The sequence below is a fragment of the Streptomyces violaceoruber genome (assembly GCF_033406955.1).
Classification (GTDB): domain Bacteria; phylum Actinomycetota; class Actinomycetes; order Streptomycetales; family Streptomycetaceae; genus Streptomyces; species Streptomyces violaceoruber.
This window is the reverse complement of the sequence record NZ_CP137734.1, coordinates 5,056,247-5,286,932: the sequence shown is the minus strand read 5'-3', so window position 1 is coordinate 5,286,932 and position 230,686 is coordinate 5,056,247. Positions and strand designations below refer to the sequence as shown.

The following is a 230,686-nucleotide window of genomic DNA, read 5'->3' as shown; positions in this document are numbered from 1 at the left end:
CGAGTAGCGGCCGGAGGACTGCTTCTCGTAGTAGGTCTTGACCGAGTTGACGCCCTTGCCGGAACCGAAGTACAGGTCCTGGAAGTGCTCCTGGTCGTAGTCCTCCTGCCAGGCCGTGGAGTTGTCCGTCCGCCGGTTCGGCTTGGCTATCTCGTTGTGCAGCGGGCCGGCGTCGCCGCCGTAGCGGCTGTCGACCTTGTCGCCGAACTCGACCAGGATGGTGAAGATCTTGTCGGTCTTCTCCCGGCCCAGTTCGACGTACTTGGCGTCGCCCTTCTTGCTCTTCAGCTGGACGACGTTGGAGCCGTCCTTCTTCTTCACCGACGCGTTGCCGGATATGACCTGCTTGAGGGCTTCCTCACGCTGGGCGGCCTGAGTGTCGCTCAGGGGGCCCTTGAGGTCGTGGGAGCGCGTGGTCTTGTCCGGGCTGGGGTCGTGGCGGTCCACGGCCTCCGGCCGGGACGGCGAGTCCGCCTGCGCCACACCGGCCGCCGAGAACGTGGCGGCCGCCGCGGCGAATGCGACGGTGGTCGCCGCCGTTCTGAACGTCCAGGATCTTCTGGTCACTTGAGTTCCTCCCCCGCGTCCACGCGCGCGGATGGGGGACCAAGGACAGTGCATAGTCCGCGCACACGTGCTCAACGCGTGTAGTCAAGTGACGACATTTGACTAGAGGTTCCCCGGAAAAGACAGACCTTGACTTGAGCAGAACAAGTGCACTATGCGGAGCCGCCGTTCGCTTTGCGGACACCGGATCGTGACCTGAGCCCGGTACGTCGGGGCCCGGCCGGCCTCCGACGGGCGCGCGGGACCGTCCACTTCCCGGACGTCATGAATCCGTGCGCCCCCCGTGCATCGGCCGTGCCGGTTAGGTCGGGCTTAGTACCGGTTCCGCTCGGGCACACAGCGGGTTAGAGTCGCTTGGCGGAACGCCCGGAGACCGGCGGAAAGCCAGGCCGGCAACCTGTCTCACCCCCATGATTGCCTCCCCGAGGACACGATGGCCATGCCCCGTCCGACTGCCGCACAGTTCGCCTACGGTACGTGCACCGTGATCTTCTCGACACTCGCCATGCTGCTGCTGTCGCGGACGAGTTCGGGTCCCGGAGTCGCCCTCATCGCCGTCGCGGCCCTCGCCCTCGGGCTGCTGGTCGCCATGACGGTCCCCCAGCCCAGGACGCGCGCGGTGAGCGCCGTGCCGCCCCGCCGCATCGGCGTGGACCGGGAACCGGCGCGGGTGCCCGCGGCGGCCCGGGTCTCCGCGGGTGCGGGCGAGGCGACGCGCGGGCGGGCCGCCTGAGCGTCCGGGTCCGTCAGCGCGTGCTGACCACGACCGTCTTGGCCGCCTTGTCGTGCAGGCCCTGTTTGTAGGGCTTGTCGAAGAAGCTCCAGCCGCCCGCGATGATCGTCCACACGCAGGCGCAGCAGAACGCGAACGGGATCCACAGCACCAGGGCGCGGATCAGCGACGTCTGCACCGAGGGCGTCGCGCCGTTGTCCAGGTTGGCCACCCGCATCCCGAGCCACTTCTTGCCGAGGGTCTGGCCCGTCCGCGTGGTCATGTAGGTGTCGTACGCGATGTAGAGCACGGCGGCGATCACGGACTGCCCGAAGGACTTGCCGACCGAGACCTCGTCGCCGTCCACCGTGTACTCCTGGACGTTGAAGGCCCAGCTGAGCAACCAGACCACGATGCCCACGAGGATCATGTCGATGATCCGCGCGAGCGTGCGCCGCCCGCTGTCGGCGAGCGGGGGCATCCCCGCCAGCGGATCGGCGGGGTGGCCGCCACCGCCGTAAGGGCCACCGCCGTAGGGTCCGCCGCCGCCGGGCGGAGGCCCACCGTAGGGACCTCCGCCGCCGGGGGGCGGGGGACCGCCGTAAGGGCCGCCTCCGCCGGGGGGCGGGGGCGGGCTGTCGTAGGGGTTCTTCCTCAGCGGGTCGTCTTCCGGCGGTTCGCTGCTCATGTCCCGAGTGGACCTCGGGGTCCATTACGGCGCATCCGGCGAGCGTCCGTCTGGAGTAGCGACGGTTCGTTTTCGGGTGCGGGTGCGCGGGGGCTGGTCGCGCAGTTCCCCGCGCCCCTTGAGGTACGTGCACTGAACGCCCCTGAAAGGGGCGCGGGGAACTGCACGAGCAACCACGACGCAGCCGCACCCGAAAACGAACCCCCCGCTCCCCCGACCCACCCGCCGAGCTAGCCCGCGACGAACGTGTTGGCGGCCTTGTCGTGCCAGCACTGGTGCCAGGGGCGGTCGAACAGGCACCACAGGACGCCGACCACGCCGACGGCGAGGAGTCCGGGGACGCTGTAGACCAGCCAGCGGCGCAGGGCCGCGCCGAAGGCCGGCGGCTCGTGGGCCTCGATGTCCCGGACCTCGAGCCCGAGCAGCTTCTTGCCCAGGGTGCGGCCCCACTTGGCGGTCGGCAGCGCCTCGTAGACGACGCCGAAGAGCAGCAGGACCGCGAGCACGATGCCCAGGTACGTGGACGTCGTGCCGTCCAGCAGCCAGACCGTGACGGTCTCGCCGGAGAGCTTCGCCTCGTCGATCTTGTCGTTGACGTGGTCGACCGCCTTGATGCCGAGAGGTACGGCGGCGACGGCGGCTACGGCCCCGAGGACCACCGTGTCGATCAGCCGGGCGGCCAGCCGCTTGCCGAGCCCGGCGGGCCGGGCCGCGGCCTGGCGGCGGGCGGCGGCCTGGAACACGTCCTCGACCGGCGGCTTCCACGGTGCGACGGGCTGCTCGTCCCCGCCCGCCCCGGCCAGCCGGTGCACCTGCTGCGCCCAGGAGGTCTGGCCGCCGCCGGGACCGCCCGCCGCGACCGGCGCGGAGGCGGCCGGCTGCGGCGGGGGCGCCTGGTGGGGCACCGCGGGGGCGGCGGGCGTCGGAGCCTGTGCGGCGGCGGCCCGCGCGGCCGCCGCCTTGCCCGCACCGAAGCCGGGTCCGGAACCGGCACCGGCACCGGCGCCGGGCACAGGACCGGAACCGGAACCCGAGCCGGGAAGAGGACCGGGACCGGACGAAGCAGGACCGGAAGAACCGGGGCCGCCTGGGCGCGGGCCCGTGCGCGGGGTGACCGCGCGGAAGGTCATGGTGCCCTCGTCCTGCGCGGCGGCGGGCGCGGGGGCGTCCTGCCGTCCCGCCGTGGGCCGGCGGAAGACGAAGGTGTTGCCGGCCTCGGCCTCCGCCCCGCCGGGCGCGGCGCCCGCCGGGGCGTCCGGACGCGCCGTGCCGGAGGCGGCCGCGGCGTCCTGGGCGGGACGGTCACCGCCCGCCGAGCCCTCTGAGCCCGCCGCCGTGCCCGCCGTGCCGGAGCCCGCGGCCCCGGCGCGGGGGTCGCCCGCGGCACCGTCGGCGGGCGGTGCCGCCTGCCGGGCGTGCGGGACCCGCGGGTCCGCGCCCCGTGCCGCGCCCGGCCAGGCGCCGCGCCGCTCCGGGGCGTCGGCGGGACCGGACGGGGCGGAGCGGTCGGCGGTCCAGGCCGCGGCGGACTCCGGACGACTGCCGTGCTGGGACGCGGCGGCGGGCGGCGGGTCCTCGACCGGGTCCTCGTCGAAGAAGTGCGGACCGGTCTCCTCGACGGAGGGCCGCGCGCCGGGCGGGGGCGCGAGCGGCTCGCCGTCCTTGGGGGCGGGGCGGCTCGTGCCCGCCACCCAGGAGGCGCCGTTCCAGTACCGGACGTATCCGGGAATGGAGGGGTCCGGGTAATACCCCTCGCGGGGCCTGTCGTCGCCGGGGGCCGGGGTTGGGGCGCTCATGTCCGTCGTCCCGTATCTGCTCGGGGGTTGATAGAGGGGCCTCAACATCTATCAGACGGGCGCAATCCGCACCGCCGGTCCCGCCGTACCCGCCCCTTTCCGGGCAACCTCGTGCCGGGACCTTCACATCCGGGCCGAGCCCCGGTCAGGAGTGCGGAAAAAAATTCCACGAACCCGCGTAATGCTTCGGGCTCGGGCCGGTCTCTCCACGCAAGGACGTACGAGACTCGGGAGAGGAACCCGCCATGCACACCAACCCCACCGGCCCCACCGTCGTGGAACGCGAGCTGGAGCTCAGGCTCGTCCTGTCGCCCGAGAGCGGCATTCCGGTGCCGGCCCGGCTCGGCTACCACACGGACGATCCCTACGCCGTGCACATCACCTTCCACATCGACTCCGGCCACCCGGTGCACTGGACGTTCGCCCGCGACCTTCTGGTGGAGGGCGTCTTCCGGCCGTCCGGGCACGGGGACGTGCGGGTGTGGCCGTCGAAGACGGAGGGCCGCAGCGTCGTACTCGTCGCGCTGAGCAGCCCGGACGGCGACGCCCTCCTGGAGGCGCCCACGCCCCAGGTGTCGGCCTGGCTGGAGCGGACCCTGCGGGCGGTGCCGCCGGGGACCGAGGGCGCGCAGCTCGGGATCGACGACGGGCTGGCCGAGCTGCTCGCCAGGTGAGGAGCGGCAGCGGTCAGAAGAGCTTGCCCGGGTTGAGGATGCCCAGCGGGTCGAAGACCTCCTTGACGGCCCGCTGCATCTCCAGGCCCACCGGGCCGATCTCCCGCGCCAGCCACTCCTTCTTCAGGACGCCCACGCCGTGCTCGCCGGTGATGGTGCCGCCGAGTTCCAGGCCGAGCGCCATGATCTCGTCGAAGGACTCGCGGGCCCGCCGGGACTCGTCGGGGTCCTGGGCGTCGAAGCAGACGGTGGGGTGGGTGTTGCCGTCGCCCGCGTGGGCGCAGACCCCGATGGTGAGGCCGTACTTGGCGGCGACCCGGTCGATGCCCTCCAGCATGTCGCCGAGCCGGGAGCGGGGCACGCACACGTCGTCGATCATCGTGGTGCCCTTGACGGCTTCGAGGGCGGTGAGGGCCAGGCGCCTGGCCTGGAGGAGGAGTTCGGACTCGGCGGCGTCCTCGGCCGGGACCACCTGGGTGGCGCCGGCGGCCTCGCACAGGGCGCCGACGGCGGCGAGGTCGGCGGCCGGGTCGGTGGTGTCGAAGGCGGCGAGCAGGAGCGCCTCGGTGCTCTCCGGGAGGCCCATGTGGGCGAGGTCGTTGACCGCCTTGACGGTCGTACGGTCCATCAGTTCGAGGAGGGAGGGGACGTGGCCCCCTTCCATGATCCGGCAGATCGCGTCGCAGGCGGCGGACGCGGAGGCGAACTCGGCGGCCAGCACCAGCTGCTCGGGCGGCTTGGGGCGCAGCCCGAGGACCGCCTTCACCACGATGCCGAGTGAGCCCTCGGAGCCCACGAAGAGCCGGGTGAGGTCGTACCCGGCGACGCCCTTGGCGGTGCGGCGCCCGGTGGACATCAGGCGGCCGTCGGCGAGGACGACGTCGAGGCCGAGGACGTACTCGGCGGTCACCCCGTACTTGACGCAGCACAGGCCGCCGGAGGCGGTGCCGATGTTGCCGCCGATCGTGCACATCTCCCAGCTGGAGGGGTCCGGCGGGTAGTAGAGGCCGTGTTCGTTCACCGCGCGGGACAGCGTGGCGTTGACGACGCCCGGTTCGACGACGGCGACCCGGTCGACCGGGTTGATCTCCAGGATGCGGTCCATCTTCGTCAGGGAGAGGACCACGCAGCCGTCGGTGGCGTTGGCCGCGCCGGACAGACCGGTGCGGGCGCCCTGCGGGACCACCGGGACGCGCAGTGCGGTGGCGGTGCGCATGACGTGCTGGACGTCCTCCACGGTGCGCGGCAGGACGACCGCGGCGGGGGCGCCGGCCGGGCAGAAGCTCGCCATGTCGTTGGCGTAGGAGGCCGTGACGTCGGGATCGGTGAGGACGGACCCGGCGGGCAGACCGGCCAGCAGCCGGCCGACGAGGGTGCTCCGGTCGCCGAGGGGACTGCCGGGGGTGCTGTCGACCGCCGCGGCTGCGTCGTCTTCGTCGCGAGGCGCTTCGATACGGCTCATGATCACAGGCTCGCATCCACGGCCATCGGTGTGAACCCCGTCGACGGCAGCCGTCACCTGCCCGGTGTGATCGTCGTATGGGCGCACAGTGAGCGCCATGGAGGTCATGGAGAGGCTCACCCGGCGGGACCACGGCGAGGCACCGGCACCCGGGCGGCGATCGCGCCGTGGGCGCCGGGTGCTGATCGCCTCGGTCGCCGGGGCCGCCGTGCTCGGCGGGGTCCTGGTGCTGCTCCCCCGGGGGGCCGGTGACGCTCCCCCGCCCGCGCCGGGGCCCGCGGCGCTGGCGCGCGGGGCGGTCACCACCGGGGTGCCCGCCGCGCTGCCGGACCTGGCCGCGCTGATCGGCGACCGGGAGACCCATCTGCGGGCGCATCCGCTGGACGGGGCGTCGTGGGCGGTGCTCGGCGCCGCGTACGTGGAGCAGGGCCGCCGGACGGCCGACGGCGCGAACTGGCCGAAGGCCGAGAAGGCGCTGCGCACCTCGCTGCGGACGGGGCCGAAGCGCAACCCGCAGGCCCTGGAGGGGCTCGCGGCGCTGGCGGTGGCGCGGCGGGACTTCCCGGCGGCGAAGAAGTGGGGCGAGAGCGCGGTGAAGGCGGCGCCGAAGCGGTGGACGGCGCACGCGGTGCTGATCGGCGCGTACACCGGGCTCGGCGACGACAAGGGCGTGGGCCGGGCCCTGGACAAGGTGATGGAGCTGCGCCCGGGCAGCGCGGCGGTGGGAGCGCTGGCGGCGGCCGTCTACCGGGACCGGGGCTGGCGGGAGGACGCGGCGGCCCGGATCTCGGACGCGGCGGCGGCCGCCGGGGCACCGGCGGAGCGGGCGGCGTACCTGGAGCAGGCCGGACGGCTGGCGTTCGAGCGCGGGGAGCGGGAGGAGGCGCTGCGGTTCTTCCAGGAGGCGCTGCGCACCGACCCCGACCAGCGGGCCGCGCAGGCCGGGCAGGGCCGGGCGCTGGCGGCGCTGGGCCGGACGACGGAGGCCCTGTCGGCGTACCAGGCGGCGCTGGCCAAGCGGCCCAGCCCCGAGTACGCGCTGGAGCTGGGCGAGCTGTACGAGTCGCTGGGCCTCGGCCAGGCGGCGCGGGTGGAGTACGACCTGCTGCGGGAGCGGGCGCGGGGCGCGGAGGCGGCCGGGGCCGACGAGCAGTTGGTGCTGGGGCTGCTGGACGCGGACCACGGCGATCCGGCGGCGGCGGTGGAGCGGCTGCGGGTGGAGTGGGGGCGGCAGCCGGGGACGGCGGTCGCCGACGCGCTGGGCTGGGCGCTGCACCGCACCGGTGCGGACGAGGAGGCGCTGGAGTTCGCGACGATCGCGACCGACGGCGACAAGGGCGGCGGGGTGCGCAGCGCGCTGTACGTGTTCCACCGGGGGGTGATCGAGAAGGAGCTGGGGCGGTACGGGCCCGCGCGGCGGCACCTCGGGGAGGCGCTGACGATCAACCCGTACTTCTCGCCGCTGCGGGTGCCGGAGGCGAAGCGGGCGCTGGCGGAGCTGGGCGAGCCCCCGGTGGAGGGCCCGCCCGACTGAGATCGGCCTGTGCGGACTGAGATCGGCCTGTGCGGAGCCGGTGTCAGAGGTTGCCGCGCTTCTCCTGCTCGCGCTCGATCGCCTCGAACAGGGCCTTGAAGTTGCCCTTGCCGAAGCCCATGGAGCCGTGGCGCTCGATCATCTCGAAGAAGACGGTCGGGCGGTCCTGGACCGGCTTGGTGAAGATCTGCAGCAGGTAGCCGTCCTCGTCCCGGTCGACGAGGATCTTCAGCTCGCGCAGCACGTCGACGGGCACCCGGGTCTCGCCGGCCCACTCGCCGAGCGTGTCGTAGTACGAGTCGGGGGTGTCCAGGAACTCGACGCCGGCCGCCCTCATCGCCCGGACGGTCGCCACGATGTCGTTGGTGTTCAGCGCGATGTGCTGGACGCCGGCGCCGCCGTAGAACTCCAGGTACTCGTCGATCTGGGACTTCTTCTTGGCGATGGCGGGCTCGTTGATCGGGAACTTGACCTTGAGGGTTCCGTCGGCCACGACCTTCGACATCAGCGCGCTGTACTCGGTGGCGATGTCGTCGCCCACGAACTCCTTCATGTTCGTGAAGCCCATGACCTTGTTGTAGAAGCCGACCCACTCGTTCATGCGGCCGAGTTCGACGTTGCCGACGCAGTGGTCCACGGCCTGGAAGACGCGCTGCGCGGGCGGGGCGACCATCGGCTCGGCGGCGACGTAGCCGGGCAGGTACGGGCCGTCGTAGCCGGTGCGCTCGACGAGGGTGTGCCGGGTCTCGCCGTAGGTGGCGATGGCGGCGAGGACGACGGTGCCGTGCTCGTCCTTGACCTCGTGCGGCTCGGCGAGCGAGCGGGCGCCGTGCTCGACGGCGTAGGCGTGGGCGGCGCGCGCGTCCGGGACCTCGATGGCGAGGTCGACGACGCCGTCGCCGTGCTCGGCCACGTGCTGGGCCAGGAAGGTGCCCCAGTCCGTCGAGGGCTTGATCACCGAGGTGAACACGAAGCGGGCGGAGCCGCTCTCCAGGACGTAGCTCGCGGTCTCCCGGCTGCCGTTCTCCGGTCCGGAGTACGCGACCAGCTTCATGCCGAAGGCGGTGGAGTAGTAGTGCGCGGCCTGCTTGGCGTTGCCCACGGCGAAGACGACCGCGTCCATTCCCTTGACCGGGAAGGGATCGGCCTGCCGGGCGGTGTCGGGAGTGTGGTGTGTGGTCTGCGTCATAGCCGCAGGTTCTCCCCTGTTCGCAAGGTGCGCAATAGTTTGCGTTTTCAGTGGGCAACATGACCAGTGATGTGCGGGTGCGGGCGGGCGATCTGTACAGGATGACCAGCAGGGAGGGTGCGGGTATGGCGGGTGCGGGGATCGACCGGCTGGACGGGCGGATCATCGGTCTGCTGGCGCGGGAGCCGCGGATCGGGGTGCTGGAGATGTCCCGGCGGCTCGGGGTGGCGCGCGGCACCGCGCAGGCGCGGCTCGACCGGCTTCAGTCGAACGGAGTCATACGCGGCTTCGGTCCCGAAGTGGACCCGGCGGCCCTCGGCTACCCGGTCACCGCGTTCGCCACGCTGGAGATCCGGCAGGGTCAAGGAGCCGACGTACGGGCGCACTTGGCGACGGTGCCGGAAGTGCTGGAGCTGCACACCACGACCGGCACCGGGGACATGCTGTGCCGCCTGGTGGCCCGCTCCAACGCCGATCTCCAGCGGGTGATCGACCGGGTTGTCGGTTTTGATGGCATCGTCCGGGCCGCCACGGCGATCGTCATGGAGAACCCCGTTCCGCTGCGGATCATCCCGCTGGTGGAGCAGGCGGCCCAGGACAGCGGCGGACACGACTGAGACCGGTCCGACGTTCCCGGAGGTGAGCGGACGTCAACTACCTCTCCCTGAAGGGGGAGGCCTGCAGGCAGAGAGGAACGTGGTGCTGATGTTCCCCTGTGGGACCCTGCGTCCGGAACGCCTATGGCGTTCTGGGGCGGTTGACTGCGCCCCGCTGCCACGCAGCATCGGCCCGGTGGGCGATGTTGCGGGAGCCGTTGTGGTCCGCGTGCAGGACGATCCCGCAGGACCGGCACACGAACCGTGCCTGTGTCACCCGGTTGGTGCGGTGGGTGTGCCAGCACTCGGAGCACTGGCGGGAGGTGTTGCGCGGGTCCACATGGACCACGGCAACACCCGCCCGCTTGGCCTTGGTGGCGATGAGGAAGAACATGCCGTCCCGCATCACCAGGTCGGACTCGCCCTTGCGCTGCGCGAGGAGCCGCATCGCCTCCGGGGAGCAGACGAACGGGATGCCCTTGAGCCGACCCGCCACCGTCCAGACCGACACCATCTTGGTGTCCAGGTTCCAGGTCAGCATCCGGTCGTCGAACGGTTGCGCCGACGTCTCACGGAAGCGGACCGGCTTCGACTCGGCCTTGATCCGGCGCTTCGAGCCCTCGAGGCCGTAGTTCCCGGCCCGGAGGTTCGCCTTGAACGTGGCGTAGGCGTCGCACACCTTCTTCACCGTGCGCACAGCGGCCTGTGCCCCGAGATCGAAGTCAGCCTTGATCCGGTGGTACACGGCCTCTTGCAGCACGTTCCGGCGCTTGAGGTCCTTCGCGAACGCCACCTGCGAGGCCGCGTTCGCGGCCCGGTTGCAGGCACGCAGGGTCGCCGCCAGTGCGTGATCGGCGAGTCAACTCGTGGGCCTCTGCGGGCAGTCCGAGGTCAACGGCGATCCGCCCCGGCGGCGGCCCGCCGCTCCTTGCCCCGCTCCGCAGGAGCTTCGATTCCTCCCCGCCCCAAAGGACGAGGCATCCCCGAAGGAGACAGGTGAACTTCTGGGACTTCCTGGGCAGCCGCCACCAGCAGCTGCTCGCCGACGCCTACCAGCACGCCAGCGCGGTCTTCCAGTGCATGGTCGTGGCGACCCTCCTCGGGGTGCTGATCGGCGTCCTCACCTACCGCAGCGACTGGGCGGGGAACGTGGCGACCCTGTCCACGTCGGCCATCCTCACCATCCCGTCGCTGGCCATGATCGGTCTGCTCATCCCGATCCTGGGGCTCGGCGTGCCGCCGACGGTGACCGCGCTGACCCTGTACGGGCTGCTGCCGATCGTGCGCAACTCGATCGTGGGCCTGCGCGGCGTCGACCCGGCGCTGGTGGACGCCGCCAAGGGCATCGGGATGTCGCGTCCGGCCCGGCTGCTGCGGGTGGAGCTGCCGCTGGCCTGGCCGCCGATCCTGACCGGCATCCGGGTCTCCACCCAGATGCTGATGGGCATCGCGGCGATCGCCGCCTACGCCTCCGGGCCGGGCCTCGGCAACGAGATCTTCCGCGGGATCGCCTCGCTGGGCAGCAAGAACGCGCTCAACCAGGTCCTCGCGGGGACGCTCGGGATCATCGTCCTGGCCCTGCTGTTCGACGCGGCGTACGTGCTGCTGGGACGGCTGACCATTCCGAGGGGGATCCGTGTCTGAGACATCCGTGTCCGGTTCCGTTTCCGACGACGGCCGCGGCGAGGCGTCCGGCGGCACCACCGGGGCGACCATCGAGCTGGAGGCCCTCACCAAGCGCTACCCGGGCAGTCCGCAGCCCGCCGTCGAGAACGTGTCGATGGAGATCAAGGCCGGGGAGACGGTCATCTTCGTGGGCCCCTCGGGCTGCGGGAAGTCCACCACCCTGAAGATGATCAACCGGCTGATCGAGCCCAGCGGCGGCCGCATCCGCATCAACGGCGAGGACGTCACCGACATCGACCCGGTGAAGCTGCGCCGCAAGGTCGGCTACGCGATCCAGTCCTCCGGTCTCTTCCCGCACATGACCGTCGCCCAGAACATCGCGCTGGTGCCGAGGATGATCGGCTGGTCGAAGGCGCGGATCAGGGAGCGGGTGGAGGAGATGCTGGACCTGGTCGGCCTGGACGCCGGGGAGTTCCACGGCCGCTACCCGCGCCAGCTCTCCGGCGGCCAGCAGCAGCGGGTGGGCGTGGCGCGGGCGCTGGCGGCCGATCCGCCCGTGCTGCTGATGGACGAGCCGTTCGGCGCGGTCGACCCGATCACCCGGGACCACCTCCAGGACGAGCTGATCCGCCTCCAGCACGAACTGCACAAGACGATCGTCTTCGTCACCCACGACTTCGACGAGGCGATCAAGCTGGGCGACCGGATCGCCGTGCTCCGCGAGCGCTCGCACATCGCGCAGTTCGACACCCCGGAGGCGATCCTCACCAACCCGGCGGACGACTTCGTCTCCGGCTTCGTCGGCGCGGGCGCGGCCCTCAAGCGCCTGAACCTGACCCGGGTGCGGGACGTGGGCATCACGGACTACCCGACGGTGACCGTGGAGGACCCGCTCCAGGACATCTTCGACCGGCTGCGGGAGTCGGGCACCAACGAGATCCTGCTCCTGGACCGGCGCGGACGCCCCTACAAGTGGCTGCGGCGCGGCGACCTGATGCGGGCCAGGGGCTCGCTGGCGCGGGCCGGGACGCTGGTCCACGACACGGTGACCCGGGACGCGACGCTGCGGGACGCGCTGGAGGCGGTGCTCACCGACAACGCGGGGCGGGTCGCGGTCACCGGGCGGCGCGGCGCGTACGAGGGCGTCGTCGACATGGAGACGCTGATGAACTCCGTGCACGAACTGCTGGAGGCCGACCGGCTGGACGCGCTGGAGCACCAGCACGACCTGGAGGAGACCCGGGCCACGCAGACGCACACCGAGCAGGAGGGCTTCGGCGAGGTCGGAGGCCGCGCGTGAGCGGCTCCCCGCGCCCCTCCCCCGGCCGCCGCCCCGCGGGCGAGCACGAGGTCGAGGGGGTCGCCTTCCGGGACGAGGCCGGGGACGAGGAGGAGGTCGCGGCTCCCCCGCCGTCCCCGCCGGCGGCGGGCCCCCGGGTCGGCTGGCGCAAGCTGACCTTTCTGCCGGTCGTCCTGATCGCCGTACTGCTGGCGACCTGGCTGTGGTTCCGGCAGGCGGACCTGGACGCGCTCAGCCAGAACGCGCTCGGCAACGGCCAGGTCACCAAGGCCCTGTGGCAGCACGTCCAGCTGACGGTGATCTCCACCTTCTTCGTGCTGATCATCGCGATCCCGCTGGGCATCCTGCTCACCCGCAGGGCGTTCCGGAAGGCCACCCCGTTCGCGATGGCGTTCGCCAACATGGGCCAGGCGACCCCGGCGATCGGTCTGCTGGCGCTGCTGGTGATCTGGCTGGGCATCGGCCGCCGGGCCGCCCTGATCGGCATCATCGTCTACGCCGTCCTGCCCGTCCTGTCCAACACCATCGCCGGCCTGAAGGCGAACGACCCGACGCTCCTGGAGGCGGCCCGCGGCATCGGGATGTCCCCGCTGGGCGTGCTCACCCGGGTGGAACTCCCGCTGGCCGTCCCCCTGATCCTGGCCGGCGTACGCACGGCCCTCGTCCTGAACGTCGGTACGGCGACGCTGGCGACCTTCGGCGGCGGCGGTGGCCTGGGCGTGCTGATCACCACCGGGATCACCAGCCAGCGGATGCCGGTGCTGGTGCTGGGCTCGATCCTCACCGTCGCCCTGGCGCTGCTGGTGGACTGGCTGGCGTCGCTGGCCGAACTGCTGCTGCGGCCGCGGGGCCTGGAGGTGGGCACATGAGACGGCGTACCTGCTGGGCGCTGGCCGCCGCACTCCTTTCCGCCTCCGCCGGCTGCGGGCTGACCAGCGGCTCCCCGATGGTCGACGACGTGGAACCGGGCTCCATCGGCAGGGGGAAGCCGCTGGACGGGGCCGATCTCACGGTCACCTCGAAGGAGTTCACCGAACAACTGGTCCTCGGCGCGATCATGGGCATCGCCTTCGAGGCGGCCGGGGCCGAGGTGCTCGACCGCACCGGCATCCAGGGCTCGGTCGGCACCCGCGCGGCGGTCGAGAACGGTGACGCCGACGCCACGTACGAGTACACGGGCACCGCGTGGATCACCTACCTGGGCAACAGCAGGCCGATCCCCGACCCGGAGCAGCAGTGGAAGGCGGTGAAGGAGGCCGACGCGAAGAAGGGCCTGACGTGGCTGGAGCCGGCCCGCCTGAACAACACGTACGCGCTGGCGATGAACCAGGCCAACTACAAGAAGTACCGGACGAAGACCCTCTCGGAGGTCACCGCCCTGTCGAAGTCGGACCCGGGCGCGGTGACGCTGTGCGTGGAGGGCGAGTTCGCCAACCGCGCGGACGGCCTGCCGGGCCTGGAGAAGGCGTACGGCATGTCGCTGCCCGCCGGGAACATCACGCAGATGGACACCGGCATCATCTACACCCAGACCGCTAAGGGCGCCTGCACCTACGGCGAGGTGTACACCACCGACGGGCGGATCAAGTCCATGAACCTGGTGGTGATGGAGGACGACAAGAAGTTCTTCCCGAACTACAACGCGGCGCCCATGGTCCGCACGGCCACCCTGAAGAAGTGGCCGGCGATCGCGTCCGTCCTGGACCCGGTCACGAGGGCGCTGACCAACGACGTGGCGCAGACCCTGAACGCGAAGGTCGACGTGGACGGCCAGGACCCGCACCAGGTGGCGCTGGACTGGATGAAGGAGAAGGGCTTCGTGAAGGAGGGGTAGCGCCGCCGGGGCGTCGCGCTCCGCTCAGCAGGCCGGGACGTCGCCCTTGCCGCTCTCCAGCGCCTTCAGCGAGTCGACGGCGCCCTCGAGGGTGGTGACCGGGATCAGCCGCAGCCCCTTCGGCAGCTCGGCCCGCGCGTCCGAGCACTCCGCCTTCGGCACCAGGAAGACGGTGGCCCCGTCCCGCCGGGCGGCCTGCGTCTTGAGCGGCACCCCGCCGACGGCGCCGACCTTGCCGCCGTCGGTGATGGTCCCGGTGCCCGCGACGACCTTGCCGCCGGTGAGGTCGCCGGCGCCGAGCTTGTCGACGATGCCGAGCGAGAACAGCAGCCCGGCGCTGGGTCCGCCGACGTCCTCCAGGCGGAGCTTGACGTCGACGTCGCCCTTGTCCATCCGGAGGTACCGGAGCGCGGCCGTGGTGGCCGAGTCCTGGGACTCCTTCATCTGCTCCTGGTTGTACCGCTCGATCTCGCTCACGTCGTCGCCGCTCGGGTAGACGGCGTCGCGCGGCATCACGGCCCGGTCGGTGTCGAACCAGCTGCCGAGCACGTCCCCGAGGTGGATGCTCGCGTCCGGCCCGGTCGCCTCGATCGTCGTCATCCGCAGCTGGCCGCTGGTGCCGTGCGTCGGCGCGCCGCTGATCGTGATCACCTCGGCGCCCCGGTTCTTCCCCAGCACGTCGGCCGTCAGCCCCGGCTGCGCCACGGAGAACGGCAGGGGCGCGAACAGGGTGGTCGCGAGCAGCGCCACGACGGGCAGCCCGCAGACGGCGAGGAACTGGGGACGCGTGAGACGAGAGAGCACGGAGTCAATCTAACGTGGCGCGATCGCCGTGGCTCCGACGCCCGGCGCGACCCGTCTACCGCAGCGCCTCCGCGACCTCCCGGGCGGCGTGCTTCACGCGTTCGCCGACCCGTTCGGGGACCACGTCGGCCAGCATCACCACGCCGACGCTGCCCTCCACCCCCGTGACGCCGAGCAGGGGGGCCGCCGCTCCGCAGGCGCCGGCCTCCAGTTCGCCGTGGGTGAGGGTGTAGCCGGGGTCGTCCACGGCCTCGCCGCCGGTGGGCTGGGAGGGCTGGCGGGCGGCCAGGATCGCCTTGCCCGCGGCGCCCCGTTCCAGGGGATGGCGGAAGCCCGCGCGGTAGGCGACGTGGTAGTCGGTCCAGGTCGGTTCCACGACCGCGACGGCCAGCGCCTCGGCGCCGTCCACCAGGGTCAGGTGGGCCGTCGCCCCTATGTCCTCGGCCAGCGCGCGCAGGGCCGGCATCGCGGCCTCGCGGACCAGGGGGTGCACCTGGCGGCCCAGGCCCAGTACGCCGAGACCGACGCGGGCCCGGCCGCCCAGGTCGCGGCGTACGAGTGCGTGCTGCTCCAGCGTGGCGAGCAACCGGTACACGACGGTCCGGTTGACGCCCAGTTTGTGGGACAGCTCGGTGACGGTCAGCCCGTGGTCCGTATCGGCCAGCAGTTTGAGGACCCGCAGTCCCCGGTCGAGCGTCTGAGAGGTCTCCGCGGTCACGACGCCCACTCCTTAGTGGTGAGGTCGGCGGCCCTCATCGCGGCGGATGCGTCACCGAGTCCCGTCAGTGACGCGCTTCAGAGGCCGCCGATCGGCTGACGGCCCGGCCTTGTCCCGGGCCCAGTCGCTTCACGGCTGCGCTCCGCGGCGGCGCTGCCACGGGGCGTGCGTAGCGGGACAGTAAAGGACCCGGTTCGCTCAGCGGAAGGCTCCGTCCAGAATCCGGGCGCCAACCGTTATCAACCGCCTGTGTTTGTCCCAGTACGTACCGCGCACGCCCTCGGCACCGGCACCGGCACCGGCACCCCGCGTGTCACTTCATCCGCGTCGCCCACTCCTGGACCTTGGCGATGCGCTGGCGCAGCTGGCCGCCGGTCGCCTCGGCGCTGGGCGGGCCGCCGCACACGCGGCGCAGCTCGGTGTGGATCACGCCGTGCGGTTTGCCGCTCTGGTGGACGTAGGCGCCGACCATGGTGTTGAGCTGCTTGCGCAGCTCCATCAGTTCCTTGTGGGAGACCACCGGACGGCGTTCGGCGGGCAGTTCGAGCAGGTCGGCCTCGTCGTCGGGCTTCTTGCGGCTGTGCGCGATCTGCCGGGCCTGCCGCTTCTGGAGGAGCAGCTGCACCTGGTCGGGCTCCAGCAGGCCCGGGATGCCGAGGTAGTCCTGCTCCTCCTCGCTGCCCGGGTGGGCCTGCATGCCGAACTCGGCGCCGTTGTACATGACCCGGTCGAAGGTGGCCTCGGACTCCAGCGCCTCGAAGGCGAACTGCTCCTGCTCGCCGGTGTCCTCGTCCTGCTCCCGGTTGGCCTCGTCCATCTCCTTCTCGGACTCGGCGTAGGGGTCCTCCTCGCCCTCCTTCTTGGGCTTGTCGAGGACGTGGTCCCGCTCGCGCTCCATCTCGTTGGCGAAGGTGAGCAGGTCGGGCACGGTGGGGAGGAAGACGGAGGCGGTCTCGCCGCGGCGGCGGGAACGGACGAAGCGGCCGACCGCCTGGGCGAAGAACAGGGGGGTGGAGATGGTGGTGGCGTAGACACCGACCGCGAGGCGGGGCACGTCGACGCCCTCGGACACCATGCGGACGGCGACCATCCAGCGGTCGGTGCTGGCGCTGAACGCGTCGATGTTCTTCGAGGCGCCCGTGTCGTCGGACAGTACGACGGTGGCCTTGTCGCCGGTGATCTCGCGGATCAGCTTCGCGTAGGCGCGGGCGGAGTCCTGGTCGGCGGCGATGACGAGCGCCCCGGCGTCCGGGATGGCCTTCCTGACCTCGGTGAGCCGCTGGTCGGCGGCGCGCAGCACGGTGGGCATCCACTCGCCGCGCGGGTCGAGCGCGGTGCGCCAGGCCTGGCTGACGGCGTCCTTGGTCATGGGCTCGCCCAGGCGGGCGGCGATCTCGTCGCCCGCCTTCGTCCGCCAGCGCATGTTGCCGCTGTAGCTCATGAAGATGACGGGGCGCACGACGCCGTCGGCGAGCGCGGAGCCGTACCCGTAGGTGTAGTCGGCGGCGGAGCGGCGGATGCCGTCGTTGCCCTCCTCGTACGCCACGAAGGGGATGGGGTTGGTGTCGGAGCGGAAGGGCGTGCCGGTGAGCGCGAGGCGGCGGGTGGCGGGCTCGAAGGCCTCCAGGCACGCCTCGCCCCAGGACTTGGAGTCACCGGCGTGGTGGATCTCGTCGAGGATGACGAGGGTCTTGCGCTGCTCGACGCGGTTGCGGTGCAGCATGGGGCGCACCCCGACGCCCGCGTAGGTGATGGCGATGCCCTGGTACTCGCGGCTGAGCGGGCCCGCGCTGTACTCGGGGTCCAGCTTGATCCCTATCCGCGCCGCGGCCTCGGCCCACTGCTTCTTCAGGTGCTCGGTCGGCGCGACGACGGTCACCTGCTGCACGACGTGGTGGTGCAGCAGCCAGGACGCCAGCGTCAGCGCGAAGGTCGTCTTTCCGGCGCCGGGGGTGGCGACGGCCAGGAAGTCCCGGGGCTGGTCCTGGAGGTACTTCTCCATCGCCCCCTGCTGCCAGGCCCGCAGCTTGCCGGCGGTGCCCCAGGGGGCACGGCCCGGGAAGGCCGGGGACAGGTGGTGCGAGGTGCTGGAGCTGGCGGTGGTAGTCACGGTCTCCGAAGGGGGTAGAGCGGCTCGGCCACGTATGACAACCGGGCCACCCTACCGGCGGGCCGGAGCGATCACCGTGCGCACGGGGGCGGGTCACCCCCGGGTGGGACGGACGTCACAGCGGTCCCGGTGTCCCCGCGGACGCGGGCGGGCCTCACCGCTCCCGTATCCGGGTCGCCACCCATGCCCCCGCCAGCGCCACCGCCGCCATCGGCAGGAACACCACCGCGAAGGCGGCCGGGTGGGAGCCGGTCGCCTCGGTGGCCGTGTGGCTGACCGTGCCGCCGCCGAGCGCCGCGAAGGCCGCGCCGCCGGCCGACAGCAGGACGACGTTGGAGAGGCCGTCGGAGATCTGGAGCGCGGCGGAGTTGGTGCCGGCCTCCTCGGGGGCGGAGAGCTTGAGCAGGAGCACGCTGGTGGAGGAGATCACCAGGCCCATGCCGAAGCAGCCGAAGGCCCAGGCGACGGCCACCGTCCAGGCCGGGACGGCCTCGATCAGCACGCTGGGGGCCGTGGTGATGGCCGCCGCGACCAGGAGCATGCCGAGGGCCATCAGACGCTCCCGGTGCGGTTCCAGGCGCGGCCGGGACTGGAGCCACGAGCCGCCGGCCCAGGTCGCGCCGCCGGCCGCCAGGGAGAGTCCGGCCAGTGTCGGGCTGAGCCCCCGCTGCGTGACCAGCATCAGCGGGACGAAGGACTCGGCGGCGATGAAGGACCCCGCGGCCACCCCGCGCAGCAGGACCACGGAGGGCAGGCCGCGCACCGCCCGGTAGGTGCCGCGCGGCAGCAGGCCGAGGACGGCGGGGACGAGCAGCGCCACGCCCGCCGCGCCGGGCAGCAGCGACACCCACCGCAGGTCCTGGGCGGCGTACTGGAGCAGGCCCGCGCCCAGCGAGATGGCGAGGGCGAGGCGGATCCGGCGGCCGTCGAAGGAGGCCGGGGTGTCCCCTCCCCCGACGGGGCCGGACGCGCGGCTGCGTATCTGCGGCAGCGCGAGGGCCAGCGGGACGACGACCAGCACCGGGATGCCGACGAACACCCAGCGCCAGCCGAGGTGCTCGGTCACGGCGCCGGAGGCCAGCGGTCCGACGACGGACGGCACCACCCAGCCCGCCGCGAACGCCGCCATGATCGCGGGCCGCAGCCGCTCCGGGTAGGCCCGGCCGACGACGACGTACAGCGCGACGATCACCAGCCCGCCGCCGAACCCCTGCACGGCCCGCCCGAGGATGAACAGCCACATCGCGCCCGCCGTCCCGGACAGCACGAGCCCGGCCGCGAAGGTGGCGATGCCGGTCGTCAGCGGGGCCAGCGGCCCGCGCCGGTCCGACCACTGCCCGGAGAGCACCATCCCGAACAGGCTGGTCGTGAAGTACCCCGAGAACGCGAACGCGTACAGCGACACCCCGTCCAGCTCCCGCGCCGCCACCGGCATCGCGGTGCCGACCGCCGTCGCCTCGAAGGCGATCAGCACGATGACGGAGACGATGCCGATGCTCAGCGCCCGGTAGGCGCGGCTCAGCACGGTCTCGGCAGGGGCGGCGGGGGCGAGGGCGGGCTCGACGGGGGCCGCGACATCGGTGTCGCGGGGCTCAGGGACGGTCATGGTCGCCAGAGTAAGGGCCGCGACCTGCTTTTACCCCTGTCGGGAGGCGGTACGGGACCGGGACCTTGGTCGTACGACCCGGCGGCCCGGTCGGGCGTCCGTGAACGGCGTACGGCAGTCGTGCTGCGGCCCGTCCGGAACCCTTGAGCGCCTCCCCCGCCCGGTCATGGCCGCCGAGGCACCGAGTCACGGACCCGGCCGTGTGCCCGAGTGGCCCAGGGGCTCGCCTGCGCGGCGCCGGTCAGCGAGCTCCGCGCGCGGGGAGTCACGCGGGTTCGAATCCCGCCCCGGCCTCCACCAGCCCGACCGGCGCGCGCATCCTCCACGGCTCCGCACCCCGGACCGGGGCGTGTTGCGCTGGAGCGCACTTCAACTCGTAGGTTCCGAGGCGTGCGATACATCAGACTCGGAACAACCGGACTGGAAGTCTCCGCCATCGCCCTCGGCTGCATGGGCTTCGGCGAGCCGGATCGGGGCGGCGAGCCCTGGTCCCTGGGCGCGGACCCCAGCCGGGACATCATCAGGCAGGCCCTCGAGGGCGGCGTCAACTTCCTCGACACGGCCAACGGGTACAGCGCCGGAAGCAGCGAGGAGATCGTCGGCCAGGCGGTCAAGGACTTCGCCCGGCGCGAGGAGGTCGTCCTCTCCACCAAGGTCTGGATGCGGATGCGCCCCGGCCCGAACGGCGCCGGGCTGTCCCGCAAGGCGATCTTCGCCGAGCTCGACGCCTCCCTGAAGCGACTGGGCACGGACTACATCGACCTGTACCAGATCCACCGCTGGGACTACGACACCCCGATCGAGGAAACCCTCGAGGCGCTGCACGACGTGGTCAAGTCCGGGAAGGTCCGCTACCTCGGAGCCTCCTCCATGTACGCCTGGCAGTTCGCCAAGGCCCTGTACCTGGCCGACCTGAACGGCTGGACCCGGTTCGTGTCGATGCAGGACCACTACAACCTCATCCACCGGGAGGCGGAGCGGGAGATGCTTCCGCTCTGCGCCGACCAGGGCATCGGCGTGATCCCGTGGAGCCCGCTGGCGCGGGGCAGGCTGACGCGGGCCCGGGACACCGCCACGGCCCGTGCCGGGACCGACGAGGGCGGCAGGATCCTCTACCGCGACGAGGACCAGGCGGTGGCCGAGCGCGTCCGGGAGATCGCGGGCAGGCGGGGTCTGTCCCCGGCCCAGGTCGCCCTGGCCTGGGTCATGCGCAACCCGGTGGTGACCTCGCCCATCGTCGGGGTCACCAAACCGGCCCAGCTGGCCGACGCGATCGCCGCGGTGGACGTCGGACTCGACGAGGACGAGGCCGCCTACCTGGAGGAGCCCTACCAGCCGCACGAGGCCGCCTACCTGGAGGAGTCCTTCTACAAGGCGCGCCCCGCGGCGGCCTCCCGGTAGTCCGGGCCACCGCCGGCCGACGTCTCCAACCGCCCGGCCCGGCGCAGTGCCCAGAGGGTGAGGGCGAGGGCGGAGACGTCCGACACCAGGGGGTGGAGGGTGCCGTCGGGTGTCCGCCACGTCAGGACGGCGCCCGTCGTGCCGTCGACGGCGACGTGGGCGCCGTCCGCGAGGCGTCCCAGGCGTACGAGGTGGTCCGCGCCGGGCGGGGCGGGCTGGTCCGGGTGCTCCTCGCAGTACTCCGCGAGCGTCGGCAGCGGCAGGTCGTCCGCGTCCAGCCGGAAGGGGCGGGCGTCCTCGGGCAGGCCCGTCTCGCGCAGGAAGCGGCGGGTGGGCTCGTGGGTGAGGGTCCTCGGGAAGTCGATGTCCTCGAAGCGCGTCACCCGGTGCCGGCCGAACTCCCGGTCCAGGAAGCGGGGCGGCAGGTCCCGGGAGGTGCCCGGCTCCGCGCGGTGGCTCACCGCCAGGAGCAGACAGCTCATCAGGGTGGACGTGTTCCACAGCGACGGCCGCTCGCCGCTCGCCTGGGGCCGCCGGGCGGCGTCGCGGGTCCGGGCCGGGTCCTCCACCGTCGTGGCGAGGCGGACCCGGGTCACCAGCGAGGGAACCGCCGTCCGGACGTCCGCCGCCGCGCCCCGCGTGATCGTCGTACCACCGGTGACCGCGTGCATCGTCTCCCCCGAGAAAGTGTGGCCGTCCGCGTGCCGGCGGCTGCCGTTCGCGCTCCTTCGGAGACTACGCGCCACCACTGACAACGCGCCCGCGCATGACCCCGTTCACCTCGTAGGACGCGTGGGGGGACGCACTCGTTGCCTCATGCGCGCGGGCGGCTCGGCCGCCGTTCAGTGACCGGTGGCCACCGCGGCCTGCGGGCGGATCGGGAGCCGGTTCACCGGGCGTCCGGTGGCCGCGCGCACCGCGGAGGCGACGGCCGCCGGGGAGGCCACCACCGGAACGGCGCTGACGGCCTTGGCGCCGAAGGGCGCGACCACGTCACGCTCCTCGACGAGCTTCACGATCCGGATGTCCGGGGCGTCCAGCGCGGTCGGCAGGGCGTAGCCGGTCAGGTCGGGGTGGCGGATCAGGCCGCGGGGGGTGCGGAGGTTCTCCGTGAGCGCGATGCCGACGCCCTGGGTGACGCCCGCCTCGATGCGGGCGGTCAGCTGGGCCGGGTTCAGGACGCGGCCGACGTCCTGGGCGACGGCCAGTTCCACCACGCGTACCGAGCCGATCTCGATGTCGACGTCGACCACCGCGCGGATCGCGCAGAAGGCCATGCCGACGAACGCGTCACCCTGCCCGGCCTCGTCGAGCGGCTCGGTGGGGTGCGGGCGGCACTGGGCGGTGGCCCACAGTTCCTTGCCGTCCAGCGCCTCGGTGACCGTCGTCGACAGCACGCCGTCGTAGGAGGTGATCTTGCCGTCGGCGATCTGGAGCAGCTCCGTGGACATCCCGAACTGATGGGCCAGCGGCTGGAGGAGCTGGGTGCGGACCATCTTGGCCGCCCGTTCCACCGCGCCGCCCGACACCCACGTGTGCCGGCCGCGGCAGCCCGGGCCTGCCGGGGGCTGGTCGGTGTCGACGGGCGCCACCTGCACCTCGTCGACGCCGAGGGTGTCCTGCACGATCTGCCGGGCCAGGGTGGTGAAACCCTGGCCGGTCTCGACGGCCGCGCACAGCACCGTGGCCACGCCGCCCTGGACCTTCACGGTGGCCGTGGAGACCTCGTCCGCGCCCTCGGCGCCGAGCATGTGCACCATGCCGATGCCGTAGCCCACGCCCCGGCGCACCGCGCCCGGTTCGCCCGCTCCCTCGGGGCCGCCGGGCAGCAGCCACTCGTCCTCGGGCGTGTCCTTGGGCAGCGCGGGGAGCGGGAAGTCGCGGACCGCCTGGAGGAGTTCGGCGACCGGTGCCGGGCAGGTGACCGTCTGGCCGGTGGGGAGCACGTCGCCGGTGGCCAGGACGTTGCGCAGCCGCACCTCGGCCGGGTCGAGGCCGAGCTTCTTGGCGACCTTGTCCATCTGCGCCTCGTACGCGGCGCAGACCTGCATCGCGCCCTCGCCGCGCACATGGCCGGAGGGCGGGTTGTTGGTGCGCACCGCCCAGCCCTCGATGAAGGCGTTCGGCACGACGTACGGGCCGCAGGCGAAGGCCACCGCGGCCGCCAGGGCGTCGGAGGAGGTGTCGGCGTAGGCGCCCGCGTCGAGCAGGATCTGCGCCTCGACCTTTACGATCCGGCCCTCGGCGTCCGCGTGGTGGCGGTAGCGCAGGAGGGTGGGGTGGCGGTGGGTGTGCCCGAGGAAGGACTCCTCGCGCGTGGCGGTCAGCTTCACCGGACAGCCGGTCTTCAGCGCCAGCAGTCCCAGCGGCAGCTGGAAGCCCTGGTCCTCGCGGTCGGCGGTGGCGCCCGGCACCCCGGTGACGACGATCTTCACCTGTTCGGGCGACAGGCCGTAGCAGGCGGCGGCGATGTCGCGGTCGCCGTGCGGGTCGGTGGAGGCCAGGTACAGCTCCACGCCGCCGTCGGGGCGCGGTACGGCCAGACCCGCCTCGGCTCCTATGGGGGCCGGGTCCTGGCGGCCGATGCGGTACAGGCCCTCGACGACGATCTCGCCGGCCGCGTCCGGGTCGCCGTGGCGCAGCGGGATGTGCCGGATCAGGTTGCCGTCGGGGTGCAGCGGCTCGGCCTCGAAGGCCTGCTCCGGGTCGGTGACGGGGTCGAGCAGCTCGTACTCGACGATGACGGCGGCGGCGGCCATCCGCGCGGTGTCCGGGTGGTCGGCGGCGACGGCGGCGAGCGGCTCGCCGTGGTGGCGTACGGCCTCGGAGGCGAACACCGGACGGTCGGCCTGGCCACCGCGGCCGTGCAGCGGGCTGCCGGGCACGTCCTCGTGCGTGACGACCGCCCGTACGCCGGGCATCTCGCGCGCGTGGGTGGTGTCGATGGACACGATGCGGGCGCGCGGGTGCGGTGAGCGCAGCACGGCGGCCCACAGCAGGCCCTCGGCCCACAGGTCGGCGGCGTACGGGAAGGTGCCCTCGGTCTTGGCGCGGGCGTCGGCGGGCGGCAGGGACGCGCCGAGGCCGTGCGGGATCGGGTCGGAAACGGGGGTCGCCGCCTCGGCGGTCCCCTCGGCCTCCGCAGTCGCGGCGTCGTTGCTCACGCGTGGCCTCCGTCCCGGCCGTGGGTGCCGTGGTCTCCGTGGTCGCCGTAGGGCGGCCGGTCGTGCGCTCCGGTCGCGTCCTGCGCACCCGGCGGTGGCTGTGCCTCGAACGCCGCCGGGTTGACGCCGCCCGCGCCGGGACCGGCCTGGTGCGGGATGCGGGGCTCCTCGGGGTCCGGTCCGGCCTGCGCGTCGGCGTCGGCGTGCGCCTCGCGTTCGGCGACGACCTCCTGGACCGCCTCCAGGACGCCCCGGTAGCCGGAGCAGCGGCACAGGTTGCCGCACAGGGCCTGGCGGGCCTCCAGCTCGGTCGGGGCCGGATTGCCCTCCAGGAGGTTGTGCACGGTCATCGCCATGCCGGGCACGCAGAAGCCGCACTGGACGGCGCCGCGGCGGGCGAGCGCCCGCTGCACGTCCGAGGGCCGTCCGTCGGTGGCCAGGCCCTCGACGGTGCGCACCTCGCTGCCGGCCGCGGTCACGGACGGGACCAGGCAGGAGGCGACGAGCCGCCCGTCGACCTGGACGTTGCAGGCGCCGCACTCGCCCTGTGAGCAGCCGTCCTTGGCGCCCGCGAGGCCGAGCCGCTCGCGCAGCACGTACAGCAGCGACTCGCCGATCCAGGCGTCGGTGACGGGGCGGTCGGCGCCGTTGACGCGCAGCACGTAGGAGGCGAGGGGGTGCTCGTCCTGCGGCCCGGCGGGCGCCGACGGCTCCTGGGCGGCGTCGGGGACGCCGTCGGTGGCGGCCTCGGGGCCGTCCGCGCCGCTCCCGGCGTCCGCCGCGTCGCTCCCCCGACCGGTCGGGTCGGTCGGATCGATCGGATCAGCCGGATCGGGCGAGTCCGCCCGGCCGGACGCGTCGGCCGGGACGCCCTGGGGGGCGGCCGGGGACTCGGGCCGCGGCTCTCCCTCGGGCGCCTGCCCGTGTTCCCCGGCGGGCTCGGGCGCGCGCTCCCGGCCGGCGGTCGGCGCCCGGTCCGTCACGGGGCCTTCAGCGGCCTCCGGACGGGATCCGGCCCTCGCCTCCTCGCGGGGGCCCGCGGAACGCCCTGCCGGGCCCTCAGGGGCCTCCTCGGCCCCACGGGGCCCGTCGGTGGCGGTCCCGCTTCCCTCGGGGGCCCCGTCGGGCGCCCGTACGCCGGGACCGGCCCCGGCTGCTCCGGCCGCGGACTCGGTGTCGACACCGGGCGCGTGGGCGTACGAACCGTCGGCGGGGCGGGGCCCGTCCGGGCTCACGGCGGGGTCGTGCCCGTGCACCGACGCGGCCGGTCCGGGCCCGTGCCCTTCCCCGGGTCCGTTCGCGGTGGAGCCAGGTCCGTGCGCGTGCGGGACGGGGCCGGCCCCGGGCGCGGACGGGCTCGGCCCGTGCGGGCCGACGGCGGCGTCGGGGCCATGGCCCGCGTCGGCGCCGGAATCGTGGCCGGGTCCGTACCCGCTCAGGTCGGCGTCGGCACGGTGGCCCGCGTCGGCGCCGTGCCCTTCCCCGTGCCCGGTCGCGGTGGAGCCGTATGCGTGCCCGCTCGCGGCGGGTCGCTCCTCGTCGGCCGGTCCGGCCGGTCCGGGCCGCGGCGCGTCCTCGCCCCACGGCTGCCCGGCCGGCTGCGTCGCCCAGGGCGCGGGAGCGCCGCCGGGGAGGGTGGCCGGGGCACCGGTGCCCCACTGCTCGGCCAGGGACGACGTGGTGAACTCGCCCGACTCGTCCGGCAGGTCGCCGTCGGCGACGGGGATGGACCACTGCCCGGTCACGTCCTGGCCGGACGCCTGCCGGGCCGCCGCGGCGTCCGCCTCGGCCCGGGACGCCTGGGCGGCCTGCGCGGCCTGGGAGAAGTCCCACTGTCCGGTGGGACCCGGCTGGTAGGCGAACCGGTCGTCGTGCCCGGGGGCGCCCTGCCCGGCGTGCACGTCGTAGGGCGCGGCCCCGCCGTACGGGTCCTGCTGGGCCGGGTACCCCCCGTACCCCTGGTGGGCGGCGGGGTCCTGACCGGCGTCCGGGACCTGCCACTGGGTGCCGTCCACGGGCGCGGACGGTGCCGACGGCGCCGCCCAGGAGCCGGTGGCGGCGGGGTCGGTGCCGGCGGTGGTGGCGGGCGCGACCGTGATCTGGGGCGGCACGTAGCCGTGTCCGGGCGCGGCGAGCGGACTGTCGGAGGAGGCGAGGAGCGCATCCACGCCGCCCTCGGGCAGCTTCACGAAGGCGGTGGCGCCGTCGTCGTAGTCGCCCTGGGGCAGCGGGTCCCAGCGGCTGCCGCCCGGGGGGGTGCCCTGGCCGTGCTGATCGCCGTGCGGGTCGCCGTGCTGGTCGTCGGTCACGACAGGGCCCTCCCCAGTGCTCGTCGGGCCAGCGCGGCGACGGTGCGCCGCAGGTGCAGTACGGCGGGCGGAAGTTGCGGCACGGAGCCGTCCTCGTCCGGGACCGCGTCGGGGATGCAGGCCGCGGCGACGTACTCGCCGAAGCCGTGCAGCGCCTCGGGCACGACGGCCCGGCCGTTGTCCCAGTCGATGAGCGAGGCCACCCACTGCTCGGCCTCCAGGGGCCGCAGGGGCATCGGCGCGATGGCGCCCACCGCGCACCGCACACCGCGCCTGGCCGGATCCAGGACCAGCGCCACGGAGGCCGTGGCCCGGCCGGGTCCGGTGCGGCCGGTCGCCTTCAGGAAGACCTGGGGCGCGTGCAGCAGCGGCACGCGCACGTAGCCGATGAGTTCTCCCGCGCGGAGCATCTCCATGCCCGCCAGCAGGTGCGAGACCGGCATCTCCCGGCGGGCCCCGTCCGGGCCCGCGATGATCAGCGTCGCCTCCAGCGCGGCCAGCACCGGCAGCGCGTCCCCGGTGGGGGCGGCCGAGGCGATGTTGCCGCCGAGGGTGCCGGCGTTGCGGATCTGCGGCGGTCCGGCGGCGCGCGCGGCGGCGGCGAGCGCCGGGATGAGCGCGGCGAAGTCGGGGCGGCCCATGCGGGCATGGGTGAGGCCCGCGCCCAGCAGCGCGTGCCCGTCCTGGTACTGCCAGCCGCGGATCTCGCTGATCCGGCCGAGGCCCACCAGCGCGGCGGGCCTGAGCTGCCCGGAGTTGACGGCCGCCATCAGGTCGGTGCCGCCCGCGACCGGAACGGCCGCGGGCAGCGCGGTGAGCGCCGCCACGGCCTCGTCCAGTGTCGTGGGCAGCGTGACGGCCTGCGCCGCCTGCGGTGCGTGCGTGGTCAAACCGACTGCCCCTTCCCGCTGTCCCACCTGGTCCCGCCCATGTGGCCGTACGGTACGACCTGACAGGGTGGACGTGGCAACTCTGGCACATCTTCGCAGGGCCCGAACGCAGGGGTCCGCTAGGAGGCATTCGCCCGCCTCGTCGGCTAGATGGTCCGTTTTCGCATGGGATCTCCGATGATCGGAGTTACATGCGATGCGCGCGAGTTGCCACTCTTCGGTGACGTTTAGGGGCGTTTCTCTTACTTGTTCGGCGGCGGCCCGTCCATCGGGCGGCCGAGCACACCGGGCCGCCGCTGCCAGGGCCGCGGACCGGCCGGCGGACGGTAGGCGACGCCCAGGGCGTCGAGCCGCCGGTAGTGGGTGGCCATCCGCCGCTCGAAGGCGGCGTAGTCCCGGTCGGCCGGGGCGGGCAGGGCACTCCAGGCGACCTCGGCGAACGCGGCGAGCCGCGGGAAGAGCTGGTAGTCCACCCGCTCCTGGTTCTCCGTCACCTCGGTCCACAGGTTCGCCTGGGTGCCGATCACGTGTCCGGACTCCTCCGGGGTCAGTTCCGCCGGAACCGGCTCGAACCGGTAGACGTCCTCCAGGGTGCGCACGAAGGCGATCGGCACGGGCTCGTCCTCGCCGTCGTCCTCCCGGAAGTTCAGGTACACCTGCTGCTCGGGGCACATCACGACGTCGTGGCCCGCGCGCGCGGCGGCGATCCCGCCCGCGTAACCGCGCCAGGAGGAGACGGCCGCGCCCTTGGCGAGTCCGCCCTCCAGGATCTCGTCCCAGCCGATGAGCCGGCGTCCGCGTCCGGCGAGCCAGGTGTCGAAGTGCTGGATGAACCAGGACTGGAGTTCGTCCTCGTCGGCGAGGCCGAGTTCCGCCATCCGCGCCTGCGCGGTGGCCGAGGCCCGCCACTGGTCCTTGGGGCATTCGTCGCCACCGATGTGGACGAACTCGGAGGGGAAAAGCTCCAGGAGTTCCTCGAACACGCCCTCGTAGAAGCGCAGCGTGTTCTCGGTGGGGGCGAGGACGTTCGGGGATACGCCCCAGGTGTCCCAGACGGAGAGCGCGGTGGTGTCGATCACATCGGTGTTGCCGAGTTCCGGATACGCCGCGATGGCCGCCTGCGAGTGTCCGGGCACGTCGATTTCGGGGACGACGGTGATGTGCCGCGCGGCCGCGTAGGCGACGATCTCCCGGATGTCCTCCTGCGTGTAGTAGCCGCCGTGGGGTTTGTCCTCCCACAGCGGCGAGGCCCGGTGACCGAATTTCGTCCGGGAGCGCCAGGAGCCGGTTCCGGTGAGCTTCGGGTGGCGTTTGATCTCGATGCGCCAGCCCTGGTCGTCCGTCAGGTGGAAGTGCAGGACGTTGAGTTTGTGGGCGGCCATCAGGTCCAGCTGGCGCAGGACGCCGTCCTTCGGCATGAAGTGCCGCGAGACGTCCAGCATCAGTCCGCGCCAGCCGAAGCGGGGCGCGTCCTCGATGCGGCCCAGCGGCAGCCGCCACCGGCGGCCGGGCAGCGGGGCGCGCCGGAAGGCGTCCGGTCCGAGCAGCTGGCGCAGGGTCTGGGCGCCCCAGAAGAGTCCGGCGGGACCGCCGCCGGTGAGCCGTACGCCGTCGGGTGCGATGTTGAGGCGGTAGCCCTCGTCGGCGAGTGCCCCGTCGAGGGACAGCCGGACGGCGCCGCCGCCCCCCTCGCCGGGCGCCAGCGGCAGGCCGGTGGCCGCGCCCAGGGTGGCGCGCAGCCAGCGCTCGGTGTGCCCGGCGCCCTCGTCGGCCACCAGCCGGGTGTCGGGGCCGAGGTCGAAGCAGGCGTCCTGGGCCACCGCGTGCCGCGGCCGGGGAATCACGTCGGTCGCATCCGTCACGTCCGTCAGGTCCGTCAGGTCCGTCACGTTGTCAGTCCTTTACCGCTCCGCCGAGGCCGGAGACGAGTCGTCGTTGTACGAGTACGAAGAAGACCAGCACCGGAATCGTCATCACCGTGGAGGCGGCCATGACGCCGCCCCAGTCGGGATCGTCCGGCTTGTAGAAGACCAGCAGCGCCATCGGCAGCGTCGACTGGGAGGTGTCACTGATGATGAACGACTTGGCGAACAGGAAGTCGTTCCAGGTCGAGATGAAGGAGAAGACGCTGGTGGCCACAAGACCCGGCAGGACCAGCGGGAAAAGGATCTGCCACAGAAAGCGCGTCCGGCTCGCCCCGTCGATGTAGGCGGCCTCCTCCAGGGCCTCCGGCACCGCTTTCACGAAGCCCCGCAGCATCCAGATCGCGAAGGGCAGCGAGAAGGCGATGTGGGGCAGGATCAGCGAGCCCAGCGTGTTCAGCTGGCCGAAGTCCCGCATGAGGAAGAACAGCGGGATCGTGAGCGCCTCCACGGGCACCATCTGGGCCACCAGGAACATGATCAGCAGGGTGGTCCGGAATCGGAACCGGAAACGCGTCACCGCGGTCGCCGCGAGGAACGCGATCAACGCCGAGGCGATCACCACGGAACCCGCCACGATCAGGCTGTTGAGAAAGTAGCGGCCGAATTCCTGCTGTTCGAACACCCGCCGGAAGGAGTCCAGCGAGGGGGTCAGCGTCCAGGGCCGGGGCTCGCTCGACTCGATCTCCCCGGCCGGCTTGAAGGCGCTCAGCACCATCCAGTACAGCGGGAAGGCGACGACCACCGCGATCAGCAGCGCGGACACCTCGGCCGCGAGCCGCCACGGACGGCGCACGCGCGCACGCAGAAGATTCACAGCTCCTCCCCCTGGCGGCGCAGCAGCCGCAGGTAGACCAGCGTCACCGCGAGCAGGATCAGCAGCATGACCACGCCGATCGCGGAGCCGAGGCTGTACTGCGAGGACGCGAAGGCCTTCTGGTAGGCGTAGACGTTCAGGACCATGTTCTGGCCGGCGATGCCGCCGCCGTTGGTCATGACGTAGATCTGGGTGAAGACCTTGAAGTCCCAGATGACCGACTGGATGGTGACGACCACCAGGATCGGCCGGAGCATCGGCGCGAGCACCGAGCGCCAGATCCGCCACTGCGAGGCCCCGTCCAGCGCGGCGGCCTCCAGCACCTCGGACGGTACGGCCCGGATCCCGGCGTAGACGGTCACCATGACGAACGGGAAGGAGCACCAGACCACTTCGAGCAGCACGAGCAGGAAGGCGCTGTACCGCCCGTACGTCCAGGAGTGGTCGCCGAGGCCCAGCATCCGGTTGACGGGCCCGAAGTCCGGGTCGAACAGCAGCAGCCAGACCGTCGACCCGGTGACCGCCGGGGTCGCCCACGCGCCCAGCCCCGCCAGCATCAACGCCAGCCGCGGCACGGCCCGCACCCGCGTCAGCAGCACGGCGAGCGCGCATCCGACGGCCAGCGTGGAGACCACACAGGCGGCCGCGAACACGACGGTGGCGAGCAGCACCCGCCAGAACTCCCCGTCCCCGAACAGCTCGGCATAGTTCCCGAACCCCTGGAAGGTCGCCGGCTCCCCACCACTGACCTGAGCCTGCGTGTACTCCAGAAAGGAGATCAACCCAAGCTGGTAAACGGGGTAGACCAGCAGCCCCCCAAGGACGACAAGAGCGGGGGCGAGATATATCCAGGGGGTAGCAGAGGAGCGCCCGAAGGGGCGCGGGGAACGGCGCGAGGAACCACGACGATCCCGCACCCGCCCACGCACCACGCCCCCCGAGCTCATAGGCGAACCCGTCATCCGGCGGAGCCGAACGCGTCGTCCATCTTCCGAGCCGCGTCCCCAGCGGCAGCGCCCACGTCCTTCTTGCCGCTGACCACCTCCTGGAACATCGTCGGCAGCACCAGCGAGGAGTCGATCGTCGCCCACGCGGGAGACGCCGGGACGAACTTCGTGCCCGCGGCGAGCGTGTCGACGAACGGCTTCACGAACGGTTCCCTGGCCGCCACCTGCTGCCGTACGTCCGTGAAGGTCGGCAGGAAGCCCATCGCGTCGAACAGTTCGCCCTGCGCCTTCTTGGACGCGAGCCGCTTCATCAGGTCGACGGCGAGGGTGCGGTGCGAGGTGCTCTTCAGGACGCCGATGTTGTTGCCGCCCGCGAAGGCGGGGGCGATGGAGCCGGGCTCGACGCCGGGCAGCGGCACCACCGCGTACTTGCCCTTCACCGCACCGGCCTCCATGGCCTGGTGGCTGAAGTCGCCGCCGATGGCCATGGCCGCCTTTCCGGAGGCGAAGGCGGTGACGGTGTCGTTGCCGGTCATGCCGGCGCACTTGGCGGCGGGGCAGTTGGCGTCCCCGAACAGGGACGTGTACGCCTTGATGCCCTTCTGGGCGGCGGCGCTGTCGATGGCGGAGGCGTAGGAGCCGCCCTTGCCGGTGGCGATGTCACCGCCGTTGGCCCAGATGAACGGCATCGCGCCGTAGGTGTAGGCGCCGCCGACCGCGAGGCCGTAGAGGTCGGGCTTCGCGGCCCGGACCCGCTTGGCGGTGGACGCCAGTTCGGCCAGCGTCCTGGGGGCCTTGAGGCCGAGTTCGTCGAAGACGTCGGTGCGGTAGTAGAGGGCGCGGACGCCGACGAAGTAGGGGGCGCCGTAGACCTTTCCGTCCACGGTGACCGACTGGCGGGCGGTGGAGTCGGCGTCCTTGGCCTCGTCCCAGGCCGCGAACTCCTCGGATATGTCCGCGAGTCCGCCGTCCTTCACGTAACCGGCGGTGTCGGTGTTGCCGAACTCGACGACGTCGGGGGCGCTCTTCGGGTCGTTGAAGGCGGCCTTGATGCGCTGGGCGCGGGTCTCGACCGGGATGTACTCCACGGTGACCTTCGTGTCCGCGTGCGCCTTCTCGAAGTCGGCGAGGGCCGCGTCGACGACCTTCTCCTTCGGCTTGTTGTTGACCTCCTGGAACAGCCAGACGCGCAGGGTGCCGCTCTTCTCGTCCTTGCCGGAGGAGGAGTTGTCGGACGCCTGGGGTGCGCAGGCCGTCGCGGCGACGACGGCCGCGGCCAGCAGTACGGCGAGACGGGGGGCGAGCTTCATGGAGTCTTTCCTCCGGGCGTGCGTTGCAACATATGCAATGACGGTTTCGCTCTGCACAACACCCAGGAGCGTAGGGAGACATGAACCTGTCCACAAGAGGTCTGAACCAATTCGTAAACCTCTTTGTTAATCAGCCCCGACGCACGAAGGCCCCCGGAGTGCGCGCGGGCACACTCCGGGGGCCTTCGGGAAGATCTGAGAGGTCTGTACGGGCAGGCGGCGCCGCTTCCCGGCGCCCGGCGCCTACTTCTTGTCGCCGCCCTTGCCCTCGTCCCCGCCGCCGCTCATGGACTCGTAGATCTCCTTGCACATGGGGCAGACGGGGTACTTCTTCGGGTCGCGGCCCGGTACCCAGACCTTGCCGCACAGCGCCACGACGGGGGTGCCGTCGAGGGCACTCGCCATGATCTTGTCCTTCTGGACGTAATGCGCGAAGCGCTCGTGATCGCCGTCGCCGTGGGACGTCTGCGGCGTCGGCTCGACGAGGGTTCCCGTACCTGTCCCGCGCTCGGGCTCGAGAGTGCTCATAACGGCCAAGGGTACTGAAGCTCACACGCTTCAGTTGAGCGAAGGGTCGTCCGGATAGGTCGCCACCATCGCCAGGTCGCCCCGCTGGCGGCGCAGCACCTCGCGCCAGAGTCTCTCGGGGAACGGCGAGGAGACGTCACCGGGCTCGGACTCGACCACGTACCAGGCGCCCTCGGTCAGCTCGTCCTCCAGCTGGCCGGGCCCCCAGCCCGCGTACCCGGCGAAGATCCGCAGGGCGCCCACGGCGGGCGCCAGCAGCTCCGGCGGCGCCTCCAGGTCGACCAGACCGATCGCGCCGTGCACCCGGCGCCAGCCCAGCGGCGCCCGCTCGCCCGACGCCCCGCCGGGGACGACGGCGACGCCGAGGGCCGAGTCCAGGGACACCGGGCCGCCCTGGAAGACGACGCCCGGCTCACCGGCCAGGTCCGCCCAGTCCTCCAGGATGTCGCCCACGTCGACGGGCGTGGGACGGTTGAGGACGACACCGAGGGAGCCCTCCTCGTCGTGGTCGAGGAGGAGCACCACCGCACGCTCGAAGTTCGGGTCCGCCAGGGCGGGCGTTGCCACGAGCAGTCGCCCCGTGAGCGAGGACACCTCGGTCATGCCAGACATGATCCCGCATGTTCCCCTCCGGTGGGGAGGCAATCGGAGGCACGGGAGTGAACACGCACCCGCGCACGCCCTTCGATCGTGACCCCCCGTACGCGCCGGTGAACACGGCGTGTTGTGACAAATCCATGACGTTGCCGGACCGTGCGGAGGCGCATGGATGGGGGGTACAAGACGATTACCCTTTCCCTTCTGGCCCCTGCCCAACACCACGGAACGCGAGATTCATGACCGTCAACGGCGCTGATGACGTACTGCTTGTCCACGGCGGAACCCCGCTGGAGGGCGAGATCCGGGTCCGCGGTGCGAAGAACCTCGTGCCGAAGGCGATGGTGGCCGCCCTGCTGGGCAGCGCGCCGAGCCGGCTGCGCAACGTGCCGGACATCCGCGACGTGCGGGTCGTACGCGGACTGCTGCAACTGCACGGGGTGACCGTCCGTCCGGGCGAGGAGCCCGGCGAGCTGGTGCTCGACCCGACCCACGTGGAGAGCGCGAACGTCGCCGACATCGATGCCCACGCGGGCTCGTCGCGCATCCCGATCCTGTTCTGCGGCCCGCTGCTGCACCGCCTCGGGCACGCCTTCATCCCGGGCCTGGGCGGCTGCGACATCGGCGGCCGGCCCATCGACTTCCACTTCGACGTGCTGCGGCAGTTCGGCGCGAAGATCGAGAAGCGGGCGGACGGCCAGTACCTGGAGGCTCCGCAGCGGCTGCGCGGTACGAAGATCAACCTGCCGTACCCCTCCGTCGGCGCGACCGAGCAGGTGCTGCTGACCGCCGTGCTCGCCGAGGGCGTCACGGAGCTGTCCAACGCGGCGGTGGAACCGGAGATCGAGGACCTGATCTGCGTCCTGCAGAAAATGGGCGCGATCATCGCCATGGACACCGACCGCACGATCCGCGTCACCGGCGTGGACGAGCTGGGCGGCTACACCCACCGTGCCCTCTCGGACCGCCTGGAGGCCGCCTCCTGGGCCTCCGCGGCCCTGGCCACCGAGGGCAACGTCTATGTCCGCGGGGCCCAGCAGCGCTCGATGATGACGTTCCTGAACACCTTCCGGAAGGTGGGCGGCGCGTTCGAGATCGACGACGAGGGCATCCGCTTCTGGCACCCGGGCGGCCGGCTGAAGTCCATCGCCCTGGAGACGGACGTGCACCCCGGCTTCCAGACCGACTGGCAGCAGCCCCTGGTGGTGGCGCTGACCCAGGCCACGGGGCTGTCCATCGTCCACGAGACGGTCTACGAGTCCCGGCTGGGCTTCACCTCGGCGCTCAACCAGATGGGCGCCCACATCCAGCTCTACCGCGAGTGCCTCGGCGGTTCCGACTGCCGCTTCGGCCAGCGCAACTTCCTGCACTCGGCCGTCGTCTCCGGACCGACCAAACTGGAGGGCGCCGACCTGGTCATCCCCGACCTGCGCGGCGGCTTCTCGTACCTGATCGCCGCCCTTGCGGCCCAGGGCACCTCCCGGGTCCACGGCATCGACCTGATCAACCGCGGCTACGAGAACTTCATGGACAAGCTCGTCGAGCTGGGCGCGAAGGTGGAACTCCCGGGCAAGGCCCTGGGCTGACGCTCCCGCAGACACGCCGATGGGGCGGTCACCCGATCCCGGGTGACCGCCCCATCGGCATTGCGAGGTGCGCCCCAAGGGGGCGCGGGGAACTGCGCGACCAGCCACGAACGACCCGCAGCCGCGAAACGACCGCGTCCCGAACGAACGATCCGCGCAGTCCCCGGCACTCCAAGCGGAGCGCCTACTTGCCCTTGGCGGCTTCCTTGAGCTTGGAGCCCGCGGAGACCTTGACGCTGTAGCCGGCCGGAATCTGGATCGGCTCGCCGGTCTGCGGGTTGCGGGCGGTGCGAGCGGCACGGTGGGTGCGCTCGAAAGTCAGGAAGCCGGGGATGGTGACCTTCTCGTCGCCCTTGGAGACGATGTCGCCGACAACCTCGGCGAAGGCGGCCAGCACGGCGTCGGCGTCCTTGCGGGTCACCTCGGCGCGGTCGGCCAGCGCGGCCACCAGCTCACTGCGGTTCATGTTGTTACTCCCGTGTTCTTCTTGCCGTTGAGGCGTGCCACGCGGCGGAGCCGCATGTTGGGCACAGCGATGCCGATGCTGCCAGGGCCCTCTGACATTCCCCGGACCCGGGTCGGTCGTCAGACCCTCGCGCCCAGGGAGGCATCCTGCCTCCACCTGCGGCGGTAAAGCCAATCCGGCACCCCCAGGAGTCGTGAGAACACCCTTGGGAGTCACACGCCGAGAGGGCCTGAGCCTTGCGCAACCCTAGAGGGCGATCCGAAGCCCGACATCCCGCGACGCGCCGGAGCGGCGGCCCGCCGTGGTGATCCTCACCACCACGCCACAGGCCGCCTTCCCCCGGCGGGGGGAACTACGCCACCACTCCGGCGGCCTTCGCCGCGTCCCGCACGGCGCCCGCGACGGCACCGGCGACCTTGTCGTTGAAGACGCTGGGGATGATGTAGTTCGGGTTGATCTCGTCCTCGGTCACCACGTTCGCGAGGGCGTGTGCGGCCGCAAGCATCATCTCGGTGTTGACGGTGCGGGACTGGGCGTCCAGCAGGCCGCGGAAGACGCCCGGGAAGACCAGCACGTTGTTGATCTGGTTCGGGAAGTCCGAGCGGCCGGTGGCGACGACCGCGGCCGTCTCCCGGGCGATCGCCGGGTCCACCTCGGGGTCGGGGTTCGCGAGCGCGAACACGATCGCGCCGTCGGCCATGGCGGCCACGTCCTCGCCGTCCAGGACGTTGGGGGCGGAGACGCCGATGAAGACGTCGGCGCCGTGCACGGCCTCCTTGAGGGTGCCGGTGAGGCCCTCGGGGTTGGTGTTGTCGGCGATCCAGCGCAGGGCCGACTCGGGCGCGGCGTCCACCAGGTCCGCGCGGCCCGTGTGCACGACGCCGTGGATGTCGGCGACGACGGCGTTCTTGACCCCGGCGGCGAGCAGCAGCTTGAGGATGGCCGTACCGGCCGCGCCGGCGCCGGACATGACGACCCGTACGTTCTCGATGCCCTTGCCCACCACGCGCAGGGCGTTGGTCAGCGCGGCGAGGACGACGATGGCGGTGCCGTGCTGGTCGTCGTGGAAGACGGGGATGTCCAGGGCCTCGCGCAGCCGGGCCTCGATCTCGAAGCAGCGGGGCGCCGAGATGTCCTCCAGGTTGATGCCGGCGAAGCCCGGGGCGATGGCCTTGACGATCTCGACGATCGCGTCGGTGTCCTGGGTGTCCAGGCAGATCGGCCAGGCGTCGATCCCGGCGAACCGCTTGAACAGGGCCGCTTTGCCCTCCATCACCGGCAGCGCGGCCTTCGGGCCGATGTTGCCCAGGCCCAGCACGGCGGAGCCGTCGGTCACGACCGCGACGGAGTTGCGCTTGATGGTGAGGCGGCGGGCGTCCTCGGGGTTCTCGGCGATCGCCATGCATACCCGCGCCACGCCGGGCGTGTAGACCATGGACAGGTCGTCGCGGTTGCGGATGGGGTGCTTGGACTGCATCTCGATCTTGCCGCCGAGGTGCATGAGGAAGGTACGGTCCGAGACCTTGCCCAGGCTGACGCCCTCGATGCCCCGCAGCTGCTCCACGATCTCGTCGGCGTGGGCGGTCGAGCCGGCCGCGATGGTGACGTCGATGCGGAGCTTGTCGTGGCCCGAGGCCGTGACGTCGAGGCCGGTGACCGAGCCGCCGGCGGACTCCACCGCCGTGGTGAGCTGCGAGACGGCGGTTCCGCCGGCGGGCACCTCCAGTCGGACCGTCATCGAGTAGGAGACGCTGGGCGCCGTTGCCATGGCCGACTTCCTCTGCTTTCACCGTGTAACTGGGTTGTGCCGTCCGATCGTCGCACCTACCACTGGGTACGCGGTAGCCGCCCCGGATTGCGAACTTTTTGTTCGCTCCGATTTCGGAAAACGACTTCCACCATACGAGAAGTGGCCCGTCGGGGGAAGGCCCGTCGGCAGACTCGGACGGCGACGCGGCACGATGGCGGCCCGATCGCCGAAGGAACCCGCGGGACGGGAATTGTCTTGCGGGGATCGTTTGTTACCTTGGACGTGGCACCGGCTCGATCCAAGCCCCCGGGCCCAACCTTCGTCGCTACGAGCGACCACTTGCCGCGAGGCGAGCATGGCGGGTCGGTGCCACTTGAACGAGAGCGGAAGGCCCGCGCCGTCGCACGGCGCGGGCCTTCCGCACGTCTGCGGCCGCTCCCCGGCCCGGCGCTCAGTCGCGCAGCAGGTCCGGCACCCCCGAGGCGTCCGGCTCGTCCCGTTCGCCGGAGACGACCGTCAGCTGCTGGGTGGCCCGGGTCAGGGCGACGTACAGCACGCGCAGTCCGGCGGGCGACTCGTCGGCGATCTCGGCCGGGGAGACCACGACCGTGGCGTCGTACTCCAGGCCCTTGGCCTCCAGGCTGCCCAGCGCCACCACGCGGTCGCCGAGCCCGGCCAGCCAGCGCCGGGCCTCCTCGCGCCGGTTCATGGCGACCACGACGCCGACGGTGCCGTCGACGAGGCCGAGCAGCCGGGCCGCCTCCGCGCGGACCGTGCGGGCGAGGGACTCCTCCACCACCGCGAAGCGCGGTTCGACGCCGGTCGAGCGTACGGCCGACGGGGACGTGGAGCCGGGCATGGCCAGCGCCAGGACCTTCGCCGCCAGCTCGGCGATCTCGGCCGGGTTGCGGTAGTTCACGGTCAGCTCGAAGCGGCGGCGCGGGCGGCTGCCGAGGGCCTCGTCACGGGCGGCGGCCGCCTCGTCGGGGTCGGACCAGGAGGACTGGGCCGGGTCGCCGACGACCGTCCAGGTGGCGTGCCGGCCGCGGCGGCCGACCATCCGCCACTGCATGGGGGTGAGGTCCTGCGCCTCGTCGACGATGACGTGCGCGTACTCGGTGCGCTCCTGGGCGAGGCGCTCGGCGCGCTCCCACTGGGTCTCCTCGCGCTGCGGCATCAGCTCGTCCAGGCCGGTGAGCTGGTCCAGCGGGTCCTGCTCGCGCCGCTTGCGGGGGCGGGCCGGGGTGCCGACGATCGCCTGGAGTTCGTCGAGCAGGGCGATGTCGTGCACGGAGTGGCCCTCGCGCCGCAGCGAACGGGCCACCTTGCGGACCTCGCCCGGGTTCAGCACGCGCCGGGCCCAGCGGCCCAGGCGGCGCTCGTCCGCCATGGCGGCCAGCACGGCGCCCGGGGTCAGCTCCGGCCACCAGGCGTCCAGGAAGCCGGTGAAGGAGTCCTCGGAGCTGACGTCCTCGTCGAAGGAGGAGCGCAGCTCGGCGGCCAGCTCGGGATCGCTGTGCCGGGCTCCGGCGCCCGACTTCTCCCACAGGGCGTCCAGGAGCAGCCGGCGGGCGCGCGGACGCAGCAGGTTGACGGGCGCGGTGCCGCCGAGGACGGTGCGGCGGATGCCGGCCAGCTCCTCGGCCTCCAGTTCGAGGCGGCGGCCGAAGGCGACGACCCTGAGCAGCGTCGGCGAGTCGGCCGGCTCCAGCGCTCCGCGCGCGGCCCTGCGCAGGACCCGGAGCATGCGGGCGGAACCCTTGGCGCGTGCGGTGGCCGGGGAGTCGTACAGCGTGGCCTCGGCGCCCGCCGCGTCGTCGGCCAGCGAACCGATCGCGCGGATGGCGACCTGCCCCTCCTCGCCCAGCGAGGGCAGCACGCCCTCGGTGTACGCCACGAGCAGCGGCGTCGGCGAGACGATCAGGATGCCGCCCGCGTACCGGCGCCGGTCCTGGTAGAGCAGGTACGCCGCCCGGTGCAGCGCGACGGCGGTCTTGCCGGTGCCGGGGCCGCCCTCGACGTAGGTCACTGAGGCGGCGGGGGCGCGGATCACCCGGTCCTGCTCGGCCTGGATGGAGGCCACGATGTCCCGCATGGAGTGGGTACGGGCCTGGCCGAGGGCGGCCATCAGGGCGCCGTCGCCGACGACGGCCAGCTCCTCGCCGTCCAGCCGGGCCGTGATCTCGGGCCGCATCAGGTCGTCCTCGACGCCGAGGACGCGCCGCCCCTTGGAGCGGATCACCCGGCGGCGCACGACCCGGCCCGGGTCGACCGGCGTGGACCGGTAGAACGGGGCGGCGGCCGGCGCCCGCCAGTCGATGACCAGCGGCGCGTAGTCCTCGTCCAGGACCCCGATGCGGCCGATGTGCAGGGTCTCGGCGATGTCTGCGGTGCCGTCGGGCCCGAGGGCGCCGTCGGCGGGCTCGACGGCCGTGTACGCGCCGTCCGGGCCCTTCTTGCCGTCCTTGCCGAGGAGCAGGTCGATGCGGCCGAACAGGAAGTCCTCGAACTCGTTGTTCAGGCGGTTGAGGTGGATGCCGGCCCGGAAGACCTGCGCGTCGCGCTCGGCGAGGGCGCCGGGCGTGCCGACGTGGCCGCGCTGCGCGGCGTCGTGCATGAGGAACTCCGCCTCGTGGATCTTCTCCTCGAGGCGGCGGTACACCCGGTCGAGGTGCGCCTGTTCCACGTCGATCTCTCGGTCCCGTACGGAGTCCTCCCGTGCGGAGTGCTTCCGTACGGGCTCGTGCTCCGAGTCGACCGCTGAATCCTGTTGAGCCTGTGCGGCCACCGGGCCCCCTTCTGACGTGCTGGGCAGCCGTCAAAAATACGCGAAGGGGGCCCGGGAAGCTACGGCGCGCCTGCGGCCCGCGCTACGCGTCGACCTCCACGAGCCGCTTCCCGTCGAAGGTCATGACCTCGAAGTGGGAGATCTGGTTGGGTTCGAAGGCGGCGCCGCCGTGCACGTAGAGCGGCTTCTTGGCCTTCTCGGTGGTGGCGCCCGGGATGCCGTACCCCCAGTCGGGGACCGACCAGGAGGTGAGCGTCTCCCGCTCGCCGTTCTTGCCGACGGCGATCAGGGAGCACTTCTGGGGGCCCTTGAGGTTCTTCAGCTCCAGGACCGTTTCGGTGCCCCAGGCCTTCTTCTCCAGGGCCACGGTCGCGCTGACCTGCGTGCCCGGGTCGGTGGCGGTGACCCGGTCCGGCATGGCGGCGAAGGCGGACTCGGCGGGACTCGCGGCCTGCTGCGTGGCCTCGGCCCTGCGGCCGCCGCCGTCGTCACCGCCGCCGCCCCCGCCGCCCGTGGTCGCCACCGCGGCGAACGGGCCGCCGATGATCAGCGCGGCCGCGGTGCCCACCAGGTAGAAGTTGCGGCGGCGTTTGCTCGCGCGGCGTTCGGCGACCTCGTCGACGAGCTTCTCCGAGAGCCGTGCGCTGGGCTTCACGGTGAGCGACTCGGCGACGGCGGGCGTGCCGGTGCCCGGCAGGTCCGCGAGTGCCGCCATCATCGGCTCCATGCCGGCCAGCTCGTCGAGCTGCTGGGCGCACCACTCGCAGGTGGCGAGGTGGGCCTCGAAGGCCGTCGCCTCGGCGTCGTCGAGGATCCCGAGGGCATAGGCGCCGACGGTCTCGTGCTCGTTCGGCGCCGGTGTTCCCTGCATGGGGACAGAGTTACCCGTGTCCCCCGGGCCGAATCCCTGTACTCCCCCGTAGCCGCTCATCACGCCGTCACCCCCCGCTCCTCCAGAGCCAGCTTCATCGAACGCAGGGCGTAGAACACCCGGGAGCGAACGGTTCCGCTGGGTATGCCCAGTGTCTGCGCCGCCTCATTGACGGTACGCCCCTTGAAGTACGTCTCGACGAGGACCTCCCGGTGGGCCGGGGTCAGGTCGTCGAGCGCGTCCGACAGCGTCATCAGCCACAGCGCCTTGTCGATCTCGTCCTCCGCGGGGATGACCTCCAGCGGCGACGGATCGACCTCCTGCGGCCGGGCCTGCCGGCTGCGGTGGCCGTCGATGACGATGCGACGTGCGACCGTCACCAGCCAGGGGCGTACCGATCCGGTCGCACGGTTGAGCTGACCGGCGTTCTTCCAGGCACGGATGAGCGTCTCCTGGACGACGTCCTCGGCGCGCTGGCGGTCCCCCGCGACCAGCCGCAGCACGTAGGCCAGCAAGGGGCCGGCGTGCTCGCGGTACAGCGCGCGCATCAGCTCCTCGTCGGGTTCCGAGGACGACTGCGACATGCGATGTCGGGCCCTCGCACCACGTTCATTGGCCACGACGGAATCCTTGCGCACGCCCACCTCCGATGTCCGGGGGTTCCCCCAGTCGGTCGCTCGCCCATTCGGTACGGACGCGAAGTGCGGCGTGTTCAAAACGAGATGAGGGATTTCTCCAAGGCGCGGTACGAAGGGGACGCGGGCGGACCTACCGGGACAGCGCGACGCGGCGGCGGTGCCGGGCGACGCGCTCGCGGTTGCCGCAGACCTCGCTGGAGCACCAGCGCCGGCGGCGGCCGCGGGAGGTGTCCACGTACACGATGGGGCAGTTGTCGCCCGCGCACTGCCTGAGGCTCGCCCGCGCGACGGGGTCGGTGAGCAGTTCCACCACGTCCCGGGCCAGCGCCCCGAGCAGCGCGGCGCACCGCGGTGGCCCGGTCAGCTCCCGCACCAGCGTGCCGTCCTCGCCGGGGACCGCACGGGGTGCGGGGGGTGCGGCGAGGGCGAGTTCGTTGACGCGGGCGAGGGCGAGTGCGTAGGGGTGGCTGTGGGGTACCGGGTGGCCGCGCACCAAGCGGGCGGTCTCGCCGCGCAGTTCGCGGAAGCCGGTCAGCCAGGACGGGTCGGCGTGGGCCAGCGGGGTGCCGGGCGGGACGAGTCCGGAGCCGGTGATCCAGGCGCGCAGGGCGTCGACGGAGTCGAGGCGTTCCGCGGGGTGGGTGGTGGCGATGAGGTCCAGACTGATCCGCCCGGTGTCGAACCGCAGCTCGTACGGGTCGGTGGCCGTACCCAGTGCCATGTTCCTGTCACCGCCTAGGGCTTGCCCGCTCAGGCACGGGCCCGGAAAGGGGAGCAGGGAGACCGCGCGCGGACCGCTTGCGGAGCGCTCCCCTCTACAGTGCCTGCCCGCACCCGCGCCCGGAACCCCTCGTACCGCCCCCTCGTGGACGCTCGCGTATGCGCCCGCGCGCCCGGGCCATGTCGGGCGCGCCGCGGCGCCCGTTGACTGGACGCATGACAGACATCAACGGGGAACGGCGGGCCCGTGCCGCCGGTGGAGTACTGGTCGCGGCCACGGTCGCCGCGGGACTGATGGCCGGGGCCTTCTACGTCTTCGCCTGCGCCGTGATGCCGGCGCTGGCGCGCAGCGGGGACCGGGTGTACGTCGACGTGATGCGCGACATCAACGGCGTGATCCAGAACCCGGTGTTCCTGCTGGTCTTCATGGGCGCACTCGCCCTCGCGGGCCTCGCGGGGTGGCAGTCGCGCGGGCTGCCGGGCCGCCGGTGGATCTGGGCGGGCGCGGCGGCGTACGCGCTCGCGTTCCTGGTCACCGTGGTCGGCAACGTCCCCCTCAACGACGCCCTGGCCCGCCCCGGCGACCCGGCGGCATTGCGCGAGCGGTTCGAGGACCCGTGGGTGGCCTGGAACGTCGTACGCGCGGTGCTCTCGACGCTGGCGACGGCCTGCCTGGCCGCGGGGCTGACGACACGAGGACGACGACCGGCGCGGTCCGCGCCCCGGACACCCCAGCGGCCCACGGCGCCCCACGGCACCCCCCACCCGACCGGCCACTGACCACCGGGCACCGACGGACACCCGTAGCCTCCCGGAACCGCGGGCCCGACAACACGCGACCACCGACGCGGCCCGGCCCCCCGGACACCCCAGCGGCCCACGGACCCCCAGCCGACCGGCCACCGACCACCGGGCACCGGGCACCGACGGACACCCGTAGCCTCCCGGAACCGCGGGCCCGACAACACGCGACCACCGGCGCGACCCGGCGCCCCGGACGCCACGGCGCCCCACGGCACACCCCACCCGACCGGCCACCGACCACCGGGCACTGGGCACCGGGCACCGAGCACCGAGCACCGAGCACCGAGCACCGAGCACCGAGCACCGAGCACCGAGGACACCCGTAGCCTCCCGGAACCGCAGGCCCGACGACACGCGACCACCGACACCGCCCGGCGCCCCGGACGCCACGGCGCCCCACGGCACACCCCACCCGACCGACCACCGAGCACCGAGCACCGAGCACCGAGCACCGAGCACCGAGCACCGAGGACACCCGTAGCCTCCCGGGACCGCGGGCCCGACGACACGCGACCACCGACGCGACCCGGCGCCCCGGACGCCACGGCGCCCCAGGGCACACCCCAACCCGATCGGCCACTGAGCACCGGGCGTCACGGGTGCCTCGCCGGTGGGCGGCCGGCCGGCGGACGGGCGGTCGGCGGGCACCCGGCGCGGTGTCGTAGGCGGTGCCGGCTGCCGATCGGCCCGGGGGCCAGGGCTCGCGGTGCGGCCGTATCGTGCGCGGCCCGCACCGCGCATCACCGCCCGCGCCCGCGTCCGGTCCACGCCACCGGGACCGGCGCACGTGCCGCCGCACCGCATCGGACCTGGAAGCAGCCGTGCCGTACGGGGCTCAGTCGGTCGTGTACTTGGCGTCCGTGGCCGGGTCCAGGGCGAGGCGGTAGCCGCGTTTGACCACCGTCTGGATCAGCTTCGGGGTGCCGAGGGACGTGCGCAGGCGGGCCATGGCCGTCTCGACGGCGTGTTCGTCGCGGCCGGTGCCCGGCAGGGCGCGCAGCAGCTCCGCGCGGGGCACGACCCAGCCGGGCCGCCGGGCGAGGGCGCGCAGCAGGGACATGCCGGCGGGCGGCACGGTCCGCAGCTCCCCGTCGACGAGCACCGCGTGTCCGCGGATCTCCAGCCGGTGCCCGGCGACGGGCAGGGCACGGGCGCGGGCCGGCAGCTCCTGGCACAGCAACTGGACGAGCGGCCCGAGCCGGAAGCGCTCGGGCTGGACCGTGTCCACGCCGTGCGCCTGGAGCGGCACCGCGGTGACCGGCCCGACGCAGGCGGGCAGCACGTCGTGCCCGAAGGCGGCGAGCAGCTCCGGCAGCAGGCCCCGCTCCTCGGCCCGGCCCAGCAGGGACACCGCGGCGGGCGCGCTGGTGAAGGTCACGGCGTCCACGCCCCGCGAGACCGCGGCGTCCAGCAGCCGGTCCACCGGACCGAGGTCCTCCGGCGGCAGCCACCGGTACACGGGCACGCCCACCACCTCGGCCCCGCCCTCCCGCAGCGCCTCCACGAACCCCGGCAGCGGCTCGCCGTGCAGCTGTACGGCGATCCGGCGGCCCGCCACGCCCTGCTCCAGGAGCCGGTCCAGGACCTCGGCCATGGACTCCGAGGCGGGTGACCACCGCTCGGTCAGTCCGGCGGCCCGTACCGCGCCCTTGACCTTGGGCCCGCGCGCCAGCAGTTCCACCGTGCGCAGCCGCTCCAGCAGGGCGTCGCCGAGCCCCCAGCCGTCGGCGGCCTCGACCCAGCCCCGGAACCCGATGGCGGTGGTGGCGACGACGACGTCCGGCGCCCGGTCGACGATCCGCTTGGTCGCGGCCATCAGCTCGCCGTCGTCGGCCAGCGGCACGATCCGCAGCGCCGGGGCGTGCAGGACGGTGGCCCCGCGCCGCCCGAGCAGCGCGCCCAGTTCGTCGGCCCGGCGGGCGGCGGTCACGCCCACGGTGAACCCGGCCAGCGGGCCGTGGCCGGGCTGCCGTGCCCCGTCGCCCACGCCACCCGCGCCACTCCGGTCGCTTACGTCACTTACGTCGCTTACGTCGTCCATCCTCGCCGCGCTCCGATCCGTTCACGCCCACGTGCACAGTCACGTGGCGACCGAGCCTGTCAACCGTGCGTGACGGGCTCGGTTCCGCCGCATGTCACCAGTGTTACGTCACACCTCGGCGTAGCTGCGCCGCGTCTCCTCCGCCGCCGGTCCCGCCCCGGTCCCGCTCCGCCCGGCGGGACGGCGAAGGTATACCGACCAGGTCACCGCGATGCACACGGCGTAGCAGGCCAGGAAGGCGACGAAGGCACCGGTGCCCGAACCCGAGGAGAGGAAGGACTGACGGAAGGCGAGGTTGATCCCGACGCCCCCGAGGCCTCCCACCGCGCCGATCAGCCCCATCGCCGCCCCCGACAGCCGCCGCCCGTGCAGCACGGCCTCCTCTCCCGTCAGCCCCCGGGCCAGCGCCTTGGAGTGGAAGATGTGCGGGATCATCTTGAACGTCGAGCCGTTGCCGAGCCCACTGAGCACGAACAGCGCCACGAACACGGTCACGAACAGCGCCAGCGACCTCTCCATGCTGGCCACGACGAGGACCGCGGTGGCCGCGGCCATGGCGACGAAGTTCCACAGGGTGATCCTCGAACCGCCGTACCGGTCGGCGAGCCTGCCGCCCAGCGGACGGACGAGGGAGCCGAGCAGCGGTCCGATGAACGTGAGGTAGGCCGCCTGGAGCGGTGTCCGCCCGAACTGGGTGGTCAGCACCTGTCCGAAGGCGAAGCTGTAGCCGATGAAGGAACCGAAGGTGCCGACGTACAGCACCGACATGATCCAGGTGTGGGCGTCCCTGGCCGCGTCCTTGGCCGCTCCGGTGTCGTTCTTCACCGTGGTGAGGTTGTCCATGAAGCGCGCGGCGAGGACGGCGGCCACGAGGATCAGCGGGATGTAGATGCCGAGCAGCACCCGGGGCCCGCCGCTCGCCCCGATGATCGCGAGCGCGACGAGCTGGATGACGGGCACACCGACGTTCCCGCCGCCGGCGTTGAGGCCGAGCGCCCAGCCCTTCTCCCTGAGCGGGAAGAAGGCGTTGATGTTGGTCATGGAGGAGGCGAAGTTGCCGCCGCCGATCCCGGCCAGCAGCCCGACCAGCAGGAACGTCGAGAAGGACGTCCCGGGCTCCATCACGACGAAGGCCGCGAGCGTCGGCACGAGCAGCATGCTCGCCGAGACGACCGTCCAGTTCCGCCCGCCGAAGACGGCCACGGCGAAGGTGTACGGCACCCGTACGACGGCCCCGACGAGGGTCACCACGGACGTCAGCAGGAACTTGTCGGCCGGGGACAGCCCGTACTCCGGGCCCATGAAGAGCACCAGCACGGACCACAGGGTCCAGACGGAGAACCCGATGTGCTCGGAGAGCACGGAGAAGAACAGGTTCCGCCGGGCCGTTCGCCGTCCCGTCTCCTTCCAGAAGGTCTCGTTCTCGGGATCCCAGTACTCGATCCAGCGTCCGCCACGGGCTTTCATCGCGCCTCCACGGTGCTCCACAGCTCGGTGGCACCGACGCTAGGCAGGACGCGTTTCGGGCCGGTGGGGCTGTGGATGACCGGGAGGGAACGTCGCTCTCACCCGGCACGGGCGCGGGGTGAGAGATCGCGGTCAGCCCTGCGGGGGCCGGGGCTGCCAGTGCGGGTTCTGCTGCGGGTGGCCCTGCGCCGGGTACGGCTGCTGCGGTTGCGGCGGCGCGTACGGCTGCTGCTGCGGCTGGGCGTACGGCTGCGGGGGCTGCTGGGGCGGATACGGCTGCTGGGTCTGCGGGGGCGCGTAGGGCTGCTGGGCCTGCGGAGCCGCGTAGGGCTGGGCCTGCGGAACCGGCTGCGGGGCGTACGGCTGCTGGGCCTGCTGCGGTCCGCCGTACGGCTGCTGCTGCGGCGGCTGGGCGGCGTACTGGCCGGGGGCCGGCTGTCCGTAGCCGCCGGGCACGGCACCGAACGGGTTCCCGTGCCCCGGCAGCTGCCCGCCGGGCGGCAGGTACCGCACCCGTCCCGTCTCGTCGGCCATCGGCACGAAGCCGGCGGCCTGCAGCCGGGCGGCGAACTTGGCGTTGCGCTTGCGGGTGACGAGGAAGCCGATGCCCAGGGCCGCCATGAGGACCAGCCAGATGATCCCGGAGATGAGGAAGTCGTCGGACGAGCCGCCCTCGCGGAAGGCGATGACCACACAGGCGACGGTGCCGCCGAGCGCGCCGTAGCCCATGTTCTTCTGGGCGTTCTTGCCGGTGAGGTCGAAGTTGATGCGCGCCTTGAGGAGTTCGAAGGCGTCCGGCACGAGCGGCGGCAGCGACACGCCGTCGCCGGCGTTCGGGTACTGCGCCCAGTTCTGCGCGGCCCGGGTGCGGGCCTGCGGGCCCGGGTCGGGGACGAGCAGCATGGTGAGCGCGGCGTTGTTCCCCCCGCTCTGGCGCACGTCTGCGTATTCGTACCCGAACTGCTGGGCGACGAAGGCGAGCTTGGCGAGCTTCTTCACCGAGGACATCCGGCTGGTGAGCTGGACCGGCTCCCCGCTCGCCATCAACTCCAGCATCTTCCGCGTCTGCCGCTTGCTCATCCCGCTGCTCCCCCTGACCGGCTCACGCCACCCTGTTCACTCCCGCAACCGGGGCAGTCTCGCACGGGGGGCCGACACACGTCAGCCCCGGTGCGCGTCAGCCCCGGTGCGCGGCGCGGGCCCTCGGCCGCTTCGGTGCCGTGCGCTTCCCGCCGTCCGGCCACAGCTGGGGGCTGCGCTTGGCCGCCACGTCCTCCATCCAGCCGAACCAGACGATGCAGCTCCCGATGAGCAGCCAGGCGATGGCCAGGACCGGCCAGGGGCTCTCCAGCAGCCACGGGACGTTCTCGTACATGACCTCGAAGCCCCACAACTGGTCCCACAGCGTGGCCGCGATCAGGATGCAGACGTTGTGCCACAGGTAGATCGTCACCGCGCGGGAGTTGAGCAGGGTGATCAGCCGGTCCCAGCGGCGCAGCCGACGCGGCCACTCGGTCCACGACGGGCTGACGTGCAGGAGCAGCAGCACCGTGGCGAAGGACCAGACGGCCTGCGCGAACGGGATGGAGTCCAGGTCGTACCCGGTCTTGAAGCCCTCCCGGAAGGCGTACCACAGGCCCAGGGCGGCGATCACCGGGGCCACCGAGGGCACGACGTAGCGCGGCAGCCGTTTCAGGATGCCTTCCTGGTGGGCCATGCCGAGGACCCAGCAGGCCCCGAAGGTGCTGAAGTCCGTGAGCGCGGACGGGAAGCGCTCGCCCGGCAGGTTCAGGTAGCCGAATTGGAAGGCGGCCGACAGGGCGAGCGGCGCGAGGATCGTCAGCCACGGCAGGGCGCGCAGCGCGCGCAGCAGCACCGGCGAGAGCAGGACGTACCAGAGGTAGGCGCGGATGTACCACAGCGGCCCGCCGAGTTCCGCGGCCCAGTCCTCGCCCAGGATGCCGTGGATGCCCGGCACGCTCTCGGCGAAGGGCGGGTCGCTCAGCGGCAGGACCCAGTAGAGGAGGTGGAACCACCACCAGCCCGGGTGCCCGTCCTCGTTCGGCCCCCAGCCCTGGAGCACCATGCCGGTCACGCCCACCACGCCCAGCAGCCACAGCGGCGGCAGCAGGCGGCGCATGCGGCTGCGGACGACCTGGACGGCGGGCCGCTTGAGGCTGCGGGCCATCAGGTTGCCCGCGAGGGCGAACATGACGCCCATGGACGGGAACACCACCGGCAGCCAGGCCCAGCCCATCAGGTGGTAGAGGACCACCCGGAAGAGCGCCACCGCCCGCAGCAGGTCGAAGTACCGGTCGCGCACGGGAGCGCGCCGGGCCTGCTTCTGCTGGGGCGCCACCGGTACGTCGGTGTCCGTGCCCACGGGCGGGTGGAGGGGTGGTGCGGTCATGTGCGGGGCGCTCCGGGGCGGGGCAGGCGTGGCCGGGAAGGGCGTGGTCGGAAAAGGCGTGGTCGGGCCGGGTGCCGGGGTCGGCCGCGTCGGGTCGTACGGCGGGGTGGTCATCCGACCGGCCTCCCGTCCATGGCTCCGGACCGCCGCTGGGGCGGCACGCCGTCGGCGCCGGGCGGCGGCGCGGACACGCCGCCGCTGCGCCGCAGCTTCTGCCAGCGCAGCCGGCCGCCGGTGAGCGCCGTGATCCAGGACTGGAGCAGCACCACGTACATGATCTGGCGGTACAGGATCTGCTGGAGGGGCAGCGAGATGAGCGGGGTCAGCTTCTCCCGGTCGAGCCGGAAGGCGTACGCCGCGCACACCGCCTGGATGGCCAGGACGCCCAGCCAGGCCACGATCGTCTTCTCGGTCGGGCCGAAGACCAGGCCGTAGAGCAGGAAGACGTCGATCAGCGGGGCGAGCAGCGGGGCCAGGACCATGAACAGGGAGACGAAGGGCAGGCCCACCCGGCCGAAGCGGCCCGAGGGACCCTTCTCGATCACCGCGCGGCGGTGCTTCCAGATGGCCTGCATGGTGCCGTACGACCAGCGGTAGCGCTGGGACCACAGCTGGCCGACGGACTCCGGGGCCTCGGTCCAGGCGCGCGCGTTCTCGGCGTACACCACCCGCCAGCCGGCGCGGTGCAGCGCCATGGTGACGTCGGTGTCCTCGGCGAGCGTGTCGTCGCTCATGCCGCCGATGGGTTCCAGGGCGGACCGGCGGAAGGCGCCGACCGCACCGGGGATGGTCGGCATGCAGCCGAGGACGTCGTACATCCGGCGGTCCAGGTTGAAGCCCATCACGTACTCGATGTGCTGCCAGGCGCCGATGAGGCTGTCCTTGTTGCCGACCTTCGCGTTGCCCGCCACGGCGCCCACCCGGGGGTCGCCGAAGGGCTGGACGAGTTCGCGGACGGTGGACGGCTCGAAGACGGTGTCGCCGTCCATCATCACGACGATGTCGTACCGGGCGTTGGCCAGGCCCCGGTTGAGCGCGGCGGGCTTGCCCGCGTTGAGCTGCCGGATCACCCGGACGCCGGGCAGGCCGAGGCCCTCCACGATGCGGGCGGTGCCGTCGCTGGAACCGTCGTCGATGACGATGACCTCGACCGGGTGGTCGCTGGCCACCAGGGAACGCACCGTGTTCTCGATGCACTTGGCCTCGTTGTACGCCGGGACCAGCACCGTGACGGGCTCGGTGACCGCCGGTCCCCAGCGGAAGCGCCGGCGGCGCACCCGGCGGGCGTGGACGCCGGAGAGGAGCAGCATCAGCACGAAGCGTCCGATGACCAGCGTGCCGATGACCGCCAGGCCCACCACCAGGCCGTCGGTGAGCTTCTCCGAGGCCTGGACCAGGAAGACCCACGCCCTGCCCTTCCAGAGTTCGGCGCCGGCCACCGGGCTCATGGCGCCGGGCGCGTCCAGGGCCTCGGTGAGGTTGTCGAACTCGTAGCCCTTCTTCTTCAGGTCGGGCAGGAACCTGTCCAGGGCCTGCACGGTCTGGTGGCGGTCGCCGCCGGAGTCGTGCATCAGGACGATGGCGCCCTTGCCGCCCTTCGGGGTGGCGCGGCGGATGATCTCGTCGACGCCGGGCTTCTTCCAGTCCTCGCTGTCGGTGTTGTTGACGACGACGAGGTAGCCGCGGCCGCCGATGTACTCGGTGACCGGCCAGGACTTGTTGTCCATGGCGTCGGCGAAGGAGGAGTACGGCGGCCGGAACAGCGAGGTGCGCACCCCGGCCGCACCGGTGATCGCCAGCTGGTTCTGCGACAGCTCCCAGTCGATGCGCTTCTCGGACTGGAAGGAGAGGTCGGGGTGGTTGAAGGTGTGCAGGCCCACCTCGTGGCCCTCGTCGACCATGCGCTCGACGAGGTCGGGGTAGCGGGAGGCCATGGTGCCGGTGACGAAGAAGACCGCGTGCGCGTCGTGCTTCTTGAGCACGTCGAGAACCCGCGGGGTCCAGGTCGGGTCCGGGCCGTCGTCGAAGGTGAGGACGAGCCGGTGGTCGGGCACGCTCAGGCTCTCGGTGCGGCCGCCGCGCACGTCGATGACCGGGCCGCCCTCGAGGATCTTCTGCGGCACCTTGTCGGTGGCGGCGGGCGGCTGGACGCGGTGGTCGGCGAGGATCTCGCTGTGCACGTATCCGCGCAGCATGAGCATCGCCACCAGGGCGACCAGGACGAGCAGCGGAAGCAGCAGGCGCAAGGGCAGGCGACGGCGGGAGCCCTCACGGGCGCTGCGCGCGGCCCCGTGACGGCGGGTGCTGGATGCCATCAGAGGGTGTTCTCCGGGGACAGGGGGAGGGAGGGGGGCGTGGAGCTGCCGGCGGCCGGCTCGGCGACCACGACGGAGGCTCCGGCCGGACCCGCGACGGGGTCCGGGGCGCCCGCGCCGTTGGCGTTGGTGCCGCCCGCGCCCGGGTCGGTGTCCGTGGTGGAGCCGCCGGTGGGCTGGGTCGGGTCGCCGGAGGGGGCGCCGCCGCCGGTCGGGGCCGACGGGTCGGTGCCGGTGGACGGCGGCACCTCGGTGGACTGCGTCGGGTCGGGGCCGGTCGCACCGGAGCCGCCCGGGTTCTGGCCGCTGCCGGCCGCCGAGGACTCGGGGCCGGCGCTCGTACCGGGCTGCCCCGTGCTGCCGCCCGGCACGCCGGACGTACCGGACGCGGGTGCCTCGACGCCCGGTTCGGTCGTCACACCGGCGTCGGCCGAGGGCGTGGCCTGCGGGGTGGTGGCGTTGCCGGTGCCGGAGGGCCGCGCCGACTGCGAGGGCGCCGGGGTGGTGTCGACCTGGCCGGCCGGTGCGCCCTCCTCCTGGCCCGGCACGGGCATCCAGGGCGCGTCGGAGTTGCCGGAGAGCAGCGTGGAGACGATGACGACGGCGTAGACCGCGCAGGCGATGCCGACCAGGATGCCGAGGCGGCGGTAGAGGCGGCTGCGGCGGCCGGACGCGTCGACGAAGACGGGCCCGTCGGAGGCCTCCGGGCCCCGCTTGCGGTGCCCGCTGTCGGCCCGAAGGAGCACCCCGTCGCCGAGGTGGACGGCGTCGAGCTGGACGGTGACCTCGTGCGGGTCGTGGGTGTGCCCGGCGGCGCCGGTGCCGGTGCCCGGGTCGCCGTCCGTGTCCGGCGTCTCCTGCCAGGGGTCGCGGAGTGCGGCGGTGGCGGGGCCGGGAGGCGGGGGCACGGGGAGAGGCGCGGGGGCGGATGCCGGTGCGGGGAAGGCGCGGGTCGGCGGGGCCGGGGCGGCGGGACCGGCCGACGGGAGGACGTCCGTCCGGTCGGGGTCCGGGCCGGTGCCGGTGCCGGGGGTGTGGCCGGTTCCGGGCGCCGGGGCGGCGTTGCCGTGGTTCGCCCCGGGCCGGTCGGTTGTGCCCCAGGTTATCCGCCCCTGGGCCATCGGGTCCGGGCGCTGCTCGCGCGGAGCGCGGCCGCCTATTCGGGAACCCAGGATCTGCGTCCGGTCGGCGTCGGAACTCCCGCGGCCACGCGGGCTCTCACCGGATTCGCCGAACCACCCCGGACCCGGCGCGGTCATCGGGGGTCCCCCGGCCGGCGGGAAGGCCCGGGCAGGGGGCAGCACCTCGGTGGCGTCAGCATCTCGTCCAGCCTCCGAGAGATCACGAGCCCCGGACTCGACCTCGGGCCACTCCGGTTGGGCGTCTTTTTGCCAATTCTTCACGCGCGCGCACTTCCCCCCACGGAACACTTCCGGGTGCGCATACGACTCCGAGCACTCGTCGGCCGAACCGGCCCCCACCAGGTTCGAGCGCCCCCTGTATCACACCGTGCTCAGGCAAAGAATGTAGCGCACGCGGAGGATGTGTGGTTGCCGCGTGTCACTTGTGGACGGACATCACAGCGGCGTCGGCGGCCGGAATCCATCCCTCACCGGGAGCCTCCAGCCAACCGTTTTCGGCCGCGACCTGCACGGCTGCCCGGCGCAGCGCGTCGAGCGCGGGATGCACCAGTCCCTTTCGCCAGACGAGCGACACCGGCGAGAGCGGCACGGGGTCGACGAGCGGGCGCACCACGGTCGAGGGCATGGCCGGAAAGCTCTCCACGGCGAGGATGGGATTGCGCGTCTTGTCCATGATGCGCCGGAACTCCTCCTCGCCGACCGCCAGCGGTACGGGGGACGCCACATGGATGCCGCGTCCCTCGAACAGGCGGTGCGCGAGGTCGGTCCACTCCGGCGTGCGCGGGTTGCCGGCCCCGGCGTACACGGTCTCTCCGGCGAGAGCGGAGAGCGGCACCCGTTCCAGCCGGGCCAGCGGGTGGTCCTCGGGCAGGACGACCGCCATGGGCTCGTGGCGCACCGGCTGGTGGCCGAGCCCCGCCCGCAGCGCCGCGGGCAGCCCCGCGAACCGGCCGAAGGAGGCGTCGAGGCGGCCCGCGACCAGTTCACCGGCGGCGTGGGTCAGTCCGCTCTCGTAACGCGCCATCAGCTCCTGCTCGGGCGCGAGCGACCGGGCCCGCTCCAGGACCAGGCGGCCGGTGGCCAGGCCCGGGGAGTTGAGGTCGACCAGCAGCGGGCGGGCCTGCCCGAAGGCGGCCAGCAGGTCGTCCTGGGCCTGGAGGACCCGGCGGGCGTACGGCAGCAGCCGCTCGCCGTCGGCCGTCGGCGTCACCTGCCGGGTGGTGCGGACGAACAGCTCGGCGCCCAATTCCCGCTCCAGGCGCCGCACGTCCCTGCTGAGCGCCTGCTGGGCGACGTAGAGGCGGGCGGCGGCGCGGGTGAAGTGCAGTTCCTCGGCGACGGCGACGAAGGCGCGCAGGAGCCGCGGGTCGAGGTGGGCGGGTGCGGGCATCCGGCGAACTTACAACGGCGGTGCGTGAATGGCCACGGAGAAGGTGTTGGACCCCCATCTCGTCGCCGGGCGACGGTGGACCCATGCCGCAGCCGACCCCAGCGCACCCCTCCCGTCCCACTCCGGCCTCCCCCCTCCTGGCCGTCACCGCCGACACCCTGGTCGCGGCCGACTTCCGCCCCCGCGTCCGGCGCCGGCCACCCGGCCCGTACCGGCGACTCCTGTCCACTCCCGGTGCCCGGGCGTTCACGATCGGGAATCTCGCCGCCCGGCTGCCCATGGGCATGTTCAGCGTCAGCGCCGTGGTGATGATCGCCGGCACCCGGGGCTCGTACGCCCTCGCCGGCGCCGTCACCGCGACCGGGCTGGCGGCGACGGCCCTGGTCGCCCCGTGGACCGCGCGGCTCGTGGACCGGTACGGCCAGGCGCGGGTGGCCGTACCCGCCACCCTGTTCGCCGCGCTGGGCTCGGTCGCCCTGCTGCTGTGCGTGCGGCACGGGGCACCCGCCTGGACGCTGTTCGCCGCGTACGCCGCCACCGCCACGACGCCCAACACCGGCGGCATGGCCCGCGCCCGCTGGGCCCACCTGCTCGAGGGGGACGCCGACGCGCTGCACACCGCCAACTCCTTCGAACAGGCCACGGACGAGCTCTGCTACATGTTCGGGCCGGTCCTCGCGGCGTTCCTGTGCACCGCGCTGTTCCCCGAGGCGGGCACGCTGGTGGGCGTGGTGCTGCTGGTGACCGGCATGCTGCTGTTCACCGCCCAGCGCGCGACCGAGCCGCCGGCCCGCCCGCGGCCGACGGCGAAGGCTCCCTTCCGGGCCCCGGGCATCCCGTCGCTGCTGGTGGTGTGTCTGGCGATGGGCGGGGTGTTCGGCGCCATGGAGGTCGTCACCATCGCGTTCGCGGACGCACAGGGACACCGCGCGGCGGCCGGCCTGGTCCTCGCGTTGCAGGCGGCCGGTTCCTGCGCGGCGGGTCTGCTCTACGGCGCGATCAGGCCCGCCGGGCCGCCCGAGCACCGGCTGCCGTGGTGCGTGGCCGCGATGACGGCCCTGCTCACCCTGCCGCTGCTCGCGGCCTCTCTCAGCGGCTCCCTGCCCTTGCTGGCACTCACCCTGCTGATCGGCGGGATGGCGACGGCTCCGACGATGGTCACCACGATGACGCTGGTCCAGCACCGCACCCCGGAAGGCCGCCTGAACGAGGGCATGACCCTCGCGGTGACCGGCCTCCTCGGCGGCATCGCCTGCGGCAGTGCGGCGGGCGGCTGGACGGTGGAACACGTCTCCCCCACCGCCGCCTACGGCATCCCGGTCACGGCGGCCGCGACGGCCCTCCTCCTGACCCTGCTGCCGGCCAGACGGACCCGGTGAGGGGGTGCGGGTGGCAGAGCCCTCGCGCCCCGCGGCGAAGCCGCGCAAAAACGTCGAGGGCGGCGTGTGCTCGCGCTTACGCGAGCACACGCCGCCCTCGACCTCGTGGAGATGGCGGGAATCGAACCCGCGTCCAACGGTGCGGAATCAGGGCTTCTCCGTGTGCAGTCCGCTTCGATTTTCTCGGCCCCGGAGATCACGCGGACAAGTCTCCGACGGGCCCAGTCACTGTTTGGTTTCCCTCTTCGCCCCGTGACCGGGATCAAGGTTTAGTCCCCTAGCTGATGCCAGGATCCGGGTCGGGAACAGCCCCGGGCTGACACTCCCTTAGTAGGAGGCTCGCTTCGCTACCTGAGATCAGGCAGCGAGGGCGAAGGCCTGCTGGGAGGAATCGCGCTTGGTGTTGGCGATTATTTTTTCGGCCTGTGGTTTACGAGATCATGGCCGCTTCCTCGACACGCTTCCCCTGCTTCGACAGCCGCTGTCGAAACCGATCATCCCCATGTTGATTTTTCAAGTCCTCCGAAGAGGGGCTCACACCCTCTGTGGGGTGCAGGTGCCATCGTACGTGACCAACACGGACGCGTGCCAGCCTATTCCCGGCGGCGGGCGGCGTCAGGCCCGCTGCTTGCGCTTGATCGCGGAGATCGTCCGCTCCGCCTCGCGCCGGTCCTGCTTCTCCCGGAGGGTCTGCCGCTTGTCGTACTCCTTCTTGCCGCGCGCCAGCGCGATCTCGACCTTGGCCCGCCCGTCCTTGAAGTAGAGCGCCAGGGGCACGATCGTGTGACCGGTCTCCTGGGACTTCGACTCCAGCTTGTCGATCTCCACCCGGTGCAGCAGCAGCTTCCGCTTGCGCCGCGCGCTGTGGTTGGTCCAGGTGCCCTGGCTGTACTCCGGCACGTGCACGTTGTGCAGCCACGCCTCGTGGCCGTCCAGCTGCACGAACCCGTCGGCCAGCGAGGCCCGCCCCTGGCGCAGCGACTTCACCTCGGTACCGGACAGCACGAGGCCGGCCTCGTAGGTGTCGAGGATCTGGTAGTCGTGCCGCGCCTTCTTGTTCTGCGCGATCAGCTTGCGCCCTTTTTCCTTAGCCATAGTGCGGTCCATTTTGGCACTACGGAGGGGCCTGGCGGAAAGCCGATTACGCGGTCGGCCCGAGCCCGCTCAGCACCGTCCGGGCCCGCGCGAGGGCGCCCGGGTCCGCCGGGTCGACCTCCAGGTCGGGCGTGATGCCCGTGCCGTCCACGCCACGGCCCGAGGGGGTGCGGTAGTGCCCGACGGTCAGCTCGGCCACCGAGCCGCCGGGCAGCCGGCTCGGCATCTGCACCGAGCCCTTGCCGAAGGTGCGCGAGCCCAGGACGACCGCCCGGCCGCGGTCCTGGAGGGCCCCGGTGAGGAGTTCGGCCGCGCTCATCGTGCCGCCGTCCACGAGCGCGACCAGCGGTCTGGTGGTGTCGCCGCCGGCTTCGGCGTGCAGGGCCCGCTGGTCGCCGTCGACGTCGTACGTGGCGACCAGGCCGCCGTCGAGGAAGGCGGAGGCGGCGGTGACGGCCTCGGTGACCAGGCCGCCGGAGTTGCCGCGCAGGTCGAGGACGACCCCGGCGCCGGACGGCACCCGGGCCACGGCCTCGCGCACCTGCTCGCCGACGCCCTTGGTGAAGGAGGTGACCTTGACGACGGTGAGGCCGTCGGCGAGCGTGCGGACGGTCACGGGGTCCGTGGACAGCCGGGCCCGGCGTACGGTCTCGGTCCACGCGCGCGTGCCGCGCTCCAGGCCCAGCCGGACGGCAGTGCCGGCGGGCTCCCGCTCGCCGTCGCCGCGCAGTATGGAGACGACCTCGGTGACGGGCCGCCCGTCCACCCGCTCGCCGTCGACACTGCGCAGCCGGTCGCCCTCCCGGATCCCGGCGTCGGCGGCGGGCGAGCCGGAGCGCACCCGGGTCACCTCGATGCGGCCGTCGCGCTCGCGGCGCGCGGAGAGCCCGACGCCGGTGTACCGGCCGTCGAGGGCGTCCTCCAACTCCTCGTACTCGCCCTCGGAGTAGACGGCGCCCCAGCGGTCCCCGCTGCGGCTGACCGCGCGTTCGGCGGCCTCCACGGGGGACTTGCCGTCGGCCATGGCCTCGGCCGCCGCGCGGGCGACGTCGTCGTGGCGGGCCTGTTGACCGGCCGGGGCGGCCGAACGGGCGGTGCCGGGCTCGGACTTCCGGTCCGTCCCGGGCAGCGAGCCCGAGGCCGCGCCCGCGACGAGCACGCTCGCGAACACCAAGGTCAGGGCGGCCCCGTGGCGTACGCGGCGGGGCTGACAGAACAGGTCACGGCCTGACATGCCGGTGAGTCTAGGACAACGCGTGAGGGCCGCACGGTCCCTCGACCGCACGGCCCTCTTGGTATGTGTCACACCTTCAGGTACTTGCGCAACGCGAAGAACGCGGCCAACGCGGGCATCAGCAGGCTCGTGGCCAGGATGAGCGGCAGCTTCGTCAGGACGGCGTCCCAGCCGATGAAGTTGATCAGGTTCAGCTTCTCGGACAGCGCGAGTCCGTGATCGATGATGAAGTACCTGGCGATCACCAGGAATCCGCAGGCGACACCACCGCCGATGAGACCGGCGACGGCCGCCTCCATGATGAACGGCGCCTGGATGTAGAAGCCCGACGCGCCGACGAGGCGCATGATGCCGGTCTCGCGGCGCCGGCTGAACGCCGAGACGCGGACGGTGTTGACGATCAGCATCAGGGCGACCACGAGCATCAGGGCCATCACCGCGCGGGCGGCCCAGTTCATGCCGTTGAGCAGGCCGAAGAGGTTGTCCAGGATGCCCTTCTGGTCCTGCACGGACTGCACGCCGTCCCGGCCGTCGAAGGCGGTCGCGATGACCTGGTACTTCTCCGGGTCCTGCAGCTTGATCCGGTACGACTCCTGCATCTGGTCCGGCGTGAGGGAGCTGGCCAGCGGGGAGTCGCCGAACTGCTCCTTGTAGTGCTTGTACGCCTCGTCCTGCGACTCGTACGTCACCTTCTCGACGACGGCCATCTCGTCGAGGTCGGACATGATCTGCTTCTTCTGGTCCTCGGTCACCGCGCCCTTGGCGCAGTTGGGGTCGGACTCGGCGTCGCTCTTGTTGCAGAGGAAGACCGAGACGTTGACCTTGTCGTACCAGTAGCCCTTCATGTTGTTGACCTGGTCGCTCATCAGCAGCGAACCGCCGAACAGGGCCAGGGACAGGGCGACCGAGACGATGACCGCGAAGGTCATCGTCAGATTGCGGCGAAGACCGACTCCGATCTCCGAGACTACGAACTGGGCGCGCATGGCGTCTCGTTAAGCCTTTCCGTTCCTCGTCGTCTGTGGCTCGTCAGTGCTGGTAGCCGTAGACACCGCGTGCCTGGTCCCGGACGAGGCGGCCCTTCTCCAGCTCGATGACGCGCTTGCGCATCTGGTCCACGATGTTCTGGTCGTGCGTGGCCATCACCACGGTGGTGCCCGTCCGGTTGATCCGGTCGAGCAGCTTCATGATGCCGACCGAGGTCTGCGGGTCGAGGTTGCCCGTGGGCTCGTCGGCGATCAGCAGCTTGGGCCGGTTGACGAAGGCGCGCGCGATGGCGACGCGCTGCTGCTCACCGCCGGACAGCTCGCCGGGCCTGCGGTCCTCCTTGCCGCCGAGTCCGACGAGGTCGAGGACCTGCGGTACGGACTTGCGGATCTCGCCGCGGGACTTGCCGATGACCTCCTGGGCGAAGGCGACGTTCTCGCCGACCGTCTTGTTCGGCAGCAGGCGGAAGTCCTGGAACACCGTCCCCAGCTGGCGCCGCATCTGCGGCACCTTCCAGTTGGACAGGCGGGCGAGGTCCTTCCCGAGGACGTGCACCTGTCCGTGGCTGCACCGCTCCTCGCGGAGGATCAGTCGCAGGAAGGTGGACTTTCCGGAGCCGGAGGACCCCACGAGGAAGACGAACTCGCCCTTCTCGACCTCCAGGGAGACGTCCCTGAGGGCTGGGTGGCTCTGTTTGGGGTAGACCTTGGAGACGTTGTCGAATCGGATCACGGATGCACCACGGGTCGCCGGGGGTAGATGTGCGTGACCATACGCGAACCGGGGAGCCGACCGCAGTCACCGGTCGGGGTTGCGTATCAGTTGCGCGTTTTGTCCCCACGGGAGGGCGCGCGGGGCCCTTCGGAACCTGGCACAGTGGGAGGGGAACGTTCGCGTCGTCGCGGGCGTTGTCGAGAGTGAGCCGGCGGCAAGGAGGGTGAGCGCATGACGTACGACCGGTTGGTGTGCGCGAACTGCGCTGCGCCCGTGAGTGAGGGCAGGTGCCCGGTCTGCCGGGCCAACCGCGAGCGGCTGCAGCAGGAGAGCAACTTCTTCGCGGGGCTGAATCCGACGACGCTGATCGCGCTGCTGGCGGTGCTGATCGCCGCGGTGGCCCTGCTGGCCCACCAGACCGTCTGACGGCCCTGGAGGGGCCCTGAGGGCCGCCAGGACACGGACGGGCGCGGACGCGGGCACGGAGAGTGGCGGAAGACGCGGGAGGGGCCCGGAGCGATGTCGCTCCGGGCCCCTCCTTCTGCCTGTTCTGCGTGCGCGGTGCGTACGCGGAGGGCTACCGTCAGGCAGCTGCCCCGCGGCCGTTCATCAGGCGCGGCAGGAAGCGGAAGCCGATGCCGCCGGCGATCATCGTCGCGGCGCCGACCAGCAGGAACGTGGTCTCCGCGGCGCCGGTCTCGGCGAGCTCCTCACCGTTGCCCTGAGCGGCGGTGTCGGAGGCCTGGGCCTCTTCACCGGTGTCGGTCAGCGCGGAGGAACCCTCCTCCTGAGCGACGTTGTCGTTGCCGCCGCCGTCGGGGGTGGTGTTGTCGCCGCCACCAGTGCCGCCGGTGTTTCCACCGTTGCCGTTGCCGTTCCCGCCGTTGCCGTTGCCGTTTCCGCCGTTGTCGCCGGAACCGCCGTTGTCACCGTTGCCGCCGTTGCCGTTCCCGCCGTTGTCGCCGGAACCGCCATTGTCACCGTTGCCGCCGTTGCCGTTGCCGCCGTTGTCACCGGCGCCACCATTGTCGCCGTTGCCACCGTTGTCGCCGGTGCCGCCGTTGTCACCACCCTCGGACGTGCCGGTGGAGGTGCCCTCGGACGTCCCTTCCGAGGTGCCCACGGAAGTGCCCTCGGACGTGCCGACCGAGGTCCCCTCGGAGGTGCCCTCGGACGTCCCTTCCGAGGTGCCGACCGAAGTGCCCTCGGACGTGCCCTCCGAGGTCCCCTCGGACGTGCCCTGCGAGGTGCCCTCGGTCACGCCGACACTGGAGCCCTCGGTCAGGCCGCCGTCCTCCTCGCCGCCCTGGACGCTTACGCCGAGGCCGAGACCCTGGTCGTCGGCGCTGGCGCTCACGCCGATGTCGAGCGCCGAGGCGGCGCCCGCGGCGGTCAGGGAGGCACCGGCCGCGATCACGGCGCCGGCCGCTATGCGCGCGACACGGATGCGCGTCTTCTTCGTCATGTAGTTGCTACCCCCAGTAGCCGATTTAGTCGTCGAGGCCGCACTCGGGGCCGTGATCGACGGGGGTGGCTGCATGTGTGCTCAAGCCCCCCGGTTCACATGCGCCCCAGAAATACGCATGCCGCGCCTCACCATTCCGAATGTTCAAAGCAACGTCAAGGCCATTGCGTACGCGATGTCCGGGTACGGGACGTATGCCGGACACAATGGGTGTGAGTGTGATGCAAAACCCAGAGACATCAGCGGCGAACGGAAGGCAGAGAAAAGGCAACCGCCACCGGAGGGGCGGCAGTTGCCTTGTCGACAAAGCGGCGGTTCCGCCTCGCGTTACTTCTCCCGCTGCTTGCGCCAGCGAATTCCGGCCTCCAGGAAACCGTCGATCTCGCCGTTGAACACGGCCTCCGGGTTACCCACTTCGTGCTCCGTGCGCAGGTCCTTGACCATCTGGTACGGGTGCAGCACGTACGAACGCATCTGGTTGCCCCAGGAGTTGCCCCCGTCACCCTTGAGGGCGTCCATCTTGGCCTGTTCCTCCTGGCGGCGCCGCTCCAGGAGCTTGGCCTGGAGGACGTTCATGGCGGTGGCCTTGTTCTGGATCTGGGAGCGCTCGTTCTGGCAGGAGACGACGATGCCGGTGGGGATGTGGGTCAGGCGCACCGCCGAGTCGGTGGTGTTCACGCCCTGGCCGCCGGGGCCGGAGGAGCGGTACACGTCCACCCGCAGCTCGGACTCGTCGATCTCGATGTGGTCGGTCTGCTCGACCACGGGGAGGATCTCGACGCCCGCGAAGGAGGTCTGGCGGCGCCCCTGGTTGTCGAAGGGCGAGATGCGCACCAGCCGGTGCGTGCCCTGCTCGACGGAGAGGGTGCCGTAGGCGTACGGCGACTGCACGGCGAAGGTGGTCGACTTGATGCCGGCCTCCTCCGCGTACGACGTCTCGTAGACCTCGGTCTTGTAGCCGTGCTGCTCGGCCCAGCGCAGGTACATGCGCTGGAGCTTCTCGGCGAAGTCGGCGGCGTCCACGCCACCCGCCTCGGCGCGGATGTTGACGAGCGCCTCGCGCGCGTCGTACTCGCCGGAGAGCAGGGTGCGGACCTCCATCTCGTCCAGCGCCTTGCGGACGGCCGCGAGCTCGGACTCGGCCTCGGCGCGGGTGTCCGGGTCGTCCTCCTCCTCGGCCATCTCGAAGAGCACGCCGAGATCGTCGATCCGGCCGCGCAGGGCCTCGGCCTTCCGCACCTCGGCCTGGAGGTGCGAGAGCTTGCTGGTGATCTTCTGCGCCGCCTCCGGGTCGTCCCACAGGGAGGGCGCGGCCGCCTGCTCCTCGAGCACGGCGATGTCTGCCCTCAGCCTGTCGAGGTCCAGGACGGCCTCGATCGACTCCATGGTCGAGGAGAGGGACTTCAGCTCTTCGGATACATCGACGACTGCCACGCGTCCAGCGTAACGGCTCCGTCCAGCGGTCTTCGCCGGGCGGGGTGCGGGCACGGACGCCGGCGGGGTGCAGCGCCTCAGGGAGCGGCCGGTGCCGAGTTCCGCGTGTCCTGGGGTCCGCCGCCGTCCTCGTCACCGCCCGTGGCCAGCCACGTACCGACGCCGATCGCCGCCACCAGGGCGACGGCGCCCGCGCCCACCGCGATCCGGCGGCGCCGCGTGGCGGCGCGGTTGCGGGCCGAGCCGGGGCGCGGGGCGCCCGACGCGCGCGGGGCGCGGGCGGTGCCGCGGGCACCGCCGGCCAGCTCGTCGGGGGCGGGGACGCGCATCGAGGTGTGCGTGTCGCGGTTGGAGTCGGCCGGCTTGGCCCCCGGCACCAGGGGCACCGCACCCCGGCGCCGAACCGGTTCCGCGGTGGACACGGGGGCGGCCGGGGACGCCGCGGACGCGTCGGGGGCGTCCTCCGGCTGCTCGGCGTCGGGCTCGTCCACGTCCAGCGGGGCCATTCCGGCGAGCATCGGCAGCAGCTCGCGCAGCCGGGCGCTCAGCTCGGAGGCGCGCAGCCGGGAGGCCGGGGCCTTGGCGAGGCACTGGACGAGGAGCTGCCACAGCTCGTCCGGGATGCCGGGGAGCGGCACGACGGTCTCGGTCACGTGGCGGCGCAGCACCGCGCCGGGGTGGCCGCCGCCGAACGGGGTGAAGCCGGCCAGCAGCTCGTACAGGACCGTGGCGAGGGCGTAGATGTCGACCGCCGCGCGCGGGGGCAGCCCCTCGACGATCTCCGGGGCCAGGTAGTCGGGCGTGCCGATGATCTTCGTGGCGCGGGTGCGGCGCGGGGTGTCGATGAGCTTGGCCACGCCGAAGTCCGTCAGCAGCGCCGGGTGCGAGCCGCCGGGGCCGAGCGGGCCCTGCATGTCGAGCAGCACGTTCTCCGGCTTGACGTCGCGGTGCACGACCCCGGCGGCGTGCGCGGCGGCCAGCCCGTCGGCGACGTCGGCGACCACGGCCACCGCGGCCTCGGGCGCCAGGCGCCGCTCCCGGTCGAGGCGGGTGCGCAGGTCCGTGCCGCGGACCAGGTCCATGACCAGCGCGAGGTCGTTGCCGTCGACCACCAGGTCGCGCACGGAGACGACGTGCGGGTGGTCCAGACCGAGCAGGGCGGTGCGCTCCTGCACGAAGCGCGAGACGAGTTCCTGGTCGGACGCCAGGTCCTCGCGCAGCAGCTTGATCGCGACGGGACCGTCGGGCCCCTCGCCCAGCCACACCGTGCCGGCGCTGCCCCGCCCGAGGATCTGGTGGGCGGTGTACCGGCTGCCGATCTTCCGTGCCAAGACTGCTCCTACCGACGCGTGTTGCGCCTAAAAGTACGCGTCCGAGGAGCCGGCCTTCACCACGGAGGCGGAAATCACCCTCCGGATGTCGACAAGTCTCCAGACTCAGCCTCCGCCGGAGCCGCCCAGGTCCCCGATCCAGTCGGTCACGGTGGTGAACCAGTCGGTGAGCTGGTCCCAGTAGCCCTTGCCGGTGCCGATCCATTCCTGGAGCGGGCTCAGCTCCCAGACGAGCCAGCCGGCCACGAACAGGACGACGACGGTGACCAGGCACCCCTTGAGGCAGCCCAGGCCCGGGATGCGCATGGGGTTGGCGCTGCGCTGCCGCGGCGGCCTGGGCTCGCGCCGCGGCTGCTGCGGCTCGGGCGCGGGCGGCGGGGCGTACCGCTGCGGCTGCTGGGGCTGGGGGGTGGCGTACCGCTGCGGCTGTTGCTGCTGCGGATAGCCGTAGCCGGGCTGCTGGGGCGGCGGGCCCTGCGGGGCCTGGCGCGGCTGCTGCGGCGGGCGGGAGACCTGCCGCTGGGGGCGGCGGCGCAGCGGGTCCTGGTTCGGGTCGAGGTACTGGACCTGCGTCTGTTCGTTGCGGTCGCGGGCCGCGCGCAGCTGGTTCTGCCAGGGGTGCGGGTCCTCGGGTCCGCCCTGTCCGGGGGCGCCGGGCTGTCCCGGCGGCACCGGCGGCATGACGGCGGTCGGGTCGGGGGCCCCGGTGCTCGGGAGTACGGCGGTGGGGTCGGCGGCGCCCGCCGGGCCCGAGGTGTGCGGCAGGACGCTGGTCGCGCCGTTCGGGTCGTAGGCGGCGTCGGGGGCGCCCGGGACCTGCGCGGGCGCCGGGTCGGGGGCGAGGAGCGCGCCCACGTTCTCGGCGGCGCCGATCTGCGCGCTGTTCGCGTGCACACCGATGCCCTCGGCGACGACGCGCAGGCCGCGGGCGAGGTTCTCGGCGCTGGGACGGTCGTCGGGGTTCTTGCGCAGGCAGCGCTCGATGACCGTCCACAGCGGGTCGGGGACGGTGGAGGGGCGGCGCGGTTCGGCGCTCAGGTGCTGGTGCAGCACCTCCAGGGCGGAGCCCCCTCCGAACGGGGGGCGGCCGGTGACCAGCTCGTAGAGCAGGATGCCGGCGCCGTAGACGTCGACGGCGGAGGTCTGCGGGCGGCCCTCGGCGGACTCCGGCGCCACGTACGCGGGCGTGCCCACGAACTCGTGGGTGCGGGTGAGGCCGGGCGAGTCGGCGAGGCGGGCGATGCCGAAGTCGGTCAGCATCGGGTGCATCTCGCCGCCGGTCTGCTTCAGCAGGACGTTGGCCGGCTTCAGGTCGCGGTGGACGACGCCGTCGGCGTGGCTGGCGGCGAGGGCGTCGGCGATCTGCGCGGTGAGCAGAGCCGCGGCAACCGGGGTGAGCGGCCCGTTTTCCCGCAGGTACCGGTGCAGGTCCGGTCCGTCGATGAGGTCCATGACCAGGGCCAGCAGCTCGCCCTCGACGACCAGGTCGCGGACCCGGACGATGTTGGGGTGGGTGAGCCGGAGCAGCACCGAGCGCTCCCGCAGGAAGCGCATCACGATGTCGGCGTCGCTCGCGAGCTCTTCCTTGAGGACCTTGATCGCGACGGTCTCGCCGGGCTGTCCGGCCACGGCCGCCTCGGCGCCCGCGGTCTCCCGCTGGCGGGCACGCCATACGGTGCCCGTGGCACCGCGGCCGAGGGGCTCCTCGAGGAGGTACTTGCTGCCTACCGGCCGCACGTCATGCGCTCCTAGTTGCTTGCTGGCTGTTCGGACCCACTGTCCCAGACCCGGTCGGTCCCAGTCGGACCCAACTGTAGTGCCGCCCCCCGGACCACGTTCGAAGGAAAGACGCTCGACCCGGTCCCGTGGTTGCCGCTGCCCGCACGTGACCGATCTCAAGCGGACGGCATTCGATCATCCGCAGGGCACCTGTCAGGCATTTTTGGGGGCAGAGCCGACCAATCAAGATCATTTGACGGCGGGCGGCGGGCGCGTTGTCAGTGGCAGGTGCGAGGATGCGTGCAGTACTGGCCGACGTGTTCGTGTGACGGTGGGGGAAGTCCGCGGTGGGGGACCGCGGTGACGGCTTCCGTCCCGGCGTGCGGGCGCCCGCGCGAAGGGACCGCTTACGGCGATGCAGATCCGGCTGACCGTCGTAGACCCGCTGGGCCCGCATGCTTCGGCTGCTTCGGCCGTCCCGGCGACGGACCGCCCCGCGCGTTGTGACGTACTCGTCACCGCCCCGGCGGGCACGGCCCTGGCCGCGGTCGCCTCCGCGCTGGCCGCGACGCTCCCCGGGGAGGGACCGGGCTCCGGCCAGGTGGTGCTGTACGCCGGTGCGCAGCGGCTCGACGCCCAGCGCAGCACCCTGGGCGAGCCCCCGCTGATCGACGGGGCCGTGCTCTGCCTGGGCGCCCCGGGCGAGCCCGACCCGCACACCGAGCCGGCGGAGGTCCCCGCCCAGCTCCACGTGGTCGCGGGCCCCGACGCGGGCGGCGTCCACCTCCTGCACGGCGGCCAGATCCGGCTCGGCCGCTCGGCCGACGCCGATGTCGCGCTCGACGACCCGGACGTCTCCCGCATGCACTGCGCCGTGACCGTCGGTCCCGACGCCCGCGTCTCCGTGGCCGACCTCGGCTCCACCAACGGCACCACCCTGGACGGCACCCGCGTGGGCGACCGACCGGTGCGCTTCCCGCCGGGCGCGCTGCTGCGGATCGGCGAGTCCGCCCTGCGGCTCGTGCCGGTGCCGCCGGCGGCGCAGGAGCGGGTGGCGACGACGCCGGACGGGGAGGGACACGTACGGCTGACCGGGCCGGGGGCGCCCTCGTCGGAGGACGGGGACGGCGGCGCGGTGGTCCACGCGCGCGCGGCCGACGGGGCGGAGGGCCAGGTGCGCGACGCGGACGGCCGCTCCCGCGCGACGGGCCCGGGGCGCCACGGCCCCGCCGACGGCCCGGCCGGACAGGCCGGACCGTCCGGATTCAGCCGGGTGGCGGATCCGGACGGGCGCGCGGACGGGCGCGGGTCCGTTGCGGCGGACGGAGCCGCACCGGACCCCGCGCCGCGCGGCACCGGTCCGGACGGGACGGTCCGGCCCCGCGGGCGCACCCACCACGCGTACGGCACGTCGGGTTACGACAGGGGCGCGGCACCCGCCGAGCCGCCGCAGGTCCCCGGCCAGGGCGGCGCACCCCGTATCGAGAGCCGCGGCACCGGCTCCTCGGCGGGCCTGCCCCGGCAGTCCCCCACCGGGGGCGAGACGCACGGCGGCGCGCGGGGCGCGGGGGCGTACGCGACCGGCGGGTCCGGCGCGGGCGGACCCGACGCTCCGGCCCCGCGGACAGCCGGCCGGGGCGCACCCGGCCGGGACCCGTACGCCGAGGGACCTCCGGCCCCGGGGGCGGCCCGTACCGGCGCGGGCGATCCGCACTCCGACGGGCCCGGCCCGGGCTCATACGGCGCTCCCGCCCCGGGCACACCGGGGAGCGACCCGCACGGCAGGGACGCGTACGACAGGGACGCGTACGAGAGGGACCCGGGCGGCAGGGACGCCTCCTACGGCCAGAGCCTCTCCGGGCCGGACCGGACGGGCCCGGACCCGGCCGACGCGGGCGCCCTCCGCGGGGACCCGTCCGGTGCCGGGGATTCCCGCCCGAGCACGACCGGTGCGACGGCTCACCGCCCCGCCGCCACCCCCGGCGGTGCGGACGGCGCCGGCCCGGGCACCCGCACCGGACGTGGTGGCGCCCCGGGCGCCCGCACCGCACGCAAGGGGACTCCCCTGCGGGGCACCGACATGCCGCAGGAGGTGCGCAGGCGCGGGGGGATAGGGGCGTGGGCGAGGCGGCTGACCGGCGGGCGCGGAGGTGCCCCGGAGGCCCCCGCACCCGGCGGGTTCGCGTCCGGCGGGGCGGCGGCCGGCCCGGCCCCGGCGTCTCCTCCCGGCACCTCGGGCGCCCCGGAGACCTGGCCGGACCCCGCGTCGCTGCTGCTCACCGCGCTGGGACCGGGGCCGCGGCTGTGGGAGCGCGGCCCGGGCCACCCGGAGGCGCTCACCGTGCGGCTCGGTACGGCCGACCGGGTGGCGCCGGGCGGTGACGCCCCGCTGCCCGCGGTGCCGGTGACCGCCGGTCTGCGCGAGGTCGGCGCGCTCGGCCTCGCGGGTCCGCGCGAGCGGCTCACCGGGCTGGCCCGCTCGGTGCTGGCCCAGCTCGCCGCGCTGCACTCCGCCGACACCCTGGAGATCGTCCTGATCAGCGCGGACCGCTCCCGCCCGCTCGCCGAGCGGACCGCCGAGTGGTCCTGGCTGGGCTGGCTGCCCCAGGTGCGCCCGGGACACGGCCAGGACTGCCGACTGCTGCTGGCCCACGACCGCGAGCAGGCCACGGCCCGCGCCGCCGAGCTGCTCCGCCGCCTGGACGACCACCTCGGGGACGAGGCCCGGCCGGGTGCCCGCCCCCAGGACACGGCCGAGGACACCCCAGCGGCTGCGGCCGCCACGGGGAACGTCCGGCCTCAGCCCTCCTGGGCGCGCCCCGACGACGGCGCCGACCCGGCAGGCGGCTTCACCGGCCCGTACACCGTGGTCGTCGTGGACGGGGATCCCGGCGGTGCCGACGTGCGCGAGGCGGTGGCGCGGCTGGCCCTGGAGGGTCCGCGGGCCGGTGTGCACGTCGTGTGCCTGGCCGAGACAGCCGCCGCCTCCCCCACCTCCCCGGTGACGCGGACGTACGAGGCGGCCTGCGCGGTGTCGCCGGTTTTCCGGGAGTGCGGCGCCGTGGTGCTGCTCAGCGGCGACGTGGCGACGACCCTGCGTCTGCTGCGCGTCGCCCGCCCGGGTCCGAACCCGGGCACGGGCGCCCCGGCCGCTCCCGCCGGCCCGGTCGGTCACGGCACCCTCTGCACGGTGGACGCCGTGTCCCTGCCCTGGGCCGAGCGGTTCGCGCGCGCCCTGGCCCCGCTGCGCACGGACAGCGCCGCGGACGGCGGCGAACACCACGCGCGCGTGTCCGCACCGCTCCCCCGGACGGCCCGGCTCCTCGACGAGCTGGGCCTGGCCCGCGCCACCCCCGCCTCCCTGATGGCCCGCTGGGCCGCCGCGGCCGACGACACCGAGTCCCTCGGGGGACGCGCGCAGGCCGTGCTGGGCGCCGGTCCGCGCGGCCCCGTCCTGGCCGACCTGGCCGCCGAGGGCCCGCACCTGCTGATCGAGGGGCCCGCCGGGAGCGGCCGCACCGAGCTGCTGCGGGCGTTCGTCGCCTCGCTCGCCTCGGCCGAACGCCCCGACCGGCTCGGCGTCGTCCTCATGGACGGCCGCGACAGCGTGAGTTCGGGCGGCGCCCGCGGCGAGGGCCTGCACGTGTGCACGGACGTTCCGCACGTCACCACGCACCTCACCGCCAACGACCCCGTGCGGATGCGGGAGTTCGCTCAGTCCCTGAGCGCCGAGCTGAAGCGGCGCGCCGAGCTGCTCGGGCGGTCGGACTTCGCCGAGTGGCACACCGGGCGCGAGGTGTCGGGCCGGCTCGTCTCCCAGCGCGGCCCGGCGGCCGCGGGGCCCGCGCCGGTCTCCGACTCCGGGGACGTGGAGTCCCCGCCCAGCTCCACCCTGCGGCTGCGCCCGGCCGCCGCCAGGCGCCGCACCGGGCCCGTCCCGCCCCTGCCCCGCCTGGTCGTGGTCGTCGACGACCTCGACGCCCTGGTCACTCCCCCGCTCGGCTCCCCCGGGCGGCCCGCGGCGGGGTCGGTGATGCGGGCGCTGGAGGCCGTCGCGCGGGAGGGCGAGCGGCTCGGCGTCCACCTGGTGGCCGCGACCGCGCCCGACGGCCGCACGGACCGGACGGAGCCCGCCCTGCGGGCGACCCTGCGCGTCACCCTGGACCCGCCGGTGCCGGGTCCGGACGAACCGGCGCCCGGACGCGGGCGGTTGGCCCGCCCCGACGGCCGCACCACCGCCTTCCAGGGCGGCCGCGTCACGGGCCGCATCCCCCGCACGGCGACCCTGCGCCCCACGGTGGTCCCCCTGGAGTGGCACCGCATGGGCGACCCGCCCGCCCGCCGCCCCGTACGCGAACTGGGCAACGGACCCACCGACTTGGCCCTGCTGGCCAGCGCCCTGGAAAGGGCGGCCCGCGAGGTCTCGGCGGCCGAGGTCCCCTCGCTGCTCTAGACGTGGAGTCCGCGGCCGGTCAGCGGATGCGCGCCGCCGGTCACTCGGCCCTTTTCAAGAGGCGGTTGAGTGCCAGGGACAGGCCGAGGCCCTTCTGACGCACGGTCACGCGGTAGTTCCGCCGCAGCTCCTCCATGTACAGGAGGCCGGACTTGCGGGAGTAGGTCTTCTCCCGCATGCGTCCGAGGTTGGGCCTGTCCAGCAGCAGGTAGTCGTGCGGCCGCATGGCGGCGACCTTCCACTCGGTGTGGGAGGTCTCCATCTCCAGGACCGGGTAGTGCGGTCCGGTGTCCCGGACCGAGTACGCGACGTGGCGCAGCTCGCCGTCCTCCAGGAGGATGATCATGCTGCCGTCGTCCACGCCGGTCCAGTTGATGTGCACGTGCCCGTAGAGGTCCGCGCCGTCCTTCCTGCGGAAAGTCTCATCGGCGACCCTCCCCAGCTCCCAGTAGCGGAGGGCGGGACCTTGCGCACAGCGTTCCGACACCGTCACGGACTCCTTGGAGAACCATCCTTTGCGTCGCACTTCCTGGCGCTGCCTCACCACGTATTCCTGATGGCTGGCCATCGGTACTTTCGAGTGCGCGGCCTTCGCCACCTTCCGGGCGTACCGTTGCAGTTTCGGGACGTCGAGTACCGACTTCTCGTACAGCTCGTCGTTCGACCCCACCGCACTCCCCTCCCACCGCCGGGCGTGGGTTCATTGTGTGATGCGGCCGACCCCGCGGCGCGCGTTTTGCCGACGGCCGGGGGTGAGATGCCGTACGCTCCCGTCGAGTCGGCGGTACTGCAAAGAAATGACAGGGAGCGGCGGGCTCCGGGAAGCGGGTCCCGGTTGCCCGGCCGCATGCAACACTGCGCCATGATGAGGATCATGCTGTGCGGCGCCGCCGACACGGAGAGGGTGCGGGACGCGTTCGTCCAGGTCGTGGAAGATTTCGGCGGAATCCCTCGGCACTTCCTGTCGGGGACGGTGAACTACATCAATTCTGCCACTTCGAGCTGGACCGAGAATTCTCGTGAATCCGTACAGGACGCAGACATCTGCGTGTTCGTCATAGTCGAGGAAATCGGCCGGATCACCTGGGAGACCGAGGTGAGCGAGGCACTGATGTCCGGTAAGCCATTCCTGGTCCTCTGCCTCGACAAGACGCATCAGAGATACCTGTTCCTGCATTCGACCTTCCCGCCCCCCACAGACCTTTCCGTCATTCCGTCGGAGCAGGACAGAAATCTCGTGATGACGCTGCGCGAGCTTTACCATGAACGCCAGATCACCGTCGCCCCCTTCACCGACGGTTCGTTCAGGGACGTGCTGCGGCGTGAGCTGTCCCAGCTCTTCAGAATCGCCGTCGGTCACCTGAGCGAGCGCAATCGCCGCGGGTCCGCCGTGCCCCTCTTCGCCCAGCCCTCCAGGTTGTCCATGACCGATCTGGTGATCGCGAGGAGGATCGCGCTGGACGAGTTCGAGGAGAAGCACAAGCGCAAGCAGGCCCTCCGCGCGCTCGCGGCGCGCAGGGCGTTGGACGAGGAGCCCCTGTACGCCCTGCTGAACAGCCCGGAGCAGGGGATCCAGCGGCTGTCCTTCGAGTTGTTGGAGCAGCTGTACACGCCGCGGCCCGCCGCCCCCGCGTTCTTGGAGCACCTCGTCGTCATCGCCAACGATTCCGACGATGTGGGAGTCCCCCGCCGGATGATCCCGATCGTCATGGCCATCGACCTGGCCGGCGCTGTGGCGGCACTCGCCCTGCTCGACCTGGACGACGCGGGCTGCAAGCGCAGGCTCGCCGCCTGCTTGGAGGCACACGAGGACGCCGTCGCCGAGCTGGGTCTCGGGGAACCCGTGGCCGAGTTGCTGCGCGCCTGTCTGTCCGGTTCGGCTCCGTCCGACTGGAAGTCCCGCTGCCGCGCGTACCTGGACCGTCTCGGCGGTGCCCCCTCCGAAGGCGCCGGCTGAGTACGGGGCGCGAGGTGGTGGAGCCCGGGCGACGACGCCCGTACCCGCGCCCGGTTGCCGATCACGGTCACGACGCGGTCACGATCGCCCTGTTGACAGCGGACGCGCCCTTGCCGCCCTCACCCCCCTGGCGTACACCAGAGCGCACGGGAGAGCGCCGAGCGTTCGACGAGGAACGAAGAACGGGGCAGTGATGCGCACGAGCAGCACCATCCGGACACGCGGAACCGTCAAGAGGACCACCCGGGCCGCAGCCGCCCTGGCCGCGGGAGCGCTCGCGCTCTCGCTCACCGCCTGCGGCGGTGACGAGGACAGCGGCGGCGGTGACGGCGGCGACGAGGGCGGCGGCGCCAAGCAGCCGGCCTCCTCCGTCACTCTGCCGAAGCTGGACGGTGAGAGCCTGGAGGTCGCCGCCGTCTGGACCGGCACCGAGCAGGAGAACTTCAAGAAGGTCCTCGCCGAGTTCGAGAAGCGCACCGGCGCCAAGGTGACCTTCGTGCCCGCCCAGGACCCGATCATCAACTTCCTCGGCTCGAAGATCGCGGGCGGTGCCCCGCCGGACGTGGCGATGCTCCCGCAGCCCGGCGCCATCAAGCAGGCCGTGGACAAGGGCTGGGCCAAGCCGCTGGGCGCCGAGGCGACCAAGGAGCTGGGCGAGAACTACTCGCAGGGCTGGCAGGACATCGGCAAGGTCGGCGGCAAGCAGTACGGCGTGTACTACAAGGCCGCCAACAAGTCGCTGATCTGGTACAACGCCCAGGTCTTCGAGAACGCCGGCGCCGCCGAGCCCAAGACCTGGGACGAGCTGCTCAACGCGGCCCAGATGGTCTACGACTCGGGCGTCACCCCGTTCTCGGTGGGCGGCGCGGACGGCTGGACGCTCACCGACTGGTTCGAGAACGTCTACCTCTCGCAGGCGGGTCCGGAGAAGTACGACCAGCTCGCCAAGCACGAGATCAAGTGGACGGACCCGTCCGTGAAGGACGCCCTCACCACGCTCGCGGAGATCTGGGGCAAGAAGGACTTCGTCGCGGGCGGGGCGTCCGGCGCGCTCCAGACGGAGTTCCCGGCCTCGGTGACGCAGACCTTCACCGGCGGCGACCAGCCCAAGGCGGGCATGGTCTACGAGGGCGACTTCGTCCAGGTCAACATCGGTGAGACGAAGGCGAAGGTCGGCACGGACGCGAAGGTGTTCCCGTTCCCGGCCGTGGGCGACACCGCGCCGGTGGTGTCCGGCGGCGACGCGGCCGTGGTCTTCAAGGACTCGAAGGCGGCGCAGGCGCTGGCCACCTGGCTGGCCTCGCCGGACGCGGCGGGGATCCAGGCGAAGCTCGGCGGGTTCCTCTCGCCCAACAAGAGCATCGACTCCTCGGTGTACCCGAACGAGGTGCAGAAGAAGATCGCCGAGGCGCTGGTCGCGGCCGGTGACGACTTCCGCTTCGACATGTCGGACCAGGCCCCGCAGGCCTTCGGCGGCACCCCCGGCAAGGGCGAGTGGAAGACGCTCCAGGACTTCCTGAAGAACCCGAAGGACGTCGCGGGTGCCCAGGCGAAGCTGGAAGCGGACGCGGCCGCCGCCTACGGCGGCTGACGCGATGACGTCGGCCACGGCGGCAGGAGCCCCACGGGGCTCCGCCGCCCCCAAGTCACCCAAGTCGCGCAAGAGCGTGACCGGCACCCGCAGGTCCGTGGCGGCGCTGTTCCTGCTGCCCGCCCTGGTGCTGCTCGGCGCGCTCGTGGTCTACCCGATCGGGTACTCGCTGATCCGCAGCTTCTACGACCAGTCCGGCGACTCCTTCGCCGGGTTCGACAACTACGAGACCCTCTTCACCGACGACGGCATCCGCACCGCCCTGAAGAACAACGTCATCTGGGTGGTGTTCGCGCCGACGGTCGCCACCGCGCTGGGCCTGATCTTCGCGGTGCTGACCGAACGCATCCGCTGGGGCACGGCGTTCAAGCTGGTCGTCTTCATGCCGATGGCGATCTCGATGCTGGCGGCCGGCATCATCTTCCGCCTGGTGTACGACCAGGACCCGGACAAGGGCGTCGCCAACGCGGTGTGGGTCGGGGTGCACGACACGTTCGCCGAGTCGTCCGCGTTCCCGAAGGCTCACCCCGGCCGCGACTCGCCGCTGAAGCCGGCGGGCGGCGGCGCGTTCATCACCAAGCAGCCGGTCGGCGCGGGCACCCCGGTCGCCCTGCCGCTGGTGGGCGTGGCCCCCGACCTGATGCCCGACGGCGCGAAGAAGGCCGCGACCGCCGAGCCGGCGGACGGGAAGGTCACCGGCACCACCTGGCAGGACTTCACCCGCGGCAAGGGCGTCGGCAGACTGGGCGGCGTCGACGCGGCCGAGCTGGGCTACGCCGGGATGAAGATCGAGGCGGTCAAGGACGGCGAGGTCGTGGCGACGACCACGGCGGCCGGGGACGGCACCTTCACGCTGCCCGCGGCGGCCGACGGGGCGCTGCTGAGGCTGCCCGCCGACAACTTCAAGGAGGCGTACAACGGCCTGAACTGGCTCGGCCCCTCACTCGTCACCCCGGCGATCATCGGATCGTACGTGTGGATGTGGGCGGGCTTCGCGATGGTGCTGATCGCGGCGGGCCTCGCGGGCATGCCCCGGGAGCTCCTGGAGGCCGCCCGGGTCGACGGCGCCAACGAGTGGCAGGTCTTCAGACGGGTCACGGTGCCCCTGCTGGCACCGGTCCTCGCGGTCGTCGTCGTCACCCTGATGATCAACGTGCTGAAGGTCTTCGACCTGGTCTTCATCATCGCCCCGGGCTCCTCCCAGGACGACGCGAACGTGCTCGCCCTGGAGCTGTACCGCAAGGGCTTCGCCTCGGACCAGCCGGGCGTCGCCAGCGCCATCGCGGTGTTCCTGCTGCTCCTGGTCATCCCGGTGATGTGGTTCAACGTACGGCGACTTCGGCGGGAGGTGCGGCGATGACCGCGGACGCGGGTTCCCTCACCCCGGCGGCCACCCGGCCGCCCGAGACGGCCGTCAAGGCCAGGCAGCCGCTCGCCTCCCGGCTCGCCGAGGCGGCCGGCGGCGGGCTCGTCCGGGTGTTCCTGATCGTGGTGGGCCTGTTCTGGCTGGTCCCGACGATCGGGCTGCTGCTGTCCTCGCTGCGCACGCCGGAGGACATGGCGGCGAGCGGCTGGTGGAAAGTCCTCACCGAGCCGTCCCAGCTGACCTTCCAGAGCTACGAGGAGCTGCTGAAGAACGGCGACATCACCTCCTCGCTCCTCAACACCGCGCTGATCACCGTCCCCGCGACCGTCCTGGTCGTGGTGATCGGGGCGCTGGCCGGGTACGCCTTCGCGTGGATGGAATTCCCCGGCCGCGACTGGTGGTTCCTGGCCGTGGTCGGGCTGCTCGTCGTACCCGTGCAGGTGGCCCTGATCCCGATCGCCGAACTCTTCGGGAAGATCGGCCTGTTCGGTTCCATGCTCGGCGTGATCCTCTTCCACGTCGGCTTCGGCCTGCCCTTCGCGGTGTTCCTGCTGCGGAACTTCTTCGCGGAGATCCCGCGGGAGCTGCTGGAAGCGGCCCGCCTGGACGGTGCGGGTGAACTGAGGCTGTTCGTGCGGGTGGTGATGCCGCTCGGCGGGCCCGCGATCGCGAGCCTGGGCATCTTCCAGTTCCTGTGGGTGTGGAACGACATGCTGGTCGCGCTGATCTTCTCGGACTCCGGGAACCAGCCGATCACGGTCGCCCTGCAGACCCAGGTACGGCAGTTCGGCAACAACATCGACGTGCTCGCGCCGGGCGCGTTCATCTCCATGGTGATCCCGCTGGCCGTGTTCTTCGCGTTCCAGCGGCAGTTCGTCTCCGGCGTGATGGCGGGCGCCGTCAAATAGCCGCCACGACAACACCCTTGAGGGGGCGGGCCGGTCACCGGCCCGCCCCCTCATCCGTACGGGCACAACGTCCCCCGAATGCCCCGGGGACCGTAACCAAGCGGGTCCACCGGCCGTTGCCGGGCAGAACGCCCGCACCGATCCCGCCGACCGATGGAAGTCCCCGTGCCCAGGTTCAGTGTCATCGTTCCCGCGTACCAGGTGCAGGCGTATCTGCACGCGTGCCTGGAGTCGGTGCTGGCCCAGTCGTACCCGGACTTCGAGGTGATCGTGGTCGACGACGGCTCGCCGGACGCCTGCGGCGCGATCGCCGACGAGTTCGCGGCCCTCGACCCGCGCGTCCGCGTCATCGGCCTGCCGCGCAACGAGGGGCTGGGCCCCGCCCGCAACGCCGGCATGGAACGGGCGGGCGGCGACTACCTCGTCTTCCTCGACGGCGACGACACCCTCACCCCGCACGCGCTGCGGGGCATCGCCGACCGGATCAAGGAGACCGGCGAGCCGGACGTCCTGGTCTACGACTACGCGCGCACGTACTGGACCGGCGAGACGGTCCGCAACCAGGCCGCCGCGCACCTCACCGAGCAGGGCCCGGCGCCGTTCCGGCTCGCCGACCGGCCCGGGCTGCTGAAGCTGCTGATGGTGGCCTGGAACAAGGCGGTGCGACGGGAGTTCGCCGTACGCGAGGGCTTCGCCTTCCCGCCGGGCTACTACGAGGACACGCCGTGGACGTACCCGGTCCTGATGACGGCGGGCTCCGTCGCCACCCTGGACCGGGTCTGCGTCCACTACCGCCAGCGGCTGCGGGGCAGCATCCTGGGCACGCCGGGCGAGCGCCACCTGGACGTCTTCACGCAGTACGACCGCGTCTTCGCGTTCCTCGACGCGCGCATGGAGACGCACCCGGAGTCGCGCAAGGAGCTGGCCCGCTGGCGGCCGCTGCTGTACCGGCGCATGGCCGACCACCTCACGACGGTGTACACCCGCCCCGGCCGTCTCCCGCGTTCCCTGCGCGCCGAGTTCCTGCGCCGGGCCCGGGTCCACTGCCGCCGCTACCGGGTCCCCGGCGCCCCCGCCCCGCTGCCCGTCCGGCTGCGCCACGCCCTGCTCCGCCTGGGCCTGCGCCGCACCTACGGCGCCCTGCGGCTGGCGTCGGCCCTGCGCCGCGGTACGGCGGGGGTCGCCGCGGGGCTGCTGCGCGCCGCCCGGACCGGCGCCCTGCGCCTGCACTACCGCGTCCAGCGCTGCCTCCCGCTCCGCGCCGACCGGGCCGTCTTCGCCGTCGAGGGCGACCGGGGGTACGGCCGCGACCCGGGCGCGCTGGAGGAGGCGTTCCGCCGTCTCGCGCCGCACGTGCGCACGGCGTGGACAGCCGACCGGGTGCACCACCACACCGTGCCGCCCGGCACCCGCCGCCTGACCCCGGGCACGGCCGCCCACTGGACGGCCCTGGCCCGCTCCCGCTACCTGGTGCGCGAGGGTGCCTTCGGCCCGGGCCTGGTCAGGCGGCGGGGTCAGGTCCTGGTCCAGACGCAGGCCGGGACGCCCCTCAAGCACATGGGCCTGGACCTCCAGGAGCGCCCGGCCGCCGCTCAGGGCACCGACTTCGCCCGGCTGCTGCGCGAGGCCGACTCCTGGGACTACGTGGTCTCCGCCAACCGCCACTCCACCCTGACCTGGGAACGCGTCCACCCGGGCGACTGGACCGCCCTGGAGTGCGGCCAGCCGCGCACCGACGTCCTCCAGCGGGCGACGGCCGCGGACGTGGCCCGGCTGCGCGAGACCCTCGGCGTCCCCGAGGGCACGGTCGCGATCCTGTACGCGCCCACCCACCGCGACTACCGGCGCACCCAGCGCTCCGCCCTGGACCTGGAGCGCGTCGTGCGCCGCCTCGGCCCGCGCTTCGTGGTGCTGGCCCGCGCCCACCCCCGGCACGGCGGCCCGCTCGCCGCGTCCGCCGGCCGGGTGCTGGACGTCAGCGACCACCCGCACGTGGAGTCGCTGTGCCTGGCCTCGGACGCCCTGGTCACCGACTACTCGTCGCTGATGTTCGACTACGCGGGCCTCGACCGCCCGATCGTGATCCACGCCGCCGAGCGGGAGGCGTACGAGGCGGCCCGCGGCACCTACGTCGACCTGCGGTCCTTCCCGCCGGGCGCGATCGCGCGGGACGAGGACGAGCTGATCGGCGTGTTCGCGAGCGGCGACTGGCACGGCACCCGGTCGGCGCGGCTGCGGGCCGCCTTCCGCGAGCGGTTCTGCCCCTACGACGACGGCCGCGCCGCCGAGCGGGTCGTACGCCGGGTGGTCCTGGGCGAGACGGACCCGCCGCCGGCCGTCCCGCTCTCCGGGCGCCGCCCCGCGCCCTCCGCCACCGCGGCTCTGGCGCGGGCCCCGCTGACCACGGTGCCGCCACCGGCGGGTCCGCGCACCGTCACCGACAGCCTCTGAAACCGAGAGAAAGAGCAGTATGCCCCGCTTCAGCATCATCGTCCCGTCCCATGGGGTCGCGGGGCGGCTCTCCCAGGCACTGGACTCCGTCCTCGGCCAGTCCTTCGGCGACTTCGAGCTGATCCCGGTCTGCGACGGCCCGGACTGCGCCGCGGCGGACGTAGCCGGGGAGCACGCCGAGCGGGACTCCCGGGTGACGCCCGTGCACTCGCCGCCGTCGGCGGGTCTGGCCGGGGCGCGCAACGCCGGGATGCGGGCGGCGACCGGCGCGTACCTGCTGTTCCTCGACGGCGACGACACCCTCGTGCCGGGAGCGCTGGCGGCCGTGGACGCACGCCTGGCGGACACCGGCGGCGTCGACGTCCTGTACTTCGAGCACGAGCGGGTGCCCTGGTGGGAGGGCGAGACCACCAACCCGGCCGCGCCGCTGCTGGCGAAGACCCCGGACGGCGCCTTCGCCCCCGACCGCGCCCCGCACCTGACCGGCGTGCACCTGCCCGCCTGGAGCGCGGTCCACCGCCGCACCTTCCTCACCGAGCGCCGGCTGGACTTCCCCGGCGGGCACTTCACGGACGTCGGCTTCGGCGCCCGGGTCGCGGCGCGCGCCGAGCGCATGGCCGTGCTGCGCGAGGTGGTCGTACGGCACCGGGTGCGGCGCCAGGGCAACCGGCTGAACCTGCCCGGCGAGCACCACGCGGACCTGCTCGACCAGGCCGAACTCGCCCTCACCCACGCCGTCGAGCGGGGCCTGCCGCCCGAGCGGCGCGGCCCGCTGTTCGAGCAGCTCTTCGCGGCGGTCCTCAAGACGGCCACCCACCCCCGGCGCCTGACCCGGCGGGGACGCCGCGCCTTCTACCGCCGGGCGAGCCGCCTGTACCGGCGCCACCGCCCCGCGGGATTCCGGCCGCCGGGCGGGCGGCTCGGCGTGCAGCACCGGCTGCTGGCGTCGGGGTCGTACACCGCCTTCCGCGCGCTGCGCGCCGCCAACCGGACGGCGACCGGCGTCCTGCGCCGCCTGCCGTGGCCGCGCGGGCTGCGCACCCGTCTGCGCTACCACCGCCACCTGCGCCGCCCGCTGGACCCCAACCTCGTCGTGTACTGCGCCTACTGGGGCCGCGGTTACGCCTGCAACCCGGCCGCGATCCACGCCAAGGCCCGCGAACTCGCCCCGCACCTCAGGTCGGTGTTCCTGGTCGAGCCGGACCAGGCGCACACCCTGCCGGAGGGCGTCGACCACGCGGTCGTCGGCAGCCACCGGTACTGGGAGGTGCTGGCCCGCGCCACGTACCTGGTGAACAACGCCAACTTCGCCGAGGGCGTGGTCAAGCGCCCCGGCAGTGTGCACCTGCAGACCCAGCACGGCACCCCGCTGAAGACGATGGGCGTGGACCAGTCGACGTACCCGGTGGTGGCGGCGGCCACCGGCAGCTTCACCAAGCTCCTGGCCCGCGTGGACCGCTGGGACTTCAACCTGTCCGCCAACCGGCACTCCACCCAGATGTGGGAGCGCGCCTTCCCCGGCTCGTACGAGCACCTGGAGTACGGCTACCCGCGCAACGACGTCTACTGCACGGCGACCGCCGGGGACGTGGCCCGGGTGCGGCGCGAACTGGGCGTCCCGGAGGGGAAGACGGCGGTCCTGTACGCGCCCACGCACCGGGACTGGGAGACCGGGTTCGGCGCGGGCGGCCTGGACCTGGAGGCGTTCTGCGAGGCGGCCGGCGAAGACGTCGTGGTGCTGCTGCGCGCCCATTACTTCTACGACCGGGGCGGGAGCCGGGAACGCACCGGCCGGGTCATCGACGTGACCGGGCACCGCTCCTCGGAGGACGTGTGCCTGGCCGCGGACGCGCTGGTCACCGACTACTCGTCCATCATGTTCGACTACGCCAACCTGGACCGCCCGATCGTCGTGTACGCCGACGACTGGGACGTGTACCGGGAGACCCGCGGCGTCTACTTCGACCTGATGGCGGCGCCCCCGGGACCGGTGGCGCGCACGCCCGAGGAGCTGGCCCGCGTCTTCGCCGACGGCAGCTGGGCGGGCCAGGAGTCGACGGCGCTGCGGGCGGCCTTCCGGGAGCGGTTCTGCGAGTTCGACGACGGCCGGGCCGCCGAGCGCGTCGTGCGCCGGGTGCTGCTCGGCGAGCCGCCCGAGGCACTGCCGCCGGTGCTCCCGCTCGCGGAGCGCGTTCCGGCCCCCGCCGCCGCCACCCTCGTGAGGAGCTGACCCCGCCGTGCCCCGCTTCAGCGTCATCGTCCCCTGCTTCAAGGTGCAGGGCTTCCTGCGCGAGTGCCTCGACTCGGTGCTGGACCAGTCCTTCCGGGACATCGAGGTCATCGCCGTCGACGACTGCTCGCCGGACGGTTCGGGGGCGATCCTGGACGAGTACGCGGCCCGCGACGACCGGGTGCGCGTGCTGCACCTGGCGGAGAACGCCGGCCTCGGCCGGGCCCGCAACGCCGGCCTGCCGCTCGCCACCGGCGACTACCTCTTCTTCCTCGACAGCGACGACACCCTCACTCCGGGCGCCCTGCGCGCGATGGCCGACCGGCTCGCGGAGACGGACGGCCCGGACGTGCTGGTCTTCGACTACGCGCGCACCTACTGGTGGGGCGGCACCCGGCGCAACGTGCTGGCCCGGGTGCTCGCCCAGGCGGGCGACGGCACGTTCACGGCGGCCGGGCATCCCGAGATCCTCGACCTGCTGATGGTCGTGTGGAACAAGGTCTACCGGCGCGACTTCGTCGAGCGGGAGGGCTTCACCTTCCCGCCGGGCTACTACGAGGACACGCCCTGGACCTTCCCGGTCATGTTCAGCGCGGAGCGGATCGCCGCGCTGGACCGCATCTGCCTGAACTACCGCCAGCGCCGCCAGGGCAACATCCTGTCCACGACCAGCCGCAAGCACTTCGACGTCCACGCGCAGTACGAGCGGGTCTTCGCCTTCCTGGACGCCCGTCCGGAACTGGCGGCCAGGTGGCGGCCGTTCCTGCACGCCAAGATGGGCGAGCACTGCCTGGACATCCTGTCCAAGCCGGACCGGCTGCCGCCCTCCGACCGGGCCGAGTTCTTCCACCGCACCGCCGAGATGTTCCGCGCCCACCGGCCCGAGGGTGCGGCGGTCCCGGCCGGACTGCGGGTGCTGGAGGGGTCGTACGCCGCCTACCGGGTGCGCCGGCAGTCCGGGCGGGCGGCGCGGGAGCTGGAGCGCCGGACACGGCCGGCGCTCGCCGCGGCCGCCGGGCGGCTGCGCCGGACGGCGAGCACCGTGCACGTGCGCCGTCCCCTCGACCCGAACCTCGTCGTGTACTCGGCGTTCTCCCACCGGGGCGTGCTCGGCGACCCCGCCGCGATCCACCGCGCGGCCCGTGAACTCGCCCCGCACCTGCGCGGGGTGTGGGTGGTGCGGGACGAGGAGAGCGCGGCGGACCCCGCGCTGCTGCCGCCGGGCACCGAGCACGTGGTCCTGGGCAGTGCCGCCTACCGGCGGGTGACCGAGCGGGCGGCGTTCTTCGTCAACAACGTCAACTGGCCCGGCACGGTGGCCAAGCGGCCCGGCACCGTCCACCTCCACACCCACCAGGGGACGCCGCTCAAGCACATGGGCGTGGACCTGCTGGACCGGCCCGGCGCCCGGCACGGGCTGGACGTGCCGCAGATGCTGCGCCGGGCCGACCGCTGGGACCACAGCCTGGTCGCGAGCCGGTACGCGGAGCGGGTCTGGGAGCGGGCCTACCCGTGCCACTTCACGTCCGCGCGCACCGGCAGCCCGCGCAACGACGCCCTGGTCAACGCCGGTCCCGAGGACGGGCGGCGGGTACGCGAGCGGCTCGGTGTCCCCGCCGGCCACACCGTCGTGCTGTACGCGCCGACCCGCCGGGAGTACCGGCGCGGCGGACTCGTCGAGCGCCTGGACGTGGCCCGGCTCGCCGCCGACCTGGGCGAGGGCCACACCCTGCTCGTCCGCCTGCACCCGTCCCTGGCCACCGGTCCGGCGCGCGGCCTGGGCCTCACCGAGCTGCACCGGCGGGGCGCGGTGGTCGACACGACGGACGAACCGCACGTCGAGGACCTGATGCTCGCCTCGGACCTGCTGATCACCGACTACTCCGCCCTGATGTTCGACTACGCCCTCCTGGACCGCCCGATCCTGATCCACGCCGAGGACTGGGGCCCGTACTCGGCGACCCGCGGCACGTACTTCGACATCACCGAGGAGGCACCCGGACACGTCTCGCGCTCCTACCGGGAGCTGGCGTGGCTGCTGGCGTCCGGGGCCTGGCGGGACGAGGAGGCGGCGCGGCTGCGGGGGGCCTTCCGCGCCCGGTACTGCGAGTACGAGGACGGGAGGGCCGCCGAACGGGTGGTGCGGACGCTGCTGCTCGGCGAGCCGATGCCCGCGCCGGAGCCCTCCGGCGTGCCCGGCGCCCGCGCCGTCCCGTCCGGACGCGACCTGCTGCCCTCCACATGAGACCCCGCAGCCGGGTGGACGGCCGGGGTGCCGTCGTCGGGGTGCTGCTCCTGACCGCCGTGTTCGCCGTGCTCCAGCTGGCGAACGTCACCGGCCGGGACACCCCCGACACCAGGAACTACCTGTCGTACGCCCTGAGTCTGACCGGTGAGGGCAAGCGCGCGGCGGCGACGGCCACCATCGACTACGTGTGCGCGAGCCGGGCGGAGCGGGCCCGCCGGGGCCAGAGCGTGCACGTGGTCCGGTTCCACCGCCCCGACCCCACCGGTGCGGTGCTGGCCGAGTGCCGCGAGCAGGAGTGGGCGGTGGTCCGGCCGCGGCTGGCGGCCGGTCAGACCGGCGGGCACACGGTGCCGTACATGTCGGAGCGCTTCATGGCGATCTTCGAGGCGCGGCCGGGCTATCCGGCGTTCCTGGTGCCGTTCGTGCTGGCCTTCGGGGTGACGTGGGGCCTGTGGACCGCGGGGGTGGTGATCGCGGGTGCGGGCGGCGTCCTGGTCTTCCTGATCCTGCGGACCCTGTCCGTGCCGGTGCCGCTCGCCCTGGCCGGGCAGGCGCTGTACTACGTGCTGCCGTGCGGGACGACCGCGATGCGCCCGATGACCGAGGGCCTGCTGATGGCGCTGACCCTGGCGGCGGTCTGGGGCTGCGCACTGGTGCTGCGGGCGGGGCGGAACCGGGCCGGACTGGCGGTGGTCGCCGGTTCACTGATCGCCCTGTTCACGGTCAAGCACTCCCAGGCGCTGTTCCTCGGCCTGTGCCTGGCGGCGGCCGGCGGGGTGATCGCCCTGCGGCGGCACCGGCGGCGGGCCCGACGGCTGCGGGGCCGGGGCGGTCCGGCCTCCCGGGACGTGCTGGCGCTCGCGGCCGTCGGCCTGGCCGGTGCGCTCGCGACCGTGCTGCTGGCGTGGCTGCTGCACTACCCGTCCGAGGCGGACAGCCTCCAGGACCTGCTCACCGATCACTTCAACCGCCCCGACCGGAAGCATCCGTGGCCGGAGTTCTGGCAGTTGCAGGGCAACTTCTGGGTGGAGTGGCTGCGCCGGCAGGCGTGGCAGCCGCTGTTCGTGGCGGCGCTGGCCGCCGGGGCGTGGGGCGCGCTGCGGCGCGGGGGCGCGGTCGGCGGCTTCCTGGTGGCGGCGGCGTGCACCGGGCTCCTCACCCAGGCCGGGCACCCGGACATCAACATCTGGGGCGAGCGGCTGATCGTGCTGGCGTGGCTGCTGCCGGTGGTGGGGGTGCCGCTGCTGCTGGAGCCGGTGGTGCGCGGCGGGCGGGTGCCGCTGCCGGCGCAGGAGCAGCGGGACCGGGCGGACGCGATCGGCTGAGCGTCCTGGGTGTCCTGGGCGTCCTGGGCGTCCGCCGCCCGGGTGACTTGGGCCGGTGAGCGATTGGCGGGGGTGACCCCACCGGGAACATACGCCAAATGTCCCGAATGCCCCACACCTCCTCCGCTTCGTGAGCGCCGACGTCCTCGTCCGGCGGCCCGTGCGCGGTGCGACGGCACTGCGCGGCGGACGCGCCTGGCGCCCCACCCCCTACCAGGTCGCCGGATTCCTCTTCTTCCTCGTGATGACGCTGGCGTACTGGGCGGTGCCGCTGTGCTGCGACGCGGGCCAGCACGCGGCCGTAGTCGAGCGCCTGAAGGCGGACCTGCTCCACCCGCGTCACCCGATGGCCGACCTGCCGGGCGAGGGCAGCGCGTACTACTCGCCGTACGCGGTGGCACAGGGCGTGTTCGCCCGGCTGACGGGGCTGGGCGGCTGGGAGGTGGTGCGGCTCGCCGGGCCGTTGAACCTGCTGGTGCTGCTGACCGGCCTGAACCGCTTCGTCCGGGTACTGACCCCGCGCCCGTGGGCGCCGGTGCTGGCGCTGGGCGCGATGACCCTGCTGTGGGGCACGGAGCGGGCCTGGTGGAGCGGCTACCTCGGGCTGATGTCGATGACGGGCAACCTCGGCTACCCGTCGGCCTTCGCGATCGGGCTGACCTTCTGGGCCTGGGCGCTGACCGGGGCGCGGGCGCGGGACGGGCGCCGGGTGCGGTACGTGGGGCCGAGCGGACTGCGCGGCCTGCCCGGATACGGGGCGCTGGGCGTCCTGTACGGCCTGATCCTCCTCGTCCACCCGATCACCTCGGTGGCGGCGGTGCTCGGCGCGCTGGCGCTGGTGGCCGGATGGCAGGGCGGGTGGCGCGGGCCGGTCGTGGGCCGGTGGGCGCTGACCGGCGCCGTGGCGGTGGGGGCGGCGGCGGCCTGGCCGTACTTCGACGTGTTCGCGCTGGCCGGCGACGACAGCGTGGACGCCATGCACCGGGTCCTGTACCTCGACCTGCCCGGGGAGTTCTGGCTGGCCCTGCTCGGCCTGCCGGCCCTGTGGGCGCGCGGACGCCGCTCGCACCGGGACCCGCTGGTGCTGATGTTCGCGCTGGACTGCGCGGTGGTGGCGTACGGCTGGTTCAGCGGCCACTACACCTACGGCCGGATCCTCGGGCTCACGCTGGTGCCGCCGCAGTTCGCCCTGGCGGTGGAGCTGGCCGCGCCCCGGCCGTGGGGGCGGTGGCGGGCGGTGCTGGGCCGGGCCGCGGCCGCGGGCGCCCTGCTGGGGTTCCTCGCGGTCCACGCGGGGGCGGTGGTGCCGCGGGCGCTGGACCCGGTCGGCTTCGAGCAGCCGCCGGACTGGCCGGCGTACACCTGGGCGGCGCGGCACATCGGCCCCGGCGAGGTCGTGATCACCGACGGCTACTACGCCGGGCACGCCATCGCCGGGTACGGGCCGAACCTCGCGGCGCCCGCCTGGCCGGACCCGGCGCTGGACGAGCGGGAGCGCGGGCGGCGGGCGGGCGACGTCAAGGCGTACCTGGCGCCCGGCTCGACCCGCGCCGAGCGCGCCGCGGTGGTCCGGCGCTACCACGTCCGCTGGCTGCTGCTGACGCGCTGGCACCCGGTGCCCGAGGAGGCGGTGGTGGTGGCGTGGAGCGAGCGGACGGGGGAGGTGCTGGCGCGGGTCGGGTGAGCGCTTGCGGTGCGAGCGCGACTACTCGATGACGAGGTCGACCGGGATGTTGCCGCGGGTGGCGTTGGAGTAGGGGCAGACCTGGTGGGCCTGCTCGACCAGCTTGCGGCCGGTCTCCTCGTCGAGGCCCTCGGGCAGCTCGACCCGGAGGGTGACGGCGAGCGCGAAGCCCTCGCCCTGCTTGCCGATGCCGACCTCGGCGGTCACCGCGGCGTCGCTGACGTCGACCTTCGCCACCCGGCCGACCACGCCGAGGGCGCTGCCGAAACAGGCCGCGTACCCGGCCGCGAAGAGCTGCTCGGGGTTGGTGCCCTGCCCGTTTCCGCCCATCTCGACGGGGATGCCGAGGGCGAGGTCGAGCGTGCCGTCGGAGCTGACGGCACGGCCGTCGCGGCCGTGGGTGGCGGTGGCGGCGGCGGTGTAGAGCGCGTCCATGGGAGAACCGTCCCTTTCAGGGATTCGGGAGGGGGCTGTGTGCCTGACAGCCACAAGTAGAGCACGCCATTTGATCGCGCGCAACTAAATTGCACACAACTAAATCGCGGACAAGGCCAGTCGGCTACCCTGGAGCGCATGACCACGCCCGCGACCGAGCCCGCAGCCGAGCCCGCAGCCGAGCCCGCGACCGACTGGCTCCGCCTGGACCAGCAGATCTGCTTCTCGCTGAGCGCCGCGTCGCGCGCCTTCGGCAGCGTCTACCGCGTGGTCCTCAAGGATCTGGGGCTCACCTACTCCCAGTACCTGGTGCTGCTGGTGCTGTGGGAGCACGGCGAGCTGCCCGTGAAGCGGCTCGGCGAGCACCTCCGCCTCGACTCCGGCACGCTGTCGCCCCTGCTCAAGCGGCTGGAGGCGGCCGGCCTGGTCCGGCGCGAGCGCAGCACGCGCGACGAGCGGTCGGTGCAGGTGCGGCTGACCGAGGAGGGCGCGGCGCTGCGCGGGCGGGCCGTCGAGGTGCCCCGCCGGATCGCCGCGGCGACCGGCCTGGACCTGGCCGAGGTCCAGGACCTGCGCGCCCGCCTCGACCGGCTCACGGCGGCGCTGGACGCGTACGGCACCGGTCCGGCACCCGAACCGTCCTGACGGGTGCGGGCGCCCGGCGGGCGCCGCGATGACGGATCATGGCTACCAAGGACCACCGAACGAAGGGGACAGCCGCAATGACCTGGCTGATCACCGGCGGCGCCGGATACATCGGGGCGCACGTCGTACGGGCGATGACCGAAGCGGGCGAGAAGGCCGTGGTCTACGACGACCTGTCCACGGGGATCGCCGAGCGCGTGCCCGACGGTGTGCCCCTGGTGGTGGGCTCGGTCCTGGACGGCGAGCGGGTCGCCCGCGCCCTGGCCGACCACTCCGTCACCGGCGTGGTGCACCTGGCCGCCAAGAAGCAGGTCGGCGAGTCGGTGGACCTGCCGCTGCACTACTACCGGCAGAACGTGGAGGGCCTGCGGGTCCTGCTGGACGCGGTCACCGCGGCCGGGGTCCCGTCCTTCGTCTTCTCCTCCTCCGCCGCGGTGTACGGCATGCCCGACGTCGACCTCGTGACCGAGGAGACGCCCTGCGTGCCGATGTCGCCGTACGGCGAGACCAAGCTGGCGGGCGAGTGGCTGGTCCGGGCCACGGGCAGGGCGACGGGCCTCGCCACGGCCTCCCTGCGGTACTTCAACGTGGCGGGCGCGGCGAGCCCGGACCTGGTCGACACCGGCGTCTACAACCTCGTCCCGATGGTCTTCGAGAAGCTCACGGAGTCCGCGGCCCCCCGGATCTTCGGCGACGACTACGCGACGCCGGACGGCACCTGCGTGCGCGACTACATCCACGTCGTGGACCTGGCCGAGGCGCACGTGGCCGCGGCCCGCGCACTCCAGTCCTCGCCCGGCACCGCCCTCACGCTGAACATCGGCCGCGGCGAGGGCGTCTCCGTCCGCGAGATGATCGACCGGATCAACGCCGTCACCGGCTGCGACCAGCCGCCGACGGTCACCCCGCGCCGCCCCGGCGACCCGGCGCGCGTCGTCGCCTCGGCCGACCGGGCCGCCGTCGAACTGGGCTGGAAGGCCAAGTACGACGTCGAGGACATGATCACGTCGGCGTGGGCGGGCTGGGTACGGCTCCACCCGGAGGCGGCGCGGGACTGACGCCCCGGGTCGTCACCGGGTCGAGGAGACCTGCTCGCGCACCCAGGCCGGGTCGGGATTGGTGTAGGCCCGGCCCGCCACGAGCAGCGTGGGCACGGTCTCGTTGCCGTCGTTGACCTCGCGCACCGCTTCCGCCCCGGCCTCGTCCCGCCAGATGTCGACCCAGTGCAACCGCCGGGCCCTGCGCCCCAGCCGGAGGCGCAGCCGCAGGCAGTAGGTGCAGCCCGGCCGCCAGAACACCACCGGCCGCCCGTCCGCGGCACTGCGCCGCCGCGCCTCCAGCGCACCGACCGACCTCGGGAACACCAGGGGCGAGGTCAGCCCCGCCAGCAGCACGAACACCACCGACAGCACGGCACCCGTCCCCGGGCGCCCCTGCACGATCGGCCCGGTCGCGGCCCCCGCTCCGGCGATCAGCAGCAGCACCGGGCCCGTCCACGCCCGCCTCATCGGGCCCGCCCCGGGGTCCCGCGGTGCCCGGCTTCCCGGGCGGCGTGCTCGACCCGGTCCCGGTACGCCTCCCACCACACCGCGTCGGCCGCCGGCACACCCGCGTTGTCCTCGCGCATGCCCACGGCACCGTCCGTCAGCTCCCGGACGATGTCGGCATGACCGGCGTGCCGGTGGGTGTCGGCGATCACGCGGGTGACGGCATGGTGCAGGGTCACCTCGTCCTTCCCCTCGTCCCACCACGGCACCCTGCCGACCGTGTCGAGCGCCAGCGCGTCGATCGTCGCGTCCGCGTGGGCCCACGCCCGGTGGTACAGCTCCACGACGTACGCGCGTGACTCGTCGGCGGTGACCCACATGTCCGCGTTGGGCTCGGCACCGTCGGCGAGCCAGGGCAGCGGCTCACCGGACGGCCGCCCGAAGGTGTCGCCGAGATAGCCCAGTTCCACCGTGGCGGCGTGCTTCACCAGCCCGAGGAGGTTGGTACCGGTCGGCGTCGCCGGGCGGCGTACGTCGTACTCGGAGAGCCCTTCGAGCTTCCAGAGCAGGGCGTCGCGGGCCGACTGGAGGTAGAGGCGGAGATCGGCCTTGGGATCGGTCGGGGTCATGGCGCCAGTCTCCCCCTCCCGTCCGGGGAACCGGCACGCACCGGGGGGAGGGATCGCTCGCTACGCGCTGGTCGCCACGCTCGGCGCTCCTGCGCGGATCGTCCGCCAGGATGCGGGCGGCGAGCCGCCGGGCCTGCTCCCGCGGGGACCGGTCGGGGACGAGCGGCAGCTCGTACCGGTAGGAACAGGCCGGCGTCCCGGGGGCCGGGGATGCGCTGAACTCGACGTCGACGCCCTCGGGGAGGGCCAGCTCCTCGGGCTCGTCCGGCTCCTCGCGCCGGGGCCGGACGCCCGTGAGGACGCAGCCCCACCGCTCGAACCCGCCGCTGTCCACCAGGATCTGCTCCAGCAGCCGGGCCACGGTGTCCACCGGCTCCTCCCAACCGCGGTCCGCCGCGGCCCGCGCCAGCTCGGCCTCGTACTGGGCCGCGTCGAAGTGGACCTCCGCGGGCACGGCGTTGATGTCGCTGGTGTTCTCCCAGGCGTCCCAGATCACCCGGCCGCCCTCCCGGCGCATGGTGACGTACAGGCCGCCGCAGCAGCCGACGGTGCAGGTCGGCTCGCTGATCAGCACCCTGCGCGGCACCGCCGTGACCGCGAGCGGCCAACTCTCGCCCGGTCCCCGCCAGCCCCGGCAACTGGGCGCCATCCCTTCCGGGTGGACCTCGCCCAGAACGTCCACCCCGTCGATCAGCGGCCGCACCTCGGCCCAGGGGTCGGCAGTCCAGTCCTGCGGGATCCGGTGCTCCAGCGTCAACGTGCTGATGCTCGGCCGGTCGGTCACAGCCATGCCTCCCACTGAATCAGCGGCGCGTCACAGGGCGATGAGCCCTGCCGACGTTTCCTTGAAGCCGCATGCGTCGAGGTAGAACGGGCGCAGGTCGTCCTCGAAGTCGACGTGCAGCCATTCGCACGCCGCCGCCCGGGCCTGTTCGGCGGCGACCGCGACCAGTTGGGCGCCGACTCCGCGTGAGCGGCAGTGCCGGGCGACCACCGTGTCCAGGAGGAAGGCGTGTGCTCCGCCGTCCCAGGCGACGTTGACGAAGCCGACCAGCGAGCCGTTCTCCCAGGCGCAGACCCAGCCGAGGCTGTGCCGCTCCAGCTGTGTCCGCCAGTCGGTCCCGTCGGGCGGGTGGCCGAAGCCGTCGGCGTGCAGTGCGCCGAGGAGCACGTTGTCGACGTCTCCCCGCCACCGGTAGGTGATCGTCACGGTCCGATCGTATGCCGACCCGGATGCCGACGGGTCCGGGGCCGGCCGGACCCTCGGCCCGGGGAGAAAACGGATTCGCGCGCACCCCGCCCCGGCCATGACGCACACTGCCGGCATGGACCAGGAAGCCGGCGCCTACGACCTGTTGCTCATCGGCGGCGGCTCCGGCGTGGGCAAGAGCACCGTCGGCCGGGAGGTGTCCGCGCTGCTGCGGGCGGCCGGAACCGCGCACTGCCTGATCGAGGGGGACGGCATGGACCAGATCCATCCCGCACCCGTGGGCGACCCGCACCGCACGGCGATCACCGAGCGGAACATCGCCGCGGTGTGGGCGAACTACGCGGCGCTCGGTCAGCGCCGGCTGCTCTACACCAACACCGTGAGCATCCTCGAGGCGCCGATGATCGGGCGGGCCATGGGCGGGGACGAGGTCAGGGTCACCTGCGTCCTCCTGACCGCCGACGAGGCCACCGTGCGGCAGCGGCTCGCCGTGCGGGAGACCGGATCGCAGCTCGGCGTCCACATCGAGCGGAGTCTGCGCATGGCGCGGCGGCTGGCCGAGGAGGCCCCCGTGGGCACGGTGCGGGTACCCACGGACGGCCGGGCGGTGCGGGACATAGCGGCGCAGGTCGTCCGGCTCGCCGGCTGGTGATGGGGCGAGCCGGCCCTCGGTCCGCCCGGCGCCGAGGGGTCAGAGCGCCTTGAGCCCCTCCGCCGTGGCCCGGGCCAGCGATCCCAGGTAGCCCTTGGGCGGCTTCGGCCCGCGGACGACCACCGAGCGCCAGTACAGCGGGCCCGAGATCAGGTCGAGGGCCAGGTCGGTGTCGAGGCCGGGGGCCAGCTCGCCGCGTTCGGCCGCCGCCGCGAGGATCTTGCTGGCGACGCCGTCCTGGCCCTCCCGCAGGGTCTTCTGCAGCGCCTCGGCGATGTCGGCGTTGCGGGCCGCCTCCGCCTGGAGGTCGGGGATGATCTGCGAGGCCACCGGATGGCGCAGGGCACGGGACGTCACCTCGTACAGCAGCCGCAGGTCCCCCTCCAGGGAGCCGGTGTCCGGCGCGGGCAGGCCCTGCACGGCGAGCGCGGAGACGATGTCGAGCACAAGGTGCAGCTTGGAGCGCCAGCGCCGGTAGACGGCGGTCTTGCCGACTCCCGCGCGGCGCGCGATGCCCTCGATGGACATGCGGGCGTAGCCGACCGCCGCCAGCTCCTCGAAGACCGCCGCGCGAATGGCCTCGGTCACGTCCTCGCGGAGCACCGCCGCCCCGGCGGGGGCCCGGCGGCGCGGGCGCGGCGTCGGCTCGTCGGCGGCGGCGTTGGTCGTCATGCGGGTCAAGCATAGGGCGTCACGACGAAACGGTTGCGTTCCGGCGTTGCCACGGCCTACGCTCACGTCACGACGATACGGTGCCGTCCCGACGTAAATGAACACACACGGTCACCCAGGTGAACGACGGGCGTCGCCCTCTCGCCCCCTCCCCCGAGCGAAAGCACCGGATGTGAGCCAGGTCCTCGACCCCCCTCCCCCGACCCGGGCATCGACCCAGGCCGCCCCTTTCACCACCGAATCCGGCCCCGCCGCCGGGTCCGACCTCGCGGCGCTCGCCGCCCGGCACGGACTGACGGTCAGCGGTGCCCGCCCCTCGCTGCCCCAGTACGTCCGCGACCTGTGGGCGCGCCGGCACTTCATCGGCGCCTTCTCCACCGCCAAGCTCACCGCCCAGTACAGCCAGGCCAAGCTGGGCCAGCTCTGGCAGGTGATGACGCCGCTGCTCAACGCGGCGGTGTACTACTTCATCTTCGGCCTGCTGATGGACACCAAGCGCGGCGTGGAGGACTTCGTCCCGTTCCTGGTCACCGGCGTGTTCGTGTGGACGTTCACGCAGAGCTCGATCATGGCGGGCACCCGCGCCATCTCCGGCAACCTCGGCCTCGTGCGCGCCCTGCACTTCCCCCGCGCCGCGCTGCCGGTGTCGTTCTGCCTCCAGCAGCTCCAGCAGCTGCTGTTCTCGATGGCCGCGCTCCTCGTGATCCTGCTGGCCTTCGGCGTGCCGCCCGCCCCGTCCTGGGTGCTCGCCCTGCCGGCACTGGTGCTGCAGTTCCTGTTCAACGCGGGCGTGGCGATGGTCATGGCCCGGGTGGGCTCGAAGATCCCCGACATGGCCCAGCTGATGCCGTTCCTGCTGCGCACCTGGATGTACGCCTCGGGCGTCATGTTCAGCATCGAGCACATGACCGGCCCGGACAGCGGGCTGCCGTCCTGGGTCGGCACCGCCCTCCAGCTCAATCCCGCCGTCGTCTACATCGACCTGATGCGCTTCGCCCTGATCGACACCTTCGGCGGAAGCCAGCTGCCGCCGCACGTGTGGGCGCTCGCGGTGGGCTGGGCCCTGGTCGCCGGGATCGGCGGCTTCGTCTACTTCTGGAAGGCCGAGGAGACCTACGGTCGTGGCTGACAACAACAGCACTGCCGCCGAACAGGCGGGCGAGCGCGTGCCCACCGTCGTCGTCGACGGCGTCGACATCGTCTACCGGGTCAACGGCACCGGCGCCGGCCGCGGCACCGCGACCGCCGCCCTCAACCGCATCCTGCGCCGCGGGAAGACGGAGAAGGCCGCGGGCGTGCGCCGGGTGCACGCCGTGAAGAAGGTGTCCTTCGTGGCGTACCGGGGCGAGGCCATCGGTCTGATCGGCACCAACGGTTCGGGCAAGTCGACGCTGCTCAAGGCGGTCGCGGGCCTGCTTCCCGTGGAGCACGGCCGCATCTACACCGACGGGCAGCCCTCCCTGCTCGGCGTCAACGCGGCCCTGATGAACGACCTCACCGGCGAGCGCAACGTGTACCTCGGCGGCCTGGCGATGGGCATGTCCCGCGCACAGGTCAAGGAGCGCTACCAGGAGATCGTCGACTTCTCCGGCATCAACGAGAAGGGCGACTTCATCACCCTGCCGATGCGCACGTACTCCTCCGGCATGGCGGCCCGCCTGCGGTTCTCCATCGCCGCCGCCAAGGACCACGACGTCCTCCTCGTGGACGAGGCCCTGGCCACCGGCGACCGCTCCTTCCAGAAGCGGTCCGAGCAGCGCATCCGGGAACTGCGCAAGCACGCCGGCACGGTGTTCCTGGTCAGCCACAGCAACAAGTCCATCCGCGACACCTGCGACCGGGTGCTGTGGCTGGAGCGCGGTGAACTGCGGATGGACGGGCCGACGGAGGAGGTCCTCAAGGAGTACGAGAAGTTCACCGCGGGCCCGGGCCCGGCGGCGAAACCCAAGCCGCAGGCCAAGGCCGCACCCGCGCCCGCGCCCGCGCCCGCGCCGAAGGCTCCGACAGCCGTGTGAGCACACCGTCCCGTCGCCCGTGAGGCGTACTCACAATTAACCCTTTTGCCCGATTGATGTCACGATGACCGCATAGCAGTCGACCACAGGAGTGCTCCGGGAGCGACGAAGGCGAAGGAGTCCCCGCGATGTCCGTCACCGCGATGTCCGAGACGGCCCCCGACCTCAGCGTCATCGTCCACGGCCGCAACGTCCAGGACCACCTGCCCGCCCTCCTCGACTCCCTGGACGCCCACCCCCTCACCGGCGTCGAGGTGATCGTCGCCGCCGTCGGGGACTGGGCGCGGGAGGTCGCCGAGCGGCACGCCCCCGCCTTCACCGTGCTGCCCCTGCCGGACGGAGCCGGTGACGCCGCGGCCCGTTCGGCGGGGGCGGCACGGGCGCGGGGCCGGTGGCTGCACTTCGTGCACGCCAAGGACGGGCTGCCCGTCGGCGCCCCGCCCGCCGTCGCCGAGCGCGCCGGTGCCCTCCCCGACGCCGTGGAGGTCCTGCTCCTCGACCACGTCCGCAGCTCCTGGCGCGCCTCGGGTCTGCCCTCCCCCGACGGACCGCGCCTCGCCCGCGCGGGCCGCGCCGGGGAGAGCCTCGCCCTCGACGACCGCGCGGGGCTGCTCCGCCTCACCCCGCTGCTCGGCAACCGCGCCGTGCGCGCCGGCTTCTGGCGGGCCCACGAACGGCTCCTGACCACCGAGGACGAGCCCTTCGCCGCGTACGCCGCGCTGCTGCTCGCCGACCGCGTCGCCTGCCTGCCCCACCCGGCGTACGAGGACCGCAGGCTGCGCCCCGAGAGCCTGCCGCCGCCCACAGCGGCGCAGCGGTACGCCCTGGTCGACCGCTACGAGGCGCTCCTGGGCCTCACCGCCGACCGGCCCGCCGTCCACGGCGTCCTGTACGACCTGATGATCCGCGACTGCCTGCACACCTTCGCCCGCGCCGGGATGCCGGACGACGTGGCGCGGGAGTTCTTCCACCGGGCGTCGGTGACCGCCCGGCGCCACCGCCCCGAGGGACTGCGGCGCCCGGCCGGACTGGAGGGCGTACGCCGCTCGCTCCTGGAGGAGGGCGCCTACGGCAGGTACCGCGCCCTGCGGACCGCCAGCCACGCCCGCCGCGGGGTGCGCGCCGCCGCGCGCACCGGCAGACGCTGGGCCGGTACCCGGCTGCGCACCCTCCAGTACCGCGCCGCCCTGGCCCGCCCCCTCGACCCGCACCTCGCGGTGTTCTCGGCGTACTGGAACCGCGGGGTGGCCTGCAACCCGGCCGCGATCGCCACCAAGCTCGCCGAACTCGCCCCGGGCGTCCACCCGGTGTGGGTGGTCACGGCGCAGGGCGCGGCCCTGCTGCCGCCCGGCACCGACCACGTGGTGCCCGGCACCCGCCGCTACTGGGAGGTGCTGGCCCGCGCCAAGTACCTGGTCAACAACGTCAACTTCCCGGACGCGGTGGTCAAACGCCCCGGCACCGTCCACCTCCAGACCCACCACGGGACCCCGCTCAAGCGCATGGGCGTGGACCAGCTGCCGTACCCGGCCGCCGCCCACGGCCTGGACTTCCAGGCGCTGCTCGAGCGCGTCGACAAGTGGGACTTCAGCGTCTCCGCCAACAGCCACTCCACCCGCATGTGGCAGCGGGCCTACCCGTCCCGCCACCTCTCCCTCGACCACGGCTACCCGCGCAACGACGTGTACTACACCGCCGGTCCCGCCGAGGTCCGCGCGGCCCGCGAGCGCCTCGGCATCGCACCCGGCCGCCGCGCGGTTCTCTACGCGCCCACCCACCGCGACTACGAGGCCGGCTGGACCCCGCGCCTGGACCTCGCGGCCCTCGCCGACCGACTCGGTGAAGAAACGGTTCTGCTGGTGCGCGCGCACTACTTCTACGACAGCGCCGCCGCCCCCTCGGCCCCGCTGGCGGGCCTGCGCCGCACCGGCCGCCTCGTCGACGTCTCCTCCTACGAACCCGTCGAGGAGCTGTGCCTGGCCGCCGACGCGCTGGTCACCGACTACTCGTCGATCATGTTCGACTACGCCAACCTCGACCGCCCGATCGTCATCCACGCCGACGACTGGGAGACCTACCGCACCACCCGCGGCGTCTACTTCGACCTGATGGCCGAGGCCCCCGGACCGGTCGCCCGCACCCAGGCGGAGCTGACGGAGATCCTCACCTCCGACGCCTGGCACGACGAGCGCGCGACGAAGGCCCGGACCGCCTTCAGGCGCCGGTTCTGCGAGTACGACGACGGCCGCGCCGCCGAACGCGTCGTGCGCCGGGTCTTCCTCGGCGAGGACGAGCGGACGCTGCCCCCGGTCCTGCCGGTCGAGGACCGCACCCCGGCCCCGAGCCCCGAGGAGGCGACCTCGTCATGAGGACAGCCACGAGCACGAGCCCGGCCACGGGCACGCCCGCGCCCGTCCCCTCGCGGACACCGGACGTCACCGTCACCGTCATCGTCTACAACGACGCCGGGCGCCTCCCCCGCGCGGTCGCCTCCGCGCTGCGCCAGTCCCACGCGAACATCGAGGTCGTCATCAGCGACGACCACTCGACCGACGCGACCGAGGAGGTGGCCCGCGAACTGGCCGCCCACGACCCGCGCGTCGTCTACCTCCGGCTGCCGGAGAACAGCGGCGGGTGCAGCGCCCCGCGCAACCGCGCCCTGGAGATCGCGCGGGCGCCGTACCTGATGTTCCTGGACAGCGACGACGAACTCCCCGAACGCGCCGTCGAGGTCCTGCTCGCCGCCCACCGCGAACGCGACCTGGACTTCGCCATGGGCGCCGTGCACCGCATCCGCGAGGACGGCGGACGCCGCACGACCTGGATGCCGCACCTGGTCGCCGAACGCCGCACCCTCGACGGCATCGAGGCCGACCCGCGCCTGCTCTTCGAGCACCTCTCCACCAGCAAGATGTACGCCCGTGCCTTCCTCGACCGGCACGGCCTGCGCTTCCCCGAGGGCATCCACTACGAGGACCAGCTCTTCTCGGCGCAGGCGTACTGCCTGGCCAAGACGTTCACCGTGGTCCCCGAGCCGGTCTACCGCTGGTACATCGCCCCGTACGCGGCCGCCGACTCCGCCTCCATCTCCAACCAGCGGCACAAGCTCACCAACGTCCGCGACCGCGTCCACGTGCAGCGCCTCATCGACGCGTTCCTGGCCGAGAGCGGACACGAGGCGCTGCGCGAGGACAAGGACTTCAAGTTCCTCAAGCACGACTTCCGGATGTACGCCGGTGACCTCCCCTACCGGGACGACACCTGGCTGGCCTCCTTCGCGGACCTGATGAACCCCTACCTCGACACGCTCGCCGAGGGCGCCTACGCCCGGCTGCCCCGCGCCGAACGGGTCGTCCTGCGGCTGCTGCGCGACCGGCGCCTGTCCGACGTACGTACGGCGGCCCGCGGCCTCGGCCACGACGTGGCACCGCGCCGGGTGACGCCGGACGAGCAGAGCGGCCGCGTGTACTGGGGCGAGGAGGTCCCGGCCTCCCCCGAGTCCCGGCGCGAGCTGGACCTGACCGACCTGGACCTGGACACCCGCCCGTTCTTCACCGCCCTGCTCCGGCACGAGATCACGGAGATCACGCGTGGCCCCGGTGCGTCGGTCGACCTCACCGTCCGCACCTACGACCCGGCCCTGCGCCTCCCCGTCGGCCCCCAGCGCGCGGTGCTCCACCTCTCCCCCGGCCCGAGGCGCCTCACGGTTCCCTTCCGCCTCTCGCCCGTCCGCCCCGGACTCTTCGAGGGCCGCGTCCGCCTGGACCTGGCGGCGGCCCGTCTCCCCCTGCACGGCTTCGCGGGCACCCGCCATCCCGTGCTCCGCCTCCGCCATCGCGGCCGCACCCACACGGGCATCCTCCTGGCGCCCCTGGCCTTCCCGCCCCTCACGGCCCGCGTCCCCTATCGCACCGGCCTCACCCCCCACCGCGTCACCCTCCGCCCTGAGGGCCACAACCCGGGCCGCCTCCAGATCACCTGGCAGCCGGTGGGCACGACGGCCAAAATCCTCGGCCCTGCCGCGCGCCGCCTCTCCACCCCCCGAACCCGCAGAGCAGCCCGCTTGCTGTCCAACATCCTCCGTTGACGTCACCCCGACTGCGGGCAGTCGTGCCTCCCCCAGTGCCTGAACGGCCTGGGAGGTACCCCCGGGCGGCACGGGTGGGCGCGGGCGGCACCCCGTAGGCGCCGGGCTGCGCACCCACCCCGCGTCCACGCCCACCCCGGGCGCGACGCAAAGGCGCCCCGGACCGAACCCGGCCCGGGGCGCCTCACACGGCAACGACGCAACCGCCGCACCGCCTCCTACGAATGCGTGCGCAGCAACGTCCGCATCGTCCGCATGGCCACCGAGAGGTTGGACAGATCAAACGCGTCCGACTGCCGGATCTCCTCCAGCGTCGTCCGCGCCCGCCCGAGAATCGCCGCGTTCTTCTCCTCCCACGCCTTGAACCGCTGCTCCGGCGTCGACGACCCGTTGCCCACCGCCAGGACGTCCGCGGTCAGCGCCGCGTGCGCCGCGTACAGGTCCTCGCGGATCGCCGCACGGGCCATGGACTGCCAGCGGTCGTCCCGCGGCAGGTCACTGATCCGGTCCATCAGCTGGGTGACGCCCAGCCGGTCGGCGAGGTCGTAGTACACCTCCGCGACGTCCAGCGGCTCCTTGCCCATGCGGTCGGCCACCGACACGATGTCCAGCGCCGCGAAGACCGAGGAGAACCCGGCCACCAGCGTCGCCGGCTCGTCCGGGACTCCGGCGCCGGTCAGCTCGTCGTAGATGTGCTGGTACCACTCCGCGTCCGCACCGCGCAGCAGCTTCGGCAGCTGCGACCACACCTGCTCGACCCGCTCGGCGAAGAAGTCCACCGTCTCGGCCAGCTCCAGCGGCTGCGGCCGGTTGTTGAGCAGCCAGCGCGTGCCGCGCTCGACCAGGCGGCGCGAGTGCAGCCGGATCCGGGTCTGGACGGCGGCGTCGGCCTTGGTGTCCAGCTCCTCCACCGCGTCCCACACCGGCGAGGAGCGGAAGATCGCCCGCGCCACGGTCTGCGCCCGCACGATCTCCTCGAGCGACGCGCCGGTCTCCTCGCGCATCCGGTGCAGATACGTCGTACCGCCCGTGTTGACCGTGTCGTTGACCAGGACGGTCGTCGTGATCTCGCGGCGCAGCGGGTGGCCGTCGACCTGCTCGGCGAACTGCTCGCGCAGCGCCGTCGGGAAGTAGGCGTGCAGCAGACCCTTGAGGTACGGGTCGTCCGGCAGCGAGGTGTGCAGCAGCTCCTCGGCGACGGTGATCTTCGTGTACGCCAGCAGTACGGCCGTCTCCGGGCCGGTCAGGCCGTGTCCGCTGCTCAGCCGCTCCCGGATCTGGCGGTCGGTGGGCAGGAACTCCAGGGCCCGGTTGAGGTGGCCCTCCCTGACCAGGTGCCGCATGAAGCGCTGCTGGGCGTGGAGCATGTCCCTGGACTGGGCGAGCGCGTTGGCGATCGCCGTGTTCTGCGCGTAGTTGTTGCGCAGGACCAGCGCGCCGACCTCGTCGGTCATCTGGGCGAGCAGCTTGTTGCGCTGCTTGACGGTCATGTCGCCGTCCTTGACGAGACCGTTGAGCAGGATCTTGATGTTCACCTCGTGGTCGGAGGTGTCCACGCCCGCGCTGTTGTCGATGGCGTCGGTGTTGATCCGGCCGCCCTGCAGCGCGAACTCGATCCGGCCCAGCTGGGTCAGGCCCAGGTTGCCGCCCTCGCCGACGACCTGGACCCGCAGGTCCTTGCCGTCGACGCGGATGGCGTCGTTGCCCTTGTCGCCGACGTCCGCGTTGGACTCGGTGGACGCCTTGACGTAGGTGCCGATGCCGCCGTTCCACAGCAGGTCCACCGGGGAGCTGAGGATCGCCTTCATCAGCTCGGCCGGGGTCATCTTGGTGACGCCCGGCTCGATGCCGAGGGCCTCGCGGACGTGCGCGTTGACCGGGATGGACTTGGCCGTGCGCGGGAAGATGCCGCCGCCCGCCGAGAGCAGCTCGGTGTTGTAGTCCTCCCAGGACGAGCGCGGCAGCTCGAACAGCCGGCGGCGCTCGGCGTAGGAGGTGGCCGCGTCCGGCGTCGGGTCGATGAAGATGTGCCGGTGGTCGAAGGCGGCGACCAGGCGGATGTGCTCGCTGAGCAGCATGCCGTTGCCGAAGACGTCGCCGGACATGTCGCCGATGCCGACGACCGTGAAGTCCTGGGTCTGGGTGTCCACGCCCAGCTCCCGGAAGTGCCGCTTGACGGACTCCCAGGCGCCGCGGGCGGTGATGCCCATGCCCTTGTGGTCGTAGCCCGCGCTGCCGCCGGAGGCGAAGGCGTCACCGAGCCAGAAGTTGTAGGACTCGGCGACCTCGTTGGCGATGTCGGAGAACTTCGCGGTGCCCTTGTCGGCGGCGACGACGAGGTAGGTGTCGTCCTCGTCGTGCCGGACGACGTCCGCGGGGTGCACGACCTCGCCGGCCACCATGTTGTCGGTGATGTCGAGCAGCGCCGAGATGAACGTCTTGTAGCTGGCGATGCCCTCCGCCAGCCACGCGTCGCGGTCGACGCCCGGGTCGGGCAGCTGCTTGGCGACGAAACCGCCCTTGGCGCCGACCGGCACGATGACGGTGTTCTTCACCATCTGCGCCTTGACCAGGCCGAGGATCTCGGTGCGGAAGTCCTCCCTCCGGTCCGACCAGCGCAGACCACCGCGCGCGACCTTGCCGAAGCGCAGGTGCACGCCCTCGACGCGCGGCGAGTACACCCAGATCTCGAACGCCGGGCGCGGCGCGGGCAGGTCGGGAATGGCCTGCGGGTCGAACTTCATGGAGACGTAGTCGTGCGGCACGCCGCCGCTCGCCTCCTGGAAGAAGTTGGTCCGCAGCGTCGCCTTGATGACGGTGAGGAAGGACCGCAGGATCCGGTCCTCGTCCAGGCTCGCCACCTGGTCGAGAGCGGCGTCGACCTCTTCGAGCAGGGCGTCGACGATCTCCCGCCCGGCCCGCTGCCGCTCCGGCGCCATCCGCGCCTCGAACAGGTTGATGAGCAGGCGCGTGGTGTGGACGTTGTTGCGGAGGGTGTCCTCCATGTAGTCCTGGCTGAACGTGGAGCCGGCCTGCCGCAGGTACTTGGCGTACGCGCGCAGCACCATCGCCTCGCGCCAGGTCAGTCCGGCGCTCAGCACGAGGGCGTTGAAGCCGTCGTTCTCCGCCTTGCCGGTCCAGGTGGCGGCGAAGGCGTCCTGGACGCGCTCGCGGGCGTCGTCGCCGAGGTAGTCGGCGCCGCCGGACGGGGCCTTGGGCATCCGCAGGCCGAAGTCGTAGATCCAGGCCGTGGTGCGGTCCGCGCAGCGCAGCTCGTAGGGGCGCTCGTCGGTGACCTCGACGCCGAGCCGGCTGAGCACCGGCAGCACGGCGGACAGGGAGACCGAGCCGCCCTTCTGGTAGATCTTGAAGCGCCGCTCCTCGGGCGCGGCGCCGACCGGCTCGTACAGGCTGAGCGCGAAGGTCGTCTCCTCGTCGAGCTGCTCCAGGTGGCCGAGGTCGGCGACGGCGGAGCGCGGGCCGTGGTCGGCCTTGTAGCCCTCGGGGAAGGCGGACCCGTAGAGGCGCAGCAGCTCCGCGGCGCGTTCCTCGCCGAACTCGGCGGTCAGCGCCTCGCCGAACCCGTCGGCCCAGGAGCGGGCGGCCTCGACGAGCCGGGCCTCGACGCGCTCCTTGTCGGCGTCGGACAGGTGCGGCAGCTCCGTGCCCTGCGGGACCCGGACCACGAAGTGCAGCCGGGACAGGATCGACTCGGTGTTCCAGGCCGTGAAGTCGACGCTGGTGCCGCCGAGCTCCTCCTTGAGGATGTCGATGATCCGCAGCCGGACACCGGTGGTGTAGCGGTCGCGGGGGAGGTAGACGAGGGCCGAGTAGTAGCGGCCGTACTCGTCCTGACGCAGGTAGAGGCGCAGGCGGCGCCGCTCCTGGAGGTAGAGCACGGAGGTGACGATCGGCTCCAGCTCCTCGACGGAGGTCTGGAACATCTCGTCGCGCGGGTACGTCTCCAGGATCTGCAGCAGGTCCCGCCCGTCATGGCTGTTGGGCGAGAAGCCGGCCCGCTCCAGCACCTCCTCCACCTTGCGCCGCACCACCGGCACCCGGCGGACGGACTCGGTGTAGGCGGCGGAGGAGAAGAGTCCGAGGAAGCGCCGCTCGCCGACGACGTTGCCGTTCTCGTCGAACTTCTTGACCCCGACGTAGTCGAGGTACGACGGCCGGTGCACGGTGGCCCGGCTGTTCGCCTTGGTCAGCACCAGCAGCCGGTGCTCGCGGGCCTTGGCCCGGGCGTCGGCCGGCAGCCGCTCGAAGGACGGGCTGACGGGGTGGCTCTCGTCGGCCGCGTGGTGCGGGTCGGAACGCAGGATGCCGAGGCCGGTACCGGCGACGGCGGCGAGGGAGTCGTCCTCGCGCAGCTGGTACTCGCGGTAGCCGAGGAAGGTGAAGTGGTCGTCGGCCAGCCAGCGCAGCAGCTCGCGGGCCTCCTCCAGCTCGCGCGCGGGGAGGTCCTCGGGGGTCGCCTCGGTCGACAGCTGGTCCGCGATACGGACGGCCGCGTCCCGCATCTTGCCCCAGTCCTCGACGGTCTCGCGGACGTCGTTCAGGACGCGCAGCAGGTCGGCGGTGATCTGCTTCAGGTCGCCGCGGTCGGTCTCGCGGTCGATCTCGACGTGGATCCAGGACTCGACGTGCGCGTCGTGCGGCAGGTCGGCGGCGGGCGGACCGGCGAGCACCTCGACGAGCTTGCCGGCGATGTCGCGCCGCACCACGATCTGCGGGTGGACGACGACGTGGATGCCGCGGCCCTGGCGGGTCAGCTCGTTGGTCACGGAGTCGACGAGGAAGGGCATGTCGTCGGTGACCACCTCGACGACGGAGTGGCTGCACGTCCAGCCGTTCTCCTCGACCGTCGGGGTGTGCACCCGGACGTTCGCCGTGCCCTGCGGACGGTTCTCGGCCAGCCGGTAGTGCGAGACGGCGGCCCCGAAGATGTCGACCGGGTCGCGGTCGGCGAGGTCCTCCGGGGCGGTGTGCCGGTAGTAGCGCTGGAGGAACGCGAACACGGATGCGTAGTCCGGGGCGCCGTCCGGGCCGTCCGGGGTGCCCGGAGTTCCCTCGCCCGTCGTCCCGGTCGGTAGGTGCCCCCCGACCGGGCTGTTCTCAGCTACCCGCGCAGCCCTTTCGAGCAGCTCGGCCTTGGCTTCGTCCAGCTTGGTCTGCATTGTCCTCTGACTCCTGTCGCGCGCCGTTGCGTGACGTAGAAGGAAGTACGGTCTCCTGCCTTCCGGCATGACGTCGGGACACGGGGTGTCCGGTCTGCTCCGACGCTATGCCGCAAGATGAGAGGAGCGGGGGCATATCAGCCAATGTCGCCGCTTCCACCGGGTGTGACTTCGCTCTCGCCGTCACCGTCCGGGAAGTGCGCGGCGCCGTACCGGGGGTCTTCGATGCCCCGTCCCGCCCGCGAGGATCAGCGACCGCCGCCCGGCCACGGATGTCGTCCGTGACTGCCGGGCGCAGGGCAGGGGCACCAGTGCCCCCGCGAGCTATCGCGCTGATCACGCCACAAGGCTATCGCCCCGCACGGGCTCCCCGTCATGAGCCGCATGTGTACAAAACCGGGCCCGCAACTTGGACGTTCCGCACAGGTACGACGCGGCGCCGGGCGCGCCCCGGCGTCCGGTACACCCCGGTGCCGGTACGCGCCGGTGCCGGTACGCGCCGGTGCCGGTACGCGCCGGTGCCGGGCGGCGGGGTCAGCCCGCCAGCCGCTCCGCCACCGCCACGGCCTCTCCCAGCGTGTCCACCACCGGCACCCCGACCCCCTCGAGGCTGGCCCGGCTGTGCGACCCCCCGGTGTAGAGCACCGCCCCGGCGCCCGCGTGGCTCGCCGCCACCGCGTCGTCGGCGGCGTCCCCGATCACCACCGTGCGAGCGGGCTCCACCCCGGACAGCGCCAGCTGCGCGAGGTGCCGCACCATGTGCTCGGCCTTGCTGCCCCCGGACGGCCCCATCCGGCCGTCGACGCGTATGAAGTGCGTCTCGATCCCGAGGCCCCTGACCAGCGGCACCAGCTCGTCGTGGCCGTACATGCTGAGGATCGACTGGCTGCGCCCCGCCGACCGCCACCGGACGAGCAGCTCCGTGGCACCGTCCGCGAGCGTGCAACGGCTCCGGTGCACGCTGTAGTACCGCTGGAAGGTCGCGTCCATGACCTCCCACTCGGCGTCGGTGGGCAGCCGCCCCATCAGGCGCTCGTAGAACTTCGGCACCGGCACGCAGTACAGCGCCCGGTACCGCTCCAGTGTGATCGGCGCCAGCCCCAGCTCGGCGAACGCCGCGTTCGTCGCCCCGATGATCGCGTCGTTGTCGTGGAACAGCGTGCCGTTCCAGTCCCACACGATGTGTGCGCCTGTCTGCATCCCCATGCCCGAAAACGTACCCGGCGCCACTGACAATCGGGACACCGAGGCACGTTCCTCCCGGTCAGACCAGGTTCGGGATCTCCTGCGTCGCGTACCAGAGCAGCTCGTGGTCCTCCGCGCCGTCCACGACGTACTGGGCGTCGTCGTCCCCGCCGTCCGCCGCGGCGAGGGCCTCGACCGCGGCGCGCACGTCCGCCTCGGCGTCGGCGGAGTCGACGTGCACCGCGGCCGCCTTGGCCAGCGGCAGCGGTCCGGCGAGGCGGACCTCGCCCAGCGCCGCCGGATCGAGTCCCCGGTCCGGGTCGGCCACGGCGGCGCCGTCGGGGATGTCCGCGGCGACCACGACCCGGCGCCGAACCCCGGCCGGGTCGGCCGCCAGCAGGCGCAGCGAGGCCAGGGCGGCCCGGTTGAGGGCGGCGTACTCCAGCTCCTCGATGTCGTCCGACAGGTACCACTCGCGCAGCGCCGGTGTGACGGCGTAGGCGACGAGCGGCCCGGTCCCCAGTTCTCCCGCCCGGTGCGCCTCGGCGAGGCCGGACAGGGTCAGGGGGACGTAGACGCGCATGAGTCTGCCGCTTTCGTGGTCGGGGACGCCGCCGGAGCGCTCGGCGGCCCGGCGGAAGAGCCTTCAGGATACGTGCGGGTGTCCCCTTTCGAGTCCCCACCCGTGACCTCCGACACGTCCACCCCGGTCCCGGAATTCACCCTCCTCACCCCGCAGCCCCGGCCTCTGCGCTTCCCCGCATCACTCTGATAGGTGAACCTCCCGACCCCCTCGACCCGGCCGCCCACGTCCTTGCCGCGCCGCCCCTCCACCCCGTACAAGATCACCGACCGCGAAGTTACCGCCCGGTATCACCCGGGCCGCCGAACGGGGACCCCCATGCGCAAGGTCATGACCCGAACCCAGCCCCGCCCCACCGCCCCCGCATCCCCTCCCACCTCACCGCCGCCGCCCCACGGCGGCCCAGGTGCCACGCCCTCCTCCGCCCCGGGGGCCTCGCCGTCGTACGGGCCGGCGGCCTCACCGTCGTACGGGCCGTCGGCCTCACCGTCGTACGGGCCGGGGGCGACGCCGTCGTACAGCTCGTCGGCCACGCCGCCCGGCGGGACCGGCGGCGCTCCGCTCCGTAGGCCCGGCGGCAGCGACCTCCACGTGTCCGGCGGACCCGGCGGCGTCCCGTCCACCGGGCCCGGCGGCACCCTGTCCGACGGCCCCGGTGGCACCCCGCCCCGTGCGCCGGGCGGCCTGCCGCCTCGCAGGCCTGGGGCACGCGGGGCGCGTGCTGCGGCGTCCGGTGGGCGCCCGCCGGGGTCTCCGGGCCGGTCCCAGCGGTCACGGACGCGGCCGGCGGACACCCGCCCGCCCACGGCCGGACCTGGCCGGGGCGCGGGGCCCGCCCCGGTCGCGGGTCCCCCGGGCGCCCCCGCCACGGGCTCGGCGCCGGAGCCGGCCACGGCCTTCGCCCCCGGCCGCCCGACCACGGCTGCCGTCGACGGCGGCCCGGGCACGGCCTCCGCCGCCGCCCGCACCGCGAGCGCCGCCTCGGCCCCTGCCGCAGCCCCCTCCCGGGGGCGGATCGCGCCCGGGAGCCACCGAAGGGTCGCCCGGCCCTCCGCGGCGCCCGTCGTCCCCGCTCAGACACCTCGCCGGCCCGTCCCACAGCTGCGGCCCACCGACCACTTCGCCGAGCTGCTGCTGGGCGTCCTCAGCGGACGGCGCCCCGTCCACTCGATGCTCCGCCACACCGTCGGCCGGGCCTACGACGACCTGGCCCACCTCGCCGAACGCGGCCCGCTGCGCACCCGCGGCACCTCCCCGGTCGTCCGCGACATCGGGTACTTCGAGCCACGGCCGGGCGCCCTGGAGGTCTTCGCGCGCATCGGCGCGGGCGACCGGCTGCGGGCCATGGCGTTCCGCCTGGAGCGGGGCCGGGACCTGCGCTGGCGCTGCACGGCGGTGGAAGTGGGCGGCCCCCGCAGGACCCGCGCGGACGACGACTGACCGTCCCGGCCTGCCTGCCGGCCCAAGACCGCCCGGAGCCCCGGTACGCCGCCAGGACAGGCCGAAGGGCCGGTCACCCCGGGTGACCGGCCCTTCCCACCGCCACGGCGCCCACGGGCACCGCGCCGTCACTTCTTGCGGCGCCGCCCGCCCTTGGCCTGCTTGCGGCGCTCCGCGCGCGTGAGCCCGTCGGACTGGGCCTGGGCGGGCTCGCCGTCGGTGAACTCGCCCTCGACGACACCGCCCTCGCCGTCCACGGTCGGCGCGGAGAAGTGCAGGTCCCGGCGCTGCGGCGCGTCGAGGCCCTTGGCCCGGATCTCCGGACGGGCGCCCGCCTGGGCCGGAACCGCGTCCTGCGCGCCCTTGTCGAGCGACGGCGCCGCATCCTCGACCGGGACCTCCTCGACCTGCTGCTCGACCTGGACCTCCAGGTTGAACAGGTAGCCGACGGACTCCTCCTTGATGCCGTCCATCATGGCCTGGAACATGTCGAAGCCCTCGCGCTGGTACTCGACCAGCGGGTCCTTCTGCGCCATGGCGCGCAGGCCAATGCCCTCCTGGAGGTAGTCCATCTCGTAGAGGTGCTCGCGCCACTTGCGGTCCAGGACCGACAGGACGACCCGCCGCTCCAGCTCGCGCATGATCTCGGAGCCGAGCTGCTTCTCCCGCGCCTCGTACTGCTCCCGGACGTCGTCCTTGATGGACTCCGCGATGTAGTCGGCGGTCAGTCCGGCACGGTCGCCCGCCGCCTCCTCCAGCTCCTCGACGGTGACCTTCACCGGGTAGAGCTGCTTGAAGGCGCCCCACAGCCGGTCGAGGTCCCAGTCCTCGGGGAAGCCCTCGGCGGTCTCGGCCTGCACGTAGGCGTCGATCGTGTCGTTCGTGAAGTGCTGGATCTGCTCCTGCAGGTCCTCGCCCTCCAGGACGCGGCGACGCTCGCCGTAGATGACCTCGCGCTGGCGGTTGAGGACCTCGTCGTACTTCAGGACGTTCTTGCGGGTCTCGAAGTTCTGCGTCTCGACCTGCGACTGGGCGGACGCGATCGCACGCGTCACCATCTTGTTCTCGATCGGCACGTCGTCGGGCACGTTCGCCATGGACATCACGCGCTCGACCATCTGGGCCTTGAACAGCCGCATCAGGTCGTCGCCCAGCGAGAGGTAGAAGCGGGACTCGCCCGGGTCGCCCTGACGGCCGGAACGACCGCGCAGCTGGTTGTCGATGCGCCGCGACTCGTGCCGCTCGGTGCCCAGGACGTAGAGGCCGCCCAGCTCCTTGACCTCTTCGAACTCGGCCTTGACCGCCTGCTCGGCACGCTCGAGCGCGGCGGGCAGGGCCGCGGCCCACTCCTCGATGTGCTCCTCGGGGTCGAGACCGCGCTGGCGCAGCTCCGCCTCGGCGAGGTCCTCGGGGTTGCCGCCGAGCTTGATGTCCGTACCACGGCCGGCCATGTTCGTGGCCACCGTCACGGAGCCCTTGCGGCCCGCCTGGGCGACGATCGTCGCCTCCCGGTCGTGCTGCTTGGCGTTGAGCACCTCGTGCTGGACGCCGCGCTTGCTGAGCTGCTGCGAGAGGTACTCGGACTTCTCGACCGAGGTGGTGCCGACGAGGATCGGCTGGCCCTTGCGGTGCTTCTCCTCGATGTCGTCGACGACGGCCTCGAACTTGGCGACCTCGGTGCGGTAGATCAGGTCCGACTGGTCCTTGCGCACCATCGGCCGGTTGGTCGGGATGGGCACCACACCGAGCTTGTAGATCTGGTGGAACTCGGCGGCCTCGGTCATCGCCGTACCGGTCATGCCGGACAGGCCCGGCTGTTCCTTGCCGTCGTGGTCGTGGCGCTTGTAGAGGCGGAAGAAGTTCTGGAGGGTGATCGTGGCGAGCGTCTGGTTCTCGTCCTTGATGTCCACCCCTTCCTTCGCCTCGATCGCCTGGTGCATGCCCTCGTTGTAGCGGCGGCCGGCGAGGATACGGCCGGTGTGCTCGTCGACGATCATGACTTCGCCGTCGAGGACGACGTAGTCCTTGTCCTTCTTGAACAGTTCCTTGGCCTTGATGGCGTTGTTCAGGTAGCCGACCAGCGGGGTGTTCACCGACTCGTAGAGGTTGTCGATGCCCAGCCAGTCCTCGACCTTGGCGACGCCCGACTCGTGGATGGCGACGGTGCGCTTCTTCTCGTCGACCTCGTAGTCGCCGGTCTCCTCGATGCCCTTGAGGGTGTTGCCGGCCTCGCCCTTCTTCAGGCGGGTCACCAGCTTGGCGAAGTCGCCGTACCACTTGGTGGCCTGGTCGGCCGGGCCGGAGATGATCAGCGGCGTACGGGCCTCGTCGACGAGGATGGAGTCGACCTCGTCGACGATGGCGAAGTTGTGGCCGCGCTGGACGAGCTCGTCCTTGGACCATGCCATGTTGTCGCGCAGGTAGTCGAAGCCGAACTCGTTGTTCGTGCCGTAGGTGATGTCGCAGGCGTACATCTCGCGGCGCTGGGCCGGCGTCTGGTTGGCGAGGATGCAGCCGACGTTCAGACCGAGGAACTTGTGGACGCGGCCCATCAGCTCGGAGTCGCGCTCGGCCAGGTAGTCGTTGACCGTGACGATGTGCACGCCCTCGCCGGACAGGGCGTTGAGATAGGCGGGCAGCGTGCCGACGAGGGTCTTGCCCTCACCGGTCTTCATCTCGGCCACGTAGCCCATGTGCAGGGCCGCGCCACCCATGATCTGCACGTCGTAGTGCCGCTGGCCCAGGACGCGCTTGGCGGCTTCGCGGACGGTGGCGAAGGCTTCGGGCAGCAGGTCGTCAAGGCTCTCACCGTCGGCGTAGCGCTGCTTGTACTCGTCGGTGAGGGCCCGCAGCTCGGCGTCGGAGAGGTCAGCGAAGTCCTCTTCGATGGAGTTGACCTGGTCCGCGATGCGGTGCAGCTTGCGCAGGATCTTGCCTTCGCCTGCACGCATGAGCTTCGAGAGGACGGACACGGGGGTTGGTCTCCTTGCCGGTCGGGCCTGGGACGGTCGGTTTCCTGTGACGGATCGGGCAACGGCCATCGTATGCGAGGACCCCGCTGCCCCGGGAGGCCTGCTGCGACGAGGACCGTCCGCTCCTCGCATCCGGCATTCCCGTCTGCTGTCACCCCTTTCAACGTCCGGGCCCCGCGGATGGTGCCGCGCCTTCCCGGGAATCGCACGAGAGGTGACCGGATGTTCACGCACGGCAAAAAATATTGGCGCCTGCGGGGAGCGCCGCGCAGAATCGGCCGATGGAACCCGTCACGCTCACCACCGACCGCCTCGTCCTGCGCACGGTCGGCCCCCGGGACGCCGAGGCCGTGCACGCCGCCTGCCAGGACCCCGACATCCAACGCTGGACGATGGTCCCGTCTCCCTACCTCCCGGAGCACGCGCGGGGTTTCACGGAGCAGATGGTCCCCGACGGCTGGGCGAACGACTCGATGTTCACCTTCGGCCTCTTCCTCCCCGCCGGTGACCTGGTCGGCATGCTCGGCGTCACGATGATCTCCCTGGGCGTCGGCGAGATCGGTTTCTGGGGCACCAAGGAGTACCGCGGCCGGGGCTACATCACCGAGGCCGCCGTCGCCGCCGCCCGCTGGGCCTTCACCGAGCGGGCCGTGGACCGCCTGGAGTGGCGCGCCGAGGTCGGCAACGCGGCGTCCCGCGCGGTGGCCCAGCGCGCGGGCTTCGCCATGGAGGGCACGTTGCGCTCCGCGATCAACAACAAGGGCGTCCGCCGCGACTGCTGGGTCGGCTCCCTCCTCCCCTGCGACCTCGCCCTCCCGTCCACGTCCCCGTACCTCCCGACACCCGGCGCCGCCTGAACCCCGGGCCACCGCACCCACCTCCCCGCACCGGAGCCCCGCTCCTCGCGCCCCACTGTCAGACCCACCCCCTATCGTGCGGACGTATGACGACCCTCCCGCCCCCCGCCACGGAACTGTCCGCAGACGAGGCCCGCCGCCTCGCCCTCCGCGCGCAGGGTTTCCTCGGCGCCCCCGACCGCCGCGCGGGCGTCCGCGGCGTCCTCCGTCACCTGGGCGCGGTGCAGCTCGACACGATCTCGGTCCTGGCCCGCTCCCACGAGCTGATCCCCTACGCCCGCCTCGGCGCGGTCGGCCGCCGGACCGTCGACGACGCCTACTGGACGGACACCCACGCCTTCGAGTACTGGTCCCACGCCGCCTGCATCCTCCCGATCGAGGAGTGGCCCCACTTCGCCTTCCGCCGCCGCGCGTACCGCAACCGCCCGCACTGGAACCACCACCTCCCCGAGGGCGACTACGACCGAGTCGTCAAGCAGCTGCGCGAGGAGGGCCCCCTCACCGCGACGGATCTGGGCGGCGCGAAGCGGACCAGTGAGTGGTGGGACTGGTCGGGCACGAAGGTCGCCGTCGAGCGCGCGCTCATGTACGGCGAGGTGGTGTGCGTGGAGCGCCGCGGCTGGAAGCGGGTGTACGACCTGGCCGAGCGCGCCGTCCCGGCCGCGCTGCTGCACGACGACCTGGACGACACCGAGTGCCTGCGCCGCCTGGTCCGCCTGGCCGGCCAGTCCCTGGGCGTCGGCACGCGCGCGGACATCGCGGACTACCACCGTCTCAAGGCCGAGCAGGTCGACGCGGTGATCGCCGACTCGGGCCTGGTGCCGGTCACGGTGGCGGGCTGGGGCCGGCCTGCCTGGGCGGACCCCGCGGCCCTGGAGACGGTCCCGCGCGGCCGTCACCGCACGACGCTGCTCTCCCCCTTCGACTCGCTGATCTGGGAGCGGGCGCGCACGGAGCGGATCTTCGGTTTCACCCACCGGTTGGAGGCCTACGTGCCCCGGCAGAAGCGGGTGCACGGTTACTTCGCGATGCCGGTCCTGGCCGGCGGCCGGCTCGTCGGCCGGGTGGACCCGGCCCGCGAGGGGCGCACCCTGGTCGCCAAGCAGGTCACGCTGGACGGCCCGAAGGCTGCCCCGGCGGTGGCCCAGGCACTGGTTGAGGCGGCGAGCTGGGTGGACTGCACGAACGTACGCGTGGAGCGGGTCGAGACTCCTGATCTGCGTGAACCCCTCGCCCGTGAGCTGGCCCGGCTGCTCGACTGACCGGAAACGGGCTCACCGGGTCACCGGCCCCGGCTCACCGGATCTCGAGAATCTTCTCCCGCATCGCGTACACCACGGCCTCCATCCTGGAGTGCAGCTGGAGTTTCTCCAGGATGTTGCGCACGTGGTTCTTCACGGTGTTCTCGGAAATGAACAGTTCCTTGGCGATGTCCCGGTTGTTCATTCCCGTGGCGACGAGCTTGAGGACCTCCAGCTCGCGATCCGTGAGCCGCGGCGCGGGCACCAGCCGGCGCTCGTCGGTGCGCTGGATCATCGACTTGAACTCGGTCAGCAGTTTCGAGGCCATGGACGGGCTGATCTGGGACTGTCCGTCGGCCACCGCGCGAATGGCGGTGGCCACCTCGTCCGTCGAGATCTCCTTGAGGAGATAACCGGTCGCGCCCGCCTTGATCGCGTCGTAGAGGTCGGCCTCCTCGTCGCTGATCGTCAGCATGATGATCTTGGCACTGGGGGCCACCTCCTTGATGGAGGTGCAGGCCTCGATACCGCCCCGCTTGGGCATCCGCACGTCCATCAGGACGATGTCGGGCAGCAGGTCGGCCGCCTTCTCCACGGCCTCGGCGCCGTCACCGGCCTCTCCGACGACCTGGATGTCCTCCTCGGCCGCGAGCACGATCTCCAGGCCGCGGCGGAAGAGGGCGTGGTCGTCCACGACCAGCACCCTGATCGGCTCCTCGCGTGCGGAGCCCGCGTCCGGGCCCATGCCGGCGACCCCGTCGTCGATCCCGTGGTCGACGCCCGCGCCCCGCATCGGTCCGAAACTGTCCGCCATCGTTCCTCCCCCTGAAGGCTGTGGCACGTGGTCCTGAGCCATCGCCAACCCAGAGCAACGACCCACCGGTTGGGCCGTTGCCGCCATGATTCCATGCCCGGCGGACAGCGGGGTGACCGAACGGGCAGCTCTGGGGTCGCACACCCTCGCGCACCGTCGCACACCGGTGCCCCTGGGGGCGCACACGCGCTCCAGGGGCACCGAACCGCTGTCACCCGGCGGCGAGTGTCAACCGCCGAGCGCATCCCCCGCGTCGGGGGCGTGCGCCTGAGTGACCATCGTGTCCGTGGTCAGGTGGATCACGCCGTAGTCGTAGGCGTGCCGCCGGTAGACGACGCTGGGCTCCTTGGTCTCGGAGTCGACGAACAGGTAGAAGTCGTGCCCGACCAGCTCCATCTCGTAGAGCGCCTGGTCGAGGGACATGGGTGCGGCCACGTGGGTCTTTTCCCGGACGACGAGCGGACCGTCGCCCTGGACCTCCAGCGAGCCGATCTTCTTGGTGGGTACGCCGTCCTGCTTCTCCGTCGGGACGACGTCGCCGTTCCCGTTGAGCGTCGCCGCGCCGGGTACGTGGTCGGCGACCTCGGCCGCCGAGATCCGGCGTGCGCCGCGGCGCGAGAAGCGCTTGTCGTGCTGCTTGCGCAGTCGTGCGCCGAGCTTCTCGGCCGCCAGGTCGAGCGCCGCGTAGGGGTCGCTCGCCGCCGCCTCCGCCCGGATCACCGGACCGCGGGAGCGGAGCGTGATCTCCACGCGGTCGCAGCGGTCGGCCTGCCGGGGGTTCGGCTCCTTGGACACCTCGACGTCGAGGCTGATCACCTTGCCATCGAGCTTCTGGATCTTCTCCAGCTTCAGCTTCTCGGCCACGTGCTTCCGGAACCGCTCGGGCACCTCGGTCTTGCGGCCCTTGACGACGATGTCCACGCAGAACTCCGTTCCCGGATCGCTCCGCTTCGACGGCGGAGCATCTCCCTTTTGCACCAGGTTCCGGTCCATCCCGAAACCTCGGACTCGGTGACGTCCACCTCCTCCCCCGCGGGCGAGATCTCCACTCCACCGGTGCGGGTGATGACGGTAAAACCCGCAGCACGGCATTCGGATTTGCAAGGTGTGGCCTGCGGCTTTGCCTCACAACCGAACATATCTCGCCCGGACGGATGTCGTCACCCTCTACCGCGGCGTACCTCCGTTCCGGTGAATTGACTCCCTCATTACCTGCAACGATGTAAGTTCTCAGTCAGTTCCGGTTTATTTCGAAAGAATCTGGTGAAGCCGCGACCACTGCCGCGCAGATCGCTTCACGGATCACGCCACCGCCTCCGTACGGACCCGCCATTCGGGGCCCGGTCTTCCGTTCCTCTCTGCCTTCCCCTGCCTCGGCCGGATACACAGCCGATCTCGCCGTCCGGTACGCATCCGACCCCGCCGGCGACTCAACGGCGGCGGCCGTAGCCGCGCGCACCGCGCGGGCCGCCTCGGCCAGCGACGCCCCCGTCGTCATCAGGTCGTCGACGAGAACGACCGTCCCGCCCTCGCGCAGCGGCCCCGCACCGCCCGGAGCCACCGCCAGCGCGCCGGCGAGGTTGTCCAGCCGCCGCCGGGCGTCAAGCCCCGACTGGTCGGCCACGGCGTACCGCTGCCGCAGCACCGCGAGCACCCGGGCGGACGTCCCGGTGCGCCGCAACTCCCCCGCCGCCGCGAGGGCGATCCGCCGCGCCGGATCGTGCCCCCGCGTCCGTACCGCTCTGCGCGCCGACGGCACGGGCACGAGCAGCACCGGCCCCCTGCTCGGCGCGGGACCCGCCGCGCCGGCCCCCACCGCACCGGTCCGCACGTCACCCGCGTCCGTCCCCGCCTCCCGGAGAGCCGCCCGCACCGCTTGCGCCAAAGCCACTCCGAGCGGTGCCGTGAGGGCGAGCACGCCCCGCTCCTTGTGGGCCAGCAACGCCGCCCGCACCTCGTCCGCGTACGGCGCCGCCGCGTGCACCGCGGGCAGGCCGGGCGGCTCCGGCTCCGGACGCACGCGGCACGGCGGGGCTCCGCTCAGCGCCGTACGGCACCGGGGACACAGCACCGCCCGAGCCGTGCCGCACCCCCCGCACTCGGCGGGCAGCACCAGGTCCGTGAGGTCCGCCCACCCCCTCCGCCATGTCCGCCGTGTCAGGCATGTCCGCAATCCGCGCATGGCCACCACTGTGCCCTTGCCTGCGAAGCCCCGCCAGGCCTGTGGAAAACGTCGGCCGGCCCCCTGTGGAAAACCCCGCCGGGCCCCGAAACGGCGGACCCCCCCATCCTGCCGGACGGGACCGCCCCACCCCGTTGGACAGGACGCCCCACCCCCGCCGGACGGGACCGCCTCACCCCGGATAGACCGGCGCGGTCCCCTCCGTCACCTTCTGCCACTGCAGCCCGGACGGCAGCCGCACGATGAGGTCCTCCGAATACGCCACCAGCGGCAGCCGCTCGTCCTCGGTCGCGGCGATCTCCTTGACTCCGGTCAGGGCCGCGGGCACCGATGCCTCCGGCGTCGAGCCGTCGACCTGGACGTACCCGATCTGCTGGACGCCCCCGCGCTCGCGCCCCACCACGACGAGCCGGGCGTCGCCGGCCCAGGACATGGCCGTGACCTCCTCCAGCTCGGGGGTCGCGGAACGCAGTTCGAGCACGGTGACCGCGGGCACGTCGCCCGCCTTCCCGTCCCGTTCGATCCGCCCGATGAGCAGCGACCGCTTGCCGTCCTTCTCCACCACGAGCGCGATCCGCACCCCGTCGGCGGCCACCCGCACGGCCTGGACGCGCCCGTCGAGGCCCGGGGTCCGCACCTCCACCGGATCGCCCGCGCCCTCCTTCAGCAGCAGCAACCGCGGGTCGGCCGGGTTGCGGTCGGCTATCCACAGGTCGCCCTGCGCATCCCAGCTGGGCGGGGTCAGCCGGTCCGACTCCGTCTTGCCCTGGCTTGCCAGCACGGGGTCGCCGAGCGAACCGCCGGACACCAGCGAGCCGACGTACAGCAACTTGTTGTCGAGACCGATTCCGGCCGCGCTGTGCTCGTCGCGCGACACCGCCACCGACCGCAGGGCCTGATGACCCTCGCCCAGCGGGCCGGGCACGGGTTCGGCCCGGGTCCCGTTGCTGCCGGCCGCGATCCGCACCAGGCGGTCCTGGTCGTCGACGAAGTACAGGTAGTCGGGCCGCTGCGCGGAGCCGCGGGTAGCGACCGTCTCGGCGCGGTCCTCGGAGAGCGAACACAACTGCTCACCGCCCGAGCGCAGCTCGACCTCCTGCACCGCCGGGGTGAGGTTCTGCAGCGTGAACAGGAGCTGCGCGGCCATCTCGTCGCACTTGTCCGCGCCGGCCCGCGCCGCCTTGTCGTTCAGCGGGACGGTCAGCTTGCTGCGGTCGTCGGGGGTCAGCGAGCCGGCGTTCTTCGCCAGTGCCGTCCCGGTCGGGAAGCTCGACCTGACCACGGGGCCCAGCAGGCTCGTCGGCCCGCTGAGCAGGGAACGCACCACCTGGGTCATCGGGTCCACCCGCCGGCGCACGTAGACGGGATCGGCGACGGCCGCCGGCTCCCGCACCGGTCCCGTCTCGGCGGCCGCCCGCACCGGGGTGTTCGAGGCGAAGTAGTACCGGTTGACCGACATGTAGTTGCGCTGGAAGTCCGACTTGCCCATGACGACGCCCGGCGGCAGCGAATCGATGCGCCACTGCTTGGACTTGCCGTCCCTCGTGAGGTGCACCGACTCGCGGTACACGCCGTCGGCCGGCGCGTACGACTGCTGCGCGTCGACCGTGGCGACCCTGGTGCCGGTCAGGGTGACCGAGTAGTCGTTGGCGTCCTCGCGGTTGCCCGAGTGGTCGGACTCCGTTCCCGGCCCGCCGGCGAGCACCGTCGCCGACTCGTCCGGCCGCCAGCTCTTCGCGGCGTCACCGGTCAGGTACTTGCGCGCCGTCTCGTAGTGCGGATCGTCACTGGTCAGCGCCTCCAGGAAGCCCTGCACGATGTCGGCGGGCGGGGCGTCCTCCCGCGGCGGCATCGCGAACACCCGGACCTGCGGGTCCTGCCGGGGCGTGGACTCCACGCCCCTGAGGTCCCCGCTGTCGGGCATGGCCGCACACCCGGCCAGCAGTACGACACCGCCGACGGCGTACGCCACCACGCGTGCCGGCCTCCGCCGACCGCCCCTCCCGCGGTCAGCGCCCACGAGATGCCTCCCCCTGCCTGCTCGAGTCCCCGGGACCGGCGTCCTGGCGGCCCGCCGCCTCCGGTGCCGGCCCACCGTCCTGTCTCCGCGCCCCCGACACGGGCCTCGGTACCACGCGCGCGCCGTTGCCTGGCAGTGCCGTGGGATCCGCCGTGGGTGCCACCGTGGCCTGCCGCGGCGTTATCGGCCCCCGCGCGGACACCGCGGAGACCTGCCCGGCCGGCACCTGCGCCGGGACGCCGACCGACTTGTCCGCGCCGCCCGCCACCGCCGGGTCGGCGAGGCCCGCGTCGTTGAGCCCGCGGTTGCGGCGCGAGTCCGTCGGCTCCAGCGGTATCGGCGACCCCCTGAGCGGCTCGTCCGCCGTCCTGGGCAGCGTCAGCCGGAACTGCGAGCCACCGCCGGGCTCGCCCCAGGCCTGCAGCCAGCCACCGTGCAGCCGCGCGTCCTCCAGGGCGATCGACAGCCCGAGCCCCGTGCCGCCGGTGGTACGCGCGCGTGCCGGGTCGGCCCGCCAGAAGCGGCTGAAGACCCGGGTGGCCTCGCCCGGCTTGAGTCCGACGCCGTAGTCGCGCACCGCGACGGCGACGGCGCCCCCGGCCGCGGCGAGCTTGACGACGACGTCCCGGCCCTCGCCGTGCTCGACGGCGTTGACGACGAGGTTGCGCAGCACGCGCTCGACCCGCCGGGCGTCCGCCTCGGCGACGACGGGCTGCTGGTCGCCGACCACGCGTATCCCCGTGCCCTTGCGCTCGGCGAGCGGCTCCGCGCCGCTGACGACGCGCCGGACGACCTCCCTGAGGTCTATCGGCTCCGCCTCCAGCGCGGCGGCGCCCGCGTCGAAGCGGCTGATCTCCAGCAGGTCGGCGAGCAGCGTCTCGAACCGGTCCAGCTGGTCGGCGAGCAGTTCGGCCGACCGCGCGGTCACCGGATCGAAGTCCACGCGCGCGTCGTGAATGACGTCGGCCGCCATCCGCACGGTCGTCAGTGGGGTGCGCAGCTCGTGCGACACGTCGGAGACGAACCGCCGCTGCATCCGCGACAGGTCCTCCAGCTGGCTGATCTTGAGCTGGAGGTTCTGCGCCATCTTGTTGAAGGCCTCGCCGAGCCGGGCGATGTCGTCCTCGCCGGTGACCTTCATCCGTTCCTGCAACCGCCCCGCGGACAGCCGCTCGGCGATGCTCGCCGCCATCCGTACCGGGGTGACGACCTGGCGCACCACGAGCCAGGCGATGGCCCCGAGCAGCACGACCACGAACAGACCGGCGGTCGCCAGTGTGCCCCTGACCAGGCTGAGCGACTTCTCCTCCTGGGTGAGCGGGAAGAGGTAGTACAGCTGGTACGGCTCGCCGTTCGGGTCGTTGACCTGCTTGCCGATGACCAGTCCCGGCTGGGACGGCTGGTCGGAGTTGTAGACGATCCGGGTGTAGCTCTGGGCGGCCGCTGTGTCGCCGTCGATCCGCTCCCGCAGGGCCTCGGGAACGCTCACCGCCCAGTCGACCGATCCGGAGGCGCGCGGACCGCGTCCGCTGCCGCTCTCCCCGCCCATGGGGAGCGTGACCACGTCGAACGCGCTCTGGCCACCGCTGGAGAGCGACTTCACCAGCTCGCTCATCCACTGGATGACGTTCTGCGAGGGACGCCCGTCCGCGGGGGTGCCGTCGTCGCCGTTGGTGCTCGCCGCCTCCTCGGCCTTCTGCTTGGCCGCCGTGAAACCACCGGTGGCCTGGCTCTGGGAGGCCTTCACCTTGGCGTCCAGCAGCCCGTTGCGGACCTGCCCGATCACCACGAAGCCGAGCAGCAGCACCACCCCCAGCGACATCAGCAGGGTGGTGGCGACGACCTTGAGCTGGATGTTGCGCCGCCACAGCCGCATGACCGGCAGCAGGGGGCGGCGCACCCAGCGCATGAACAGGCGGAGCACCGGGCTGCCCTGCACCCCGCCGTGCAGCAGCCCGCCCTCCAGCACACGGCCGAAGAGACGGGAGCCGACGCTCCGGTGGCCGACAGGCCGTCCGGCGCGGGCCCCGGACCCGGGCGCCGAAGCGGCACTGTCCCTGGCCATGTCAGCTCGGTCCGGCCTTGTAGCCGACGCCGCGGACGGTCACGACGATCTCCGGCTTCTCCGGGTCCTTCTCGACCTTGGAGCGCAGCCGCTGGACGTGCACGTTGACCAGGCGGGTGTCGGCGGCGTGCCGGTAGCCCCAGACCTGCTCGAGGAGCACCTCGCGCGTGAACACCTGCCACGGCTTGCGGGCCAGCGCGACCAGCAGGTCGAACTCCAGCGGCGTCAGCGCGATCGACTGCCCGTCCCGCTTCACGGAGTGACCGGCCACGTCGATGACCAGGTCGCCTATGGCGAGCTGCTCCGGCGCCGGTTCCTCCGACCTCCGCAGCCGCGCCCGGATCCGGGCCACCAGCTCCTTCGGCTTGAACGGCTTCACGATGTAGTCGTCGGCGCCCGACTCCAGACCCACCACGACGTCGACGGTGTCGCTCTTCGCCGTCAGCATCACGATCGGCACACCCGACTCCGCCCTGATCAGGCGGCACACCTCGATGCCGTCCCGTCCGGGCAGCATCAGGTCGAGCAGCACCAGGTCCGGCTTGGTCTCCCGGAAGGCGGCCAGCGCCTTGTCGCCGTCGGCTACGAAAGACGGCTCAAAACCCTCACCACGCAGCACAATGCCGAGCATCTCGGCCAGTGCGGTGTCGTCGTCGACGACAAGGACTCGTCCCTTCATAAACGACATCATCCCATTAGCTAATCGTTACCTGGCGTGACCTGGCACACAGCGAGGCCAGGGCCTCGGTGGTCACGGGCGAAACCACACCCTCCTCGGTGACGATCGCCGTCACCAGTTCGGGCGGAGTCACATCGAACGCCGGGTTGTACGCCTGGGTCCCCAGGGGTGCCACCGGAATCCCGCCTCCCGCTCCCGCCACCGGCACCTGAGGTGCTGTGATCTCGGTCACTTCATATCCGGGGCGCTGCTCCACTTCGATGGACGCCCCGTCCGGCGTGTCCGGATCCACCGTCGTGACCGGAGCCACCACGACGAACGGCACATGGTGGTACCGCGCGAGCACCGCGAGCGGATAGCTCCCCACCTTGTTCGCCACCGAACCGTCGGCCGCGATGCGGTCCGCACCGATCAGTACCGCGTCCACCTCACCCGCCGCGAACAGCGAACCCGCCGCGTTGTCGGTGAGCAAGGTGTACGCCATGTCGTTGCGGGCCGCCTCGTATGCCGTCAGGCGAGCACCTTGCAGCAAGGGACGCGTTTCGTCCACCCACAGGCGTCGCAGCCGTCCCGACCGGTGCGCCGCGAGCGCCACCGCGAAGGCGGTCCCCTCGCCGCCCGACACCAGCGAACCGGTGTTGCAGTGCGTGAGGACGCGGTGTCCTCCGGCGGGCAGCAGCTCGTCGAGCAGCGCGAGTCCGTGCGCGGCCATCCGGGCGCTGGCCTCGGTGTCCTCCCGGTGCAGCGCCCTTGCCGCGGCCAGCGCCGCCCGGGCGGCCTGCCGGGTGTCACCGGTCCTGGCGAGCGCCTCCCGGTGTGCGGCCTGCGCCCGGCGCACCCCGACGGCGAGGTTCACCGCGGTCGGGCGCGCCCCCGCCAGCGCCGCCGCGGCCTCCTCGACCTCGAAGCCCCGTACGGCGGCGAGCGCGACGCCGTAGCCGCCCGCGATGCCCAGCAGCGGTGCCCCGCGCACGGCGAGCGAGCGGATCGCCTCCACCAGCGCGGCCGGGTCCGTGCAGACCAGCTCGACCTCCTCGGCCGGCAACCTGGTCTGGTCCAGCAGCACCAGCACCGGGCCCTCGGGGGGTTCCTCCCAGCGAAGGGCCGGTATCCCGGTCGGCCGCTTGTCCTCGCCGTTTCGCGCGTCCTGATCAGCCATGCGGTCAGTCTGCCCCCTGTACGACGGACAATTGAAGGTGCGCAGCCCCTACCGCGCCCGGTCCGCACCCGACGCCCCCATGGCACGATGGCTGCCAACCCGCCGCCGCGACCGCGGACGCGCACCGTGAAGGAGCGACGATGAACGACACTCCGGGCTGGGCATCGCCCGGATCCGCCCCGTCCGACGGGCACGAGCCCGGCGCGTCCGGCCCCGCCGGACCCGCCGACCGCCCCGCCGGTCCCGACCAGCCCGCGCCGCCCGCGGACCGGCCGGATGCGGAACCGACGAGCCCCGGCACGAAGTGGTCCAAGGAGCAGCCGCCCCCCGGCCAGTGGTCCGCTCCCACCGGCCCCGCGGACCGCGGCCAGGCCCCGCCTCCTCCACCGCCCGGCCCGGGCTGGGGCACCCCGCCACCCGGACCCCCCGGAGGCGGCTACGGAGGCCACGGCGGCCCGGGCAGGGGCCACGGCGGCTACGGCGCCCCCGGTGGACCCGGCGGCTGGGGAAGCGGCTGGGGCGGCCCCCCGCCGGCGGCCAAGCCCGGCGTGATCCCGCTCCGCCCGCTCGGCGTCGGCGAGATCCTCGACGGCGCCGTCTCCACCATGCGCACCTACTGGCGCACCGTCCTCGGCATCTCCCTGACCGTCGCCATCTTCACCGAGGTCATCGTCGTGCTGCTCCAGGGCCTCGTCCTGGACGACACCGGCAGCGAGGCCCTCAACGACCCCGACGCCACCCTGAGCGAACTCGGCGACGCGCTGGCCGAGACCACGATCAACTCGGGGGTCGTCTTCCTGATCTCCCTGATCGGCACCGTCCTGGCCACGGCCCTGCTCACCACCGTCACCAGCCGCGCCGTACTCGGCAGGCCGGTGACCACCGGCGAGGCCTGGCGCGACGCCCGCCCCCAGGTGCTGAAGCTGTTCGGCCTGATCCTCCTGCTGCTCCTCATCGTCGCCGGACTCGTCACGGCCGGTATGACACCCGGTCTCCTCGTCACCGCCACCGCGGGCGGCGAGGCCGGAGTGGCCCTGACCGCCCTGGGCTTCCTGGCGGGCGGCGTCGTCGCGGTCTGGCTCATGGTCCGCTTCTCGCTGGCGTCCCCCGCGCTGATGCTGGAGAAGCAGGGCATCAAGAAGGCGATGGGCCGCTCGGTGAAGCTGGTGCGCGGCTCCTGGTGGCGCGTCTTCGGCATCCAACTGCTCGCCACGGTCATCGCCAACGTCGTCGCGTCGATCATCGTGATCCCCTTCGCCTTCCTCGCCGCGACCCTCGGCGGCGACGGCGTCGGCGGCTTCCTGGACGGCACCGGCGACCTCGGCTGGACGTTCCTCGTCGTCAGCGGCATCGGCTCGGTGATCGGCTCCATGATCACCTTCCCGATCACGGCGGGCGTGACCGTGCTGCTCTACATCGACCAGCGCATCCGCCGCGAGGCCCTCGACCTCGAACTGGCCCGCGCCGCCGGAACTCAGGGCTCCGGACCGCAGGGCTCCGGTGCCTCCGGCGCGGTCCCGGGGAGCTGACGGGGTGAGTCCGGCGGGGGGAGTTCTCACGGAGGTGCTGGCCCGCACCGCCGCACGGACGGTGTCGCGCTCCGGCGACGAACCGCCGGTGACGATCCCGCGCGACCCCGCACGGGACGCCGCGCGGCGCGAGCTGTCCAAGCGGATGTACCACGAGAACGACCCCAGCTGGTTCCAGCGGGCCCTGAACGCCTTCTGGAACTGGGTCGAGGAGCTGTTCAGCAAGGCGTCCACCGCGACACCCGGGGGCACCCTGGGCCTGGTGGTCGTCGTCGTGGCCGTCCTGGCGGCGCTGGGCGCCCTCTGGTGGCGCCTGGGCACCCCGCGCCGCGGACCCGTCTCCGCCCCCACCCTCTTCGACGACCGCCCCCGCAGCGCCGCCGACCACCGCGCCGCCGCCCAGGCACACGCCGCCCAAGGACACTGGAACCAGGCCGTCCAGGAACGCATGCGGGCCGTCGTCCGCGCCCTCGAGGAACGCGCCCTGCTCGACATCCGCCCCGGCCGCACCGCCGACGAGGCAGCCACCGAGGCCGGCCGGTCCCTCCCGGACCACAAGGACCGGCTGCGCGCCGCCGCACGGGACTTCGACGACGTCGCATACGGCGGCCGGCCCGGCAGCGAAGAGTCGTACCGGCACCTCACCGAACTCGACCACGACCTGGACCGCAGCAAGCCGCACCTGGTGAGCAGCACGGGCGGCAGCCGCACGGACGATGCCACGGACCGGGACACCCGCCGGGGAGCCGCCGAATGACCACCGAGGCCACGCTCCCCACCACCGCGGCCTCGCCCACCGCCCGCCAGGTGTGGACCCGCGCGCGGGGCATCGCACTCGCCCTCGTGCTGCTGCTCGTCGGCGCCGTCGCCATCGCGGTCGTCCGCTCCGACGCCCGGCACGGAGAACTCGACCCGCGCTCCGCCGACCCCTACGGCAGCCGCGCCGTCGCCGAACTCCTCGCCGACCGGGGGGTCTCCACGCGCGTGGTCACCACCCTGGACGAAGCTCGGGCCGCTGCCGGCCCGGACACCACCCTGCTGGTCGCCGTGCCCGACCTCCTGACGGAACGCCAGCAGACGGGACTGCACTCGGCGACGTCCGGCTCCGGTGGCCGCACCGTCCTGATCGCCCCCGGCGGCGCAGCCGTCGAACGCCTCGCCCCCGGCGTCACCGCCGACCCCGCGCTCAGCGTCGACTCGACGCTGGCCCCCGCCTGCGACCTGCCCGCCGCACGGCGCGCGGGGAACGCCGACACGGGCGGCATCCGCTACAGCACCCACCTCGAAGCCGACGCCTGCTACCCCAGCCGGCGCCTGGCCACCCTCCTGCGCATCCCCGACCCGTCCACGAAGGCGTCCGCGGAGGCCGCCCCGGGCGACACCGTCGTCCTCGGCGCCCGCGACATCCTCTTCAACAACCACCTCGACGAGCACGGCAACGCCTCGCTCGCCCTCCAACTCCTCGGCTCTCGCGACCACCTGGTCTGGTACCTCCCCTCCCTCTCCGACCTCCCGGACCCGGACGACGAACGCGGTTTCTTCGACCTGCTCCCGTCCGGCTGGCTCTGGGGCGCCCTCCAACTCTTCATCGCCGCCGCCCTCGCCGCCCTGTGGCGGGCACGCCGACTCGGCCCCCTGGTGCCCGAGAAACTCCCCGTCGCGATCCGCGCCTCCGAAACCGTCGAAGGCCGCGCCCGCCTCTACCGCAAGGCGAACGCCCGCGATCGCGCCGCCACCGCTCTTCGCTCCGCCACCCGCACCCGCCTCGCCCCTCTCGTAGGCGTCCCCGTCGCCCAGGCAGACTCGCCCGAGTCCCTGCTCCCCGCCCTGTCCGCCCACCTCCACGGTGCGCACGGCGACGGACAGACCTTGCACACCCTCCTCTTCGGCCCGCCGCCCGGCGACGACACGGCCCTCATCGCACTCGCCGACCAACTCGACGCCCTCGAAAGAGAGGTACGCCGTCCATGATGGACCCGACCACTGACAACGCCGGGCAGAGCGCGGCCCCGGGCAACGCCCGCGCCGCCCTCGAAGCCCTGCGCGCCGAGATCGCCAAGGCCGTGGTCGGCCAGGACGCCGCCGTGACCGGTCTCGTCGTAGCCCTGCTCTGCCGCGGTCACGTCCTCCTCGAAGGCGTCCCCGGGGTCGCCAAGACACTGCTCGTCCGCACCCTCGCCGCGGCCACCGAACTCGACACCAAACGCGTCCAGTTCACCCCCGACCTGATGCCGAGCGACGTCACCGGCTCCCTGGTCTACGACGCCCGCACCACCGAGTTCTCCTTCCAGCCGGGCCCGGTCTTCACCAACCTCCTCCTCGCCGACGAGATCAACCGCACGCCCCCGAAGACCCAGTCCTCTCTCCTCGAAGCCATGGAGGAACGCCAGGTCACGGTGGACGGCACGCCCCGCCTGCTCCCCGAGCCCTTCCTCGTCGCGGCCACCCAGAACCCGGTCGAGTACGAGGGCACCCATCCCCTCCCGGAAGCTCAGCTGGACCGCTTCCTCCTCAAACTCACCGTCCCCCTGCCCACCCGCCAGGACGAGATCGACGTCCTCACCCGGCACGCGGCCGGCTTCAATCCGCGCGACCTGCGCGCCGCCGGCGTACGCCCCGTCGCGAGCGCCGCCGACCTGGAGGCCGCCCGCGCGGAGGCCGCCAAGACGACCGTCTCCCCGGAGATCACGGCCTACGTCGTCGACATCTGCCGTGCCACACGTGAGTCGCCGTCGCTCACCCTCGGCGTCTCCCCACGCGGCGCCACGGCACTGCTGTCGACCGCCCGCGCGTGGGCCTGGCTCACGGGCCGCGACTACGTCACCCCCGACGACGTGAAGGCCCTGGCCCTCCCGACCCTCCGGCACCGCGTCCAGCTCCGCCCGGAGGCCGAGATGGAGGGCGTGACCGCGGACTCGGTCATCAACGCGATCCTCGCCCACGTCCCCGTTCCCCGCTGATGGCACTCACCGGACGCGCCGCGCTCATCGCGGCCCTGGCCTCCGTCCCGGTCGGCATCTGGGACCCCAGCTGGACCGGCATCCTCGCGGTCAACGCCCCGCTGGCAGCGGCCTGCGCCTGCGACTTCGCCCTGGCCGCCCCCGTACGCCGCCTCGGTCTCACCCGCTCCGGGGACACCTCCGCCCGTCTGGGCGACACCGCCGACGTGACCCTGACGGTCACCAACCCCTCGGGCCGCCCGCTCCGGGCCCGCCTGCGCGACGCCTGGCCGCCCAGCAGCTGGCAGCCCGGCACGGAGACGGCGGCCTCCCGTCACAGCCTCACAGTGCCCGTCGGCGAACGCCGCCGGGTGACCACCCGCCTGCGTCCCACCCGCCGCGGCGACCGCCAGGCGGACCGCATCACGATCCGGTCGTACGGCCCCCTGGGCCTCCTCACCCGCCAGGGCACCCACCGGGTCCCCTGGACCGTCCGTGTCCTCCCCCCGTTCACCAGCCGCAAGCACCTCCCCTCCAAGCTGTCGCGGCTCCGCGAACTCGACGGCCGTACCAGCGTCCTCACTCGCGGCGAGGGCACGGAGTTCGACAGCCTGCGCGAGTACGTCCCGGGCGACGACACCCGTTCCATCGACTGGCGCGCGACGGCCCGGCACTCCACTGTCGCCGTGCGCACCTGGCGCCCCGAACGCGACCGGCACATCCTGCTCGTCCTCGACACCGGCCGTACGTCGGCCGGTCGCGTGGGAGACGCGCCGCGCCTGGACGCCTCGATGGACGCCGCCCTGCTCCTCGCCGCCCTGGCCTCCCGCGCGGGCGACCGCGTCGACCTCCTCGCCTACGACCGCCGGGTACGCGCCCTGCTCCAGGGCCGCACCGCGGGCGACCTCCTTCCCTCCCTGGTCAACGCCATGGCAAGCCTGGAGCCCGAGCTGGTGGAGACCGACGCGCGCGGTCTCACCGCCACCGCTCTCCGGTCGGCACCCCGCCGGTCCCTGATCGTCCTGTTCACGACGCTCGACGCGGCCCCGATCGAAGAAGGTCTGCTCCCCGTCCTGCCACAGCTGACCCAGCGCCACACGGTCCTCGTGGCCTCGGTGGCCGACCCGCACATCTCCGCCATGGCCGAAGCCCGCGGCCACACGGATGCCGTGTACGAGGCCGCGGCGGCCGCACAGGCCCAGTCGGAGCGCCGCCACATCGCCGACCAGCTCCGCCGGCACGGCGTCACGGTCGTCGACGCGACCCCGGACGAGCTTCCTCCGGCACTCGCGGACGCCTACCTGGAACTCAAAGCCGCAGGGCGCCTATAGAAAAAGGCGGGGCCTTGTGGCCCCGCCCGGTTCACTCCCGTTTCAAAGATCCCTGAACGCAGAAAACCCCGCACCGTTCCCGGTGCGGGGTCTCCCAGCAATAATTGTTCGGCGGCGTCCTACTCTCCCACAGGGTCCCCCCTGCAGTACCATCGGCGCTGTAAGGCTTAGCTTCCGGGTTCGAAATGTAACCGGGCGTTTCCCCTACGCTATGACCACCGAAATACTATGAAACACTCAACCGCACCATGTGTGGCACATGGGGTTGTTCGTGGTTTCAGAACCAACACAGTGGACGCGAGCAACTGAGGACAAGCCCTCGGCCTATTAGTACCGGTCACCTCCACACCTCACGGTGCTTCCAGATCCGGCCTATCAACCCAGTCGTCTACTGGGAGCCTTAACCCCTCAAGGGGGTGGGAGTCCTCATCTCGAAGCAGGCTTCCCGCTTAGATGCTTTCAGCGGTTATCCCTCCCGAACGTAGCCAACCAGCCATGCCCTTGGCAGGACAACTGGCACACCAGAGGTTCGTCCGTCCCGGTCCTCTCGTACTAGGGACAGCCCTTCTCAAGACTCCTACGCGCACAGCGGATAGGGACCGAACTGTCTCACGACGTTCTAAACCCAGCTCGCGTACCGCTTTAATGGGCGAACAGCCCAACCCTTGGGACCGACTCCAGCCCCAGGATGCGACGAGCCGACATCGAGGTGCCAAACCATCCCGTCGATATGGACTCTTGGGGAAGATCAGCCTGTTATCCCCGGGGTACCTTTTATCCGTTGAGCGACGGCGCTTCCACAAGCCACCGCCGGATCACTAGTCCCGACTTTCGTCCCTGCTCGACCCGTCGGTCTCACAGTCAAGCTCCCTTGTGCACTTACACTCAACACCTGATTGCCAACCAGGCTGAGGGAACCTTTGGGCGCCTCCGTTACTCTTTAGGAGGCAACCGCCCCAGTTAAACTACCCATCAGACACTGTCCCTGATCCGGATCACGGACCCAGGTTAGACATCCAGCACGACCAGACTGGTATTTCAACGACGACTCCACCCACACTGGCGTGCGAGCTTCAAAGTCTCCCAGCTATCCTACACAAGCCGAACCGAACACCAATATCAAACTGTAGTAAAGGTCCCGGGGTCTTTCCGTCCTGCTGCGCGAAACGAGCATCTTTACTCGTAGTGCAATTTCACCGGGCCTATGGTTGAGACAGTCGAGAAGTCGTTACGCCATTCGTGCAGGTCGGAACTTACCCGACAAGGAATTTCGCTACCTTAGGATGGTTATAGTTACCACCGCCGTTTACTGGCGCTTAAGTTCTCAGCTTCGCCACACCGAAATGTGACTAACCGGTCCCCTTAACGTTCCAGCACCGGGCAGGCGTCAGTCCGTATACATCGCCTTACGGCTTCGCACGGACCTGTGTTTTTAGTAAACAGTCGCTTCTCGCTGGTCTCTGCGGCCACCCCCAGCTCAGAGTGCAAAACTCGTCACCAGGTGTGGCCCCCCTTCTCCCGAAGTTACGGGGGCATTTTGCCGAGTTCCTTAACCATAGTTCACCCGAACGCCTCGGTATTCTCTACCTGACCACCTGAGTCGGTTTAGGGTACGGGCCGCCATGAAACTCGCTAGAGGCTTTTCTCGACAGCATAGGATCATCCACTTCACCACAATCGGCTCGGCATCAGGTCTCAGCCACAAGGTGTGCGGATTTACCTACACACCGGCCTACACCCTTACCCCGGGACAACCACCGCCCGGGATGGACTACCTTCCTGCGTCACCCCATCACTCACCTACTAACCGCTTGGTTCGGCGGCTCCACCACTCCCCTCAACTCCGAAGAGATCAGGGCGGCTTCACGGCCTTAGCATCACGATGCTCGATGTTTGACGCTTCACAGCGGGTACCGGAATATCAACCGGTTATCCATCGACTACGCCTGTCGGCCTCGCCTTAGGTCCCGACTTACCCTGGGCAGATCAGCTTGACCCAGGAACCCTTAGTCAATCGGCGCAAACGTTTCTCACGTTTGTATCGCTACTCATGCCTGCATTCTCACTCGTGAACCGTCCACAACTCGCTTCCGCGGCTGCTTCACCCGGCACACGACGCTCCCCTACCCATCACAGCCGGCGTTGGCCGTATTGCTGCAATGACACGACTTCGGCGGTACGCTTGAGCCCCGCTACATTGTCGGCGCGGAATCACTAGACCAGTGAGCTATTACGCACTCTTTCAAGGGTGGCTGCTTCTAAGCCAACCTCCTGGTTGTCTGTGCGACTCCACATCCTTTCCCACTTAGCGTACGCTTAGGGGCCTTAGTCGATGCTCTGGGCTGTTTCCCTCTCGACCATGGAGCTTATCCCCCACAGTCTCACTGCCGCGCTCTCACTTACCGGCATTCGGAGTTTGGCTAAGGTCAGTAACCCGGTAGGGCCCATCGCCTATCCAGTGCTCTACCTCCGGCAAGAAACACACGACGCTGCACCTAAATGCATTTCGGGGAGAACCAGCTATCACGGAGTTTGATTGGCCTTTCACCCCTAACCACAGGTCATCCCCCAGGTTTTCAACCCTGGTGGGTTCGGTCCTCCACGACCTCTTACAGCCGCTTCAACCTGCCCATGGCTAGATCACTCCGCTTCGGGTCTTGAGCGTGCTACTAAAAACGCCCTATTCGGACTCGCTTTCGCTACGGCTTCCCCACCCGGGTTAACCTCGCAACACACCGCAAACTCGCAGGCTCATTCTTCAAAAGGCACGCAGTCACGAGGATGGAGCAAGCTCCATCCCGACGCTCCCACGGCTTGTAGGCACACGGTTTCAGGTACTATTTCACTCCGCTCCCGCGGTACTTTTCACCATTCCCTCACGGTACTATCCGCTATCGGTCACCAGGGAATATTTAGGCTTAGCGGGTGGTCCCGCCAGATTCACACGGGATTTCTCGGGCCCCGTGCTACTTGGGTGTCTCTCAAACGAGCCGTTGACGTTTCGACTACGGGGGTCTTACCCTCTACGCCGGACCTTTCGCATGTCCTTCGCCTACATCAACGGTTTCTGACTCGTCTCACGGCCGGCAGACCGTAAAAGAGAGATCCCACAACCCCGCACACGCAACCCCTGCCGGGTCTCACACGTATACGGTTTGGCCTCATCCGGTTTCGCTCGCCACTACTCCCGGAATCACGGTTGTTTTCTCTTCCTGCGGGTACTGAGATGTTTCACTTCCCCGCGTTCCCTCCACACTGCCTATGTGTTCAGCAGCGGGTGACAGCCCATGACGACTGCCGGGTTTCCCCATTCGGACACCCCCGGATCAAAGCCTGGTTGACGACTCCCCGGGGCCTATCGTGGCCTCCCACGTCCTTCATCGGTTCCTGGTGCCAAGGCATCCACCGTGCGCCCTTAAAAACTTGGCCACAGATGCTCGCGTCCACTGTGCAGTTCTCAAACAACGACCAACCACCCGTCACAACCCACTCACGCGGATTTTTACCGGGGCCGGCAACTGAAGGCGACCTCACGGCCGTACCCTCAGATACCCAACAGCGTGCCCGACACCCTTGCCTTCCCTTACTCGTGTTCCACGCCGAAGCAGTACTGACGAGAAGATCAGGATCAAGTGTGCCGAGTAGTCAACGTTCCACCCATGAGCAACCGTGCAGGACATTTGCCTGCAGTCGGCTATGTGCTCCTTAGAAAGGAGGTGATCCAGCCGCACCTTCCGGTACGGCTACCTTGTTACGACTTCGTCCCAATCGCCAGTCCCACCTTCGACAGCTCCCTCCCACAAGGGGTTGGGCCACCGGCTTCGGGTGTTACCGACTTTCGTGACGTGACGGGCGGTGTGTACAAGGCCCGGGAACGTATTCACCGCAGCAATGCTGATCTGCGATTACTAGCGACTCCGACTTCATGGGGTCGAGTTGCAGACCCCAATCCGAACTGAGACCGGCTTTTTGAGATTCGCTCCACCTTGCGGTATCGCAGCTCATTGTACCGGCCATTGTAGCACGTGTGCAGCCCAAGACATAAGGGGCATGATGACTTGACGTCGTCCCCACCTTCCTCCGAGTTGACCCCGGCGGTCTCCCGTGAGTCCCCAACACCCCGAAGGGCTTGCTGGCAACACGGGACAAGGGTTGCGCTCGTTGCGGGACTTAACCCAACATCTCACGACACGAGCTGACGACAGCCATGCACCACCTGTACACCGACCACAAGGGGGGCACCATCTCTGATGCTTTCCGGTGTATGTCAAGCCTTGGTAAGGTTCTTCGCGTTGCGTCGAATTAAGCCACATGCTCCGCCGCTTGTGCGGGCCCCCGTCAATTCCTTTGAGTTTTAGCCTTGCGGCCGTACTCCCCAGGCGGGGCACTTAATGCGTTAGCTGCGGCACGGACAACGTGGAATGTTGCCCACACCTAGTGCCCACCGTTTACGGCGTGGACTACCAGGGTATCTAATCCTGTTCGCTCCCCACGCTTTCGCTCCTCAGCGTCAGTATCGGCCCAGAGATCCGCCTTCGCCACCGGTGTTCCTCCTGATATCTGCGCATTTCACCGCTACACCAGGAATTCCGATCTCCCCTACCGAACTCTAGCCTGCCCGTATCGACTGCAGACCCGGGGTTAAGCCCCGGGCTTTCACAACCGACGTGACAAGCCGCCTACGAGCTCTTTACGCCCAATAATTCCGGACAACGCTTGCGCCCTACGTATTACCGCGGCTGCTGGCACGTAGTTAGCCGGCGCTTCTTCTGCAGGTACCGTCACTTTCGCTTCTTCCCTGCTGAAAGAGGTTTACAACCCGAAGGCCGTCATCCCTCACGCGGCGTCGCTGCATCAGGCTTTCGCCCATTGTGCAATATTCCCCACTGCTGCCTCCCGTAGGAGTCTGGGCCGTGTCTCAGTCCCAGTGTGGCCGGTCGCCCTCTCAGGCCGGCTACCCGTCGTCGCCTTGGTGAGCCATTACCTCACCAACAAGCTGATAGGCCGCGGGCTCATCCTTCACCGCCGGAGCTTTCGAACCTCGCAGATGCCTGCGAGGGTCAGTATCCGGTATTAGACCCCGTTTCCAGGGCTTGTCCCAGAGTGAAGGGCAGATTGCCCACGTGTTACTCACCCGTTCGCCACTAATCCCCACCGAAGTGGTTCATCGTTCGACTTGCATGTGTTAAGCACGCCGCCAGCGTTCGTCCTGAGCCAGGATCAAACTCTCCGTGAATGTTTACCCGTAATCGGGTGACACCACGAGAGCGGAACAGTCGGAGGAATAATCCGACCGTTCACAGCGTCCTCGCTGTTGTGTTACTTCAAAGGAACCTCAACCCGAACGGAGATCCGATCAGGTCGGGGTATCAACATATCTGGCGTTGACTTTTGGCACGCTGTTGAGTTCTCAAGGAACGGACGCTTCCTTTGTACTCACCCAAGAGACTCTCTTGGGCTTTCCTCCGGGCGCTTCCCTTCGGTCTTGCGTTTCCGACTCTATCAGATCTTTCCGATCCGATTTCCTCGGTGCTTTCCAGGTTCCCGCTTTCGCGTTTCCCTTTCCGGCGGTTCCGACTTTATCAGAACTTTCGAGCCGGTCTTACCGGCCTTCGTTTCCGATTCATCGGGAGAGTGCTTCGTCGAATTCGCTGATTCGGAGAAGCTGGTAGATGTTCACTGTTGCCCTCTGGGGTGAACCCGTCTCCAGGCAACTGTTCGAATCTACCTCCCCGCTCGCTCCGTGTCAACGGCTCTTGCGGGAACGAAGAGGACACTAGCAGCTCGCCAGGGGTGGATGCACATCAGGCGGCCGTTGGCACCGTGGCGCTGCGTTCGGCGGCCTCGACGTCACCCGTCTCGCCGTCGCGAACGGCTCGGCCGCCCAGAACGTAGACGTAGGCCAGGAAGGCCAGCTCGGCGAGGACGCCGATGGTGATGCGGGCCCAGGTGGGCAGGCCCGACGGGGTGACGAAACCTTCGATGGCGCCGGACACGAAGAGGACGAGGGCCAGGCCGACCGCCATGCCGATGGCGGCGCGGCCCTCCTCGGCGAGGGCGATGCGCCGCGTGCGAGGACCTGGGTCGATCAGGGTCCAGCCCAGGCGCAGACCGGTGCCCGCGGCGACGAACACCGCCGTCAGTTCGAGCAGACCGTGCGGGAGGACCAGGCCGAGGAAGGTGTCGAGGCGGCCGGCCGACGACATCAGGCCGAAGCCGACACCCAGGTTGAGCATGTTCTGGAAGAGGATCCAGATGACGGGCAGTCCCAGGAAGACGCCGAGGATGAGGCAGAGCGCGGCGGCCCAGGCGTTGTTCGTCCACACCTGTGCGGCGAACGAGGCCGCCGGGTTGCTCGAGTAGTACGTCTCGTACTGGCCGCCGGGGCGGGTGAGCTCGCGCAGTTCGCTCGGGGCGGCGATGGTGGACTGCACCTCCGGGTGGGTGCCGATCCACCAGCCCAGGAGGGCCGCGACGGCGGTCGACAGGAGGGCGGTGGGGACCCACCAGTGGCGGGCGCGGTAGACGGCCGCGGGGAACTGCTGGGTCAGGAACCGGGTGACGTCGCGCCAGGAGGCGCGTCGGGTGCCTGTCACGACACTGCGCGCGCGGGCCACCAGTTGGCTGAGACGTCCGGTCAGCTGGGGATCGGGCGCGCTGGACTGGATCAGGGACAGGTGGGTGGCCGTGCGCTGGTAGAGGGCGACGAGTTCGTCCGTCTCCGGACCGGTCAGGCGGCGTCGGCGCCGGAGGAGGGCGTCGAGGCGGTCCCACTCCGCGCGGTGGGCGGAGACGAAGACGTCGAGGTCCATCGGTGTGCCTGCTCCTCGGCTATCGTCAGCGGCTCGTCGTGGATCAGCTTGTCGTACTGCGGCGCGGTGCGTCCTCAGCTTGGCAGACTGGCGGGGACGGGGGCAGCCAGGGGAAGGACGGCGGGCGTGAGCGAGCTGGTGACGGGCGAGGCCGTGGCGCTGGAGCTGCGCCCCGCGAGGCTGCCCAGCAGGGCACTGGCCGTCCTGCTCGATCTGGCGGTGGCCGTGGCCGTCTATGTGGCGGTGACCATCGCGCTGATGGTGGCCACCGCGTCCTTGGACGTGGCCGCCCAGACCGCGCTGTCGATCGCGACCTTCGTCCTCGTACTGGTCGGTGGGCCGATCGCCGTCGAGACGCTGAGCCACGGGCGCTCGCTCGGGAAGATGGCCTGCGGGCTGCGGGTGGTACGGGACGACGGCGGGCCGATCCGGTTCCGGCACTCGTTGGTGCGGGGCTTGATCGGGGTGATCGAGATCCTCATGACGCTCGGCGTCATCGCTTGTGTCGCCTCGCTGGTGTCGGCGCGGGGACGGCGGCTCGGCGACGTGTTCGCGGGCACGCTCGTCGTGCGGGAGAGGGTGCCGTTCTCGTCGGCGGGCTTCATGCCGCCGCCTCCGCCCTGGCTGGCGGGCCGGTTCTCGGGACTCGACCTGTCCGCGGTGCCCGACGATCTGTGGCTTGCCGTCCGTCAGTACCTGGCGCGGATGGGGCAGCTGGATCCGCGGGTCGGCTGGGCCATGGCCGAGCGGCTCGCCGCGAACGTGGCGGCCCGTACGGGGGCTCCGGTGCCGCGGGAGGTGCCGCCGCCCGCGTATCTGGCGGCGGTGCTGCAGGAACGGCAGGCCCGGGAGGCCCGGCGGGCGTTCGGCGGCGCTTCGGCGGAGGGGACGGCTGCCTGGGCGGTGCCCGTGGCTCCCGCGCCGCCCGCCCGGCCGGCTGTACCGACAGCCCCGCCACCTGTGCCGACCGCTCCGCCGACTGCCCCGCCGCCCGCGCCGTCACCTGGTGGCGGCCTCGAGGTGCCGCGGGACGTGCCGCCGGACCGCCGCCCGGGAACCGGGTTCGTGCCGCCGGCGTAGGCAGGACCCGTCCGGGCCGCTCACGGGAACACGGACGGTGGTGTCTCCAGGTCCTCCAGCTCGATCCCGGGGGCCGCGAGCACGACGTCGCCGGCGATGTGCACGGCGTACTGCTCGCCCGTGTCCAGGGCTGTGACCTGGTATTCGTCCACGGTGAGGGGGCCGTTGTCAGTGGCGTGTGCTTCTCTGTTCAGCAAGGCCCAGGACTGGTCCACCGTGCGGGGGGCGAGGACCGGATCGGTGAGGGCGACGAGGCGTACGCGGGTGGCTGATTCCGAGGGGGTGAGGCGCAGGAGACGGGCGACGGCGACGAGGAAGGCCGGGGAGGTGCCGGTGAAGGCGTGGGCGCGCGCATTGCCTTCGGTGGCGTGGATTCCGGTGGGGTCGGTCCGGACCCAGGTGACGCCGTCGATGGCGGCACCGCGGACCTGCCAGTCGGCGGCGTGCAGTTCGAGGCGGATGGGGCGGCCGAGTTCGTCGATGGCGAGGTCGACCGAGCCTTGGTGGTCCCCGGTGGGCGTGGTCAGCCGGGAGGCGTAGCGCCAGCCGGAGGGGCCGGGGGCGCATTGGAAGTGTTCTTCTGCGAGGGGGGTGTGGTCGTGCGGATCGTGGAGCGAATAACGGCCGCGGGGCATGGGTGTCCTGGGTGGTGACGGGCTGGTCCGGCCGCTGATGCGGCCGCGGCGCCAATGGGGCAGGCCCCCGGCACGGGGGTGCGGGGGCCTGCCTCGGAGGAACCGGTGACTCAGTAGCGGTAGTGGTCCGCCTTGTAGGGGCCCTCGACCTTGACGCCGATGTAGTCGGCCTGCTCCGGGCGGAGCGTGGTCAGCTTGACGCCGAGGGAGTCGAGGTGGAGCCGGGCGACCTTCTCGTCCAGGTGCTTGGGCAGCACGTAGACGTCGGTCGGGTACTCGTCGGGCTTGGTGAACAGCTCGATCTGGGCCAGGGTCTGGTCCGCGAAGGAGTTGGACATCACGAACGACGGGTGGCCGGTGGCGTTGCCCAGGTTCAGCAGGCGGCCCTCGGAGAGGACGATGAGCACCTTGCCGTCGGGGTAGGTCCAGGTGTGGACCTGCGGCTTGACCTCGTCCTTGACGATGCCGGGGGTCTGGGCGAGGCCGGCCATGTCGATCTCGTTGTCGAAGTGGCCGATGTTGCCGACGATGGCCTGGTGCTTCATCTTGGCCATGTCCTTGGCCATGATGATGTCCTTGTTGCCGGTCGTGGTGACGAAGATGTCGGCCTTGTCGACGACCTCGTCCAGCGTGGTGACCTGGAAGCCGTCCATCGCCGCCTGCAGGGCGCAGATCGGGTCGATCTCGGTGATGATCACGCGGGCGCCCTGGCCGCGCAGGGACTCCGCGCAGCCCTTGCCGACGTCGCCGTAGCCGCAGACGACGGCGGTCTTGCCGCCGATCAGGACGTCGGTGGCGCGGTTGATGCCGTCGATCAGGGAGTGGCGGCAGCCGTACTTATTGTCGAACTTCGACTTGGTGACCGCGTCGTTGACGTTGATCGCCGGGAACAGCAGGGTGCCGTCGCGGTGCATCTCGTACAGGCGGTGGACGCCGGTCGTGGTCTCCTCGGTGACACCGCGGATCTCGGACGCCAGCTGGGTCCACTTCTGCGGGCTCTCGCCGACCGTGCGGGTGAGGAGTTCGAGGATGACGCGGTGCTCGTCGGACTCGGCGGTGTCGACCGAGGGGACCTTGCCGTCCTTCTCGTACTCGACGCCCTTGTGGACGAGGAGGGTGGCGTCACCGCCGTCGTCCAGGATCATGTTCGGGCCGCCGGTGGGGGTGTTCGGCCAGGTCAGCGCCTGCTCCGTGCACCACCAGTACTCCTCGAGGGTCTCGCCCTTCCAGGCGAAGACGGGGACGCCCTGCGGGTTGTCGGGCGTGCCGTTCGGGCCGACGGCGATGGCGGCGGCCGCGTGGTCCTGGGTGGAGAAGATGTTGCAGGAGGCCCAGCGGACCTCGGCGCCGAGGGCGACGAGGGTCTCGATGAGCACGGCGGTCTGCACGGTCATGTGCAGGGAGCCGGTGACGCGGGCGCCGGCGAGCGGCTGGGCCTCGGCGTACTCCTTGCGGATCGCCATGAGGCCGGGCATCTCGTGCTCGGCGAGGGTGATCTCCTTGCGGCCGAACGCGGCCAGGGAGAGGTCGGCGACCTTGAAGTCCTGTCGGTTGTCGACAGTCGTCATTACGGGCTGCTCCTCGGGTTGGGTCGAGGTGGGTACGGCTGACCTGCGCGGCGGCGGACACAGGGGTGCCCAGAAGAGGACACAGGCATGCCCGCGTACGCGCAGCGCAGTCCGTCGGAGGCCCTCTCTCCCTCGGCCGGCCCGTCCTGGACCGCCCGACCGCCATCAGCAGCGACGTCTGGCTCCGTCCCAAGCTACACCGCGGGCGCCCGCCGTCCCCAGTCCGCCTCCGAACACTTCCGGACGTTCACACAGGGTGAGGGCGGGCGGCGGTCAGTGGGCCGCGGGCGGGGCGGTCGGGCCGCCGGGGGTCGCCTCGGGGTCGGGGCCCTTGGCGGCCTCGGCCTCGCTGTAGATGTCCGGTTCCAGGTAGATGACGCGGGCGATCGGGACCGCCTCGCGGATCCGGGACTCGGCGGCGTCGATCGCGGAGGCGATCTCCGTGGCCGTGCCGTCGTGCCGGACGGCGATCTTGGCGGCGACGAGCAGTTCCTCGGGGCCGAGGTGGAGGGTGCGCATGTGGATGATGCCGGTGACGGTGTCGCCGGCGACGACCGCGGCCTCGATCTGCTGGACCGCCTCGACGCCTGCGGCCTCGCCGAGCAGCAGGGACTTGGTCTCGGCGGCGAGGACCAGCGCGATCAGGATGAGCAGGATGCCGATGCACAGGGTGCCGATGCCGTCCCAGACGCCGTCGCCGGTGAGCAGGGCGAGGCCGACGCCGCCGAGAGCGAGGATCAGGCCGACCAGGGCGCCGAGGTCCTCCAGGAGGACGACCGGCAGCTCCGGGGCCTTGGCGTGGCGGACGAACTCCTTCCAGGACTTCTTGCCGCGCAGCGGGTTGGACTCCTTGATGGCGGTCCGGAAGGAGAACCCCTCGGCGATGATCGCGAAGACCAGGACGCCCACCGGCCAGTACCAGTGCTCCAGTTCGTGCGGGTGCTTGATCTTCTCGTAGCCCTCGTAGAGGGCGAACATGCCGCCGACGGAGAAGAGCACGATGGAGACGAGGAAGGCGTAGATGTAGCGCTCGCGGCCGAAGCCGAAGGGGTGTTGCGGGGTGGCCTCGCGCTGGGCGCGCTTGCCGCCCAGGAGCAGCAGGCCCTGGTTGCCGGAGTCGGCGAGGGAGTGCACGGACTCGGCGAGCATCGACGACGATCCGCTGAAGAGGAACGCCACGAATTTCGCCACCGCGATCGAGAGGTTGGCGAGCAGTGCCGCCACGATCGCCTTGGTACCGCCTGACGCGCTCATGTGTCGCGTTGTCCCTTCGCCTTCAACTGTGGCCGGCTTTGCCCCGCCTTTGCGGTGCGCCATTGTTGCAGCCCGCGCGGGCCCCGACGTGCCGGATGCCCCGTCGGGCGCGGGTCAGACGCGCACGGTGGCCCGGAAGAGCGTGCCGGTTCCGGACACTTCGGCCTTTTCGTGCGCCGGTACGAAGACGGAGCGGCCGGGGGCCAGTTCGTGTTCGCCCGCTCGTACGGTGCCCGCCGTGCAGAGCAGGATCTGCGGGGTGGGCAGGGTCAGGTCGTGGGCGCCGGCGCCCTCGGGCAGGACGTAGCGGCTCAGGCGGAACTCGTCGATCGGGGTGTCGTAGACCTCTTCGCCGTCGGGGGACGCCTCCGGGCGCAGGATGCCGGGGTCGCCGGCCTCGAAGCGGACGATGCGCAGGAGTTCGGGGACGTCGACGTGCTTGGGGGTGAGCCCGCAGCGCAGGACGTTGTCGGAGTTGGCCATGATCTCGACGCCGAGGCCGTTGAGGTAGGCGTGGGGGATGCCGGCGCCGAGGTAGAGGGCCTCGCCGGGCTGGAGCCGGACGTGGTTGAGGAGCATCGCGGCGAGGACGCCGGGGTCGCCCGGGTAGTGGTGGGCGATGTCGGCGTACGGCCGGTAGGCGCCGCCGAGGCGGTCGCAGGCGGCCGCGGTCTCGGTGACGGTGTGGGACATCTCCTCGGGGTCGGCGGTGAGGATCGCGGTGAGGACCTCGCGCAGGGCGGCGTCCTCGGGGTGGGCGCGCAGCAGGTCGACGTACGGCTTGAGGGAGGCGACGCCCAGGCCGTCGAGCAGGTCGGCCGTCTCGGCCGGGGCGCGGAAGCCGCACAGGCCGTCGAAGTCGGTGAGGGCGCAGACCAGTTCGGGCTTGTGGTTGGCGTCCTTGTAGTTGCGGTGCGGGGCGTCCAGGGGGACGCCGCGGCGCTCCTCGTCCTCGTAACCGGCCCTGGCCTGGGCGAGGTCGGGGTGGACCTGGAGGGAGAGCGGGGCGCCGGCGGCGAGGAGCTTGAGGAGGAAGGGCAGCCGGGGGCCGAACCTGGCCACGGACGCGGCGCCCAGTTCCTTCTCGGGGTCGGCGTCGACGACCTCGGCGAGGGTGCCCCGGCCGGTGCGGGAGGGGGCGCCGGGGTGGGCGCCCATCCACATCTCCGCCTGCGGTTCGCCGGTCGGCTCGGTCCCGAGCAGGGTCGGGATCGCGGTGGTGGAACCCCAGGCGTAGGGGCGGACGGTGTTGTCGAGGCGGTCCATGGGCTCTCTCTGCCGGTGCGTGCGGGTGCGTGGGCGATGGTGTGCCGGGGTCAGGCTCCCGAGGCGAGCGCCAGGTAGACGGCGGCGAAATCCGTGATGGCGATCAGTTCGGCGAGGGTCTCCAGTTCGCCGCCCTCCTCCGGTTCCAGCTCGCTGATCGGTGTGTCGTGGCCGAGGGCCAGGTCGCGGGCGTTGGGAGCGGCCGTGAGACCGCCGCTGGGGCGGTCGCGCAGGAGGACCACGCGCGCGTGGAGGGCGGGCGGTTCGTCGACGCGGTCGCGGAAGAAGTCGTCGGGGTCGGCGCCGGCGGCGAGCCGGCCGGCGAGCAGTGCGTTGTGCGCGGCGAGCGCCTCGGGCAGGTCGGCGACGACCGCGGGGGTGCCGGCCAGTTCGGCGAGGGCGGCCGCGAAGCGGCGGCCCGCGGGTCCGGCGGAGGTGCCCTCGGTCCAGACGACGGGGAGGGTCTCGGCCAGTTCGGACGCCAGGGTCTTGGCGGGGTTGCTGTAGGTCACGATGGCGGGCCCGCAGCGTTCGGCGATCTGGTCGAGGCGGTCGGCGACCTTGTCGATGGCCTCGGGCGGCGCCTCGAGCAGGCCGGTGCGGTCCAGCAGGGCGAGGAGCGGCGTGAGCAGCGCCCACAGGACGCCGGGGGCGGCGCCGGCGAGGGGCTCGTCGTGGTCGTAGGGGGCGGTCGCCATCGGGATGAACAGGCCGCGGGAGGCGCTCACCGCGTCGTTGAGCGGGGAGCGGGCGGGGGCGACGGCGACGACCGTGCAGCCCCTGCGGTAGGCCTGTTCGGCGAGGAGGGACAGGCCAGGCTCGGCGCCGTCGGGTGTGGCGATCAGCAGGAGGTCCACGGAGCCGGCCCAGCCGGGCAGTTCCCAGCGCAGGGCGCCCGCGGCGGGGGCGACGCCGGTGGGGGCGAGGCGGGTGACGGGGCTGCCCGCCCCGGCGAGGGTGCCGAGGAGGTCGGCGGCGTGGGTGGCGGCGGCGCCGGGCCCTGCGATCAGTACGGCGCGGGGGCGGCCGTCCGGCTTGAGGTTGCCGACGCCGGCTTCGGCGGCGTGCCGGGCGGCGGTGCGGACGCGGGCACCGGCCTCGGCGGCGCCGCGGAGCAGGCCGCGGCGGTCGGCCTGGGTGAGGCGCTCCGGGGCGTCGAGGAGCGATTCGTCGAGCATGGCGGCAGGTCTCCGATCGCCGGGGCGTTCGTTCGGATGCGCGGGTGCGCGGGGTCGTCGCCGGGTTGCCGGTCGCCTGGCTGGCGGTTACTCGGGGCGGCGGGCCTCGTCGACGAGGAGGACGGGGATGCCGTCGCGCACCGGGTAGGCCAGGCCGCAGTCCTGGCCGGTGCAGATCAGCTCCGCGTCCCGCTCCTCGAGGGGGGCGTGGCAGGCGGGGCAGGCGAGGATCTCCAGGAGGCCGGCTTCGAGCGGCATGGGGGTTCCCTTCGGGGGCGGTGGGGCTTGTGCGGATGTGCTGGTCAGGGTACCGCCGGGGCGGGCCCGTGCGGGTGGCCCACCTTGAACCGGGCGTTGGTGCTGGGGAGACGGTGCCGGGGCCCGGCGCTCGCGGGTGTGCCGCTGCGCCCGCCCGTGCCGCCCGGGGGTACCTCCAGGCCGTTCAGGCCCTGGGGGGAGGCACGACTGCCCGCAGCGGCCGGGGCGGCACGGATACCCGGCGGCGGCCGCTCACGCCCGGATGATCGCCAAGGCCTCGTCGCGCACCTTCGTCATCGTCGCCTCGTCGCGGGCCTCCGCGTTCAGGCGGAGCAGCGGCTCGGTGTTGGACGGGCGGACGTTGAACCACCAGTCGGGCGCCTGGACGGTGAGGCCGTCCAGGTCGTCCACGGTGATGTCGTCGCGGCCCTCGTAGGCGGCCCGGATCGCGGCGAGGCGGGCCTGCTGGTCGTCGACGGTGGAGTTGATCTCGCCGGAGCCGGCGTAGCGGTCGTAGGCGGCGACCAGGGCGGACAGCGGGCGGTCCTGCTCGCCGAGGGCGGCGAGGACGTGGAGGGCGGCCAGCATGCCGGTGTCGGCGTTCCAGAAGTCCCGGAAGTAGTAGTGGGCGGAGTGCTCGCCGCCGAAGATGGCGCCGGTCCTGGCCATCTCGGCCTTGATGAAGGAGTGGCCCACGCGCGTGCGTTCCGGTGTGCCGCCGTTCTCCCGGACGACCTCGGGGACGGACCGGGAGGTGATCAGGTTGTGGATGACGGTGCCCTTGCCCCCGTTGCGGGCCAGCTCGCGGGCGGCCACGAGGGCGGTGACGGCGGACGGGGAGACCGGCTCGCCGTCCTGGTCGACGACGAAGCAGCGGTCGGCGTCGCCGTCGAAGGCGAGACCGAGGTCGGCGCCCTCCTCGCGGACGCGCCGCTGGAGGTCGACGAGGTTGGCCGGGTCGAGCGGGTTGGCCTCGTGGTTGGGGAAGGTGCCGTCCAGTTCGAAGTACATCGGCACCAGGTCGAGGGGCAGGCCGGCGAAGACCGTGGGGACGGTGTGGCCGCCCATGCCGTTGCCCGCGTCGACGACGACCTTGAGGGGCCTGATGCCGGTGAGGTCGACGAGGGAGCGCAGGTGGGCCGCGTAGTCGGCGAGGGTGTCGCGCCGGGTGACGGTGCCGGGGCGGGCGGACGGCTCCGGGGCGCCCGCCTCGCTCCAGCGTTCCACCAGGGCGCGGATCTCGGCGAGGCCGGTGTCCTGGCCGACCGGGGCGGCGCCCGCGCGGCACAGCTTGATGCCGTTGTACTGGGCGGGGTTGTGCGAGGCCGTGAACATGGCGCCCGGCAGGCCGAGCGCGCCGGAGGCGTAGTACAGCTGGTCGGTGGAGCACAGGCCGATCCCGGTCACGTCGGCGCCGCGGGCCGCCGCACCGCGCGCGAAGGCGTCGGACAGGCCCGGGGACGAGGGCCGCATGTCGTGGCCGACCACGATGGCGCCCGCGCCGGTCAGCTCGACGAAGGCCGCGCCGAACAGCTCGGCCAGCGACTCGTCCCACTGGTCCGGGACGACACCGCGCACGTCGTACGCCTTCACGATCTGCGACAGATCAGCAGCCACGGCCAACCTTCCTGAAAGTCCTGTCGGAGCCCACAAACTACCCCGTAAGGACCGACGGGCCGCCCGGGCGGTTCCCTGAGGTCAGGCAGCGTCAGGGCAGCATCCAGCCGAGGACCGCCGTGGACTGCCCGACCACGATCAGGCACATGACCAGCAGCAGGCCGAGGCTCCACGGCAGCACCTTGCGCAGCAGGTCTCCCTCGCGGCCCGCGAGCCCGACGGCGGCGCAGGCGATGGTGAGGTTCTGCGGGGAGATCATCTTGCCGAGGACGCCGCCGGAGCTGTTGGCGGCGGCCAGCAGTTCGGGCGAGAGACCGGACTCCCGCGCGGCGGTCACCTGGAGGGCGCCGAAGAGCGCGTTGGCGGAGGTGTCGGAGCCGGAGACGGCGACGCCGAACCAGCCGAGGACCGGGGAGAGGAAGGCGAGTCCGGCACCGGCCGCGGCGACGAAGTGGCCGATGGTGGCGGCCTGCCCGGAGAGGTTCATGACGTAGGCGAGGGCGAGGACCGAGGTGACGGTGAGGATCGCGAACCGCAGTTCGTGCACGGTCGCGAGCCACTCCTTGACCGCCACGCGCGCGTGCACGCCGAGGACGACGGCCGTGGCCAGCCCGGCGAAGAGCACGAGCGTGCCGCCGGTGGAGACGATCGGCCAGGAGAACACGTTGCCGCCGACCGGCTTGCCCTCGGGGTCCATCACGTCCAGGAACGGCCAGTCGTAGGACTGCGTGGCCTTGGCCAGCCAGTCCTTGACCGCAGGGATCTGGGCCACGGAGAAGACGGCGACGATCAGCGCGTACGGCGCATACGCCCGCACGACCTCGCGGGCGGAGTCCCGCTCGTCCAGTTCCTCGCTGCGCGCGCCGGTCAGCACGGACGCCCGTACGGGCTCGGCGGCGGGCCGGCGGGAGTGCGGTACGGCGACCAGGGCACCGGCGCCGATCAGGGCGGCGGCGATGTCGGCGAGCTGGGCGGAGACGTAGTTGGAGGCGACGAACTGGGCGACGGCGAAGGCGACCCCGCAGGCCAGTGCCGGGATCCAGGTCTCGCGCAGTCCGCGCCGTCCGTCCACCAGGGCGACCAGGAGCAGCGGTACGACGAGGGCCAGCAGAGGCGTCTGGCGGCCCACCACGGAGGCGACGTCGTCCAGGGGCAGCCCGGTGACCTGGGCCAGCGTCACCACCGGGGTGCCCATCGCGCCGAAGGCGACCGGTGCGGTGTTGGCGACCAGCGAGACGACGGCGGCGCGTACGGGGTCGAAGCCGAGGGCGACGAGCATGACCGAGCAGATCGCGACGGGCGCCCCGAACCCGGCGAGGGCCTCCAGGAGGGCGCCGAAGCAGAAGGCGACGACGAGGGCCTGGATGCGGGGGTCGTCGGACAGCCGGCCGAAGGAGCGGCGCAGGATGTCGAAGTGCCGGGTGCGGACGGTCATCCGGTAGACCCACAGGGCGTTCACGACGATCCACAGGATGGGGAAGAGGCCGAAAACCGCTCCCTGGACGGCGCTGGAGGCCGTCTGGTCGAGCGGCATGCCGTAGGCGAGCCAGGCGACCAGTACGGCGGCCAGGAGGCCGATGAGGCCCGCCAGGTGCGCCTTCATGCGGACGCCGCCCAGCAGCACGAGGACGATCACCAGTGGCAGGGCCGCCACCAGGGCGGACAGGCCGAGCGAACCGGCGACGGGTTCCAGTTCCTGCACGTACACGGACGCCTCCCCGGATTCCGCCATGCGAAAGCGATTTCTCGCGGCTTCCGGAATGATCGTGTCCGCGACAAGGGGGCGTCAATGGGTGTGCAGCAACGGATGTGACCGGGGCCACGGCGAGTGAAAGGTGCGGGTGCCTGGAACGGGGCTCAGTTGTCCGGCGAGCGCAGCACGCGCAGGTGGCCGCGGCGCGCGACCTCCATCGGGTCGGCCGAGCGTGCGCCACCGCGGGCCTCGGCCGCCCGTTCCTGAGGCCGGGCCGCCTCGCGCACCGCGTTCGCAAGCGCTTCCAGGTCGTCGCCGCTGGGGCGGGCCGGGGCGGATCCGTCGAGCAGGCGGACGACCTCCCAGCCGCGCGGGGCGGTGAGGCGCTCGGAGTGCTCGGCACACAGGTCGTAGCAGTGGGGTTCGGCGTAGGTGGCGAGCGGGCCGAGGACCGCGGTCGAGTCGGCGTAGACGTACGTCAGCGTCGCGACGGCGGGACGGCCGCAGGCGGTGCGCGAACAGCGACGTACAGGGCTCACGATGTTGGACGGTACCGCACTCTTGAGCGGGCCGCGACGACTCCCCACCGGGCCACACCCCCGTGTCGTGGCGTGAAACGTGCTATGGACCCTGCCGGACTGGCCACTTTGACCTGCGCGGACCCCGGTTCCGGGGGCCCGGCGCGACCCGGGAAGCGGTCATGACCCGATACAAACAACGACATTTGCCTTGAGTTCCACGGTCGCGGAGAGATACGGAATTGAGCCCGACCTTGGCTGAAATGGTCATCTGGCGACAAGCGCAGCGGGCCGCCGCCACGCCGCCCGCGGTGCGCGTGCGGTCGGGCACGCGCCCTCGGCGGGGACTACCCTTCACCAGTGATGGACAACCCCGTGACGCCCCGTGATGCCGGCCGCCCAGGGCCCCGCCGTCGTGATCGCCACGGTCGGGGCATGCGCGGCCCGGTCGCACCCCCGCAGGTGCCGCTCGCGGCGAGCCGCGGCGAGGTGTTCGCGGACCTGGTGCAGGACTCCGTGGAGCGCCTGGAGCGGCGCTGGCCGCAGCTCGCCGACATCGACTTCCTCGTCCTCGACGTGCCGCGCCCGGCCGAGGCCGGGGAGGCCTGGAACGACGAGGCGGTCCCGCTCGGGGGCATGGTGCCCTCGCGGGACGGGCGGCGGGGGCGGGTGGTCGTCTACCGGCGACCGGTGGAGATCCGGACCAAGGGGCGGGACGAGCGGGCGCTGCTGGTGCACGAGGTCGTCGTCGAGCAGGTCGCGGAGCTGCTGGGGCTGACGCCGGAGACGGTGGATCCGCGGTACGGGGAGGACTGAGCGGCGGAGGGCCCGGGCCCCCGCCGCCGCTACTTCTGCAGCACCGACAGGTCCTCGTCCGCGTTCGGCACCGAGACCGTGCCCCGGTCGTCGGGGAGGGTCTGGACGGTGAAGGCCGCCACGTCGTCGTCCGAACCCGTCAGGGTGCGGGACGCGTGGACGGGGCCACCCGAGACGGTCTCGACGGTCAGCGCGTAGGAGCCCTTGAGTCCGGCGGGAACCGGTGCGTCGACGTTCTGGGTCGTGCCCGCCCCGACCGTGTACGTCTTGGTCGCCGTCGTGCCGCCCTCGGTGCCCGCCGACGCCGTGACCTTGACCTTCGCCGCCTTGCCGGGCGCGGAGAGGGCCAGCGTGGTGCTCTTGGCGCGGTTGTCCGCGACGGTCGCGCGCGCACCGACCGGGTCGGAGGCCGGGATGAACGCGGACTCCTGCTCGTCGCCCTTGCCCCGCACGACCCGGACCGCGGCCACGACCGGCACGGACCGGTCGGTCGGCGTCAGCACCAGCGAACCCGCCTCGCCGCGGGTGACCTCGCCGAGGTCGACACCGGTGGTCATACCCGCCTTGACGTGCACCGTCTCATGACCGGCGGGCGTGATCAGCCCGGACGGCGAGGCGAGCCGCACCTTCAGGTCGGCGTCCGTGCCGCCGGGCGTGAACAGCACCAGGCGGACGGCGGTGGCGTCCTTCGGGATGCCCGGCAGTACGAGGTCGCCCGCCGGGTCCGCGGCCGCGGTCAGCCAGTCGCCGCCGGTCTTGTCGTCCAGGGCCTGCACCGCGGCGCCGAGCCGCCCGCTGCGCACGCCGACGTGCACGGTCAGGTCGGTCTGCTTCACGTCGCTGAGCGTGGACAGCAGGAGGGACTCGCTGCCGTGCGGCGGCACCGTGACGCCCTCCCCCACCGTGGACTTGAGGGCTCCGTCCTTGCCGTACAGCTCGATGTCGACGACGGCCGCCGAGTCGTCGGGGTTCGTCAGGTGCACGTAGTCGGTGCGGCCGGCCGCCGTGCTGGCGCCCGGGAACCAGAACTCCGTGTCCGGAGCGGTGCAGTTGACGCCTTGCAGACCCCGGCCCGTTCCGACGGCGACCTCCGTCGTCTGCTGGACCGTCCAGCCGGGCGCGCTGCTTCCCTCGGCGGTGCCGATGAGCGCGGGGGCGCCGGCGCCGGTGGCCTTCCCGGCGACGGGAGTGCCGGGCGCCTTGGGCTGGAGGACCGGCTTCTCCTGCTGGCCGTCCTTCCCGCCCTTCTCGTCGGACTTTCCGCCGTCCTTGCCGTCCTCGGTGGCGTCGGCCGACTCCGCCGCCACGAGGGCGGCGCTGCCCTTCTCGTCGGCGCCCTGCGTGACGGGCGTGAAGGACGTGTACGCGGTCTCGGCGAGGTCGGAGGTGCTGGGCGCCGGGCACAGCAGACCGGTGCGCTCCACGGGCAGCCGGGCGGCCGGCGCGGCCGTGTCCGTGCCGGCGTCTCCCGGGGCGGACACCGCCGCGAACCCGGTGACGGCGGCGAGCGCCGTCGCACAGGCGATCAGGGACAGGGTCGTGCGCTTCACTGCTGGCTCCCGTCGGGGCGCTCACTGCCCGTGCCGTGGGGCTGCTGGGGCTGCTGGGGCTGGGAAGGGTCGTACGGCATGTCGTATCCGCCCTGTCCGTACGACTGGTCGTAGGCGGGGTCGTACCCGCCCTCCTGAGCCTGCGTCGGGTCGCCGTAGGCGTAGGGGTCGTACTGGCCCGCCCCGTACTGCGTGCCCTGACCGCCCTCGCCGCCGTGACCGCCCTGGTAGGCGTCCGCCTGGTACGGGTCCGCCGGGTACGGCTGCTGTCCGTACGCGCCCGGGTCGTACTGCTGGGCGGCCTGGTACTGCTCACCGCCGTAGCCGCCGTCGTAGGAGCCGTAACCGGCGCCGGTGTAGCCCGTCGCGTCCCATTCGCCGTACGCCTGCTGCTGCGGGACCGGCACGGGGGCCTGCGCCGGTGGCTCGGGCACCTCGGCGGCGTCACCCGCTGCCTCGGGGCCCGGCTCCGCCTCCGCGAGGGCCCCGGCCTCCGCTTCGGCCTCGGCCTCGGCCTGGGCCCGCAGTCGGCGGGCCCGGCGTCCTTCGCCCTCGACGGGCTGGGCGGGGACGAGCGGCTCGTCGGGCAGGTCGTCGTCGACGTCGCGGCGCCTGCCGGGCAGGGCGAGGACGACCAGGACGACGGCGAGGAGTCCCTGGGCCCACAGCCAGGCGGTGTGCGTGAACGGGTCGTCGTAGGTGACGTCCAGCCGGCCGCCGGAGGCGGGGAGCTGGAAGCCCTGGGCCCAGCCGTCGACCGTGGTGCGGGTCAGCGGCTTGCCGTCCAGGGTGGCCGTCCAGCCCTCGGCGGCGGTGTCGGCGAGGCGCAGCACCCGGCCGTCGGCGCCCGCCTCGATGTCGGTGTGGATCTCCACGGGTCCGGCCGCCACGGGCTCGGGCTCGCCGCCCCGGGACTTCCCGGCTGCGGCCTTGTCGCCGGACACGATGGTCGCGCGCGCGACCTCCTGGTCCACCCGCCACAGTCCGCTGCCGTCCTGCTGGCTGAGCCTGCTCAGTCCGGGCGTGGCGTCCAGAACGCGAGTGACCTCGCGGGGGGCGCCCTTGTGCACGAGCACGTAGCGCACGGCGAACCCGCCGAGCTGGTCGGCCTGGTCGGCGCCGGAGCCGGCCACGAGGTTGGCGACGACCTTGTCCAGCGTGCTGTTCCCGCCGTCGCCGGAGGCCAGTTCGCCGTCGCCGAGGCGGGCGCCGGAGCCGCGGACCAGCATGTAGCCCACGTGCGCGGCGGAGTCGCTGTCGAGGACGAGGGTGCGGGCCTGGTCGCGGGTGTGGCTCTCCTCGGCGACGAACGCGGGCACCTGTACCGGATCGCGGCGCTCCACGGGGCCGTCGGCGCCGCCGAACATCCAGCCGGCCGCGGCGATCAGCGGGCCGAGGGCCGAGGCGAGGGCGATCAGTGCGGCGACCGGCTGGCGCCAGCCGAAGCTCTGCTCGGCCACGCGGAAGCGCGCCCCGTCGGCGCCGAGGGTCGCGGCGGACAGCAGGGCAATGCCGTAGACGAGGGTGGCGGGGCCGGCCCAGGCGGAGCGGTTGGACAGCACCGAGAAGACCAGGGCCACCAGGGCGACAACCCAGGCCGTCCGGACGCCCAACTGCCGCTCGGAGCGCAGCAGGGCGGCCAGCGCGGCCAGCACGATGCCGAGGAGGAGCAGCCCGCCCACCGTGCCGGGGCCGCCGGGGCTGGCGCCGAGCAGGTCGAGGGCGGAGGCGGCCGAGGAGCCGTACTCGAGTCCGGCCTCGTCGAAGAAGCCGAACGGCAGCAGCGACAACGACCAGGGGGCGAGCAGCAGCAGCGGGGTGCCGAGCTGGGCGAGGAAGCGCGGCGCGTACGCCGTGATCTCGCCGCGGCGCAGGGCGAGCACCCCGATGCCGAGGACCAGCGCGACGGGCCACACGACGGGCGTGAAGGCGGTGGTGACGGTGAGGAGCAGGGCGTACGCCCAGGTGGCGCGCCAGCTGCCGCGGGCGCCGGAGGAGCCCGACAGGCCGGCCGCCGCGACGCCCGCGCGCGCGATGAGCGGCAGCAGTACGGCGAGGACGGCGGTGCCGATGCGGCCGCCGGCGAGCGCGCCGGTGGCGGCGGGCAGGAAGGCGTAGGCGACGGCGGCCCAGGCGCGCAGCAGCCGGGACGGGACCAGCGGGCGGGAGGCGAAGTACGCGGTGGCACCGGCCAGGGGCACCGAGCAGACCATCAGCAGGGTGACGGCGAGTCCGGTGGAACCGAGCAGCAGGGAGGCGACGGTGGCGACGATCGCCAGGTAGGGCGGTGCGGAGGCGGTGCCGCCGGTGCCGACCGTGTGCCAGGCGTCCACGTACCGCGACCACAGCTCACCGGCGCCGGCCGGTACGGGCAGCAGCGCGCCGCCCGCCAGGGCGCCGCCGCCGAGGAGCGCCCGGCAGGCGGCCAGCGAGACGAGGAGCAGGATCAGGAAGAGCACCGGTCCCGGCTTGCGGGCGATGCGCTTGAGGCGGGCGAACTGCTCGATCTCCAGGAAGTCGGCGTCGTCGCCGCCCGGTCCGGACTCGATGCCTCCGCCGTGCCGTCCGGCGCCCGCGGCGGCCTCGGCGTCGGAGCTGCCGAAGAGGTCGCCCGCGACCTGCTCGACGGTGGCCCGGACGGTCGCGCCCGGGGGCGGGAACAGGGGCCGCAGTTCGTCCTTCTCGACCTGCGGGCGGCCGCGTTCACGACGGCCCGCGATGATCCGCTCGGGCCGCAGCAGGACGCCCAGCAGGCCCCGGATCTCGTCGAGGGCCTGACCGGGGACCTTGCCGACGAGGTAGGCGACGGTGCGCAGCAGCGTGCCGAGGACGATGCGCAGCAGCACCCACGGCAGGGCGGCGGTGCGGACGTTGACCAAAAGGGTGTGGACGGCGCCGGCCTTGTCCACCTTGTGCGGTGAGGCGGTGGTGCGCCCGGCGCAGTCGACGGCGCGGCGTTCGCGCGAGGCCGCCTCGGCGTGGCGGACGACCGCCTCCGGGGCGACGAGGACGCGCAGTCCGGCGGCGTGCGCGCGCCAGCACAGGTCGACGTCGTCGCGCATCAGGGGCAGCCTGCGGTCGAATCCGCCGAGCCGCTCGAAGACGTCGCGCCGGATCAGCATGCCGGCGGTGGACACCGACAGCACGGTCCTGACGTGGTCGTGCTGTCCCTGGTCCTGCTCGCGGCGGTCCAGGCCGGTCCAGCGGCGGCCGGAGTTGGCGATGGAGACGCCGACCTCCAGCAACTGCCTGCGGTCGTACCAGCCGCGCAGTTTGGGGCCGACGACGGCGACGTCGTCGCGGCCGAGTTCGTACTCGGTGTCCACGACGCGCAGCAGCTGGGCGAGGGCCTCGGGTTCGGGGGCGCAGTCGTCGTGCAGCAGCCACAGCCAGTGGACCGGTTCCCCGTGGGGAAGCTCCGGCATGTCGTAGGCGTCGTCGCGCCAGGAGCGGGTGACGGGGTCCCAGCCGCTGGGCCGCCTCAGGTACGGCAGGTCCTCGGGGGTGAGGACGGGGGCGGTGCGGGCGGCCTCCTCGACGGCCTGGCCGAAGCCGGTGCGCCGGGCGAGGTGGAGCACGCGGTCGTCGCCGAGGGCTTCGGCGACCAGCCGGGAGGAGTCGTCGGCGCTGCCGGTGTCGGCGGCCACGGCGTACTGGACGGGGCGCTCCTGGCCCAGCAGCCCGGCGAGCGCGTCGGGCAGCCAGCGGGCTCCGTCGTGGGCGACGAGGACCGCGGTCACCACGTGACGCGGGAACTCAGGTGCGGCAGCGAGGTCTTGCTGGGCTGCCGGGTGACTCTGCACGGACATCGAGGTACGGGCCCCGGTTCGGTGGACTGCGGTGGACGCCCGTGCCCGTTGAGGGTGGCGGGGCGTCTCGGACGAGCGCCCACACTATCGGCTGGGCAGCAAGAGGGCCCGCCGCCTGTGGACAACCCACCCGCGACGGGCCGTTCTCGCTGCTCGGGCCGTTTCCGCCGCCGCGTGGGGCGGCGCTTTCAGACCGCGGCCTTCTTGAGACGGCGGCGTTCCCTCTCGGACAGGCCGCCCCAGATGCCGAAGCGCTCGTCGTTGGCAAGGGCGTATTCGAGGCATTCGGAGCGGACCTCACAGGCCAGGCAGACCTTCTTGGCCTCGCGGGTGGAGCCGCCCTTCTCGGGGAAGAAGGACTCGGGGTCGGTCTGGGCGCACAGTGCGCGCTCCTGCCAGCCGAGTTCCTCGTCCGCGTCGTCGACCAGCAGTTGCTGCACCAGCTCGGTCATGTGCGCCCCTCGTCTGTCTTTCGCGTCCCCGTGATCTAGCCGTTACCGATTCCGGCTGAACGACACGAGTGAAATTACAAGTGTGCTGCTCCGGGCGAGTCAAGCCGAGATCTGCTATTGGGCCCCTTATTCACTCTGCGGAACCAAGCCCATGCAGTAAGTGTTCAAATCGCCATAAACCTCGACATACCAATGAGGTCCGCCGGGACGCCCGTCCCGATTCGCACCGGCACCAGGAAGGACGCCCCGGCGATCGATCCCGTTCCGATACACGCGCCGAAGCGAACCTGATCACATTCGGATCACGGGATCGCAACGGGGGTTGTGCGCCCGGCTTGTGCGCCATGTGTCCCGGAAGCCGTCTGAGCAAACCTTTCGGCAGGACGATCAACCGGATGAGGTGAAACATGTCCCACATAACGGTCATCGAGTTGACAGTGCCTGTGTGAACCGCTGTCCTTGGGGGCATGCTCGCGAACTTGGCGCTCGCCTCGACCCGCATCGCCGGGTCCCACGGTGCTGCCCGCGCTCGCTGTAGCTGTTGCCGCTGTTCCAGCTGTTGAGCCCACCGCGCTCCGGCTGTCCCCGAGTCCACGCGACTCGACTGCTCCGTTCCCGCCCCACCAGGGCGTGCTTCGTCATTCGCTCCGCTCAGCACTCTTCCGTTGAGGAACCACCGCACCCATGAACAGCGACAGCGACCTCCAGATCGCCGGCGACATCCTCGAAGTCCCCCACCTGTTGCAGGCTCCGCGCGAGCACCCGGCCACCGTCGCCGAGTTCGCCGGTCTGCTCCGCTCCGTCGCCGCCGACCGCTCCGAGTGGGGCCACCTCGTCCGGTACGACGCGACGACCCGCTGGTACCACCGACTGCGCACCGGCCCCGGGTACGAGGTCTGGCTGCTGTCCTGGGTGCCGGGACAGGGCAGCGGACGCCACGACCACGGCCCCTCCTCCGGCGTGTGGACGGTGCTCGAAGGCACCCTCACCGAACACACGGAGCGCGGCACGCGCGCGTTGGACGCCGGTACGCAGCGCGTGTTCGCGCCGGGATACGTGCACGAGGTGGTCAACGACGCGCTGGGGCCGGCGGTCAGCCTGCACGTCTACTACCCGGGCCTGACCGAGATGCCCATGCACTCCCCGCAGTGCTCGGCCGCCGCGGTGACGACCGGCTGACGCCGTGAGACCGGCTCACGCCGTGACGACTGGCTGACGCACTGTCGTACCGGCCTGCAAGACTGGGGCCATGCGCATTGTGGTTCTGGCAGGCGGCATCGGTGGTGCCCGGTTCCTGCGTGGTCTCAGGCAGGCCGCGCCGGACGCGGACATCACGGTCATCGGCAACACCGGGGACGACATCCACCTCTTCGGGCTGAAGGTCTGCCCGGACCTCGACACGGTGATGTACACGCTCGGCGGCGGCATCAACGAGGAGCAGGGCTGGGGGCGGGCCGACGAGACCTTCCACCTCAAGGAGGAACTGGCGGCGTACGGCGTCGGCCCCGAGTGGTTCGGCCTCGGCGACCGCGACTTCGCCACGCACATCGTGCGGACGCAGATGATCACCGCGGGCTTTCCGCTGAGCGCGGTGACCGAGGCGCTGTGCGACCGCTGGAAGCCCGGTGTGCGCCTGATCCCGATGACCGACGACCGCGTGGAGACGCATGTCGCGGTCGAGCTGGACGGGGAGCGCAAGGCGGTCCACTTCCAGGAGTACTGGGTGCGGCTGCGCGCCTCCGTGCCCGCCGAGGCGGTCGTGCCGGTCGGCGCCGAGCAGGCCAAGCCGGCCCCCGGCGTCCTGGAGGCCATCGGGGAAGCGGACGTCATCCTCTTCCCGCCGTCCAACCCGGTCGTCTCCATCGGCACGATCCTCGCCGTGCCCGGCATCCGCGAGGCGATCGCCGACGCCGGGGTGCCGGTGGTGGGCCTGTCCCCCATCGTCGGCGACGCGCCCGTGCGCGGGATGGCCGACAAGGTGCTCGCCGCGGTCGGCGTGGAGTCCACGGCCGCGGCGGTCGCCGAGCACTACGGCTCGGGTCTGCTCGACGGCTGGCTGGTCGACACGGTCGACGCGGACGCCGTCACCCGGGTCAGGGCGGCCGGCGTCCTCTGCCGGGCCGTACCGCTGATGATGACCGACCTCGACGCGACGGCGCAGATGGCCCGGGAGGCGCTGACGCTGGCGGAGGAGGTGCGGGAGGCATGAGCGACGAGACGCGCGACGCCGCTCCCGGCCGCCGGGGCGGCGACCGGGACGGCTACCGGGTGTGGGCCCTGCCCGGGCTGCCCGAGGTGCAGCCCGGCGACGACCTGGCCAAGCTGATCGCGGCCGCCGAGCCCGCGCTGGCCGACGGGGACGTGCTGCTCGTCACGTCCAAGATCGTGTCCAAGGCCGAGGGCCGGGTCGTCGAGGCCGCCGACCGGGAGGCCGCGATCGACGCGGAGACCGTACGGGTGGTGGCCCGGCGCGGCCCGCTGCGCATCGTGGAGAACCGCCAGGGCCTGGTCATGGCCGCGGCGGGCGTCGACGCCTCCAACACCCCGGCCGGGACCGTACTGCTGCTCCCCGAGGACCCCGACGCCTCCGCGCGCGGTATCCGCGAGGGACTCCGCGACACGCTCGGCGTGGACGTCGGCGTCATCGTCACCGACACCTTCGGGCGTCCCTGGCGGGCCGGACTCACGGACGTGGCGATCGGTGCCGCGGGCGTCCGCGTCCTGGACGACCTGCGCGGCGGCACGGACGCGTACGGCAATCCGCTCGGCGCCACCGTCGTCGCCACCGCGGACGAGCTGGCCGCCGCGGGCGACCTGGTCAAGGGCAAGGCCGCCGGCCTGCCCGTCGCCGTCCTGCGCGGGCTGCCGCAGGTGGTCGCCGAGGACGACGGCGAGGGCGCGCGGGCGATGGTGCGCGGCGCGCGCGACGACATGTTCCGCCTCGGCACCTCGGAGGCGGTACGCCAGGCGGTCACCCAGCGGCGTACGGTGCGGGCCTTCACGGACGAGCCGGTCGATCCCGGTGCCGTGCGGCGGGCAGTGGCCGCCGCGGTGACCGCGCCGGCGCCGCACCACACGACGCCGTGGCGGTTCGTGCTCCTGGAGTCCGGGGAGTCCCGCACCCGGCTCCTCGACGCGATGCGCGACGCCTGGATCGCGGACCTGCGGCGCGACGGCAAGAGCGAGGAGTCCGTCGCCAAGCGCGTACGGCGCGGCGACGTCCTGCGCAACGCGCCCTACCTCGTCGTCCCCTGCCTGGTCATGGACGGCTCGCACACCTACGGGGACGTGCGCCGCGACGCGGCCGAGCGGGAGATGTTCGTGGTCGCCACCGGCGCGGGGGTGCAGAACCTGCTCGTCGCGCTCGCCGGGGAGCGGCTGGGCTCCGCGTGGGTGTCCTCGACGATGTTCTGCCGGGACGTCGTGCGGGAGGTGCTGGGTCTGCCGGACGGCTGGGACCCGATGGGGGCGGTGGCGGTCGGCCATCCCGCCGAGGAGCCGAAGGCCCGGCCGGAGCGGGACGCGGAGGCGTTCATCGAGGTGCGGTGAGCCCTCTACTCTCGTAGGGGCCAGCTTCTCCGTTTCTCCTCCTCTCCTCTTCCCCATTCGCCCAAGGACCTCACTCGTGGCAGGACGTTTCGCTCCCCGGCCCCCGCGCGCCGTCGTGCGCGACGGGATACCCCGGCAGGCGCTCGCGCCGGGCCGGGTACGGGTGTGGGCGCCGGACGGGCCGCTGGACGTGGGGCTGGTACTCGGTCCGCTGCGGCGCGGGCCGGGCGATCCGACGTTCCGGACGATGCCGGACGGGTCGGTGTGGCGGACCGGCCGGACGCCCGCCGGGCCGGGCACGCTGCGGGTCACCGCGCGCGGAGGCGAGGTACGGGGCGAGGCCTGGGGGCCCGGGGCCGAGTGGCTGCTGGAGCGCCTGCCGCTGATGCTGGGCGCCGAGGACGACCCGTCCGCGTTCGTGCCTCGGCACCGGCTGCTGGCGGTCACGGCCCATCGGCGGCCGGGGCTGCGGCTGACGCGGACCGGTCTGGTGCTGGAGTCGTTGATCCCGTCGATCCTGGAGCAGAAGGTCACGACGCTGGAGGCGTACCAGGCGTGGCGGCTGCTGGTACGGAAGTTCGGGGAGCCGGCGCCGGGGCCCGCGCCCGGACGGATGTGTGTGATGCCGGCGGCGCGGACGTGGGCGCTGATCCCGTCCTGGGAGTGGCATCTGGCCGGGGTGGACGACAAGCGGGCGTCGACGGTCCTGCGGGCCGTGCGGGTCGCCGCGCGGCTGGAGGAGGCGGCGGGGATGGAGCCGGCGGCGGCGCGGGAGCGGCTGGAGCTCGTTCCGGGGGTGGGGCCGTGGACGTCGGCGGAGACCGTGCAGCGCAGTCATGGGGCGCCGGACGCGGTGACGGTGGGGGATCTGCATCTGCCGGGGATCGTGGGGTTCGCGCTGGGTGGGGACCGGTACGCGGACGACGCGGAGATGCTGCGGTTGCTCGAGCCGTATGCGGGGCAGCGGCATCGGGCGGCTCGGTTGGTGTTGCTGAGCGGGCGGGTGCCGGAGAGGCGGGCGCCGCGGATGGCTCCTCGGGGGATCGAGCGGCTGTAGTGGTCCGGCGTTCCCTTCGCACCCCGGGTGCGTGTGGGCGGCGGGTGGGTGCGCGGCCCGGCGTGGCGGGGTGCCGCTGCGCCCACCCGTGCCGCCCTGGGGGTACCTCCCAGGCCGTTCGGGCACTGGGGGAGGCACGACTGCCCGCAGCGGCGGCGGGGGGATCACGTGTCCGGTGAGAAGCGGAGGGATGCCGGGGGGATGTGGGCGTCGCACCAGATGCGGGCGCCGGAGCGGAGTTCGTTGTCGGCGCCGATGACCGCCCCGTCGCCGATGACCGTGTCGGCGAGGACCGAGCGGGTGCCGACGCGGGCGCGGGTGCCGATGAGGGAGTCGGTGATGACGGCCCCCGGCTCGATGACGGCGCCCGGCAGGATCGTGCTGCCGAAGACGCGCGCCCCCTCCGCCACGAGGGCGCCCTCGCCGACCACCGTGCCGCCGGTCAGCTTGGCGTCGGGCGCGACCTGTGCCGTGGGCAGCACGAGGCGGTCGCCGCAGCGGCCCGGTACGGCCGGGGACGGGGCGCGGCCCAGGACCAGGTCGGCCGAGCCGCGGACGAAGGCCGCCGGGGTGCCCAGGTCCAGCCAGTACGTGGAGTCGACCATGCCCTGGAGGTGCGCGCCGGTGGCGAGGAGTTCCGGGAAGGTCTCGCGTTCGACCGAGACCGGGCGGCCCGCCGGGATCGTGTCGATGACGGAGCGGCGGAAGACGTACGCCCCCGCGTTGATCTGGTCGGTGACGATCTCCTCGGGGGTCTGGGGCTTCTCCAGGAAGGCGAGCACTCGGCCCGTGTCGTCCGTGGGGACCAGCCCGTACGCCCTCGGGTCGGTCACCTGCGTCAGGTGCAGGGAGACGTCCGCGCCCGTCGTCTCGTGGGTGCGGACGAGCGCGCCGATGTCCAGGCCCGTCAGGATGTCGCCATTGAAGATCAGCACCGGCTCGTCGGGGCCCGAGTGCAGCCGGGAGGCCACGTTGCGGATCGCGCCGCCGGTGCCGAGCGGCTCCTCCTCCGTGACGTACTCGAGGTGCAGGCCGAGCGCCGAGCCGTCGCCGAAGTACGGCTCGAACACCTCGGCCAGGTAGCTCGTCGCGAGCACGATGTGTTCGACGCCGGCCGCCTTGGCCCGCGCCAGCTGGTGCGTGAGGAACGGCACTCCGGCGGCCCGGACCATGGGCTTGGGCGTGTTCACCGTGAGCGGCCGCAGCCGCGTGCCCTTGCCGCCGACCAGGAGGATCGCTTCTGTCACCTGTCGTCTCTGCTTCCTGCCGGGACCGGCCGAACTGTCTTTCGGCGGGCCAGTGTATGCAGACCGTTCCACGGTGCCTTCGACGACCGCGCGGTGCCCGCCCTCAGCGGCCCTGGTACTGCGCCGCCTTCGAACGGGCGGTGCCGAGCCTGGCGTAGAGCTTCGTGCCGGGGCAGTTCGTCGCGAAGCCGTCGCGGTGACCGGAGATGACGTTCAGTCGTACCTTCTTGCCCTTTCGGTAGAGGTTGCCACCCCCGGACTTCAGGTATGTCTTCCCGCGCGGATTCATGCCGTAGAGCCCGACCTTCCACGCGGTGAGCCGGGCGATCGCCTTCAGCGCGGCCGACGACGGCTTCTTCGAGCTGTACGTGCCGAGCACGGCGATTCCCATGCTGTTGGAGTTGAACCCCAGGGTGTGGGCGCCCAGCACCGGCTTGGACACGCCGCCCGCCCGGCCCTCGTAGATGTGTCCGCACTTGTCGACGAGGAAGTTGTAGCCGAGGTCGCGCCAGCCCAGGCTGTGCACGTGGTAGCGGTAGATGCCGCGGATGACCGACGGCGCCTGCGAGCAGCGGTAGTTGTTGCCGGTGGCCGAGTGGTGCACGAAGGCCGTCTTGACCTTCTTGGTGTACACGAACCCCTTCTCGCGCAGCTTCTCGTCGGCGCCCCAGCCGCGGCGCGTGGTGATGCTCGGGCGGGGCCCGATGTGCGGCCCGGCCTTCCGTCGCGCGGGAAGCGCGGGGAGTACGGCGGGTTCCGTCCGGGTCTGCGCGCGGTTCGCCGGTGGCGGGGCGCCCTCGCCGGGATCGACGAGTTCGAGGCGCAGGCCGGCGGGGAGCGGCGAGGCGGACCGGGCGGCGCCGGGCTTGTGCCCGGCCCGTACCCGGACCTCGACGCCGTCGGACTCGCCCACCCACAGCGGCGCGGTGGCGCCGCGGACCTGGTCCGAGGCGCTCTCCGGGGTGCCCGGGTCGGCGGCGTGGTCGGCGTTGTGGGTCTCCAGTTCCTGCCAGCCGGACCAGGCGCCGGTGGCGGTGGCACGGGTACGGACCTCGACGCGGCCGTGCAGTTCGGTGGCGGGGCTGTCCCAGACGACGCCGACGAGCGAGAAGTGCCGTACGTCCGAGCGTCGCAGACCCTGTTCGGCCGCACCGGGTGCGCCGGGCGCACGGTCGCGGGTGAGAGGGGCGAGGGGCAGGGACTGGGTGCCGCCGGGGGCGTACGCGCCGGGCCGTGCGGTCGAACTCGTCGCGGGTGGGGCCGAGGAGGTGGCGGCTGCCGCGGGCGGGGCGAGCGGGAGGGCCAGGGCCGCCGCGCACGTGACACCGGTCGAGGAAGCTAGGAATCCACGCATGCCCCTGATACTGGACATGGTCGTACAAATATGTCCATTTGGAATCTGACGGGTCGTAGGGTGCCTTGGTCCGATCCGGTGGTGGCCCGGTCCGCCGTACGCTCGGTGCGCGTTGCCCGTCCCGCGTACGCTTGCGCGGGTGAACGCGACCGACCGTACCCCTGCCGACCTGCTGAGTTCCGCGCTCGCCGCGGACCCGGGACGCCCCCTGGTGACCTTCTACGACGACGCCACGGGCGAACGTGTCGAACTGTCTGTGGCCACCTTCGCCAATTGGGTGGCCAAGACCGCCAACCTGCTCCAGGACGAACTCTCCGTCGAACCCGGCGACCGGGTGGCGCTGCTGCTGCCCGCCCACTGGCAGACGGCGGTGTGGCTGCTGGCGTGCGCGTCGGTGGGTGTGGTCGCCGACGTGGCGGGTGATCCGGGGGCGGCGGACGTGGTCGTGAGCGGGCCGGAGCCGGAGTCGCTGGAGGCGGGGCGGGCGTGCTCGGGCGCGCGGATCGCGCTGGCGTTGCGGCCGCTGGGGGGCCGGTTCGCGCCGGCCCCGCCCGAGGGCTTCGCCGATTACGCGGTGGAGGTGCCGGGGCAGGGGGACCGGTTCGTGCCGTACGTGCCGGTGGACCCGGAGGCGCCGGCGCTGATCGTGGCCGGGCGGGAGTTCAGCGGGGCGGAGGTCGTGGAGCGGGCTCGGGCGGAGGCGTCGGGGCTGGGGCTCACCGGGCCGGGGGTGCGGATTCTGTCGGGGTTGCCGTACGACACGTGGGAGGGGTTGAGCGCGGGGTTGTACGGGCCGCTGGCGAGTGGGGGGTCGGTGGTGCTGTGCCGGCATCTGGAGCTGGCGGGGGCGGGTGTGGTGGATCAGCGGATCGAGGCGGAGCGGGTTTCGGCGACGGCGCGGTGAGTTTCCGCCGGGTGGTTGGTGGACCGGCGTCGAGGTGACGCCGGCGAGTCGGTGACCGGCGTCGAGGTGACGCCGGCGAGTCGGAGACCGGCGCCGGCCGGTGCTCGGCGTCGGTGCCGGCGCGGGGTGGGGTGCGCGGCCCGGCGCTGACGGGGCGCCGCCTGCGCCCACCCGTGCCGCCCCAGCGGCACGACTGCCCGCAGCTAGGGCGCTGCGTGCCCGCACGTTGCGGGGGTCCCCCCCCCGTTCGGCCTACCAGCGTTCTGTCCTTCGGGGCTGCTCGGGGCATGGTCGTAGCAGCGTGCGGGTGTGGACGGAGGCAGGTGTGGGCGATGACGCGGGCACGGCGGGCTCCGGCGGGGGTCCGGGGGACGGGGCGTCCGCGAGCGGGGTCGGGCTGAAGCGGCGGCGTCGCAGGCGGCGGCTGGGGATCGCCGGGATCGTGGTCGTCGCGCTGGCCGGGGGCGCGGTGGGCGTCGGGTGGGCGGTGTACGCCAAGCTGAGCGGCAACATCACCGCGGACCAGGCGGCCGCGGCCGAACTCGCCCGGTACGAGAAGGAGCGGCCCACCTCGCTGGTGCGCGGCGCGCAGAACGTCCTGCTGATCGGGTCGGACTCGCGGGCCGGGGAGGGCAACGCCCGCTACGGGCGGGACTCCGGGACCGAGCGGTCGGACACCACGATCCTGCTGCACCTGGCCGCGGGCCGGGACAGCGTCACCGCCGTCTCCCTCCCCCGCGACCTGATGGTGCAGGTCCCCGGCTGCCACCGGCCGGACGGGTCACTCACCGAACCGGCGCTCCAGCAGTTCAACTACGCCTTCGCCGCGGGCGGTTCGGCATGCTCGATCCGTACGGTGGAGAAGCTGACCGGCATCCGGATCGACCACCACGTCGTCGTCGACTTCGAGGGTTTCAAGGAGATGGTCGACGCGCTCGACGGCGTCGAGGTGTGCCTGCGAAAGCCGGTCGACGACAAGGACGCCAAGCTGAAACTGCCCGCGGGCCGGGTGACCCTCGACGGGGAGCAGGCGCTCGGGTACGTCCGGGCCCGGAAGTCGCTCGGCGACGGCAGCGACACCGACCGGATGGACCGGCAGCAGCGCTTTCTGGGGGCGCTCGTGAGCAAGGTGCAGAGCAATGACGTGCTGCTGAATCCGGTGAAGCTGTACCCCGTTCTGGACGCCGCCACGTCGTCGCTCACCACGGATCCGGGTCTGGCGAGTCTGCGTGATCTGTACGACCTTGTGCGCGGGCTGCGCGGGATTCCCACCGAGCGCGTGCAATTCCTGACCGTCCCCCGGGAGTCCTACTCGGGCGACGCCAATCGGGACCAGCTCGTGCAGCCCGCCGCGGAGAAGCTGTTCACCCGCCTGCGGACGGACGAGCCCGTGACGGTCACGGCTTCCCGACGGGACTCGGCGGGCGGTACGGAGAATTCCGGTGAACCCCGTGCCACCGATTCCCCGGCGCCCACGTTCAGCGGGAACACCGCCGACGAGGACGTCTGCGAGTAAAGCGCATTCCAAGAAGGAGCCACTCGCACGCAAGGCGGACACGAACGCGCGGACAATTGTCCGAGAAATGCGCCGGATTGCCCAGTTGTAAGGTTCGTGGAATACGTCACTGCCGTCGCCCTACGAGGAAGAGGGCGGTTAGTGTGAGCGATCCGGTGTGCCCGGCCGCGGACTTCTGCCCCGGCCACGCACTGAACTGACGTGAGCGAGACCTGGCGCCCGGAGGGGAGGGCGCCGCGTGGCCCCGACGGAGGATTCGGACAACCGTGGACGCGCAAGGCCGTGGGCGGGCGGAGGACATCGACCCCGCAGACCAGTGGGTACTCAATCCGGACACCGGTGACTACGAACTGCGACTGTCCCCTTCCGCACCGCAGTCACCCGTCCCGAGGCCCCGCCGGGCCACCTCCGCACCGGCCCCCGAGGTCCCCGCGCCCCGCAGACGCCGCGCGCCGTCCGAGGAGCCGCCGCCCCCCGGACGGCGCGGTGGCGAGGAGCCGCCCCCCGGACGGCGCGGCCGCCGGCGGCCGGCGAAGAAGAAGTCGAGGGGCAAGAGGATCCTGCTGTGGACCGGCGGCACGATGGCGTTCGTCGTCCTCGCCGTGGGCGCCGCCGGATACCTCTACCTGCAACACCTCAACGACAACATCGATGCCCTCCCCGACGACGGCGCGAGCACCGGCGGTTTCCAGAAGGACCAGGCGATCAACATCCTGCTGATCGGCACGGACAAGCGCACCGGTTCCGGCAACGACGGCTACGGCGACAAGGGCAGCGCGGGCCACGCCGACACCACGCTCCTGCTGCACGTCTCCAAGGACCGCTCCAACGCGACCGCCCTCAGCATCCCGCGCGACCTGATCGTCGACGTCCCCGACTGCCCGACCACGCAGGAGGACGGGAGCACGAAGGTCATCCCGGGCTCCACCGGCGTCCGCTTCAACACCAGCCTCGGCCAGAGCGGCCGTACGCCCAGCTGCACCATGCGGACCGTCACCGAGCTGACCGGCGTCACGCCCGACAACTTCATGGTGGCCGACTTCAACGCGGTCAAGACCCTCTCCTCGGCGGTCGGCGGAGTCGAGGTCTGTCTGGCGAAGGACATCGACGACCCCGACTCGCACCTGAACCTGCCGGCGGGCAAGCACACCGTCGAGGGGGAGGAGGCGCTCGCCTTCGTCCGCACCCGGCACTCGGTCGGATTCGGCGGCGACCTGAGCCGTATCGAGCTCCAGCAGCAGTTCCTCAGCTCGCTGATGCGCAAGCTGAAGTCCAACGACACGCTCACCAGCCCGACGAAGATGGTGAAGCTGGCCGAGGCGGGCACCGACGCGCTGACCGTCGACGCCAAGCTGAAGAGCATCGGCAAGCTGAAGGACCTCGGTCTGGAGCTGGGCAAGCTCGACACCAAGAACCTCACCTTCGCCACGGTCCCGGTGAAGGACAACCCGGCCGAGAAGACGCCGGTGACCGTCGTCCTCAAGGACGGCCCCGCCCAGCAGGTCTTCGACATGGTCAAGAACGACGTCTCCTTCACCGAGGTCAAGAAGCAGGAGAAGGAGAAGAAGGACAAGGAGGAGGCCGCGGTCGCCGCCCGCCTCGAGGGCGAGAAGTCCGAGCCCTCCGAGGTCCGCGTCCGCGTCCTCAACGGCGGTGCCTCGTCCGGCAGCGCGGGGCGGGAGCTGACCTACCTCCAGAACGAGGCGGGCGTCACCAAGTCCGAGAACGCGGGCAACGCCCCCGCCGACATCGCGAAGACCACCCTGGAGTACGCCCCCGACCAGGCCGACCAGGCCCGCGCCCTCGCCGAGATCCTCGGCCTGACCGGCGCCGCCATGAAGCCCGGCGAGAGCGTCACCAACTCCCAGGGCCTGCCCGCCATGACCCTCACCCTCGGCAAGGACTTCAAGGGCGCCGGGGTCAAACTCGACGCCACCTCCGCGAAGGCACCGGAGGACCTCCAGAAGTCCACGGCGGACAAGGTCGAGTGCGCGAAGTGACCTGAGGGGCCCCGCACGCGTCTGACAGTACGGCAGTCCATCGGTCGACCGGTCCAACCGCGAACAAACCACCGGGCGTCGTACAGCCAACGCGAGGCTTCGTACGTCCAACTGTGCGAACAGGTCGCGTGCGGGAGCACGTTCGCGGGTCCGAGGGTGGGAGAGGCATGACGCAGAGCAGTGTGCGCGGGGAGGGAACGCGACCCGACACGGTCCCGCACGCCCGCGGCAGGCGAGCCGGACGCCGCGGCCGGGAGGAAAGCGGAACGGGAACGGCCGGGCACCGCGGCTCGGGCGGCAACGGCGGCAACGGCGGACGCTCCGGGCGGCGGCGCGCAGGAGGGCGCCGGCACCGGGCGTTGCGATGGTCCGCGACGACCCTCGCGGTGCTGATACTCGGCACGGCCGGCGCCGGATACCTCTACTACCAGCACCTGAACGGCAACATCGACAAGGGCGAGCGCAGCAGCGGCGACTCCAAGGCGCACAAGACCGAGCCGAACGCGGCCGGACAGACGCCGATGAACATCCTGCTGCTCGGCTCCGACAGCCGCGCCTCCGACGCCAACGTGGCGCTGGGCGGCGGCAAGAACCACCGCGACAACCCGCCGCTGGCCGACGTGCAGATGCTGATCCACCTGTCCGCCGACCGCAAGAGCGCCTCGGTGGTGAGCATCCCCCGGGACACCCGGGTCGACATCCCGGCCTGCAAGGACCCCGACACCGGGGAGAAGTTCCCGGCGACCAACGCCATCATCAACACCTCGCTGGCCCGCGGCGGCGCCGGCTGCACCCTGGCCACCTGGGAGAACCTCACCGGGGTCTACATCGACCACTGGATGACGATCGACTTCGCGGGCGTGGTGTCGATGGCGGACGCCATCGGCGGAGTCGAGGTGTGCGTGAACCAGAACGTGTGGGACCGCCCGCTGCCCGGGGTGCCCGGCGGCTCCGGCCTGAAGATGACGGCCGGCCGGAAGAAGGTCGAGGGCGAGCAGGCGTTGCAGTGGCTGCGCACCCGGCACGCCTGGGGCAGCGACCCGCTGCGGGCCCGGGCCCAGCACATGTACATGAACTCGATGATCCGCACGCTGAAGAGCCAGAACGTCTTCACGGACGCGGGCAGGCTGATGGACCTGGCCGAGGCCGCGACGAAGTCGCTGACGGTCTCCGAGGAGATCGGCACCGTGAAGAAGCTGTACGACCTGGGCATGCAGCTCAAGACGGTGCCCACGGACCGCCTCACCATGACGACGATCCCCACCGTCGAGGACCCCGAGGACGAGAACCACCTGCTTCCGGCCCCCGACGCCGACAAGATGTGGGCGATGCTCCGCGACGACGTGTCCTTCGACGACAAGGGCACGAAGGAGAAGAAGGGCTCGGGCACGGGCGACGGCAAGGACGCCGCCGGAGACGACGCCGCCGCGCGGGGCGACGCCGGGCAGCCCTCCGACGAGCCCGCCGCCGACTCCGAGATCGGCGTCCTCGTCCAGAACGCCACCCGCTCGGCCACCCTCGGCCCGGTCTCCGGCCGGGCCGGCGACATCGCCGGGACGCTGGTGGACAAGGGCTTCGCCAAGGCGGTCAAGGACACCTCGGCGGCGCTCTCCGAGGAGCGGACCGTAGTCCGGTACCCGGGCGACGAGTTGGCGGGCGACGCGCGGCGCGTCGCCGAGGCGCTGGGGATCCCCGCGAACGCGGTGCGCAAGTCCACCGACGTGTCCGGGATCACTCTCGTCGTGGGAGCTGACTGGCGCGAGGGGACGTCCTATCCGAAGCAGAAGACGCCCGAGGCAGGAGACCTGCCGGAGACCAGCGACGCCATCAACGGCTCGGACACCAGCAAGTGCATGGACGTCTACAAGCCCTACCGATGGTAGGAGTTCACGAAAATAGGAGGGAATGCCCTGTTGTAGGGGTGACGATCGTGACACCAGAGTCGTTCGACGCCGAACCGGGCGGATAGTGTGAGCGCTCCGGTGCCCCCTGCCGCGAGGTCCGCCCTGGCGTCGTGCACTTGTTGACTCTTTACCGGGCACCTTCAGAGGAAGGTGCCGCGTGGCCCCCGACGGAGGATTGGGAGACCGTGGACGCGCAAGGACGTGGGCGGGCAGACGACGTCGATCCCGCAGACCAGTGGGTGCTGAATCCGCGGACCGGTGAATACGAACTGCGACTGTCCCCCTCCGCACCGGAGTCGCCCGTCCCCGGGCCCCGCACGGAAGGACCGCGCGCGACGGGGCGCCGTACGACCGCTCCGGGCCGTGAGGTGCCGCCCCAGCGGCGGCGCCGTCCGGAGCCCGAGGCGCCGGCGCCCGGTCGGCGCGGACGCCGGCCCGAGAAGAAGAAGTCCAGGGGCAAGCGGGTCCTGCTGTGGACCGGCGGCAGCATGGCCTTCGTCGTCCTGGTGGCCGGTGTGGGCGGCTACGTCTACCTCAAGCACCTCGAGGGGAACGTCTCGACGACGGACGTGGGCACCGCCGGAAGCAGCAGCTTCAAGAAGGACGAGGCCTTCAACATCCTCATCATCGGCACCGACAAGCGCACCGGTGAGGGCAACGAGGGCTACGGCGACAAGGGCAGCGCCGGACACGCGGACACCAACATCCTGCTGCACGTCGCCGAGGACCGCTCCAACGCCACGGCGCTCAGCATCCCCCGCGACCTGATCGTCGACATCCCCGACTGCGAGACGACGCAGGAGGACGGGACGAAGAAGGTCATCCCCGGTACCTCCGGCGTCCGCTTCAACCAGAGCCTCGGCGACTTCGGCCGGGACGCGGGCTGCACGATGCGCACGGTGGCGGAGACGACCGGCATCAAGCCGGACCACTTCATGATGGCCGACTTCAACGCGGTCAAGACGCTGACCACGGCGGTCGACGGGGTCGACGTGTGCGTGGAGCACGCCGTGGACGATCCGAAGTCCCATCTCAAGCTGCCCGCGGGCGAGTCCAAGGTCGAGGGCGAGCAGGCTCTGGCCTTCGTCCGCACCCGGCACGCCTTCGGCAACGAGGGCGACCTGGACCGGATCAAGGTGCAGCAGCAGTTCCTGGGCTCGCTCATGCGCAAGATGGCCTCCGGCGACACCCTCACCAGCCCCACCAAGCTGGTGAAACTCGCCGAGGCCGCGACCAAGGCCCTCACCGTGGACAGCGCCATCGGCAAGGTGGGCACGCTCAAGGACATCGCCCTGGAGCTGAAGAAGGTGCCGACGAAGAACATCACGTTCACCACGGTGCCGGTGATCGACAACCCCGCCGAGAAGGTCAAGGCGACGGTGGTCGTGAACGAGGCGAAGGGCCCCCAGGTCTTCGACATGATCAAGAACGACATCTCCTTCACCGAGGTCGAGCAGCAGAAGAAGAAGGAGAAGGCCGCGGTCGCCGCCCGGCTCAAGGGCGAGAAGTCCGAGCCCGGCGAGGTCCGGGTCCGCGTCATGAACGGCGGCGCCCCCGCCGGCAGCGCCCAGCAGGAACTGGCCTACCTGCAGACCCAGGCCGGGGTCTCCAAGTCCGAGAACGCGGGCAACGCCCCCGCCGACATCGCGAAGACCACCCTGGAGTACGCCCCCGACCAGGCCGACCAGGCCCGCGCCCTCGCCGAGATCCTCGGCCTGACCGGCGCCGCCATGAAGCCCGGCGAGAGCGTCACCAACTCCCAGGGCCTGCCCACCATGACCCTCACCCTCGGCAAGGACTTCAAGGGCGCCGGCGTCAAACTCGACGGCTCCGTCAAGAAGCCGGACCTGGACACCGAGTCCACGGCCGACCAGAAGCTGTGCGCCAGTTGACCTGAGGGGCCTGTCGTACGTCTGACAGGGCGGCGACGGGCCCACACGGTGGCCCGGGGGCGGGGAGGGACGCGGAAGTGACGCGGAGCAGTGTGCAGGGGGAGGACACGGACGAGGGCGCGGCAGACGCCCCCGAACGTGCCCAGACCGTCCGGGGGGACGGCGACAACGGTGTCGACGGCGCCAAGGACGAACCCGAAGGCGCCGCCCTCGGCGCCGAAGGCGGCACCGGGGACGGCACCGCAGGCGAGCCCGACGCCCCCCGTCCGCGCAGGCGACGGCGGGTGCTGCGCTGGACCGCGGTGGTGCTCGCCGTGGTCCTGGCCGGCACGGCCGGAGCGGGTTACCTCTACTACGAGCACCTCAACGACAACATCAAGCAGGACGCCCTGAACCTGGGCGACAACAAGGTCGCCAAGCCGACGCCGAACGCGGCCGGGCAGACCCCGCTGAACATCCTCGTCATCGGCTCGGACGCCCGGGACAGCGAGGAGAACCAGCAACTCGGCGGCGCCCGTGAGACGTTCGGCTCCACGCCGCTGGCGGACGTGCAGATGCTGGTGCACCTGTCCGCCGACCGCAGCAACATGTCGGTGGTCAGCATGCCGCGCGACACCCTGCTCGAGATACCCAGGTGCACCGACCCGGACGACGGCGAGGTCTACCCGGCGAGCGAGGGCCGGGTGATGACCAACCAGAGCCTCGGCCACGGCGGGCCCGGCTGCACGGTGGCCACCTGGCAGGAGCTGACCGGCATCCACATCGACCACTTCGTGATGGTCGACTTCGCGGGCGTGGTCTCGATGGCCGACGCCGTCGGCGGCGTCCCGGTCTGCGTGGACGCCAACATCCACTCGCGCGACGCCGGGGGCCACGGCTCCGGTCTGAAGCTGGAGAAGGGCACGCACCCGGTCAAGGGCGAGCAGGCCCTGCAGTGGCTGCGCACCCGGTACGGCTTCGAGGACGGCAGCGACCTGGCGCGGGCCAAGGCCCAGCACATGTACCTGAACGCGATGGTCCGGGTGCTGCGCGAGAACGCGACCCTCAGCAGCCCGAACCGGCTGCGCAGGCTCGCCGAGGAGGCCACCGAGGCACTCACCGTCGACCCGGACCTGGACTCCGTCAAGAAGCTGTACGACCTCAGCGACGAACTGCGGAAGGTGAAGCCCGAGCGCATCACCATGACCACGATGCCCAACCGGTACGTGGGCGCCCGCGTGGAGCCGACCGAGGACGCGGAGCAGTTGTTCCGGCTGGTGCGCGAGGACATCGCGCTGGACGGCAAGGACGCGAAGAAGAAGCCCGACGCGGAGCCGGAGCCCCCGGCCGACCCGGCCGCTCCCGACGACGAGATCGCGGTCCAGGTCCGCAACGGCACCCGCACCGACGAACTGGGCACCGCCCCCGGACGCGCGAACACGGTCACCGGGCTCCTGGTGGACCGGGGCTTCACCAAGGCGGTCGCGGACCCGTCGGTGCTGCCGAGCGAGGACCGTACGGTGATCCGCTACCCGAGCGCCGACCTGGAGGGCGACGCCCGCCGCGTCGCCAAGTCCCTCGGGGTCCCGGCGAGTTCGGTGAAGCGGTCGACGGACGTCTCCGGCGTCACGCTCGTCGTGGGCGCCGACTGGCGCGAGGACACGGCGTACCGGGCGCCCGAGAGCGACGACCGGACCCCCGAGTCGGCCGAGGCGCTCAACGGCGCGGACGACAGCGCCTGCATGCACGTGAACCCGGCGTTCACCTGGTCCTGACCGCCGTCACCGCGGACGGGGCCGTCGCCGGTACCCCGGCCTTCACCGGCGCTCCCGTTACCGCGAACGGGGGACACGGGTGCGCGCCGCGGGGTCACAGCCCCGGGCAGGAGATCGTATGGGCCTACGGTGCTCACGAATCCCACGTACGGCCTCACGCTCCACGCCCAGGGCCCCGTCCCCGCGGAGGTGTTCCCCTTGCCCACGCCGCCCCGCTCGTCCCGGGTCCCGGCCTCGACCAACCGGGGCGGGCCCCCGCCGCAGCGCGGCGGCCCCCGGCCGTCCGGGCGGCCGCCGAGGCCCCCCGTACGGCGGAAGAAGCCGCGCTGGGCCATGCGGGCGGTGACCGCGCTGTCGGTGGTGGTGCTCGCCTCCGCCGGCATCGGGCACGCGGTGCTCTCGAGTCTGGACTCGGACATCTCGCGGTTCGACGCGTTCAAGGACATGAAGAACCGGCCGCGGGCGGGCGACGGCATGAACGTCCTGATGGTCGGCACCGACGGCCGGGACGAGATCACCGAGGAGGAGCGGCGCAAGTACCGGCTGGGCGGCGCCCCCTGCCACTGCACCGACACGATCATGATCGTGCACATCTCGGAGGACCGGGAGCGCGCGAGCGTGGTCAGCCTGCCGCGCGACTCGTACGCCGAGACGCCCGGCCACACCGACCGCACCACCGGCGAGCACCACAAGGGACACCCGATCAAGCTGAACGCGGCCTATGCCGAGGGCGGCCCGCAGCTGACGATCCGCACCGTGGAGAACATGACCCGGGTGAAGATCGACCACTATCTGGAGGTCGACTTCACCAGCTTCATGAAGACCGTGGACGTCCTCGGCGGTGTGCGGATCTGCACGGTCCAGCCGCTCAAGGACAGCTACACGGGACTCGACCTGCCGGCCGGCTCCCACACCCTGATGGGCGGGCAGGCGCTGCAGTACGTGCGCGCCCGCCACCTCGACGGCGCCTCGGACCTGAGCCGGATGAAGCGCCAGCAGCGCTTCCTGGCCGCCCTGATCGACCGGGCGACCTCCTCGGGGATCCTGCTGAACCCGCTGAAGTTCCGCGACGTCACCCGGGCCGTGCTCGGCTCGGTCCGGGCCGACCAGGGCTTCGGCACCGACGAGCTGCTGACGCTCGGGCGGGCGATGCGGAACTTCTCGCCGTCGTCCTCCGAGTTCACCACCGTGCCGATCGGGCAGATGGGCTACGCCGTAAAGGGCGTCGGTTCGACGCTGAAGTGGGACCCGGCTAAGTCCGAGCGGCTCTTCGACGCCCTGCGCGAGGACGAGCCGCTGGCCGCGCCGAAGCCGAGGCCGAAGGGTCCGGCGCCGGTGCGGGTCCCGGTGGACCCGAAGCAGATCCGCGTCCAGGTGGAGAACGGCACCCGCACCTCCGGGCTGGGCAAGCGGGTGGACGACGCGCTGGCGGCGACCGGTTTCCGCACCACCAGGGCGCCGCGGAACGCCGAGGACCGGGCGGTGGGGCGGACCGTCGTCGCCTACGACCCGCGCTGGGACCAGTCGGCGAAGTCACTGGCCGCCGCACTGCCCGGCAGCGAGCTGAAGCCGGTCAAGGGGCAGGGCGCCACGCTGAAGGTGATCGCGGGCGCCGACTTCGAGAAGGTGGCGAAGGTGCGGCCGGCCGACCCGCCGCAGGAGTCGGGCACGGTGGTGCGCGGCGACGAGGTGGTCTGCGGCAAGGAGTGAGGCGCGCCGGGGCTCACCGGCGCGCCCGGGCTCAGTTGTTGCCGGAGACGGTGACCTTCTCGTCGTTCTTCAGTTCCTCGACGAGCTTCTTCACCTTCGCGTCGTCCCACTTGAGGTTGCCGCCGACGCTGCCCGAGATCGGCATGTTCATCGAGGTGCCCTCGCCGCCGCTGACGCTCTTCATCGCCCAGAACATGCTCGCCAGGTCGAACAGGCCCATGTCCTTGTCGACGACGAGGGAGTCCAGGCCGGCGCCCATGGTCGGGTACAGCCTGAACGGGTTGAGGACCGTCGACGGGGTGGCCACCTGGCTCGCCAGCGCCGAGAGGAACTTCTGCTGGTTCTTGGTGCGGTCCAGGTCGGAGCCGGCCAGCGCGTACCGGGTGCGGACGAAGGCGAGGGCCTCCTGGCCGTCCAGGGTCTGCTTGCCCTTCTTGAGGTCGGCGCCGGACTTCTTGTCCTTGATGTCCTGCGGGATGTCGATCTCGACCCCGCCGACCGCGTCCACGATGTTCGCGAAGCCGCCGAAGCCGATCTCCACGTAGTGGTCCAGGCGCAGCCCGGTGTTGTGCTCGACGGTGCGCACCAGCAGCTCGGGGCCGTCCTCGGCGTAGGCGGCGTTCAGCTTGGTGTGCCGGCCCGTGCCCGGGTACTTCTTGCCGGACTCGGAGCCGACGAAGCTCGGGATCTCCACGTCCGAGTCGCGGGGCAGGGAGATCAGCGTCGACCCGTTGTCCCCGGTATGCAGGATCATCATCGAGTCGGTGCGCTTGCCCTCGGCGTAGCCGGTGTGCAGGTCCTTCATCTGGTCCTTGGACATGCCCTCGCGGCTGTCGGACCCGACGATGAGGTAGTTCGTGCCCTCGCCGGCCGCGGGCCGGTCGATGACCTTGGACAGGTCGACGTCGCGGTTGAGCTTGGAGTCGGCCCAGAAGTAGGTGCCGACGGTGGTGACGACCAGCACGGTCACCACCGTGATCGCGGTCCACTTGATCCGGCGGCGCCAGTCCGGCGCGGGCCGGTCCCGGACCTGGCGGCCGGGGCCCTGGCCGCCGCCACCGCCGCCGTAGACCTGGCCGGTGTTGTAGCCGCTGTCGTAGCCGTCGCCGCCGTGCCCCTGGCCGTCGGTGTACGACGGCTGCTGGGGCACCCCGGCGCCGTACGGCGGGGCCGACGGGCCCGGGCCGGGCGGCGGCGTCGCGCCGCGGCGGACCTGACGCATCACGCGTGCGCTCTCCGGCCGTGCGTTCGCGCTGCCGCGCCCGTAGCCGCTGCCGCGGTTGTCACCGGACCATCCCTCGGGCCAATCATTCATGCGCACCAGTGTGCAGGGCCGCCCTGTGGGCGTTACAAGGTATGTCGGAAAATCAGGGCAGTGCTGTTGCGAACCCGACACAAAATCACGCCCGTGTGGCCCCGGCATAAGGTGGAGGCCATGACAGACCAGGCAGAACAGGCCTCGGCCGCGCAGTCGACGGCCCCGGAGATCCCGGGCAAGCCGACCTCGGCGTCCCGCACCACCCTCAGTCACATCATGACGCACAGCGACACCAACCTTCTGGGTACGGTGCACGGCGGTGTGATCATGAAGCTCGTCGACGACGCGGCGGGAGCCGTGGCCGGACGGCACTCCGGCGGACCCGCCGTCACCGCGTCCATGGACGAGATGGCGTTCCTCGAACCGGTCCGCGTCGGCGACCTCGTCCATGTGAAGGCCCAGGTCAACTGGACCGGCCGCAGTTCCATGGAGGTGGGCGTCCGGGTCCTGGCCGAGCGCTGGAACGAGTCCACCCCGGCCACCCAGGTCGGCTCGGCCTACCTGGTCTTCGCGGCCGTGGACGCCGACGGCAAGCCGCGCACGGTGCCGCCGGTGCTGCCCGAGACCGAGAAGGACAAGCGGCGCTACCAGGAGGCCCAGATCCGCCGCACCCACCGCCTGGCCCGCCGCCGGGCGATCATGGAACTGCGGGAGCGGCGGGTGGCGGAGGGGTACGAGGACTGACCTCCGCCCGGGGCGCCACCCGGGCGTCGGCGGCGTCAGAGCATGAGCAGGAGCCGCGTGTTCGGTACGAGCTTCCGGTTCACGCTCGTGCTCTGCACGAAGATCGTGAATTCGTCGTTGTGGTCGGGCTTGATGCGGACCTCCACGTCCGGCAGGCCGAGCAGGGCGCGGGCCTCGGGCCCCGTGTACACCCGGTCCGTCTTCTTCTCCAGCACCGATATCTGCTTCTTCGGCTGGACCTTCTCCGACTTGCTCAGCTGGTAGAAGGCACCACCGGTGCGGTAGGTGTGCCCGCGCTCGACGACCCAGTCGCGGATCGCCACGTCGCGGGTGACGTCGATCAGCTGGTACTTCGACGACTCGACCGGCGTGAGGCCGGCCGCCTTGATGGTGTCCTTGTTGACCGCGTCGCCGCCCGTGGAGAACACGGCCCGCGACCCGCGGATGCCCTTGGTGCGCCCCACCATGAACTTCTCGGTGGCCTCCTGGATGACCTGCCCGGCCTCCTCGAGACCCTGGGTGCTCGTGGCGTCCCAGATGGCGATGTTGTCCTTCGGGAACCCGTACTGCATGGCCTCGCGCTTGCCCATCTGGTCCGGCACGAGGACGGCCAGCGTCCAGTTGTCCGCCTGCGTCTCGATCATCCGGGACACGGCCTCGACCAGGGCGCGCGGGTCCCGGGCGGGGGCGTCCGGGCAGCGGTGGCTCACGTTCTCCTGCCCGTCCGTGAGGACGAAGGTCAGGAAGCTGTGGTCGCCGTACAGCTGGGCCGTCTGCGCCAGCTCCCGCTGCGACTTGAGCGTGGCCGCCAGCAGCGCCGTCATGCCGCCGACCCGGTACATCTGCTTCAGCGACGGCATCCGCAGCACGTCCTTGTCGTAGATGACGCACTCCACCTGGTCGGCGAAGACGTACACCGTGACGCGGGTCTCCTGGTCCAGCTCCTGCGACCGGCGGGCCAGGTAGGCGATCTGCTGGTCGGCGACCTCGACCACCTTGTGGCTCAGGCGCCGCATGGACGAACTGGCGTCCAGCACGAGAGCGACGTGGTTGATGTAGTTCTGGCTCCTGGACATGGCGGCTCCCCCTCTTACCGATTGCCGCTCGGCGGCTTCCCGACTCGATGGATCCACCGTCTCACCCACCACTGACAATCGGTCGCGACGAGCGAGGGGCGCCCGGCCGGCGGACGCCCCTCGCTGACAGGATCCCGGCCGCTACGGCAGGTTGCGCGCCATGACGATGCGCTGGACCTGGTTGGTGCCCTCGTAGATCTGCGTGATCTTGGCGTCGCGCATCATGCGCTCCACCGGGTAGTCCCGGGTGTAGCCGTAGCCGCCGAGCAGCTGGACGGCGTCCGTGGTGACCTCCATGGCCACGTCCGAGGCGAAGCACTTGGCGGCGGCGCCCTGGAAGGTCAGGTCGCTGTCGCCGCGCTGCGACTTGGCGGCCGCCGCGTACGTCAGCTGGCGGGCGGCCTCGATCTTCATGGCCATGTCGGCGAGCATGAACTGGATGCCCTGGAAGTCGGCGATCGGCTTGCCGAACTGCTTGCGCTCCTTGACGTAGCCCTTGGCGTAGTCGAGGGCGCCCTGGGCGATGCCGAGGGCCTGGGCGGCGATGGTGATGCGGGTGTGGTCCAGCGTCTTCATCGCGGTGGCGAAGCCGGTGCCCTCCGCGCCGATCATGCGGTCGGCGGGGATGCGGACGTTGTCGAGGTAGACCTCGCGGGTCGGGGAGCCCTTGATGCCGAGCTTCTTCTCCGGGGCGCCGAAGGACACGCCCTCGTCGGACTTCTCGACCACGAAGGCGGAGATGCCCTTGGAGCGCTTGTCGGGGTCGGTGACCGCCATGACGGTGTAGTACTCGCTGACGCCGGCGTTGGTGATCCAGCGCTTGACGCCGTTGAGCACCCAGAAGTCGCCGTCGCGGACGGCCCTGGTCTTCATGCCGGCCGCGTCGGAGCCGGCGTCGGGCTCGGAGAGGCAGTAGGAGAACATGCCGTCGCCCTTGGCGAGCGGGGTCATGTACTTCTTCTTCAGCTCCTCGGAGCCGGAGAGGATCACCGGGAGCGAGCCGAGCTTGTTCACGGCCGGGATGAGGGAGGAGGACGCGCAGGCGCGGGCCACCTCCTCGATCACGATGACCGTGGCGAGCGCGTCGGCGCCCGCGCCGCCGTACTCCTCGGGGACGTGCACCGCGTGCAGGTCGTTCGCGGTGAGCGCGTCCAGCGCCTCCTGCGGGAAGCGCGCCTCCTCGTCCACGGCGGCGGCGTACGGCGCGATCTTCGCCTCGGCCAGCGAGCGGACGGCGTCCCGGAGCATGTCGTGCTCCTCGGACGGGCGGTACAGGTCGAAGTCAGCCGATCCGGCCAAGGTTTCTCACGCTCCAAAACGCTGTGATGCTGGGCACGCTAACTACCGTTAAGTAACCCAAATTTTAGAGCCCCGGCCGGTCCGTGGATAGGTGAGCTTGACGACAGCCGGCCCCACGGTCTCGAAAGGCTTCTCCGGCGCCCCGGATATGCTCGGGCGCGCAACCGTGCCGTCCACCTCTGGAGCGCATCCATGGCCCTGAAGATCACCGTGATCGGTACCGGCTATCTCGGCGCCACCCACGCGGCGGCCATGGCCGAGCTCGGTTTCGAGGTGCTGGGTCTCGACGTGGTGCCCGAGAAGATCGAGACGCTCCAGCGGGGCGAGGTCCCGATGTACGAGCCCGGTCTGCGGGAGCTGCTGGGCAAGCACGTCGCCGGGATCGAGGGCTCCAGCGGGCGGCTGCGCTTCACCACCGACTTCGCCGAGGTCGCGGCCTTCGGCGACGTGCACTTCCTGTGTGTGAACACCCCGCAGAAGCACGGCGAGTACGCCTGCGACATGTCGTACGTCGACTCCGCGCTGGCCTCCCTGGCGCCGCACCTGACCGGCCCCGCGCTGGTCGTCGGCAAGTCGACCGTGCCGGTGGGCTCCGCCGACCGGCTGGCGGCCTACCTGGCCGAGCACGCGCCGGCCGGCGACGGGGCCGAGCTGGCCTGGAACCCGGAGTTCCTGCGCGAGGGCTTCGCCGTCGAGGACACCCTGCACCCCGACCGCCTGGTGGTCGGTGTGCGCAGCGAGCGGGCCGAGCGGCTGCTGCGCGAGGTGTACGCGACGCCGATCGAGGAGGGCTCGCCGTTCGTCGTCACGGACTTCCCGACGGCGGAGCTGGTGAAGACCGCCGCGAACTCCTTCCTCGCCACCAAGATCTCCTTCATCAACGCGATGGCGGAGGTCTGCGAGGCCGCGGGCGGCGACGTCGCCAAGCTGGCGGAGGCGATCGGGTACGACGACCGGATCGGGAAGAAGTTCCTGCGGGCCGGGATCGGCTTCGGCGGCGGCTGTCTGCCGAAGGACATCCGGGCGTTCATGGCGCGCGCCGGTGAGCTGGGCGCCGACCAGGCGCTGACCTTCCTGCGCGAGATCGACTCCGTCAACATGCGCCAGCGCGGCCGGATGGTGGAGCTGACCCGGCAGGCGCTGGGCGGCGGCCCCTTCCTCGGCAAGCGCGTCGCGGTGCTCGGCGCCACCTTCAAGCCCGACTCGGACGACGTACGGGACTCCCCCGCGCTGAACGTCGCCGGGCAGGTGCACCTCCAGGGCGCCCAGGTGACGGTGTACGACCCCAAGGGCATGGAGAACGCCCGGCGGCTCTTCCCGACCCTCGGCTACGCCGACTCGGCGCGGGAGGCGGTGCGGGGCGCTGACGTGGTCCTGCACCTCACGGAGTGGCGGGAGTTCCGCGAGCTGGACCCCGAGGTGCTGGGCGAGGCGGCTGCGGCCCGGGTGATCCTGGACGGGCGCAACGCCCTGGATCCGGCGCTGTGGCGGAAGGCCGGCTGGACGTACCGGGCGATGGGCCGCCCGACCGCCTGAGGGCCGCCCGACCGCCTCCGGCCGGTCCGGCGTTCCCGAGGCGGTCGGGCGGGGGCTAGGGGGTGTCGTTTGGATCTTGCCGGGGTCGCGGGGTCTGGCACGCACATCTGCGGCGTTGTCGTCGGTTGCCAACGCTCCGCGTTGTCGCCCTCCTCCGCCTTGCAGCTGCACGCACCAGACCCCGCTCGGGTCGGCCACAAGGCACCGTCGGCCGCGGCCGGCCTGATCCAAACGACACCCCCTAGCTCTTCGGGTAGGTGGTGAAGAACTGTGCGGAGCCGAAGGCCCAGCTGCTGGCCGGAGCGCTCCAGCCGGCGATGCCGCCGTTGAACATGGCGTCCGGCCGTGCGGTCCAGGTCCACATCTTCACCGTGCCGTCGGCCTGGTGGTTCAGCGTGGCGAGGTCGTCGCGGCCGTCCCCGTCGTAGTCGCCGGTGAGGAACTGCATGCGGGTCACGTCCAGGTTGCCGGGAGGGCTGCTGAGGGTGACCTTCGCCGATCCGAAGCGGTCCTTGCCGCTGACCCGTTCCGAGAGCATGGTCGACGTCTTGTCGCTGCCGTCCGGGTAGTCGTACCAGACCAGCGTGTCGTCGCGGCCGTCCCCGTTGAAGTCGCCGGCGTGCGGGGTGGTGCGGTTCCAGTCGAGGGACGCGCTCTGCCACCACACGGCGGGGGTGGTGAATCCGCCGTCGGGCGCGGCCGGGAAGACGTACGTCTTGACCGTGTCGTCGCCCTGGCCGTAGAAGACGCTCAGGTCGTCGCGGCCGTCGCCGTCGAAGTCACCGACGACGGACTTGACGCGGCTGCGCAGCCAGGAGCCGGACGGGGCGGACCAGGAGCTGAAGGGGGCGTTGAAGGTGCCCCGGTCGGTGCTGGTGAACGTCCACAGTTTGGTGCTGCCGTCGGTGTAGGCGTACCAGACGGCCACGTCGTCGCGGCCGTCGCCGTTGAAGTCACCGGCGTGCGGGGTCATGTAGCTGATGTGGAAGCCGCCGGCCGGGGTGCTCCACGCCGTGTAGGGGGCGTCGAACCCGCCGTCCGCCCGGCCGAGTGCGACCCACAGTTTGACGCTGGTGTCGCTGTAACCCTTGAGGACGGCCGTGTCGCCGCGGCCGTCGCCGTTGAAGTCGCCGGTGAGGTACTTCATCGCCCGGGTGTCCCAGACCCCGTCGGCGACGTCGTAGGACTTGAGGGGCTTGGTGAGGGTCCCGTCGGTGCCGCCGAGGAAGGTGTGGATGGCGTCGCGACCGTCGGTGTAGTTGTACCAGGCGGCCATGTCGCTGCGGCCGTCGCCGTTGTAGTCGTGGCGGACCTCGGTGCCGGCGGCCCACTGGGAGGCGCCCTGGGCGTCGCGGACGACGAGGTCGCCCCGGTCCTGGAGGACGGCACTGCCGCCGGGCGCCGTGGTCGCGGACTCCCACAGGACCGTGGTGCCGTCGGCGTCCACGACGGTGAGATTTCCGCTGTCGGTGAACCGGGCGGTGGCGCCGGGGTGGCCGGCGGTGCCGGTGGACCACAGGGTCTTGCCCGCGTTGGAGACGACGACGAGGTCGCCGTCGGCCCGCAGGGTGAGGCGGGCGGCGTTGGAGACGAGGCTGTCCTCGGCGCGCAGGACGGCACCGGGCGTGAGCGTGTTGCCGCCGGCGATGTTGTCGAGGCGGGGAGAGACCGCGTCGTTGCGGGTCTCGGCCGGGTCGGTGCCCCAACAGCCGCCCTGCCAGGACTGGCTGGCGAGCGCCACCAGCTCGAACCCGCCGTCCTTCTGCCGCAGGAGCGGCCCCCCGGCGTCGCCCGCGCAGATGGCGTCGTCGTCGGTTCTGCCGTCGAGCGCGAGCGTGGTGCCGGAGACGGACTGGACCGTGAACGCCGCCGTGTGCCGGGTGAGGGGCGCCCACTCCTCCTTGGTCCGGCCGAAGCCGACGACCGTCAGCTCCTCGCCCGGTGCGGGCGCGGTGGTGGCGAACGGCACCGGGGTGGTGCCGGCGACCGGGGAGGCCAGGCGGGCCAGGACCAGGTCGCGGTCGGTACGCGGAACGAGTTCGACGACCTCGACGGTCGTCCCGGCGGCCGGGCCGAGGACGGCCGTCGTCCTCCACTGCGGCTTGCCCGCGGCGACCGGTCCGGTGCCGAGGTCGTCGGCGAAGCAGCTCGCGGCCGTGGCCAGCCACTGGGCGGCGACGAGCACACCGGAGCAGGCCCGCTGGTCGTCGCCTATGCGCAGGCGGGCGGTGGAGGCATGGCCGCCTTCGGTGACGGCGGGGCCGGTGGCGGCCTGGACGGGTCCGACGACGAGGCAGCCGGCGGCCACCGCGATGGCCGTCAGACCCGCGGTGACCGCGGCGCGTGAACGGAATCTGGACACGGGTCGGTACTCGGTCCTTTCGGGAGGCGGCATGACGGGCGGTCGATCAACCGACGACATGGGGATCCGGCAGGACGAGGACGCGCCACGGCGTGCACGACCATCTCGTCGGTCCGCGGAGCATGGGCCTGCGCACCTCGACGGCGCGCGGAAACAGCCGTGTCCGAGACAAGCACGGCGGCCCCCTCCGTCGTCACTCCCTGCCCCCCTGGCACGGCGACCACGAACGTATCACCACGTTCACAACTCGAACACAGCGTCGACGAGTTCGAGGTAGGCGAGGAAGGCGGGCCGGCGGGCCGGCGGGCCGGACGACGCCGGTTCGGCCGAGGCTCAGTCGGCCGAACCGGCGTCGACCGCATTGTGCCCCAGTGCGCGCCCGGCCGGCCGGTGAAGCGGGCGGTGTTTACGACTCCTTGGCCCGGTACCGGCGCATCTTGGCGCGGGCCCCGCACACCTGCATCGAACACCAGCGGCCGCGTCCCGCCGGGCTGCGGTCGTAGTACGCCCAGTGGCAGTCGGCGGCCTCGCACGCCTTGAGGCGGCTCCAGGTGCCGGCCACCAGTGCCTGGGCGACGGCGGCGGCGACGCGGGCGGTCAGGGAGCCCTCCCCGGCCGGGGCGAGGGCGGCGGAGCCGTCGGCCGGGTCGACGGCGACGACCAGCGGGGCGGCCGCCAGCAGCTCCCCCAGCGGGGTCACCGCGCGGTGCGGCGGGTGCCCGGCGTGGGCGAGCAGGGTGGCGCGCAGGGACTCGCGCAGCTCCCGGGCGGCCGGTACGTCGTCCTCCGTCAGGCCGAGCGGCGCCCGGCCCTCCTCCGTGTCCAGCGAGTCGGCGCCCGTCTCGAGGTCCAGCGTGTTCACCAGGGTCTCGACCAGGCCCAGGCCGCCCGGTGCGGGCGATCTCTCACTCATGCTTGCGACGTTACCGCCAATACGGCAGCATGCAGTAACCGTTACTGGTTACCCGCATGATGCCGGTAACCGCGCCGGTGACCGAAGACCGCGTACTTCAAGGAGGAAGTCATGGCTGTCGCCGAACTGGGTCCCGTCGTCCTGGACTGTCCCGACCCCCGTGCACTGGCCCGCTTCTACGCCGACGTGCTCGGCGGCACCGTCGAGGGCGAGGGCGACTGGGTCGACCTGAGGCTGCCGGGCGGACGGGCGCTGGCCTTCCAGGCGGCCCCCGGGTTCGTGCCGCCGAAGTGGCCCGCGCCCGACGACTCGCAGCAGTTCCACCTCGACCTCGACGTGAAGGACCTGGACGCGGCCGAGAAGGCGGTGCTGGAGCTGGGCGCGAGGCCGCTGGACGCGGAGGACCGCACCCGTACCTTCCGCGTTTACGCCGACCCGGCCGGGCACCCGTTCTGCCTCTGCGCCTGCTGAGCCGGCCCACGAGCACTCGGAGGACTCCCATGGCACCCGCGGCACGTTTCCGTTCCGTCGTCGTCGACTGTCCCGACCCCCGTGAGCTGGCCCGCTTCTACGCGGCGGTCGGGGGCGGCGCGCCCGACGAGGCGGACCCGGACTGGGTGGTCCTCCAGGTGCCCGGCGGACCCCGCCTGTCCTTCCAGCGGGCCCCGGACCTCACCCCGCCCGAGTGGCCGCGCTCCGACCGCAACGCCCAGCAGTTCCACCTCGATTTCGACGGCGGGGCGACCTGGGCCGAGATGGACGCCGCGCACGATCGGGTGCTCGCGCTGGGCGCCCGGCCGCTGGACCTGGAGGACCGGGAGGACAAGGACTTCATGGTGTACGCCGATCCGGCGGGGCATCCGTTCTGCCTCTGCCGGATCGAGCACACGTGACGCTCGCGCGGACTATCCGTCCAGGTCGGCGATGGTCGCCGTGGACGGCTCGCGGCGCAGCTGGGCCGCCTTCGCGGTGAAGGCCGCGGCACGCAGGACCCGCTGGACGTTGCCCCAGGTCAGCAGGGCCACGTCCGCCTCGTCCCAGCCACGCCTGAGCAGTTCGGCGACCAGCCGGGGGTAGCAGGAGGGGTCGCCCAGCTCCAGCGGGTGCGCGGCGCCGCTGTCGTAGGTGCCGGACAGGCCGACGCTCTGCGGCCCGGCCACCGTGCGGACGTGGTCGAGGTGGTCGGCGACGTCCCGCACCGTCGGGCCGGTCTGCTCGGCGGTCAGCGGCACCATGCACAGGCCACCGGCCGCGCCCAGCTCCACCAGCAGGTCGTCGGGGAGGTTCGCGGGGTGCGGGCGCAGCGCGCGGGCGGCGGAGCGGGTGCACAGCGCCGGTGCCTTGGACACCGCGAAGGTACGCCGGACAGTCTCGGCGGAGGCGCCGGAGAGGTCGGCGACGACACCGAGCCGGTTCATCTCCCGGACGACCTCCTCGCCGAACCGGGTCAGCCCCGCCTCGCTCGCCCAGCTCACCCCGGACAGCGTCAGGACGCGCAGGCCGAGGGCGTGCAGGGAGCGCAGGATGCCGAGCCGGTCGCCGAGGGCGGCGGCGCCCGCGGGACCGGGCAGCACGGCGATCCGGCCGCAGTTGCGGGCGTCGATGGCCTGCCCCGCGTCGTACGCCAGGCGCAGCCCCTCCGGGTGGGCCCGCACGACCGTCTTGACCAGGTCGAGCTGCTCCAGCGTGGCGCCGACCGCACGGTCCCCGTCGAGGGACTCGGGCAGGTGCAGCGACCACAGCAGCGCCCCCACGTGTCCCTCGCGCAGCCGCGGCACGTCGGTGTCGACGGCGCTCTCGCCCAGCTCCAGGTCGTACCAGGGCAGGTGCCTGAGCGCCCAGGGCAGACCGTTGCAGCCGTCGGCGACGGGATGGGCGGCCAGCACGGCGTGCGCCCGGGCCAGCGGCTCGTCGTCGGGGTCGGACACGGGAGCGTAGGGCTCCGGCGGAAAGGCCTCCGCGGCGAGCGGCACGGGCAGGTCGTCGAGCCCACCGGCCTCGGTACCGGTGTGCAGGTCGTCCTGGAGGTCTGCCATGACGGGCTCCGTACGGTCGTCGTGAGGTACGGCCACCGTCGCACGGAGCGGAAAGGGCTTCCTGGTGGGTGGGGCGTTCGGGGGTACGCGCGCCCCACCCGGCCGGAAGCGGGGCGGCTCAGCCTTCCGGCTGCTCGGCGGCCGTGCCGTCCAGCTGCTCGATGGTGGCGTTGGACGGCCCCCGGGTCGCCCGGAGCCCCCGGGACACGTCCTCGGCGGCGTCGAGTACCCGGACCGCGTTCTTCCAGGTCAGCTTGGCCAGGTCGGACTGGGACCAGCCGCGGTCGAGCAGCTCGGCGATCAGGTTCGGGTAGCCGGAGACGTCGCCGAGGCCGTCCGGGGTGAAGGGCGTGCCGTCGTAGTCGCCGCCGATGCCGAGGTGGTCGACGCCGGCGACCTCGCGCATGTGGTCGAGGTGGTCGGCGACCGTCGACACGGTGGCGACGGGGCGCGGGACGCGCTCCTCGAAGGCGGCGTGCACCTTCATCGCCTCGGGACTGGAGTCGAGGTGGTGGAAGCCGTGCGCGCGCATGTTGTCATCGGCCTCGGCGGTCCAGTCGACCGCGGCCTGGAGCACGAACTTCGGCACGAACGTCACCATCGCCATGCCGCCGTTGGCGGACAGCCGCTCCAGGACGTCGTCCGGGATGTTGCGCGGGTGGTCGCACACCGCGCGGGAGGACGAGTGCGAGAAGATCACCGGCGCGGTGGAGGTGTCCAGCGCGTCGCGCATCGTCGTCGCCGCGACGTGCGAGAGGTCGACCAGCATGCCCTCGCGGTTCATCTCCCGCACGACCTCGCGGCCGAAGGCGGACAGACCGCCGACGCCGGGCTCGTCGGTCGCCGAGTCCGCCCACGCGTTGTTGTCGTTGTGGGTGAGCGTCATGTAGCGCACGCCGAGCGCGTACAGGGCGCGCAGGGTGGCCAGCGAGTTGTCGATGGAGTGGCCGCCCTCGGCGCCCATGAGGGAGGCGATCCGGCCCTCGGCGCGGGCCGCCTCCATGTCGGCGGCGGTCAGCGCGGCCCGCAGCTCGCCGGGGTGGCGGTCGATCAGCCGCCGTACGCAGTCGATCTGCTCCAGCGTCGCCGTCACCGCGCCGGGCAGGTCGGAGCGGACGTACACCGACCAGTACTGCGCGCCGACGCCGCCGGAGCGCAGCCGGGCCAGGTCGGTGTGCAGGTGGGCGGACTGGTCGGCGGCGATGTCGCGGGCGTCGAGGTCGTAGCGGACCTGCTCGCGCAGCGCCCAGGGCAGGTCGTTGTGCCCGTCGACGACCGGGAACTCGCGCAGCAGCTCGCGGGCCTTCTCCAGCGATGTCATCCGCGTTCCTTCCGTCACTTTCCGAATCCGAAGCCGGCCGCTGAGCCCTCGACCTTGGTGCGCAGCCGCTTGCCCTTCTCGGTGGCCTGGTCGTTGAGGTCCTGCTGGAACTCGCGCATCCGGCCGAGCAGTTCCTCGTCGTGGGCGGCGAGGATGCGGGCGGCCAGCAGACCGGCGTTGCGGGCGCCGCCGACGGAGACCGTCGCCACCGGGACGCCGGCCGGCATCTGCACGATGGACAGCAGGCTGTCCATGCCGTCCAGGTACTTCAGCGGCACCGGGACGCCGATGACCGGCAGCGGCGTGACCGAGGCGAGCATGCCGGGCAGGTGGGCGGCGCCCCCGGCCCCCGCGATGATCGCCTTGAGGCCGCGTCCGGCGGCCTGCTCGCCGTACGCGATCATCTCGTGCGGCATGCGGTGCGCGGAGACGACGTCGACCTCGTAGGGGACCTCGAACTCGTCGAGGGCCTTGGCGGCGGCCTCCATGACGGGCCAGTCGGAGTCCGACCCCATGACGATGCCCACGACCGGGGTCACCGGGCTGGCCTGGCTCATTCGGTGATCGTCCCTCTCAGGTAACCGGCAGCGTGACGGGCGCGCTCCAGCACGTCGTCCAGGTCGTCGCCGTAGGTGTTGACGTGGCCGACCTTGCGGCCGGGCTTCACGTCCTTGCCGTACATGTGGATCTTGAGCTGCGGGTCGCGGGCCATGCAGTGCAGGTACGCGGAGTACATGTCCGGGTAGTCGCCGCCCAGGACGTTGACCATCACCGTCCACTTGGCCCGCGGGCGCGGGTCGCCGAGGGGGAGGTCGAGGACCGCGCGGACGTGGTTGGCGAACTGCGAGGTGATCGCGCCGTCCATGGTCCAGTGGCCGGAGTTGTGCGGGCGCATCGCCAGTTCGTTGACGAGGACGCGGCCGTCGCGGGTCTGGAACAGCTCGACGGCGAGGTGTCCGACGACGCCCAGCTCCTTGGCGATACCGAGCGCCATCTCCTCGGCGCGCAGGGCCAGCGCCTCGTCCAGATCGGGTGCGGGGGCGATCACCGTGTCGCAGACGCCCTTGACCTGCTGGGACTCGACGACGGGGTAGGCCACCGCCTGGCCGTGCGGGGAGCGGACCACGTTGGCGGCCAGCTCGCGGACGAAGTCGACCTTCTCCTCCGCCAGCACGGGCACCCCGGCGCGGAAGGGCTCGGCCGCCTCCGCCACCGAGTCCACGACCCACACGCCCTTGCCGTCGTACCCGCCGCGGACCGTCTTGAGGACGACGGGGAAGCCGTCCCCGCCCTCCACGGCGCCCTCCGCCGCGAAGGCGGCCACGTCGGCCGGATCGCGCACGATCCGGTGCCGCGGGCAGGGCACGCCGATCGCGTCGAGCTTCGCGCGCATCACGCCCTTGTCCTGGGCGTGCACGAGCGCCTCGGGACCGGGGCGGACGGGGATGCCGTCCGCCTCCAGGGCCTTGAGGTGCTCGGTCGGCACGTGCTCGTGATCGAAGGTGATCACGTCACAGCCGCGCGCGAACTCGCGCAACGTGTCCAGATCGCGATAGTCGCCGACGACGACTTCGTTCACGACCTGCGCCGCAGAGTCCTGGGGAGTGTCACTGAGAAGCTTGAACCTGATGCCGAGCGGGATGCCCGCCTCGTGTGTCATACGAGCGAGCTGGCCACCGCCGACCATGCCGACTACGGGGAACGTCACACCCCTAGCGTATCGGCCGCGCGGAGCCCACCTGTTTACCGGCCGTTTCCGGCCCCGGCCACCGCCCGTTGCGGGGCGCATGGGGCCGTCCGCAGGAAGATCGCGCGTCCGGGTGGTTAGCATGAACGGATTGACGCCAACCGACGGACGGGGGCCTGCACGACCATGGAACATGGTTCCTCGGGTGCTCAGACTGCTCCCGCCACGCCTCCGGCGCCGCGCGCCGGAATGCGGGAACGGGTCGACCGGCTCGTGCGCGAGGTCGTGAAGTTCGGCGCCGTGGGCGGCGCGGGGGTGCTGGTCAACCTCCTCGTCTTCAACTTCGTACGGCACACGACCGACCTCCAGGTGGTGCGGGCCAGCATCGTCGCCACGGTCGTCGCGATCGTCTTCAACTACCTGGGCTTCCGCTACTTCGCCTACCGCGACCGCGACAAGAGCGGCCAGACCCGCGAGATGTCACTGTTCCTGCTGTTCAGCGCCGTCGGCCTGGTCATCGAGAACGGCGTGCTCTACACGGCGACGTACGGGTTCGGCTGGGACAGCCCGCTGCAGAGCAACATCTTCAAATTCCTCGGCATCGGGATCGGCACGCTGTTCCGCTTCTGGTCGTACCGCAGCTGGGTCTTCCGCGCGCTGCCCGCCCGTGAGCCGGCGGCGCGGGCGGAGACCTTCCTGGAGCACGAGCACCCGACCGCGCTCCCCCGTCCGGACGGCGCCCCCGCCGGCCACCGCTGACCCGCTCCCCCTCCTCCGGCGCGCTCAGCGCACCGTCTGGTCGCCGTCCCCCGGGGACTTCTTCGACGGCGGCGTGCGGGACAGGAACAGTCCGAAGACCGGCGGACGCCCCTGGAGCAGCTCCAGGCGGCCGCCGTCCGCCTCCGCGAGGTCGCGGGCGACGGCGAGGCCGATGCCGGTGGAGTTGCGCCCGCTGATCGCGCGCTCGAAGATCCGCGCCCCCAGGTCGCCCGGGACGCCGGGACCCTCGTCGGTGACCTCGACCACGGCCTGGTTGCCGGTCACCCGGGTCCGCAGGGCCACCGTGCCGCCGCCGTGCATCAGGGAGTTCTCGATCAGCGCGGCCAGCACCTGCGCCACGGCGCCCGGGGTGCCCACGGCCGTCAGATGGCGCTTGCCGGAGCTGACGATGGCCCGCCCCTCGCCGCGGTAGGCCGGGCGCCATTCGGCGATCTGCTGCTGGATGACGTCGTCCAGCTCGAAGGTGACGGCGGAGCCGCTGCGCGGGTCGCGGGAGTTGGTGAGCAGCCGGTCCACGACGTCCGTCAGCCGTTCCACCTGCGACAGGGCGATCGTCGCCTCCTCCTTCACCGTCTCCGGCTCGTCGGTCAGGGTGATCTCCTCCAGCCGCATCGACAGCGCGGTCAGCGGTGTGCGCAGCTGGTGGGAGGCGTCGGCGGCCAGTCGGCGCTCGGCGGTGAGCATCCGGGCGATGCGCTCGGCGGAGGAGTCCAGCACGTCCGCGACCCGGTCCAGCTCGGGGACGCCGTACCGCTTGTGCCGGGGGCGCGGGTCGCCGGAGCCGAGGCGCTCGGCGGTCTCGGCGAGGTCGGTGAGCGGGGAGGCGAGGCGGTTGGCCTGCCGGATCGCCAGCAGTACGGCGGCGATCACGGCGAGCAGCGCCACCAGGCCGATGATCAGCAGGGTCCGCCCGACCTCCCGGGTCACGGAGGAGCGGGGCTCCTCGACGAGGACCGTCTCGCCCTCCTCGCCGGTGGCCCTGCCCTGGAGGACGTCGCCGGTCGGCTTGGTGCCGACCTCGACGACCGGCTCGCCGGGGATGCGGATCACGGCGTACCGGGCGTCGCGGATCTGCTCCCGCAGGAAGTCCTCGTCGACGGAACCGGTGCCGATGAGCCGGCTGTCGACGATGCTGGCCAGCCGCACCGCTTCCAGGTCGACCCGTTCCTGGGCCGTGCTGCTGATGGTCCGGGTCTCGACGATGACGAGGGAGACGCCGAAGACGGCGATCACCACGAGCACCACGGCGAGCGTGGACTGGATCAGTCGACGGCGCATGTCCTCTTACCCGGAAGGCCCTCTCGGGGCTCGCTCAGTTCTTCTCGAAACGGAAGCCCACGCCGCGCACGGTGGCGATGTAGCGCGGGTTGGCCGCGTCGTCGCCCAGCTTCTTGCGCAGCCAGGAGATGTGCATGTCGAGGGTCTTGGTCGACGACCACCAGGTGGTGTCCCAGACCTCGCGCATCAGCTGGTCGCGGGTGACGACCCGGCCGGCGTCGCGCACCAGGACCCGCAGCAGGTCGAACTCCTTCGCGGTGAGCTGGAGCTCCTCCTCTCCCATCCAGGCCCGGTGCGACTCGACGTCGATGCGCACACCGTGGGTGGCGGGCGGCTGCGGCGGCTCGGCGGCACCGCGCCGCAGCAGGGCCCGGACCCGGGCCAGCAGCTCGGCGAGGCGGAAGGGCTTGGTGACGTAGTCGTCGGCGCCCGCGTCCAGGCCGACGACGGTGTCCACCTCGTCGGCGCGCGCGGTCAGGATCAGGATCGGCACGGCGTGGCCCTCGGACCGCAGCCGGCGGGCGACCTCGAGTCCGTCCATGCCCGGCAGGCCCAGGTCCAGCACGACCAGGTCGATACCGCCCTGCAACCCCGCGTCGACTGCGGTGGGTCCGTCCTCACGCACCTCGACCTCGTACCCTTCCCTGCGCAGTGCGCGGGCCAGCGGCTCCGAGATGGACGCGTCGTCCTCGGCGAGCAGTACACGGGTCATGGGCTGATGGTAGACCGCTCGGAGCAACGCCCGGGGCAAGATCGCCCCGCGGACCGCCCCGCCCGGCCACCCCCGTGTCCGGACCTGCGGCTGTGGGGTGCCATCCTGGGGGAAACCTTCGAAAGATCGTTCACGGTTCCACTATTACCTGTGATCCGCGTCTCAAGTCCTTCCATACCGGGCGGTGTCCTGCCGTATGGTGAATCAGCGCCTGTAGCACCCAGCGGACCTTTGGCGACAGTTCGACGCTGAAGGTCTCTTTTGTGTGCGGGCCGACCCCCACCGTCGGCCTTGAAAGGAATGACCTGTGGCCGGGCCTCACCGCGTGCAGTGACGCGCGCAGAGGCGTGGATCCCGGTGGCCGCCGCCCACCGCTTCGCAATCCGGAGCGGATCCCTCAGGCGTGGGACGGGCGAGTAAGGCCGCCGGTGCCGGCCGCCCCCCACCGGGCGCGCATCGCCTCATGAGCGCGTCCCGACCAGCAAGGATCGACCATGGCGTCCAGCCTGACGAAGGACTCGGTCACCCCGGGCACCCCCGGCACCGAGAAGACCTTCTTCGGCCACCCCCGCGGACTGGCCACACTCTTCATGACCGAGATGTGGGAGAGGTTCTCCTACTACGGCATGAGGGCTCTGCTCCCGCTGTACCTCGTCGCCCCGGGTGGCCTCGGCCTCGGCGCCGGCACCGCGACCGCGATCTACTCGGTGTACCTCTCGCTGGTGTACCTGCTCACGATGCCGGGCGGCTGGTTCGGCGACCGCGTCTGGGGTCCCCGCAAGACCGTCGCCATCGCCGGCGGCGTGATCATGCTGGGCCACCTGACGCTGGCGCTGCCGTCCTCCGGCACCTTCTACGCGGGCCTCGGCCTGGTCGCCATCGGCTCCGGTCTGCTGAAGGCCAACATCTCCACGATGGTCGGCCAGCTCTACGACGGCCCCGACGACCCGCGCCGCGACGGTGGCTTCACCGTCTTCTACATGGGCATCAACCTCGGTGCCTTCGCCGCGCCGCTGACCATCGGCACCATCGGCGAGAACGTCAACTGGCACCTGGGCTTCGCGCTCGCCGCGGTCGGCATGGGCCTGGGCGTCCTCCAGTTCCTGATCGGCAGCCGCCACCTGGCCCCGCACTCCAGCGCGGTGCCGAAGCCGCTGTCCGTCGAGGAGAAGACCTCGACGCTGCGCAAGGCCGCCTTCTGGGCCGCGCTGGCCGTCGTCTTCTACGCGATCGTCGGCTTCTCCGGCCACTACACCCTGAACTGGATCCTGGTCCCGCTGACCCTGCTCGGCGTGATCATCCCGGTGCTGGTGCTGACCAACATCAAGCGCGACAAGTCCCTGGACCGCGCCGAGCAGTCCAAGATGTCGGCGTACATCTGGTTCTTCGTCGCCGCCGCCGTGTTCTGGATGATCTACGACCAGGGCGGCTCGACCCTGTCGCTGTTCGCCGACTCCTCGGCCGACAACAGCGTCTTCGGCTGGAGCTTCCCGGTCTCCTGGTACCAGTCGGTCAACCCGGTCATCATCATGGCCCTGGCCCCGGTCTTCGCCACGGTGTGGCTGGCGCTCAACCGCCGGGGCAAGGAGCCCAGCACGGTCGTGAAGTTCTGCGGCGGTCTGGTCCTGGTCGGCGCGTCCTTCTTCCTCTTCCTGGCCCCGCTGGGCATTGCCGAGGGCGGCCACAAGGCCGCGGCCATGTGGCTGGTGGCGATCTACTTCGTCCAGACCTGCGGCGAGCTGATGCTCTCCCCGGTCGGCCTGTCGGTGACGACGAAGATGGCGCCGGTGAAGTACGCCTCGCAGATGATGGGCGTCTGGTTCCTGGCCGTCACCGCCGGTGACGCCACGACCGGCCTGCTCTCCATCGCCGGCGTCGACCTCAACAAGACGGGCATCGTCGCCGCGGAGGCCACCCTCGCGGTGGTCGCGGGCGTCGCGATCTGGATGTACCGCAAGCGCGTCAAGGAACTCATGGGCGACGTGCGCTGAGCCCCGCGGGCACGCCCGCCTCTTCTCGGAGGGTCACCTCGTCCGGTGGACGGGGTGACCCTCCGGGCGTTGGGGCGGGGTCGTCGGCGGTGCGGGGTACAGTCCGTTCCTCCGACCGGGGAAGGACTCATGGCGACCAGGTGGAGCTTGACGATCGACTGCGCGAACCCGGCGAGCCTGGCGGCGTTCTGGGCCCTGGCGCTGGGCTGTGCGGAGAAGCCCGCGCCCCCGGGGTTCGGGAGCTGGGCGGAGTGGTTCGCCCACCACGAGGTTCCGGAGGACGAGTGGGACGACGGGGCGTACCTGTCGGACCCGGACGGTGCGGGCCCCGACCTGTCCTTCTTGAAGGTGCCGGAGCCGAAGGCGGTGAAGAACCGGCTGCACCTCGACGTGCGGGTCGGCGGCGGCCGTGAGACGCCCTGGGAGGTGCGTTGGCCGCGGGTGGTCGAGGCGGTGGAGCGGCTGACCGCCGCGGGCGCGACCGTGGTCCGCGAGGAGGGGTTGCGGGGCAGGCCGGATCACGTGGTGATGGCGGACCCGGAAGGCAACGAATTCTGTCTGGTCTGACGGCCGTGTCCCCGGAGAGCGGGCGCGCGGTCCGCTCTGCGGGCCGGGGCGCGGCCCCCGGGACGGCGGCCTGCTGGCCGACCGAGACGGGTGGGCGGACGGGCGGGTGCCCGCCCGAGCGCCGCAGGCCTACGCCGGGGCGCCCAGCTCCGCCCACACCCGCTTGCCCGCGACCCCCGGCGTCCGTACGACGCCCCAGTCCAGGCAGAGCCGCTGCACGATGAACATGCCGTGTCCGCCGGGGCGCCCCGCGCGGTGCGGGGTCCGCGGCGCCGGCTGACCCGTACCGCGGTCGGAGACCTCCAGCCGGATCACCTTCTTCTCACAGGTGATCGACAGCTCGTCCGGGCCCTCCGCGTGCAGACACGCGTTGGTGACCAGCTCGGAGACCACGAGCAGGACGTCCTCCGCGGCGGCGCGCTGGTCCGCGGTGGCGGAGGGCAGCCAGCCCCAGGCGTACAGCGCCTCGCGGGTGAAGTCACGGGCCAGCGGGACGACCCCGCTCGCGTCCTCGAAGCTCAGCCTGCGGGCCTGCCGTCCGCCGCCCTCCCCGGACGCGGAGGCGGGCGCGGACGCCGTCCCGGAAGCGCCGCCGGGCTCCGGACCGCGGTCGCCCGGCGGGTAGGGCCGGGTGGTGCTCATCAGCGCTTCACCTCACCGATCCACCAGTTCACGTTTCAAAGTCGTAGACAGCCATGTCGTACACAGCCGGTTCAGGGTGTCTCCTGCCCGACCGGATCGCACGAACACCCCTGTATTGCGCACGAAACCCGGCGCGGGGCGAAAACACCCGCTCCGGGAAGCACACGCACCCCTCCGTCGGCCGGACAAGGACGGCTCAGTCGGACGCGTCGGCCAGGGCGGCCGCAAGCGTGTCATGAAGGGTGAAGACCGCTTCGGCCCCCGTGATCTCGAACACGCGCGCCACTACCGGCTGCATGGCCACCAAATGCACTCCGCCCCCCGCGGCTTCCGCTTTCAACCGAGCGCCGAGCAGGACGTTGAGCCCCGTGGAGTCGCAGAACTCCAGCCGTGAGCAGTCCACGACGAGCCGGTTGAATCCCTTGTCGAGACAGTCCTCCAGCGGCTCGCGCAACAGATCGGCGGTGTGGTGATCCAGCTCACCCGCCGGGGTCACGACGGCGCTGGGCCCCTCTTCCCGTACCTCGACCAGAAGCCGGCCCGACTGGGCACTGCCGACCGTCCCGCGGTCCATGCCGTTTCTCTCTCCCGAGGTCGTGACTGCTTGCTGACGCACTCGAACACTACGCCTTCCCACCGCACTCCGACACCCGAACAACCGCACACAAACGGACATACCCGCACAGAACACACTTGCGGTCAGCTCGGTAAACCCGGTAGGGCTAGTAAGACACGTAAACCGACACGGCCGGCTTTGGAGGCGCCGCACACCGCAGTGCACGTATTTGGCTTCGGCAGCCGTATGCCGAGAACGATGGAGGACATCATGTCACCCCGGCTCGACGGATCGCGTACCCACCAAGCGACGTCGACACTCCCTCCGGAACATCTGGATCCCATCGAGCACCACGACGCCGTCGTCGACCACGACGACGCACTCGCCGGGCTTCCGGACATCCCCGCGTACGACGAGGTCGCTCCGGCGGACGCCAGGGCCCTGTCCAAGACCCTCTTCGAGCGGCTGGAGTCGCTGGAGGAAGGCACCCACGAGCACGCGTACGTACGCAACACGCTCGTCGAGCTGAACCTCGCGCTGGTCAAGTTCGCCGCCTCCCGCTTCCGCTCGCGCAGCGAGCCGATGGAGGACATCATCCAGGTCGGCACCATCGGCCTGATCAAGGCGATCGACCGCTTCGAGCTGTCGCGCGGTGTGGAGTTCCCCACGTTCGCGATGCCGACCATCATCGGCGAGATCAAGCGCTTCTTCCGCGACACCTCGTGGTCCGTGCGCGTTCCGCGCCGCCTCCAGGAGCTGCGGCTCGACCTCGCGAAGGCCGGCGACGAGCTGGCCCAGCGCCTCGACCGCGCCCCCACCGTCTCCGAGCTGGCCGAACACCTCGGCCTGTCCAAGGACGAGGTCGTCGAGGGCATGGCGGCGTCCAACGCCTACACCGCCTCCTCGCTGGACGCCCAGCCGGAGGAGGACGACGCGGAGGGCGCGCTCGCCGACCGCATCGGCTACGAGGACCACGGGCTCGAGGGCATCGAGTACGTCGAGTCGCTGAAGCCGCTGATCGCCGAGCTGCCCTCCCGGGACCGGAAGATCCTCTCCCTGCGTTTCGTCGCCGGCATGACCCAGTCGGAGATCGGCGAGGAGCTGGGCATCTCCCAGATGCACGTCTCGCGTCTGCTGTCGCGGACCCTCGTACGGCTGCGCAAGGGGCTCACGGTCGAGGAGTGATCCCCACCGCGTGACGCTTGCCCTGAAGGGGGGCGACCCGAGGCCGGGCCGCCCCCCTTCAGGCTGCCGTCGCTCGTCACGGGGAGTTGGCGATCAGCGCCGCCGTCGGCAGCAGCGGGGCCAGCCCGCACAGGAGCCAGAAAGTGTGCGGGGTGAGGGACGTCCGGCGCCGCAACGGCGCGTTGACCAGCCACCAGATCATCGTGAAGACCGCCACCACGGGGACGACGATCACGAGCCAGAGCGCCATGCCGTCGTTCTCCGTCGGCTCCCGTACGGTCCAGCCCAGCTCCGCCAGCGGCCAGTTGACCATCAGGTACCACACGAGCCAGAACGGCACGACGCCCGGAATCCCGAGCAGCACGTTCAACAGGAACGGCGTCCACCAGTACTTGGCCATGCCCCTCCGCCCCCGACTCACATGCCGCTCACACCTTACGCACGCCCCGCCGCCACACACCCGCGACCAGCGGCACCCCCGGCCGGTAGGCCAGGTGGACGTGGCTCGGGGCGTCGAGCAGCGTCAGGTCGGCGTACGCGCCCGGGACGAGGCGGCCGACGTCCTCGCGGCGCAGGGCCGCGGCGCCGCCCGCGGTGGCCGACCAGACCGCCTCGTCCGGCGTCATCCCCATGTCCCGTACCGCGAGCGCGATGCAGAAGGGGACGGAGGACGTGAAGGAGGAGCCGGGGTTGCAGTCGGTGGAGAGGGCCACCGTGGCACCGGCGTCGATCAGGCGCCGGGCGTCCGGCCACTGGGCGCGGGTGGAGAACTCGGCGCCGGGCAGCAGGGTCGCGACCGTACGGCTGTTCGCGAGGGCGTCCACGTCGGCGTCGGTGAGGTGGGTGCAGTGGTCGGCGCTGGCGGCGTCGAGTTCGACGGCGAGCCGGACGCCGGGGCCGTAGGAGAGCTGGTTGGCGTGGATGCGGGGGTGCAGGCCCCGGGCCTTGCCCGCGGTGAGGATGGCGCGGGCCTGGTCGCCGTCGAAGGCGCCCTTCTCGCAGAACACGTCGATCCAGCGGGCGTGCGGCGCGCAGGCGTCGAGCATCTCCCCGGTGACCAGGTCCACGTAGGCGGCGGGGTCGTCGGCGAGTTCGGGGGCGACGATGTGGGCGCCGAGGAAGGTGACCTCGTCGGTGTGGCGGGCGGCGACCCGCAGGGCCCGGGACTCGTCGGCGGTGGTCAGGCCGTAGCCGGACTTGGTCTCGAAGGTGGTCGTGCCCTGGCGCAGGGCCTCGGCGAGGTAGCGGGTGAGACCGGCCTCCAGTTCCGCGTCGCTCGCGGCGCGGGTGGCGGCGACGGTGGTGCGGATGCCGCCCGCGCTGTAGGGGCGGCCGGACATGCGGGCGTTGAACTCCTCGGTGCGGTCGCCCGCGAAGAGGAGGTGGGAGTGGGAGTCCACGAAGCCGGGGAGGACCGCCCGGCCGTCGGCGTCGACCCGGTTGTCAGTGGCGGGTGCTTTGCTTGATTCACCGGTCCACACGACGCGGTCGCCCTCGATGACGACGGCCGCGTCCCGGACCAGACCGAGCGGGGAGTGGTCGCCGAGGGAGGGGTCGTTGGTGACGAGTGCGGCGATGTTGGTGATGACGGTGCTGCTGCTCATGGGGTCCCTGGTGTCCTCGTGGGGGCGGGGGCTGGGGCGTGGGCGGGCGCCGGTGGTCAGGCGCGCAGGGCTTCGACGGCCCGCGCGAGGGCCTGCGGCACGTCCGGTACGAGGATGTGCGCCCCGTCGCGTACGACGTGCCGCCCTCCCACGACCGTGTGCCGTACGTCCGCTGCCGTCGCGGCGAATACGGCCGTCTCGGCGCCGAGCCTGGGCAGCGGTCCCGCTGTCCTGACCGAGTCCAGCGCGATGGTCGCGAGGTCGGCGCGGGCCCCGGCCTCGATGCGGCCGGTGTCGTCCCAGCCGAGGGCGGCGTGCCCGTCGGCGGTGGCGGCCCGCAGCAGGGCGGCGGCGGTCCAGTGGCCGCGGGCGCGGGTGCGCAGGCGCTCGTTCAGCTCCATGGCGCGCGCTTCTTCCAGCAGGTCGACGACGGCGTGGCTGTCGGAGCCGAGGGAGAGGGGCGAGCCCGCCCGCTGGAGTGCGGCCGCGGGGCCGATGCCGTCGGCCAGGTCCCGTTCCGTGGTGGGGCACATGCAGGTGCCGGTGCGGCTGCCGCCGAGCAGGGCGATGTCCTCGTCGGTGAGGTGGGTGTTGTGGACGCCGGTGGTGCGGGCGCCCAGCACACCGTGGTCGGCGAGGAGGCGGGTCGGGGTGCGGCCGTGGGCCTGGCGGCAGGCGTCGTTCTCGGCGGTCTGCTCGGAAAGGTGCACATGCAGCGGGGCCCGCCGCTCCTCGGCCCACTGCGCCACGGTCGCCAACTGGTCGGCGGGCACGGCCCGTACGGAGTGGATCGCGGCCCCGATCCGCGCGTGATCCCGTTCCTTGAGAACTGAACAGCGTTCGGCCCAGGCATCCGCCGTGCCGTCGGAGAAGCGGCGCTGGTGGGTGTTCGGTGGCTCGCCGAAGCCGGAGGACAGGTAGCAGGTGTCGAGGAGGGTGATGCGGACACCGGCTTCGGCGGCGGCCTCGATCAGCGCCTCGCCCATCGCGTTGGGGTCGGCGTAGGGGGTGCCGCCGGGCGCGTGGTGCACGTAGTGGAACTCGCCGACGGCGGTGATGCCGGCCAGCGCCATCTCGGCGTACACGGCGCGGGCGAGGGCGTGGTAGGTGTCCGGGGTCAGCCGGTCGGCGACCGAGTACATCACCTCGCGCCAGGTCCAGAAGGTGCCGGAGCCGACCTGGACGGTGCCGCGCAGGGCGCGGTGGAAGGCGTGCGAGTGCGCATTCGCCAGCCCCGGCAGGGTCAGTCCGCGCAGGATCCCGGCGCCGGGCGGCGGGGTGGCGACGCCCTGGTGGACGGCGGTGATGCGACCGTCCCGGACGTCCAGAGCGACCCCCGGCTCGACATGGGTGCCGAGCCAGGCGTGCTCCAGCCAGTACGTGCGGGGCTGCTCGGAGGAGGTCACGTGCAGGCCAGCCCTTCCAGTACGTCGGCGAGTGCGTTCACCCCGGCCACGCAGTCGTCCTCGGCGGCGTACTCGGCCGGGGAGTGCGAGACGCCGGTGGGGTTGCGTACGAACAGCATGGCGGTCGGGATGCGGTCGGAGAGGATTCCGGCGTCGTGTCCGGCGCCGGTACCGAGGACGGGCACCTTCAGGTCCGTCCCCGTGCCCAGGATGCGGCCGAGTTCGTCGCGCAGGGCGTGGTCGAACTCGACGACGGGCGTGAAGGACTCGCGGACCACGTCGAGGTCCACGCCCCGGGCTGCGGCGTACTCGCGGGCGGCCTTCTCGATGCCGGTGACCACGGTGTCCAGGCTCGCCTGGTCGGCGGCTCGGGAGTCGAGCCAGCCGCGCACCAGGGAGGGGACGGCGTTGACGCCGTTGGGTTCGACGCCGATCTTGCCGAAGGTGGCGACGGCACCGGCGAGTTCGGCCTCGCGGCGGGCGGCGAGGACGGTCTCCGCGTACGGCAGCATCGGGTCGTGCCGGTCGGCGAGGCGGGTGGTGCCGGCGTGGTTGGCCTCGCCCCGGAAGTCGAACCGCCAGCGTCCGTGCGGCCAGATGGCGGAGGCGATGCCGATGCGGTCGCCGGACAGGTCGAGGGCGCGGCCCTGCTCGACGTGGAGTTCGACGAAGGCGCCGATGCGGGCGAGCCGTTCGGGGTCGGGGCCGAGGGTGCCCGGGTCGTACCCGGCGGCCTCCATGGCCTGCGGAAGCGTGATGCCGTCGCCGTCGGTGAGGCGGTGGGCCTGCTCGACGGTGAGCGCGCCGGAGGTGAGCCGGGAGCCGACGCAGGCGAGGCCGAAGCGGGCGCCCTCCTCGTCGCCGAAGTTGACGATGCCGAGCGGCCTGGTGAACCGCGCTCCCCTCCCGCGCAGTTCGTCGAGGGCGGCGAAGGCGGAGACCACGCCGAGGGGGCCGTCGAAGGCGCCGCCGTCGGGCACGGAGTCCAGGTGGGACCCGGTGACGACGGCGTTCCCGGCCGCCGGGTCGCCGAGCCAGGCCCACTGGTTGCCGTTGCGGTCGGTCTCGTAGGTCAGGCCGCGGGCCTCGGCCTGCTCCTGGAACCAGGTCCGGCAGTCGGCGTCGGCGCCGGTCCAGGCGGCGCGGCGGTAGCCGCCGGAGGCGGAGCTGCGGCCGACCGGCAGCAGCTCCGCCCACATGCTGTGGAAGCTCACGCGCCGTCACCCTCGCGCGCCGCACCGCTCCCGTGCGCCGCGTCACCCTCGTGCGCCTCGTCGCCCTCGCGCATCGGCACCCGCACGTCGCGCTCGGCCGCCACCGACTCGGCGATGTCGTACCCGGCGTCGACGTGCCGGATGACGCCCATGCCGGGGTCGTTGGTGAGCACCCGGCGGATCTTCTCCCCGGCGAGCGGGGTGCCGTCGGCGACGGTGACCTGCCCGGCGTGGATGGAGCGGCCCATGCCGACGCCGCCGCCGTGGTGGAGGGAGACCCAGGAGGCACCGGAGGCCACGTTGACCATGGCGTTGAGCAGCGGCCAGTCGGCGATGGCGTCGGAGCCGTCGAGCATGGCCTCGGTCTCGCGGTACGGGGAGGCGACGGAGCCGCAGTCGAGGTGGTCGCGGCCGATGACGATCGGGGCGGCCAGCTCGCCGCTCGCGACCATGTCGTTGAACCGCTCGCCTGCCTTGTCCCGCTCGCCGTAGCCGAGCCAGCAGATGCGGGCGGGCAGGCCCTGGAAGTGGACCCGCTCTCCCGCCATCTTGATCCAGCGGGCCAGGGACTCGTTCTCGGGGAAGAGGTCGAGGATCGCCTTGTCGGTCTTGGCGATGTCGGCGGGGTCGCCGGACAGGGCGGCCCACCGGAAGGGGCCCTTGCCCTCGCAGAACAGCGGGCGGATGTAGGCGGGGACGAAGCCGGGGAAGGCGAAGGCCCGGTCGTATCCGGCGAGCTGGGCCTCGCCGCGGATCGAGTTGCCGTAGTCGAAGACCTCGGCACCGGCGTCCTGGAAGCCGACCATGGCCTCGACGTGCCGGGCCATGGACTCGCGGGCCCGGGTGGTGAAGCCGGCCGGGTCCTTGGCCGCCGCGTCGGCCATGTCCTCGAAGGCGATACCGGTGGGCAGGTAGGCCAGCGGGTCGTGGGCCGAGGTCTGGTCGGTGACGATGTCGATCGGGGCGCCCATGGCGAGGAGCTGCGGGACCAGCTCGGCGGCGTTGCCGAGGACGCCGATGGACAGCGGCTTGCGCCGGTCGCGGGCCTCGGTGGCCAGCTGGAGGGCGTGGTCGAGGGAGTCGGCCTTCACGTCGAGGTAGCGGTGCTCGATGCGGCGGTCGATGGCGCGCGGGTCGCAGTCGACGCAGATGACGACGCCGTCGTTCATGGTGACCGCGAGGGGCTGGGCGCCGCCCATGCCGCCGAGGCCGGCGGTGAGCGTGATGGTCCCGGCCAGGGTGCCGCCGAACTTCTTGGCGGCGACGGCGGCGAAGGTCTCGTAGGTGCCCTGGAGGATGCCCTGGGTGCCGATGTAGATCCAGGAGCCGGCCGTCATCTGCCCGTACATGGTCAGGCCGAGGGCCTCCAGGCGGCGGAACTCCTCCCAGTTGGCCCAGTCGCCGACGAGGTTGGAGTTGGCGATGAGGACGCGCGGGGCCCACTCGTGGGTCTGCATGACGCCGACCGGGCGGCCGGACTGGACGAGCATCGTCTCGTCCTGCTTGAGGGTGCGCAGGGTCCGCACCATCGCGTCGAAGGAGCGCCAGTCGCGGGCCGCCTTGCCCGTGCCGCCGTAGACGACGAGCTTGTCGGGGTGCTCGGCGACCTCCGGGTCGAGGTTGTTCTGCAGCATCCGCAGGGCGGCCTCCTGCTGCCAGCCCAGGGCGCTCGGCTCGGTACCGCGTGGCGCTCGGACGGGACGAGGTCCGGACATGGTCTGCCTCCTGGTGGCTGTGCTCCCGGCGGATTGTTGCTACGGATATTCATATCCTCACCTCCTGAATAGAGCTAGTCAACAGGGTCGGGTCCGTGCCGCCCGCAAACGAGCGCGGGGCCCCCGGTCGGGGGCCCCGCGCTCGGACTGCCGGACGTCGCTCGGACTGCCGGACGTCGCTCAGACCGTCGCCGGCGTCTTCCGCCTCGCTCCACCCGGAGCCGCGTCGCCCGCCGCGATGCCGGTGCTGCGGTAGGCCTTGACCGCCTTGCCCGCCGGGCGGCCCGCATTGTCGGCGAGCCAGTCCACACGGACCCACAGCAGGGCGTCCCCGGCCTGTTCGCGGCGGCCGATCCAGGCGGCCTTGAGCCACAGCCCGGCACCGCAGCCGGCCAGCAGCAGTCCGCCCGCGGCGGGCAGGGCGAAGGCGCTGCCGAGGGCGGCGAGGAAGGCGAGGAGCAGCCACCAGCGGTGACCACGGCGCCAGTCGCGTACGGTGACCCCGCGGTCCTGGAGCACGTCGTGCTTGCCCGCGCGGGCCGCCGAACCGGCCAGGGCCGTGTAGCGCCGTCGGCGCGCCCACGCCACGACGGCCGTGGCGACGATGAAGAGGGCGGCGCCCGCCAGCACACCGATCCGGCGTCCGGTGAGCCCCGGCACCAGCACGCCGATGCCCGCCGCGAAGACGCCCAGCCACCACAGTGGTGCGGCGCCCGCCCGTACGACGACGGCGACCCGAGCCAGTCCCACCTGTCCTCCGCGCGCCACGTCCTGCCTCCTGTTCCGTTCCTGCCTGTGCGATGCGTCTGAAGGGTGTGTCAGGCGCCGCACTGTAACGGGGCAAGCTGAGACGAATCTGAGAACCCGTCCGCCGCCCGGGTCACCTCGGAGGGCTCACGGGTCAGTTGAGTCAGTCGGGTCATTCGGGTCAGTCCACGAAGAGCCCCCGCGCCGCGGCCTTGGTGTCGAACTCCTCCAGCCGGGCCTGCGCGTCCGGCAGGTCGTCGCACATCGCCTCGAGGAGCACCCGCCCGAGCAGCATCGGCGCGCAGGCGGTGTCGAAGGCGAGGCCGGTGCCGACGGCGGCGGGCAGCAGCAGGTCGGACACCTTGGCGACCGGCGCGAAGGCGGAGTCGGCGACGGTCACCACCGTGAGCCCGGCCTCCTTGGCGTGCGCGAGCGCCTCGACGACCTCGCGGGGGTGCCGGGGCAGGGCGAAGCAGAGCAGCGTGCCCGCCCCGGCCCGGACGGCGGCGTCGATGCGGTCGCGCAGCATCGTGCCGCCCTCGCCGAGGAGCCGGACGTCCGGGTGGACCTTGGCGGCGAAGTAGGAGAAGCCGTGTGCCTGGGCGGCGGCGGCCCGCAGTCCGAGCACCGGCAGCGGCCGGCTCGCGGCGAGCAGGCGGCCCGCCTCCCGCACGGGTCCCGGGTCGGCCAGCACCTCGGCGAGATGCCGCAGGTTCTCGATCTCGGCCGCCACGGCCTGCTGGTACTCGTTGACGGCACCGGTGTCCGCGACCGGTTCCGCGGGCGCGACCTCGCGCAGGTGCCGGCGCAGCGCCGGGTAGCCGTCGAAGCCGAGGGCGACGGCGAAGCGGGTCACGGACGGCTGGCTGACCCCCGCCAGCTCGGCCAGCTCCACGCTCGACAGGAAGGGCACGTCGGAGGCGCGGCGCACCATGCTGTGCGCGATGCGCCGCTGGGTCGGCGTCAGCCGGTGCCCCTCGAAGAGCGTCTGCAGCCGAGCGGCCGGACTGTCGGTCCCGCTCGCCCCGCTCGTGCCGCCGGTCCCGTTCATGACGTGGCCCCCTCGACCTATTCACGCACCCCGAATTCTGCATACCTTTATACAGCGAGGTGGCGGCGCAGGCCGACCCCTACCGGTCCGCCCCCGCCGGAAACGGGGGTTGTCCCCAGTGCCGACGGCGCCCCGGCTGCCTACCGTGGGATCCATGACCGGAATGGACGCACGCGACGCCGACCTGAAGAAGGAACTCGACGCCACCCTGCGGACCCGCAGGGAGCTCGGCGAGGAGTACGAGTCCGCACTGGTCGACTCGTTCCTGGAGAAGGTCGACCAGCGCATCGACGGAGCGGTGGAGCGCCGGGTGCGCCGGCAGCTCGCCGAGCAGCAGATGACGGCGGCCCGGGACAGCCGGTCGCCGCGGCCCACGGACTCCTTCGGCGAGCGCTTCGGCTTCGGCATCGTCTCGCTGGTGCTCGCGATCCCGCTGTCCGCGATCGGGGGCGGTGTCGCGAACCTGCCCGGGATGCTGGTCGCCTGGGCGGGCATCGTCGGGGTCAACGTGGTCCAGGTCGCCCGCACCAACCCGGGCCTGTTCGGGCACCGCCGCCGCGCCGAACGCGGCGACGCCTGGGAGGACTGAGAGAAGACGCCCGGCAGGGCCGGACGGAGCGGGGGAAGACTGCGCGGGGACCGCCGCACCCCCATCGCTGGGGGGCGGGACGACGGCGGTCCCCGCGGGGGACGCGCACGGTGCCGGGCCTCACGGCCGGGGGCGGCGCGTCCGTGGCGTCGTCGGAGGTCCGGGAGCCGCTCCGGAAGGTCCGTGACGCCGTTCGGCGCCGGCGGAACCGGGGAGCCTCCCCCAGGGCTGAACGCCCGGGAGGTACCGCCACCGGTCCCTGCCGACCCCCCTTACTCTGCCGGTCCCGTGTTAAGCGACTGCTGCGCGCACATGACGCGCGCGTACCACTTCCGCGAAGTCCACGAAGATCATCGGCCGGGCCACGGATCCCGTCCGCCCCGCTCGCCCTGCGACCCCCTCGCCCTGCGCCCCGCTCGCCCTGCGACCCGCTCGTCCTACTTGCCCTTGGCGAGGAAGGACAGCAGGTCCTGCCGGCTCACCACACCGGTCGGCTTGCCCTCGACGAGGACGATCGCCGCGTCGGCGCCGCCGAGCACCGACATCAGGTCCGCGACCGGCTCTCCGGAGCCGACCTGGGGCAGCGGGGCGGACATGTGCTTCTCCAGCGGGTCCTCCAGCGAGGCGCGCTTGGCGAACAGCGCGTCCAGCAGCTCGCGCTCCACCACCGAGCCGACGACCTCGGCGGCCATCACGTCCGGGTGACCGGCGCCGGGCTTGACGATCGGCATCTGCGAGACGCCGTACTCGCGCAGCACCTCGATGGCCTGGCCCACGGTTTCGTCCGGGTGCATGTGGACGAGGGAGGGGATGTGGCCGCCCTCCTTGTGGTTCAGGACCTCCGCGACGCGGGCGCTGGGTCCCGTGTCCTCCAGGAAGCCGTAGTCGGCCATCCACTCGTCGTTGAAGATCTTGCTGAGATAGCCGCGTCCGCTGTCCGGCAGCAGGACGACCACCACGTCGTCCTCGCCGAGCCGCGCCGCCACTTCCAGCGCCGCGACGACCGCCATGCCGCAGGAGCCGCCCACCAGCAGGCCCTCCTCCTTGGCGAGGCGGCGGGTCATCTGGAAGGAGTCCTTGTCGGAGACGGCGACGATCTCGTCGGCGACCTCGCGGTCGTACGCCGTCGGCCAGAAGTCCTCGCCGACGCCCTCGACCAGGTAGGGGCGCCCGGAGCCGCCGGAGTAGACGGAGCCCTCGGGGTCGGCGCCGATCACCGTGACCGCGCCGTCACTGGCGTCCTTCAGGTACCGGCCGGTGCCGGAGATGGTGCCGCCGGTGCCGACCCCGGCCACGAAGTGGGTGATCTTCCCCTCGGTCTGCTCCCACAGCTCGGGGCCCGTGGAGTGGTAGTGGGAGAGCGGGTTGTTCGGGTTGGAGTACTGGTCCGGCTTCCAGGCGCCCGGCGTCTCGCGGACCAGCCGGTCGGAGACGTTGTAGTAGGAGTCGGGGTGCTCCGGGTCGACGGCGGTCGGGCAGACGACGACCTCGGCGCCGTACGCGCGCAGCACGTTGATCTTGTCGGTGGACACCTTGTCGGGGCAGACGAAGATGCACTTGTAGCCCTTCTGCTGGGCCACGATGGCGAGGCCGACGCCGGTGTTGCCGCTGGTCGGCTCGACGATCGTGCCGCCCGGCTGCAGCTCACCGCTCTTCTCCGCGGCCTCGATCATGCGCAGGGCGATGCGGTCCTTCACCGAGCCGCCCGGGTTGAAGTACTCCACCTTGGCCAGGACGGTCGCCCTGATCCCCTTGCTCACGCTGTTGAGCCGCACCAGCGGGGTGTTGCCGACGAGGCTGATCATCGAGTCGTGGAATTGCACCGTGGTCTCCGGATGCCGCAAATGAAGGGTCGATATCGGTCCGGCCAGCCTATGGCCTGCGGGCCCGCGGGTGCCCCGTGACGGTCGTTCACCCTGCGTGGGGATTGGGCGACCGTCCGTACGGGGCAAGGAGTGGGTGTACGGGTTGGAGGAGGTGGCGGCTACGCATGACGAGCATGTCGAGGGCGAGGGTGGCGCGGCGGATCGCGGCCGGCGCGGCGTACGGCGGCGGCGGCATCGGCCTGGCGGGAGCGGCGGCGGTCGGTCTGGTGGTGGCCGAGGTGCAGCTGGCCAGACGCAGGGTGGGGGTGGGCACGCCGACCCGGGTGCCGAACGCGCAGGGACTGTACGGCGGCACCCTGCCCACGGCCGGCGACCCGCCGCTGCGGCTGATGATGCTGGGCGACTCCACGGCCGCCGGGCAGGGCGTGCACCGGGCCGGGCAGACGCCGGGCGCGCTGCTGGCGTCCGGGCTCGCGGCGGTGGCGGAGCGGCCGGTGCGGCTGGGGTCGGTCGCCCAACCGGGGGCGTGCTCGGACGACCTGGACCGGCAGGTGGCGCTGGTGCTCGCCGAGCCGGACCGGGTGCCCGACATCTGCGTGATCATGGTCGGCGCCAACGACGTCACCCACCGGATGCCGGCGACCCGCTCGGTGCGGCACCTGTCCTCGGCGGTACGGCGGCTGCGCACGGCCGGTGCGGAGGTGGTGGTCGGCACCTGTCCGGACCTGGGCACGATCGAGCGGGTGCGGCAGCCGCTGCGCTGGCTGGCCCGGCGGGCCTCACGGCAGCTCGCGGCGGCACAGACCATCGGCGCCGTCGAGCAGGGCGGGCGCACGGTGTCGCTGGGCGACCTGCTGGGTCCGGAGTTCGCGCAGAACCCGCGGGAGCTCTTCGGCCCCGACAACTACCACCCCTCCGCCGAGGGGTACGCCACGGCCGCGATGGCGGTACTGCCCTCGGTGTGCGCCGCGCTCGGCCTGTGGCCGGCCGACGAGGAGCACCCGGACGCGCTGCGCCGCGAGGGCTTCCTGCCGGTGGCGCGCGCGGCGGCGGAGGCGGCGTCCGAGGCGGGTACGGAGGTCGCCGCCGCCATGCCTACGGGGCCTCGGGGGCCCTGGGCGCTGCTGAAGCGCCGGAGACGGCGTCGGGTGTCGGAGGCGGAACCGTCCAGCCCGTCCGGCGTTTGAGGGCGAGGCGGTCCAGGCCGAAAGGGGGCTGGGGGCACAGCCCCCGAGCACGCCCGCCGCAGCACCCCCGGCACGAGTACACCGCCCAACCGCCGACGGCAAAAGCAAGCGCTTAGACAGTTGCGGTCCATGTCACATGCCCATAGTCGTGACCCGGGCCATACGGCCGGGTAACTTCCCAACCAGCCCCTGCCCGCCCCGTACCGCCTCGCCACTGGAGCCGTGATGCCCGAAGCCGTGATCGTCTCTGCCGCCCGTTCCCCCATCGGCCGCGCCTTCAAGGGCTCCCTGAAGGACCTGCGCGCCGACGACCTGGCCGCCACGATCATCCAGGCGGCCCTCGCGAAGGTGCCCGAGCTGGACCCGCGGGACATCGACGACCTGATGCTCGGCTGCGGCCTGCCCGGCGGCGAGCAGGGCAACAACCTCGGCCGGATCGTCGCCGTCGAGATGGGCATGGACCACCTGCCGGGCTGCACCGTCACCCGGTACTGCTCCTCGTCCCTGCAGACCTCCCGCATGGCCCTGCACGCCATCAAGGCCGGTGAGGGCGACGTCTTCATCTCGGCCGGCGTCGAGATGGTCTCCCGGTTCGCCAAGGGCAACTCCGACAGCCTCCCGGACACCCGCAACCCGCTCTTCGCCGAGGCCGAGGCCCGCACCGCGGAGGTCGCCCAGCAGGAGGGCACCACCTGGCACGACCCGCGCGAGGACGGCCTCGTCCCCGACCCGTACATCGCGATGGGCCAGACCGCCGAGAACCTCGCCCGCGCCAAGGGCATCACCCGGCAGGACATGGACGAGTTCGGCGTCCGGTCCCAGAACCTCGCCGAGGAAGCCATCAAGAACGGCTTCTGGGAGCGCGAGATCACCCCGGTGACCCTGCCCGACGGCACGGTCGTCAGCAAGGACGACGGCCCCCGGGCCGGCGTCACCCTGGAGGGCGTCCAGGGCCTCAAGCCGGTCTTCCGCCCCGACGGCCTGGTCACCGCCGGCAACTGCTGCCCGCTCAACGACGGCGCCGCCGCCCTCGTGATCATGAGCGACACCAAGGCCCGCGAGCTGGGCCTGACCCCGCTGGCCCGCATCGTCTCCACCGGCGTCTCCGGCCTCTCCCCCGAGATCATGGGCCTGGGCCCGGTCGAGGCCAGCAAGCAGGCCCTGTCCCGGGCCGGGCTGGGCGTCGGCGACATCGACCTGGTCGAGATCAACGAGGCGTTCGCCGCGCAGGTCATCCCCTCCTACCGCGACCTCGGCATCCCGCTGGAGAAGCTGAACGTCAACGGCGGCGCCATCGCCGTCGGCCACCCCTTCGGCATGACCGGCGCCCGCATCACGGGCACGCTGATCAACTCCCTGCGGACGCACGACAAGCAGTTCGGCCTGGAGACCATGTGCGTCGGCGGCGGCCAGGGCATGGCCATGGTGATCGAGCGCCTGAGCTGACCCCCGCCGAAGGGCACTGAGGGACCGTCAGTAGCACCGCGCGGACCCAGTGTGACGACTCGGCCCGGAACCCCCTTCACCCCAGGGTTCTGGGCCGTTTTGTGACCCAAACTCCCCCAGGATGTGACCTACCTCTCCCGCCCCATGGATTTACGCAGGTCAGACCATCCCCACCCCTACCTCTCGGGCCCAAAGTCCTGTCCGTTTCGTGACGTTACGCACTGACAGACGGTTAGTCCTCCCTTCAAGCTGATGTAGGAAGTCGGGGGTCGACTTTGAACCGGGAGTACGTCAGTGAGCGCCATGCCGATCGCCCTGCTGCTCACCACGGCCGCCACCGGCGCCGTGGGCGTCGCCGTCCTGCGCAGCATCCTGGTGCTGCGCCGCCAGGTGACCGCCTTGCGCGCCGAGCTGGCCGAGAGCCGGGCCACCGCCACGCGGGGCCGGGTGCCCGCCGCCCGCACCACCGCCGACGCCGAGGAGATACGCGCCGCCGTCGCGGAGGCGCTCGCCGAGGAGCGCGAGCGGGAGCTCGCCGAGGCGCGGGCCTTCTGGGCCGCGCAGGAGACCCGGGACGCGTCCGACGCGCCCCTGCTGCTCGGCCTGTCCGACAGTGAGCTGTTCCTGCCCCGCCAGGCGGACCTCGTGGGCCTGGAGCCGGTGACCGAGCCGGCCGCGGACGCCGACGAGCCGGCCGCGCAGGACGCGGGTCACACCGGTCCCAGGGAGTCCGCCGAGCTGGCCGCCGCCCGCCGCCGGCACCCCTCGCACCCGGACTTCGTGCCGAACCCGTCCCCGGCCGTGAACGATCACGACCGCACCGTGGCGACCCTGGAGGGGCTCGCCGAGTCGAGCGTCGCGCTGGCCGACGTCCGGCCGGGTCCGCTGGGCACCCTCGACGTGTACGTCTTCGCCGACGGCACCACCCTGTGCATGACCCCGGGCCACCGCGAGACCGCGGAGCGCCTGGCCGCCGCGCTCGGCGCGGGCCAGACGCCGTACCTCCTCGGCGGCTCCGGCATCTCCGGTGCCTACACGCTGACCTTCGCGTGCGGCGAGGAGAACGTGTACATCCTGGCGGACCGCGTCATCGCGTCCCTGTAGTCGCGCCGGTCGCACCAGTCACGCCGGTCGAGCCGGCCCCGCCGGCCGCATCAGACCCCGGCCCGTTTGCGGGCCTCCTCGACCAGCGCTGCCGCTTCCTCCACCTGGCCCTCGTCCTCCAGGACGAGGGCCAAGTCGTGTGCGGCGACGGCGATCTGGTCGGCGGCGGCGAACATGCCCGCGTCCGGCATCTCGCGGGGCTCGGCCCCGGGTTCCTCCACGAGCTGGGCGCGCCGGGCCAACTCCCTGGCCAGGCCGAGCGCCTCGGCGGCGGCGCCGCGTTGCAGCCTGCTCTGCGGGGCGGCCCGCAGACGGTCGGCGAAGTCGTCCACGGCACGGGTCAAAGGCGTCGTATCAACCACGGCGCGAGCGTACGCGGCCGTCCGGGACTGTTGCCAACGGGCGAACGCTCAGGCACGGTGACCTGAAGGACCGGCTCACATCCCCTTTCGCCCGGAGGCGCCGATGTCCCAAGTCTTCTCCGAGGAGACCCATCGCAACCTGCTCGCCCGTATCCCCCAGTGCACCGGCCGTGAGATCTCCGACTGGCTGCGCGCCGTCGAGGACGGCCCCGCCCTCTTCCGCTTCGAGGAGAAGGTCAGCTGGCTCCGCCACGAACACAACCTCTCCTACGGCCACGCGAAGGCGATCGTCCACGAGTACGACCTGAGAAGAGCCGCACGCAAGCTGCGGTGAGCGGGCGCGCCGACCACGACGACGAAGGGCCCCGGGCACGAAGCCCGGGGCCCTTCACCTGCTGGGTGCTACTAGTCGTTGCTGTTCAGGATCGCGATCAGGCGCAGGAACTCCAGGTAGATCCAGACCAGCGTCAGCGTGAGGCCGAAGGCGGCGAACCAGGCCTCCTCGCGCGGGGCGCCGTAGGCGAGCCCGTCCTCGACCTGCTTGAAGTCGAGGGCCAGGAAGCAGGCACCGAGGATGATGCCGACGATGCCGAAGACGACACCGAGCGCGCCGCTGCGGAAGCCGAGGCCGTCACCGCCGCCGAAGACGGCGAACAGCAGGTTCACCATCATCAGGAAGACGAAGCCGAGCGCGGCCGCCATCACGAAGCCGTAGAAGCGCCGGTTGACGCGGATCCAGCCCGCCTTGTAGGCGATCAGCACACCGGCGAAGACCGCCATCGTGCCGATCACGGCCTGCATGGCCGCGCCGTCCGCGATGCGGTTGTCGACGACGCTGGAGACGACGCCGAGGAAGACACCCTCGAACGCCGCGTAGGACAGGATCAGCGCCGGCGTGGGCTTGCGCTTGAAGGACTGGACGAGCGCCAGGACCATGCCGATCAGCGCGGCACCGATACCGATGCCGTACGAGCGGCTGATGTTGGCGTCGTCCACCGGCAGCAGCGCCCACGCGAGCGCGGCCGTCACCACGAGCACGCCGAGCGTGCTCGCCGTGCGGATGACGACGTCGTCCATCGTCATCCGGCCGGTGGTGGCGGGCGCCTGCGGCGGCGCGCCGAACTGCTGGTCCGGCTGGGCGTACGGGTTCTGCGCGTACGGGTTGCCGGCGGGCGGCTGCGCGTACGGGTTGCCCTGGGCGCCCTGCGCGTACGGGTTGGCCTGCGTGGCGACGGCGGGTCCCCCGGCCTGCGGCGCGGCGTTGAAGCCCGCGTAGCCGTTGTCGCGGCTGAACCCCCGTCGCGAGAAGACCGGGTTTCTGCTCCTCATTTCACTCCTCCATGGCCACACGGCGCAGCCTTGGCTCAAGAGTAATAGAACGGCAAAGGAATGACCCTACTGCTTGGGGAGGATCTTTCCCTCGCCTTGCGACTCAACACGCTACGCCGATCAGTGATTCCCCTCACGGCCGGGGTCGCACGGGCCGCCGGGCGGCGCTCACCCGATCGGGAACCCGGTGTAGGCCTCGGCGAGGTCGGTCTCGGCGGCGCGGGAGGAGGTGATCCGGTCGAGGCGGGCCAGCTGGAGCCGGTCCTCGAAGGGCGTGGCGTCCGGGGCGGTGTGCAGCAGGGTCGTCATGTCGTACGAGAACCGCTCGGCCTGCCAGACCCGGCGCAGACAGGTCGCGGAGTAGGCGTCGAGCAGGTCGTCGGAGCCGGTCGCGGTGCGGTGGGCCAGCGCCCGCGCGAAGGTCACCACGTCGCCGACGGCCAGGTTGAGGCCCTTGGCTCCGGTGGGCGGCACGATGTGCGCGGCGTCGCCGGCCAGGAAGAGGCGGCCGTGCCGCATGGGCTCGTGGACGTAGGAGCGCATCGGCGTGACCGACTTCTGGGTGATGGGGCCACGTCGGAGGCTCCAGTCGTCGTCGGTCTCGAAGCGGCGCTCCAGTTCGTCCCAGATCTCCTCGTCGCTCCAGCTGTCGGCGTCCGTGTCCGCGGGGACCTGGAGGTAGAGGCGGGAGACGGACGGGGAGCGCATGGACAGCAGGGCGAAGCCGCGGTCGTGCCGGGCGTAGACCAGTTCGTCGTGCGAGGGGGCGACGTCGGCGAGGATGCCGAGCCAGGAGAAGGGGTACGTCCGCTCGAAGGTGCGCCCGTCCGGGACCGCGCTCCGGGCCACCCCCCAGAAGCCGTCGCAGCCGACGACGTAGTCGCACTCCAGCACGTCCTCGGCGCCCTCGCGGCGGAAGCGGACGCGCGGCCGGTCCGTGTCGGCGTCCTCCACCGCCAGCGCCTCGGTCTCGAACAGCAGCGGGCCGCCCTCCTCGAGCTGGAGGGCGATGAGGTCCTTGCAGACCTCGGTCTGGGCGTAGACCATGACGGACCTGCCGCCGGTGAGTGCCGGGAAGTCGACGCGGTGGCGGCGGCGGTCGAACCTCAGCTCGATGCCGTCGTGGCGCAGTCCCTTCCGGTCCATCCGCTCCCCGGCCCCGGCCCCGCGCAGCACGTCCACCGTGCCCTGCTCCAGGATCCCGGCGCGCTGCCTGCGCTCGACGTAGGCACGGTCGCGGCTCTCCAGGACGACCGAGTCGATCCCGGCGTTGTGCAGCAGCCGGGCCAGCAGGAGCCCGGCGGGGCCTGCCCCGATGATGCCGACGGTGGTGCGCATCGGTCGTTCCCTTCGATCGGCGTCGTTGCCTTGCTCGAGCCGGCAGTTGTCCGCGTCGCGTTGTCGCGTTGTCGCCTGTTCGCGTGGTGAAAATTTCTTCACCATCAACTGCGCCGAGTCTCGGCCTCCCGCGCGCCACTGTCAACGGGCGAACCGGACATCCTCGTGGGAGAGCCCTGCCGGTCCGCACCCGCCGCCCCCGGGCTCCTTCCCCGGGTGTCTCAGCCCTCCCGGTGTTCCCGCAGCAGGCGCCGGATCTCGTCCAGCGTCTCCCGGTCGGTGCCCCGGCCGGCGCCCGCGAGGGCGTCCAGGCGCTCGGCGGTGCGGAAGTCGTAGGCCCGCTCCTCCTCCTGCCCCGGCACGTCGGCGTACGCCTCCTTGTCGGTGAAGCCGACGACGACGTCCACGGCCTTGGCGATGATCCAGGTCAGGACGAAGGAGAACGCGCCCACGGCGAGGACGGCGACGATCTGCTTCCAGAGCAGCGAGCCGCCGCCCCCGTAGAAGACGCCCGCGTCGGACGTCACATGGACGCCCTCGCCCGTGCGGCGGCCGCGGGCCTGCCCGGCTCACCCGAACTCCGCGAGGCCCTTCCCGCGCCGCTGCCGTCGGCCCCGGCTCCGGCCCACGCTCCGGAGCTGGGCCGCAGGCTGGTCGCGCCGGCGGGCGCACTGGTACGCCCCGACCCCCCACGGCGGGGACCGGCGGCGACGACGGGGTGAACGCCGGCCCGGGGGGAAAAGCACGCCTCTCGTAACTGCTCGTCCTACGACCACGACAGGAGTGTCATGACACCGTAACCGCGCTTCCCGCAGGTCACCGCGCCGTTCAGGATGGTGATCGGCAAGGCAGAGAGCCGGCCGGAACGACCACTCCGGCCATCACCATCACACGAGGGGGAGACCCACCATGCTTCGCACTCACCGCCGCAAGTCCGTCCTCGCCGCCGCAGCCCTGGTGGCCACGACGATGCTGCTGACCGCCTGTCAGGGAGAGGACACCGAGGACGGCGGCAAGTCGACCGGGGCCACGGCCTCGGACTCGGCCGCCAAGGGGAAGTCCGACGACGGTGGCAGTGGTACCGGTACCGGTTCCGGTTCCGGCGGCAAGTCCCCGTCGGGCTCGAAGGGTTCGAAGAGCGGCATGGTGTCGGGCAAGTGGGCCGGCACGGTCGCCTACCTCGCCCCCGGCAAGTACACCATCACGGACACCAACGGCGCGGAGCAGGCGTTCTTCACCGCCGAGGACACCGACATCGAGGGCGCGGGCAAGATCTGCGGCGACGCGGACGGCCAGGCCGCCACGCCGTGCACCGAGGAAGAGCTCGAGGCCGCGGCCAAGAAGGGCAGCGTCGCCGTCGCCGTCCAGGTCGAGGACGGCGTCGCCGTCACCATCGACGAAGAGCACAACTGATCGCGGAACGCTGCTCGCCCTCCCGTTCACAGATCGGCCGCGGTCCCGGATCCCTCGGGTTCCCCTTCACCGTCCGCGCCGTCGCCGATACCGCTCTCCAGGACGGAGACCAGGGAGAACAGCGAGAAGCAGAGGGCGCCGAGCCCGATCGGGACACGAGCCGCCACGACGACCGCGGAGTCGGCGGTTTCGACAAGAAGGGCCGCGAGGAAGCGGCAGAGCAGGGCGGTGCCGACCGGTATCAGCGGAGCCCGGTTCGCCAGGGGAGCGGTCCACCGCCAGACGAGGGCCAGCAGGAGCACCCTGCTGTGAATGCTCCAGCAGATGAGCCCGCGCGGCGATGACGATCAGGCCCCGCACCATGCCGTCCTCCGAGGAACGCCGCGGAACCGGGCCACAGGGTGCGTTCGCGCGGCGTCTAGGTGTTCTGGATCTGCCGCAGATGCTGCAGTCCGATCAGACAGGTGCACACGAGGGCCAGTCCGATCATCACGTGTCCGGCCGTGAAGCCGCCGTTCGCGGCTCCACCCCCTCCGCCGGCCAGCAGGACGAAAGCCCATACCCAGGTCGCCAGGGCCGCGAGGAGCGGGGAGCGCCAGCAGGGCCGCTGAGTCGCAACCAGCCGCGGGCAGGGCAATGGCCCGCCCCGTGGAACCTCACCGATGGTCACTCAGCGTGACAGTAGTGGTGCCCGGAGCCGGACTTGAACCGGCACGCCCTCGAAGGGGCAGCGAGGTTTAAGCTCGCCGTGTCTGCATTCCACCATCCGGGCAGGCCATGGGCTCCGCTTCGCGCGCCTTGACCCTATCGGGACCCTCCTCCCGGCCTCGGGCGGGACGGCCGATGTTGTCTTATTTTATTGGCGCCTGAGGGTGCATCAGTTACCGGGTCAGGCCAACAGCACATGCCAACAGCCTTGCGTGCGACCGCCCGCGCTGTATGCGGAATGACGGGATTTCACCGTCTCGACAAGGGCGCCCGCCCCGTTCTCACCCGCCCCGCCGTCGGGGTCGGCCGTCATCCGCAGGTATGACACCGGCCCGGCCCGTCCGACCGAAGTCGCCCCCCTGAACCGGAACAGCGGCTGACTACAGGGCGCCGTTCGACCGGGACGATTGACAACGTCCCCGAGCACACACCGTGCCGACCGCACGCACCGTGCCCAGCACACACCGTGCCACCGCACGCACCGTGCCGACCGCACACGCCGTACCGACAGGAGCGCCCTTCCCGTGACCACCGCACCCATCGCCGACCGGTCCACCCTCGTGGCCGCACGCGCCACGGAGCTTTCCAAGATCTACGGCCAGGGCGAGACCCAGGTGGTCGCCCTGGACCGGGTCTCCATCGACTTCCGGCAGGCCGAGCTCACCGCGATCATGGGCCCCTCCGGCTCCGGCAAGTCCACGCTGATGCACTGCGTCGCGGGCCTGGACACCTTCTCGTCCGGCTCGGTGCGCATCGGCGAGACCGAGCTGGGCTCGCTCAAGGACAAGCAGCTCACCAAGCTGCGCCGGGACAAGATCGGCTTCATCTTCCAGGCGTTCAACCTGCTGCCGACGCTGACGGCGCTGGAGAACATCACCCTCCCGATGGACATCGCGGGCCGCAAGCCGGACAAGCAGTGGGTGGACTCCGTGATCGAGATGGTCGGGCTGTCCGGACGCCTCGGGCACCGGCCGGCCCAGCTCTCCGGCGGGCAGCAGCAGCGGGTCGCCGTGGCACGGGCGCTGGCCTCCCGGCCGGAGATCATCTTCGGGGACGAGCCGACCGGAAACCTCGACTCCCGTTCCGGCGCCGAGGTGCTGGGCTTCCTGCGCAACTCGGTGCGGGAGCTGGGCCAGACCGTGGTGATGGTGACCCACGACCCGGTGGCCGCCGCCTACGCGGACCGGGTGGTCTTCCTCGCGGACGGGCGCATCGTCGACGAACTGTACGGGCCCACGGCCGACTCGGTGCTCGACCGTATGAAGCGGTTCGACGCCAAGGGCCGCACCAGCTGACGCTTCCCCTCCGCTTCCGTCCGCTTCCGTTCACCCCCCGTCCGACCCCGTCGGCCGCCCCCACCCCGTACCCCGTACGCCCGTACGTCTGGACAGAGAAGACCCCCATGTTCCGTACCGCCTTGCGCAACGTCTTCGCGCACAAGGCCAGGCTGTTGATGACCGTGCTCGCCGTGATGCTCGGCGTGGCGTTCGTGTCGGGCACCCTGGTCTTCGCCGACACCCTCTCCAACGCCTTCCGCAACCAGTCGGCGAAGAGCTACCAGGACGTCGCCGTCGCCGTCACCTCGTACGCCGACTCCGACAACCCCAAGGACGAGTACGCCCTCTCCGACGAGGTCCTCGACCGGATCTCCGCCGTGGACGGCGTCGCCGGGGTGTACGGCCGCGTCGAGGGCTTCGCCGGGGTCGCCGACCCCGACGGGAAGCTCATCGGCGTCGGCTGGTCCAACAAGGGCTCCAACTTCGCCCCCGGCAAGGACGGCAAGGACGCCGCGTACACGTTCACCGACGGCTCCGGCCCGGTGAAGGACGACCAGATCGCCCTGGACGAGGACTCCGCCGGCAAGGGCGAGTACCAGGTCGGCGACCGGGTGCGCGTGGCGACCAACGGCCCGGTGAAGGAGTACACCCTCAGCGGTGTCTTCACCACCGAGGACGGCGCCGTCAACGCGGGCGGCAGCCTCGTCCTCTTCGACACCGCCGTCGCCCAGAAGCAGTACCTGCGACCCGGCTACTTCGAGAGCGCCACCGTCGCCGCCGCCCCCGGCGCCGACGACGCGCGGATCCTGAAGGCGGTCGAGCCGCTGCTGCCGGACACCGCCGAGGCCCAGACCGGCCGGGCACTCGCCGACGAGCAGGCCGACCAGATCGAACAGGGCATGGGCAACCTCAAGCAGGTCCTGCTCGGCTTCGCGGGCATCGCGCTCTTCGTGGGGATCTTCCTGATCTCCAACACCTTCACGATGCTGGTCGCGCAGCGCACCAAGGAGATCGCCCTGATGCGCGCCGTCGGCGCGTCCCGCAGGCAGATCACCCGCTCGGTGCTCGCCGAGGCCGCGCTGGTGGGCCTGGTGGCCTCGGCCGTCGGCTTCGCCCTCGGCGTCGGTCTGGCCGTCGGACTGCGCTCCGGCATGGCCGCGTTCGACATGAAGATGCCGGCCGGTCCGCTGGTCCTGTCCGCCACACCGGTGGTCGCGGCGTTCGCGGTGGGCGTGCTGATCACGGTGTTCGCCGCCTGGCTGCCCGGCCGCCGGGCCGCGAAGATCCCGCCGGTGGCGGCCATGAACAGCGTCCACGCGGTGGCCACCACCAAGTCGCTCGTGGTGCGCAACTCCATCGGCGCCGCCATCACCGCCCTCGGTGCGGCGGGAATCGTCGCGGGCGCTTCGGCCGGCGGCGACGACGGCCGGATGTACATCGGCGCGGGCGCGTTCTTCGCGCTGATCGGCGTGATCGTCCTCATCCCGCTGCTGTCCCGGCCCGTGATCGCGCTCGTCCGTCCGCTGCTCGTCGGCCCCTTCGGGGTGGCGGGCAAGCTGGCCGGCCAGAACGCGGTCCGCAACCCGCGCCGTACCGGCGCCACCGCCTCGGCGCTGGCGATCGGACTGACGCTGGTGACCGCCCTGTCGGTGCTCGGCGTCACGGTCGGCGCGGCCATCGACAAGATGACCACGGACAACATCAGGGCCGACTACATGGTCTCGATGGCCAACGGGGGCGACCTCGACCGGTCCGCGCTGACGGCCCTGGAGAAGGCCGACGGCGTGTCCGCGGTGTCGCCGCAGCAGGACGCCTACTTCCAGGTCGACGGCGAGTACGTGTCCGCCTCGGCGGTCACCCCCGGCGACATCGAGAAGGTCCTGACCGTCGACGTCGTCAGCGGCAACGCGGGCTCGCTGGCCCAGGGCCGGATCGCGGTCGCCGAGAAGACGGCCGAGAACAGGGGCTGGAAGCCCGGCGACACCGTCCCCGTCACCTTCGACGACGACGAGAAGGCCACGCTGACGGTCGGTGCCGTCTACAAGGACAGCGAGTTCCTCTCCCCCGTCCTCGTCGACCGGAAGGTCGTGGACCGGCACGAGGCGAAGCCGTCCATCCGGCAGATCTTCGTCAAGGTCGACGGCGGCCAGTCCGCGGCGAACGAGAAGGTCCTCGTCGACGCGCTCGGCGACAACCCCGCGATCACCGTGATGGACCGGCAGGACATCCGCGACGAGTTCGGCGGCGCCATCAACACCCTGCTGAACGTCATGTACGGCCTGCTGGCGATGGCCCTGATCATCGCGGTCCTCGGCGTCGTCAACACCCTCGCGATGTCCGTCTTCGAACGGCAGCAGGAGATCGGCATGCTGCGCGCGATCGGTCTCGACCGGCGCCGGGTGAAGCGGATGGTGCGGCTGGAGGCGGTCGTCATCTCGGTGTTCGGCGCGGTGGTCGGCATCGGACTCGGCACCTTCCTCGGCTGGGCGATCGGCGAGACCGTCGCGGACAGCATCCCGGGGTACGCGCTGGTCCTGCCCTGGGACCGGATCGGGATCTTCGTGGTGCTGGCCGGTCTGGTGGGCGTCCTGGCCGCCCTGTGGCCGGCCCGCAACGCCGCCCGGCTGAACATGCTGAACGCGATCAAGGCCGAGTGATCTCGCCTCGACGCGACGCACCGAGGGCCGGGCTCCCGCACGGGGCCCGGCCCTTTCGGGTCGGTGCGGGTCAGGCCCGGCCGGGCGCGCCCCACACACGGGCCCGCAGCGGCAGCCCGGAGGCGCCCGAGTCGGGCGTCTTCACCGCGAGGACCTGGTTGACGCCGATCCGGTTGCGTTCGAAGGCGAGCGCGGAGGCGGCCATGTACAGCTGCCAGACCCGGGCGCGGCCGGGGCTGACGAGGCGGACGGCGGTCGCCCAGTCGGACTCCAGGTTGGCGACCCAGCGGCGCAGGGTGAGCGCGTAGTGCTCGCGGATCGACTCCACGTCGCGGACCTCGAACCCGGCGCGCTCCAGCTGGGTGACGGTGGTGCCGACGGGGGCCAGTTCGCCGTCGGGGAAGACGTAGGCGTCGATGAACTCGTCGACGTTGTAGGAGGACTCGTCCCGCTGCGGGCGGCGGGCGATCTGGTGGTTCAGCAGCCGTCCGCCGGGCTTGAGCAGTCTGTGCAGGTCGGTGGCGTATTCCAGGTAGCGCTCGGCGCCGACGTGCTCGGCCATGCCGATGGAGGAGATGGCGTCGTACGGCCCGTCCGCGACGTCCCGGTAGTCCTGGACGCGGATCTCCACCCGGTCGGTGAGCCCCTCGTCCGCGACGCGCTTGCGGGCGTAGGCGGCCTGTTCCTGGGAGAGGGTCACGCCGACGACGCTCACGCCGTGCTCGCGGGCCGCGTGGATCGCCATCGAGCCCCAGCCGCAGCCGACGTCGAGGAGACGCCGACCGGGGCTCAGGTCCAGCTTGCGGCTGACGAGTTCGAGCTTGTCGCGCTGGGCGTCCTCCAGGGTGCCGCCCTCGGCCGGCGGGGCGGGCCAGTAGGCGCAGGAGTAGACCATGGAGGGGCCGAGGACGAGTTCGTAGAAGTCGTTGCCGACGTCGTAGTGGTGGCTGATGGCCCGCTTGTCGCTGCGCTTGGTGTGCAGGTGGCCGCGGGCCCGGCGGACCTCCTCGGGCGGCGGGGCGGGCGGCAGCGGCGGCCCGGCGAGCTTCACCAGTCCGCGTACGGCGGACCGGACCTCCGGGTCGCGGAGCGCCTCGACCAGGCCGCGGGCGTCCTCGCCGCGCTCCCAGATCAGGCCGGCCATCAGCCCGAGGGCGGTGTAGAGGTCTCCGTCGATGTCGATGTCGCCAGCCACCCAGGCGCGGGCCAGGCCCAGTTCACCCGGTTTGAACAGCAGGCGGCGCAGGGCCCTGCGGTTGCGGACGACGAGGGTCGGCGCGCCCGGCGGACCCGCCTGCGAACCGTCCCAGGCGCGGATGCGCACCGGAAGTGGTGCTCCCAGCAACTGTTCGAAGAGGTTCTGCAGCCGCAGCGCGGCGTCAGCCATGGCGTACCTCCGTGACGAGCGATCCCGGAATGTCCAACACCACGTAAACACCTGTGAGCCCGCGGTACAGTCCCCGGCGCGCGTTACGACTCGGCAAAATAGCTGTACACACCAACGGATTTGTCGCCCCGACGGCGCGGCACGCGCGCAGCGCGAAGGGGCCGTCCGCACCACGGATGGCGGACGGCCCCTTCGGGAACCGCTGAGTACTGCTCAGTACTGCTGGACTGCTGGGTGCTGCTACGGCAGCGCGCGGGCGGGAGTCAGGAGGCCTTGGCCTCGGTCTTCTCCTGCTTCGCGGCCTTCTCGCTCTGGTCGCCCTGGTCGGCGGCCTTCGCCGCGGCGGGCTTCGGGGCCGGCTTGGCGGCCTCGTAGAACTCCTCGCGCGGGGTCTCCATCGCGCCGAGGGAGACGACCTCGCGCTTGAGGAACATGCCGAGCGTCCAGTCCGCGAAGACGCGGATCTTGCGGTTGAAGGTCGGCATGGCCATGCCGTGGTAGCCCCGGTGCATGTACCAGGCGAGACGGCCCTTGAGCTTGATCTTCATCTTGCCCATGACGATCATCGCGACGCCCTTGTGCAGGCCGAGACCCGCCACCGCGCCCTTGTTGGCGTGGCTGTACGGCTTCTGCGGGAAGCCCCGCATGCCGGAGATCACGTTGTCGCCGAGGACCTTGGCCTGGCGGAGCGCGTGCTGGGCGTTCGGCGGGCACCAGGCGTTCTCGTTGCCCGCCTTGCGGCCGACGAGGTCCGGCACCTGGGCGTTGTCGCCCGCGGCCCAGATGTAGTCGGTCCCCTGGACCTGGAGGGTCGCCTGGGTGTCGACGTGACCGCGGGGGCCCAGCGGCAGGCCGAAGCGGGCCAGCGCCGGGTTGGGCTTGACGCCGGCCGTCCACACGATGGTGTTGGAGTCGACCTCCAGCCCGTTCTTCAGCACCACGTGGCCGTCGACGCAGGAGTCCATGGAGGTGGACAGGTAGACCTCGACGCCGCGGCCCTCGAGGTGCTCCTTGCCGTACTGGCCGAGCTTGGGGCCGACCTCGGGGAGGATCTTGTCGGCGGCGTCCACGAGGATGAAGCGCATGTCCTCGCGGGAGACGTTGTTGTAGTACTTGGCCGCGTCCCGGGCCATGTCCTCGACCTCACCGATGGTCTCCGCGCCGGCGAAGCCGCCGCCGACGAAGACGAAGGTGAGCGCCTTGCGGCGGATCTCCTCGTCGGTGGTGGAGTCGGCCTTGTCGAGCTGCTCCAGCACGTGGTTGCGCAGGCCGATGGACTCCTCGATGCCCTTCATGCCGATGCCCTGCTCGGCGAGGCCGGGGATCGGGAAGGTGCGGGAGACCGCGCCCATCGCGATGACCAGGTAGTCGAAGGGCAGCTCGTACGCCTCGCCGACCAGCGGCGCGACGGTGGCGACCTTGCGGTCCTGGTCGATGGTGGTGACCCGGCCGGTGAGGACCTCCGCCTTCGGAAGCACGCGCCGCAGGGGGACGACGACGTGCCGCGGGGAGATGCTGCCGGCGGCGGCTTCGGGGAGGAAGGGCTGGTAGGTCATGTACGACCGCGGGTCGACGACGGTGACGGTCGCCTCGCCGTAACGCATCTTCTTCTGGATGCGTCGAGCTGCGTACAGGCCTACGTACCCACCGCCTACTACGAGGATCCTGGGACGCTCCGTGGTGCTCATGCCATCGAGTATCCACCCGGTTGAGGGGGGTGGATCGTGCGCCCCTTCACAAGCTTCGGCGGGCGCTGTGCTACCATCCGCCACCCACGTGACGGAGATCATGGTGGGCGAGGGAACCAGCGTGTAGAGGACCCCGTTGTCAATGCCGCGTGAGCTGCACCTCCGCGCTTCGGGACCGGTGGACCACCCTTCCGCGAGGGCCCCGCAGGCCCCCTCCGCGACACCGACCTGAACACGTTCAAAGGGCAGTTGAAACCCCAAAAGGGTCAACGCGCGCGCTTTCGTCGTCCGACGGGGCCCAATTCCTTGTGAAGAACTTCACGAACTTTCCCGACGGGACGTCACCGAGGGGCCCCGAAAGGCCCCCCGCACCCGCTCAATCGTCGTCCGTCCTGCTCAGACCGCTACCGGTACCGCCACCGCAGCGCCACCACGAGCGCCCTACGCGATCGACCACGCGATGCCGTCGAGGATGTCGTGCTCGCTCACGACGACCTCCTCCGCGCCCGTACGCTCCATGATCGCCAGCAGCACGAGTGACCCGGCCGCGATCACGTCGACCCGGCCCGGATGCATGGACGCAACCGCCGCGCGCTCGGCGTGGGTGGAGGCCAGCAGCCAGTCGGTGATCTCCCGGACCCGGTCGCGAGAGACGCGGGAGTGGTGGATGGCGGCCGAGTCGTACTCCGGCAGCTCCTGCGCGATCGCGGACACCGTCGTCACCGAACCGGCCAGACCCACCAGCGTGCGCGCCTCGCCCAGTGGCACCGTCCGCCCGGCCAGGTCCAGGGCGGCCTCGATGTCGGCCCGCATCGCGGCGACCTGCTCCGCGGTGGGCGGATCGGTCACCGCGCCGTCGCGCACCAGGTGCCGCTCGGTCATCCGGACGCAGCCGACGTCCACCGAGCGGGCGGCGCGCACGTGGTCCTCGCCGACGACGAACTCGGTGGAGCCGCCGCCGATGTCGACGACCAGGTAGGGCTTGTCGAGGTCCGCCCGGCCGGTCAGTTCCTTCGTCGCCCCGGTGAAGGAGAACTCGGCCTCCTGGTCGCCCGAGATGACCTCGGGCTCGACGCCCAGGATGTCCAGCACACCGCGCACGAAGTCGTCCCGGTTCTCCGCGTCGCGGGAGGCGGAGGTGGCGACGAAGCGCAGCCGCTCCGCGCCGTGCGCCTTGACGACCTCGGCGTACTCGCGGCAGGCGGCGAAGGTCCGCTCCAGCGCCTCGGGCGCGAGCCGCCCGGTGCGGTCGACGCCCTGGCCGAGCCGCACGATGGTCATGCGGCGGTCCAGGTCGGTCAGCTCGCCCGTGGCGGGGTCGGCGTCGGCCACCAGCAGCCGGATGGAGTTCGTACCGCAGTCGACGGCGGCGACACGGGTCACTGGGCGTCCTCCTGGCCGGTCTCGTCGGTCTCGTCGGTCTGCTCGGTGGGCGTCACGCACGGGCCCTTGCGCCACCACTCGGGCAGCATCGCGATCGCCTCGTCGCCCAGCGGGTTGACGCCGGGGCCGGCGGCCAGCGAGTGGGCGACCAGCACGTGCAGGCACTTCACACGGTCCGGCATGCCGCCCGCGCTCGGGAAGCCCGTCAGCTCCTCGATCTCGTCGCGGCGCCGGATGTAGTCCTCGTGCGCGGCGCGGTAGGCGGCGGCCAGCTCCGGGTCGGTGGCCAGCCGCTCGGTCATCTCCTTCATCACGCCGTTCGCCTCCAGCGTGCCGATGGCGGAGGCCGCCTTCGGACACGTCAGGTAGTACAGCGTGGGGAAGGGCGTGCCGTCGGGCAGCCGCGGCGCCGTCTCCACCACGTCGGGCTGTCCGCACGGGCAGCGGTGCGCGATGGCCCGCAGTCCGCGCGGCGGACGTCCGAGCTGCTGCTTGAAGGCCGCCACGTCCGCGTCGGTCGGCTCGGTGCGCGGGGTGGTCGGCGGGGGAGTCTGCATGACTGTCTTCTGCTGGTCTTCCTGTTGAGTCACTGCCGGAGCGGCCGACGCGGACGAAGCCGCCGGCGCGATCGGCGCGGTGGGTTCACTGCCGGCGGGCGACGGCGTCGGCCTTGTCGACCCCGTCCCACACGTTCTGGTACCAGGGACGGTCGGCGGCGCCGGCCCGGGCGCGGGTCTGCTCGGCCGCCTCCGGGTCGACGACGACGAACCCCGTCTCCCCCGGCATCACGTAGTGCAGCCGCAGCCGGACCTGCTGCTCGGCGTAGGCGTCGTCCTGCCAGCGTGCCTTGAGGTCGCGCAGGTCCTCGACCCGCTGCCGGGTCTCCCGCTGCTCCCGCTGGAGATCGGCGATCTCGGCGCGCTGTGCGACGTACTGCCGGATCGGGTAGGCGAGCGCCACGACGAGCGAGCAGAGCACCATCGCCAGCAGCGCGGCCCGGCCGGTCAGCCGGGAGCGCCGGGCCTGGCGCTTGGTCTGCGAGCGGTAGACCCGGGCCGCGGTCTGTTCCCCGATGATCCGGATCCTGGTCGCGGTGGAGAAACGGTCCCGGTCCTTCACGGCCATCTGGTCTCCGCCTCCCGTGCACGCGCGTACGTCCCCGCACACGGTACGGGACCGGATACGGGGACGTACGTACGACGCTGCCTTCTACCGGGCCGTCAGCCCTTGAAGCGGGGGAAGGCGCTGCGGCCGGCGTACACCGCGGCGTCGTCGAGGATCTCCTCGATGCGCAGCAGCTGGTTGTACTTGGCGACGCGCTCGGAGCGGGCCGGGGCGCCGGTCTTGATCTGGCCGCAGTTGGTGGCGACGGCCAGGTCGGCGATGGTGACGTCCTCGGTCTCGCCGGAGCGGTGGGACATCATGCACTTGAAGCCGTTGCGCTGGGCCAGCTCGACGGCGTCCAGAGTCTCGGTCAGCGAACCGATCTGGTTGACCTTGACGAGCAGGGCGTTGGCCGAGTTCTCCTCGATGCCGCGGGCCAGGCGCTCCGGGTTGGTGACGAACAGGTCGTCGCCGACCAGCTGCACCTTGTCGCCGAGCTTGGCGGTGATGGTGTTCCAGCCGTCCCAGTCGTCCTCGAACAGCGGGTCCTCGATGGAGACCAGCGGGTACGCCTCGACCAGCTCGGCGTAGTACTCGGTCATCTCGGCGGCGGAGCGGTTCTTGCCCTCGAAGGCGTAGGAGCCGTCCTTGTAGAACTCGGACGCGGCGACGTCGAGCGCGAGGGCGATCTGCTCGCCGGGGGTGTAGCCGGCCTCCTTGATCGCCTCGAGGATGAGGTCGAGGGCCTCGCGGTTGGAGCCCAGGTTCGGGGCGAAGCCGCCCTCGTCGCCGAGGCCGGTGGCCAGGCCCTTGTTCTTCAGGACCTTCTTGAGGGTGTGGTAGACCTCGGCGCCCCAGCGCAGCGCCTCGGAGAAGGACTCCGCGCCGATCGGGGCGATCATGAACTCCTGGATGTCCACGTTGGAGTCGGCGTGCGAGCCGCCGTTCAGGATGTTCATCATCGGCACCGGCAGCAGGTGCGCGTTCGGGCCGCCCAGGTAGCGGAAGAGCGGCAGGTCGCTGGCCTCGGAGGCGGCGTGGGCGACGGCGAGGGAGACGCCGAGGATGGCGTTGGCGCCGAGCGAGCCCTTGTTGTCGGTGGCGTCCAGGTCGAACATGGCCTGGTCGATCAGGCGCTGCTCGGTGGCGTCGTAGCCGACCAGCTCCGGGCCGATCTGCTCGATGACGGCCAGCACGGCCTTCTCGACGCCCTTGCCGAGGTAACGGCTCGGGTCGCCGTCACGCAGCTCGATGGCCTCGAAGGCACCGGTGGAGGCGCCGGACGGAACGGCGGCACGACCCGTGCTGCCGTCGTCGAGGCCGACCTCGACCTCGACCGTGGGGTTGCCTCGGGAGTCCAGGATTTCCCGGGCTACGACGACGTCGATGGACGGCACGAGCATCTCCTTCTTCAATGTGACGCTTCACTGTGACGCTTCACGGTGGCGCTTCGGTCTGCCGCGGTCCCGCGGGACCGCGACGGCTCTGCGGGACCGAGCCTAACCGGCTCCGGGCGATCGGCCAGCCGATCGCCCACCCGCTGGACAGAACCGAGAGTAAATTGTTTCCGAACGGAACAAAGGCGGAACATGAAAAGTCCCGCCCCGGTGCGTACGGGGGAACACGCACCGGGGCGGGAGTCACGGGACCGCCGCCGCTTACTTCAGGTGCAGCTGCTGGCCCGGGTAGATCAGGTCGGCGTCGTCGACGATGTCGTCGTTCAGCTTGAACAGCTTCGCCCAGCCGCCCTTGACGTCGTGCTCCTCGGCGATCGAGCTGAGGGTGTCGCCCTTGACGACCTTGTACTCGCCGTCGCCCTTCTCGACCTTCTTGCCGGTCGGGGTGGTGACGGTCTTCTTCTTCGCGGCGGGCTTCTCGGCCTTCGGCTCGGCGGCCGGGCGCTCGGCGGAGCGGGAGGCCTTCTGCTCGGTGGAGCGCTCGGCGGTGGAGCCGCTGCTCTGGCTCTGCGAGCCCTCGGAGCTGCCGGAGCCGCTGCCCTCGGAGCCGCCACCGGTGTAGGCGGCGCCCGACAGGCCGGTGCCGCAGACCGGCCAGGCACCCTTGCCCTGGCCCGCGAGCACCTTCTCGGCGATCTGGATCTGCTGGGACTTGCTCGCCTGGTCGGCGGTGGAGGCGTACTGGGTACCGCCGTAGGCGGCCCAGGTGGAGGCGGAGAACTGCAGACCGCCGTAGTAACCGTTGCCGGTGTTGATGGACCAGTTGCCGCCGGACTCGCACTGGGCAACGGCGTCCCACTCGGACGCGGTGGCGGCGGAGGCGTTGCCGGCCGCCATCAGCGGGGCGGCGACGGCGGCACCGGTGACGCCGGCGACGGCGATGACACGGGTGGCCTTGGACGGACGACGGTGCTTGCCCTTGCCGGAAAACAGCATGGTTGATCCCCTCACCGACGCCTGCGAGGTGAGCTGTCGGGTTCGGGCCGGTTGAGTTGCCCGGCCGGGTTCCTCGCGGAACTCGGCTCCACCCCTAGCCGCTCCGGCTCAACTGCCCGGTGCGGCACTTACCTTGGGTCCCCCGCTCCTGCCTTCGGCGCTTGACGCGACGACTGTTCCCGTACGGCCGCTGGCAGGATTCGGCGTTGCGGCTGTCGGGGCCCGCGGTGGCGAGCGGTCATGACCGTAGACACGCGCTCCGCGGATTTTCAAAGACGATCACGGCTTCTGAGACCTATCTCTCACGAGATCCAAAAGGGACATACGGTCTCTAACCGTGACGCGAACTCCCTCTACTTTTCGCCCGATTCGCCCGTGACCGTGAGCGTCTGACCGGGCAGGATGTGGTCGGGGTCGGCACCGACGACGGTCTCGTTGTCGGCGTAGAGCGCGTGCCACCCGCCGTCGACGTCAAGGGAGTCGGCGATGGCCCAGAGACTGTCGCCGGTGCGGACGACGTAACGCCCGTCCCCGGCCTCTCGCTCGCCACCGTCGCGCGAGGCGTGGCGGCCCGACGCCGGGTCCGTACGGCCCTCTCCCGTCGCACCCTCGTCCGCGCTGCCGCCGCGGTGCTTGCCGGAGCCGGACGAGCCCTCGGTGCCCTGCGGTTCGGCACTGCCGGAGGGGTCGGATTCGGTGGAAGTGTCCGGCTTGGCGGATTGGCCCGCACCGTCGGACGAGTCGCCCGACGCGCCGCTCGAACCGTCGGACGGGGCGTCAGACGACGACGGCGAAGAAGAGGGCGAAGGGGACGAAGAGGATGCTCCGGACGTCGACTCCGGCGTCTCGGACGAGCCGGACGACTCGGATGACTGGGACGACTCGGGCGTTTCGGTGGTCGCGGGCGATTCGGACGACTTGGTGGTGTCCTGCTCCCCCGAGGCGTCCGAACCTTCCGACGCCCCGTCACCGGCCGCGCCGGAGCCGTCGCCCGTGCCCCCGGAGCCGTTGCCCAGGCCGGCGAGCAGACCGCAGGTCGGCCAGGCGGCGATGCCCTGCGACGCGTGTATCTTCTCGGCGATTCTTATCTGCTGGGAGCGACTGGCCTGGTCGGCGCTGGGAGCGTAGTCCAGACCGCCGTACTGCTCCCAGGCATCCTGGGACAGCTGCAGGCCGCCGTAGTACCCGTTGCCGCTGTTCTGGCTCCAGGCGCCGCCGGTCTCGCACTCGGCGACCTGGTCCCAGTTCGTGGAGTCGGCCGCGTGGGCGCCGGTGGCGCCGAGCAGCGGGATCGCGATGGCGGAGCCGGTCACTCCGGCGGCGACGACCAGTGCGGGTGCCTGGCGGGGGCGGCGGTGACGACCGTTCCCGGAGAGCATGCGACGACCTTTCACAAGACGACGGGGACCACGCGGCGGTTGACGCTCGACACCACGTTGATCCGTGAACGTATAGGGAGATCATCGCTTGTCACAAGTTCATGCCGCGCAGATCACGTGAAGATCACAGAGTTGAGCGCGTGTCACTTTTGCGTCGGCGACGGACCGTTGCCGGCCGATGACGCGGGCGGTGTGAACGAGACGGGCAAGGTGCGCAGACCTCGCATGATGAGGCCGCCGCGCCACCGGAGTTCGGCCGGGTCAGCGGCGAGGCGGAGGTCCGGCAGCCGGGTCAGCAGCGTGGCCAGCGCCGTCTGCCCCTCCAGCCGGGCGAGCGGGGCGCCGAGGCAGTAGTGGATGCCGTGGCCGTACCCGAGGTGCTGGCTGTCGCGGCGGGCGAGGTCCAGGGTGTCCGGGTCGGTGAACCGCTCCGGGTCCCGGTCGGCGGCGGCCAGCACGACGAGGACCGGGTCGCCGGCCGCGACGTCCTGGCCGCCGATGGTCAGCGGCCGGGTGGCGAAGCGCCAGGTGGCCAGCTCCACCGGGCCGTCGTACCGCAGGAGTTCCTCGACGCCGGTCTCCAGCAGGCCGCGCTCCCCGGCGGCCAGCGAGGTCTGCAGCCGCTCCCGCTGCTCGGGATGGGTGAGCAGGGCGTACGTGCCGTTGCCCACGAGGTTGACCGTGGTCTCGAACCCTGCGAAGAGCAGGATGAAGGCCATGGCCGCGGCCTCGTTCTCGGTGAGGTGCTCACCGTGGTCGGAGGCGCGGATCAGGCCGGAGATGAGGTCCTCGCCGGGGGCGGGCTCGGGTGGCAGCGCGGCGCGCTTGCGGTGGATGAGGTCGGCGAGGTAGCCGCGCATCTTCTTCACCGACCGGGCTACGCCGCCGCGCGGACCCCCTTGGTGACGGATCATCATGCCCGCCCAGTCCCGGAAGTCGTCCTGGTCCTCGCGGGGGACGCCGAGCAGGTCGCAGATGGCGTAGATGGGCAGCGGGAAGGCGAAATCGTGGATCAGGTCGGCGGAGCCGGTGTCCGCGAACCGGTCGATGAGACCGTCGGCCAGCTCCTGCACCCGGGGCGCGAACTCGGCCACGCGGCGCGGTGTGAACGCCTTGCTGACCAGCCGCCGCAGCCTGGTGTGGTCGGGCGGGTCGATATTGAGCAGATGGGTCATCAGCTCGGCCTTGCGCTCCCCCGGGATGCCGGTCTTGCCCTTGGCGTGCGCGGGCTCGTCGTGGTGGGCCGGGTTCTTGGACAGCCGCGGGTCGGCGAGCGCCTGTTTCGCGTCGGCGTACCGGGTGACCAGCCACGCCTCCACTCCGCTGGGCAACCGGGTGCGGTGCACGGGGGCGTGCTCGCGCAGCCACGCGTAGGCGGGGTACGGATCGCTCGCGAACTCCCAGCTGAACAGCTCGGGGACCGGGGCGGAAGAGCTGCCGGTCATCCCTCGACCGCCCGGATCGCGTCCCGGTAGGTGCGGGCCGCCGCTCTCAGGGCCGCCTCGGGGTCGGTGCCCTCGGACTCGGCTCGGGCGGCGAGGGCGAGCAGGTCGTAGCCGATGCCCTCGCCGGCGGGGAGCGGGACGTCGAGGCCCGCGGTGCGGACGCGGGAGTGGAGCTTGGCGGCGAGGGCCAGGCCGGGCTGGCCGAGGGGGACGCCCTCGGTGACCGAGGTGCGCTGCTTCTCGGCGGCCTTGGTGCGCAGCCAGTGGGCGCGGACCTCCTCGGGGGTGTCGGCCGTCTCGTCGCCGAAGACGTGCGGATGGCGGTGGACGAGCTTGTCGACGATGGTGCCGGCCACGTCGTCCACGGAGAACGGGGCGTCGGGGTCCTCCTCGGCGATGCGGGCGTGGAAGACGACCTGGAGGAGCACGTCTCCCAGCTCCTCGCGCAGCTCGTCGCGGTCGCCGTCCTCGATGGCCTCGACGAGTTCGTACGCCTCCTCGATGGCGTACTTGGCCAGCCCCTCGTGGGTGCGCTGCGAGGACCAGGGGCATTCGAGGCGGATGCGGTCCATGACCTGGACGAGGTCGAGGAGGCGGGCGCCCGGGAGGTCGTAGGAGGCGGGGAGCAGTTCGAGGTCGGGCATCGGGACGCGGCCGGAGCCGGCGAGGCGGGCCAGGCCGTCGGTGAGCGCGGGGTCGCCCTCGCCGGTCGCGACGACCACCGCGGTACGGCCGCCGGCGCAGTCGTCCACCAGTTCCTCGGCGGTCGGGGCCGTCTCCTCGACCCGTATCCCCGCCTCGCGCAGATAGGGCAGCTGGGGGTGGGCTCCGTCGGCGCACACGACGCGGTCGGCGGTGCGCAGGGCCTGCCACGCGGGCCAGGACAGCAGGCCGGGGGCGACGCGGTGGCTGGTGGTGAGCAGGACGATGCGGCCCTGGTCGGGGGCGGTCGCGCCGGCGGTGGTTGCGTTCACTCCTCGAACCTAACGCACACCGCCGACGGCCCCCCGAGTTGTCCACAGGGGGCGGTATCGCCGCTGCTCAGGGGTACTAAGCCGGCTGCTGGGAGCCCGCCGCCGTGATCTCCCGCACCCACGGTGTCCGCGTGTCGACGCGGCTGCTCTTCTGGACGTCCCAGGCGCCGTAGCGCGGGTTGAGGTCGACGCCGAGCTTCTTGGAGGCCTCGGACAGGGCCTGCCAGAACTCGGGGCGGCTGGTGTCGGTGCCGAGGCTCTGGGCGAGCTTCTGGGCCTCGATCTGGACGAGGAGGTTGTCGTCGAGGCGGTCGGGGGCGACGCCGTACTGCTGGAGCCAGACCGTCTCCAGCTGCTCGGGGCCGCCGGCCTGCTTCTCCAGCTCGCCGCGCATGTCCTGCACTTCCTTGCGGCTGACGGTCACCCCGGCGTCCTGGGCGGCGCGGTGCAGGACCCGGTCGAGGACCATGCCGTGCAGGGTGTCGCGGGTGAGGGTGCCGGTCCGGGCGACGACCTGCTGGTACTGGGTGTCGTCCGGGACGGCGGCGCGCTGTGCCTCGCGCACCTCGTCCACGCGGTTCTCCAGCTGGGCGACGGTGATCCGCTGGTCGCCGACGACGGCCGCCGCGCCCGGATGCGCGTCGTTGCCGCAGGCGGCGAGCAGGGGTGCCGCGGCGGCGATCGCGGCGGTGAGGAGGAGCGCGGAGCGACGGCGGCGGTGCAAGGGAACCTCCCGTTGGAGATTGTGCGACGGTGCACAAAGTCTTGCGATGATCGATGTTAGGCAGTGGCCCGGCTCTGGCCAACCCATTGGACCAACGATTCATCAGGACTTCGGGCACCGCCTCGTACCCGGTCCGCGTGGCGGCGGTGGTCAGCCGTGCATCCGGCCCAGCCACTGGAGCGTGCGCCGGATGTCGGCCGCGAGCGGATGGCCGGGACCGTGGACGCGCTCCACGTCGTGCAGCAGCCGGGCCAGCGTGTCGTGGGCGGCGGCGCGGTCGCCGAGGGCGAGCAGGAGGTGGCCGATGCGGCGGCGGACGTCGTGGGCCAGGTCGGGGTCGCCGGCGACGTACTGGTTCTCGTAGTACGGCAGCAGCGCCCGGTACTCGGCGAGGGCGGCGGCCGGTTCGCCGAGCTGTTCCAGGCACTGGGCCGCGTCGTAGCGGTGGCGCAGGCACTGCGGGTCGGCCTGGCCGGCCTCGGCGGCGCGTTCGTCGGCGAGGCGGCGCAGTTCGGGCAGGGCGCGCCGGTACTGGCCGTCGTCCATGAGGGTCGCCGCGTACTGCCTGCGCAGAGTGCGCACGACCGGGGAGCGTTCGCCGTGCTGTTCGGCGGCGGCGGGCAGGATCGCGCCGAGGACGTCGACGGCCTGGGTGATGCGGCCCTCGCCGAGGAGGCGCTTGACGTCGTCGACGGCGCGGGCGACGTCCGGCTTGGCGGCCTCGGCGGCGGGCGGTACGGGGGCCGGTTGCGGCGCGGGGGTGCGGGCGCGGTCCGGCCAGGGGGCGTGCGGGCGCACGAAGGGGCGGGTGGGGTCCAGGGGGCCGCCGGTGGGCACGCCGAGCGCGGGGAGCAGCAGTGCGAGGTGCTCGTAGACCTCCTGCGCGGAGTCGGGGCGGTGCTGCGGGTCCTTGGCGAGCAGGCGCAGGACCAGGGCTTCGAGCGCCTCCGGGACCTCGGGGCGGATGCGGCGCACGGGCAGCGGGGGCTCGTACAGGTGCCGGTGCAGTACGCCGAGCGCCGTGGATCCCGCGAACGGGACGTCGCCGCTGAGCAGTTCGTGCAGCAGTACGCCGAGTGCGTACAGGTCGGTGTACGGGCCGACGGCGCCGCCCATGGCCTGCTCGGGCGCCATGTAGGCGGGCGAGCCGATGGGGGTGCCGGTGTGGGTGAGGCGGGTGGTGTCGGCGTCCATGACGGAGGCGACGCCGAGGTCGAGGACCGTGACGGTGCCGTCCTGCTTGACCATGACGTTGCGCGGCTTGAGGTCGCGGTGGACGATCGGCACGGCGTGCACGGCGCTGAGGACGGCGCACAGCTGGGCGGCGACCGCGACGGCCCACTGCCAGGGGTACGGATCGTGCTCGGCGAGGTGGTCGGAGAGGTCGGCGCCGTCCACGTACTGCATGACGAGGAACAGCTCCTCGCCCTCGCTGCCCGCGTCGTGCACCGTGACCAGGCCGGGGTGGTCGACCTGCGCGGTGATGCGGCACTCGCGCACGAACCGGCGGCGCAGTTCGTCGGCCTCCGCCCCGGCGACCTTGTCGGGGCGCAGCAGCTTCACCGCCACGCGCCGGTCCAGGCGCCGGTCGTAGGCCGTCCAGACCTGTCCCATGCCGCCCTGGCCGATGAGCGTGGACAGCTCGTACCGGCCGGCGACCACGCGTCCGGCCGCCGCGGTCACCTTCCGCCCCGGTGGCCGCCGTCGCGGCCGTCGCGGCCGTCGTGGTTGCGCAGGTAGTCGCTGAGCTCGTCGAGTTCGGCGCGGACCTGGTCGATGCGGGCGGGCGCCGGGGGGTGCTGCGGCGGCGCGGCCTGGTACGGCGGGACCGGCGTCTGCACGGGGGCGGCGGGTGGCGGGGTGTAGGGGTACGAGGGCTGCGGGTGTCCGTATCCGGCCGCCGGGGGCGGCGGCATCGCGACGACGTGGCCGGGGTGGGGCGGCCGCCGGTGGTGACTGATGTCGGCGTAGAGGAAGTACCCGGCGCAGACGCAGGCGTTGAGCAGCAGGATGATCATTCCGGTGGTGCCGGCCGGGGTGCTGAAGTCGTCGGTGTCGTCGGTGGCCAGGAAGCAGAAACTGATCACCAGGGCGGCGGCGGTCGCGGCGAAGACCCACCAGTCGCGCGGCCGACGGCTCACGATGGCCGCGTACAGCGTCGATATCCAGGCGAGGAACCCGATGCTCAACAGGGCCAGGGCCACGAAGAAGACGCGCGACAGGACCAGCACCGCGGTCCTGGGGCGGCGCGGCGGCGGTGGCGGCGCATAGCCGTGGCCGTGCATGACTTCTCCTGGAGACCTGACGAGACGGACGTGCGCCGGGCGACCGGTGCGGAGTCGAGCGTATAGGCCGACACGGACGAGCGGCCCCGGGTTGTACCGAACCGTTGTCGTCCTGGTCACTCGGCCCGCGCGGGCGGCTCAGTCGGGGGCGACCGTGCCGTCCGTGAGCCCGTCGTACATGCCCCGCGCCAGTTGCTCCCCCAGGCGGCCCGCGAGGCGCAGCGCGCGCTCGAACTCGTCGAGGGCGCGGAAGCGGTCGCCGTAGCCGCGCTGGGCTTCGAGGGGCAGCCGGGGCAGTTGGAGGCGCCGTACGTCGAGGCGGGTGGCGGTGGAGGCGTAGCTGCTGGCCTGCCGGTGGTTGGCGGTGCCGCGCAGGAACCCGGCGAGGAACCAGGGGTCGAGGGCGGCGGGGTCGGGGCGCAGGAGCACGAGGTTGCGTCCGAGGGCGGCGCCGGCCGTGTCCGCGTCGATCACGCGCGCGACGGAGCCGCCGCCGAGGACGGGCACGACGACGTCACCGGGTTCGGTCAGGACGGGTTCCTCGTCGCCCTCCGGGAGGGTGCCCGAGGGGCCCGTGCCGGTGAGGACGTCGTGGTCGGTGAGCAGGGGCACGCGCGCGTGGCCGCCGTTCGTGCCGGTGCGCAGCACGAGGGCGCCGCCGCGGGCGAGTTCGCCGACGGTGGTGAGCGGCCTGCGCGGTGCGGCGCGTCCGGTGCCGGGGGCCGCGGGGGCCAGCTCCGCGGTCAGGCGCAGGGTCTCGTCGAGGCGCTCGCGTACGTCCGTGAGCCGTTCGGTGCCGCCGGTGGCGGTGGGGGGCGGCAGGTGGCGGGCGGGGGCCAGGTCGACGTCGTCGTCGAGGAGTTCGATGACGGGCAGGCAGCGGGCGAGGCCCGGCCGGTCGTCGAGCCGGCCGGTGCGGTCGAACGCGGTCCAGGCGTCGAGTACGGCGTCCCGCACGGAACGCCAGTCCGGCCCGCCGCGCCCCTCTCCGGCGAACTGCCCCGTGTCGGCGAGCAGCACCCCGGGCTGTGCGGGCGCCCGCTCGGGCCGGCGCAGCACCCACAGGTGCAGGGGGAGGTTGTACGGCGGTGCCGCGCCGACCGGCAGGGCGATGACGGCGTGCAGCGCGCCCCGGCGCAGCAGGTCGGCGCGGACCCGGCGGCCGGAGCGGCGGGAGGCCGCGGCGGGCGGCATCAGGACGACGACGGTGCCGCCGTCCCTGACCCGGGCCAGGGCGTGCTGCACCCAGGCCAGTTCGGACTCGGTGCGGGCCGGGAAGCCGTACTCCCAGCGGGGGTCGTAGGCGAGTTCGTCGTGGCCCCAGTTGCGCTCGTTGAACGGCGGGTGGCACAGCGCGGCGTCGGCGCGCAGGCCGGTGCGGGCGTCGGCGCGCAGGCTGTCACCTGCGGCGATGCGCACGGTGGCGTCCGTGCTCAGGGCGAGCCGCAGCGCGGTGAGGGCGGCCAGCGCGGGTTCGCTCTCCTGGCCGTACAGCTCCTGCCCGGGCCGGGTGGTGGCGGCAGCGGCGCGGAGCAGGGAGCCGGTGCCGCAGGCGGGGTCGAGCACCGTGCGGGCGGGACCGGCGAGTTCGGCCATCAGGTCGGCGAGCGGGTCCGGGGTGAGCGTGTACTGCCGCGGGTTGGCGTCGAGGTGCCGGCCGAGCAGGAACTCGTAGGCCTTGCGGGCGCCCGGTCCGGCGGCGAGTTCGGCGGCGCCGCGCAGCAGCGGTGCGGAGGGGAGCAGCCGGGGGCCGGCCGGGGTGGTGACGGCGCGCTGGGGGCCGGTGCCGAAGCGGGCGTCGAGCACCTGGTCGAGGGCGGCGGGCAGCAGGTCGGCGAGGCGTTCGTCGGAGCCGGCGCTCGCGTCCAGCCAGAGGGTGGGGCGGTCGTGGATCAGCAGGAGGACGCAGCCGGCCTGCACCAGGGCGGCGACCGGGCCCTCCGGGTGGCCGGCCAGTTGCTGCCAGACGCGTTCGCGCGGGGGGACCTCGGCGAGTTTGCCCTGGGCGCGCAGCCATGCCTCGACGTCGGCGAGGGCGAAGGACGGGCTGGTCTCGGTGCCGCCGACCGGTCTGGGGAAGTCCGCGTGCCGACGGCGCCAGTTGCTGACGGCGGCGCGGCCGACGCCGGCGAGCCGCGCGATACCGGCGGCGGTCACCTCTGTCCCGTGTTCCTGCACGCTCGGGGCCCCCTCGTCCTGGTGTGTGGGGCCGATCCTACCGATGAACGCGATCCGACCCCGTTCACATCGTGTACTTGCGTGACTCCGTGAACCGTGTTGACTCGGTTCACAAGCTCTGGTCTGATTGACCCATCGGACCGGCCGAAGCGGCGAGCTTCGGTTCACGGTCGCCGATCCGTCTCTGGGGAGAGGACTGACGACATGGGCATGAAGACCAAGATCGCGCTGGGCGCGGTGGTGGGGATCGCCGTCATCGGCGCGCTGTCGGCGAACGCGGGCGACGGGGACGGCGGCGCCAAGAGCGGCGACCGGACCTCGGCGAGCGCGGGCGAGAAGCAGGACGGCGCGGGCGCGGACGGCGCGAAG

At 72.1% G+C, this 230,686-nt stretch carries 184 protein-coding genes, 2 tRNA genes, 3 rRNA genes, 1 other RNA gene, 1 pseudogene and 1 riboswitch (2 of these 192 cut by a window edge); of the genes and pseudogenes, 70 read left to right on the top strand and 121 right to left on the bottom strand.

The genetic code is table 11. From position 1 onward, the window contains the following. Nucleotides 1–567, bottom strand: partial view of an immune inhibitor A domain-containing protein gene (locus R2E43_RS23590; RefSeq protein WP_030865437.1) — the 5' end (the start) only. Its footprint begins 1,779 nt before the window's first position; only the first 567 of its 2,346 coding nucleotides appear in the window; the start codon lies at nt 565–567; its stop codon lies beyond the left edge, outside the window. A gap of 433 nt (nt 568–1,000) precedes the next feature. On the opposite strand from R2E43_RS23590, the gene R2E43_RS23585 reads away from it, so the two are divergent. Beyond that, nucleotides 1,001–1,300 (top strand): hypothetical protein, encoded by a 300-nt coding sequence (locus R2E43_RS23585; RefSeq protein ID WP_003975890.1) that lies wholly within the window; start codon nt 1,001–1,003, stop codon nt 1,298–1,300. A gap of 13 nt (nt 1,301–1,313) precedes the next feature. Here the strand turns inward: R2E43_RS23585 and R2E43_RS23580 are convergent, their stop codons facing one another. Both R2E43_RS23580 and R2E43_RS23575 read right to left on the bottom strand, forming a co-directional pair. Continuing rightward, nucleotides 1,314–1,967, bottom strand: a complete 654-nt coding sequence (locus R2E43_RS23580; protein ID WP_161270058.1) for an RDD family protein — start codon at nt 1,965–1,967, stop codon at nt 1,314–1,316. 230 nt (nt 1,968–2,197) lie between these two features. Next, nucleotides 2,198–3,763: an RDD family protein gene (locus R2E43_RS23575; RefSeq protein WP_332056537.1), complete on the bottom strand. Its 1,566-nt coding sequence runs from the start codon at nt 3,761–3,763 to the stop codon at nt 2,198–2,200. A gap of 245 nt (nt 3,764–4,008) precedes the next feature. Between R2E43_RS23575 and R2E43_RS23570 the strand changes: the two genes are divergently transcribed. After that, nucleotides 4,009–4,437, top strand: a complete 429-nt coding sequence (locus R2E43_RS23570; RefSeq protein WP_003975886.1) for an SsgA family sporulation/cell division regulator — start codon at nt 4,009–4,011, stop codon at nt 4,435–4,437. A gap of 13 nt (nt 4,438–4,450) precedes the next feature. Here the strand turns inward: R2E43_RS23570 and R2E43_RS23565 are convergent, their stop codons facing one another. After that, a complete protein-coding gene (locus tag R2E43_RS23565; protein WP_136208586.1) occupies nt 4,451–5,905 on the bottom strand; it encodes an FAD-binding oxidoreductase in 1,455 nt (484 codons plus the stop codon). A gap of 91 nt (nt 5,906–5,996) precedes the next feature. Between R2E43_RS23565 and R2E43_RS23560 the strand changes: the two genes are divergently transcribed. After that, on the top strand, nt 5,997–7,433 hold the full coding sequence (locus R2E43_RS23560; protein WP_332056536.1) for a tetratricopeptide repeat protein: 1,437 nt from the start codon (nt 5,997–5,999) through the stop codon (nt 7,431–7,433). A 43-nt stretch (nt 7,434–7,476) separates the two neighbouring features. Here the strand turns inward: R2E43_RS23560 and hppD are convergent, their stop codons facing one another. Further along, nucleotides 7,477–8,622: a 4-hydroxyphenylpyruvate dioxygenase gene (gene hppD / locus R2E43_RS23555; RefSeq protein WP_136208587.1), complete on the bottom strand. Its 1,146-nt coding sequence runs from the start codon at nt 8,620–8,622 to the stop codon at nt 7,477–7,479. A 125-nt stretch (nt 8,623–8,747) separates the two neighbouring features. Here hppD and R2E43_RS23550 point away from each other — a divergent pair, with 125 nt between their 5' ends. Then, a complete protein-coding gene (locus R2E43_RS23550) occupies nt 8,748–9,239 on the top strand; it encodes an Lrp/AsnC family transcriptional regulator (protein ID WP_011028667.1) in 492 nt (163 codons plus the stop codon). 121 nt (nt 9,240–9,360) lie between these two features. Here the strand turns inward: R2E43_RS23550 and R2E43_RS23545 are convergent, their stop codons facing one another. Further along, on the bottom strand, nt 9,361–10,011 hold the full coding sequence (locus R2E43_RS23545; protein WP_319124553.1) for a transposase: 651 nt from the start codon (nt 10,009–10,011) through the stop codon (nt 9,361–9,363). Nucleotides 10,012–10,214: 203 nt separating this feature from the next. On the opposite strand from R2E43_RS23545, the gene R2E43_RS23540 reads away from it, so the two are divergent. From R2E43_RS23540 to R2E43_RS23525, 4 genes are read left to right on the top strand one after another with little or no spacing between them, the layout of a single operon-like run. Beyond that, complete coding sequence (locus R2E43_RS23540) at nt 10,215–10,862, top strand: ABC transporter permease (RefSeq protein WP_003975880.1); 648 nt, start codon at nt 10,215–10,217, stop codon at nt 10,860–10,862. A 7-nt stretch (nt 10,863–10,869) separates the two neighbouring features. Next, entirely contained in the window at nt 10,870–12,144 is a 1,275-nt protein-coding gene (locus R2E43_RS23535; RefSeq protein WP_003975879.1) for a betaine/proline/choline family ABC transporter ATP-binding protein, read from the top strand. After that, a complete protein-coding gene (locus R2E43_RS23530) occupies nt 12,141–13,013 on the top strand; it encodes an ABC transporter permease (RefSeq protein ID WP_003975878.1) in 873 nt (290 codons plus the stop codon). Before R2E43_RS23535 ends, R2E43_RS23530 begins: the two co-directional genes overlap by 4 nt. Further along, nucleotides 13,010–13,978 (top strand): glycine betaine ABC transporter substrate-binding protein, encoded by a 969-nt coding sequence (locus tag R2E43_RS23525; RefSeq protein ID WP_003975877.1) that lies wholly within the window; start codon nt 13,010–13,012, stop codon nt 13,976–13,978. The genes R2E43_RS23530 and R2E43_RS23525 overlap by 4 nt, the downstream gene beginning before the upstream one ends. Before the next feature lie 24 nt (nt 13,979–14,002). Here the strand turns inward: R2E43_RS23525 and R2E43_RS23520 are convergent, their stop codons facing one another. From R2E43_RS23520 to R2E43_RS23505, 4 genes are all read right to left on the bottom strand, one after another. Continuing rightward, nucleotides 14,003–14,782 (bottom strand): S16 family serine protease, encoded by a 780-nt coding sequence (locus R2E43_RS23520; RefSeq protein ID WP_265697581.1) that lies wholly within the window; start codon nt 14,780–14,782, stop codon nt 14,003–14,005. A 55-nt stretch (nt 14,783–14,837) separates the two neighbouring features. Continuing rightward, entirely contained in the window at nt 14,838–15,500 is a 663-nt protein-coding gene (locus tag R2E43_RS23515) for an IclR family transcriptional regulator (protein ID WP_003975875.1), read from the bottom strand. A 313-nt stretch (nt 15,501–15,813) separates the two neighbouring features. Beyond that, complete coding sequence (locus R2E43_RS23510) at nt 15,814–17,610, bottom strand: DEAD/DEAH box helicase (RefSeq protein WP_332056535.1); 1,797 nt, start codon at nt 17,608–17,610, stop codon at nt 15,814–15,816. A 154-nt stretch (nt 17,611–17,764) separates the two neighbouring features. After that, nucleotides 17,765–19,216: an MFS transporter gene (locus tag R2E43_RS23505; RefSeq protein ID WP_003975873.1), complete on the bottom strand. Its 1,452-nt coding sequence runs from the start codon at nt 19,214–19,216 to the stop codon at nt 17,765–17,767. 196 nt (nt 19,217–19,412) lie between these two features. Between R2E43_RS23505 and R2E43_RS23500 the strand changes: the two genes are divergently transcribed. Further along, nucleotides 19,413–19,513: transfer RNA gene (locus tag R2E43_RS23500), tRNA-OTHER, on the top strand. A 93-nt stretch (nt 19,514–19,606) separates the two neighbouring features. Next, nucleotides 19,607–20,617, top strand: coding sequence for an aldo/keto reductase (locus tag R2E43_RS23495; RefSeq protein ID WP_003975872.1), 1,011 nt, complete (start codon nt 19,607–19,609; stop codon nt 20,615–20,617). Here the strand turns inward: R2E43_RS23495 and R2E43_RS23490 are convergent. The 10 genes from R2E43_RS23490 to R2E43_RS23445 form a co-directional block, all read right to left on the bottom strand. Beyond that, the gene (locus R2E43_RS23490) at nt 20,584–21,288 is read right to left on the bottom strand and encodes an SUKH-4 family immunity protein (RefSeq protein ID WP_016326346.1); all 705 of its coding nucleotides are present in this window, start codon (nt 21,286–21,288) and stop codon (nt 20,584–20,586) included. The two genes, R2E43_RS23495 and R2E43_RS23490, sit on opposite strands and share 34 nt — an antisense overlap. A gap of 171 nt (nt 21,289–21,459) precedes the next feature. After that, nucleotides 21,460–23,781, bottom strand: coding sequence for a xanthine dehydrogenase family protein molybdopterin-binding subunit (locus R2E43_RS23485; RefSeq protein ID WP_003975870.1), 2,322 nt, complete (start codon nt 23,779–23,781; stop codon nt 21,460–21,462). Continuing rightward, entirely contained in the window at nt 23,778–26,090 is a 2,313-nt protein-coding gene (locus R2E43_RS23480) for a (2Fe-2S)-binding protein (protein ID WP_332056534.1), read from the bottom strand. Before R2E43_RS23480 ends, R2E43_RS23485 begins: the two co-directional genes overlap by 4 nt. Beyond that, a complete protein-coding gene (locus tag R2E43_RS23475; RefSeq protein WP_030865474.1) occupies nt 26,087–26,980 on the bottom strand; it encodes an FAD binding domain-containing protein in 894 nt (297 codons plus the stop codon). Before R2E43_RS23475 ends, R2E43_RS23480 begins: the two co-directional genes overlap by 4 nt. Before the next feature lie 242 nt (nt 26,981–27,222). Beyond that, entirely contained in the window at nt 27,223–28,860 is a 1,638-nt protein-coding gene (locus R2E43_RS23470) for a beta-N-acetylhexosaminidase (protein ID WP_332057129.1), read from the bottom strand. A gap of 13 nt (nt 28,861–28,873) precedes the next feature. Beyond that, nucleotides 28,874–29,719, bottom strand: a complete 846-nt coding sequence (locus tag R2E43_RS23465; protein WP_011028676.1) for a carbohydrate ABC transporter permease — start codon at nt 29,717–29,719, stop codon at nt 28,874–28,876. After that, a complete protein-coding gene (locus R2E43_RS23460) occupies nt 29,716–30,681 on the bottom strand; it encodes a carbohydrate ABC transporter permease (protein ID WP_003975865.1) in 966 nt (321 codons plus the stop codon). Before R2E43_RS23460 ends, R2E43_RS23465 begins: the two co-directional genes overlap by 4 nt. Further along, nucleotides 30,678–31,976 carry an extracellular solute-binding protein gene (locus R2E43_RS23455; RefSeq protein ID WP_003975864.1) on the bottom strand — a complete coding sequence of 433 codons (1,299 nt, stop codon included), beginning with the start codon at nt 31,974–31,976 and terminating at the stop codon, nt 30,678–30,680. The genes R2E43_RS23460 and R2E43_RS23455 overlap by 4 nt, the downstream gene beginning before the upstream one ends. 243 nt (nt 31,977–32,219) lie before the next feature. Beyond that, a complete protein-coding gene (locus R2E43_RS23450; RefSeq protein ID WP_030402030.1) occupies nt 32,220–32,504 on the bottom strand; it encodes a DUF3039 domain-containing protein in 285 nt (94 codons plus the stop codon). Between the two features lie 30 nt (nt 32,505–32,534). Further along, the gene (locus R2E43_RS23445) at nt 32,535–33,107 is read right to left on the bottom strand and encodes a YqgE/AlgH family protein (RefSeq protein WP_030865482.1); all 573 of its coding nucleotides are present in this window, start codon (nt 33,105–33,107) and stop codon (nt 32,535–32,537) included. Between the two features lie 233 nt (nt 33,108–33,340). On the opposite strand from R2E43_RS23445, the gene murA reads away from it, so the two are divergent. Next, on the top strand, nt 33,341–34,687 hold the full coding sequence (gene murA, locus R2E43_RS23440) for a UDP-N-acetylglucosamine 1-carboxyvinyltransferase (protein ID WP_003975861.1): 1,347 nt from the start codon (nt 33,341–33,343) through the stop codon (nt 34,685–34,687). Nucleotides 34,688–34,871: 184 nt separating this feature from the next. On the opposite strand, the gene R2E43_RS23435 is transcribed toward murA, so the two are convergent. From R2E43_RS23435 to R2E43_RS23410, 6 genes are all read right to left on the bottom strand, one after another. Beyond that, on the bottom strand, nt 34,872–35,153 hold the full coding sequence (locus R2E43_RS23435) for an HU family DNA-binding protein (protein WP_003950507.1): 282 nt from the start codon (nt 35,151–35,153) through the stop codon (nt 34,872–34,874). 352 nt (nt 35,154–35,505) lie between these two features. After that, nucleotides 35,506–36,921 (bottom strand): NAD-dependent malic enzyme, encoded by a 1,416-nt coding sequence (locus R2E43_RS23430; protein ID WP_003975860.1) that lies wholly within the window; start codon nt 36,919–36,921, stop codon nt 35,506–35,508. A 433-nt stretch (nt 36,922–37,354) separates the two neighbouring features. Continuing rightward, nucleotides 37,355–39,691 carry a HelD family protein gene (locus tag R2E43_RS23425; RefSeq protein ID WP_003975859.1) on the bottom strand — a complete coding sequence of 779 codons (2,337 nt, stop codon included), beginning with the start codon at nt 39,689–39,691 and terminating at the stop codon, nt 37,355–37,357. A gap of 82 nt (nt 39,692–39,773) precedes the next feature. Next, nucleotides 39,774–40,562, bottom strand: a complete 789-nt coding sequence (gene rsuA / locus R2E43_RS23420; protein ID WP_003975858.1) for an anti-sigma U factor RsuA — start codon at nt 40,560–40,562, stop codon at nt 39,774–39,776. 59 nt (nt 40,563–40,621) lie between these two features. Next, nucleotides 40,622–41,146, bottom strand: a complete 525-nt coding sequence (locus tag R2E43_RS23415; RefSeq protein ID WP_007450155.1) for a sigma-70 family RNA polymerase sigma factor — start codon at nt 41,144–41,146, stop codon at nt 40,622–40,624. A 184-nt stretch (nt 41,147–41,330) separates the two neighbouring features. After that, the gene (locus R2E43_RS23410; protein WP_003975856.1) at nt 41,331–41,921 is read right to left on the bottom strand and encodes a CGNR zinc finger domain-containing protein; all 591 of its coding nucleotides are present in this window, start codon (nt 41,919–41,921) and stop codon (nt 41,331–41,333) included. A gap of 215 nt (nt 41,922–42,136) precedes the next feature. On the opposite strand from R2E43_RS23410, the gene R2E43_RS23405 reads away from it, so the two are divergent. After that, entirely contained in the window at nt 42,137–42,700 is a 564-nt protein-coding gene (locus tag R2E43_RS23405) for an anthrone oxygenase family protein (protein ID WP_259332667.1), read from the top strand. An 859-nt stretch (nt 42,701–43,559) separates the two neighbouring features. Here R2E43_RS23405 and R2E43_RS23400 read toward each other — a convergent pair. The 7 genes from R2E43_RS23400 to stgR form a co-directional block, all read right to left on the bottom strand. Further along, entirely contained in the window at nt 43,560–44,765 is a 1,206-nt protein-coding gene (locus R2E43_RS23400; RefSeq protein WP_079021203.1) for a uroporphyrinogen-III synthase, read from the bottom strand. A 108-nt stretch (nt 44,766–44,873) separates the two neighbouring features. Beyond that, nucleotides 44,874–46,232, bottom strand: coding sequence for a NarK family nitrate/nitrite MFS transporter (locus tag R2E43_RS23395; protein WP_011028683.1), 1,359 nt, complete (start codon nt 46,230–46,232; stop codon nt 44,874–44,876). Nucleotides 46,233–46,364: 132 nt separating this feature from the next. Next, a complete protein-coding gene (locus R2E43_RS23390; RefSeq protein WP_319124506.1) occupies nt 46,365–47,312 on the bottom strand; it encodes a hypothetical protein in 948 nt (315 codons plus the stop codon). Nucleotides 47,313–47,409: 97 nt separating this feature from the next. Further along, nucleotides 47,410–48,642, bottom strand: a complete 1,233-nt coding sequence (locus R2E43_RS23385) for an acyltransferase family protein (protein WP_016326355.1) — start codon at nt 48,640–48,642, stop codon at nt 47,410–47,412. A gap of 110 nt (nt 48,643–48,752) precedes the next feature. Further along, nucleotides 48,753–50,957, bottom strand: a complete 2,205-nt coding sequence (locus R2E43_RS23380) for a polysaccharide deacetylase family protein (protein ID WP_003975850.1) — start codon at nt 50,955–50,957, stop codon at nt 48,753–48,755. Beyond that, nucleotides 50,957–52,216, bottom strand: coding sequence for a hypothetical protein (locus R2E43_RS23375; protein WP_332056533.1), 1,260 nt, complete (start codon nt 52,214–52,216; stop codon nt 50,957–50,959). Before R2E43_RS23375 ends, R2E43_RS23380 begins: the two co-directional genes overlap by 1 nt. A gap of 301 nt (nt 52,217–52,517) precedes the next feature. After that, a complete protein-coding gene (gene stgR, locus R2E43_RS23370) occupies nt 52,518–53,489 on the bottom strand; it encodes a LysR family transcriptional regulator StgR (protein WP_265701263.1) in 972 nt (323 codons plus the stop codon). 83 nt (nt 53,490–53,572) lie between these two features. Here stgR and R2E43_RS23365 point away from each other — a divergent pair, with 83 nt between their 5' ends. Continuing rightward, nucleotides 53,573–54,868, top strand: a complete 1,296-nt coding sequence (locus tag R2E43_RS23365) for an MFS transporter (RefSeq protein ID WP_326652228.1) — start codon at nt 53,573–53,575, stop codon at nt 54,866–54,868. A gap of 103 nt (nt 54,869–54,971) precedes the next feature. Here R2E43_RS23365 and ssrA read toward each other — a convergent pair. The 5 genes from ssrA to ftsE all read right to left on the bottom strand — a co-directional run bounded on the left by ssrA (nt 54,972) and on the right by ftsE (nt 58,916). Further along, nucleotides 54,972–55,370: a transfer-messenger RNA gene (gene ssrA / locus R2E43_RS23360) on the bottom strand. A 113-nt stretch (nt 55,371–55,483) separates the two neighbouring features. Beyond that, nucleotides 55,484–55,963 carry an SsrA-binding protein SmpB gene (gene smpB, locus R2E43_RS23355; protein WP_003975846.1) on the bottom strand — a complete coding sequence of 160 codons (480 nt, stop codon included), beginning with the start codon at nt 55,961–55,963 and terminating at the stop codon, nt 55,484–55,486. A 46-nt stretch (nt 55,964–56,009) separates the two neighbouring features. Continuing rightward, entirely contained in the window at nt 56,010–57,197 is a 1,188-nt protein-coding gene (locus R2E43_RS23350) for a S41 family peptidase (RefSeq protein ID WP_319130113.1), read from the bottom strand. Between the two features lie 68 nt (nt 57,198–57,265). Then, complete coding sequence (ftsX, locus tag R2E43_RS23345) at nt 57,266–58,183, bottom strand: permease-like cell division protein FtsX (protein WP_003975844.1); 918 nt, start codon at nt 58,181–58,183, stop codon at nt 57,266–57,268. Nucleotides 58,184–58,226: 43 nt separating this feature from the next. Beyond that, on the bottom strand, nt 58,227–58,916 hold the full coding sequence (gene ftsE / locus R2E43_RS23340; RefSeq protein WP_003975843.1) for a cell division ATP-binding protein FtsE: 690 nt from the start codon (nt 58,914–58,916) through the stop codon (nt 58,227–58,229). 213 nt (nt 58,917–59,129) lie between these two features. On the opposite strand from ftsE, the gene R2E43_RS23335 reads away from it, so the two are divergent. Further along, nucleotides 59,130–59,324, top strand: coding sequence for a hypothetical protein (locus tag R2E43_RS23335; RefSeq protein WP_003975842.1), 195 nt, complete (start codon nt 59,130–59,132; stop codon nt 59,322–59,324). A 157-nt stretch (nt 59,325–59,481) separates the two neighbouring features. Here the strand turns inward: R2E43_RS23335 and R2E43_RS23330 are convergent, their stop codons facing one another. The 4 genes from R2E43_RS23330 to R2E43_RS23315 all read right to left on the bottom strand — a co-directional run bounded on the left by R2E43_RS23330 (nt 59,482) and on the right by R2E43_RS23315 (nt 64,865). Next, nucleotides 59,482–60,363, bottom strand: a complete 882-nt coding sequence (locus tag R2E43_RS23330; protein ID WP_332056532.1) for a hypothetical protein — start codon at nt 60,361–60,363, stop codon at nt 59,482–59,484. 327 nt (nt 60,364–60,690) lie between these two features. Further along, entirely contained in the window at nt 60,691–61,797 is a 1,107-nt protein-coding gene (prfB, locus tag R2E43_RS23325; RefSeq protein ID WP_003975840.1) for a peptide chain release factor 2, read from the bottom strand. Nucleotides 61,798–61,874: 77 nt separating this feature from the next. Then, entirely contained in the window at nt 61,875–63,128 is a 1,254-nt protein-coding gene (locus R2E43_RS23320) for a serine/threonine-protein kinase (protein WP_011028691.1), read from the bottom strand. A 105-nt stretch (nt 63,129–63,233) separates the two neighbouring features. Continuing rightward, nucleotides 63,234–64,865 carry a serine/threonine-protein kinase gene (locus tag R2E43_RS23315; protein WP_003975838.1) on the bottom strand — a complete coding sequence of 544 codons (1,632 nt, stop codon included), beginning with the start codon at nt 64,863–64,865 and terminating at the stop codon, nt 63,234–63,236. A gap of 397 nt (nt 64,866–65,262) precedes the next feature. On the opposite strand from R2E43_RS23315, the gene R2E43_RS23310 reads away from it, so the two are divergent. Next, nucleotides 65,263–69,300 (top strand): FHA domain-containing protein, encoded by a 4,038-nt coding sequence (locus tag R2E43_RS23310; RefSeq protein ID WP_332056531.1) that lies wholly within the window; start codon nt 65,263–65,265, stop codon nt 69,298–69,300. Nucleotides 69,301–69,340: 40 nt separating this feature from the next. Here R2E43_RS23310 and R2E43_RS23305 read toward each other — a convergent pair whose 3' ends face one another. Continuing rightward, nucleotides 69,341–69,970 (bottom strand): hypothetical protein, encoded by a 630-nt coding sequence (locus tag R2E43_RS23305; protein ID WP_003975835.1) that lies wholly within the window; start codon nt 69,968–69,970, stop codon nt 69,341–69,343. Nucleotides 69,971–70,174: 204 nt separating this feature from the next. Between R2E43_RS23305 and R2E43_RS23300 the strand changes: the two genes are divergently transcribed. The 9 genes from R2E43_RS23300 (at nt 70,175) to R2E43_RS23260 (ending at nt 85,060) form a co-directional block, all read left to right on the top strand. Beyond that, nucleotides 70,175–71,257 (top strand): hypothetical protein, encoded by a 1,083-nt coding sequence (locus tag R2E43_RS23300; RefSeq protein ID WP_161270066.1) that lies wholly within the window; start codon nt 70,175–70,177, stop codon nt 71,255–71,257. A 193-nt stretch (nt 71,258–71,450) separates the two neighbouring features. Then, nucleotides 71,451–72,848 carry an ABC transporter substrate-binding protein gene (locus R2E43_RS23295; RefSeq protein WP_030865507.1) on the top strand — a complete coding sequence of 466 codons (1,398 nt, stop codon included), beginning with the start codon at nt 71,451–71,453 and terminating at the stop codon, nt 72,846–72,848. A gap of 4 nt (nt 72,849–72,852) precedes the next feature. Continuing rightward, nucleotides 72,853–74,208, top strand: a complete 1,356-nt coding sequence (locus tag R2E43_RS23290) for a carbohydrate ABC transporter permease (RefSeq protein ID WP_030865510.1) — start codon at nt 72,853–72,855, stop codon at nt 74,206–74,208. After that, nucleotides 74,205–75,122: a carbohydrate ABC transporter permease gene (locus tag R2E43_RS23285; protein WP_003975831.1), complete on the top strand. Its 918-nt coding sequence runs from the start codon at nt 74,205–74,207 to the stop codon at nt 75,120–75,122. The genes R2E43_RS23290 and R2E43_RS23285 overlap by 4 nt, the downstream gene beginning before the upstream one ends. Before the next feature lie 165 nt (nt 75,123–75,287). After that, nucleotides 75,288–77,573 carry a bifunctional glycosyltransferase/CDP-glycerol:glycerophosphate glycerophosphotransferase gene (locus tag R2E43_RS23280; protein WP_308407158.1) on the top strand — a complete coding sequence of 762 codons (2,286 nt, stop codon included), beginning with the start codon at nt 75,288–75,290 and terminating at the stop codon, nt 77,571–77,573. Between the two features lie 19 nt (nt 77,574–77,592). Further along, nucleotides 77,593–79,803 (top strand): bifunctional glycosyltransferase/CDP-glycerol:glycerophosphate glycerophosphotransferase, encoded by a 2,211-nt coding sequence (locus R2E43_RS23275; protein WP_210984872.1) that lies wholly within the window; start codon nt 77,593–77,595, stop codon nt 79,801–79,803. A 7-nt stretch (nt 79,804–79,810) separates the two neighbouring features. After that, complete coding sequence (locus tag R2E43_RS23270; RefSeq protein WP_332056530.1) at nt 79,811–82,048, top strand: bifunctional glycosyltransferase/CDP-glycerol:glycerophosphate glycerophosphotransferase; 2,238 nt, start codon at nt 79,811–79,813, stop codon at nt 82,046–82,048. After that, nucleotides 82,045–83,376 carry a hypothetical protein gene (locus R2E43_RS23265; protein ID WP_106518595.1) on the top strand — a complete coding sequence of 444 codons (1,332 nt, stop codon included), beginning with the start codon at nt 82,045–82,047 and terminating at the stop codon, nt 83,374–83,376. The genes R2E43_RS23270 and R2E43_RS23265 overlap by 4 nt, the downstream gene beginning before the upstream one ends. Nucleotides 83,377–83,506: 130 nt before the next feature. Next, nucleotides 83,507–85,060, top strand: a complete 1,554-nt coding sequence (locus R2E43_RS23260; protein ID WP_332056529.1) for a hypothetical protein — start codon at nt 83,507–83,509, stop codon at nt 85,058–85,060. Between the two features lie 21 nt (nt 85,061–85,081). Here the strand turns inward: R2E43_RS23260 and R2E43_RS23255 are convergent, their stop codons facing one another. Then, on the bottom strand, nt 85,082–85,495 hold the full coding sequence (locus R2E43_RS23255) for an organic hydroperoxide resistance protein (protein WP_326652191.1): 414 nt from the start codon (nt 85,493–85,495) through the stop codon (nt 85,082–85,084). Nucleotides 85,496–85,633: 138 nt separating this feature from the next. Here R2E43_RS23255 and R2E43_RS23250 point away from each other — a divergent pair, with 138 nt between their 5' ends. Next, nucleotides 85,634–86,140, top strand: a complete 507-nt coding sequence (locus tag R2E43_RS23250; RefSeq protein WP_003975824.1) for a MarR family winged helix-turn-helix transcriptional regulator — start codon at nt 85,634–85,636, stop codon at nt 86,138–86,140. 77 nt (nt 86,141–86,217) lie between these two features. Next, a complete protein-coding gene (gene galE, locus R2E43_RS23245) occupies nt 86,218–87,198 on the top strand; it encodes a UDP-glucose 4-epimerase GalE (protein WP_003975823.1) in 981 nt (326 codons plus the stop codon). Between the two features lie 12 nt (nt 87,199–87,210). On the opposite strand, the gene R2E43_RS23240 is transcribed toward galE, so the two are convergent. The 4 genes and pseudogenes from R2E43_RS23240 to R2E43_RS23225 all read right to left on the bottom strand — a co-directional run bounded on the left by R2E43_RS23240 (nt 87,211) and on the right by R2E43_RS23225 (nt 89,466). Continuing rightward, nucleotides 87,211–87,648 carry a glutaredoxin domain-containing protein gene (locus R2E43_RS23240; protein WP_003975822.1) on the bottom strand — a complete coding sequence of 146 codons (438 nt, stop codon included), beginning with the start codon at nt 87,646–87,648 and terminating at the stop codon, nt 87,211–87,213. After that, nucleotides 87,645–88,256 (bottom strand): DinB family protein, encoded by a 612-nt coding sequence (locus R2E43_RS23235; RefSeq protein ID WP_136208993.1) that lies wholly within the window; start codon nt 88,254–88,256, stop codon nt 87,645–87,647. Before R2E43_RS23235 ends, R2E43_RS23240 begins: the two co-directional genes overlap by 4 nt. Nucleotides 88,257–88,266: 10 nt before the next feature. Beyond that, nucleotides 88,267–89,046 (bottom strand): annotated as a pseudogene (locus R2E43_RS23230) (hypothetical protein); the annotation flags it as partial. A gap of 24 nt (nt 89,047–89,070) precedes the next feature. Further along, nucleotides 89,071–89,466, bottom strand: a complete 396-nt coding sequence (locus R2E43_RS23225) for a GNAT family N-acetyltransferase (protein WP_161270067.1) — start codon at nt 89,464–89,466, stop codon at nt 89,071–89,073. 115 nt (nt 89,467–89,581) lie between these two features. On the opposite strand from R2E43_RS23225, the gene R2E43_RS23220 reads away from it, so the two are divergent. Further along, nucleotides 89,582–90,118 (top strand): nucleoside/nucleotide kinase family protein, encoded by a 537-nt coding sequence (locus R2E43_RS23220; RefSeq protein ID WP_168715449.1) that lies wholly within the window; start codon nt 89,582–89,584, stop codon nt 90,116–90,118. A 39-nt stretch (nt 90,119–90,157) separates the two neighbouring features. Here R2E43_RS23220 and R2E43_RS23215 read toward each other — a convergent pair whose 3' ends face one another. After that, nucleotides 90,158–90,790, bottom strand: a complete 633-nt coding sequence (locus tag R2E43_RS23215) for a TetR/AcrR family transcriptional regulator (protein WP_016326371.1) — start codon at nt 90,788–90,790, stop codon at nt 90,158–90,160. 172 nt (nt 90,791–90,962) lie between these two features. Between R2E43_RS23215 and R2E43_RS23210 the strand changes: the two genes are divergently transcribed. The 4 genes from R2E43_RS23210 (at nt 90,963) to R2E43_RS23195 (ending at nt 96,892) form a co-directional block, all read left to right on the top strand. Then, on the top strand, nt 90,963–91,919 hold the full coding sequence (locus R2E43_RS23210; RefSeq protein WP_003975816.1) for an ABC transporter permease: 957 nt from the start codon (nt 90,963–90,965) through the stop codon (nt 91,917–91,919). Then, complete coding sequence (locus R2E43_RS23205) at nt 91,912–92,805, top strand: ABC transporter ATP-binding protein (RefSeq protein ID WP_168715450.1); 894 nt, start codon at nt 91,912–91,914, stop codon at nt 92,803–92,805. The genes R2E43_RS23210 and R2E43_RS23205 overlap by 8 nt, the downstream gene beginning before the upstream one ends. Before the next feature lie 128 nt (nt 92,806–92,933). Further along, nucleotides 92,934–95,174 carry a CDP-glycerol glycerophosphotransferase family protein gene (locus tag R2E43_RS23200; protein WP_332056528.1) on the top strand — a complete coding sequence of 747 codons (2,241 nt, stop codon included), beginning with the start codon at nt 92,934–92,936 and terminating at the stop codon, nt 95,172–95,174. Further along, nucleotides 95,171–96,892 carry a glycosyltransferase family 2 protein gene (locus R2E43_RS23195; protein WP_106518588.1) on the top strand — a complete coding sequence of 574 codons (1,722 nt, stop codon included), beginning with the start codon at nt 95,171–95,173 and terminating at the stop codon, nt 96,890–96,892. Before R2E43_RS23200 ends, R2E43_RS23195 begins: the two co-directional genes overlap by 4 nt. 218 nt (nt 96,893–97,110) lie before the next feature. Here R2E43_RS23195 and R2E43_RS23190 read toward each other — a convergent pair whose 3' ends face one another. The 4 genes from R2E43_RS23190 to R2E43_RS23175 all read right to left on the bottom strand — a co-directional run bounded on the left by R2E43_RS23190 (nt 97,111) and on the right by R2E43_RS23175 (nt 104,373). After that, entirely contained in the window at nt 97,111–102,072 is a 4,962-nt protein-coding gene (locus R2E43_RS23190) for an NAD-glutamate dehydrogenase (RefSeq protein WP_011028707.1), read from the bottom strand. A 534-nt stretch (nt 102,073–102,606) separates the two neighbouring features. Next, nucleotides 102,607–103,278: an HAD family hydrolase gene (locus tag R2E43_RS23185; protein ID WP_003975811.1), complete on the bottom strand. Its 672-nt coding sequence runs from the start codon at nt 103,276–103,278 to the stop codon at nt 102,607–102,609. A 58-nt stretch (nt 103,279–103,336) separates the two neighbouring features. Continuing rightward, nucleotides 103,337–103,840 (bottom strand): DUF6912 family protein, encoded by a 504-nt coding sequence (locus R2E43_RS23180; RefSeq protein WP_093456278.1) that lies wholly within the window; start codon nt 103,838–103,840, stop codon nt 103,337–103,339. 290 nt (nt 103,841–104,130) lie between these two features. Beyond that, nucleotides 104,131–104,373: a hypothetical protein gene (locus R2E43_RS23175; protein WP_206309231.1), complete on the bottom strand. Its 243-nt coding sequence runs from the start codon at nt 104,371–104,373 to the stop codon at nt 104,131–104,133. Nucleotides 104,374–105,010: 637 nt separating this feature from the next. Between R2E43_RS23175 and R2E43_RS23170 the strand changes: the two genes are divergently transcribed. Next, nucleotides 105,011–105,280, top strand: coding sequence for an Rv3235 family protein (locus tag R2E43_RS23170; protein ID WP_003975808.1), 270 nt, complete (start codon nt 105,011–105,013; stop codon nt 105,278–105,280). Between the two features lie 128 nt (nt 105,281–105,408). On the opposite strand, the gene secA is transcribed toward R2E43_RS23170, so the two are convergent. Next, nucleotides 105,409–108,252, bottom strand: a complete 2,844-nt coding sequence (gene secA, locus R2E43_RS23165) for a preprotein translocase subunit SecA (protein ID WP_003975807.1) — start codon at nt 108,250–108,252, stop codon at nt 105,409–105,411. 281 nt (nt 108,253–108,533) lie between these two features. Here secA and R2E43_RS23160 point away from each other — a divergent pair, with 281 nt between their 5' ends. Together R2E43_RS23160 and R2E43_RS23155 are read left to right on the top strand one after the other, a co-directional pair. Further along, a complete protein-coding gene (locus R2E43_RS23160; RefSeq protein ID WP_332056527.1) occupies nt 108,534–109,109 on the top strand; it encodes a GNAT family N-acetyltransferase in 576 nt (191 codons plus the stop codon). 86 nt (nt 109,110–109,195) lie between these two features. Beyond that, nucleotides 109,196–110,371 carry a winged helix-turn-helix domain-containing protein gene (locus tag R2E43_RS23155; RefSeq protein WP_193484835.1) on the top strand — a complete coding sequence of 392 codons (1,176 nt, stop codon included), beginning with the start codon at nt 109,196–109,198 and terminating at the stop codon, nt 110,369–110,371. 34 nt (nt 110,372–110,405) lie between these two features. Here R2E43_RS23155 and R2E43_RS23150 read toward each other — a convergent pair whose 3' ends face one another. From R2E43_RS23150 to mtnA, 7 genes are all read right to left on the bottom strand, one after another. Beyond that, the gene (locus R2E43_RS23150) at nt 110,406–111,164 is read right to left on the bottom strand and encodes a response regulator (protein WP_003975804.1); all 759 of its coding nucleotides are present in this window, start codon (nt 111,162–111,164) and stop codon (nt 110,406–110,408) included. A gap of 228 nt (nt 111,165–111,392) precedes the next feature. Then, complete coding sequence (hpf, locus tag R2E43_RS23145; RefSeq protein WP_016326377.1) at nt 111,393–112,085, bottom strand: ribosome hibernation-promoting factor, HPF/YfiA family; 693 nt, start codon at nt 112,083–112,085, stop codon at nt 111,393–111,395. A gap of 313 nt (nt 112,086–112,398) precedes the next feature. Next, the gene (locus R2E43_RS23140; RefSeq protein WP_265701440.1) at nt 112,399–113,346 is read right to left on the bottom strand and encodes a ComF family protein; all 948 of its coding nucleotides are present in this window, start codon (nt 113,344–113,346) and stop codon (nt 112,399–112,401) included. Between the two features lie 172 nt (nt 113,347–113,518). Further along, a complete protein-coding gene (locus R2E43_RS23135) occupies nt 113,519–115,366 on the bottom strand; it encodes an LpqB family beta-propeller domain-containing protein (protein WP_332056526.1) in 1,848 nt (615 codons plus the stop codon). Beyond that, nucleotides 115,356–117,431: a two-component system sensor histidine kinase MtrB gene (gene mtrB, locus R2E43_RS23130; protein WP_093456282.1), complete on the bottom strand. Its 2,076-nt coding sequence runs from the start codon at nt 117,429–117,431 to the stop codon at nt 115,356–115,358. Before mtrB ends, R2E43_RS23135 begins: the two co-directional genes overlap by 11 nt. 1 nt (nt 117,432) lies before the next feature. After that, entirely contained in the window at nt 117,433–118,122 is a 690-nt protein-coding gene (mtrA, locus tag R2E43_RS23125; RefSeq protein ID WP_003975799.1) for a two-component system response regulator MtrA, read from the bottom strand. Nucleotides 118,123–118,126: 4 nt separating this feature from the next. Further along, a complete protein-coding gene (gene mtnA / locus R2E43_RS23120) occupies nt 118,127–119,269 on the bottom strand; it encodes an S-methyl-5-thioribose-1-phosphate isomerase (protein ID WP_003975798.1) in 1,143 nt (380 codons plus the stop codon). Between the two features lie 140 nt (nt 119,270–119,409). Here mtnA and R2E43_RS23115 point away from each other — a divergent pair, with 140 nt between their 5' ends. Genes R2E43_RS23115 through R2E43_RS23095 form a run of 5 tightly spaced genes read left to right on the top strand, consistent with a single transcriptional unit; the run spans nt 119,410 to nt 125,068 of the window. Then, on the top strand, nt 119,410–120,798 hold the full coding sequence (locus tag R2E43_RS23115; protein ID WP_003975797.1) for a glycerophosphoryl diester phosphodiesterase membrane domain-containing protein: 1,389 nt from the start codon (nt 119,410–119,412) through the stop codon (nt 120,796–120,798). Between the two features lie 34 nt (nt 120,799–120,832). Next, entirely contained in the window at nt 120,833–121,555 is a 723-nt protein-coding gene (locus tag R2E43_RS23110; protein ID WP_332056525.1) for a DUF4129 domain-containing protein, read from the top strand. After that, on the top strand, nt 121,552–122,769 hold the full coding sequence (locus R2E43_RS23105; protein ID WP_332056524.1) for a DUF4350 domain-containing protein: 1,218 nt from the start codon (nt 121,552–121,554) through the stop codon (nt 122,767–122,769). Before R2E43_RS23110 ends, R2E43_RS23105 begins: the two co-directional genes overlap by 4 nt. Further along, nucleotides 122,766–123,758: an AAA family ATPase gene (locus tag R2E43_RS23100; RefSeq protein ID WP_332056523.1), complete on the top strand. Its 993-nt coding sequence runs from the start codon at nt 122,766–122,768 to the stop codon at nt 123,756–123,758. Before R2E43_RS23105 ends, R2E43_RS23100 begins: the two co-directional genes overlap by 4 nt. Then, the gene (locus R2E43_RS23095; protein WP_030865599.1) at nt 123,758–125,068 is read left to right on the top strand and encodes a DUF58 domain-containing protein; all 1,311 of its coding nucleotides are present in this window, start codon (nt 123,758–123,760) and stop codon (nt 125,066–125,068) included. The genes R2E43_RS23100 and R2E43_RS23095 overlap by 1 nt, the downstream gene beginning before the upstream one ends. A gap of 106 nt (nt 125,069–125,174) precedes the next feature. Here R2E43_RS23095 and rrf read toward each other — a convergent pair. The 4 genes from rrf to R2E43_RS23075 all read right to left on the bottom strand — a co-directional run bounded on the left by rrf (nt 125,175) and on the right by R2E43_RS23075 (nt 131,880). Beyond that, nucleotides 125,175–125,291 (bottom strand): 5S ribosomal RNA (rrf, locus tag R2E43_RS23090). A gap of 84 nt (nt 125,292–125,375) precedes the next feature. Further along, nucleotides 125,376–128,497 (bottom strand): 23S ribosomal RNA (locus R2E43_RS23085). A gap of 280 nt (nt 128,498–128,777) precedes the next feature. Continuing rightward, a 16S ribosomal RNA gene (locus tag R2E43_RS23080) occupies nt 128,778–130,304 on the bottom strand. The 16S, 23S and 5S rRNA genes sit together here, the layout of an rRNA operon. 568 nt (nt 130,305–130,872) lie before the next feature. Continuing rightward, on the bottom strand, nt 130,873–131,880 hold the full coding sequence (locus R2E43_RS23075; RefSeq protein WP_003975791.1) for a stage II sporulation protein M: 1,008 nt from the start codon (nt 131,878–131,880) through the stop codon (nt 130,873–130,875). A gap of 126 nt (nt 131,881–132,006) precedes the next feature. On the opposite strand from R2E43_RS23075, the gene R2E43_RS23070 reads away from it, so the two are divergent. Next, nucleotides 132,007–132,960, top strand: coding sequence for an RDD family protein (locus R2E43_RS23070; RefSeq protein WP_326652138.1), 954 nt, complete (start codon nt 132,007–132,009; stop codon nt 132,958–132,960). A gap of 20 nt (nt 132,961–132,980) precedes the next feature. Here the strand turns inward: R2E43_RS23070 and R2E43_RS23065 are convergent, their stop codons facing one another. From R2E43_RS23065 to R2E43_RS23025, 9 genes are all read right to left on the bottom strand, one after another. Further along, on the bottom strand, nt 132,981–133,595 hold the full coding sequence (locus R2E43_RS23065) for a hypothetical protein (RefSeq protein ID WP_326652136.1): 615 nt from the start codon (nt 133,593–133,595) through the stop codon (nt 132,981–132,983). Nucleotides 133,596–133,705: 110 nt separating this feature from the next. Next, nucleotides 133,706–135,163: an adenosylhomocysteinase gene (gene ahcY / locus R2E43_RS23060; RefSeq protein ID WP_003975788.1), complete on the bottom strand. Its 1,458-nt coding sequence runs from the start codon at nt 135,161–135,163 to the stop codon at nt 133,706–133,708. 273 nt (nt 135,164–135,436) lie between these two features. Beyond that, nucleotides 135,437–136,417: a cation diffusion facilitator family transporter gene (locus R2E43_RS23055; protein WP_003975787.1), complete on the bottom strand. Its 981-nt coding sequence runs from the start codon at nt 136,415–136,417 to the stop codon at nt 135,437–135,439. Nucleotides 136,418–136,531: 114 nt separating this feature from the next. After that, the gene (gene manA, locus R2E43_RS23050) at nt 136,532–137,683 is read right to left on the bottom strand and encodes a mannose-6-phosphate isomerase, class I (protein WP_003975786.1); all 1,152 of its coding nucleotides are present in this window, start codon (nt 137,681–137,683) and stop codon (nt 136,532–136,534) included. A gap of 50 nt (nt 137,684–137,733) precedes the next feature. After that, nucleotides 137,734–138,861 (bottom strand): SIS domain-containing protein, encoded by a 1,128-nt coding sequence (locus R2E43_RS23045; protein ID WP_003975785.1) that lies wholly within the window; start codon nt 138,859–138,861, stop codon nt 137,734–137,736. Between the two features lie 87 nt (nt 138,862–138,948). Continuing rightward, on the bottom strand, nt 138,949–139,119 hold the full coding sequence (locus tag R2E43_RS23040) for a Trm112 family protein (protein WP_003975784.1): 171 nt from the start codon (nt 139,117–139,119) through the stop codon (nt 138,949–138,951). Between the two features lie 252 nt (nt 139,120–139,371). Continuing rightward, the gene (locus tag R2E43_RS23035; RefSeq protein WP_326652129.1) at nt 139,372–140,736 is read right to left on the bottom strand and encodes a phosphomannomutase/phosphoglucomutase; all 1,365 of its coding nucleotides are present in this window, start codon (nt 140,734–140,736) and stop codon (nt 139,372–139,374) included. A gap of 91 nt (nt 140,737–140,827) precedes the next feature. Beyond that, nucleotides 140,828–142,444 (bottom strand): L-lactate permease, encoded by a 1,617-nt coding sequence (locus R2E43_RS23030; RefSeq protein WP_011028722.1) that lies wholly within the window; start codon nt 142,442–142,444, stop codon nt 140,828–140,830. A gap of 149 nt (nt 142,445–142,593) precedes the next feature. Beyond that, the gene (locus tag R2E43_RS23025; protein WP_003975781.1) at nt 142,594–143,016 is read right to left on the bottom strand and encodes a DUF3499 domain-containing protein; all 423 of its coding nucleotides are present in this window, start codon (nt 143,014–143,016) and stop codon (nt 142,594–142,596) included. 294 nt (nt 143,017–143,310) lie between these two features. Here R2E43_RS23025 and R2E43_RS23020 point away from each other — a divergent pair, with 294 nt between their 5' ends. Beyond that, nucleotides 143,311–143,763, top strand: a complete 453-nt coding sequence (locus R2E43_RS23020) for a metallopeptidase family protein (RefSeq protein ID WP_063628643.1) — start codon at nt 143,311–143,313, stop codon at nt 143,761–143,763. A gap of 29 nt (nt 143,764–143,792) precedes the next feature. Here R2E43_RS23020 and R2E43_RS23015 read toward each other — a convergent pair whose 3' ends face one another. From R2E43_RS23015 to R2E43_RS23005, 3 genes are all read right to left on the bottom strand, one after another. Beyond that, nucleotides 143,793–145,313: a DUF5719 family protein gene (locus R2E43_RS23015; RefSeq protein ID WP_011028724.1), complete on the bottom strand. Its 1,521-nt coding sequence runs from the start codon at nt 145,311–145,313 to the stop codon at nt 143,793–143,795. Continuing rightward, on the bottom strand, nt 145,310–149,122 hold the full coding sequence (locus R2E43_RS23010; RefSeq protein ID WP_332056522.1) for a glycosyltransferase family 2 protein: 3,813 nt from the start codon (nt 149,120–149,122) through the stop codon (nt 145,310–145,312). Before R2E43_RS23010 ends, R2E43_RS23015 begins: the two co-directional genes overlap by 4 nt. A 188-nt stretch (nt 149,123–149,310) precedes the next feature. Next, entirely contained in the window at nt 149,311–149,574 is a 264-nt protein-coding gene (locus R2E43_RS23005) for a WhiB family transcriptional regulator (protein ID WP_003975777.1), read from the bottom strand. Between the two features lie 684 nt (nt 149,575–150,258). On the opposite strand from R2E43_RS23005, the gene R2E43_RS23000 reads away from it, so the two are divergent. From R2E43_RS23000 to R2E43_RS22985, 4 genes are all read left to right on the top strand, one after another. After that, nucleotides 150,259–150,753, top strand: coding sequence for a cysteine dioxygenase (locus tag R2E43_RS23000; RefSeq protein ID WP_011028726.1), 495 nt, complete (start codon nt 150,259–150,261; stop codon nt 150,751–150,753). A gap of 70 nt (nt 150,754–150,823) precedes the next feature. Continuing rightward, on the top strand, nt 150,824–151,783 hold the full coding sequence (gene cofD, locus R2E43_RS22995; protein ID WP_003975775.1) for a 2-phospho-L-lactate transferase: 960 nt from the start codon (nt 150,824–150,826) through the stop codon (nt 151,781–151,783). Then, the gene (locus R2E43_RS22990) at nt 151,780–153,123 is read left to right on the top strand and encodes a coenzyme F420-0:L-glutamate ligase (RefSeq protein WP_093456290.1); all 1,344 of its coding nucleotides are present in this window, start codon (nt 151,780–151,782) and stop codon (nt 153,121–153,123) included. The genes cofD and R2E43_RS22990 overlap by 4 nt, the downstream gene beginning before the upstream one ends. A gap of 76 nt (nt 153,124–153,199) precedes the next feature. After that, the gene (locus R2E43_RS22985; RefSeq protein WP_011028728.1) at nt 153,200–154,180 is read left to right on the top strand and encodes a DNA-3-methyladenine glycosylase family protein; all 981 of its coding nucleotides are present in this window, start codon (nt 153,200–153,202) and stop codon (nt 154,178–154,180) included. 164 nt (nt 154,181–154,344) lie between these two features. Here R2E43_RS22985 and manB read toward each other — a convergent pair whose 3' ends face one another. Next, nucleotides 154,345–155,427: a mannose-1-phosphate guanylyltransferase gene (gene manB, locus R2E43_RS22980; protein ID WP_332056521.1), complete on the bottom strand. Its 1,083-nt coding sequence runs from the start codon at nt 155,425–155,427 to the stop codon at nt 154,345–154,347. Nucleotides 155,428–155,530: 103 nt separating this feature from the next. Beyond that, nucleotides 155,531–156,781 (bottom strand): peptidoglycan recognition protein family protein, encoded by a 1,251-nt coding sequence (locus R2E43_RS22975; RefSeq protein WP_011028730.1) that lies wholly within the window; start codon nt 156,779–156,781, stop codon nt 155,531–155,533. 139 nt (nt 156,782–156,920) lie between these two features. Here R2E43_RS22975 and R2E43_RS22970 point away from each other — a divergent pair, with 139 nt between their 5' ends. The 7 genes from R2E43_RS22970 to R2E43_RS22940 all read left to right on the top strand — a co-directional run bounded on the left by R2E43_RS22970 (nt 156,921) and on the right by R2E43_RS22940 (nt 168,461). Continuing rightward, the gene (locus R2E43_RS22970) at nt 156,921–157,685 is read left to right on the top strand and encodes a TIGR03089 family protein (RefSeq protein ID WP_016326394.1); all 765 of its coding nucleotides are present in this window, start codon (nt 156,921–156,923) and stop codon (nt 157,683–157,685) included. A 325-nt stretch (nt 157,686–158,010) separates the two neighbouring features. Beyond that, a complete protein-coding gene (locus R2E43_RS22965; protein WP_011028731.1) occupies nt 158,011–159,201 on the top strand; it encodes an LCP family protein in 1,191 nt (396 codons plus the stop codon). Nucleotides 159,202–159,467: 266 nt separating this feature from the next. Next, entirely contained in the window at nt 159,468–161,201 is a 1,734-nt protein-coding gene (locus R2E43_RS22960) for an LCP family protein (protein WP_106518416.1), read from the top strand. Between the two features lie 167 nt (nt 161,202–161,368). Beyond that, a complete protein-coding gene (locus R2E43_RS22955; protein ID WP_030873054.1) occupies nt 161,369–163,084 on the top strand; it encodes an LCP family protein in 1,716 nt (571 codons plus the stop codon). A gap of 206 nt (nt 163,085–163,290) precedes the next feature. Next, nucleotides 163,291–164,997, top strand: coding sequence for an LCP family protein (locus R2E43_RS22950; RefSeq protein ID WP_016326398.1), 1,707 nt, complete (start codon nt 163,291–163,293; stop codon nt 164,995–164,997). A 77-nt stretch (nt 164,998–165,074) separates the two neighbouring features. After that, nucleotides 165,075–166,751: an LCP family protein gene (locus R2E43_RS22945; RefSeq protein WP_030873058.1), complete on the top strand. Its 1,677-nt coding sequence runs from the start codon at nt 165,075–165,077 to the stop codon at nt 166,749–166,751. A 198-nt stretch (nt 166,752–166,949) separates the two neighbouring features. Beyond that, nucleotides 166,950–168,461, top strand: coding sequence for an LCP family protein (locus R2E43_RS22940; protein WP_247703964.1), 1,512 nt, complete (start codon nt 166,950–166,952; stop codon nt 168,459–168,461). Between the two features lie 31 nt (nt 168,462–168,492). Here the strand turns inward: R2E43_RS22940 and R2E43_RS22935 are convergent, their stop codons facing one another. Beyond that, nucleotides 168,493–169,776 (bottom strand): LCP family protein, encoded by a 1,284-nt coding sequence (locus tag R2E43_RS22935; protein WP_173943953.1) that lies wholly within the window; start codon nt 169,774–169,776, stop codon nt 168,493–168,495. A gap of 120 nt (nt 169,777–169,896) precedes the next feature. Here R2E43_RS22935 and R2E43_RS22930 point away from each other — a divergent pair, with 120 nt between their 5' ends. Then, nucleotides 169,897–170,463, top strand: coding sequence for an acyl-CoA thioesterase (locus tag R2E43_RS22930; RefSeq protein ID WP_030873063.1), 567 nt, complete (start codon nt 169,897–169,899; stop codon nt 170,461–170,463). Between the two features lie 35 nt (nt 170,464–170,498). On the opposite strand, the gene R2E43_RS22925 is transcribed toward R2E43_RS22930, so the two are convergent. Then, nucleotides 170,499–171,539 carry a vWA domain-containing protein gene (locus R2E43_RS22925; RefSeq protein WP_003975761.1) on the bottom strand — a complete coding sequence of 347 codons (1,041 nt, stop codon included), beginning with the start codon at nt 171,537–171,539 and terminating at the stop codon, nt 170,499–170,501. A gap of 141 nt (nt 171,540–171,680) precedes the next feature. Further along, entirely contained in the window at nt 171,681–172,838 is a 1,158-nt protein-coding gene (locus R2E43_RS22920; protein WP_003975760.1) for an acyl-CoA dehydrogenase, read from the bottom strand. Between the two features lie 192 nt (nt 172,839–173,030). Here R2E43_RS22920 and R2E43_RS22915 point away from each other — a divergent pair, with 192 nt between their 5' ends. Then, nucleotides 173,031–174,374, top strand: a complete 1,344-nt coding sequence (locus R2E43_RS22915) for a UDP-glucose dehydrogenase family protein (RefSeq protein WP_093456295.1) — start codon at nt 173,031–173,033, stop codon at nt 174,372–174,374. A 241-nt stretch (nt 174,375–174,615) separates the two neighbouring features. Here the strand turns inward: R2E43_RS22915 and R2E43_RS22910 are convergent, their stop codons facing one another. Together R2E43_RS22910 and R2E43_RS22905 are read right to left on the bottom strand one after the other, a co-directional pair. Continuing rightward, on the bottom strand, nt 174,616–176,736 hold the full coding sequence (locus R2E43_RS22910) for an FG-GAP-like repeat-containing protein (RefSeq protein ID WP_030873066.1): 2,121 nt from the start codon (nt 176,734–176,736) through the stop codon (nt 174,616–174,618). A 406-nt stretch (nt 176,737–177,142) separates the two neighbouring features. Further along, complete coding sequence (locus R2E43_RS22905; RefSeq protein WP_003975757.1) at nt 177,143–177,649, bottom strand: CGNR zinc finger domain-containing protein; 507 nt, start codon at nt 177,647–177,649, stop codon at nt 177,143–177,145. Between the two features lie 111 nt (nt 177,650–177,760). Between R2E43_RS22905 and R2E43_RS22900 the strand changes: the two genes are divergently transcribed. Together R2E43_RS22900 and R2E43_RS22895 are read left to right on the top strand one after the other, a co-directional pair. Then, nucleotides 177,761–178,120 (top strand): VOC family protein, encoded by a 360-nt coding sequence (locus tag R2E43_RS22900; protein ID WP_003975756.1) that lies wholly within the window; start codon nt 177,761–177,763, stop codon nt 178,118–178,120. A 29-nt stretch (nt 178,121–178,149) separates the two neighbouring features. Beyond that, nucleotides 178,150–178,542 carry a VOC family protein gene (locus R2E43_RS22895; RefSeq protein ID WP_136207598.1) on the top strand — a complete coding sequence of 131 codons (393 nt, stop codon included), beginning with the start codon at nt 178,150–178,152 and terminating at the stop codon, nt 178,540–178,542. A 12-nt stretch (nt 178,543–178,554) separates the two neighbouring features. Here the strand turns inward: R2E43_RS22895 and R2E43_RS22890 are convergent, their stop codons facing one another. The 4 genes from R2E43_RS22890 to R2E43_RS22875 all read right to left on the bottom strand — a co-directional run bounded on the left by R2E43_RS22890 (nt 178,555) and on the right by R2E43_RS22875 (nt 182,795). Further along, nucleotides 178,555–179,685: a dipeptidase gene (locus tag R2E43_RS22890; protein ID WP_011028741.1), complete on the bottom strand. Its 1,131-nt coding sequence runs from the start codon at nt 179,683–179,685 to the stop codon at nt 178,555–178,557. 118 nt (nt 179,686–179,803) lie between these two features. Next, nucleotides 179,804–181,006 carry a dipeptidase gene (locus R2E43_RS22885; RefSeq protein ID WP_003975753.1) on the bottom strand — a complete coding sequence of 401 codons (1,203 nt, stop codon included), beginning with the start codon at nt 181,004–181,006 and terminating at the stop codon, nt 179,804–179,806. A gap of 14 nt (nt 181,007–181,020) precedes the next feature. Beyond that, the gene (purE, locus tag R2E43_RS22880) at nt 181,021–181,563 is read right to left on the bottom strand and encodes a 5-(carboxyamino)imidazole ribonucleotide mutase (RefSeq protein WP_003975752.1); all 543 of its coding nucleotides are present in this window, start codon (nt 181,561–181,563) and stop codon (nt 181,021–181,023) included. Then, the gene (locus R2E43_RS22875) at nt 181,560–182,795 is read right to left on the bottom strand and encodes a 5-(carboxyamino)imidazole ribonucleotide synthase (RefSeq protein WP_003975751.1); all 1,236 of its coding nucleotides are present in this window, start codon (nt 182,793–182,795) and stop codon (nt 181,560–181,562) included. The genes purE and R2E43_RS22875 overlap by 4 nt, the downstream gene beginning before the upstream one ends. An 84-nt stretch (nt 182,796–182,879) precedes the next feature. Between R2E43_RS22875 and R2E43_RS22870 the strand changes: the two genes are divergently transcribed. Beyond that, nucleotides 182,880–183,452 carry a GtrA family protein gene (locus tag R2E43_RS22870; protein WP_011028743.1) on the top strand — a complete coding sequence of 191 codons (573 nt, stop codon included), beginning with the start codon at nt 182,880–182,882 and terminating at the stop codon, nt 183,450–183,452. 24 nt (nt 183,453–183,476) lie between these two features. On the opposite strand, the gene draK is transcribed toward R2E43_RS22870, so the two are convergent. Both draK and R2E43_RS22860 read right to left on the bottom strand, forming a co-directional pair. Next, the gene (gene draK / locus R2E43_RS22865; protein ID WP_011028744.1) at nt 183,477–184,751 is read right to left on the bottom strand and encodes a two-component system sensor histidine kinase DraK; all 1,275 of its coding nucleotides are present in this window, start codon (nt 184,749–184,751) and stop codon (nt 183,477–183,479) included. Between the two features lie 34 nt (nt 184,752–184,785). Then, nucleotides 184,786–185,463, bottom strand: a complete 678-nt coding sequence (locus R2E43_RS22860; RefSeq protein ID WP_003975748.1) for a response regulator transcription factor — start codon at nt 185,461–185,463, stop codon at nt 184,786–184,788. Between the two features lie 494 nt (nt 185,464–185,957). On the opposite strand from R2E43_RS22860, the gene R2E43_RS22855 reads away from it, so the two are divergent. Continuing rightward, the gene (locus tag R2E43_RS22855) at nt 185,958–187,454 is read left to right on the top strand and encodes an MFS transporter (protein ID WP_003975747.1); all 1,497 of its coding nucleotides are present in this window, start codon (nt 185,958–185,960) and stop codon (nt 187,452–187,454) included. A gap of 129 nt (nt 187,455–187,583) precedes the next feature. Next, nucleotides 187,584–188,021: a VOC family protein gene (locus R2E43_RS22850; protein ID WP_332056520.1), complete on the top strand. Its 438-nt coding sequence runs from the start codon at nt 187,584–187,586 to the stop codon at nt 188,019–188,021. 129 nt (nt 188,022–188,150) lie between these two features. Here R2E43_RS22850 and R2E43_RS22845 read toward each other — a convergent pair whose 3' ends face one another. Then, complete coding sequence (locus R2E43_RS22845) at nt 188,151–188,663, bottom strand: ATP-binding protein (RefSeq protein ID WP_011028746.1); 513 nt, start codon at nt 188,661–188,663, stop codon at nt 188,151–188,153. Nucleotides 188,664–188,859: 196 nt separating this feature from the next. Next, the gene (locus tag R2E43_RS22840) at nt 188,860–189,237 is read right to left on the bottom strand and encodes an STAS domain-containing protein (RefSeq protein ID WP_003975744.1); all 378 of its coding nucleotides are present in this window, start codon (nt 189,235–189,237) and stop codon (nt 188,860–188,862) included. Nucleotides 189,238–189,489: 252 nt separating this feature from the next. Here R2E43_RS22840 and R2E43_RS22835 point away from each other — a divergent pair, with 252 nt between their 5' ends. Next, on the top strand, nt 189,490–190,404 hold the full coding sequence (locus tag R2E43_RS22835; protein ID WP_003975743.1) for an RNA polymerase sigma factor SigF: 915 nt from the start codon (nt 189,490–189,492) through the stop codon (nt 190,402–190,404). Between the two features lie 76 nt (nt 190,405–190,480). On the opposite strand, the gene R2E43_RS22830 is transcribed toward R2E43_RS22835, so the two are convergent. From R2E43_RS22830 to R2E43_RS22800, 7 genes are all read right to left on the bottom strand, one after another. Beyond that, nucleotides 190,481–190,804: a hypothetical protein gene (locus R2E43_RS22830; protein WP_030873079.1), complete on the bottom strand. Its 324-nt coding sequence runs from the start codon at nt 190,802–190,804 to the stop codon at nt 190,481–190,483. A gap of 28 nt (nt 190,805–190,832) precedes the next feature. Beyond that, nucleotides 190,833–192,008, bottom strand: coding sequence for an imidazolonepropionase (gene hutI, locus R2E43_RS22825; RefSeq protein WP_189284302.1), 1,176 nt, complete (start codon nt 192,006–192,008; stop codon nt 190,833–190,835). 56 nt (nt 192,009–192,064) lie between these two features. After that, complete coding sequence (locus R2E43_RS22820; protein ID WP_189284303.1) at nt 192,065–193,414, bottom strand: formimidoylglutamate deiminase; 1,350 nt, start codon at nt 193,412–193,414, stop codon at nt 192,065–192,067. Continuing rightward, nucleotides 193,411–194,628, bottom strand: coding sequence for an allantoate amidohydrolase (locus R2E43_RS22815; protein WP_003975739.1), 1,218 nt, complete (start codon nt 194,626–194,628; stop codon nt 193,411–193,413). Before R2E43_RS22815 ends, R2E43_RS22820 begins: the two co-directional genes overlap by 4 nt. Continuing rightward, nucleotides 194,625–196,343, bottom strand: coding sequence for a urocanate hydratase (gene hutU, locus R2E43_RS22810; protein ID WP_003975738.1), 1,719 nt, complete (start codon nt 196,341–196,343; stop codon nt 194,625–194,627). The genes R2E43_RS22815 and hutU overlap by 4 nt, the downstream gene beginning before the upstream one ends. 180 nt (nt 196,344–196,523) lie before the next feature. Then, entirely contained in the window at nt 196,524–197,111 is a 588-nt protein-coding gene (locus R2E43_RS22805; RefSeq protein WP_011028752.1) for a hypothetical protein, read from the bottom strand. Between the two features lie 160 nt (nt 197,112–197,271). Then, on the bottom strand, nt 197,272–198,141 hold the full coding sequence (locus R2E43_RS22800) for a MurR/RpiR family transcriptional regulator (RefSeq protein ID WP_011028753.1): 870 nt from the start codon (nt 198,139–198,141) through the stop codon (nt 197,272–197,274). Nucleotides 198,142–198,304: 163 nt separating this feature from the next. Here R2E43_RS22800 and R2E43_RS22795 point away from each other — a divergent pair, with 163 nt between their 5' ends. Next, nucleotides 198,305–198,730, top strand: coding sequence for a hypothetical protein (locus tag R2E43_RS22795; RefSeq protein WP_016326410.1), 426 nt, complete (start codon nt 198,305–198,307; stop codon nt 198,728–198,730). Between the two features lie 437 nt (nt 198,731–199,167). Here the strand turns inward: R2E43_RS22795 and R2E43_RS22790 are convergent, their stop codons facing one another. Next, nucleotides 199,168–200,553 (bottom strand): cystathionine beta-synthase, encoded by a 1,386-nt coding sequence (locus R2E43_RS22790; protein WP_003975734.1) that lies wholly within the window; start codon nt 200,551–200,553, stop codon nt 199,168–199,170. A 167-nt stretch (nt 200,554–200,720) separates the two neighbouring features. On the opposite strand from R2E43_RS22790, the gene R2E43_RS22785 reads away from it, so the two are divergent. The 3 genes from R2E43_RS22785 to R2E43_RS22775 all read left to right on the top strand — a co-directional run bounded on the left by R2E43_RS22785 (nt 200,721) and on the right by R2E43_RS22775 (nt 204,293). Next, a complete protein-coding gene (locus R2E43_RS22785) occupies nt 200,721–201,743 on the top strand; it encodes an SGNH/GDSL hydrolase family protein (protein WP_003975733.1) in 1,023 nt (340 codons plus the stop codon). Nucleotides 201,744–201,968: 225 nt separating this feature from the next. Beyond that, the gene (locus R2E43_RS22780) at nt 201,969–203,189 is read left to right on the top strand and encodes an acetyl-CoA C-acetyltransferase (RefSeq protein ID WP_003975732.1); all 1,221 of its coding nucleotides are present in this window, start codon (nt 201,969–201,971) and stop codon (nt 203,187–203,189) included. Between the two features lie 294 nt (nt 203,190–203,483). Beyond that, complete coding sequence (locus R2E43_RS22775; protein ID WP_011028756.1) at nt 203,484–204,293, top strand: hypothetical protein; 810 nt, start codon at nt 203,484–203,486, stop codon at nt 204,291–204,293. A 50-nt stretch (nt 204,294–204,343) separates the two neighbouring features. Here the strand turns inward: R2E43_RS22775 and R2E43_RS22770 are convergent, their stop codons facing one another. Next, nucleotides 204,344–204,655, bottom strand: coding sequence for a hypothetical protein (locus R2E43_RS22770; protein ID WP_167469766.1), 312 nt, complete (start codon nt 204,653–204,655; stop codon nt 204,344–204,346). 103 nt (nt 204,656–204,758) lie between these two features. Here R2E43_RS22770 and R2E43_RS22765 point away from each other — a divergent pair, with 103 nt between their 5' ends. Then, the gene (locus tag R2E43_RS22765; RefSeq protein WP_003975729.1) at nt 204,759–204,989 is read left to right on the top strand and encodes a DUF4287 domain-containing protein; all 231 of its coding nucleotides are present in this window, start codon (nt 204,759–204,761) and stop codon (nt 204,987–204,989) included. A 71-nt stretch (nt 204,990–205,060) separates the two neighbouring features. Here R2E43_RS22765 and R2E43_RS22760 read toward each other — a convergent pair whose 3' ends face one another. The 3 genes from R2E43_RS22760 to R2E43_RS22750 all read right to left on the bottom strand — a co-directional run bounded on the left by R2E43_RS22760 (nt 205,061) and on the right by R2E43_RS22750 (nt 207,849). Then, the gene (locus R2E43_RS22760) at nt 205,061–205,984 is read right to left on the bottom strand and encodes a Bax inhibitor-1/YccA family protein (RefSeq protein ID WP_003975728.1); all 924 of its coding nucleotides are present in this window, start codon (nt 205,982–205,984) and stop codon (nt 205,061–205,063) included. 168 nt (nt 205,985–206,152) lie between these two features. Next, nucleotides 206,153–207,322, bottom strand: a complete 1,170-nt coding sequence (locus tag R2E43_RS22755; RefSeq protein ID WP_193486674.1) for a 4-hydroxybenzoate 3-monooxygenase — start codon at nt 207,320–207,322, stop codon at nt 206,153–206,155. Nucleotides 207,323–207,543: 221 nt separating this feature from the next. Continuing rightward, the gene (locus R2E43_RS22750; RefSeq protein ID WP_030870433.1) at nt 207,544–207,849 is read right to left on the bottom strand and encodes a hypothetical protein; all 306 of its coding nucleotides are present in this window, start codon (nt 207,847–207,849) and stop codon (nt 207,544–207,546) included. On the opposite strand from R2E43_RS22750, the gene R2E43_RS22745 reads away from it, so the two are divergent. Then, the gene (locus tag R2E43_RS22745; protein ID WP_191849752.1) at nt 207,850–208,044 is read left to right on the top strand and encodes a hypothetical protein; all 195 of its coding nucleotides are present in this window, start codon (nt 207,850–207,852) and stop codon (nt 208,042–208,044) included. A 187-nt stretch (nt 208,045–208,231) separates the two neighbouring features. Beyond that, nucleotides 208,232–208,735 (top strand): hypothetical protein, encoded by a 504-nt coding sequence (locus R2E43_RS22740; RefSeq protein WP_332056519.1) that lies wholly within the window; start codon nt 208,232–208,234, stop codon nt 208,733–208,735. Nucleotides 208,736–208,761: 26 nt separating this feature from the next. Here R2E43_RS22740 and R2E43_RS22735 read toward each other — a convergent pair whose 3' ends face one another. The 3 genes from R2E43_RS22735 to R2E43_RS22730 form a co-directional block, all read right to left on the bottom strand. Then, nucleotides 208,762–209,061 (bottom strand): DUF2776 family protein, encoded by a 300-nt coding sequence (locus R2E43_RS22735; RefSeq protein ID WP_193486731.1) that lies wholly within the window; start codon nt 209,059–209,061, stop codon nt 208,762–208,764. A 92-nt stretch (nt 209,062–209,153) separates the two neighbouring features. After that, entirely contained in the window at nt 209,154–209,405 is a 252-nt protein-coding gene (locus R2E43_RS39015; protein WP_408649117.1) for a DUF2776 family protein, read from the bottom strand. 15 nt (nt 209,406–209,420) lie between these two features. Next, nucleotides 209,421–209,507: transfer RNA gene (locus R2E43_RS22730), tRNA-Leu, on the bottom strand. A 460-nt stretch (nt 209,508–209,967) separates the two neighbouring features. Between R2E43_RS22730 and R2E43_RS22725 the strand changes: the two genes are divergently transcribed. Beyond that, on the top strand, nt 209,968–210,738 hold the full coding sequence (locus R2E43_RS22725) for an ABC transporter ATP-binding protein (protein ID WP_003975722.1): 771 nt from the start codon (nt 209,968–209,970) through the stop codon (nt 210,736–210,738). Nucleotides 210,739–210,845: 107 nt separating this feature from the next. After that, entirely contained in the window at nt 210,846–213,377 is a 2,532-nt protein-coding gene (locus tag R2E43_RS22720; RefSeq protein WP_332056518.1) for an ABC transporter permease, read from the top strand. 70 nt (nt 213,378–213,447) lie between these two features. Here R2E43_RS22720 and R2E43_RS22715 read toward each other — a convergent pair whose 3' ends face one another. From R2E43_RS22715 to R2E43_RS22650, 14 genes are all read right to left on the bottom strand, one after another. Then, nucleotides 213,448–214,764 carry an SAM-dependent methyltransferase gene (locus R2E43_RS22715; RefSeq protein WP_003975720.1) on the bottom strand — a complete coding sequence of 439 codons (1,317 nt, stop codon included), beginning with the start codon at nt 214,762–214,764 and terminating at the stop codon, nt 213,448–213,450. A gap of 263 nt (nt 214,765–215,027) precedes the next feature. Next, nucleotides 215,028–216,452: an NAD(P)/FAD-dependent oxidoreductase gene (locus R2E43_RS22710; RefSeq protein ID WP_016326415.1), complete on the bottom strand. Its 1,425-nt coding sequence runs from the start codon at nt 216,450–216,452 to the stop codon at nt 215,028–215,030. Between the two features lie 441 nt (nt 216,453–216,893). Next, entirely contained in the window at nt 216,894–217,835 is a 942-nt protein-coding gene (locus R2E43_RS22705; RefSeq protein ID WP_003975718.1) for a Ppx/GppA phosphatase family protein, read from the bottom strand. After that, nucleotides 217,832–218,392 carry a DUF501 domain-containing protein gene (locus tag R2E43_RS22700; protein WP_011028762.1) on the bottom strand — a complete coding sequence of 187 codons (561 nt, stop codon included), beginning with the start codon at nt 218,390–218,392 and terminating at the stop codon, nt 217,832–217,834. Before R2E43_RS22700 ends, R2E43_RS22705 begins: the two co-directional genes overlap by 4 nt. Nucleotides 218,393–218,477: 85 nt before the next feature. Then, nucleotides 218,478–218,960 carry a cell division protein DivIC gene (gene divIC, locus R2E43_RS22695; RefSeq protein WP_003975716.1) on the bottom strand — a complete coding sequence of 161 codons (483 nt, stop codon included), beginning with the start codon at nt 218,958–218,960 and terminating at the stop codon, nt 218,478–218,480. A gap of 95 nt (nt 218,961–219,055) precedes the next feature. Next, entirely contained in the window at nt 219,056–220,336 is a 1,281-nt protein-coding gene (gene eno, locus R2E43_RS22690; RefSeq protein ID WP_003975715.1) for a phosphopyruvate hydratase, read from the bottom strand. Between the two features lie 261 nt (nt 220,337–220,597). Next, a complete protein-coding gene (rpfA, locus tag R2E43_RS22685) occupies nt 220,598–221,332 on the bottom strand; it encodes a resuscitation-promoting factor protein RpfA (protein ID WP_011028764.1) in 735 nt (244 codons plus the stop codon). 3 nt (nt 221,333–221,335) lie between these two features. After that, a riboswitch (cyclic di-AMP (ydaO/yuaA leader) is annotated at nt 221,336–221,502 on the bottom strand. Between the two features lie 183 nt (nt 221,503–221,685). After that, nucleotides 221,686–222,711: a resuscitation-promoting factor protein RpfC gene (rpfC, locus tag R2E43_RS22680; RefSeq protein ID WP_011028765.1), complete on the bottom strand. Its 1,026-nt coding sequence runs from the start codon at nt 222,709–222,711 to the stop codon at nt 221,686–221,688. Nucleotides 222,712–222,854: 143 nt separating this feature from the next. Continuing rightward, on the bottom strand, nt 222,855–224,156 hold the full coding sequence (locus R2E43_RS22675) for a cytochrome P450 family protein (protein WP_003975712.1): 1,302 nt from the start codon (nt 224,154–224,156) through the stop codon (nt 222,855–222,857). Beyond that, entirely contained in the window at nt 224,153–225,130 is a 978-nt protein-coding gene (locus tag R2E43_RS22670) for a nucleoside triphosphate pyrophosphohydrolase (RefSeq protein WP_003975711.1), read from the bottom strand. Before R2E43_RS22670 ends, R2E43_RS22675 begins: the two co-directional genes overlap by 4 nt. Nucleotides 225,131–225,206: 76 nt before the next feature. Beyond that, nucleotides 225,207–225,854 carry a SurA N-terminal domain-containing protein gene (locus R2E43_RS22665; protein WP_003975710.1) on the bottom strand — a complete coding sequence of 216 codons (648 nt, stop codon included), beginning with the start codon at nt 225,852–225,854 and terminating at the stop codon, nt 225,207–225,209. Between the two features lie 150 nt (nt 225,855–226,004). Further along, nucleotides 226,005–227,516 carry a serine/threonine protein kinase PkaE gene (gene pkaE / locus R2E43_RS22660; protein ID WP_003975709.1) on the bottom strand — a complete coding sequence of 504 codons (1,512 nt, stop codon included), beginning with the start codon at nt 227,514–227,516 and terminating at the stop codon, nt 226,005–226,007. 17 nt (nt 227,517–227,533) lie between these two features. Continuing rightward, on the bottom strand, nt 227,534–228,139 hold the full coding sequence (locus R2E43_RS22655) for a hypothetical protein (protein ID WP_030870456.1): 606 nt from the start codon (nt 228,137–228,139) through the stop codon (nt 227,534–227,536). Between the two features lie 138 nt (nt 228,140–228,277). Then, nucleotides 228,278–230,317, bottom strand: a complete 2,040-nt coding sequence (locus R2E43_RS22650; RefSeq protein ID WP_332056517.1) for an N-6 DNA methylase — start codon at nt 230,315–230,317, stop codon at nt 228,278–228,280. A gap of 204 nt (nt 230,318–230,521) precedes the next feature. Here R2E43_RS22650 and R2E43_RS22645 point away from each other — a divergent pair, with 204 nt between their 5' ends. Continuing rightward, a protein-coding gene (locus R2E43_RS22645) for a hypothetical protein (RefSeq protein WP_193486684.1) crosses the window boundary here: on the top strand, nt 230,522–230,686 show its start. It continues 348 nt past the right edge of the window; 165 of the gene's 513 nt are visible here — the first part of the coding sequence; its start codon is at nt 230,522–230,524; the stop codon falls past the right edge of the window.

Excerpts from the sequence above, each read along its gene's own strand:
- manA (WP_003975786.1), bottom strand. The coding sequence starts at position 137,683 with ATGGACCGCCTCGACAACACCGTCCGCCCCTACGCCTGGGGTTCCACC.
- R2E43_RS23450 (WP_030402030.1), bottom strand. The coding sequence starts at position 32,504 with ATGAGCACTCTCGAGCCCGAGCGCGGGACAGGTACGGGAACCCTCGTC.
- R2E43_RS23390 (WP_319124506.1), bottom strand. The coding sequence starts at position 47,312 with ATGAGCAAGCGGCAGACGCGGAAGATGCTGGAGTTGATGGCGAGCGGG.
- R2E43_RS23385 (WP_016326355.1), bottom strand. The coding sequence starts at position 48,642 with ATGACCGCACCACCCCTCCACCCGCCCGTGGGCACGGACACCGACGTA.
- R2E43_RS23055 (WP_003975787.1), bottom strand. The coding sequence starts at position 136,417 with ATGAGCGCGTCAGGCGGTACCAAGGCGATCGTGGCGGCACTGCTCGCC.
- draK (WP_011028744.1), bottom strand. The coding sequence starts at position 184,751 with ATGCGCCGTCGACTGATCCAGTCCACGCTCGCCGTGGTGCTCGTGGTG.
- R2E43_RS23430 (WP_003975860.1), bottom strand. The coding sequence starts at position 36,921 with ATGGCAACGGCGCCCAGCGTCTCCTACTCGATGACGGTCCGACTGGAG.
- divIC (WP_003975716.1), bottom strand. The coding sequence starts at position 218,960 with ATGGCCGTGAAGGACCGGGACCGTTTCTCCACCGCGACCAGGATCCGG.
- R2E43_RS22850 (WP_332056520.1), top strand. The coding sequence starts at position 187,584 with ATGGCGACCAGGTGGAGCTTGACGATCGACTGCGCGAACCCGGCGAGC.
- R2E43_RS22915 (WP_093456295.1), top strand. The coding sequence starts at position 173,031 with ATGGCCCTGAAGATCACCGTGATCGGTACCGGCTATCTCGGCGCCACC.
- R2E43_RS23570 (WP_003975886.1), top strand. The coding sequence starts at position 4,009 with ATGCACACCAACCCCACCGGCCCCACCGTCGTGGAACGCGAGCTGGAG.
- R2E43_RS23195 (WP_106518588.1), top strand. The coding sequence starts at position 95,171 with ATGAGGACAGCCACGAGCACGAGCCCGGCCACGGGCACGCCCGCGCCC.
- R2E43_RS22990 (WP_093456290.1), top strand. The coding sequence starts at position 151,780 with ATGAGCGACGAGACGCGCGACGCCGCTCCCGGCCGCCGGGGCGGCGAC.
- R2E43_RS23100 (WP_332056523.1), top strand. The coding sequence starts at position 122,766 with ATGATGGACCCGACCACTGACAACGCCGGGCAGAGCGCGGCCCCGGGC.
- R2E43_RS23350 (WP_319130113.1), bottom strand. The coding sequence starts at position 57,197 with ATGTCAGGCCGTGACCTGTTCTGTCAGCCCCGCCGCGTACGCCACGGG.
- R2E43_RS23375 (WP_332056533.1), bottom strand. The coding sequence starts at position 52,216 with ATGACCGCGCCGGGTCCGGGGTGGTTCGGCGAATCCGGTGAGAGCCCG.
- R2E43_RS22900 (WP_003975756.1), top strand. The coding sequence starts at position 177,761 with ATGGCTGTCGCCGAACTGGGTCCCGTCGTCCTGGACTGTCCCGACCCC.
- cofD (WP_003975775.1), top strand. The coding sequence starts at position 150,824 with ATGCGCATTGTGGTTCTGGCAGGCGGCATCGGTGGTGCCCGGTTCCTG.
- R2E43_RS22895 (WP_136207598.1), top strand. The coding sequence starts at position 178,150 with ATGGCACCCGCGGCACGTTTCCGTTCCGTCGTCGTCGACTGTCCCGAC.
- R2E43_RS23505 (WP_003975873.1), bottom strand. The coding sequence starts at position 19,216 with ATGACCGTCCCTGAGCCCCGCGACACCGATGTCGCGGCCCCCGTCGAG.
- R2E43_RS22760 (WP_003975728.1), bottom strand. The coding sequence starts at position 205,984 with ATGAGGAGCAGAAACCCGGTCTTCTCGCGACGGGGGTTCAGCCGCGAC.
- rsuA (WP_003975858.1), bottom strand. The coding sequence starts at position 40,562 with ATGCAGGGAACACCGGCGCCGAACGAGCACGAGACCGTCGGCGCCTAT.
- R2E43_RS22870 (WP_011028743.1), top strand. The coding sequence starts at position 182,880 with ATGGAACATGGTTCCTCGGGTGCTCAGACTGCTCCCGCCACGCCTCCG.
- R2E43_RS22860 (WP_003975748.1), bottom strand. The coding sequence starts at position 185,463 with ATGACCCGTGTACTGCTCGCCGAGGACGACGCGTCCATCTCGGAGCCG.
- R2E43_RS23560 (WP_332056536.1), top strand. The coding sequence starts at position 5,997 with ATGGAGGTCATGGAGAGGCTCACCCGGCGGGACCACGGCGAGGCACCG.
- R2E43_RS23180 (WP_093456278.1), bottom strand. The coding sequence starts at position 103,840 with ATGCGCGTCTACGTCCCCCTGACCCTGTCCGGCCTCGCCGAGGCGCAC.
- R2E43_RS23170 (WP_003975808.1), top strand. The coding sequence starts at position 105,011 with ATGCTCCGCCACACCGTCGGCCGGGCCTACGACGACCTGGCCCACCTC.
- R2E43_RS23405 (WP_259332667.1), top strand. The coding sequence starts at position 42,137 with ATGACAGACATCAACGGGGAACGGCGGGCCCGTGCCGCCGGTGGAGTA.
- mtrA (WP_003975799.1), bottom strand. The coding sequence starts at position 118,122 with ATGATGTCGTTTATGAAGGGACGAGTCCTTGTCGTCGACGACGACACC.
- R2E43_RS23525 (WP_003975877.1), top strand. The coding sequence starts at position 13,010 with ATGAGACGGCGTACCTGCTGGGCGCTGGCCGCCGCACTCCTTTCCGCC.
- R2E43_RS22710 (WP_016326415.1), bottom strand. The coding sequence starts at position 216,452 with ATGAGCACCACGGAGCGTCCCAGGATCCTCGTAGTAGGCGGTGGGTAC.
- R2E43_RS23415 (WP_007450155.1), bottom strand. The coding sequence starts at position 41,146 with ATGTCGCAGTCGTCCTCGGAACCCGACGAGGAGCTGATGCGCGCGCTG.
- R2E43_RS23310 (WP_332056531.1), top strand. The coding sequence starts at position 65,263 with ATGCAGATCCGGCTGACCGTCGTAGACCCGCTGGGCCCGCATGCTTCG.
- R2E43_RS23395 (WP_011028683.1), bottom strand. The coding sequence starts at position 46,232 with ATGAAAGCCCGTGGCGGACGCTGGATCGAGTACTGGGATCCCGAGAAC.
- R2E43_RS23365 (WP_326652228.1), top strand. The coding sequence starts at position 53,573 with ATGCCGCAGCCGACCCCAGCGCACCCCTCCCGTCCCACTCCGGCCTCC.
- rpfA (WP_011028764.1), bottom strand. The coding sequence starts at position 221,332 with ATGCTGTTTTCCGGCAAGGGCAAGCACCGTCGTCCGTCCAAGGCCACC.
- hppD (WP_136208587.1), bottom strand. The coding sequence starts at position 8,622 with ATGACGCAGACCACACACCACACTCCCGACACCGCCCGGCAGGCCGAT.
- R2E43_RS23580 (WP_161270058.1), bottom strand. The coding sequence starts at position 1,967 with ATGAGCAGCGAACCGCCGGAAGACGACCCGCTGAGGAAGAACCCCTAC.
- R2E43_RS23435 (WP_003950507.1), bottom strand. The coding sequence starts at position 35,153 with ATGAACCGCAGTGAGCTGGTGGCCGCGCTGGCCGACCGCGCCGAGGTG.
- R2E43_RS23445 (WP_030865482.1), bottom strand. The coding sequence starts at position 33,107 with ATGACCGAGGTGTCCTCGCTCACGGGGCGACTGCTCGTGGCAACGCCC.
- R2E43_RS22675 (WP_003975712.1), bottom strand. The coding sequence starts at position 224,156 with ATGACCGGCAGCTCTTCCGCCCCGGTCCCCGAGCTGTTCAGCTGGGAG.
- R2E43_RS23330 (WP_332056532.1), bottom strand. The coding sequence starts at position 60,363 with ATGACGAAGAAGACGCGCATCCGTGTCGCGCGCATAGCGGCCGGCGCC.
- R2E43_RS23215 (WP_016326371.1), bottom strand. The coding sequence starts at position 90,790 with ATGACGACCAACGCCGCCGCCGACGAGCCGACGCCGCGCCCGCGCCGC.
- ftsX (WP_003975844.1), bottom strand. The coding sequence starts at position 58,183 with ATGCGCGCCCAGTTCGTAGTCTCGGAGATCGGAGTCGGTCTTCGCCGC.
- purE (WP_003975752.1), bottom strand. The coding sequence starts at position 181,563 with ATGAGCCAGGCCAGCCCGGTGACCCCGGTCGTGGGCATCGTCATGGGG.
- R2E43_RS23300 (WP_161270066.1), top strand. The coding sequence starts at position 70,175 with ATGCTGTGCGGCGCCGCCGACACGGAGAGGGTGCGGGACGCGTTCGTC.
- R2E43_RS23160 (WP_332056527.1), top strand. The coding sequence starts at position 108,534 with ATGGAACCCGTCACGCTCACCACCGACCGCCTCGTCCTGCGCACGGTC.
- R2E43_RS22795 (WP_016326410.1), top strand. The coding sequence starts at position 198,305 with ATGGACGCACGCGACGCCGACCTGAAGAAGGAACTCGACGCCACCCTG.
- R2E43_RS23220 (WP_168715449.1), top strand. The coding sequence starts at position 89,582 with ATGGACCAGGAAGCCGGCGCCTACGACCTGTTGCTCATCGGCGGCGGC.
- R2E43_RS22925 (WP_003975761.1), bottom strand. The coding sequence starts at position 171,539 with ATGTCCAGGAGCCAGAACTACATCAACCACGTCGCTCTCGTGCTGGAC.
- R2E43_RS23005 (WP_003975777.1), bottom strand. The coding sequence starts at position 149,574 with ATGACCGAGCTGGTGCAGCAACTGCTGGTCGACGACGCGGACGAGGAA.
- R2E43_RS23290 (WP_030865510.1), top strand. The coding sequence starts at position 72,853 with ATGACGTCGGCCACGGCGGCAGGAGCCCCACGGGGCTCCGCCGCCCCC.
- R2E43_RS22955 (WP_030873054.1), top strand. The coding sequence starts at position 161,369 with ATGACGCAGAGCAGTGTGCGCGGGGAGGGAACGCGACCCGACACGGTC.
- R2E43_RS22855 (WP_003975747.1), top strand. The coding sequence starts at position 185,958 with ATGGCGTCCAGCCTGACGAAGGACTCGGTCACCCCGGGCACCCCCGGC.
- R2E43_RS22800 (WP_011028753.1), bottom strand. The coding sequence starts at position 198,141 with ATGAACGGGACCGGCGGCACGAGCGGGGCGAGCGGGACCGACAGTCCG.
- R2E43_RS23045 (WP_003975785.1), bottom strand. The coding sequence starts at position 138,861 with ATGCTCGACGAATCGCTCCTCGACGCCCCGGAGCGCCTCACCCAGGCC.
- R2E43_RS23335 (WP_003975842.1), top strand. The coding sequence starts at position 59,130 with ATGACGTACGACCGGTTGGTGTGCGCGAACTGCGCTGCGCCCGTGAGT.
- R2E43_RS22780 (WP_003975732.1), top strand. The coding sequence starts at position 201,969 with ATGCCCGAAGCCGTGATCGTCTCTGCCGCCCGTTCCCCCATCGGCCGC.
- R2E43_RS23585 (WP_003975890.1), top strand. The coding sequence starts at position 1,001 with ATGGCCATGCCCCGTCCGACTGCCGCACAGTTCGCCTACGGTACGTGC.
- R2E43_RS23140 (WP_265701440.1), bottom strand. The coding sequence starts at position 113,346 with ATGCGCGGATTGCGGACATGCCTGACACGGCGGACATGGCGGAGGGGG.
- R2E43_RS23285 (WP_003975831.1), top strand. The coding sequence starts at position 74,205 with ATGACCGCGGACGCGGGTTCCCTCACCCCGGCGGCCACCCGGCCGCCC.
- R2E43_RS22835 (WP_003975743.1), top strand. The coding sequence starts at position 189,490 with ATGTCACCCCGGCTCGACGGATCGCGTACCCACCAAGCGACGTCGACA.
- R2E43_RS23095 (WP_030865599.1), top strand. The coding sequence starts at position 123,758 with ATGGCACTCACCGGACGCGCCGCGCTCATCGCGGCCCTGGCCTCCGTC.
- R2E43_RS23040 (WP_003975784.1), bottom strand. The coding sequence starts at position 139,119 with ATGCCGCTCGAAGCCGGCCTCCTGGAGATCCTCGCCTGCCCCGCCTGC.
- R2E43_RS22905 (WP_003975757.1), bottom strand. The coding sequence starts at position 177,649 with ATGAGTGAGAGATCGCCCGCACCGGGCGGCCTGGGCCTGGTCGAGACC.
- R2E43_RS22785 (WP_003975733.1), top strand. The coding sequence starts at position 200,721 with ATGACGAGCATGTCGAGGGCGAGGGTGGCGCGGCGGATCGCGGCCGGC.
- hutU (WP_003975738.1), bottom strand. The coding sequence starts at position 196,343 with ATGTCCGGACCTCGTCCCGTCCGAGCGCCACGCGGTACCGAGCCGAGC.
- R2E43_RS23020 (WP_063628643.1), top strand. The coding sequence starts at position 143,311 with ATGGACAACCCCGTGACGCCCCGTGATGCCGGCCGCCCAGGGCCCCGC.
- R2E43_RS23150 (WP_003975804.1), bottom strand. The coding sequence starts at position 111,164 with ATGGCGGACAGTTTCGGACCGATGCGGGGCGCGGGCGTCGACCACGGG.
- R2E43_RS22740 (WP_332056519.1), top strand. The coding sequence starts at position 208,232 with ATGCTTCGCACTCACCGCCGCAAGTCCGTCCTCGCCGCCGCAGCCCTG.
- hutI (WP_189284302.1), bottom strand. The coding sequence starts at position 192,008 with ATGAGCAGCAGCACCGTCATCACCAACATCGCCGCACTCGTCACCAAC.
- R2E43_RS23455 (WP_003975864.1), bottom strand. The coding sequence starts at position 31,976 with ATGAAGCTCGCCCCCCGTCTCGCCGTACTGCTGGCCGCGGCCGTCGTC.
- R2E43_RS22930 (WP_030873063.1), top strand. The coding sequence starts at position 169,897 with ATGACAGACCAGGCAGAACAGGCCTCGGCCGCGCAGTCGACGGCCCCG.
- R2E43_RS23380 (WP_003975850.1), bottom strand. The coding sequence starts at position 50,957 with ATGGCATCCAGCACCCGCCGTCACGGGGCCGCGCGCAGCGCCCGTGAG.
- R2E43_RS23575 (WP_332056537.1), bottom strand. The coding sequence starts at position 3,763 with ATGAGCGCCCCAACCCCGGCCCCCGGCGACGACAGGCCCCGCGAGGGG.
- R2E43_RS23105 (WP_332056524.1), top strand. The coding sequence starts at position 121,552 with ATGACCACCGAGGCCACGCTCCCCACCACCGCGGCCTCGCCCACCGCC.
- R2E43_RS22700 (WP_011028762.1), bottom strand. The coding sequence starts at position 218,392 with ATGCAGACTCCCCCGCCGACCACCCCGCGCACCGAGCCGACCGACGCG.
- R2E43_RS23550 (WP_011028667.1), top strand. The coding sequence starts at position 8,748 with ATGGCGGGTGCGGGGATCGACCGGCTGGACGGGCGGATCATCGGTCTG.
- R2E43_RS23075 (WP_003975791.1), bottom strand. The coding sequence starts at position 131,880 with ATGGACCTCGACGTCTTCGTCTCCGCCCACCGCGCGGAGTGGGACCGC.
- galE (WP_003975823.1), top strand. The coding sequence starts at position 86,218 with ATGACCTGGCTGATCACCGGCGGCGCCGGATACATCGGGGCGCACGTC.
- R2E43_RS23250 (WP_003975824.1), top strand. The coding sequence starts at position 85,634 with ATGACCACGCCCGCGACCGAGCCCGCAGCCGAGCCCGCAGCCGAGCCC.
- R2E43_RS23000 (WP_011028726.1), top strand. The coding sequence starts at position 150,259 with ATGAACAGCGACAGCGACCTCCAGATCGCCGGCGACATCCTCGAAGTC.
- murA (WP_003975861.1), top strand. The coding sequence starts at position 33,341 with ATGACCGTCAACGGCGCTGATGACGTACTGCTTGTCCACGGCGGAACC.
- R2E43_RS23115 (WP_003975797.1), top strand. The coding sequence starts at position 119,410 with ATGAACGACACTCCGGGCTGGGCATCGCCCGGATCCGCCCCGTCCGAC.
- mtrB (WP_093456282.1), bottom strand. The coding sequence starts at position 117,431 with ATGGCCAGGGACAGTGCCGCTTCGGCGCCCGGGTCCGGGGCCCGCGCC.
- R2E43_RS23265 (WP_106518595.1), top strand. The coding sequence starts at position 82,045 with ATGAGACCCCGCAGCCGGGTGGACGGCCGGGGTGCCGTCGTCGGGGTG.
- R2E43_RS23255 (WP_326652191.1), bottom strand. The coding sequence starts at position 85,495 with ATGGACGCGCTCTACACCGCCGCCGCCACCGCCACCCACGGCCGCGAC.
- rpfC (WP_011028765.1), bottom strand. The coding sequence starts at position 222,711 with ATGCTCTCCGGGAACGGTCGTCACCGCCGCCCCCGCCAGGCACCCGCA.
- R2E43_RS22715 (WP_003975720.1), bottom strand. The coding sequence starts at position 214,764 with ATGGCTGACGCCGCGCTGCGGCTGCAGAACCTCTTCGAACAGTTGCTG.
- ahcY (WP_003975788.1), bottom strand. The coding sequence starts at position 135,163 with ATGACGACTGTCGACAACCGACAGGACTTCAAGGTCGCCGACCTCTCC.
- R2E43_RS22935 (WP_173943953.1), bottom strand. The coding sequence starts at position 169,776 with ATGAATGATTGGCCCGAGGGATGGTCCGGTGACAACCGCGGCAGCGGC.
- R2E43_RS22655 (WP_030870456.1), bottom strand. The coding sequence starts at position 228,139 with ATGCACGGCCACGGCTATGCGCCGCCACCGCCGCCGCGCCGCCCCAGG.
- R2E43_RS23065 (WP_326652136.1), bottom strand. The coding sequence starts at position 133,595 with ATGCCCCGCGGCCGTTATTCGCTCCACGATCCGCACGACCACACCCCC.
- R2E43_RS22975 (WP_011028730.1), bottom strand. The coding sequence starts at position 156,781 with ATGCGTGGATTCCTAGCTTCCTCGACCGGTGTCACGTGCGCGGCGGCC.
- R2E43_RS22885 (WP_003975753.1), bottom strand. The coding sequence starts at position 181,006 with ATGACATCGCTGGAGAAGGCCCGCGAGCTGCTGCGCGAGTTCCCGGTC.
- stgR (WP_265701263.1), bottom strand. The coding sequence starts at position 53,489 with ATGCCCGCACCCGCCCACCTCGACCCGCGGCTCCTGCGCGCCTTCGTC.
- R2E43_RS22765 (WP_003975729.1), top strand. The coding sequence starts at position 204,759 with ATGTCCCAAGTCTTCTCCGAGGAGACCCATCGCAACCTGCTCGCCCGT.
- R2E43_RS23235 (WP_136208993.1), bottom strand. The coding sequence starts at position 88,256 with ATGACCCCGACCGATCCCAAGGCCGATCTCCGCCTCTACCTCCAGTCG.
- R2E43_RS23200 (WP_332056528.1), top strand. The coding sequence starts at position 92,934 with ATGTCCGTCACCGCGATGTCCGAGACGGCCCCCGACCTCAGCGTCATC.
- R2E43_RS23400 (WP_079021203.1), bottom strand. The coding sequence starts at position 44,765 with ATGGACGACGTAAGCGACGTAAGTGACGTAAGCGACCGGAGTGGCGCG.
- R2E43_RS23275 (WP_210984872.1), top strand. The coding sequence starts at position 77,593 with ATGCCCCGCTTCAGCATCATCGTCCCGTCCCATGGGGTCGCGGGGCGG.
- smpB (WP_003975846.1), bottom strand. The coding sequence starts at position 55,963 with ATGGCTAAGGAAAAAGGGCGCAAGCTGATCGCGCAGAACAAGAAGGCG.
- mtnA (WP_003975798.1), bottom strand. The coding sequence starts at position 119,269 with ATGGCTGATCAGGACGCGCGAAACGGCGAGGACAAGCGGCCGACCGGG.
- R2E43_RS22720 (WP_332056518.1), top strand. The coding sequence starts at position 210,846 with ATGTTCCGTACCGCCTTGCGCAACGTCTTCGCGCACAAGGCCAGGCTG.
- R2E43_RS23460 (WP_003975865.1), bottom strand. The coding sequence starts at position 30,681 with ATGACGGGTTCGCCTATGAGCTCGGGGGGCGTGGTGCGTGGGCGGGTG.
- R2E43_RS23185 (WP_003975811.1), bottom strand. The coding sequence starts at position 103,278 with ATGGGGATGCAGACAGGCGCACACATCGTGTGGGACTGGAACGGCACG.
- R2E43_RS23410 (WP_003975856.1), bottom strand. The coding sequence starts at position 41,921 with ATGGCACTGGGTACGGCCACCGACCCGTACGAGCTGCGGTTCGACACC.
- R2E43_RS23010 (WP_332056522.1), bottom strand. The coding sequence starts at position 149,122 with ATGTCCGTGCAGAGTCACCCGGCAGCCCAGCAAGACCTCGCTGCCGCA.
- R2E43_RS22890 (WP_011028741.1), bottom strand. The coding sequence starts at position 179,685 with ATGGCAGACCTCCAGGACGACCTGCACACCGGTACCGAGGCCGGTGGG.
- R2E43_RS23240 (WP_003975822.1), bottom strand. The coding sequence starts at position 87,648 with ATGAGGCGGGCGTGGACGGGCCCGGTGCTGCTGCTGATCGCCGGAGCG.
- R2E43_RS23490 (WP_016326346.1), bottom strand. The coding sequence starts at position 21,288 with ATGCACGCGGTCACCGGTGGTACGACGATCACGCGGGGCGCGGCGGCG.
- R2E43_RS22875 (WP_003975751.1), bottom strand. The coding sequence starts at position 182,795 with ATGCGCCCCGCAACGGGCGGTGGCCGGGGCCGGAAACGGCCGGTAAAC.
- R2E43_RS23295 (WP_030865507.1), top strand. The coding sequence starts at position 71,451 with ATGCGCACGAGCAGCACCATCCGGACACGCGGAACCGTCAAGAGGACC.
- R2E43_RS22845 (WP_011028746.1), bottom strand. The coding sequence starts at position 188,663 with ATGAGCACCACCCGGCCCTACCCGCCGGGCGACCGCGGTCCGGAGCCC.
- R2E43_RS23190 (WP_011028707.1), bottom strand. The coding sequence starts at position 102,072 with ATGCAGACCAAGCTGGACGAAGCCAAGGCCGAGCTGCTCGAAAGGGCT.
- R2E43_RS22745 (WP_191849752.1), top strand. The coding sequence starts at position 207,850 with ATGGACGCCCTCGCCCGTGCGGCGGCCGCGGGCCTGCCCGGCTCACCC.
- R2E43_RS22830 (WP_030873079.1), bottom strand. The coding sequence starts at position 190,804 with ATGGCCAAGTACTGGTGGACGCCGTTCCTGTTGAACGTGCTGCTCGGG.
- R2E43_RS22755 (WP_193486674.1), bottom strand. The coding sequence starts at position 207,322 with ATGCGCACCACCGTCGGCATCATCGGGGCAGGCCCCGCCGGGCTCCTG.
- R2E43_RS22840 (WP_003975744.1), bottom strand. The coding sequence starts at position 189,237 with ATGGACCGCGGGACGGTCGGCAGTGCCCAGTCGGGCCGGCTTCTGGTC.
- R2E43_RS23155 (WP_193484835.1), top strand. The coding sequence starts at position 109,196 with ATGACGACCCTCCCGCCCCCCGCCACGGAACTGTCCGCAGACGAGGCC.